Genomic DNA, 228,539 nt, shown 5'->3' on the forward strand with positions numbered 1-228,539 from the left:
TAGCGAAATTCCTTGTCGGGTAAGTTCCGACCCGCACGAAAGGCGTAACGATCTGGGCGCTGTCTCGGAGAGAGGCTCGGCGAAATAGGATTGTCTGTGAAGATACGGACTACCTGCACCTGGACAGAAAGACCCTATGAAGCTTTACTATAGCCTGGAATTGGGTTCGGGCTTCTCTTGCGCAGTATAGGTGGGAGGCGTTGAAGTTTTCCTTGTGGGGAAAATGGAGCCGACAGTGAGATACCACTCTAGGGAAGCTAGAATTCTAACTTTGACCCGTAATCCGGGTGAAGAACAGTTTCAGGTGGGTAGTTTGACTGGGGCGGTCGCCTCCTAAAAGGTAACGGAGGCGCGCAAAGGTTCCCTCAGGCTGGTTGGAAATCAGCCGTAGAGTGCAAAGGCAGAAGGGAGCTTGACTGCGAGACCTACAAGTCAAGCAGGGACGAAAGTCGGCCTTAGTGATCCGACGGCACCGCGTGGAAGGGCCGTCGCTCAACGGATAAAAGTTACTCTAGGGATAACAGGCTGATCTCCCCCAAGAGTTCACATCGACGGGGAGGTTTGGCACCTCGATGTCGGCTCATCGCAACCTGGGGCGGAAGTACGTCCCAAGGGTTGGGCTGTTCGCCCATTAAAGCGGTACGTGAGCTGGGTTCAGAACGTCGTGAGACAGTTCGGTCCATATCCGGTGTAGGCGCAAGAGCATTGAGAGGAGCCTTCCTTAGTACGAGAGGACCGGGAAGGACGCACCGCTGGTGTACCTGTTATCGTGCCAACGGTAAACGCAGGGTAGCCAAGTGCGGAGCGGATAACCGCTGAAAGCATCTAAGTGGGAAGCCCACCTCAAGATGAGTGCTCTCACTAGGTTAACTAGGTAAGGTCACGGGCAGACCACCCGTTAATAGGCACTAGGTGGAAGTCCAGTAATGGATGGAGCCAAGGTGTACTAACAGACCGAGGGCTTGACCTTAATTGTTTGACTCGTTTCTGCAGTCTTGAGGGTATTTCATCCTTTCTGGTGTCTTGAGCGTCGTGGTCCCACTCCGATCCCATCCCGAACTCGGCAGTGAAACGCGTCAGCGGCGACGATACTCGTGGGGTAGCCCACCGGGACAATAGCTCGATGCCAGGATTATTCTTCCACAAAAACCCTCTATCAACAATGATAGGGGGTTTTTGGCCTTTTTCAAAGGCGATTAGGACATAGAATAGAGAAAAACCCCATTACCCTATCTCTATGGCACAACCTTACAGTTATGACCTCCGCAAGAAAGTCATTGAAGCGATAACGCTTGATGGACGGAAAAAAAGCGACGCCAGCCAACTATTCAACATTAGTCGCAATACGATTTATTAATGTCAACAGAAATATTAAAACTATTACTTTCTTCTATATAGGTTCTATTTTTTTAGCTATAACCGAAGGATTTTAAGTAAGCTGTTAAGCATTTAAACCGCGTATTTTGGAGGCTGAAACCCTTGACGGGCTTAGATCGCTCTAGAAATTTGAATGCTTAACAGCTTAACTAGCAAAATAGGTTTTCAAAATTCTTGGATAGCACAATTACTTATAAATTCTTTTGGCGTAATTACTTTATGCTATATCATAATAATTATCACAAGAAAAATTGTAGGAGTTCAGTCGTCCCAAAAACATTTAGGGATGTAGTAAATTAACCTAAACATAAGTTAATATTTAGCAATTTCAATACACATTTTTAAGTTAGCATTGGTTTTAATTGCTTGGGGATTAATATGAGTGGGAGCAGCACGATAACCTTTAGTTTGTAATCTTTCAATCAGTTGCGATCGCTTGGGAAGATCTAATTTCCCTCGTCTTCCTATCTCCCCCAAGGTATAAAAATAGGGGGGAAAGTCTAACTCATTAATCATCATTGATAATAAGTCTACTCTCTCTCTCCATTCTAAGGTTTCTGCTAAAGCTTTCATTCGCTGTAAATAGACTTGATCATGTAAATTTCCTAACCACATTGCCCCTGAAATTGTATAAGGATATATTGTATCTTCTACTGTATGATAACAGCTTACTTTACCTAATTTTGCATAAGAAACCGTTGTATATTCCCCGCATTGATGACAGTAACCTAAAAATCCATAATTATCTAAACTTAAATTTATTTTCGGCAATAACATCATCATAACCCGATAGGTTTGACCAGTAAATAAGGAAAAAATTGGCTTAATTCCTAACCCCATAGTCGCTGCTTGTTGTAAAACACTGCCAATTAATAACCGCAAAGCTTGTTCTTGGGCCGCAGGATGCGATCGCCCATAAGAACCATAAACCTGTAAACTTTTTTCCGGTAAATGTCCCGTTGCTGTCCTTCCATCGGTACAGGTTAAATAGATTAATCCCTCGATTTTTGTAGCCCATAATAAGGTACTTAAATAAGGATTAGGGGAACCAAAAGCATCCACATCTACTAAATCATAGTAATCTTTTCGATTATAACAGTCAAAAAAGATTTCATTAGCATTATTATAAGTGATTTTAGCTTTATTTTCTTGTAAAATATTCTTTAAATTAGTTTCAATCACTGCTTGATTTTCTGGGTTACTATCATTCACCCAAACATAATCAGCACCACTCTCTAAATAATACCTTAAGGAACGCACACCACAACCTGTCATTACATCTAATACTCTTAATTCTCCCTGACTTTGTTTATAAGTTGCTGCCGCTAATACCCCTAAATCTCTTGTAACCTTACTTTGCGATCGATAAAACGTATTACCAACAATAAACTGTGCTTTTCCTTCCCTAATTAAAGACTTATTCTTCATATTTTAATGCTCAAGATGCTCTTTCCGTCTTTGCGCGAAATAATCATTAATTTAATACTCAATACATAAAACGGTAATTTTGTCAACCCCTAAGCAATAATACTCATCGTGTTTTAGTACATTTGCTCAAAATAAGTGCTTAAAAATTAGTCAAATTAGGGAAAACTGCATCAATAACCAGGGGACAAAAACGAATTAATAAGGGTTTGAGGAACTATATTTAGGACAAGACAGAGTGGCTGTAGATGTTTATTTGTCTTATAATACCATCAAAAGGCGAAAATTCGTTAACTATTGATAGTAATTCTCAAATCTTAACGAAAGTACATAAAACCAATAGATTGAAATTTATCAATCAAAACAAAAAAAACATAATTTAAACTTATTGAAATTGCCCTCCAAAACCCAAACTAAATACCCGATAAACCAGATAAAATCAGCATTTCATCCGATAGAGACAGAAAAATTTAGGGAGAGATGGTGAGTTTGAGGCAATTATGGGGAACGTTAAGAAAGAGAGAAAGCCAACCCATCACTTTTAAGGGTGAGGATGGATAACCTCAAGTACCATTGACTTAACTCTTGAAGGGGAGTTTACCGTGCCAACTCACAAAATCCTTGTAATTGATGACAGTAAAGTGATCCGGATGCGGGTTAAAGATATGTTGCCCGAAGGCAATTTTAAAGTTCTTGAAGCCAAAGACGGAGTAGAAGGTTATAACCTCATCCGTAGTGAAAAACCCAGCCTAATCATGTTAGATTTTCTCCTACCCAAAATGAGTGGGTGGGATGTCTATCAAGAAGTCCAAAAAGAACACGATCTCAAGAAAATTCCGCTAGTTTTGATGTCTGGACGGAAAGAAGAAGTCGTCGAGAAATTGAACGAACCTTTTGAGTATTTTTCCTTTATTGAAAAACCCTTTGAGAAGAAACAGTTGCTTGAGGCCATAAAAGATGCCATGGCCAAAGCCAGAAAGCATCCTCAACCTCAAGAGACAGATTCAGCAGATAATCACAACCATGTTTCTGCTAAAGATACCTTAAGCATGGCCCAAGAAATTATTACCATGCGTCAACAAATGAAGGCAATGCAAGGTGAAATTGATCTGCTAAAGAAACAGCTAAGACAAGTATTAGGGTTTCTGCAACAAAAACCTTAATAGTTTAATAGTTTTCGATAATTTCTCCTTGCTAGTATCCTACTAGGGTTAACACTAGGGAGCAAGATGCTCCCATTCTATCTATTAGTAAATCTCAAGGGAAAATATTAGGAGAAATTTTTCATGTATCTCCATCTCTATTTATTTAAGTAGGTGGTTATAAATAAATGTAGGGTGGGTATTGCCCACCCTACTAATTATTATTACTGATAACGCTCCAAGAAATCCAATGCACGAAGACGAAGATCATTATATTCCTTAGATTCTTGAATCGCATGACGATCGCGTGGATGAGGAAAAGGAACTTCTAAAATCTCTCCAATATTTGCTTCGGGGCCATTAGTCATCAAAATGATGCGATCTGACATATAAATCGCCTCATCCACATCATGAGTAATCATCATTACCGCTTGTCGATGATTTTCCCAAATTTCTAACACTTGAGTTTGTAACTTACGCTTAGTTAAAGCATCCAAAGCCCCAAAAGGTTCATCCATTAATAACATTTTAGGACGAGTAATCAAGGCGCGGGCAATACCTACCCGTTGCTTCATTCCCCCAGAAATTTCATCAGGATATCTATCAGCGGCCGCCGTTAAATTAACCATCGCCAAATGCTCATCAACCAGACTCCTTTTTTCACTATTACTGCCCTTTTTTAAGACCTCATCCACCGCTAAACGAATATTAGCCCGTACCGTTAACCAAGGTAATAAAGCATAACTCTGAAACACCATCATGCGATCAGATCCAGGTTTACGAATTTCCTTACCTTCAAGAGTTACTAACCCTGAAGTTGCTTTATCTAAACCTGCAATAATCCTCAGCATAGTCGATTTACCACAGCCAGAATGCCCAATAACTGAGATATATTCTTGTTCTCCAATCTTTAAGTCAACCCCATTGAGAATGACAACTTGACTACCATCAGGTTTAGGAAATGCCTTAACCAAATTTTCAATGACCAGAAAATTATTGTCATGAGAACCATTGGGTCTTTGTTCAGAACGAGTAATAGTACGAGTCATAATAACCTCCTATGATTTAAGACATGAAGAAAGATTGAGGCGCGTTAGCGCGAATAGCAAAACTGTTGAGATAGGCAACGGGATCACTCGGATCAAAAGCCTTATTGTCAATAAATGCCTCGGCAGGTTCAATTTTGTAATCCTCCGTCGGACATTTAATCCCCATTTCTGCGGCAATTTCTCGATATAAATCCGTTTTCCAAGCGCGACGGGCAAACTGTTCCGCATTTTTAGGAAATTCTTTAATCTGCTGCCATCTTGCTGCTTGAGTCATTAACCACAGACCTTGAGACTGCCATAAAAAGGTGGAATGATCGTGAGGAATGGCGGAAACATCAGGAGGAAGATCATAAAAAATAGTCGTTTCTGGACTGTTAACCATGCGTTTTTGACCGTCAAAACCGCCATAGTTGTAATCTCCCACAATTCCAGGTTGAGTATATTTAGGTTTTGCCCCCGTAAAAGGCCTCTGAGAGATAATAGTGGCTACTTCTTCGCGGTTTTCTGGCTTACTGCAATATTGACAGGCTTCAATTAAAGCTTTAACCAAAGAACGATAGGTTTTCGGATTTTCTTCAATAAAAGACTCCGTTACCGCCAATATTCGGTCAGGATGGCCCTGCCAAATTTCTCGCCCTTGGGCAAAAGTAAAGCCTACACCTTCGTTACCTGATATAGCGCGAGTATTCCAAGGTTCTGCCACCATATAAGCTTGCATGGCCCCAATTCGCATATTACTGACCATTTGGGGCGGTGGGGTAATAATTAGTCGAAATTCCTCAACAGGATTAAGTCCGGCGGCGGCTACTACATAACGGGTAAAATATTCATAAATGGCAGAACTTAGCACCACGGCCCACACCCGTTTGTCATAAGAAGCTTTCTGAAAGTAACCCTTTAAATCTCGACCAAATGCGTCTAAATCCCCTTTATATTCATGCCAAGGACGAATACCTGCATCCCAGAGGTCTTGATTCATGGTCATAGCGTTGCCGTGACGGTGAATGGTCATAGCCCCACATAAAGGGGCGTGACGGGCCCCTTCTGCACCGATTCTGGCATTGGTAACAGCCCCAGAAACTACGGGGGCAGCATCAAGACGACCAAAGATGACCCCATCACGAGAGTTGGCCCAACTGGCTTCACGACTTAGGGTTACGTTTAAGCCATACTTATGAAAGAACCCTTTTTCCCGCGCAACAGCAAAGGGGGCGCAGTCATTGACGGGAACGTATCCAACCGTAAGATTAGGTTTTTCTAGGGTTTCGGGTTTAACGACTTGATCAACGGCTAGGGCCGCTTCTGTCAGGCTTTTAGAGGCGCGGTTGCTATTAACCCCACAGGAAGATAAAGCGATCGCTCCGGCAAAACCCCCTAAACCTAATAGGGCCTGCCGTCGAGTCCAATTTTTGTTATTCATTTTTTCAATCAGCCTTTTGTGTTTTAGGGACGAACAGGACGATGTGTTACCCAAACTTGAATCTTAATCAGCAGATAATCTAGGATTAAGCCAGTTAAGCCGATGATAAACACCGCTAAAAAAACAGAACTAACGTTGAGGCGGTTCCATTCATCCCAGACAAAGAAGCCAATACCAATGCCTCCTGTCAACATTTCTACTGCAACGATGACTAACCAAGCAATACCTAAACTGATGCGTAAACCTGTGAAAATATAGGGCAAACTGGCGGGCAAGATAATCTTGAAAATTCGCCGACTGTTAGGCATTTCTAGGACTTGGGAGACTTCTAGGTAATCTTTGGGGACACTAGCCACACCTAAAGCAGTATTGATGATGGTTGACCACAGGGAAGTGATGAAAATGACGAAAATGGCTGAAGGTTCGGCCAAATTAAACATCGCTAAAGCAATGGGTAGCCAAGCTAGGGGTGATACGGGTTTAAGTAACTGTATAATGGGATTCAGCATCAACATGGCGGTTCTTGACATCCCAATTAATAACCCCAAGGGAATAGCCACTGCTGCCCCTAATAAAAATCCGATGCTCACCCTCCGTAAACTGGCCAATAATAACCAACCAATGCCCAAATCTCCAGGGCCGCGCACGTAAAAAGGATGTACAATATAGTCCCAGTTCTTGGTTAATGCCTCTAAGGGCGTAGGCATCATCTCATGCCGAAATAGGGCAATAATCCACCACACGGCAATTAAGCCCGCAAAACCAGCAGCAGGAAGCAACACGGTTTCTTTCATGACAACGGGTTTGGCGCGTTTCCACGCAGCTTGTCCCGCGACAGCAAGCATCGCTAAATTCATATTTATTACCCTCAATTGTTGAGCGTAGGTACACAAAAACAGAGCAGTACCAACCAGGAACACTGATGAGAGCAAATTTTTAAAATGCCTCTTTTTCAGTCTCCTCTCAATGCCGACGAGGTTAGCTGACGGGCTAGGACTGAGAGATGTCCTTCTCTAAGGTAAATTCCTTAGAAATAAGCCCCAAAGTTGGTTCCCCCGCTCCAGTCTTAATTCTTACAAAAGAAGTTTTGCAGAAAGGAGGCTTGGATTAAGCTGACTTACTCTACTTAGCAAACAAGCATAGCACTGTTTTGGCAAAAAGTCAAGAAGTTTTTGGAATTAAGCTTGAAGACTAATGTTGGCGATAGTGTTATCCTTCCATTGTTAAACTTTCAATCATGGCGGTTTGCCGATCAATTAGGTATCTATTTTCTTGAAGAATGCTAATTAATTCTTGAGGATGATTGATTAAAAAATCTGGTTGATGTTTTGCTAAAACTTCGGTGGAATTAAATCCCCAGGTAACAGCAACAGACTGAACATTGCTTTTTTTTGCTGAGTTAATATCTCTAGTTTCATCCCCAATATACATGACTTCATGGGGTTGTAATTTTTGTTCTTTTAGCAGTTTATTAATTATTTTATGTTTGCCAAATAAATTAATTCCTGCATAGATAAAATTAAATAATTGCTCAAGATTATGATTTTTCAGGAAAACTAAAACATTATCTTCTGCGTTTGAGGTGATTATTCCTAAGAGATACCCTTTATCTTTGAGTTGTTGAAGACAGGAAGGAATATCATTGATAGGTTGAAGATCTTGAATTTTATGATTGAGTTCAGATTTTACCCGTTGTAGAACAAAGGGAATTTTGAGGGGAGAAATTTCTGATTGCTTGATCAGATCTTTTGCACTCAAATGTTTCAGTTTTTCCTGTTCTTGTCGATCAACTGGTTTATAACCAAATTCTGCTGATAAACTGTTGGCAATCTCCACAAAAGTATCATAAGTATCAGCTAGAGTGCCATCAAAATCAAAAACAATTACTTTGAGTGCCATTTTTTTGCGGGTGAATGGTGAGGAGTAAGGGTAAAAGAGAAGTCAGCGATCGCATCTTTCCCCAGTGGAAAAGATCACTTAATCTAGATCATCTGGAATATATGGACTGACTAAATTCCTTATACTTCTAGGTTAGCACGAGCATTCCGATGCCACATCTCAGGTTTAACTCTCCTTAATGCTGATGCGGTAAACTTTTGATGCCATTCCTCCTGAGAAATATCAGCTAATTCTAACAATTCTGGCTTAAGATTTCCAGGATAGGGTTGAAAATCATTGATATCTGTTTCTGTAGAAAATCGTTGATTCCAGGGACAGACTTCTTGACAAATATCACACCCGGCCACCCATCCCTCTAGATGATTAACAATATCTTTAGGTAAGGTTTCAGCGCGATTTTCGATAGTATGATAGGCAAGACAACGGTTAGCATCCACCACAAAAGGACGGGTAATAGCATTGGTAGGACAAGCATCTAAACAACGGGTACAAGTGCCACAATGTTCTATATGAGGGGTATCAGGAATGAGGGTTAAGTTAGTTAAAATTTCCCCTAAAAAGACCCAACTTCCATATTCCCTAGTGATCAGATTACCATTTTTAGCAATCCAACCAATACCTGCACGTTGGGCCCAAACTTTATCTTGAATGGGGCCAGTATCTACATAATAACGAGTTTTGATATTATTGTCTTGAGCTTCTAACCATTGACTGAAAGATTTAAGTTTTTTTCCCATTACCTTATGGTAGTCTCTCCCCCATCCATAACGGGAGATTTTACCGTATTTTTTATCCTCAGAATGTTGATGAGGAGTATAATAATTTAGGGCCACAGAAATAACAGATTTTACCTCTGGCATACATTGACGAATATCAAAACGTTTTGGGTTATTCATCCAGGCCATATCAGCATGATAACCTAATGCTAACCACGTTTGGAGATGAGACAAAGCATCATCTTGATAGTTGCTATCAACGTCAGCAATACCCACTTTATGAAACCCGATATCAAGGGACTTTTGTTTGATTTTTCTGGTTAATTCTTGCATATAATGATTCATAGGTAGGGGTCAACGGCCGTTGACCCCCAGGGTTAATTATGTATTAAACGATGTTTGATCATTTTTCCGTGACTGGTTAACTTAAATTCAACCCCACGCCAAATTACGGTACGCTGAGTAAAAGCTAAACCCCAAAAAATCAATCCTACTGCATCTCGAAAGGGCAATAAATATAAACTGTTGATAGTTTCCTGATCGTTCATATCTTGGGCCGTTATTGCAGCAGTAATTAATCTAATAATAATAGTAGCAATTAACACACCTAACCCAATCATATCTCCCCTAATTAAAGCAAAAATTAAGGCGAAGGGAATGGCACGAATTAAAATGGTAGCAATAAAGGCCCCAGGTCTTGCTAAATAGGTATTTTGATCCCAATATACCTGATGACTCCACCAATTACGCCAACTAGCTAAATCTACCACCGCATCAATCATGTAGGGCAATAACACCATTTTTTGACCAGAAGTCCAAACCCGTCTGCCAATTTCGTAATCTTCCACCAAATAATCAGCTAAACTATCTAAACCCCCTAATTTATCTAAAGTTGACCGTCGAATGGCAATAGATGGCCCCAAACAAGAATTAGAGGCCCCTGTTACCTCAGCAAACATCACACTAGGCATAAAGTCAGCATTCATGGTCAAAAGTTCCAGTTTCTCGTACCAACTGTCTGCTTTTGTCACTTTAAACGGGGTACAGACACAACCCACATCAGGGTTAGCCAAAGGATTAACGATAGTTGCGATATAATCGGGCTGTAAAGAGGTGTCACTGTCGCTGATGATGATTATATCGTGACGCGCTGCTTCCATGCCTCCTAGGAGGTTATTAACCTTACCATTGGCCCCTACTTCAACGGTACTGATAACCACAGAAATGCGATCGCTGCCAAATTCTGCTTGAATTTCTTTTAAGATAGGGTAGGCGGGATCTTGGGGATCTTGGACAGAATAAATGACCTGATAATCAGGATAGTCTTGGGTAGCAATAGTTCTTAGGTTGCGTTTAAGGTTTTTTTCCAAACCCCTGACAGGTTTTAGAACTGAAACGGGAGGGGTAAAATTGAGGGTTTTGGGGGAACGTTTAAAGAAGCGTTTGACTGTCCCTACGGTTAAGATAGAGAAGACAGAACCCCCTAAAATGGGAACTAAACAGAGAATTTGTAGACTATTGATCAGATTTAACACAAATTTTTCCTTTCCTCACACAGTTAAATTGGGACAGTTAGGCCCAATTTAGAGAAATTATAGCTAAAAATTCAGTTTGAGCTAATCATGGGAAAAAAAATCATCAAAAAACGATAAGACAAAAATCATAAATCATAAAGAGATTTAAACCAATTAACGAATATTTGTGCTTTGGGGTTCGTTGGAACTAAAAATTTTTGTTTGATGGCATCATGTAGTTGTCTTCCTGGTGTTTTTTGCCATGCTAACCAGGTATAAATATAAGCTTTATCGGTATAACTGTCTTTAAAGGGTGCATTTTTTATTTTTGCTTCTTGAACAACTTCTTTACTATAATCCCAAAGATAATTATTTGTATCAGGAATCAAATATTCTAAAAAAGTTTCTAACATTCCTCTTATTTTATTATCTGGCATCATCCAAACACCAAATTTTAGATCTTTGCTATTATGTGTAAATGAATGAACTAAACCAGTGTCTGGTAATTCTTGAGGAATATCAGTAATTGTTGGTAAACAGACATTACGAATACTTTGCCATCTGTCTAAAGGATGATCATCTGCATCAATAATAATTCCTAATGAAATTAATCCTCTATCTTCTAATTCTGTATAAATGACATCTTTATCAAGTAAATTCTCAATACCATCATAAGACTTAATTTTAACAATTGCTGTTTCCTTTGTTTCTCCCCAAGGAATACCAGATGCTTCAATTAATTCTGGTATAACTCTTTGATCTTCAGTCCCTTCGACTAACAGCTTTTTTAACGGTTTAGTTGCCATTTTTAACGTACCTCAATTCCTCTTTCAGCAGCAATGACAATTTGTTTAGGACTAAAAGCAACAGCTTTTTTTCTATCGGGTTCTATTCGTTGAATGGTAATTTCATTATCTTCAATTTTTTCTTTTTTAATTAAACTCGCAAGACTCGTCCAACAATCACTATTATGGGTTGTGGCAAAAACTTGTATATTGAGTTTTCTCGCAGTTAATAGAATTACTTTCCACATATCAAATAAGGTTGTAAAGTGTAATCCTGTATCAATTTCATCCACTAATAAAACCCCATTTTCTAGATTAACCATTGCTAAAATAATTGATAAGATTCGCCAAATGCCATCCCCTAAACTGCCGATAGGTACTGGTTGTTTTTGATCCGAAAACTTGATGACAAAACCTCCTCTTTCTTTATAGTTTCTAGAAGTATAACTATATTTTTCTTGGCCAACTGAAGCAATTCTTTCAATTTTTGCTTCAATAATTTGAAGTGCTTCTATAATTAATTGTTCATTAGGTGTTAAGACGATATTATCAAATAATTGAGTTAAATCCGTAATATCTAAAGAAAATGGAGTGATTAATCGTGTATTAATTACTATGTCAGAAAATAAATTTCTAGACATTCGCCGAACATCATCTTGAGAAAGAGTATTATTCAATGATAAAGGGACTTCTATTGGACTACGACCAAAGTTTCCATGATTCCATTTAATAATGAGATTAAAATTTCCTGATTTTTCACTTTGATTATCATCATCATTATTATTTAAGTTAAGACTTTGCTGTATGGGATCTGATCTTATGTCTATGATAAGTTGATTTTGCGAATTATCATCTATTCCTTTTAAAGAAAATTTAGTTTCTTGTACAATTTCATGTCCATAGAAAAGATGACGCATAGCATATTCAGATTCAGAGGTTCCTTTTTTATCATTTTTTTCTCTCCAATACTCTCCTCTATATTTCATTAATTCTAAGATTACATTCAAATTCCCATGAGATAAAAATATTAAAATGGCTTCTAAAATAGAAGTTTTACCATTATTATTCTCTCCCACAAGTAAATTAATTCTGCCAAGATCTTCTAAATCAAATTCTTGGAAACCTCTAAAATTTTCAATATGTAGTGAACTTAACATATTTCGGCAACTCCTAACGAATGATTAGGACATTTAATTAAATGGTAACACATTCTTGACCATAACTATCTAAATTGTTCCATACTACTCGATAAAATGCCTAAAATTTTATTCAAATCAGACAAATAATATTCCGTTAAATCAATAAAAATATCTGTATCATGTAACTTCAAAAAACGCCAATTTGTACCAGAAGTCACAACACCTAAAATCATCGAAATCTGATTATTTTCTTGTTGATTAAAAATTTGAGCCGCAACCATTTCAGCAATACATTGACCTAACCCTGCATTCAAATCTTCTTTTTTCGCTTCTACTAAGGTAATAATAGGTGCAGCAATAAACAATTTTTCAGGAGAATGACTAATTAAAAAGTCACAAATTCCGTTTAAGTTTTGGGTTTCATCAACAGTAAAATTAACCCCAGAAAATAGATTTATTTCATCTTTAAATATTCGTTTAAGTTCCACTAAAATCGGAGCAATAATCATCTCTGATCTTGCTTTTTCACTATTACTGGCAATAGCAATGGGTAAATTATCTTGTAAAATTTGTTTTAATAATTCACTACTTTCTATCGGTTGAATATCAGCAAAAATCCCAAATTCCTCAATTGTTCTGAGATTAAACTGTTGTTTAACTTTCTCTAAATTAAAATTACTGTAAGACATAATAATTAACCCTATGCTAAATTAACTTCATAACTTTTCCCGTTAAAAGTAACCACATCTCCTGTTACTAATTTGCGTCCCCGTCTTGTTTCAATGCTACCATTAACTATTACTTCTCCCCCTTGAATTCTTATTTTTGCTTCTCCTCCACTTTGTACCAAGTTTTGCCATTTCATAAATTGACCTAATTTAATGATAGGTTCTGATTTTTCTGCGTTTATATCCATTATAATCCCTCATTATTGTAGAAAGAGAGACGTTATAGATAACGTCTCCACAAACATTATTGTAGAAAGAGAGACGTTATCTATAACGTCTCTACAAAGAAAGCTTAAACTAAATTAATTATTGGCATAGATTAAACAGAATTAGCCCAATCTTTTGCCCAATTTAAGGTTTCATGTACCTGTTTTAAGGTTAAAGATTCACAATATAATCTTAAAACTGGTTCCGTCCCACTAAAGCGAATTAGTAACCAACTCCCATCAGTTAAACGGAACTTATAACCATCTGTTTTATCACAATCTGTGACCGCTTGACCAGCAATTTTTGTTAAGGGTTTCCTCTCCAGACTTTCAACTAATTTACCGCGAACTTCCATACTTCCCAAGGGTAAATCAATTCGATCATAGGCATTATAAAAGTCTGTTTTCTCCTGTAACTTAGCATAATATTCACCCAAATCTTCCCCACTTTCCACAACTGCTTCCAACACATATAAAGCAGATAATAAAGCATCTCGTTCAGGAATATGGGTTCCATAACCAACTCCCCCAGACTCCTCTCCTCCTATTAATACCTCAGAAACTAACATCCGATCAGCAATATATTTATAACCAATCGCAGTCTCATAAACCGATAAGTTATAAAGTTTAGCTAAACGGGGAAATAAATCAGAACCACTCACGGTTTTAACAATTTCTCCTGTGAACCCTTTCCGCTTAGCTAAATGGTCAATTAAAATCGGAATTAAAATCTGAGAACTCATAAAATTTCCTTGACCATCAACTGCCGCAATGCGATCGCTATCTCCATCAAATACTAACCCAACTTTTAAACAATTATTCCCTTGACTAACTGCCGTCTTTATGGTAGTAATTAACTTGGAAAGATAACGGGGTAAAGGTTCCGGTGCGCCCCCTTCAAATAACGGGTCACGCTCACTATTAATCTCCTCAATAGGACAGCCTAATAAGCGTTCTAAACCTGTGGCAGCGGCCCCGTGCATCACATCAGCAAAAACCCTCAATTTCCCCGCTTTAATTGCCCCTTGAATGGCATTAATATCAACTTTTTGACGTAACCCCTCACAATAACTTTCCCAGGGGTCAAAATAGGTTAAAGTGCCAGCAGGCCCCGAAAATTGAGGAGGGTTAGGCAACAATGCTTCAATTTGTTGAGTAATTTCAGGAGAAACCGACCCCCCAAAAGCCCCTTTAACCTTTAATCCTAAATACTTGGCCGGGTTATGACTAGCGGTTAACACAATGGCCCCTAAAGCATTTTGCATCTTAGCGGCCCAACTAAAGGCAGGAGTCGGGGCATAGGAATTAGATAGAATAACATCAAAACCCGCTTCCTGCATGGACTCAGCCGCAAGTTGAGCAAACTCCTCAGCCAAGAAACGGCGATCGTATCCTACAATGATTTTGCAATCGCCTGATGAGGTACCATAATTCTCTGCCAACACTTTAGCAGCTAAGGGAGCAAGCATAGCGACCCGTTCAAAGGTAAAATCAGCCGCAATCACACCACGCCAGCCATCAGTACCAAATTTAATCGGATTTTGAGTAAATGTCATAGGAACGCTTAAAATTTTCTATACACACTCTCAGATTAGCCCGTTAAGTTACCTTTGAAAACGGTTTTAGGGTGCATTTTTTAATATAATTATTATGTTTGCTGTTAAAAATTTGTGATAGGGCATTAAAGCTATGGGAGACAAACTTGCAGATTTATTGGAACCCCTCGCCGCTTGGTTCCGTAGCTTAGGCATACCCGAACCCATTGTACATTGGGGACACCCTGTAATGATGGGTATTGTTGTCTTAGTCATGGGTAGCTTTACCGCTTATATGGGGTGGCGTAGCCGTTTGGCGACTGATGTTGAAGTTGTAACCAAAAGTCGCGCTTCTCATCGTCAGTTAGCCCCCTGGGTGTTCCTGTTTATTACTTTGGGATACACTGGCGGAGTGTTATCTTTAGTAATGCAAAAACAACCTGTTTTAAGTAGTCCTCATTTTTGGACAGGTTCGGCAGTTTTAGGTTTAATGTCCATTAGTGCCATTACTCCCTTAATTGGGTTTGGTGGGGAACAAAAAGAAGGTTATCGTGCGTTTCATGCGTATTTAGGTGGTGTGGTTGCCATAGTGTTAATTGCTCATGGTATTTTAGGATTAAAATTAGGACTTTCTTTGTAATTGTTTGATTCTTAAGTGATTATTATTCCGGTTTCTTTTTGAGGCCGGATTTTTATTATTGAGTTTAAACCTATGTAGGGGCATGGCAATAATAAGCTTAACATCTAACCCAGAAGATTTAAAATGCCATGCCCTCGGATAATTAATGAGTATAATTAATTCAGATGCTCACAAATCAGCAAAAGCTAATTACATGAATTATGGTGAATAATCAACAATTTTTTTATATATCTCCAGAACTTTATCTAGAAGGTGAAAGAGTAAGTCCCATTAAGCATGAATATCGACGGGGACAAGTTTATGCAATGGTTGGGGCGAAAAAACCTCATATTGTTTTAGCGAGTAATTTGACTAAAATTTTAGGTAATCATTTAGAAAATAGTCCTTGTCTTGTTCTAAATTCAGATATTAAGGTCAGACTAGAAGAAGCAAATTGTTATTATTATCCTGATATTGCGGTTGTTTGTGATGAGAGGGAGATTAATAATACTGATGATTTTATTCTGTATCCTGTTCTTATAATTGAGGTATTATCAAAGTCAACGGAAGCATTTGATCGAGGGGATAAATTCATCGATTATCAAACTTGTCCGACTTTAAAAGAGTATATTCTCATTCATCAAAACCAACAAAAAATAGAATGTTATCGACGGGATGAATTAGGGATTTGGACAGAACAAATTTATAGTAAAGGAGATAATCTAGAATTTAAAAGTGTTAATTATTGCGGTAAAATTGAAGATATTTATCGTATCCTGCATTTATTAAAAATTCACGAATCGCTTTAACTTGATATCTTTTTAATTCTTTTTGGGGATGAGGTGAATGAATATTGAGGAAAAGATCATTGAGATCAAAACGAACTCTTGAACCATCTCCTTGAATCACTATACCTCCTATTGCCTTAATTAATGCAACAGGGTTAGAACAACAAGAAAATAATAATGATGCGGCTTGGTTACGGAATATGGCGCAACAGTTGGGGCAATATCTCAACCCTCAATCGGGAAATATAGACGAATATCAGAAGTTTTTGTTAGAAGTATTACAAGCAGAGATTAATGATGACCGTGCTATAATAACTGATAACGATCATTATTATGAAAATATGCAATATCAAGTCAGTCTTAAGCAAACAGAGGAAGGATATGCTGTTTGGTGTCCGGGTTTACCTGGCTGTGCTTCTCAAGGTACGACAAAAGAAGAAGCTCTCAATAATATTCAAGATGCTATTGTGTCTTATTTAGAAGTTGCTAAGGAATTGAATCAAGGTGTAGAATCTTGTTATGTGGAAGTTGAATTAAATCATGCCTAGTCTTCCGGGAATTAATCATCAACGAGCGATTAAAGCATTTGAGAAAGTAGGATTTCGGATTGTTCGACAGGGTAAACATATTACAATGACTGATGGAGAGCATATCTTAACAATTCCCAGAGCGAATCCAATTAATGCTTATACAATGGGAACAATTATTAAAGGTTCAGGATTAACGATTGAAGAATTTAAAAAACTGCTATAAAACAATTGTAACTTATGAACGAACAACGTAGCAAAGCTTATCTAAAATGTCTAAACTATGATTTATGTGATTATTTGATTGACTATGATTCTAATTTAAGGATAATCTCTATGATAAAATCCTAATAATCATAATCCTAACAATCATAGTCCTCATTTAATCATTAAAATCATAGTTAAGACAATGAATGAACAACGCACCCAAGCTTATATTAATTTAATTGAACAGTTGCTCACTTGTGCTAATGATGACGAACTCAATAATATTCTACAAGCAAATCAGGAATTGATTGATCCCGAATTTTTGCAGGTGATAGAAAACTATGCAACAGGGTTAGAAGAACAAGGAAATAATAATAATGCGGGGTGGTTACGGAATATGGCGCAACAGTTGGGGACATATCTCAACCCTCAAGCGGGAAGTATAGAGGAATATCAGGGGTTTTTATTAGAAGTATTACAAGCAGAAGAAGATAGTAATAGCGATCCTGCGGTGGTTTATCCTATCCTACAACGCCGTCAACATCTATTAGATGATACTTTTGCCCAACTATTACAAGAATACGCCAGAAATGCGTTTTCTCAAGGGAATAATGAAACATCACTGGACTTAGGGGGATTGTATTGTTTGAAAAGCTATAATATAATTGGTTAGGATTATTCAGATAATATTGTTCAATGACTATGACTAAAACTAATCTCGCAAAAAATCTCAAAGAAGCTTACCGTAATTCTAATATTGTCCCTATGATAAATATTTATAATTTACAACGAGATAAGTCTGATTTAAACTATCAAGAAGAAGCATTAAAAGCTGTTGTCAAGTTAATTGAAGTTAGGGTTGATATTGAGCAAATTTTTACTGATTATGAAGATGTATTGAGTTTGGCAAAAGCCAGTGGGGGTCATGTTAGACAACTGATGCAAATGATGAGAACAGCTATTACTTCAGCAAATGCAAAAGGCAACCCTAAAATTGATAGTGAAGACGTACAAACCGCCATTAAACAAGTACAATTTGATTTTGAAAGAGTGATTCCTGATGAGCATTATAGTCATTTAGTCAATGTCTATTTAAACAAAGAAATTAATAACAATCAAATTGGACAAGTTATGTTATTTAATACTTCCGCCTTAGAATATAATGGCAATGAGAGATGGAACTATATCAATCCTGTTATTAAATCTATTCAAGCTTTTAAACAAGTATTAGAAAATGTTAGAAATTAACTCTTTTTCTATCTCTAATCATCGTTTATTTTTGGCAAAAAATCAGCATCAATTAGCTCAATTATTAACTTTTATTGATTTCGCTGAAGGATTAACTATTGGCTTTATTGAAGTTAACCGTAATGAGCAAACTAACTGTATAATTGATAGTTTAATTAATAATTCTCAGTGTCAAAATATACAATTTATTGTTTTAAATATAGATGATTCTCAGGTGCGTTTTTTATTAGATGAAATCTTAAACTATTTATCTAAAAATCCTCTTTTAGAAGATAAAAAGCAAGTGCTAATTATCAAAGGATTAGAAAATTCTATCGGACTTAATGATTATCCCCCTATTTTACAAAATCTCAATTTTGTGAGGGACGCTTTTACAGATAAAGTTCCTTATCCCATATTATTTTGTTTGCCTAATGATACTATTACTAGATTTGCTAGATTTGCCCCTGATTTTTGGGCTTGGAAATCAGGTATTTTTAAGTTTGAATCTCTACCAGAGGAAAAAAATGTTGATCATCAATTTTTGAGTGATGATAGGATTATTGAGCAAGATAAAGTTTCAGAAACCCAAGAAAGAATTGATTTATTAACTCGATTATTTGCAGAATATTCAGCAGAAGAAAATATTCCGATGCTGGTAACAACTTTGCAGCAATTAGGGGTTGCTTATTACCGTCGAAAAGAATTACAAAAAGCAGAAGAATCTTTGCTAGAAGCTTTGAATTTAAGTAATCAAATAGCGTCATTAGAAACAACCCAAGTGACCACCCTTGAGACGTTAGGGGATGTATATATGAAACTAAGGAAATATGAGGAAGCAGAAACAATTTATCACCAAGTTTTGAATATTTATTCTGAGCAAAAATCTCCTCAAAAATGGGCTGAAATTCAAAATAGCTTAGGTAAGGTTTATATTTACAAAAATCAAGGCAGTAAAGCAGAGAATATAGAAAAGGCGATCTCTTGTTTTTATTCTGCTGTAAAAGTATATACCCTTGAAGCTTTTCCTGAAGAATGGGCAGATACACAAAATAATCTGGGGATAGCTTATAGAAATCGCATTGTAGGGGAAAGAGCCGATAATCTGGAGTTAGCGATCGCAGCTTTAAACCTGTCTTTAAAAGTATATACCCGTGATGCTTTTCCTGAATATTGGGCAGGAACACAAAATAATTTGGGGACTGCTTATTTATATCGTATCAGAGGAGAAAGAGCCGATAATCTAGAGAAAGCGATCACAGCTTATAACCTGTCTTTAGAAGTATATACCCGTGATGCTTTTCCTGAATATTGGGCAACCACACAAAATAATCTGGGGAATGCTAATAGAAATCGCATTGTAGGGGAAAGAGTCGATAATCTAGAGAAAGCGATCGCAGCTTATAACCTGTCTTTAGAAGTATATACCCGTGATGCTTTTTCTGAAAAATGGGCAATGACACAAAATAATCTGGGGGCTGCTTATTTATATCGTATCAGAGGAGAAAGAGCCGATAATCTGGAGTTAGCGATCGCATCTTTAAACCTGTCTTTAGAAGTATATACCCGTGATGCTTTTTCTGAAAAATGGGCAATGACACAAAATAATCTGGGGATAGCTTATAGAAATCGCATCAGAGGAGAAAGAGCCGATAATATAGAGTTAGCCATCGCAGCTTTAAACCTGTCTTTAGAAGTATATACCCCCACTGCTTTTCCTGAAGATTGGGCAATGACACAAAATAATCTGGGGATAGCTTATTTATATCGTATCAGAGGAGAAAGAGCCGATAATATAGAGTTAGCCATCGCAGCTTTAAACCTGTCTTTAGAAGTATATACCCCCACTGCTTTTCCCATAAACTGCTTACAAACAGGACGAAACTTAGGGAATGCTGCTAACCTAAAAGAAGACTGGGAAACTGCTATCAAAGGCTACAATCTTGCCATCGAAGCAGTAGAAACTAGCCGCAGTTGGGCATCCACACCCCAACAAAAACAAGAAATTATGGAGGCTGCCATTGATGTTTATATCAGCATTGTCAAAGCCTGTATTAATAATCAATTAAGTCGCGCCCTGGAATATGTAAAACGTAACAAAACCCTTAATTTAGTTTTAGCCAACCGTTTAAGAATATTCATTGTTCCCACTTTTCTTGTCATGGTTATTTTAATGTTAATAACCCTCTCAATTCTGCTTTAATTTGAGCCAATAGTAAAACATATTTAGGTAAATGTCTCACCCTAGAAGATATATTTAAACTGTTCCCTATATTGCTGAATTTCTTCCGGTGTTAACTTAGTTAAATCGCTCATGGTGTTATGGTTGAAGTGAATTTGATACTATTATAAGTCCTATAATTAGAATAAAACTGCTTCCTTTTCTTCCTCAAAACCAAGTTTCGATAAATCTTCTAACACATCGTTAATCTTATTAAAATCATAAGGAAAAGGCAGTTTCATTGGTCTATAATCAAAGGGATGAGCTTTACCATGACGCAACACAGCATTAACCAGTAAACAATCTTTTGAACTTAAATTAATCGCCCCATGAGGAACCCCAGGAGGTATAGTTATTACTTGGGGTTTATGTTCACTTAACGGAATGTAATGATACTGTTTATTGTGCAAGGCAACTAAAATAAAACTCCCTCTAACAACTAATAACTGATCCGTCTGAAAACGATGAACAAACAACTCATCAATTGTCCCTTTAGGTATCTGCACTAACATCGTTTCATTACTTGACTGTGGGGTATAAAATTGTGCCATTCCCCCTTGAATTGATTCAAGTTTGCGTACGGAAACCCCATCAATAAGACTCATATTGATTCTCCTCTCTTTTCATTTCTTCATCTACCTTAACAAATTTTATTGTAAAATAGTGTAAAATAAATCACATAAACTGGCCATTATGTGATATGCAAATAAGTTATTGGTATCTAGGTCGTCCTAGGGTGGTGAGATAAAGAACTGCCTCAGCGTCAGGAATACCAAGGACTTCGTTAACTTGGTCATCAAAAAAGCCCCCGATACCGCTAACCCCCAAATTAAGTTGAATAGCGGCTAAATTAAGCCGTTGTCCCAGGTGTCCCGCATCCAAATGTAAATAACGGTAAACGCGATCGCCATATTTTTCCACAGCTTTTTGTAAATCAGCAGTATGAAAAATGATCGCCCCCGCATCCCGTCCTAATTCCTGTCCTAAACAAAGATAATGCAATTCTTGTCGGAAATTTTTAAAGCGAATTTGTCGTAATTCTTGCGCTTTTGGGGCGTAATAATAACACCCTGAGTCTATTCCTGTCACTCCAGAAACAGCAATAAAAGTTTCAATTAAACTCAAGTCAAAATAATCAGGAATCGGGTCTAATTCTTGGCTAAGATAATCTTGAGGTTGATAGGTAAAATGCAACAGAGATTTTAATTCTTCTAAGGTCAAATTTCCTCCCGTATAAGCACGAGTTGAACGCCGTCTGAGAATGGTTTTTTCGAGATCATAAAGTTCTTTTCCCCAATCAATAGGGACGGTTTTTGTTGAAACTTTAAGACAAAAAGGAAAATTATACTTATCTTCTAAAGATTGGGCATCTGATAGATTAATAAAAGGTTGAGGAGATTCTGATGTTTGAATGGCAGTAGCTTGATGAAAATAGGATAACAATTCACCATCAGCAATTGCAGGATAATCAGTTTGAATGGGAGAAGGTAAAGCAGTTGGTTTATACGTGACTAATTTTTCCTGAGTTTGTTCTAAAAGATCCGTCAGAGGAATAACAGTAATTACCCCTTCTTCTTCCGGTTCAAGATAGAGAAGTTTATTGAGCAGATGATCCTGAAATCCACCAATTAAATGCGGCCGATAATGATTAATGCTACAAGCTAATTCAATATTACCTAATAAATGACCCGTATCTAAGAAAATACGTCGATAGGCTCGATCCTCATAACGCCAAGAAGAACGATAAAAAATCGCAGTAGTAATGATTGCTAATTGTGTATTTTCTAAAGCAGTATGAAACCAACAAGCTTGTTGTAATTTTGACCAAACCTCATCATCCCAAAAATGAACTAAAGAATGATTTTGGGCTTGATAATTATATAATCCAGGGGGTAGTAACGCAGTTCCCCTTGAGATTAAATAAACTTCAGCCGGATAGAGTCCCCCTGCTGAGGGAGCAGATCTTAAATAGATAGGATTTCCCATAGTAGGAATTTTCGCCGTTAAGCCATAACTACAGCCTAATAACCGAGAAAGTCGCTGCCATTCTTGTGCTTGGGGATCGCTTGGTGAGGTTTCCGAGAGATAAGGGGTGAGATCATAAGACTGGCCGATTTTATATTCTTTGAAGGGAATAGGCTGTTTTGACCAATCTAACCCTTGATTTTTGGCGGCAATGGTTTGGGGGTGGTACTTGGTTCGTTCATGGTAATGGGTGGCGATCGAAGTTGCAAAATTCGGCATAAATCTCACTCAAATCCTTGGGCTTCATTTCTAATTTTAACCTCCACCCTTAAAAGAAATTCTGTTAATTGAAGACTTAATGAGATAATGAGTTTGACAAAAACGACAAGATATCTGATGCTTATTACCCAGATATCATAGGCTCAATTACACAATTGTGGCAGAGGGATGACTTACCAGCGCGTATTACTGAAACTCAGCGGTGAAGCCTTAATGGGAAACCTAGGCTATGGCATTGACCCCAAAGTCGTGGCCGACATTGCTCAAGAAATTTCTGATGTCATCAATCATGGCATTCAATTGGCGATCGTTGTCGGTGGGGGCAACATTTTTCGGGGAGTCAAAGCAGCGTCGGCAGGCATGGATCGGGCAACGGCTGATTATGTCGGCATGATCGCTACGGTGATGAATGCCATGACGTTGCAAGATGCCCTCGAACATATGGAAATTCCCACTAGGGTACTGACGGCGATCGCCATGCAGGAAGTGGCGGAACCCTATATCCGTCGTCGTGCGATCCGTCATCTGGAAAAGGGACGGGTCGTTATTTTTGGGGCTGGTTCAGGAAATCCCTTTTTTACCACTGATACCACCGCGGCCCTCAGAGCAGCCGAAATCGAGGCTGAAGTTGTGTTTAAAGCCACTAAAGTTGATGGGGTGTATGATTCTGACCCCCATCTTAACCCTAATGCCCGTCGCTACCAGAGTTTAACCTATAGTCATGTTCTGGCACATGATTTACGGGTGATGGATAGCACGGCGATCGCTCTTTGCAAAGAAAATAATATACCGATAGTTGTCTTTGATCTTTCTGTTCAAGGGAATATTGTTCGGGCAATTCAAGGTGAACCTGTTGGAACCATTGTGGGAGGTTTTTGTGATGTTAGATGATCTCAAAGAAAGTATGCAAAAATCCATTGAGGCCACTCAAAGGTCTTTTAATACCCTACGGACGGGAAGGGCCAATGCGGCGATCCTGGATCGGGTGATGGTGGATTATTATGGGACGGAGACACCCTTATTTCAGTTGGCTAATATTAGTACCCCTGACGCGACGACAATCACTATTCAGCCTTATGATAAGGGCAGTATGGGGCAAATTGAACGGGCGATCAGTCTGTCTGATGTGGGACTAACTCCGAATAATGATGGTCAAATTATTCGCTTGAATATTCCCCAATTAACGGAGGAACGGCGGAAAGATTTGGTTAAATTAGCGGGAAAAATGGCAGAGGAGGGGAAAGTTGCCATTAGGAATATTCGTCGAGATGCGATCGATGATGTGCGTAAACAAGAGAAAAATAGTGACATCTCTGAGGATGAATCTCGCGGTTTACAAGATGATATCCAAAAGGTAACTGATCAGTTTACTGAAAAAATTGATGGGTTATTAGCGAAGAAAGAAAAGGATATTATGACGGTTTAAATCATTCAATTTATTACTGAAATTATTTTAAGTCCGCTTATAGCGGGCTTTTTTTAGAATAAAATGTTATAATGGTAGTATAAATATAAATGCTTATCCACTCGTAAAAACCCACCGAAAAATGAGAGCAGGAAGTGTGGGGATTCTGAGAAGTGCTAGAGGCTAAACTGTTCGTCATCTGAATTGCTAGGTTCGACCGCAGAGGAGCGGTGTGGAATGTGATGACTTATTTGTATTTTATCAAAAACGAATAAAAACTCTCGGAGAGTTAATCATGAAATCTTTAATTATATCTACAGCTAGTATCTTATTAATCAGTTTAATAAGTGCTGTTCCGGCATTGGCTCAATCAGAAAGAATTACTTGTTTACGCGATCAAAATGTGATTAATTGCCCTGGCTATGGCAGTTTTAATTATCGCTTTAACAACAATAATGGGAATGTCAATCGAACCCGTAACGATTCTGAGCTTAATAAAGAAATAGATAATGTCTATCTTCAGGTTTTGGGGTACAATGCCGACTACAATGGTTTAAGAAACTATAACCAAGCCATTAATAATAAAGGCTGGTCTTTAGCTCAGGTAAGGACTGATCTCGCCCGTAGTCCAGCATTTGATCAAGCGATGAACGCAATATATCAAGAGTTTTTGGGAAGGAATGCCGATAACTCTGGATTGCAGAGCTATCGAACTTTAATTATTAATGGCAGAAACATTGATGATGTCAAAACTGAAATTGCCAACAGCCCTGAAGCTCGGAACGTAAATAACTATAATCGTGATTTCTATCGACGGGGTAATAACAATTCTTTTGGAGAAGACATGAATGATATCTTTTGTCAGACAACAGGTATTTGTTTTTAACAAAAAAGCGATTTAGTTATCAAAGAGAGGACGTAAGTAATCTGCGCTCTCTGGCTTGCGCTCCTAAAGATAATATCTGCGCGTAAGTTTTGATTAACTATTTTTGTCAAGTTCTCTTTTCGTCAGTCCATAGTCAATGTCTAATAATTGTTCTAAACTATAAGGGCAAGTTTCAGGAAAATTTACTTTAAAACTGGTTTTTCGTTGCACAAAAAGTAAACCATCTTGATAAATTGAGGATAATTCTTCTTTTAAGTAATTACGAAGATTTGTGGTTAATTTTCTTCGTAATTGAGTCCGAAAACTGATGATTTCTGATTCCCAATGACCCAGATTTTGTTGTCTTTCTATTGTCCAATATTCAAGTAATAATAAATGACGAATCACCTGCTCTAATAAACTAATAACTGCATTTCTTTTTTCACTCCCCAAGTCTTCTAACTCCTCAATTAAATTATCTAGATCTAAGGCTTCAAATTGACGCTCTTTTAATAATTTAATTGTGTCTTTTAACCATTGTACATCATCAACTTTATACAAGGTTTTTAAGTTAGTAAGAATAGACATAATATTAAGAGTAAATATAGGATTATTATAACACATTCATCAAAAGAAATGCTCGCAGGCTTAAGCCTGGAGCTATAGGAACGAAGTCTGCCTACGCAGACTCAAATATTAATAATTCGTCGGATAGCCCAATCTAAAGCGGTTTAGGGCGTTTTAAAGAATGAAATCGCCCTGGTATTTTCTTAGAATATCTAGACAGGTTTACCTTTGAAATTATTAGGTAATAACCTGTCTAAATTTTAAAATTATTTTTATTCTAATGGACTTAAATCTAATAGGATAAAAGATGTTAAAAATTCTAATAAGCGCGTGGCTATTTTAGATACTCCTCCCGAAATATTGGATTCTATATTAATAGGTATAACAGGATCATGGAGAGATAAACGTAATAATAACCAGCCATTTTCTTCAGGAGATTTACAAGAAATTCTTACCCCTTCATAATTATTAGGCACTAATTGCCAATTATCTTGAGTAGAAGCAAATTCTTTTAATTTCTCAATCACTTGATTGCCATATTCTTTAAAGTCTTCAGTGTTTATTTTTAAGCGAAATTCTTCACTTTCTTCTGGTTCTTGTAAAGTAGCAATTAAATCAGTCAATACTTTCCCCTGTTGCTGAGATTTTGCTAATTCAATTAATAGTTTAGTTACCAAATAAGCCCCATCATCAAGAAAATAGTTTTCTTTCATCGCCCCATGGCCAGATGTTTCAATAGCTAACCATGATTCTTGTCCCTCTTTATTTAAACGAATAGACTCATTAATAACATTTTTATAGCCCCGTTTAAAGCGATGATGAACCCCTTTTAATTCAGATTCAATGAATATTGTTAAGGCATCTGATGTAATTGAATCTGTGACAATAGTTGAGCCTGAATGTTCTTTTAAAACGATAGCAGAAATCAAAGCAATTAAACGATTTCGATTGAGTTCTTTCCCTAAATTATCAACCGCAGCCCCTCGATCTACATCCGTATCAAAAATGATGCCAAAATCTGCTTTATTATCAATAACTGCTTGACAAATTGAAGCCATTGCTGTTGCATCTTCAGGGTTAGGAATATGATTGGGAAATGTGCCATCAGGATTTAAAAATTGACTGCCTGTTGTATCAGCACCCAAGGGTTTTAAGACTTTATCTGCATAAAATCCTCCTGCACCATTGCCCGCATCAACAATAATTTTTAAGCCTTTTAATGGCTGCTCAAAATTCTTAGAATGATTGACCCCTTCTCGCACTTTTTTGACTAAACCTTCGGCATAAACAGCAATAAAATCATGTTTTTCTAGGTTTCCTTTTTCGGTTACTACCTCAAAATCATTCTTTTCTGCTAAGGTTAAAATCTCTGTAATATCTGGTTTATCTAAGCCCCCTTGTGCGGTAAAAAACTTTAACCCATTACGATTAAAAGGTAAATGACTAGCCGTTAACATAATTGCCCCATCACAGTTAAAATTAGGGGTAATGGTACTCATAAACATGGCAGGAGTGGAGGCAATATCAAAATCATAAACTAGACTTCCCATTAGTCTAATTCCTTCAGTTACTGCTGCCATTAAAGTTGGCCCTGATAAACGACTATCTCGCCCTAAAGATATGGTTAAATCTGAGGCTTTTTTGCTTAATTTTTGGCTTAACCAACTGACAAAAGCTTGACCTAAAATTTGAGCTACTTCAGGGGTTAAATTAACGGGTTCATCTGCAACCCCTTCTAGGGCAACTCCGCGAATATCTGACCCGTTTTGTAGTTTTTTCCAGTTAAATTCTTGCAGCATCATTGTTGACTCTCAGAGATCTATTATCAGTTTCAAGTGTAGGATAAAATCTTCTATCTTTGCCCGATCTTTAGAAAATTATCAGTAAAATATAGAAAGATTGTTTGTCCTTGGGCCAAAGCCCTTACTACGAACTTCTTAATTTTTGGTTTATCATTGACAATGGCGAGATGTGAAGTTTATTGATAATAATCTTAAAACAATACAAAGAAAAGGCACCAAAGTTTAAAGCTATTGATTAAATAGAGTCAGTGTTCTGTCAACCTAAAACTTACTCTGAATTAGATTTCTATATTGTGAGAAAACGATGACATTTTTCCTGTAGAAAAATAATCATTTGTCATAATTTCTTAAACTAGCTGACAAAAACTTTTAACCTTTATTGAAATATTAAAGCTGTGACACCTACCATTAGTGATACTAACGTAAAAGCTGCCTTAGCGGCGATCGAGTCTGACATAGCAACTGTGTCAGAAAAGATTGAAATGTTGATTGAAATGGCAGCAGGGCTGCAAAATAAACCAAAAACCCCGCAACAACTCGAAGATGCTGTCTCTCTCTACTGTAGAGGACTAGAATTATGTCCCCCCGACTATCCCTTATTGCGGGCCAGATGTTTATCAGGAATGGGGACAGCTTTGCGTACTATTCCCTATGAAGGGCCAGACGTATTATTAGAGGCAAAAACTGCTTATGAGACAGCCTTACCCATTTTAGAAGAATATGCCTCCCCGGAAGAAGTGGCCGAGACACAGATGAATTTGGGGGTAGTATTGCAGGGTTTAGTGGGGTTTCATCAGGCCACCATGCCAGAAGCAGTACAAGCGTATCAAAAAGCAGTCAGAGTATTTACAGGAGAGAGTTATCCCCAAGAATATGCCATTTTGCAAAATAACATTGCGATCGCCTATCTTTCCATGCCTTTAAGCCCAGAAAAGGACAAAATGCGTCAAGGAATGGCAGTACAGTCTTTTGAAGCAGCGTTGCAATGGGTGACATTAATTGATCATCCCACTGAATATGCCATGTTACAAAACAATTTGGCCAATGCCTTGCAGTATCTTTCTAGTACCCATCCTATCGAAAATAATTTAAAAGCATTAGCAGCTTATGATGAGGCATTAAAGGTGAGAAATGCCCAAGATATGCCGATAGAATATGCCAATACTATCGCTAATAAAGCCAATGTTTTGTTTAATTTACCGGATGATGTAGAACACCCTGAATTTGGCAATGCAAATAATTTAAGACAGTCCCAAGCTTACTATCAGGAAGCAAAAAAAATATTCAGTGATTATGGACAAATAGAACGGGCTAACATTGTCGCAGAAATGTTGAAAGACATTGAAAAAGAATTATCCGTATTTACTCATAATTCTAGCTTGAACTAGGGGCTAAAAAGTTTATCGTTTACTTAATTTAAGGAGCAAAATCTCAATGACTGACATTATGGGTTATTTAAGTACGGATGAAGTAATTCAGACCTTTTTTAGCAATCTCATGGTAGGAGAAATTACCTTAGTAACTGGCCTATTTTGGTTAATGGTTGCTGCGGTTATTTCTGCTATTAGTGGGGCCATTGGTGGCATTTTATTAGCAGGGAAAGATATCGGTTATGAATTAGCGGCAATTCTTGGTAGTTTATTTGGTCCGGCGGGGGTTATTCCTGTGGCGGCTATTGGGTTAGTTATTTTAAAATTCATCTAGGAGTTATTGACAATGTTAGATCTCGCTTGGTATTCTGCAAAATTGTTTTTAAAGGGCAAATTATTCCGTAACCCTGGTTATTTTTATCGACAATTAACCTTTGGAATATTGATCGGTTTATTGTTGTTAGTGGGTTTAGGAGAAACCGGATTAAATCTTGCTGTTGTTATTACCATTTCTAGTTTAGTAACAGGGATGATTATGCCATTTTTACTAAAAGATGTGAAAATGCAATAATTAGTGATTTCTGGGGGCAAACGGCCGTTTGTCCCTCCATTTAATTTGATTAAAATAAACAACAAAAATGACACAATCAATTGATAAAATACCCACCCTAGAAAACCTGATCGAAGAAATTAGTCGTTATGAACAAATTGTGAGTCAATGGGATAAAAATCAACAGGTTGTAGTTGAAAGATTAAAAGAAGCGGTTGAGGCGTTACATAAAGAAGCCTTAACCCGTCTAATTAAGACAGTAAAAAAAGACGCTTTACCCGCTTTACGTCAGGCAGTTGAAGATGAATTAGTTTATGGACTTTTGCGATATCATGACTTAATAAAAGCCCCTACACCTCCCTTAGAAAAACGCATCGAACAAGCCTTAGAAACTGTTCGTCCAGGGTTAAAAAGTCATCACGGAGATATAGAATTAGTTGCGATTAAATTACCTGATACAGTAGAAGTTAAATTAGTAGGAACTTGCAGCAATTGTCCTGCGTCTACTTTAACAATGAAACAAGGGGTAGAACAAGCAATTAAAACTTACTGTCCTGAAATCAAAAATGTAGTGTCTGTTAATACTTCTGCTGTTAGTAAGACGGGGGAAAATATTAATAGTCCCTTTGCTGCTTCTCAAGATGCCGGGTGGGTAGCTTTAGCAAGGGTTGATGAAATTACGAATGGGGGAATATTACCTTTAGAAATTGAAGGATTAAAGTTAATTTTAGTGAGAAAAGATGAGATAGTTAAGGGATATCGTAATAGTTGTATGCACTTAGCTATGTCATTAGATACAGGAAAAGTAGAAAACGGTATTTTAACCTGTTTACATCATGGGTTTCAGTATCAGTTAGAAACAGGCGAATGTCTCACCTCTCCAGGGATGTTTTTAGAAGCTTATCCCGTTAAACGGAGTGGGGAAAGAGTGTTAGTTAAAGTAGCTTAGGTTAAAAATCATGATCAAATTCTCTGGTAAAAAAATAAAAAACTTGCTCAAGAAGATAGAACGTAAATATCACCCAAAATATCAAATAAATTTTTTAAATCAGGGAATGATTAACCTCATTGATGTTGGGTCTATTGGTGGTTTACCCTCCCCTTGGAATACTCATGCTAATTGTATCAATTTTTTACTCAATTTTGAGCCAAATGAAGCGATCCAGAAGGGTAAAAATTTCATGACTTATAATACAGCATTATGGGAAAGTGAAGAAACTCTGCCATTCTATATTTATAAAGGATTTAATGCAACAGGGTCTTCTTTATTTCAACAAAACTATGAATACGTTCAAAATAATTGGGAAATCTTAAGTTTACAAGGGCCTAAAGAACTAGCAGAAACATGGTTTGAAAGGTCAGAATTAGTAGAAACAAAAACTTTAAAATGTCGTTCCCTTGATCAAATTATTAATGCAGAATTTTCTTTAAAGACCTTTCACTTTTTGAAAATTGATGCTCAAGGAGCAGAATATAATATTCTTAAAGGAGCATCTGAATTTTTATCAAAAAGTTGTGTTGGACTTCATCTAGAACTTTTTGTTATTCCACTCTATAAAGAAATTGCTTTGCTCACTGAGGTAGAAAGTTATCTAAATAATTTCGGTTTTAAACTCATTAAAAAGTTTCCGCCCCATGGAACCTTTAATTCTCAGCATGATTGTATCTTTATTAATGAGTCAAGAAATCCACAAATTGCTTCTAAAATTCGTAAAATTTATCAAATTGATCATTAAAAAAACCCTAAACTACAAGAAGCTAAGACGCATTTAAAATGCCTATTAGTAACACAGGCTTCTAGCCTGTGACAAGCAAGACTTATGCTAAATAAGTCATTATAAATGCACAGCAGCTTACTAAAAATTAACCCCAAAAATAATGGAAATACCTTTAAAAATAAACCCTACACCTCAAACCCCCGTCAATGAATCCTATTTAAACATACTCTCTCCCCAAGGCGCAGAAATTATCCTCGGTGAACAAACAGCCGAAAGCTTAGTCATACCCCTAGAACCCAGTCCAAACACCATGTTTGGCCCAAGAGGGGCCTGCTTAGTCTCAGAAACCGGGCCGCTGTGGGTATCTGACACGGGACATCATCGCCTTTTAGGGTGGAAAAATCGCCCCCAAACCAACGGACAACCCGCAGACTGGGTTATTGGACAACCCGACTTTTATCAAGAAGGGCAAAACGCCAAAGGAACCCCCCAAGCAAACACCGTCAGCGTTCCCACCGGAATATGCGTCTGTGGGGAAGGGTTAGCGGTAGCTGATGCTTGGAACCATCGGCTATTAATTTGGAAAAAATTGCCTCAAGATAGCAATATTCCCGCCGATATCGTCTTAGGACAAGCAGATTTTCACCAAAACCAGGTTAACCGAGGGGAGACAGACACCGCCGCCGATAGAATGCACTGGCCCTATGGGGTTATGTATCATCAGGGAAGGCTATTTGTGGCTGATACAGGCAACCGTAGGGTGTTAGTCTGGAATCAACTACCAACCTGCAACGGACAACCCGCAGACTACGTTTTAGGACAAGCTGACATGAACCGACGGGATGAAAATGGGGGCGGTAGTCCCACGGCTTCTAGTCTGCGTTGGCCCCATTCTTTGGCTATTTGGCAAGATAATTTAGTTTTAGCAGATGCAGGAAATAACCGTCTGATGATTTGGCAAGGTATTCCCACCAAAAATAATACTCCCTGTCAAATTGTGTTAGGACAAGCTGACTTTTCAGCCGCAGAATTGAACCAAGGTGGCTATTTTCCTGCTGCTAATAGCCTCAGTATGCCCTACGGGGTAGCAGTTACAGATAAATGGTTAATTGCGGCTGATACGGCTAATTCTCGCCTGGTGGGATGGACTGGAAACCCCCAGATAGGGGCTACTGCTGAAGGTTTAACGGGACAATTACATTTTCGCAGTAAGAGTGAAAACCGTTCCTATGGAAGTTGCGATCGCCATAGTTTGAGTTGGCCCTATGGTATCTCAATCTGTGGAAATACCGCCATTATTGCGGATTCTGGCAATAATCGGGTATTATTGTGGTCAATGAATCAATAATCAGGACTTATGCAATACTTACGGCATTTCCCTATTAATTGTGTTTTCCGTAGAGGTAATTCATCAATTACCTCTACACATAGAGTCTATGGGGAAATCCTAAAAAATGTCCAGAATAAACATTTTGTAATCACCCTAATAGATGATTCAGTTGGGGGAAGTTTACATCGCCCGTTTATTCTTCAATGGGAAGGTAGGCTGCTAGAACTGAAGGTCAACACTTGAAAAGTACGACAACATTCCAACAACCCATCGAAAAAACCCCAACTAAAATTCATCTTTTTCCTAAAAAAACTCCCCCAGTAAAAGTAATGGAAGAGTGGCAGGAAGTTGACGAATTTTTGAGTAGTAGTTTCCAAAAAGAAGCCACGTTTATTCGTGACTTTTTGGCTTACCTAACTATGTCTACCATGTTCATTTTACTTGGACTTTTAATTGGGGTTCTCGGTTATCATTGGACAGCCCATTTAAGCTGGATTGATGCTACAGTAGAAGCATCGATGATCCTCAGTGGAATGGGCCCGGTTAGTCCTTTACAGACCAATAGTGCCAAGCTTTTTGCGTCTATTTATGCTCTGTTTAGTGGCTTGGTTTTTGTGTTAGCTATGGGGGTTGTTCTCTCTCCCCTAGTATATAGTTTACTCAAACAATTACGTCTGAATACTAAAGATTAAGTCAGATTTTAAGGAGTTCTTCGTATCGGGTTTCTACTTGAGAAATTAACTCTCTTAAAGTTGCGTCACTTGCTAAGGTTTCCCACACTTGTAAAATATAATCAGGAGAAACATCTTCTAACGGACAATTTCGATGAGGAAGTCGGGTTAAATATTGTTCTAATAATTGAATGGTTTCTTGTAGCCATTTCCCTCGATTTTCTGAGTCCATGCTATCATAAAGTAGTTGTCCTTTAATTAAAGCTTGTTCAATACGGCTTAATTTTGTTTTCTCCTGCTCAATCATCCATTGCTGCATATCTTGAGGGTATTGCTGGAATTTTTCTCGAATATTCGTTAACATTAGGGTTATTTTAGAAGATATTTTTAACTAATTTACCAAAGTTATTAGAGACTTTTTATGAATAAAATGTTAAGCTAAAAACCTGTTCGTAGTAAGCCCTTTAGGGCTGAAGCCCTCACTACGAACTAAATCTTAATCTTAAGATTTTCTAAAAAAAGAGTGACTCTTGATAATTTTACCCATTCAATAGAAGCATCTTCTTTGAAAGAACCCTGTTTATATTATGCACGAACTGGGAATCACCCAAAATATTGTAGCCATTGTTACAGAACAGGCTAGGGGCGCGTCTGTCAAGCGTGTTACCTTAGAAATTGGTCAATTATCCGCAATTATGCCAGATTCTATTCGTTTTTGTTTTGATATCTGTTGTCAAGATACTATTTTAGAAGGAGCAACTTTAGATATTATTGAAGTAGCAGGAAAGGGAAAATGTCGTCATTGTGGGGCAGAAGTAGCATTATCTCAACCCTTTGGAAAATGCGATCGCTGCGGGAGTAAGGAATTAGAAATTATTCAAGGACAAGAATTACAAATTAAAGAAATGGAGGTAGAAGAAATATGTGTGTAACTTGTGGTTGTTCAGATGATAATAATGTCACTTTAACTAATATTCAAACTGGGACAAAAACAGATATGAATACTCATCATCATACCCATACTTTACCCGATGGAACGGTGATTACCCATTCCCATGATCATGAAGAGCATCATCATTCCTCAGTCTCAGAAATTCATGCTAAAATGCACGGAACTACTATCAGTTTAGAACAAAAGATTTTACAGAAAAATGATTTAATTGCTGCACAAAATCGAGGCTATTTTAAAGGTCGTGATATCTTAGCATTAAATTTAGTAAGTTCTCCAGGTTCTGGCAAAACAACCCTATTAACCCGCACAATTAATGATTTAAAAGAGCGTATTATTATTAATGTCATTGAAGGCGATCAAGAAACTGAAAATGATGCCCAAAAAATTAAAGAAACAGGCTGTAAAGTCATTCAAATTAACACCGGAACAGGCTGTCATTTAGAGGCAGACATGATCGAAAAAGGCTATACACAATTAAACCCCGAAACCCATTCAGTATTAATGATTGAAAATGTCGGAAATTTAGTTTGTCCTGCCTTATTTGATTTAGGAGAATATGCCAAAGTCGCCATTTTATCTGTAACAGAAGGGGAAGACAAACCCATCAAATATCCCCATATGTTTCGGGAAAGTAAGGTGATGATTTTAACGAAAATAGATTTATTACCTTATGTGCCTTTTGATACAGAAAAATGTTTAAACTATGCCAGACAAGTCAATCCCAACATAGAGATTTTTCAAGTTTCATCATTGACAGGAGAAGGGTTATCAGACTGGTATGATTGGTTAGCAGAACACTGTCATCTAGAAAATATTGCCAAGGCAGTTTAAGTCCTGTATGCCAAGTTATTTTTTATCTTTGTAGGGGCAAGGCATGAGAAAATTATGGCAACTGAGACGAAAGCCTAATCATTTGCCTTGCCCACTCCTAAGATTAAATTTTTTTAAAATTTAACCTGTTCAGGAATTATAGAGAGTTGACATTTTTTGCGCCTAAATTTCTTAACCCGCTCTCAGTCAATTCTCAGGAAATATTCATACTTTCAAAGCTTAATAGTCCGTGAATTGATTGCCCAAATTAACGGATAAAAATTCGATGAACAGTCAAACACTCGCCTTCAAAATCCGCACTCTTATCACCATGTTAACCGCAGGGTCTTTATTCGCCATGGCCTCTGCTGCTTCTGCTGTTACCCTAAAAGTATCTATCGAAAACCTGGCCCCTGCTAACGGAACCCTGTTAACCCCCCTTTGGTTCGGGTTTCATAATGGTGGCTTTGATATTTATGATCGAGATGTCTCCTTAAATTTATTTCCAGGTACTGAAAGTTTAGTAGAAGATGGCAACACTGGGCCTATCTCCGCTCAATTTGATCTAGTGGGTGCAGGTACAGTCCAAGGAACCATCTTGGGAACAGGAGGCCCAAACGTCGGCCCTATCGATATGGGTGAAATCGCCTCATCGCAATTACTTGAAGTTGACCCAACTTTAGCCAGTAGTCGTTATTTTAGCTATGCTTCCATGGTAATTCCTAGTAATGATGCTTTTATTGCCAATGGGAACCCTTTAGCTCATCGTATCTTTGATGATTTAGGTAACTTCATCGGTGCTGACTTTATTTTGTTGGGATCTAATATTCTCGATGGGGGAACAGAAGTCAATGACGAAATCCCTGCCAATACAGCTTTCTTTGGACAAGCTACCCCCAATACTGGGGTTGATGAAAATGGTGTTGTCACCCTTCACGGTGGGTTTATTCCTGGAGGGCCAATTTTATCTACTCCTCGATTTGCTAATGCAGACTTTACCGCTCCAGGTTATCAAGTTGCCCGCATTCGTGTGGAATTAGTTCAAGTTCCTGAACCAAGTACCATTATCGGTTTATTAGCGATCGCCGGAGCATTTTGTCTTAAAGGCCGTAAAGGGGTAGGTTAATGGAGTTAGAACTTACGCAAAGCCCCTAGAAATTGAGTATTTTTGTAGGGTCAATTCATGAATTGACCCTACAGATAGTTCTGGTGCTTAAGTCCCATGCTCGCTTCCCAAATTTTCCCTAAGTAGTTAACAAAACTAAACAATTCGTTAAGATAGAGTAAATAAAGTTTTTTAGCGTTGTTTATGAATTTGAACCTGAATCGTTCAACCTCCCTACAGTCTTCCTTAATACTCATCGCTCCATTTTTTCTCTGGGGAACGGCTATGGTTGCCATGAAGGGGGTAATTCCCCATACAACCCCATTTTTTATGGCTGGAGTGCGGTTAGTCCCTGCGGGCATCCTGGTGTTACTGGTGGCATCTTTGTTTAACCGGCCTCAACCTCAAGGGTGGAAAGCTTGGCTATGGATCGCTTTATTTGCCTTATTAGATGGGGCAATGTTTCAAGGATTTTTAGCCGCAGGGTTAACTCGGACGGGGGCCGGTTTAGGTTCAGTAATTATTGACTCCCAACCTTTAGCAGTAGCGTTAATGTCTAGCTGGTTATTTGGTGAAGTAATTGGCATTTGGGGAGGTATTGGGTTAGGGTTTGGTATTCTTGGCATTAGTTTAATTGGTTTGCCTCAAGATTGGTTTGAAAGTTTATGGCAAACTCAATCAATTTCTTTTAATTTTAATGCATGGGAACTGCTAAATAGTGGCGAATTATTAATGTTATTGGCTTCCCTTTCTATGGCAGCAGGAACCATTTGTATTCGTTATGTGAGTCGTCATGTTGATCCCGTAGTAGCGACAGGTTGGCACATGATTTTAGGGGGTATTCCTTTATTTTTAATCTCTGGTATTTGGGAATCTCAGCAATGGGTAAATATTGATTTACACGGATGGTTAGCCTTAAGTTATTCGACAATTTTTGGTAGTGCGATCGCCTATGGTATCTTTTTCTATTTAGCCTCGAAAGGTAATTTAACCAGTATCAGTTCTTTAACTTTTTTAACCCCTGTTTTTGCATTGAGTTTTGGTAATTTATTTCTCAATGAAGTCTTAAACCTGTTGCAATGGTTTGGGGTTGGTTTAACCTTAATTAGTATCTATTTAATTAACCAACGGGAAACCTTTGGCAAACAATTGCATGATGTTAGCTCAAAAACTTGGCTAATGTTTAAAAATACTTTAGGAAAAATTTCTGAAACCACTTAATATCAAGAGGTAAAAATCAATGGCGGAAAAGCATCAATTTGACCCAGAAATCCTGGATCGTATTATCGAAATGGCTTGGGAAGATAGAACTCCATTTGAAGCGATAGAAGTTCAATATGGACTCTCAGAAAAACAGGTCATTTCTATGATGAGACGAGAGATGAAATCCTCAAGTTTCCAGATGTGGCGCAAACGAGTATCAGGACGGAAAACGAAACATAGTCATCAACGTTCTTTTTTAATAGGACGGTTTAAATCTGCTAATCAAAGTTAAACTTTAAGATAATTTATTGACATCATTATTATGACTCGTTTAACCCAAAATCAAACATCAAACCCCTTACAATCTTCTTGGAAAGTTACGTTACTTTATGATGGTGACTGTCCTCTTTGTCTGCGAGAAGTGCGTTTTTTACAGAAAAAAGATCAGGAACGAGGACTGGTAAACTTAGTTAATATTGCTGATGATAATTATTCTCCTGATGACCATTTTGGGGTAGACTATAAAGCAGCAATGGGGCGTATTCATGCTATTTTACCTGATGGAACCATTCTTAAAGATATCGAAGCTTTTCGCTATGTTTATGAAGTTTTAGGGATGGGTTGGGTGTATGCAATCACCAAAATTCCAGTGGTGGGAAAATTAGCAAATTGGATATATAATATTTGGGCAAAATTACGCCTTCCTTTAACGGGAAGATCTGATTTAGAAACCTTAATATTAGAACGAAAAACTAAGGGAAAATGTGAGTAAATTTATGGTATTTTATTTCTTTTATTAAGCCATTTTTTTGCTTCTTCTATAAACATTTTTGCGTAAGTTAAAGCAGTTTGTGCTTGCTGTTGAGTAATTTTAATCAGTTGGTCATAGTCCCCTAATTGTCTTAAATCATAAGTTATTCTCATTGCTTTTGCTAGTTCTGATGAAAGTTCTCCGGTTTGAATAAAATATTGTCCAAACTGCTGTCTAATACCTCTATGAGTGCTAGTTTTAATATTTTTGGAGATTAACAGGGCTTGGGTTGCACAATAAATACTATAATAACAACGAGAAATACAAGCACGATAATAAGTATTTTCGAGTAAGAGGGTTGCTGCATCTATTTCTTGATCAGCTTGATTCAAATAGAATATAATTTGAGTCATAGAATAATACCTTCTCGATGAATATTATCCATTAATGGACTTTTTCGATAGATATAATCTTCTTCTGAAACGGGAATAATAGAAAGCATTTGATGATATTTAAGTTCTAGAGAAACCGCAATATCTGCCATCTGAATAATTTCATCTCCTGGAGAAACAGGACTTTTTAAGACTACCATTATATCAATATCAGAATCTTCTTTTGCATCTCCTCTAGCTTGAGATCCAAAGAGAATAATTTTAATTAATCTATCTTTATATTCTCTCTGAAGTTTTTTATTAAATTCTTTAAGAATAGGTATTAACGTTTGTTCCTGAGTCATTTTTATTAAGACAATATTTACTTAAGTTGTTGACATAATTTCCGAAAATGTTCCCCCCGATGTTCAAAACTTTGATATTGATCAAAACTCGCACAAGCAGGAGATAATAAAACCACTTTCGCTTGATTTTGTTTCCCTAATTCTAAACCTCTTTTAACCGCATTATCCATCGTTTCCACAATTTCATAACTATTATAACCCGATTCTTCTAACCGTTTAGCAAAGCTTACAGCAGCATCACCAATTAACAAAACTGTGGCAACTTTTTCTTTAATTTGGGCGATCCATTTGCTATCATCACCCTCTTTTGCTTCCCCTCCAGCAATTAAAATGGTCGGTGATTTAACAGACATTAATCCCACTTCTGCGGCATCATAATTAGTCGCTTTACTATCATTAATAAACTCAATACTATTAATAGTTGTAATATATTCTAAGCGATGAGGAACCCCTGTAAACGTCGCTATAGCTTGGGCGATCGCCCCTTTTTCAATTCCTGCTAATCTTGCTGCTGCTACTGCCATTAAAAGGTTTTGTTGATTATGAGAACCCGCCATTTTAAAGAGGTTTAAAGGTAAAATTAATTCCCCAAAAGCCACCACCCAATTATCTTGAATGTAAACCCCTTTAGAGGGATCACAAAGTAAATTTTCCTTACCTTTTATCGTTGTCCAATAAGCATCGGCCCATTGATGTAAACCGACTTGATGTAAGTAAGGATCATCCCCATTAAAAATTTGATATTCACAGCGTTGTAACAAAGATGCCTTAATAGCGTAATAGTTATTTAAGGTTTTATGGCGACTTAAATGATCAGGGGTAAAAGTTGTCCAAATACCAATTTTAGGACTTAATTCTTGAGATGATTCGCATTGATAACTACTAATTTCTGCTATAATAAAATCATAAGCTTGGTTGTCATCTTTTGGGGATTGAGCTAAAGCTAATTCACAAGCAGCATAACCAATATTGCCACAGGATGGCGCGTTTAATTTAGCACCTTGAAAAATAGCCGAGACTAAAGCAGTAGTAGTAGTTTTGCCATTAGTTCCCGTAATTCCCACCCAAGGAGATGACTTAAGATACCGCCAGGCTAATTCTAACTCTCCAATGGTATCAATGCCTAGGTTACGCGCTTCTATTAATAAGGGAACATCCCAAGGAACCCCAGGACTAACAACAATTAAATTAGGTAAATTAGAGGGGTTTAAGGTGGGGGTATGGCCTAATTTAACCGTTATGCCTTCGGTTTGTAACTGTTGCTGTATTGGGTGTAAATTAGGAGAGTCTGAGCGATCGCTTAAGATCACTTCCCACCCGTCTTGTTTGAGGCATTTCGCAGCAGCAATTCCCGATCTTCCCAGTCCGATAATATAAGCTATGGCCATCGTTTTCGTGTTTTAAAGCAATCTATATGGTAGCAGACAAGGGTAAATGTGGGGAGTGGGAGGAGACGAAAGAGCTAGATTTGTCTTAAAATAGGAGAGTAAAAAGGAAAAATCGACATAAGATGTAATCAAAATTGTTTTATCTTTTGGTTGAAATTGATAGTATTACTCATTAAAATAGTCTAGAAAAATAGAAGATAAACTTAGATCTTCGAGGTTAAACTTATTACTTAGGTAAGGGCGGGTTGATCTAACATATCATTAGAAAAAATAATATTTATCAACATAAAAATAACTTTTACTAAAAAAAAGTCATCGTCAAATAACAACAGAATAAGACAAGACACAAGAAACCTGGTTAAATAGTGTAGAATAGGCTATTCTAACAACTATGCACAGTAACGACGACCTCAGCGTAATCGAGAGTGCGGATCAATTTGATGACCCCTTGGATCGCTTAGAATCAGTAGATGCTAACGTACCACCCCCCGATCCAGAGGAAATGTTGCCAAAACTCAGGGATACTGACCCATCCCAACGAATGCTGGCAGCGCGGGCATTTTGTGAGCTACAAGAACCCAGAGCGATCCCCCACCTCATTCAATTATTAAATGATATCTGTCCCCTAGTGCGGGTCAGTGCAGCCTACGCTTTGGGCAGAAATACTAATCCTGAAGCGGTGGCCGCCCTCATACAACTCTTAGCCACAGACTGGAATGGTTATGTGCGGAAAGGCATAGTCTGGGCCCTGGGCAATAGTAGCGATCGCCGGGCCGTAAAACCCTTAATTCACTCCCTGAGAACAGATATTTCCGCCGTGCGCCTCTGGGCCGCCAGTAGTCTGGCCCAAATCGCTAAACTAGAATATGAAGACGTGATCTCCTCCATGGCTCCTCTGATTGAAGGATTACGACGGGATGCAGTGGCAGCAGTGCGGGGAAACTGTGCCTGGGCCATTGGTCAACTCTGTCGGGAACTCCCTTCTAATGTGGTCTATGCTACCGCTATTGATGCTTTACTAGAAGCCTTAGTGGAAGATGAGGACTACGGCGTAAAAGAAGATGCCAAAAGTGCCTTATTGCGGCTAGGAGATCCCAGAGGACTGCAAATGATCGAAGATCTCGAACTAGAAGGACTAATTTAGGGTCAATGACAAAACCGTTAATTTTAGGCATTAGTGGGGCATCAGGGTTAATTTATGGGGTTCGTGCCTTAAAATTTCTCTTAGAAGCTGATTATGAGGTGGATCTGGTCGCTTCTAAAGCGAGTTACATGGTTTGGCTGGCCGAACAAAATATAAAAATGCCCGCCGAACCAGACTTACAAGCAGCATTTTGGCGAGAAAAGGCCGGGGTTCCCACGAAAGGAAAACTCCTCTGTCATCGTTGGGGTGATGTGGGGGCCACCATTGCTAGTGGTTCTTTTCGGACTTTGGGCATGGTCATTATGCCCTGTAGTATGAGTACGGTGGCTAAATTGGCCACGGGGTTAAGTTCCGATTTATTGGAAAGGGCCGCGGATGTACAACTTAAAGAAGGTCGTCCCTTGGTGGTGGTTCCCCGTGAAACCCCCTTTAGTTTGATTCATTTACGGAATTTAACGACCTTAGCAGAGGCCGGGGTGAGAATTGTCCCTGCTATCCCGGCCTGGTATCATAATCCCCAAACCATCGAGGATTTAGTGGATTTTGTGGTGGCCCGTACCCTAGATCAATTAAATATTGATTGTGTTCCCTTGACCCGTTGGCAGGGACATTAGGAAGTGTGGGGAGTGTGGGGGGGAAAAGAACCCAAACTTATAAAGGGGTTTTGAAAACCGAATTAAGTATGAGAAGAGGGGGAGATTAGATGCGGTTAATTATCTTACTATTACTGTTGGTTGGGACAGGCATTTTTATTATTCAAAATCAACAACCTGTGGTGCTTTATTTCTTAGGAACTGAGGCTAAAACCGCTTTATTATCCCTAACGCTGCCTTTAGGTCTGTGGGTGGTAATCTTTGCCCTAGCTGGAATTATTACCAGTTTACTAATACAACTATTAACGCGATCGCCCCGTCAACGTTCTGCCCCAAAATCCGTTAAGTCTCCTTCTCGTCCCCGTCCCCAAGAACCCCCAGAAACACCCTATCAACGATCTGAAGCAAAACGTTCTGATTGGGAGGTTCCCCCAAACCCTGAATGGGAAAAAACCCCCCAACCTGATGAGGATGAGGAGTGGAATATTGAAGAACCCCCCACAGAAAGGACTCAACCCTTCCAACCCTCCAAAACCCCGATTATTGAAGATCAGGCCTCGGAATTTGAAATGCCTCAAACTCCGAAAACCGTCTCCCGTCAAGGAACAATTTATTCTTATACTTACCGAGAATTAAGCGATCGCCGAGATCCTATCCCTCCTCAAGAACAGGAAATTCCTCCCAGTCCCTCTGATACCTCACCAACACCTCCGCCAAAATCTAACCCAACTAACCAAGTCTATGACGCAAACTATCGGGTGATTACGCCTCCCTATCAAACTCCTCCTAATTCTCCTAATTCTGAGTTTGATGAGGATGAAAATGAAGAAGGTTGGGTCTAGCAAAGGGAAACTTCACGGGACTGTTGCTTAACTTGGCCAAGCATCGCGGCCCGCTGAAGTTGGATAAAAGCATCAAATTCTTCTTGACTATAATGTCTTTTCAGCAGCCGTCTCAACCTGTCTTCTGCTTCTACGGTGAGATAACCTGTTTCTAACACTTGCTTAACGAGATCACATATATTGCCCATGATACGGAGTCCTATGATTGTCTATGAGGGAGTAACTACAACGTAGTTTGATAAATTAGTCGGGGTTGACTAGGCTAAAAAGTTAATACAACGTAGGTCTTCAAGGATTCGTAAATTTTTGATAAAGATTTGATAAAGTTGTCTTTCCCCTAGGATACCCAATTTTTGGTAAATCATCTACTTTTCTCTGGAGTAAGTCCCTGATTTTGGGGTAGGGTAAAGGATAGAGCTTCATTTTTCACAGAACACCATAACCATGCAGCAGTTACTTCAAGGGGTTAATATTTTTTTGATCGGGATGATGGGAACGGGAAAAACTACCGTTGGCCAGATTTTAGCCAAACGACTGGATTATCGTTTTTTTGATACAGATGTTTTAATTGAACGGGTGACAGGGCAAACTATTAATGATATTTTTGCCACCGACGGAGAAGACACCTTTCGGGACATTGAAACTCAAGTTTTGGCCGAGTTGGCCCCTTATACTAAAAGTGTTATTGCGACGGGAGGGGGGATTATTTTACAACAAAAAAACTGGAGTTATTTACATCATGGTTTAATTATTTGGTTAGATTCTCCTGTTGATCTCTTAATCAAACGTCTCGCTGAAGATACCACCCGTCCCCTATTACAAGCAACAGATTTAAACTTAAAATTAGCATCTTTATTAGAGCAAAGACGTTCTCTTTATGCTCAAGGTGATTTACAGATTAAGATTAATGATCAACAAACCCCTGATGATATTGTTACCCAAATTTTAGCAATGATTCCCACTGTCATTAAACCCAAGTTAGAAATTACCCAAAATAATAATTAATTGTAGGGGCGAACGGCTGTTCGCCTCTACCGATAACTGAGATAATGGTTAACAAGGTTCAGTGAATTTGACGATGCCTATCATTTCCTTCAACGACTACGATCGCAGTGAAGACTGATGACTTATAGGCTTAAATAATGCAAAGAATTATTACCACCGGAACTTTAATAATTTCCTCCATCATAGGATTAACAATTCTCTCTCATAAGGTTCAAGCTTCTCCTAGTTGCTATGGTATTGATCAAGCAGGCAATACCCTCGATTTATCTCACATTTGTTCCCCTTCTTCTGAGAGTAATTCATTGCCCTTAGCGCCCAGTAATAATCAGCCAATTCCTACCACAAAACCAGAAATAAATCAAGCCCCAACCGAGGAAAAAGATCCCCAAAAAACGGCAAGAGAGGAGTCAGATAAAGATTGGCAAGCTTGTTTTAATAGTCCCGCTTGTCGGGAAATTATGGAAGGAGAAAAACCCCCAGAAAAAACCCCTCATCAAGTCCGCATTGATCAAGTTCTCAATGGGGGAATGATTAAACAATAAACGGTTCCTAAAATTCAACTTCATCAGCAAAACTGGCCCAACGAACAAACTGAAATGCTCCAGCAATGGAACCCCACACCAATTCATTTGTCTCTAAATCAAAGCCACGATCGAGACTAATTAATTTATTTTCATCGACTTCAAAACTATTTTCTAAATAGGTTTCTTTTTCATTCCGAACAACCCGACAATTTCTTCCTGGTTTAACTACCCCTTTAAAACTGTTTCCTGTCCAATCAACAAACATATCACACCCCTGCATCACTTCTATATAGTCAGGGGTGAGTTTTTTTAACTTTTCTAAATCCCGCGAAGCACCTAAAAAAGCTTCTTCATCTTTCACCTTACAATTTTCTAATTCAATTCGCCCGTCTATTACCTTTAATTTAAGGACTCGTAACCGATAGGGACGGTTTAACATAAAGTCATAAGCTTGTTCTAAAAATAAACTTGGTTCGGGAAAATTTGCCAAAGGTAACGGACGAATACACACCCGAATATGAGCATAAAAAGGAGGATTTTCAAAGGCTTGTGCTTGATTACTAAAATCGGCACACATCCAACGGGCCAAGGTTTTTAGATCAGTCGGGTGAGACATATTTAATTAGGATTAATTAGACTTAACAATACACTTACAATGCTTTATTTTACCGCACCAGTCAACAAAATGTGCAGGTTTTGATTGTCAGCTTTCCTGAACTAAGTTCCCCAAAATGCTATTATTGTTAGCATGACTGGGAATCTATTCATTTTTGAGAAAATTTTTGTCCTTGGGGAGTCGCTAATTCAGCATATCCCGCTTCAATCAAAGCGCGATCGCGGATACGACAAGAATCACACAACCCACAGGGATCTACTCCCCCTTGATAACAAGACCAAGTTTTTGCCAAGGGAACACCCAATTTAATCCCACGTTTGATTATATCAACTTTTGTGTCCTCGATCAAGGGAGCGATAAGTTTGGGGGCTGTACCTTCAATTCCTGCTTTTGAGGAAAGATTGGCTAAAGTTTGATAAGCTTGGAGATAGTCAGGGCGACAGTCAGGATAGCCTGAATAGTCCACCGCATTTATACCTAAATAAATCGCTTCTGCACCTTTTGCTTCTGCGAGGGAAAGGGCGATCGCAATAAAAACCGTATTTCTCCCAGGAACATAGGTTGAGGGTATAATATCGGGTTTAATACCATCTTGGGGAAGGGATAAGGAGGTATCAGTTAAGGAAGAACCGCCCCATTGAGCTATGTTAACATCTACAATATAATGTTGAGTGATACCTAATGCTTGGGCAATAGTGGTGGCGGCCTCTAATTCCCGTTGGTGGCGTTGTCCGTAGCGCAAGGAAAGGGCAATTATATTATAACCTTGGGAAATGGCGATCGCGGCTGAGGTTGCTGAGTCTAAACCCCCTGATAATAAGACAACGGCTGATGGTTTATTGTTCATTGCTTTCTAAGGTTTTTCTTGTTTCTAAGGAGCGAAATCTTTTCTCTATATCTTCCTGATTTCTTAGTTGACTTTTTTGTAATTTTCGTTTACTGCTAATATTTGTGGGATAATTCCGAGACTTTCCTCAAAATTCATCGTTGAAACTACTGAATTACTAGCCTTATTAATTGTAAATTATTGTTGCTTGATTGGCTATCGCTTTTTTTTGATTTCATCTAAGGGTGGGCAAGGCAAAATATGAAGATTTTCTTTAAGTAGCTATTTTCTGTAATATTACTATTGCTATCAAACTAGAAATTAAATAGACTTGTGAGGGGAGTGGTTTTTTTGAACAAATTATTTGCAAATTTTTACACTTATGAAAACACACACACGGTCATTATGTCTTGTGACAATGGGATTAGGAATAGCTATGATCATGGAGACGAAACCAGCTAATGCTCTAAGTTTTAGTTTCCTTCAATCAGGATGGGACAATGGAGGAGAAGTCAGTGGAATGTTTTCAGGGGAAGATGGAAATAATGACAATATAATTTCACTGAGTGAAGTTTCCTCTTACATGATGAGTTTTAGTGGCAATTCAACCATAGGTACTTTCACTCACAACTTAGCAGATTTGCAGAGTTTTGATTACCAATTAGGGAGTAGCACTATTTTAGATATTTCTTCCAATAATGGTGTGGTTGCTTATGATGGGCAGTTCATGATTATTTCTCAAACACCTGATTCTATTGAAACTCTTGAGGAAGTTAGCGTTACGCAAAAAGTACCAGAACCTACTTCTTTAGTTCCAATAATTATTTTGGGTTTAGGATTATGTTTCAAACGAGAAAAGGAACAGTAACAGGTATTGACCCTTGGGTTAGAGGAATTCTCTACCAATAAACAGGGTAATACTGTTAATAAACCTGCTATTTGACACTCCACTAGCAGGGTTGTTTTGTTTTCCCTGAAGCTAAACCCTAAAGGTTTCAGCTATCAGGTCAAAGCCCGCCTTCGCGGGCTTCGTTTGTATAACACAAGGCTTTAGACTGAGAGAATATGAAAGAAGGAAAAAGCTCTTCCTAGACTATCGATAATAACTGAATCTAAGAGAGCAAAAAAGTTTTGAATATTAACTTCAACCTATCACCCTTTCTTCGGAATACTTATAATCAATCCTGCTACAGTTAATAAGGCAGCAACTAAACTACCTTCAGGAATACTTGTGGGGTCTGCTGTGGGGTCTACTGTGGGGCCTACTGTGGGGTCTCCTGTGGGGTCTACTGTGGGGCCTGGGGGGTCTCCTGCGGGGCCTGGGGGGGAAATAGGTAGTACATTAGTCATAGAAAAAGCCCCGATAAAAGCAGATGAGTTCTTAAACTGGGAATAGAATTTATGATTGACAGAATCAAACCAAAAGCCATCTCTCATTGTTGATGTATTTTGACCTAAATTATAAGCAGTTGCTTTTAAGCCACCAGTCTCTAGATTATATTCAAACTTTTGGATTGAGGCAGTTTCAGAAAAGTTAAGATTATAAGTGTTATTACCAGAGTCGGTAAAAGAAAAACTCGTTAAATCGCCAAAAGTCTTTAGTAAATTATTTTGTACTTGACTATCATCCCAACTAAAATTAATATTTCCTACGGTTTGGCCCGTATTATCTAAAATATTTTGATTGAGTGTTCCTGCATAAACCGAAGTCATAGGAGCAAGACTCAAAGCAATACCCATCCCTATACTAGTGCCTAATAACCCTAGACCTAGAGGTTTTAGTTGAGTTTTCATAATTAATTTCCTTTAGATATCGATTGGTGATCCTGCCTTAAGAATAGTTGCTTAATAATTTGTTCTCAGTGATTAAGATCACCTTAAAGGTGTGATTATAATCACCTGAGTTTGCCAAGATTCAGGTGACAGGAGAAGTCTATATAATTATAGCAGATCATAAAAGATTTTTATGATTAAATTCTTGATTTTTTCCCAAAAAATACTTAGACATCAATAAAAATACTTAGACATCAATTTTAGCAACCAAAAACTGCTAAACTAAAATAGTTTGTCTAAAAAACACTATTCATGGAAGATCTGAAAACTCGCCTAACCCAAGACCTTGCTGATGTCAACTGGCATGATATTAAACCTCATGCACAAAGAGATGCTGTCATTGTCGTTAATGAAAATTTAGACTTATTAGAGGTGGGAATTGCCATCGCAAAAGATGATAAAATTTCCGTTGAACATTGGATTACAGAACAATTAATAAATAAACCATCAAACCGACAATTAAGTGACTGGAATATTAATCCAAATCGATTATTTAAAACCCTGATTGTCCAACCTTTTGTATTAGTTCAAGAAATAATAATTGAAGGATAAAAGTCAATGCTGAGGGTAAAAAATTGAATCCAACTAATGCCCGTCAACTCGCTTTAAATATTCTCCGAGACATTGATCGACGCAACGCTTATACAGATATTGCCCTCGATCGCGCTTTAAAACAAACAAATCTGCTTCCAAGCGATCGCAGTTTATGCACAGAATTAGTTTATGGGATCATGCGTCGTCAGCGCACCCTAGACACCCTGATCGATCAACTCGGCAAAAAATCCGCCCAACAACAACCCCCAGACTTACGACGCATTCTACATCTGGGACTCTATCAACTGCGTTACCTCAACAATATTCCCCCTTCAGCAGCAGTTAATACCAGTGTAGAGTTAGCCGCCAAACAAAATCAGTTAAACCGCCTTTCAGGGGTCGTTAATGGTGTTTTGCGGCAATATATTCGACTGAGTAACACCCAAGATGATCCCTTAATCTTACCCCCGAACCCTACAGAAAAATTAGGCATTTTCTACAGTTTTCCTGACTGGATAATCGAAACCTGGCTTAAACAATGGGGAGAAGCAACCACCGCGCAACTCTGTGACTGGTTTAACCAACCACCTCCCATTGATTTGCGGATCAACACCTTACAAACCACCCTAGAGAATGTTGAAACCCTGTTAACCCAAGCTAACCTGACTGTTACCCGTCTTCCCAATTTCCCCCAAACCCTAAGATTAACCGGAAAAATTGGCGCGATCCAGAATTTACCAGGATTTAGAGAGGGTTGGTGGACAGTACAAGATAGTAGCGCACAATTAGTGAGTTATTTGCTTGATCCCCAACCAGGAGAAACCATTATTGATGCTTGTGCGGCCCCAGGGGGAAAAACCACCCATATTGCCGAATTAATGGGAGATCAGGGGACAATTATGGCCTGCGATCGCACCCCTTCCCGTCTCAAAAAAGTAGAGGCAAACGCCCAGAGATTACGCCTACAATCGATTAAAATTCTAGAAGGAGATAGCCGTCAACTACCACAATTTAGGGACACGGCTGATCGCGTCTTAGTGGATGCACCCTGTTCTGGATTAGGCACTCTCCATCGACACCCAGACATTCGTTGGCAGCAAACCCCCGAAAAAGTCCAGCAATTAGCCAGTTTACAACAAGAATTATTAACCCAAGCCGCCACCTGGGTCAAGCCCCAAGGAATCCTAGTTTATGCCACTTGTACCCTCAATGTGGTCGAAAATGAGCAAGTGATTCAGCAATTTTTAGCCACCCATTCCCCTTGGCAAATTCAACCCCCGTACTCTCATGCACTGTTTGCCCCTTTTATGACATCATCAGGGTGGTTACAAATATTACCCCATCAACATCATACCGATGGATTTTTTATGGTGAAGTTGAAGAAAGGTTGACAGAATCCCCATTTATTGCCCAAATCCTTCATCATGAATATAGACATAAAAAACACCAACTAAGGAACTAAGGTTAAAACAATGAATGCTCACAATAAAAATCAACAACTGCTTAAAATTCTCATTGGTGCTGCTTGGATTGATGGCATAATTCAAACAGAAGAACGGGATTATTTGCGGCGCATGGCCGAGAGTCATGGAGTCGCGGAAGATGCTGAATTAAAAAACCTTTTATCTGAATTAAAACCTGTTCAACCGGCCCAATTTTATCAATGGTTAGAAGAATATTTAGGAGATAATCCCACCCCTGATGACTATCAAGAATTACTTGAAAATTTGAGTGGTTTAATTTATAGTGATGGAGATGTACAAATGCAAGAAGCACAACTTCTAACTAAATTACAATTACTTGACCCCGCGCAAGATTCCGCTAAATCTGCTTTTGATAAGATGTTAAAAACCATTCAAAAGCTATATCGTAAGGCTATTACTCAAAAGATTTAAGCTCATTGAAAGTCAGAAAAAACCCTCACCCCAAAAACTAAAACTCAGGAAAAATGGGTGACATTAATGCAAAAACTTTCTGTCTATAAATGATTTGAGATTGACAAATAAGTTCAGCGTTAAAACTTGTCTAACTTTCGGTTATTATCGAGCTAATCTACTGAACTTAGCCCCGCTTCATTATCGAGCTAATTTATTGTCGTTTACCATGAATTTGTTAGATAGAGGAGTTAAAACATTGCTAGTTTGAATAACCATGAAATCCTTAGAAAATGGTTTAAGTAATATACGACTTGCTGTTTTAATTGACGCTGAAAATGTCAGTGCTAGTGTCATTGAACCCTTAATGCAAGAAATTGCAAAATATGGCACAGCTAATGTAAAAAGAATCTATGGAGACTGGACAAGTAATCAGTTAAATAGCTGGAAAAGTAAACTCAATAAATTGGCCATTCAACCCATGCAACAATTCCGATATACAGCAGGAAAAAATTCCACAGATAGTGCTTTAATTATTGATGCCATGGATTTACTTTATACGGGAAATTTTGACGGATTTTGTTTAGTTTCTAGTGATAGTGATTTTACTCGTTTAGCCTCTAGAATTAGAGAATCAGGCTTAATTGTTTATGGATTTGGCGAACGGCAAAAAACCCCAGAAGCTTTTGTTGTTGCTTGCAATAAATTTATTTATACTGATATTTTAGACAACAAAAAAGCCTCAAAAAATCAAGACTTAACCAGCAATAAACAATTATTAGAATTGCTTAAAAGTGCTTATGAATCCGTCGCTGATGAAGAAGGATGGGCCCATTTAGGGCCTTTTGGCTCACAATTAACTAAATTATCACCCTCCTTTGATTCCAGAAACTATGGCTACAAAAAACTAAGCGAATTAGTGCAATCAGTAGAAATTTTTGAAATCAAAAAAACTCGTTTTCATTTAACAATTAAACTACAATAAAGGTTTGATAATTATGGGAGAAATCAGAAACGCAACCCTAGAAGATTTAGCAGAGATTGTCGCCATTTATAATGCTAGTATTCCCAGTAGAATTGCTACGGGAGATCTGCAACAAATTTCCATTGAAAGTCGTTTAAATTGGTTTAAAGAAAGAGTTCATGAACGCTATCCTATTTGGGTCATGGAAATGGATAAAAAAGTTATTGGTTGGCTTAGTCTTCAACATTTTTATGGTCGTCCCGCTTATAAAAATACCGCAGAAATTAGCCTCTATATTTCCCCTAATCATCAACGTCAAGGAATTGGAAAAAAATTATTAAAATATGCCATTGAGCAAAGTCCAAAATTAGGATTAACAACTTTATTAGGTTTTATTTTTGCTCATAATCAACCAAGCTTAACTTTATTTCAAAAACATGACTTTCAACAATGGGGATATTTACCAAAAGTTGCTCAATTAGACGGAGAAGACAAAGATTTAGTGATTATGGGGCGTAACTTCGCTAAATGAGATAACTAAAAAAAATAGATAAAATACCCCGATTCTTGCCAATTTATTTTAAGATAAGATCAGCGTTTATTCCCAATCCAAAATCCTCATCGAATTCATGTTAACCCAATGCCAATGACAGTAAATTAGGATGATAAAATGACTCAAACTCATATTTCTGAATCCCAAATCCCAAATCCCAATGAATTAGAAAAAGCCGAAGAAGAAGAGTATGATTATTTTGACTATTTTTATGATGAACCTGGAAGTGAACCAGGAACCTTAAATATTGAACCTGATGCCCAACCTTCTCGTATTGTTTTAATTGATTATGATGCCGATCATGCCGTTCGTAAAGTTGATGTTATCCCCAAAGCATTAACCCCCTATTTAGGAACAAATACCATCTCTTGGATGGATGTTCAAGGGTTAGGTAGTGAAACCATTCTCAAGCAAGTAGGAGAAATTTTTAAGCTTCATCCTCTACTCTTAGAAGATATCGTAAATGTGCCACAACGCCCCAAAGTTGAAGATTATAATGAACAATTAATGATGATTGTGCAGATGGTTCGATCTACAGAAAATGATGAAGGATTTGAAAGTGAACAGGTAAGCTTTGTCTTAGGACGTAAATATTTATTGACTTTTCAAGAAGAAGAAATCGAAGATTGTTTTGATATTGTTAGGGAAAGAATTAAAGGAAATCAAGGAAAAGTTAGACAAGGAGGCCCCGATTATTTAATGTATTTGCTTTTAGATTCAATTATTGATGGCTATTTTCCCGTATTAGAAGCTTACGGCGATCGCATTGAAGACTTAGAAGATGAATTAGTCATTAAACCCAAAACCAGTAACCTAGAAGAAATTTATACTGTACGGCGAGAATTGTTGGCCCTGCGTCGTGCTATTTGGCCCTTGAGAAATGTTACCAATATTTTAGTTAGGGGAGAAAGTGATCTCATTAGTGCCGATGTGCAAATTTATTTTCGAGATTGTTATGATCACGTCATCCAATTATTAGATATTGTCGAAACCTATCGAGAATTAGCATCTTCATTAATGGATGTTTATCTATCTTCCATGAGTAATAAAATGAATGAGGTGATGCAAGTTTTAACCGTCATGTCTACCATTTTTATTCCCCTGACTTTTCTGGCAGGACTTTACGGCATGAATTTTAAATATATGCCCGAACTAGAGGGAAAATGGAGCTATTTTGTTCTGTTAGGGGTGATGTTATTGATCGCAGGAGGATTAAGCTATTTCTTTTGGCGACGAGGTTGGTTTGAGCCGTTTTATAGCCTCAAAAAAGATTAAAATAAGAAAGGAAAAGAGTTGGCGAGGGAGTTGCGGATTTGTCTGTCAGGCGAATCCGAGGAAAGTCCGGACTCTCGAAAGATCAGACTTGCTGGATAACGCCCAGTGCGCGTGAGCGTGAGGATAGTGCCACAGAAACATACCGCCTATTGTCAAATGGGTAAGGGTGCAAAGGTGTCGGTAAGAGCGCACCAGCAGCATCGTGAGGTGCTGGCTCGGTAAACCCCGGTTGAGAGCAAGGTCGGAGGGGCAAAGGTTGGTCTTTTTCCTGTCCCGTTTTAGGTGTACCGCAAGAGGCGTTTGGTAACAAGCGTCCCAGATAGATAACTCCCCATCAGAACAGAATCCGGCTTATGTCCGACTCTTTTCTTTTTCCCTACAATTATTATCCCTGGCTCCCATGACTCAACTTTCTCACCCCGATCAGCTAAAATCAGCGAATTCCCTAGAATTGGCCCAAGCCTTGGCGGAACAACTGACCATTACTCCTAATGACTGGCACCGTCTCAAAGGCGATCGCCAAGCCCAAGCTAAACAACAACTGGCCGCAGCTTTGGTCTTTTTACTCAAAGAACAGCCTCAAGAAGCCCTGGCACACTTAAATCAGGCAGCAGGATGGCTAGATCGTTCTGTTTCTCCCCTGCCCTGTCCTGGTCATGGTAACTCAAAATAACCCCATTAATTAAAACAGGTTAAGAAAGCAACGGTTGTCTCTGTTTGCCTTTCTTAACCTGTTTAGAAAGCTTTAATTGTGTGCCTTGTTGATCCCATTGGACTTGATCAAAAATTTCGTGAAGTAAACAAAATCCGCGGCCATGTTCAGATTCTTCTGGAGGGAGGTGATTAGTCTGACAGTCATCGCAGTCACAGTTATGAGTAAAGCCTTTTCCTTCATCTGAGATCAGCCAAGAATATCCTTCTTTTGTGACAGAAAATTTAACAACAATTGACTTACTGGGGTCTAAGTTATTTCCGTGTTTAGCTGCATTAACGAGAGCTTCTTGTAATCCTAGTCTAATTTCAGGTTTTAAGTCTGAGGGAATATTCGCTAACAATAAATCTAGCACTGGGCATAAAAAAAGCGTGGATGTAAAGCTCATTGTACTCCAGTTTCGCTTCGCGGGAGGTAGGGAAATAGCAATCATGCGCTGTCACCTCTAACTTAAAATTGTTTACAGAGATTTTGTCTTTGCTGTTTTCACAACAAGCCCTTTCATCATGTAATTCAGGCGAGAAAGGTATAAACTTCGGGGTTATAAAATAGCTAACACCGTTAGATCAGGGAATAAAGATAATTGAAAAATTTCTAACAAAGATAAGTGAGGTAAGAGTGGCATAACTGAATAGTTTACGTCGATTTTTTGGTTGTTTTGTACAAAGGTTTAGGCAGACATACACCGTCTCAACTTCAACTATGTTTAGACTATTTCCCAGTAGAAACTAGGGTTATCTGAGCAATGCCTGTTAAACACCACGCAAACAAAACTAGACTAATTTAACTAACTACTATCATCCTAACATATCACTTGATTTATGTCTAACCAGTGCCATTGCTTCAACATGAGCCGTTTGGGGAAAGAAATCCGCTGGTTGTACCCACAACAGTTCATACAGTTCCTCTTGACATAATTGTTGCAGATCACGGGCTAAAGTCGGAGGTTGACAGCTTATATAGACGAGATAAGCTGGTTGAATGTTTCTCAGAGTATCAATAACCGTGCGATCGCAGCCTTTACGGGGGGGATCTAACAACACAAGATCCGGGGAAAAATCCAGGTTTGGTAAGATAGTTTCGACAGTCCCTTCATGAAAGCTGACGTTATCAATATGGTTAATTTGGGCGTTGTTTCGCGCTTGCGTAATTGCCGTGGGGTTAACTTCAATACCGATAACTTCCTGGACTTGTTGGGCCAAAGGTAAAGTAAAAGTGCCAACGCCACAATAAGCATCAATAAGGCGTTCTTTTCCTGTGAGGTTAAGCTTAGTTAATAATACGTTTAAGAGGGTTTCTGCTGCTTCTGTATTAACCTGAAAAAAGGTGTCAGTCCCTAATTGAAATTCTAGGTTAGCAAAGGTTTCTTTAAGATAGGAATGACCAGCAATAATCGAGGTTTCCTCTCCAAAAATGGTGTTACCCCGTTCCGGGTTATAATTAAGGGCAACCCCCACTAAATTCGGATAGCGTTCTAACCAAATTTGGGCTTGTTGGTCAAGATTGGGTAAATTTTGTTCGGTACTAACTAAAGTCAGGAAAACTTCGCCCGTTCTTTTTCCAATGCGTAAGGCGAGATGTCTTAATTCTCCTTGATGGGTTTTTTCATTATAAATTGTCCAACCTTGTTGTTGGAGATCTCCTTTAATTTCTGCTAAAAAGGGGTTAAGACGGGGATCTTGTAGAGGACATTGGTTCAAGTTAATCAGTTGATGACTATTGCGTTGATAGTAACCTGCTTGAATGTTTCCGGTGGCAGAAAGTCCCAAGGGGTAGGTCGCTTTGTTACGATAGCCTAAGACTTCATCGGATGAGAGAATGGGATCAACTGGGGGATTTTCAAAACCACCAATGCGCTTTAATGCTTGAATAACTTGATTTTGTTTAGCTTGTTGTTGATAATGGGGATCAATATGTTGCCATTGACATCCCCCACATTTATCGGCAACGATGCAGCTAGGACGAATACGATGAGGAGAGGGGGATAATAATTGGTGTAATTTCCCGTAAGCGTATTGTCGTTTGAGGTGTGTCAGACGGACTAAAATGCGATCGCCTGTTACTGTATCAGGGACAAAAATTGCCCTACCCTGAAATTTACCGACACCATCTCCGCTGTGACTGAGATCGGTAATTTCTAATTCAATGAGACTGCCTTGTTGATAGTCTGAGTTCATAATTTAATCTAAGGGTAATTCTCGCCAGTCAGCACAGAAGTCATCCCAACACAGAATACCTTCTTTTTCAGGAAACCAGTCTGTTTCTTGAACTTTCACCCAAGCTTGATTAAGATGACTCCATAATTCGATCCCTGTTCCTGGGTTGCGATAGTGATGCACTTCTCCGCTACGGGTGACAATTTTCCAGTTTAGTCCATTTTCAGGATGGTCATATTCCATTGTTACTGTACAACTTTGGGAATTAACCAGTTGGTTGCCTTGACGATCATAACAGGTAGTCTGATGGATATTTTCTTCACTCACAGCGGTTAAGTTTGCCAGTAGGATAAGATTAATGGCCAGTCCAAATAACTGTCTCAAGGGTCTTTAGGATCTCTTTATCTATTGTAACTCAATCAAACAGGACTGACACAACTTTCCCTCTTTAATTACTGGAAATTCTGAACAGCATAAACTTTTTGAGTAATCGGATCTCTGACGATACCGAAGCCAAAATATTGATAATCAGGATTAAGTAGATTGTCTCTGTGTCCATCACTATACATCCAACTTTTTTGGAATTTTTCTAATAAACCATAATTTAAGACTGTCCCAGGATAACTTTCTTGATACATAATATTTTCCCCAATTCCTCCTTGTCCTCCCCTGTCATTAAATCTATCGGTTGGGGTCTTTCCTTCTGGGGTAATATGGTCATAATAATTCCGATTCAACATATCTTCTGCGTGACTTTGAGCTACTTGATTAATTAAAGGTTTTTCTTGTAAAGGTGGCAATCCATTAAGTCGGCGATCGCGGTTAACTAATTCAAGAGCAAAGGATTGAAGCTGAGATAAAGAGCGAGTAGGAAAACTATTACCAAGATTAGCAAAAGGTTGTCCAATTTGCCACCCGACACCCCCTGCACCATTGTTGAAGTAAAGATGCTCTTTCCCATAGTAAGCAACCATGCTAACTACCAAGATAATGCTAGGAAGGTATTGAAGAAATTGATGCTTTTTTCTGAGTCGGCGCATAAGATAAAAACTCATTCGGGGATTTTTCTTAGAATACCCAAGCCCTCTTGAAATCAAGCCATCTTTATTTTGTAGGAGTAATTGATGAATTACCCCTACGGAGGGGGCCTGTGAATAAGTTCAGTTAATCACCCCCTCAATCTAACCGTCAATTGTTACAGTTCTTTACTAACCTGAGTAAGAAAGCGGATCTCAATGGTAGGATTCCCTAAAATACCTTTTTGAGGGAATTAAAATTACCATGACAGAAGAGCTTAAAGGACAACTTCCCAAATTCGGTGGCAGCACCGGAGGCTTACTCTCGAAAGCCGAACGTGAAGAAAAATACGCCATCACCTGGACAAGCTCCACAGAGCAAGTCTTTGAAATGCCGACAGGTGGGGCCGCCATCATGAATGAAGGAGAAAACCTCCTATATTTAGCCCGCAAAGAACAATGTCTCGCACTGGGAACTCAATTACGGACAAAGTTTAAGCCCAAAATCCAAGATTATAAAATTTACCGCATTTATCCCAGCGGTGAAACCCAATATCTCCATCCTGCTGATGGAGTCTTCCCCGAAAAAGTCAATGAAGGTCGTGAATTTAACGGCAAGAAAGACAGAAAAATTGGGGATAACCCTGAACCTGTTACCCTTAAATTCTCTGGTAAAGCTCCCTACGACGTTTAATTAACGTTTAATTACCAATGTGGCCAGTAACCAATTAGGACAAATTAGGGCTAAATTATCGGAATAAACTGATAGTTATGAACTAAGAGAAAATGATTGGTAACTGGCCACTGCTCACAATTCAAGAAGTAAAAAGCGATAAAAGTTGACTTCAAACTTCTGACTGGTTGGTGAGCGATCGCCGAACCATTGACTTCAAACTTCTGACTTCGAGCGAAGCTATATATGATGTTCCCCGATTTTGAGCAGTTTTCCGGTTTAGCCAAGCAGGGTAATTTTGTCCCTGTTTATCAGGAATGGGTGGCGGATCTCGAAACCCCTGTTTCCTCTTGGTACAAGGTTTGTGCGGATCAACCCTATAGTTTTTTACTGGAATCAGTGGAAGGGGGCGAAAACCTGGGACGCTACAGCTTTTTAGGTTGTGATCCCGTTTGGGTATTAGAAGCAAGAGGACAAACCACTCGCCAAACCTATCGAGATGGTACGGTTAACGTATTTGAAGGCAACCCCTTTGAGATTTTGACAAATTGTTTGGCCACCATTAAACCCGTCACTCTACCGCAACTTCCCTCCGGTATCGGTGGTTTATTCGGGTTTTGGGGCTATGAATTAATCAATTGGATAGAACCCCGCGTCCCGATTTATCCCATCACCCCTGATGACTTACCTGATGGAGTGTGGATGCAAGTAGATCATCTGATTATTTTTGATCAGGTGAAACGGAAGATTTGGGCGATCGCCTATGCAGATTTACGCGATCCCGCAGTAAATCTGGAAGAAGCTTATCAACAGGCTTGCGATCGCGTGACAAAATTGGTCTTAAAGTTACAATTGCCCTTACCCGTTGAAGCCAAACCCTTAGAATTAAACCCAAAATCAGCAGAATCTGCTCCTCTCCCTTACCAAAGTAATACAGAACAGTCTCAATTTTGCGAAAATGTGCGCCAAGCGAAAGAATATATCCGTGCAGGGCATATCTTTCAAGTCGTACTTTCCCAACGCCTACAAGCCCATTATAGTGATAATCCCTTTCATCTTTATCGCTCCCTGCGCCTGATTAATCCTTCCCCCTACATGGCCTATTATAATTTTGGAGATTGGCAGATTATTGGCTCAAGTCCTGAAGTAATGGTCAAAGCCGAAAAAATCCAAGGAAAGCCCCTTAAAGCCACCTTACGCCCCATTGCTGGAACCAGACCAAGGGGTAAAACCTTCGCCGAAGATCAGGCCTTAGCAGAAGATTTATTACAAGACCCCAAAGAAATCGCCGAACACATCATGTTAGTGGACTTGGGACGGAATGATTTGGGCCGGGCCTGTTGTGAAGGCAGTGTTACCGTTGATGAATTAATGGTGATTGAACGCTATTCCCATGTCATGCACATTGTCAGTAATGTGATTGGTGAATTGGCCCCCAATAAAACTCCTTGGGACTTGTTTAAAGCCTGTTTTCCCGCAGGAACCGTCAGCGGTGCGCCGAAAATTCGGGCCATGGAAATTATCCATGAATTAGAACCAGAACGACGAGGCCCCTATTCAGGGGTTTATGGTTATTATGATTTTGAAGGACAGTTAAACACCGCGATCACCATTCGGACTATGGTGGTACGTCCTTTAGGGGGTAATCAACATTTGGTATCCGTACAAGCGGGGGCCGGATTAGTAGCAGATTCTCAACCAGAAAAGGAATATGAGGAAACCTTAAATAAGGCCAGAGGGTTGTTAGAAGCCATTCGTTGTTTAAGTTAATTAGTAAGTATTATTGAAACTCCTAGGGAGTGAAAAAAATCGGTAAAATTGATTAGGTTCTGATCCTTAGTCGTGGCGATCGCTGTTACTATTGGTCTTAATTGAGTACCTATCCCAGTTTGAGGAGTTCTTGTGTCTAACAGTAAACCCACAATTTTAGTGACAGGAGGGGCCGGATATATTGGTTCTCATGCTGTTTTATCCCTCCAAAAATCCGGTTATGAAGTCATTGTTTTTGATAACCTTTCCTATGGGCATCCTGAGTTAGTTAAAGATGTTTTAAAAGTTGAATTAATTATTGGGGATACTAGCGATCGCCCCCTTTTGGATAAAATATTTTCAACTCGTAATATTGCTGCGGTGATGCACTTTGCTGCTTTTATTGCCGTGGGAGAATCTGTTAGTGATCCAGGGATTTATTATCGAAATAATGTCACGGGAACCCTCACTTTATTAGAGGCGATGATCGCCGCTAATATTAATAAGTTTGTCTTTTCTTCTACCTGTGCTATTTATGGGATGCCTCAAGCAATTCCCATGACAGAAAATCATCCAAATCATCCTGTAAGTCCCTATGCTTCTAGTAAGTATATGGTAGAACAAATTTTAAGAGATTTTGATCATGCTTATGGACTAAAATCAGTTATCTTCCGTTATTTTAACGCATCGGGAGCAGATCCATCGGGAAGTTTAGGAGAAGATCATACCCCCGAAACTCATCTCATTCCCTTAGCCTTATTAACAGCATTAAAAAAACGAGATCACCTCTTTATTTTTGGCACAGATTATGATACTCCTGATGGCACAGCAGTTAGAGATTATATTCATGTTAATGATTTAGCCTCAGCCCATGTTTTAGGATTAGAATATTTATTAAATGGGGGAAAAAGTGAAATGTTTAACTTAGGGAATGGTAATGGGTTTTCTGTGCGAGAAGTGATTGATACTGCCAAAAAAATCACCGGAATCGACTTTTTAGTTAAAGAAAGCGATCGCCGTCCAGGTGATCCTCCGATGTTAGTAGGAAGTAGTCAAAAAGCCAAGTCAATTTTAGGATGGAAACCCCAATATTCTGACCTTGAAACTATTGTTAATCATGCTTGGAAATGGCATCAAAAGCGACATCAATAACCTGAAAATTTAACGATTGAGAAACCCAATGAGTCACACAACAGAACAAATAGAATCAATTCTTGAACGCATGGGGGAAGCTGTTATTGCCACGACTGAAACCGTAGAACAGTTAGCAGAAAGAATGGAAACCCTTGCGGAACAAGTTCAACAACAAGAACATCAAATTCAACAGCAAGGCTATCAAATTTTTGCCTTAACTGAGTCCATCCAAACGTTAGTTGATTCTCAAACAGAATCGAGAGAACAATTAACTCAATTAACCTATCTTATTCACACATTAGTTAATACCTTGAGTAACCAAAAATGATGAAACAAAAGACAAAATCTTATTTTTATTTTGGATTTTCCATACTTCTTATGTTCAGTAATTTTTTGTTCGTAAGTTGTGCCGAAAACAAGATTTCTCAATGCCAAAAAATAATATTGATTACTCAAAAAATTGCCGAAGAAAGTGCAAATAATCGTCAAACAAAAGATATTAAAAAAGTTTTGCAAGTAGCAGATTCCTTTGAAGAAACGGCTCAACAAATGAAGCAATTAAAAATTGAGGATCAACAATTAGTTGAGTACCAAATGGGGTTTGCTGAAATATATCAAGGTAATGCGGATACGACTCGTCAATTTGTTTCTGCCTTAAATAATCAAGATATTAGTACCGCTAAATTGATGCAGCAGCAAGTTCAACAATTAGGAAAAAAAGAACAAGAATTAAGCAATCAAATGAACATTTATTGTCAAGAAAATTGAGAGATTAAAAAAGAATAAAAAGACAGAGGAAAGACAAGTTTATCATCTATGATGACAGGAAGGCTATTAGTTATACCATATTCTCACTAAAACCCAAAAGTATGATAGATATTCAAATTTTCGAGGTAGAACAAGGATTTTGTGCAGCTATTGACAGAAGTGATCGCCACGCAATCCTAATTGATTGTGGTTCAGGAAGTCAATTCCAACCCTCACAATATATCTGGCAGAAGCACTGTCATTCCCTAGATTACCTAGTGCTTCCAGCTTACACCAAAGACCATTTAGCGGGATTTCCTGCATTGGTAAATCAATCTTGGCAGCATGATATTCCGATCCATTTTTTAGTAGCTAATCCGACAGTCAATACTGAACAGTTTTCTGCGTTTAAACGGTTTCCTCAATCTCTCGATCATAGTTTAATTAATCTGACAGATAGCAGTCAAACTATCGAAATAGATGAACTAAAACTTTCATTTTTCTGGAATAAATACCCAGATTTTGAAGCCCCTCACAATTTAAGTCTCGTTACCTTTATTCAATATCGAGACATTAACATGATCTTACCAAGTGATCTTGAAACCGATGGCTGGTATAATCTCTTGCAATCAGCTAATTTTCGCCAACGGTTAGAAAGAGTTAATATGTTTGTTGCGGCTAATCATGGAGAAGAAACCGGTTATTGTCAGGAAGTATTTAATTATTGTAACCCTGAAGTAATTATTGTCTCTAATAAAAAACATCAACCTCTTTCTCCCAAAATGATGCGCCAATATAATAGCCATGCAAAGGGTGCGCCTTTAGGGGTTAGCGAGAAAAAAGTTTTCACAACTTATCAAGATGGAACTATTATGGTTTCCAAATATTTAGACAGACTACGACAAATTAAAACACAACGAAAGTCTCGATCTTCTTTTGATCTTAACTAAGATCCTAGAGACGTTTCAGGAAACGTCTCTACAACATTGCTCAGTTTTTAGTAAGATTCTTTTTTATTTTATCTATAATCCTTAAAAGCTCAAAATTTCTTGAATCATAAAATTTGCCTGTGAACCATAGCCCCCTCCAAACAGATTAAAATGATTTAAAATGTGATAAAGGTTATAAATTGTCTTCCGTTGCTTATAGCCCTCAGCTAAGGGAAAAACTTCATTATATCCCCGATAAAAAGCCGCAGGAAACCCCCCAAAAAGCTCTGTCATGGCTAGATCAACCTCTCGATCACCATAATAAGTGGCCGGGTCTAAAATAACGGGTTCTCCTGCTTCTGTTACTGCCACATTACCAGACCATAAATCTCCATGAACTAAGGATGATTGAGGCTCAATTTCTCTTAACAAACTCCTAACTTTTTCGACAATTTGAGTATAATCTCCAAAATTCCCCCCTTTTCGTTTTCCTAATTTTAACTGAAACCCAATGCGATGATCGGCAAAAAAATCTGCCCAATTTTCTGTCCAAGTATTCACTTGAGGGGTCGAACCAATAGTATTATTTCTCTCCCAACCAAATTGATTTGCTCCTGGATAACTGTGCATTTTTGCTAATTTTTGTCCCATTTCTTCCCAAGACTGATTAGAAGCTCGGCCAAATTCTAACCATTCTAAAACAATATAACTAGAGCGTTCAACCATTCCCCAACAAATCGGTTTAGGAACACGAATTGTTTGAGTTGCTGACATTTCTTTTAAGCCTAATGCTTCAGCAGCAAACATTTCTACCTGAGAGGCATGATTGATTTTTACGAAATAATTAACCTTCTTGCCAATCAGACAATACCCTTGATTAATACATCCCCCACTCACAGAACTTTGTTTTTCAATTTGAAAGATTTCTCCGGTGGTTTGGCTAATATGTTCAGTAATTTGTGTCCACATTTTTTTCTGAATAATTAACAATTAATAATTGGCTAAATTACCGACTTTAAAAAATTGCAATAAGCTCGATTCTTTAATGATAACGGAAAACGGCAATCACTTCAACTCTTAACGATAACTAATAAAGGGATCATTTTTGCTTTATTAGCAGTTTCTTTAAGACGTTATAGTCTTTTTTCTTTTTACTCTTTTTTCCTGGTAGAAATATTTTGTCTGGATTTTGGTTTTTGATGTTTTTTTAAGTATTGATTAATGGTTCAGTGTTTTTTATATTACAAAAAATTATGAATAATCAAATTAAATATGATTTATTTCAATCAATTAAATCACTTAACACTTCTTAACTAAATCGAACTTTTTCCTTATTTTCCTCAAATTTGACTCAAAATGAGACTTTGGCTTTTTTAAAAATCTGCTACACTAATGTTATGTGGTAGAAATCTGTCTAAAAACAAAATATCAGCCTCAAACTCTATATATTACGTTGTCTCTCATCCTCTTTGTTATCTTCTCATCACAAAAATACCCCGACTAAAGCACAAATTTTTGTCAATACATATTTACTGTAAATAAGATTTGTAAACTGAGCTTGACAAAACGGATAAGGTATCTAATTGCAGTTCTCAACTTTTTGGGGTATACCTTTAATTTGTAGGGGCATGGCAATAATAAGTTAATGGTCTTAAGAGTAAGCTTACTGATGCCATGCCCCTACCGACTTCTTGGAGTATAGAGTTTTTTGAGAGTTTTTGCTGATTCACTTATACAGTTGGTTTAACCACTGTAATACCGTAAGCATCAGAAGACAAATATTGTTGCGCTGCTGCTTGAATATCATCTAAACTCAATGCTTGAATTCTAGCAGGATAAGTCAGGGCCGGACTTAAATCTTGCAGTTGAGAATAATAATAGCCATAAAGATTAGCGCGATCGCTCGGTCGTTCACTACTAAAAATAAAACGATTCACCACCTGAGTCTGAATTCTTTCTAATTCTCCAGGTGTAACTGATTCTTGTTGAATTTGTCGAAAATTTTGAGCAATAATTTGTTCTACTTCTGCCAAATTTTCTGATGGTAATTGTGCCGCCACATAAAACATTCCTTGAATATTTTGGGTCATATTACTGACACTAACGTTAGAAACTAACCCCCTTTCCTCTCGCAACTCCCGAAACAGTCGAGAAACTTTTCCTTGTCCTAAAATTGCTGCCAAAACATCTAAAGAATAAGTTTCCTTTAAATCAAGTAATCCAGGAACCCGCCACATCATTATCAAACGAGCTTGTTGTAACCTTTCATCTTCATAATTATGACGAACAATATCAGTGAAAGGCAATTCAGCAGAAAAAGGCAAATTTAACCCTTCAAATACCTCTAAAACTTGGGGTTTTGGGCTGTAAGTTTGCTCAAAACTATCTGCTACAATGCTAATTAATTGTTCAACGGGAAGATTGCCCACTGCAACTGCTGTCACTGAATCAGGTTGATAACAACTGCCATGAAAATCCCGCATTTGCTGCGGAATTAACTGTTCTATCACCGAAGCTGGCCCCAATACCGGACGACGATAAGGTAAACTTTCAAAACAAGTCTCCATCGCCCGATAAAAGGTACGACGACGAGGGTTGTCATCAGAACGGCGAATTTCTTCTAACACCACAAAACGCTCTCGTTCAAAGGCTTCATCCCCAATACTAGGATTTAAAACCACATCCAACTGTAAGGGGACTAATTGAGCAAAATCTGCTGGCGCACTGGTAACATAAAAATGGGTATACTCTTGACTGGTAGCCGCATTGGTAACGGCCCCCCGTTCCTCAATCAGTCGTTCAAACTCTCCACTTTCCAGACTGGGAGTACCTTTGAAGACCATGTGTTCTAAAAAATGGGCCATGCCATTGATCTCATTGGACTCTAAGGCTGAGCCAACCTTAAGCCACACATTGAGGTTAACCGCTTCAACGGGCATTTGTTCCGCAATAATGGTCAACCCATTAGGTAAACGTTGAATCACTGGGTTATTGAGAGAAACTGGCTTAGGTAAAGAATCGAGCATTGAGGAAGTCCTGATAAACCTGCTCTTTTTATCTTACCCGTACAAGCCTCAGCCTATAATTAAGTTGGCTCAAAGAAAGAATAAGAAAGAATTTAGCACCTTGGGCAAGGATATACTTAATTATTTGGCGATCGCGCCTGAACCCCATCATAAAAAAAATTGCTAGGGACTTGATCTTAATCAGTCCTTTAGTCTATAATGTGTGATTGTGGCCAAACAGCGAATAATCATAATCGACTAAAACGCCAGTACCATTGCCGCTTCGAGATACTGAAGAAACGATTCTTTAAGTCTTGAAGACTAACGGTAAGCCATACTTAACCTGTTCTGAGAACAGGTTAAACGTATCATCAAGCATCTTTTTGATACAGATTCATCAAGGATAAGTTTACCTATCAAGCAAGCGGGGAAAACCTATCCCGCCTGTTGGGGTTGCTAATGCCGCCCGAACAATGTTGTTTAGCCCCTAGAGGAAAAAACCCGTGGCTATCGGTCTTCTCGGTACAAAACTCGGCATGACCCAAATTTTCGACCAAGAATCAGGACTTGCTATTCCTGTGACAGTCGTTCAAGCCGGCCCCTGTACCGTTACACAAGTTAAAACATCGGACACAGATGGTTATAGTGCCATCCAAATTGGCTATTTAGAAGTCAAAGAAAAAGCCCTGACCAAACCAGAATTAGGGCATTTAAAAAAAGCAGAATCATCTCCCCTGCGCCATCTGAAAGAATATCGCGTCGATGATACCGCGGCCTATGAATTAGGCTCAGCCCTCAAAGCCGATGTCTTCAATACAGGTGACATCGTTGATGTAGCTGGAACCTCGATGGGACGGGGATTTGCGGGCTATCAAAAGCGGCATAATTTCAAAAGAGGAAATATGACCCACGGCTCGAAAAACCACCGCCTTCCAGGTTCAACCGGAGCCGGAACCACCCCAGGACGGGTTTATCCTGGTAAGCGTATGGCTGGTCAATATGGGGCAACCCAAGTGACCACCCGACACTTACAAGTTATCCGGGTGGACGCAGAGCGTAACCTTTTATTAATTAAAGGAGCCGTGCCTGGCAAAAAAGGGAGTCTCCTGAGTATCACCCCTACCAAAACCGTTGGTAAGTAACTGAAACCCAGGAAAACCGCGCACTAAAGCTGAGAACTGATAAAGAAAAATGGTTAACTGTAACGTTAAAAATTGGCAAGGGGAAGAAGTTGGCCAGGCAACCCTTGAGTTAAAAGTGGCAAAAGAAGAGAATGCGGCTCACATTCTTCATCGTGCCGTTACTCGCCAACTCACCAATGCCCGTCAAGGCACCGCTTCCGCTAAAACCAGAGCCGAAGTTAGAGGTGGTGGACGCAAACCCTGGCGACAAAAAGGTACAGGGAGAGCCAGAGCAGGCTCTATCCGTTCCCCTCTGTGGCGCGGTGGTGGTGTGATCTTTGGCCCCAAACCCAGAGACTTTAACCTCAAAATGAACCGCAAAGAGCGACGACTCGCCCTGAGAACGGCTCTAGGCGGTCGGGCAGAGGATTTAATTGTGGTAGAAAACTTTGCGGAACAACTGCCCCAACCTAAAACGAAAGAACTCGCCTTGGCCCTAAGCCGTTGGGGTGTCGAAGCCAACCAAAAAGTGGCTTTAATTCTAGTAGACTCACCAGATAGCATCTATTTATCCGCTCGAAACCTTTGCTATGTCAAGCTTTTGCGGGCTGATGGACTCAACGTCTATGATCTGCTAAACGCCGACAAAATTGTCGCCACCTCCGAAGCCTTAGCCAAAATCCAGGAGGTTTACAATGATTAAAGATAATCCCCGTGACCTGGCTGATTTAGTGATCAAGCCGATCATTACTGAAAAAGCGACCCGGCTCTTAGAGCAGAACAAATATGTCTTTGATGTAGCCTTAAAAGCAACCAAACCAGAAATTAAGGCAGCCATAGAGGGTTTATTTGGGGTTAGCGTAATTGGTGTTAACACCGCCCGCCCCCCACGCAAAAAACGTCGTGTCGGTAAGTTTATTGGTTACAAATCCTTATACAAGCGAGCGATCGTCACCTTGGAAGAAGGGGATAGTATCGGCCTCTTCCCCGACGTATAAAGCTGGTTTTGAATCGGGTAATTTTTCTCCCGACCTCATTATGATCACCAGTGACTCCCTTATTCACTGACCAAAAATAACAGATAATCATGGGTATTAGAACCTATCGGCCATACACCCCAGGAACCAGACAGGCCTCTGTCTCGGATTTCGCGGAAATCACTAAAAGTGAGCCGGAAAAGTCACTAACAACGTATAAACACAACCAGAAAGGGCGCAATAATCGCGGGGTTATTACCAGTCGCCATCGTGGCGGCGGTCATAAACGCCTTTATCGGATTATAGACTTTCGACGGGATAAATATGGCATTCCTGCTAAAGTTGCCGCGATTGAGTATGATCCCAATCGTAACGCTCGCATTGCCCTCCTTTTCTACCAAGATGGAGAAAAGAGATATATTTTAGCCCCTGCTGGCGTTACCGTTGGCACAACGGTAATATCTGGAGAAGATGCCCCCTTTGAAGTAGGGAATGCCCTGCCCTTGGCCAAAATTCCCTTGGGAACCGACGTTCATAATATTGAACTGGTGGCCGGAAAAGGTGGACAAATGGTTCGCGCTGCCGGGGGTTCCGCCCAAGTGGTAGCCAAAGAAGGGGACTATGTTACCTTGAAATTACCTTCCAAAGAAGTTCGCATGGTGCGAAAAGAGTGCTATGCCACCATCGGGAAAGTAGGTAACAGCGATGCCAGAAATTTAAAATTAGGGAAAGCAGGACGCAAACGACACCTGGGCCGTAGACCCCATGTGAGAGGAAGCGTCATGAACCCAGTGGATCACCCCCATGGAGGGGGAGAGGGACGCGCTCCCATCGGGAGAAGTGGCCCAGTGACTCCTTGGGGTAAACCCACCTTAGGAGCGAAGACTCGTAACAAGAAAAAAGCGAGTTCTCGTCTCATTGTGCGTCGTCGCAATTAGGGTTAACCACTTTTCTCGAACCATTGAACCTTCATTCTTGTAATTGCTTATGGGACGCTCTCTCAAAAAAGGCCCGTTCATCGCAGATAGTCTCCTTTCTAAAATTGAAAAACTCAATGAGAAAGGAGATAAACAGGTAATTAAAACCTGGTCTAGAGCTTCGACTATTGTTCCCCTTATGGTTGGCCATACCATCGCCGTTCACAACGGGAAACAACACGTTCCGATTTTTATTTCTGAACAAATGGTCGGTCATAAATTAGGGGAATTTGCCCCGACGCGAACCTTTCGGGGCCACGCGAAAAGCGATAAAAAATCCGGTCGAAGATAACCAATACGAACTACTGATAACAGATAACCATGGCAGTTGATACGACAACAGAAGCCAAAGCCATTGCGCGCTATGTCCGTATGTCCCCCTTTAAGGTACGACGGGTATTAGACCAAATCCGCGGCCGTTCCTACCGCGAAGCCTTGATCATTTTGGAATTCATGCCTTATCGGGCTTGTGAGCCAATTTTAAAGGTTTTACGCTCAGCCGCAGCCAATGCCGAACATAACAAAGGTATGGATCGAACCACCTTAATCGTTAGCCAAGCTTATGCCGATGGTGGGCCGAGCTTACGACGGTTTCGACCCAGAGCCCAAGGACGCGCCTATCAAATCCGTAAACCGACTTGTCACATTACGGTAGCCGTCGCCCCTGCTGTGACGAAAAACTAAAGCTAACTGCTCATCTCGCAACCCTTAGAGGCAAATGGGACAAAAAATACATCCAATTGGTTTTCGTCTCGGCATTACCAAAGAGCATAAATCTTGTTGGTATGCCGATACAAAACGCTATCCTGGTCTGCTACAAGAAGATCTGAAAATTCGCCAGTACGTTGAAAAAAACCTGAGTAATGCGGGTATTGCGGATATTCGCATTGAACGCAAAGCCGATCAAATTGATCTTGCCATTCACACTGCCCGGCCAGGGGTGGTGGTAGGTCGAGGCGGCAGTGGCATTGAGCAACTGCGGGTGGGACTACAACAACAACTCGGCGGCAACCGTCAAATTCGGATCAATGTGATTGAAGTTTCACGGGTTGACGCGGATGCTGCTTTGATCGCTGAGTATATTACTCAACAATTACAGCGACGGGTTTCCTTCCGTAGAGTTGTACGTCAAGCCATTCAACGGGCCCAACGGGCAGAAGTCAAAGGCATCAAGATCCAAGTCAGCGGCCGTCTCAACGGGGCGGAAATTGCGCGGACTGAATGGGTGAGAGAAGGCCGCGTACCACTTCATACCCTCAGAGCAGATATTGATTATTCTTATCGCACTGCTCAAACCATTTATGGCATTTTAGGGGTGAAAGTGTGGGTATTTAAAGGGGAAATTATTCCCGGTCAAGAAGAAGCCGCACCCCCACCACCGACCCAAAACCCACGACGAGGCCGTCGTCGTCAACAGTTTGAAGACCGCTCCGATGAACAGTAATCAGGCTCAGTGACCAGTCAAAACTAACAAGATAAAGTAGCTGATAACTGAATAACTGATAACTGATAACTAATAACTGATAAGTAAAATGCTTAGTCCTAGAAGAACTAAATTCCGCAAACAACAACGAGGCCGCATGAGAGGGCTGGCCTATCGAGGCAGTACCCTGAATTTTGGAGATTATGCTCTCCAAGCGACAGAACCCTGTTGGATCACCGCCCGTCAGATCGAAGCCGGGAGACGGGCCATGACTCGTTATATTCGTCGGGGTGGTAAAATTTGGATTCGGGTTTTCCCCGATAAACCTGTCACCATGCGCCCTGCGGAAACTCGGATGGGGTCAGGTAAAGGTTCCCCTGAATTTTGGGTCGCCGTGGTTAAACCAGGGCGGATCTTGTTTGAATTATCAGGGGTAACAGAAGCTATTGCCCGCGAAGCCATGCGCCTAGCAGCCCAAAAACTCCCCATCAAAACTAAGTTTATTTCCCGCGAAGAGGAGTATATCTAAAAATGGCACTACCGAAGATAGCAGAGGCCAGAAAACTCAGTGATCAGGAGTTGGCAGAAGAAATTCTCGCCGCCAAGCGTAAACTCTTTGATTTGAGGTTTCAGCAAGCCACCCGCCGCTTAGAAAAAACCCATGAGTTTAAGCATACTCGTCATCGCATGGCTCAACTATTGACCGTGGAACGAGAACGTCAACTAGAGATCAGCCCTTCGTCTCCACAAGAGGAGGAATAAACCGATTATGGCAGTTAAAGAAAGAGTCGGGGTTGTGGTGAGTAATAAAATGGATAAAACCGTAGTGGTTGCCATTGAAAATCGCTCTCCTCACCCTAAATACGGCAAGATCATGGTAAAAACCAAGAAATTTAAAGCCCATGATCAAGAAAATCAATGTCAAGAAGGCGATCGCGTTCGCATTCAAGAAACCCGTCCCCTCAGCAAAACCAAACGTTGGGTAGTCGCTGAAATATTAACCTCTCATTAATCACCCAATTACTACCGTGATTCAACAGCAAACCTATCTCAATGTCGCTGATAATAGTGGGGCCCGTAAACTTATGTGTTTACGGGTACTCGGTACCGGAAATTGCCGCTTTGGTGAGATTGGGGATGAAATTATTGCCGTCGTTAAAGATGCCATTCCCAATATGCCCATCAAACGCTCGGATATCGTCAAAGCCGTGATTGTGCGGACTCGTCAACCCGTTAAACGGGCCAGTGGCATGACGATTCGTTTTGATGATAATGCGGCAGTGATCATCAACAATGATGGTAATCCCAAAGGCACTCGTGTTTTTGGCCCAGTGGCCAGAGAACTGCGGGATAAAAACTATACTAAAATCGTTTCCCTGGCACCGGAGGTACTTTGATGCGTAATCAAAAAACTGCCCCAAAACGTCACAAAATGCACGTTAAACAAGGGGATACTGTTCAAGTTATTTCAGGACGGGACAAAGGCAAAGTCGGAGAAGTTCTGACAACTGATGCGAAAAAAAGCCAAATCACCGTTAAAGGGGTCAACATCAGAACCAAGCACGTTAAACCCCAACAAGAAGGAGAATCTGGCCAAATTGCCACCTTTGAGGGGCCGATCCACAGTTCTAATGTTATGTTGTACTCCACCAAAGAACAAGTGGCCAGCCGCATTAGCTACACCGTGACAGAAGAAGGTCGTAAAGTGCGGATGTTGAAAAAAACAGGGGAAATCATTGATTAATTCCTGAGTAATTCCCAGATTACCCAATTCATTAATTACCCTGACCAAGCCCAGGGATAAGGACAGAAACATCATGGCCAAACCTCGACTAAAAACCTTTTATCAAGAGACGATCGTTCCTAAACTCCAAGAGCAGTTTAGCTACAGCAACCTTCATCAAGTTCCCAAAGTCATCAAAATCACCGTTAACCGAGGACTAGGAGAAGCTTCGCAAAATGCCAAGGCCCTAGAATCCTCCATTAGCGAACTAGCTACGATTACCGGACAAAAACCCGTCGTCACCAGAGCGAAAAAAGCGATCGCGGGCTTCAAAATTCGGGAAGGAATGCCCGTCGGGGTCATGGTGACATTGAGATCAGAACGAATGTACGCCTTTCTGGATCGTTTGATCAATTTAGCCTTACCACGAATTCGGGACTTTCGAGGCATTAGTCCTAAAAGCTTTGACGGACGAGGTAACTATAGTCTCGGCATCCGCGAACAACTCATTTTCCCAGAAATTGATTACGACACCATCGATCAAATTCGAGGAATGGATGTTTCGATCATCACCACGGCCCAGACTGATGAAGAAGGGCGTGCTTTACTCAAAGAAATGGGAATGCCCTTCCGTACCTAGTCAATCCTAACCTTTACAGGAGAAACTCATCAGCAATAATGGCACCTAACGACACCATCTCAGATATGCTCACTCGTATCCGCAACGCTTGTGCGGTACGTCACCCCACAACTCAAGTTCCCACCACCAGAATGACTCGGAGTATCGCCCAAGTCCTCAAAGAGGAGGGATTTATCGACAGCTTTGAAGAAACAGGAGAAGGAGTACAAAAATATCTCGTTATCTCCCTAAAATACAAAGCCAGAAGCCGTCAGCCGATTATTAATACCCTGCAACGGGTGAGTAAGCCAGGTTTGCGAGTTTATTCTAACCGTAAAGACTTACCGCGCGTTCTGGGTGGCATTGGCATCGCGATCATTTCCACCTCCAAAGGCATCATGACTGATCGAGAAGCACGCCGTCAAAACGTGGGTGGCGAAGTCCTCTGCTACGTCTGGTAGCATTTCAGTGAATCGTTTTGCTAACGACTAACTGATAACTGATAACCGAACACTAATCATTGACCTATGTCTCGTATTGGTAAACGCCCAATTTCCCTGCCCAAAAAAGTCACCGTTGACATTAAAGGGCAACATATTGCCGTCACAGGGCCAAAAGGCTCCCTAGAACTTGACCTGCCTGGTAAAGTGAATGTGACTCAAGACGGCGAAATTCTCCTCGTCGAGCGACAAGACGAATCACGAACCGCCCGCGAACGTCATGGCCTTTGTCGTACCCTAGTGGCCAATATGGTTGATGGGGTTTCTCAAGGCTTTGAAAAACGTCTCAGTATCCAAGGGGTAGGCTATCGGGCCCAAGCCCAAGGCAGTAAGCTCACCCTCAACGTCGGTTACAGTAAACCTGTTGAAATGAATATGCCTCAAGGTATTCAAGTGGCTGTTGAAAACAATACCCTTGTGATTGTGACAGGAATTGACAAGGAAATTGTCGGTAACATTGCTGCTCAAATTCGAGCCGTTCGCCCCCCAGAAGTTTATAAAGGTAAAGGCATCCGCTATTTGGGTGAAATGGTCAGACGTAAAGCGGGTAAAACAGGTAAGAAATAATTATGAAAAGCACGCGCAGAGAATCTGTAAAACGCCGTCATCGGAGCGTTCGCAAAAAGGTCACTGGTACGCCAGATTGTCCCCGTTTAGCTGTTTTTCGTTCCAATCATCATATTTATGCCCAAGTCATTGATGATGTGGCACAACATACCTTAGCAGCCGCTTCTACCCTAGAAACCGATGTAAAAACTACCGTTACATCCGGGTCTACCTGTGAAGCTTCATCCGCTGTGGGTAAATTAGTGGCCGAACGGCTTCTGGCTAAAGGCATTGAACAAGTCGTTTTTGATCGCGGTGGTAATCTTTACCATGGTCGGGTGAAAGCCTTAGCTGAAGCGGCCCGTGAAGCAGGATTACAGTTTTAAACCAAAGGATTAATATTTTCACTGACAGCGGTAATAACTATGGCAAAAAGTCGTAAAACTAGCCGAGCTAAGGCAAAAGAAACGAACTGGCAAGAGCGGGTAATTCAAATTCGTCGTGTCAGTAAAGTGGTCAAAGGGGGTAAAAAATTAAGCTTCCGGGCCATTGTGGTTGTAGGTAATGAAAATGGCCAAGTTGGCGTAGGTGTCGGCAAGGCTGGAGATGTAATCGGGGCTGTCCGTAAAGGGGTGGCTGATGGTAAAAAACAACTGATTGATGTCTCTTTGACTAAATCAAGTTCTATTACCCATCTCACCAAAGGAATTTCTGGTGGAGCTAAAGTCATTGTGCGCCCTGCTGCTCCTGGTACTGGGGTAATTGCTGGGGGAGCCGTACGGACGGTTTTAGAATTGGCAGGGATTAAGAATATTCTGGCGAAACAACTGGGATCAAATAATCCTCTGAATAATGCCAGAGCCGTCATTGATGCCCTCGAAGGCCTGCGAACTTTTTCTGAAGTTGCTGAAGAAAGAGGGGTTCCTTTAGAGCATCTTTATACATAAACCCAGAACCGTTTTTGATGGTTCAATTTTAGCGTTGTTCAAGCCAAAAAAAGAATTATGAGAATTCATGACATTACCCCAAAACCTGGTTCCACTAAACGCCGTCGTCGCATTGGACGGGGTATTTCTGCGGGACAAGGGGCCAGCGGTGGATTTGGAATGCGGGGACAAAAATCCCGTTCAGGTACAGGAACTAAAGCGGGATTTGAAGGGGGACAAATGCCTCTCTATCGCCGTGTTCCTAAATTAAAACATTTTCCCCTCGTTAATCAGAAGTGCTACACCATTATTAACGTTGGTAAGTTGAATTCCTTGCCTCCTAACTCAGCAGTTTCCTTAGAAAGTTTGATGGAGACTAAATTAATTACCACTAATGATGGCCCCCTCAAAATTTTGGGAGACGGTGAGTTAACTATTGCTTTAACGGTTACAGCGGCGGCTTTTACTAAAAGTGCCAAAGCTAAAATTGAAAGTGCAGGGGGTAAATGTCAAGACTTGTCAACAGCTTCCGCGTAAAATGTCAAAATTAATAAGTAATCATTTGATAACTGAGGTTGCCATCAATGGTCGTCAGTCGAGATAAAACGCCTACAGCACAAGAGACATTCTTACAAATGGCTCAAGCAGCCGGTCTTCGGGGTCGGCTGTTAATTACCATTGGTTTATTAATTTTAATTCGCTTTGGTATTTTTATTCCCATTCCAGGCATTGATCGGGTCAAATTTGTGGCGGCGATTAGTAATAGTCCTGTGTTGGGATTTTTAGATATCTTTACTGGGGGTGGGATTTCTACCCTAGGGATTTTTGCTTTGGGCATTCTTCCTTATATTAATGCCTCCATTATTATGCAGTTGTTAACTGCCGCTATTCCTTCTCTGGAAGATTTACAGAAAAATGAAGGGGAAGCGGGACGACGCAAAATTTCCCAATTTACCCGTTATGTGGCTTTGGGTTGGGGAATTATTCAAAGTACAGCCATTACCGTTGGTTTACTGAAACAATATGCCCTGGTGGACAGTTTTTGGTTTGTACCGGAAACAGTTCTCGCTTTAACGGCGGGTTCCATGTTTGTGATGTGGGTATCCGAGTTAATTACTGAACGGGGCATTGGGAATGGGGCTTCTTTATTGATTTTTGTCAATATTGTGGCTAGTTTACCCAGAACTCTGGGACAAACTATCGATTATGCCCAAACAGGGGGACGACAAGCCGTGGCCCAAGTGGTGATCCTGTTACTGGTCTTTTTAATTATGATTGTGGGCATTGTCTTTGTTCAAGAAGGCACCAGACGTATCCCAATTATTTCAGCCCGTCGTCAGGTGGGGCGAAAACTCTATCGGGAAAGAACCAGTTACTTACCCCTAAGACTTAATCAAGGGGGAGTCATGCCGATTATTTTTGCCTCAGCGGTTTTGATTTTACCCCAATCTTTGGCAGGATTTTTTGGTAATCAAGCATCAGTAAGTCAGGTTTTGGTACAAGTGGCCAATGCCTTACGTCCGGGAACCTGGGTTTATGTTGGGGTATATTCCCTTTTAATTCTGTTTTTTAGCTACTTTTATGCTTCCCTGATTGTTAATGCTGAAGATGTCTCTAAGAATCTCAAGAAAATGGGAGCAAGTATTCCCGGCATTCGGCCAGGAGAAAAAACAAAAGAATATTTAGAAGGGGTATTGAATCGTCTTACCTTCTTGGGAGCGATCTTTTTAAGCTTTGTGGCCACGGTTCCCACGGTGGTAGAGGGAGCAACAGGCGTTACTACCTTTCGAGGTTTAGGGGCGACTTCTCTCCTCATTCTAGTGGGGGTGGCTATTGATACTGCCAAACAAATTCAAACCTATGTCATCTCTCAACGCTATGAGGGCATGATTAAACAGTAGGGAGTAGGGAAAAGGAACTTTCGGGTTCCTTAACCCCTGTTTTCATGAGATTCAAAAAACAACGATAAAATTATGACGAAAGGGAAGGGATTAATTTTTTTAGGGCCACCAGGTTCGGGAAAGGGAACCCAAGCGCAATTGCTATCGGAACAATTACAGATTCCCCATATTTCAACGGGGGAAATGTTAAGAGAAGCGATCGCCCAACAAACTCCCCTCGGACATCAAGCCCAAAGTTATGTGGATAAAGGGGAACTGGTACCGGATGAGTTATTATTAGGCTTGATCAAGGAACGATTAGGTCAGGATGATGCTCAAACAGGCTGGATTTTGGATGGTTTTCCCCGTAATGTTCCCCAAGCCAAGTTTTTAGAGCAACTACTTGATGAGTTGCCTCAATTTTCTGAACAGGCCATCAATTTAGACGTTCCTGATCAAGTGCTGATTGAACGCCTGTTGTTACGAGGGCGAAAGGATGATAATGAAGATACCATTCGTCGTCGTTTAGAAGTTTACCGAGAACAAACCCAACCTGTGCTTGATTATTATCGTCAACAGGAACGACTTTATTCTGTTGATGGTAATCGTCAGCCCCAAGAAGTGACTGCTACTTTAAAAGAGTTAGTTGCCTAGGGGTTGGGTTAAATTCGGCGAAAAAACAAGAGTAACAAGGAGGTTTGCTAAGATATGTAAGGGAAAGTTGACCCTGGCCTTTCTTTGAGGTAAAAGAAAAGTTCAACAATTAAATTCAGTCAAGGCTTTCCTAAGTATACTATTTGAGGCATTAAATTGTGGCAAAACAAGATTTGATTGAAATGGAAGGAACGGTGACGGAATCACTTCCTAATGCGATGTTTAGGGTAGATCTTGACAATGGGTTTAACGTTTTAGCCCATATTTCCGGCAAGATCCGCCGTAACTACATCAAAATTCTACCAGGCGATCGGGTAAAAGTCGAATTGACTCCTTACGATCTGACCAAAGGCAGAATTACGTATCGGCTTAAAGGTAAAAAGTAAAGGGCAAGGGAAATATTAAATTTCTCAAAGCGATTACTTAAATTACTATATTAGCTGACTTGAAAGGCAATTTTTGCTATAATAATAAGCTTGCAGTCCTGCTGTAGAAAAATCCATGAAAGTTAGAGCATCAGTCAAAAAAATGTGTGAAAAGTGTCGTGTTATTCGACGGCGGGGGCGGGTAATGGTACTTTGTTCTAACCCGAAACACAAACAACGTCAAGGTTAGGGGTTTACTGCCCTCACACAGTCAAGATAAGGCAAACACAAACATTGTAGAGGTAGAGAAAACGTGGCGAGGATATCTGGCGTAGACCTGCCCAGAGATAAGCGTGTCGAAATCGGGCTAACTTATCTATATGGTATTGGTTTATCACGATCTCAAGAAATTCTAACAGAAACTGGGGTCAATCCTGACACCCGTGTCAGAGACTTGAGCGATGAAGACGTAGCGACCTTGCGGGCCTACATTGAAACAAATTATCAAATCGAAGGAGATTTGAGACGTTGGGAAGCGATGAACATCAAGCGGTTGGTGGACATCGGTACTTACCGAGGCCGTCGTCATCGTCAAGGACTGCCCGTTAGAGGACAACGAACCCGAACGAATGCGAGAACTCGTCGCGGTAGACGAGTCACCGTCGCTGGGAAGAAGAAAGCCCCAGCGAAGAAATAATCGGTATTTATTGGCTATTGAGTTACACAGAAATTTCGGCGAAAAATTATGGCGCGACCAACCAAAAAAAGCGGCGCAAAGAAACAAAAGAAAAATGTTCCCAATGGCGTTGCTCACATCCAGTCAACTTTTAACAATACCATCGTAACCATTTCTGATGGGAAAGGCGATGTTATCTCTTGGGCCTCAGCAGGTTCAAGTGGATTTAAAGGGGCAAAAAAGGGAACCCCCTTTGCAGCACAAACGGCAGCAGATTCTGCGGGTCGTCGAGCAATTGATCAAGGAATGCGGCAAATCGAAGTGATGGTGAGTGGGCCAGGAGCCGGTCGGGAAACAGCCATCCGCGCCCTTCAAGGAGCCGGATTAGAAATTACCTTAATTCGAGATGTTACCCCAATTCCTCACAACGGTTGTCGTCCTCCGAAACGACGCCGAGTTTAGCCAGCAGTTACCCATCTTCAATCACTATGAATATTTGGCGTTAATACAGACACGGAATTTCGTGTCTCGGAGGCATTTGACAATGAAGGGAGGTCACGATCGTGGCGCAATTTCAGATTGAGTGTATAGAATCTAAGACTCAAAAAAATCAGAGTCAATATAGTAAATTTGTCCTAGAGCCGTTAGACAGGGGTCAAGGGACAACCGTTGGTAACGCACTAAGACGGGTATTATTGGCTAATTTAGAGGGGACAGCCGTTACTGCGGTGCGGATTGCCGGAGTCAACCACGAATTCGCCACGATCCCTGGTGTGAGGGAGGATGTGTTAGAAATCATGCTCAACATGAAAGAAATCGTCCTCAAAAGTTACGCGGAGCAACCTCAGATTGGTCGTCTCGTGGTCACTGGGCCAGCTACCGTAACGGCGGCACAATTTGATCTACCTTCCGAGGTAGAAGTGATCGATCCGACTCAATACGTGGCCACTTTGACAGAAGGGGCTAAGCTTGAGATGGAGTTCCGGGTTGAAAGAGGAACAGGCTATGAGGCGATCCAACGAGGAAAAGAGGAAAGCACCTCCCTCGATTTCTTACAAATTGATGCAGTCTTTATGCCAGTGACGAAGGTCAATTACATTGTTGACCACATCAGATCAGAAGACGGGAAAGCCAAAGATCGCTTACTCTTAGAAATTTGGACAAATGGTAGCTTTAATCCGAAAGAAGCTCTTTCGGAAGCGGCGAATATCATTGTCGATCTATTCAACCCACTGAAAGATCTTAATCAGTTGGAAACAAGTCCCCCTGATTATCAAGATGATGACAATCCTCAAAGTCAGATTCCCATTGAAGAATTACAATTATCAGTGCGGGCTTACAACTGTTTGAAACGAGCGCAAATCAATACAGTTGCTGACTTATTAGATTATAGCCAAGAAGAGCTTTTGGAAATCAAAAACTTTGGGCAAAAATCTGCTGAAGAAGTAATTGAAGCCTTGCAAAAACGGTTAGGGATTACCTTACCCCAAGAAAAAGCTAAGGCTTAAATTGAGTCCATGATCGATCACCGACTAAATCATCCTACTAGGGAGGAAAAACAAACACTATGCGCCATCAGTGTCGCGTCCCATTACTGGGAAAACCCGCTGACCAACGGAAAGCTCTATTACGAGCGCTCGCTACCGAGTTAATCCGTCATGGTCAGATTACTACCACCAAAACCCGTGCTAAGGCAGTACGTTCAGAAGTGGACAGAATGATTACCTTAGCCAAAGATGGCTCCTTAGCCGCTAGAAGACGAGCCTTGGGTTATATCTATGATAAAGAATTGGTTCACGGCTTGTTTGCTGAAGCCCCAGAACGGTATGGCAATCGTGACGGAGGCTATACTCGTGTAGTTCGTACCCTGCGCCGTCGTGGGGACAACGCCGAAATGGCCATCATTGAACTGGTTTAATCTTTTGAACGATCACGGTGTTACGGGAAACCAATGATAAGTGTGGGACAACAAACTTCAACTTCAAAACGGGTTGCCCTGGTCATTCAATACCTGGGAACTCATTTTCATGGTTGGCAGAGGCAGACTAATCACCGAACCGTTCAAGAAGAAATCGAAAATAGCATCACTCAAGTTGTGGGTTCTCCCGTCATTATCCATGGGGCGGGGCGAACCGATACGGGGGTTCATGCGGCGGCGCAAGTTGCTCATTTTGATTATGTCAGTTCCATTCCTCCGGCTCGGTGGGCCAATATTTTAAACTCACGCTTACCCGAAGACATTTTGATTCGGGGATCAGCAGAAGTTCCTCCTACTTGGCACGCCAGATTCTCGGCTCAATGGCGACGTTATCGCTATACCTTCTACAATGACAAACGGCCGAATTTGTTTATCCAGCCGTTTTGTTGGCACTATTATCACCATCCACTGGAAACCTCTTTGATGCAAGAAGCCTTAAATCCTTTAATCGGAAAGCACCAGCTAGGAGCTTTCTGTCGCTCAGGCTCAAAACGGCATCATGTCTGGGTTGAAGTGCAAGCTGCCCAATGTTATCGGCGGGGAGCTTTTATTCACTTAGAAATTCAAGCCAATGGCTTTTTGTATGGGATGGTACGATTGTTGGTGGGAATGTTAGTAGAAGTGGGAAGCGGAAAACGATCTGTAGGGAATTTTACCGAGATCTGGCAGAACCAACAGAGACACCAGGTAAAATATGCCGCACCAGCCAAAGGATTATGTTTATTAAGGGTCGGTTATCCCGATTTTCCTTTACCTCCACAAATTTGGTTTGATACTCAGCCTTTGTTTCTGTTTAATCAAGTTTTGGAGCATCACCAAAGTCCCTATTCTGTTGGTTGTTAAGGCCATGCCTAAACTCAGCCGATAACCCAATTGATTACCTTATCAATCACAATAACCCATGAACAAAACAATTAACCCCTCACTAGAGAGTCTTGAGCATAAATGGTACATAGTAGACGCAGAGGATCAGCGTTTAGGAAGACTCGCCTCGGAAGTTGCCCAGATTTTACGGGGCAAAAATAAACCCACTTTTACCCCTCATATGGATACGGGGGATTTCGTAATTGTGGTTAATGCCGAAAAAATCGCTGTTACTGGCAAAAAAAGCAGCCAGAAGCTCTATCGTCGTCACTCTGGTAGACCAGGGGGGATGAAAGTTGAGACTTTTGAGAAGTTGCAGGCCCGAATTCCTGAGAGAATTATTGAACAGGCGATTAAGGGAATGTTGCCCAAAAATGCTTTGGGTCGCCAACTGTTTACTAAGTTAAAAGTCTACGCAGGGACTACTCATCCTCATCAAGCTCAAAAACCTGAAACCTTAATTCTCAATACAATTCCTAACGGAGATAAATAATGGAAGCAACCGACAGTAAAGATAAAGTCGTTTATTGGGGAACGGGTCGTCGTAAATCGGCGATCGCCAGAGTTCGTTTAGTGCCAGGTAGTGGAGAAATTACCGTTAATAAGAAGCCAGGTAATATCTACTTTAACCAAATCGCCAAGTATATCCAAGGGATTAAAGCTCCTTTAGAAACCTTGGGACTGGAAAATGACTATGATATCCTGGTCAATGCTCATGGCGGTGGTTTAACGGGTCAAGCTGATGCAGTTAAACTGGGAGTGGCTAGAGCTTTATGTGAACTGGCCCCGGAAAATCGTCAACCGTTGAAAGCGGAAGGATATTTAACTCGTGATCCTCGCGCTAAGGAACGGAAAAAATACGGCTTACATAAAGCCCGTAAAGCTCCCCAATATTCCAAACGATAATTGGATTCATTTTCGCCTTGATCTGTTTAGTAAGGAGACATTAAATTATGGCAAAACCTGAAATTCATCCCACTTGGTATCCCGAAGCTAAAGTCATTTGTAATGGCGAAGTAGTGATGACTATTGGCTCAACTCAACCACAAATCAACGTTGAAGTGTGGTCAGGCAATCACCCTTTTTATACCGGAACTCAGAAAATTATTGATACTGAGGGACGGGTGGATCGCTTCCAAAAACGTTACGCGATGATTGGCAAGGGAGGCAAAAAACAAGACAAAAAATCAGATGCCAAGGGAGAATAGCGGTCAAGTTAAGTTAAGTAACCCAGCAGAGTTTCTGCTGGGTTCTGTTTATCTAACCTAAGAGCATTTTCTAGAAATTAAGCTACTGTTAAAGTATAAGGATTAAAGTCGAGCAACATTATGGCTGAATCTTATCTATTAGAAAAATTACAATCTGTTGAACAAACTTATAAAGAATTAACTCGTCGGTTAGCAGATCCTGATATTGCTACTAACCCAGATGAGTTACATCGGGTGGCCAAGGCGCGATCTTCTTTGGAAGAAACGGTTAATACTTATGAAACTTGGCAGATTACCCAGGAAGAATTAACTGGGGCGAAACAAATTCTCAAAGATGCGGGGGGCGATACGGAAATGCGAGAAATGGCCTCCCTCGAAGTAACAGAATTGGAAGAACAATTAGAGCAGTTGGAGGTTCAGTTAAAAGTTTTGTTACTGCCTCGTGATCCTAATGATGATAAGAATATCATGTTAGAAATTCGGGCGGGAACGGGAGGAGATGAAGCGAGTATTTGGGCGGGAGATTTGGTGAGAATGTATTCTCGTTATGCTGAGTCTCAAAAATGGACGGTTAAGCTGGTGAGTGAGTCTTTGGCGGATATGGGGGGCTTTAAAGAAGCGATCCTCGAAATTACGGGAGAACGGGTTTATAGTAAGCTGAAGTTTGAAGCAGGGGTTCATCGGGTGCAACGAGTTCCGGTGACAGAAGCGGGGGGACGGGTTCACACTTCAACTGCTACGGTGGCGATTATGCCTGAAGTTGATGAGGTGGAAATTCAGATCGATCCGAAGGATATTGACATGAGTACGGCCCGTTCTGGTGGGGCTGGAGGGCAAAATGTTAACAAGGTGGAAACGGCAGTAGATTTGATGCATAAACCGACAGGAATTCGGATTTTTTGTACTGAGGAGCGATCGCAACTGCAAAACCGTGAACGGGCTATGCAAATTTTACGGGCGAAGTTGTATGACATGAAGTTACGGGAACAACAGGAAGCGGTTAGTTCTATGCGGCGATCGCAGGTGGGAACGGGATCAAGATCGGAGAAAATTCGGACTTATAATTATAAGGATAATCGCATCACGGATCATCGTCTGGGACAAAATTTCAGTTTAGCTGGGGCGTTGGAGGGGAATATTGACCATATTATTGAATCTTGTATTTCTCAAGATCAACAGGAACGTTTAGCTGAGTTAGCGTCTTCTCCTGAAACGGCAGACGCGCTTATTTAGAGCTAATTATTGTTAGGAAAGGGGTGAGATCAGTCATGAAAATTACGAACTGTCTTCATACAGCGATTCTGATTTCTGATTTGGGGAAAGCAGAAAAGTTTTATGGCAAGATTTTAGGATTAGAAAAGGTTGATCGCCCCTTGAAATATCCGGGTATTTGGTATCAAATTGGTGAGTATCAAATTCATTTAATGGTTCATCCTGGTTTACAAATAAGTTTAGCTAATGAGGAGAAATGGGGGCGTAATCCTCATTTTGCTTTGGGAACGGATAACCTAAATGAACTGATTGGACGGTTACAAAGTCATGGTCATCCGGTGCAAATGAGTCAGTCGGGAAGGGCTGCTTGTTTTACTAAAGATTTTGATGGGAATGTGATAGAAATTAATCAGGTATAGAGAATTAAACTTGATAACATCACAACTTTTTGAATCCTGAAAATAAAATAACGGAATTATTTTGATAATATCTTCGATACTCTTTTAAGTAGTATTGTTGGCCTTTCATCATTGGCCAACAATAGCTTAGATATTAACCATTCATGAAGTAATTATCCTAGAAAAAGTCGTACCCTTCGTATTCTAGGAGTCCATCAATGTTGGCAATATCCTCATCTAAAGTAATCTCTGTTGCGACATAAGTTCTGCCATCTGCTTTTTCACATTGTGCATTGAGAACGTATTCGCGGGTACGGAGAGACTGCCCTAAACCAATATCTTTACAGGTTTGGGAGAAATTATGATCACCCCAAGAGAGTGTACCATTCAAATTGCCAACAAAATAATCTAAGTTAATTGAGGTTGCTTCTAAAGAACCATCAATTCTTTTACAGTCGGCTGTTAGGAATGAACCATCAAGTTCTATATTCTCACAAGTTTGGCTAAATTCTCCTGTTGCCATTGCTTGATCGACAACTAAATTAAAGGAAATAACACAAGCAAATAAAAAGGCAAAAATCACTTTAAAGAGAGTGGAAATTTTGTTCATTTTGAATGACTCCCAATCATAAAAATACTTGAACAAAATCAATATTGCATATTTTTTGACCCTAGAGATAAGTTTTTATAAATTCTTAACAAATAAAATAATTTTTGTAAAAAAATGTATATTTTTTTTCGCTACAGTCTTGAGTGATGACAGTCATGGTAACTTGAATACTGGGTAATTAAAAAGTCATGAAATTTTAAGGCTATTGTATTTAACTGTCTTGAAAAACTTCATTACTCTAATTTAACTTTAATTACCTGTTCTTAATCGTTTTATCCGAATTAAAATATTCGGTTTAATCACCATGAAAAAATTACTCTTGGCTTTGTTCTTTTCCGTCTGTTTGTTGTTGTCTTTTACCACCACACCCGTTCTAGCTGCGACTGGCTGTAACCAAACCCTAAATACGGGTTCAGGTACCACTACTCAAGTCTTTTGGGAGCAACCTTTAGCTTTCTATGGCTGGTCAGGTGGTATCATCACGAATGATATGTATTTTAATGGTTGCGGTAGCACTGCTGCCATCAAAGTTAATCTAGATGACTGGCAAAAACTACTCAATGCAGGTAAATTAGATGGTCTTCGTTATATCAAAAAAGATTCTAATGGCTTAGCTGTCAGAAAAGTTCAAGGAACTTCCATCACCAGTATTCCTCAAGAAAGCCTATTTAATTCTACGACAGTAGTATACCAAGGAAATCGTTAATTCCATCTTTTTTAGGGGTCAACGGCCGTTGACCCCTGCTTTTCTTTCTGCTTTCTGACTTCTTTAATCATCCAATTGCCAAGGTTCAAGAATATTATTTTTATCAGAATCTTCTGTTTTATCACTAATTAAATACTCAATTTCTACTAAATCAAATAAAGTTGGTACTTTTGAAAATTCTACTAAAATATCAACATCACGGCTCTCCCGACATCTTGGTATAAAATGTATAATCAGATACAATACTTAAGATGGTGGGTTACGACGCGGATTAAAACTTATTAGTTTTTCCTCAAAATCGTTGCCGCGTCTAACCCACCCTACGAATTATAAGCTTTACTTATCACCACAGGTACGGGAGAGCCACAATTAAGGTAATTCCACAGAAGTTGGTTTAGCAATATGAGGTAGTCCCCATCCTAACTTTTCCCTTAAAATACGGAAAAATTCAGGAGATTCTAAGCGAATAAACCGCGCAAAATAACGAGATTTTTCCACATGAATTCTATCTTCAGGTAAGACATAACATCCCCCATTGCCATCAACCACTAAAATCATCCGGTTAGGGGTTGCCGGGAAAATACTAACAGCTTCCTTATCAGAAAATACCAGAGAACGAGAAGCCAAAGAATGGGGACAGATCGGGGCTAACTGAAACACTGGTACATCTGGGGTAACAACGGGGCCCCCTGCGCTGAGAGAATAGGCTGTAGACCCTGTAGGGGTAGAAAGAATAATCCCATCAGCAGCAATATCTACAGGGGCGTGTCTGCCGATTTTAATCTCAAAATGACACATACTGGTCAAAGGTTCCCGATGAATGACCATTTCATTTAAAGATAAAGCTTCCCAAAGTAAGGTATCTTCACGAAATAGCTGTACCGTTAACATGGTACGTTCTTCTATTTCGTAGTCTCCCCTTAATAACTGTTCTAAGGCTTCCGATAACTGATTAAGATAAATTTCCGTCAAAAAGCCCATGTGTCCCGTATTAATCGTTAATAAGGGAATACCACAGGGGGCCACTTGTCGAAAAGCAGACAAAACAGTACCATCTCCCCCTAAAACTATGGCAAAGGCCATATTTTCATCAAAATGGGGAGGGATTAAATTGTCTATACGAGTATGACAGACGGGACGTTCGGGTTGAGAATAACCGAGGAGTCCACCTCGGCCAGTCTCTAGTATTACATTCCAGCCTTTAGCTGTCAGTTGTGCCTGTAAGTCTGTGGCAACTTGACAAGCAACGGGTTTGAGATCGTTAAAAATGATGCCTATTTTTGGCACAATGAGCTATCCTTTGTCAGCGTTAACTCAAACAGAAGATTTAAAGGGGGTTTTCTTCTTCTTTTTCGATTTACTCTTTTCGTAATCGATTTCTTTGAGCTTTTTAAGAATACGACTAAAATATTCTTTTAAATAGGATTCTAAAGTAGTCGTCTCTTTAGGATCAAGTCCTAGGGTTTGATAAAGTTCATCCATTGAGGCGTTTAATGATGTGCCACTGGCTAAAACTTCTGCAAACGCTAGGCGATCAGAAATATTATACGTCCATTGGAAGAAACGGGTAAAGCCCCGTAAAAATCGTAACAGTCCCAAGGGGACACGGGCAATTTTAGCGGTTTTGTCCGATAATTTCTCACATAACTGAATAATTTCTTCTGCTGTCCAAGCTTTTGTCCCTACCAGGGGATAGGTTTGCTTTTCGGTTTCGGGAACTTCTAAGACGCGAATGGTCAATTTAGCAGCATCTTGGGTGTCCATGTAGGCAATAGGACTACTTTCTCCAGTGATCCAAACTGCTTGATTATCTAAAATTGGAACAGCATATTGACCGATTAAGCCCTGCATAAAGCCACAAGGACGCAAAATCGTATAATTTAACCCTGATGCAATTAAAAAGTTCTCTGTACAGTATTTAATCTCCATTAAAGGCACTTCAGGGTATTTCTCTGCCTTGAGAATGGAGAAGAATATGTAACGGTTAACCCCTGTTTTTTGGGCAGCTTGAATCAGGTTAACTTTCCCTTCCCAGTCTACTTGTTTCATGGAGAGGGTATCAGTTGGCCTCGCGGCTGCTGCATCAATAATAGCCTCCATTCCTTCTAAGGCTGGCAGTAAGGTTTGAGGTTTACAGAGATTCCCAATAATTAGTTCTGCACCCCATTCTTTTAAAAAAGCTGCTTTTCTGGCATTTCTGACTAAACAACGGACATGATGACCTTTATCTAGGGCCTGACGCACTATTTGTCGCCCTAGCGTTCCTGTTGCGCCAACGATCAATAACTTCATTTATATAAAATTGTAATGTTTCTTAACGTTTCTCTAAGATATTAACAGAAAGTTACACAGTTGTGGGATTTTCGCTAGGATCAGGATCTTAGGTGGCGATCGCCTCTGTAGGGGCTTAATACCATTAAGCCCTAAAATTTAACGGTATATTTATAGTTAAAATAATCCATGACAGGCAAGATGCCTATCTTACCGAAAATTAACTATAGTATTCATGGGTTAAAAATGGCAGAGTAATTAATTCTCCTGTCGCTGCTCCTATCTTAACTATTAATCCTGCTCCTCCTGCCTTTGTTTTAACATAAGTTAATCCAAAAGCTTCCTGTTCTATTTCGGTACAACTGGTTAAAATTCCTACCTTATTGTCATCAAGAGTAACAGGGGTTCCAGGTTCAACGAATTGATTTAATTTAACGCCCCAAAGACGTTGTTTAACACCTTTATAAGTGTTTAACCTAGCAATGGTTTCCTGTCCAATATAACAACCTTTATCAAAGGAAATAGCTTGCCATAAACCTGCTTCTAAGGGGTTATAATCTTCAGTTAATTCCTGATCTGGAAATGGTCTTCCCTGTTTAATTCTTAGTTTTTCCCAAACATTATTACCTGTGGGAATTGCACCTAATTTTATTAATTTTTCCCAAACAGTTAAAGCTGAATTTATTGGCACTATTAAAGTATAACCAGTAATTCCTAAGCCACTTCCAACCGCAATTCTTAATGAATCATTTTCTAGGGTTACTAAACTATGATTTCCCTGCTTTTTTTCAATAATTTCATTCATTCCCCATTGTTTTAAGATATCATGGCTTTGATTCCCCATGAGACTAAAAACAACATTTTGCTCAGAAATATCTGTTATTTCTACCTTATCCATTGGGAAAAGATAGCGATCCATCCACTCCATCAAAAACTTACTACGGTTAGGAGAAACTAACAAGATAATACTATCTTCTGTAACATAAGCTGTGGTTAAATCTAGGGTTCGTCCCGTAGAATTGACAAAAACTGTATCACAACCTTGCCCTGGTTTCAGGATATTAATATTATTCGTAGTTTGGTTGTGGAGAAAACGCTGACGATCTGCCCCTTTTAGCTGTAAGATTACCCAATGACTGCGATCGCAAATAACCACACTATTCTGAACATATTTTAAAGCTTGGTCATCATTGCCAAAACTTTCAATTACTTCACCATTATGGTCGAAAATTGCACCAGACTTCACTTGTAATTCTCTGAGTTGTTGTATCATTTTGCGATTAATTTTAATGATTAAATAACGGGTAAACAGGTAAAAATGTCATTAATCAGACATTGAGTTTTTGCTTCTAATTGATGCCAATCAATTTCCCCTGATTCCTGAATTAAGTCTGTATCTATTTGTACAGTTTGTTCAACTTCTGATGAATTATTCTGATTCTCTAGAGATGGTTCATAATTCAGGAAGCAGATCTGAAAGCAGATATCCCAGAGATCTATTCTAACCCTATGTTCTTGATAAGTTAATAAAAGTTGATAACCAGGATAAGGACTTTGAACTTCATGATAAGTTCCTTCCCAGGTTGATTTTTCAAGTTGCTGTCGTAAATTATCTATGACACGAATAAAAGCGGGTTGCATGAGTAGTTGAGCTTGTTCCCAATCAAGGGTATTTTTGAAAGTAGGCTTCATCAATTTAGGAGATTAACACCCCTTGGCAAAGGTTAGCAAACAGAAGTATGATTAAAATTAAGTTGAGATGATTTTTGGTTCTCTCCATATTCTAGCTAAAGTGAATGTCAAAAGCAAAAGATTATTATAAAATTCTTCAAATTTCTTCTCAGGCAACTACAGAAGAAATAAAAAATGCCTTTCGTCGTTTAGCCCGTCAATATCATCCTGATCTCCATCCCAATGATCCTTTTTGTGAAGAAAAATTCAAAGAAATTTCTGAAGCTTATCAAATTCTGATCAATCAAAAAAATCGTTTTCAAACCCCTAATAAGTCTCAAACAAATTATCAATCACAATCATTATCCCCTCAAGATTTTTATCTTCGGGGTGTGAGAAAAACTTTAGACAAAAACTATTTATCAGCCCTGAATGATTATGATAAAGCAATTCAATTAAAGCCTGATTTTTTAGAAGCTTATATTAAACGTTGTGAAGTCTATTTTTATCTTGATCAGTATCAAAAATCTTTAGAAGATTGCCAGACTATTTTGAGATTAGATTCTCGATGTTTTGAGGCTTATTATTATCAAGGACGTTCCCGTTATAAATTAGGCTATTTACCAGGGGCAATTGAAGCTTATAATAAAAGTATTAATATTCAAAATATGTCAGCTAAAGCTTATTATTATCGAAGTTTTGCTTATGAAGAATTAAAGGAATACAAGAAGGCAATATCAGATCTTAAAAAAGCAATTAATTTGTTTAAAACACAGGAAGATTTGAATGGACTAGAATTAGCTCAAACTAGGCTTACTTTGTTAAATAATCACTTCAATCAATTATGGCGAATTTGGGATTATCCTATTATTAGGATTTGTCAATTATTTTTAACCACAGGAATTATGATTGTCATTGATCCAGGAGGAAAATTTTTGTCGAGTTTGGCAAAATTACACTCAAGCCAAAGATTAATTTATGGCATCTTATATGGTATTATTTTTAATGTTATTTGTATTTATGACTTCTATTCTAATCAGAGTAAAATTTTCTTTAATCAATCTTCTGCTATTGCTTTATTTATTTTAGGACTAGCTCCCTTTTTTTGTTTGATAATTATTAGCTTGATTGCTCAGTTGATCTATCGAAAATTGGTTTACTTTGTCTCAACGGTGTTTTTTTCGGGAGTCTCTTTATTACCTTTTATTGTTTTCCTAATCATGAATCGTCTATTGATTCATGAATTTTATTTTATTAAAAATATCAGCCTAATATTCACAGGATGCTATACTCTTTTGATCTTATATAATGGCTGTTTACAAGTCTATAACTTTTCTGAAAAGATAGCAGCTTTTTGGTCATCAATTATGTTAATTGTGCTGGGAATAACTCTGAAAATATTGATTTAGATAAACAAAAGCAAAAAAGTTGAGATATAATATTAAGGTTACTAGCTTTCCTTCGTCTAATAATGTTTGATTCAATAACAATTTTTAAAGCTAAGCTTTTGTCTCTCTCAAGTCTCAGTCTATCCCTAATCTTACCCCTAGCTGCTTCTGTCAATAGTCAACCAATTGTAACAGAAAATAAGCTAGATTTATCTCCAGAGATTATCAATGAGAGTCCCGTATTACAGCGATGGTTAAAAACTGTACCTAACGTCTCAGAAGATATTAAAAATGATCCCAGTTTTCGGACTCGTATTGGTTTTGGATATGCTGAATTTCCTTCTTCTCATCATCGAGGAGGTATCAATGTTAGGGTGGAAGATATTTTTATTGGTCAAACTAATTTAACCATTAGTGGAGACTATGAAACCTCTTTTAATGATGATGAAGATCGGGAAGCTGGCGGCGTTAATTTAAACTATTATATACTACCATTAGGGAGTTATATTAATGCTACACCCGTCTTAGGATATCGTTCTATTAGAACCAATAATTATGATGAAGATGGGGTTAATGTTGGGGCTAAAATTATCTTTCCTATATCTCGTACTGGAGCATCTGATTTCTCAGTTTCTCAAACCTTTATGTCTCCTGGAGATGAGAATGAAGTGGGAATAACAACCCTTTCCTTTGGTTATGCTATGACTAAAAATATTCGTCTTGCTACCGAAATAGAAAAACAAAATTCACGGGTAAAAAAAGACAGTCAATTTAGTATTTTAGTTGAATGGATGCCCTAACTTATGTCAAAGTATTTAAGGATTTTACAGTTGTTTTGGAGTACGTCAATTAGCGCAGAATTAGAGTATCGCTTAAACTTTTTAATTGCCGTATTAACAAGTTTAGCCAATTTAATTGGCGGTATTTTTAGCTTGTTTTTATTTTATAGAACAGGCTATACATTTCAAGGGTGGAGTTGGCAAGAATCTCTAATTGTCTTAGGAATGTTTACTATTTTACAAGGAATTTCAGCCACTTTATTAGTGCCAAATTTGAATCGTATTGTCGAACAAGTTCAACAAGGAACCCTTGACTTTATTTTACTAAAACCCATTAGTAGTCAATATTGGTTATCCTTGAGAACCCTTTCTCCTTGGGGCTTTGCTGATTTAATTTTTGGGATAATTATTATTAGTTATGCTGGTTATCAACTCGGAATACCTGGCTATAATTATTTATTAAGCAGTCTAACAATATGCTTTGCTATTATTAGCTTATATAGTATCTGGTTTATGTTAGGATCTACAAGTATCTGGTTTGTTAAGATCTACAATGTAACTGAAGTCCTCAAAGGATTATTAGAAGCAGGAAGATTTCCTATTGCTGCTTATCCAGCGGCTTACAGATTTTTCTTTACATTTGTCATTCCCGTGACTTTTTTAACCACTGTTCCCGCAGAAACATTACTGGGAAAAACCCAGTTTTATTGGTTACTCAGTTCAGGACTTTTGGCAATTATTTTGTTAACAATGTCCCACTATTTTTGGCGGTTTGCCCTCCGTTTTTATACCAGTGCATCTAGTTAACTGTCTAGCTGTTAAAAATTGCTTATCTGAGATTTCAAAATGCACCATAACCCCGTATTAATCCAAAATCTTAGTCATGCCTACCCCGATGGAACTTTATCTCTGAATCAGATAAATTTAGCCATCAAAGCCAATGAAAAAGTTGCATTAATTGGAGCTAATGGCTCAGGAAAATCAACATTACAACTTCATCTTAATGGTATTTTCTTACCCCAAACTGGAGAAATTATCGTAGGACAATTGCCAATTAATCAGCAAAATTTAACCAAAATTCGTAACTTTGTTGGCTTAGTTTTTCAGAACCCCGACAATCAATTATTTATGCCCACCGTTTGGGAAGATGTTGCTTTTGGCCCAATGAATAGAGGCGTAAGGGGAAACGAACTTCAAATAAGAGTAAAAACCGCAATGGAAGCCGTTAATATTGACCCCCAAACTTACGGACATCGTAACCCAGATAACCTGTCAGGAGGAGAAAAAAAACGGGTAGCGATCGCCGGAGTTTTAGCCATGCAGCCCCAAGTTTTAGTATTAGATGAACCCTCGGCCCAACTCGATCCCCGTTCCCGTCGCCAACTGATTAATTTACTACATACCTTACCACTAACCCAATTAATTGCTACCCATGATCTAGATCTTGCCTGGGAATTATGCGATCGCACGATCATTTTAAGCCAAGGACAAGTGGTTTACGATGGCAAAACTGAGGAAGTGATGAGAGATGCTAAATTCTTAGGAGAACACGCCTTAGAACCCCCCCTAAGCTACAGTCGCCCCTATTGTAATTTAAGGGATAAACCTTTTTAAGTTACTTGGAAAGAACTTCCCTCAGATATTCACCAACTCGTAAAGCATTAGCAATAATAGTTAAAGCGGGGGGAACCCCTGCACTTGACGGGAAAAAGCTACTATCGACTACATAGAGGTTTTCGAGATCATGAGTGCGACAGTTAAGATCAAGAACAGAAGTATTAGGATCTTCCCCAAAGCGACAAGTACCGCACTGGTTAGCTACAGTTTGTATCGGAACTTCCCCACGGGGATAAATGGCTAATTTTTCAAAAACAGAACTTTCTAGCTTTTTTTCCCCTGCTTTGAGGACATCTATCCAACGATAAATCAGGCGATCATGAGCCTCAATATTATTGGGCGTATAATCAAGATAGAGTTTATCTTCTTTGATTCTGACGCGATTATTAGGATCTGGTAAAGTTTCTGTATACATCCACCAACCAATAGAACGTTTCGCTAACTGTTGCAGGCCAAAACCAGGCATTCCTTTGGCCAAAACCGATAAAATGGGCGGAGACTCGGCAAAAATAATGTCTTGAAGCAGTCCCCCCGTATTCTCAATATGGCCCATAGGATAAGGGAAATTTTCATCTCCCCAATAAAAGTCATTAACACTCACACTTCTCAAAAACTGACCAGAGTTAGACTTAGCACTTAATTCCACCATCGCTGTTTGATTATGCTTCATAAAATTACGTCCCACCTGATCCGAACGGTTGGCCAACCCGTTAGGATGTTTATTATTGGCAGAACGTAATAGTAAGGCCGCCGAATTAATTGCACCACAGGCTAAAACAATAATATCTCCGAAAAAGAGGTAAATTTCACCGTTAATTTCCGCTTCTACTGCTTTTACCACATCTCCCGATGAATTAGTCAGTAAACAGACCGCTTTAGCTGAGGTTTTCAGGGTGACATTAGGATATTTTAGGGCCGGAACGATACCAAATACTTCAGAGTCTCCGGTGGGGTCATCTTCTGCATCTGTCAAACTTAGGGGTAAGGTTGTGGGATGTAACCCTTGTTTGGCGATCGCCTCTACAATGACTTGGATCTGAGGTTCATTTGCAAGGGGAGGTAAGGGATAATCAGCACTACGGGGGGGTTCTGTAGGATCATTGCCTGTTTGGCCATGAACCATATACAGTTGTTCAGCTTCGGTGTAATAGGGTTCAAAATCACTGTAATTTAAACCCCAAGCGGGAGAAATGCCTTCTTGATGTTCTACTGCATCAAAATCTTTTTCACGCATTCTTACTAAAGCTGCGCCGTAGATTTTTGTATTGCCACCGACTGCATAATTAGTCTGAGGAGAAAAGATTTCACCATCCTTATCATACCAGCGTTCAGGGGCGCGGTAACGTTCTTTTTTAAAGACATCAACGTTCGCTCTATTTTGCTCCTCTAAGGGCATAAAATCCCCTCTTTCTAGGATGAGAATTTTTTTACCTGTGGGGGCTAATTTATTGGCTAAGGTTCCACCTCCTGCCCCTGTGCCAACAATAATTACGTCATAATATTGATCGTCAATAATCATAATTGCTTCTACCTACTATGTTGCCTTTTGCCTGTTGCCTTTTCCTCTTACTGCCAAAGATAAAGAAGGACAAATAAAATAATCCAAATAACATCAACAAAATGCCAAAAAAGAGAGGTTGCCATTATCCCAAAATGACCGTTATCGTAATTACCTGGATAGAAAGAACGGCCTAACATAATGGTTTGTAAGAGAATTCCTGTGAAAACGTGCAACCCGTGAAACCCTGTTAAGAGGTAAAACATTCCACCAAATACCCCTGATGTAAAGCCAAATTCTAGACCCTGCCATTCTATAGCTTGTCCCACCAAAAAATAGGTTCCCATGGCCATCGTAGCTAAGAGAAATAGACGAAAACCCCAGAGTTGACGACGTTCTAAAAACTGTTCTGCAATATAAATCACAAAACTACTAGAAACTAAAACTACTGTATTAATGGCAGGTTCTTTAATTTCTAGTCCTGTTACACCAGCAGGTAGCCAGTCAATGGTTGTGGTTTTATAAACAACATATCCTGTGAAAAAACTCAGAAAAATGATACTTTCTGAAAGGAGAAACACGATAAAGGCAAATAAACTATTTCCTTCTGCATCATGTTCATGTCCATGTCCATGTTCTCCTACTGCTTCATGTAACTGTTCTGAAGTAATTGAACTATCCATTGCTATCTTCTCCAACTATCAACTATTAACTATTAACTATCAACTATCAACTATTCGTGATGTCCTATCATCTGTTCGAGGTTACTTACCAAAGGATCTGACTTACCATAACCATAGGGTTCAGAAATAATGATCGGAAGGTCTTCAAAATTTTCAACAGAGGGAGGAGAAGATATTAACCACTCTAAACCAATGGCCCGCCAAGGGTTACTCGGTGCGATGGGCCCCTGTATCCAAGAACTCACCATATTGAGAATAAAGGGTAATGTAGACATTCCTAAGAAAAATCCCCCTAAACTCGCTATCACGTTCCAAAAGGTGTATTCAGGGTCATAAGAAGCTACCCGACGTAACATTCCTTGTAATCCTAACGGGTGCATGGGTAAAAAGTTAAGATTAGTACCAATAAAGGCTAACCAGAAATGGAGTTGACCCAAACTTTCGTAATACATCCGCCCCGTCATCTTGGGGAACCAATGATACATAGCGGCAAACATTCCCATAGTAACTGTTCCATACAAAACATAATGGAAATGCCCCACCACAAAATAGGTATTATTAACATGAATATCCACAGGAACCGCAGATAACATAATTCCGGTGACACCTGCGAAAATAAACATGATCAACGCACCCAGGGCGAATAACATAGGGGTATTGAGTCGTAATTTACCGCCCCATATTGTTGCCACCCAAGCAAATACTTTAATACCAGTGGGAACAGAGACACACATGGTGGATAACATAAATATCATTCTCATCCAACCAGGAGTCCCACTGGCATACATATGATGCACCCAAACTAACCCACTCACTCCCGCAATAATTAAGGAGGAAATAGCCACCACTTTGTAACCAAAGAGGGGTTTACGGGAATAGACGGGGAAGATTTCTGAGAAAATGCCAAAGATGGGCAGAATAATCACATAAACTGCCGGGTGAGAATAAAACCAGAAAAAGTGCTGGAATAAAACGGGGTTTCCACCTTTAGCGGGGTCAAAAAAGCTGGTTCCGACAGTTAAATCAAACAGTAACATAACTGCCCCGGCCGTGAGGGCAGGAAGACCAAATAATTGAATAATTTGCGCGCTTAAAACCGTCCAAACAAAGGCTGGCATCCGAAAAAAGGTCATTCCAGGGGCCCGCATTTTGACAATAGTGGTGACAAAATTCACCGCCCCCATAATCGAAGATACCCCAGAAATAGCGACGGCTAAAATCCAGAGAAATTGCCCAGTAATTAACTGTCCCGTGGGATTTTGTAAACTAACAGGAGGATAAGACCACCAACCCGCTTGGGCCGGACCACTGGGGACAAAAAAGCTGGATATCATCAAAATACCGACTACGGGAACCATCCAAAAGGCAGCCGCGTTGAGGCGAGGAAAGGCCATATCTTTGGCCCCGATCATAATGGGAACTAAATAATTAGCCAATCCCACTAATGAGGGAAATGTCCACAAAAACAGCATAATTGTGCCGTGCATGGTGAACATTCCGTTATAGAAGGTGCGATCGACTAAATCCGCTTCTGGAGTAATTAATTCTCCCCGAATCACCATTGCACCGATCCCACCGACAAGAAAGAAGATAAAGGCAGTGACTAGGTACTGAATGCCAATGACTTTATGATCGGTACTAAAGCTAAAATATCGCCTCCATTCTCTGGCCGATAGGTCTTGATAGCTTTCTGTAATAATGTTGGTATTTTTTACTTGACTGTCTGTCATGGTTTTTTTTATTAGGTCGGGTAATTCACTATAGGAGGGGCCGCCGGAACTACGGTAGGCCAGCCAGTTTTAGTTGTTTTTTGGGCATATTCGGAGGCTGCCTGGTTATAGGCGGGTAAAGGTTGCCGTTTTTTGGCTTCAGATAACCAGTTTTCATAAGCTTCAGGGGACTCTACCACTACATTTGCTTGCATCGTTGCAAAATAAGTTCCACTAAATTGAGAGTCTCTTAAGCGATATGTCCCTTCCCGAATGGGGGTAAATTCAAAGTCGGTGGTTTGGTTGGGTACGATGTCTTGTTTGAGGCGAAAGGCAGGAATATAAAAGCCATGTAACACATCTTCTGATTGTAGGGCTAGACGAATTCTCTGGTTAGCGGGAAGATGCAATTCTGTACTGGTAACGTTGCTGTCAGGATAACGAAACACCCAGGCCCACTGTTTGGAGATCACCTCAATTTCTTCAATGGGTTGTTCTTCAACGACAGCAGAGGTGTTATCGTGACCCATAGCTAAGTGCATTACTTCCATTGGGCCACGAATAGCCATTTGCTGATAAATTTGATAGCTATACCCTGCCAACCAAAATACTAATAAGATGGGAATGGCTGTCCAAACGATTTCTAGGGTGACATTGCCTTCAATATGGGGGCCATCACTAAAATCATATTTAGCTGCCCTCTGAAACACCACAGAGTAGATCATAACTCCTGTGATCCCTAAAAAGATAAAGCTTCCTATCGTCACAAGGAAGGCAAATAATTTGTCAATTAAGACAGACTCTGCTGAAGCTTGGGGGGGAAACCAAGAATAGGATACTTGTCCCATCCAAAGACTTATCCCTGTTAAAGCGATCGCATAAGCAATCAAAAATAGAATATTGCGAGGTTTCATCATTAATAAGTACCAAGTTAAGATTGTGAAGGTAGCAACAACTGGGCTTCTTGTCCTAATTTCAACAATTGATCTGCTGTATTATGGACTCCAAATTCAGCCGCTATTTGCGCCCCTAAAGTCCCATGAAGGAACAAGAGAAATAACATAAAGACTCCCACCCCTAAATAACTCCACTGCACTTGGATGGTTCTTTCTTTACGCCAGATATACCGTTGAAACCCACGCCAAATAGTCATGCCAACCATAAAAGCAAAGAGAAATACTCCCCCCACACCATGCCATAACATGGTAGTCATGGCATCAAGTCCCCAAGCACTTTTAATATCAGTTATGGGGTTGGCCAGCATCATCTCATAAAAGCCCGCAGCGACAGTAAATACGGTAATAATTGAAGCAGCAAGGAGGTTATACCAACCCACATCGAAGAAATTTGACCGAATAGCTGGAATAGCAAAGATTTTGAACAGGGGTTTTTGGAACCCAAACATTGCCCCTAAACTATCAAAAACAATGGCAATAATAAACAATCCCAATGTTAAATGAACTAGGTTAGGATGAACGGGGATAGTATATGGGAGTCCGTTGGCACCAAGCCTGGCTTGTAATAAGTTAATCGCTTCAGGATTCATTATTGTAAAATCCCCTCCTTAATGGCTTCAACAACAGGGACGGTGTGGAGTCCATAAACCCATACCAACTTGTCTCCGAGATACACTTGAAAGCCAACAATTCCTACTAAAATTAGTCCCAGTCCCAGATAAGGAATGGGCAGATTTTCAGGGTTTCTTGAACGAATAACATAACGCCACCCTGTAATACTCGCAATAAGTGCTGATAATGACCAACCAATTAGGGTATGAAGATTTAACACGGGTTTTACAACTTCGTAAGGTTGGGCCAACCCGGCCTCATATTGACCAAAAATAATGGCAACAAAGATAGAAGCAGTGGCAATTAACATATTCCACCAACTTACTTCATATAAGCGGGTATTTTGAGTAAAATAACCGATAACATCACAGAGAAAAGCAAATAACACCATTGCAATCACGAAATGGACAACAATCGGATGAAGGGTGTCGGGATAGGGTAAATTATGGTCGTTCAATGGTGGAAGATAATTAAACATAATATTTACTTAAACTCATCTTCACCTATTACTATGTTTGTTGACTCTCTAATTAAGATATGGGAGAAATAAAGATAAAAATGTATCTTTAGTAACTTTAATTTTTTGGGTATCTCTAATTAATAATAAAGACAGACTGTCATACTTTTAGTTAGTCCTAAGTTTCTTATTAAAGTCTCTCAAAAATTAGCTAAAATACGGTAACTATTGAAGAAACCAAGATGTTATATACCATTGCTCAAGTTAGAGATATTTCCCTTAGTTTTCTTCTCCATTCTCTATTTTTTATTGTTCTAAAGATAATTAAACAGTCAAATCCAACGATTCACATATTATGGTACATAAGTTTTATATGGCGGATTGACCAATTGTTCAGGAAATTATGAGACAAGATATGTCAAATTGTAAATTTTTTGCTAATAATAGTCTAGGGACGACTAAACACAAGCCTCTCCTAACCTCCCAGACTTGATCAGGGATTAGGGCTGTATTGTGCTAGTTTAAGAAATGTTAATGATCCACTCATTAAGTCCCTAGTGGAGTGGAAACGGCTCAGATCCCCCATTTTACAAGCCGACTCAGTTAAGCTCAAAGGCTTTATCTCGGTCGCCTCTTATAAGAAAATGGGACGATATGACCTAAACTAGATAACAATAACGTTAAGAAATCTTGCCATCGATTTCAGTTAAGCAAGAGGATGGGATTCTATGACTATTGCAGTCGGACGCGCCCCAGAAAGAGGATGGTTTGATGTCCTCGATGACTGGTTAAAGCGCGATCGCTTTGTTTTCGTAGGTTGGTCCGGGTTACTATTGTTTCCCTGTGCTTACCTAGCACTAGGTGGATGGTTAACCGGAACCACCTTTGTTACTTCCTGGTACACCCACGGGTTAGCCAGTTCTTATTTGGAAGGTTGTAACTTCCTCACCGTAGCGGTTTCTTCTCCCGCTAATGCTTTCGGCCACTCCATTCTCTTTTTATGGGGCCCCGAAGCACAAGGAGACTTTACCCGGTGGTGTCAAATTGGCGGATTATGGCCCTTTGTCGCCTTACACGGTGCTTTTGGACTGATTGGCTTCATGTTACGTCAGTTTGAAATTTCCCGTTTAGTCGGCATTCGTCCTTATAACGCTATTGCCTTTTCTGGCCCCATTGCGGTATTCGTCAGCGTTTTCCTGATGTACCCCTTGGGACAGTCTAGCTGGTTCTTTGCTCCCAGTTTTGGAGTAGCCGGAATTTTCCGTTTCATCCTCTTTTTGCAAGGTTTCCACAACTGGACACTAAACCCCTTCCACATGATGGGAGTGGCTGGTATCCTTGGTGGTGCGCTACTTTGTGCCATTCACGGTGCAACGGTAGAAAACACCCTGTTTGAAGATAGTGAGCAAGCCAATACTTTCCGCGCCTTTGAACCCACCCAAGCAGAAGAAACCTACTCTATGGTGACAGCAAACCGTTTCTGGTCACAGATTTTTGGTATTGCTTTCTCCAACAAACGTTGGTTACATTTCTTCATGTTATTTGTCCCTGTAACGGGCTTATGGATGAGTTCTATCGGAATTGTCGGCTTAGCCCTCAACCTGCGTGCTTATGACTTTGTTTCCCAAGAATTACGAGCAGCAGAAGATCCCGAATTTGAGACATTCTACACCAAGAATATCTTATTAAACGAAGGTCTGAGAGCTTGGATGGCTCCCCAAGACCAACCCCACCAGAACTTTATCTTTCCTGAGGAGGTACTCCCCCGTGGTAACGCTCTCTAATCTGCCTTCTACCAGCGGCCGTGACCTAGAATCTACTGGTTTTGCATGGTGGTCAGGCAATGCGCGTCTGATCAACCTTTCCGGTAAACTTCTAGGGGCCCACGTTGCCCATGCTGGTTTGATCGTTTTCTGGGCAGGGGCTATGACCCTATTTGAAACAGCCCATTTGATCCCCGAAAAGCCCATGTATGAACAGGGCTTAATTCTCCTGCCCCACATTGCTACCCTCGGTTGGGGTGTGGGCCCTGCGGGTGAAGTTATTGATACCTTCCCCTTCTTTGTAGTTGGGGTATTACACCTCATTTCTTCTGCGGTTCTCGGTTTTGGTGGTATCTACCACGCTCTTCGTGGCCCTGAAGTCTTAGAAGAATATTCCAGCTTCTTCGGTTATGACTGGAAAGACAAAAACCAAATGACCAACATCATCGGTTATCACCTCATTCTTTTAGGATGTGGTGCGCTGCTCTTGGTGTTTAAAGCCATGTTCTTTGGCGGTGTTTATGACACCTGGGCCCCTGGTGGCGGAGATGTGCGTGTGATCACTAACCCTACCCTTAACCCTGCTGTGATCTTTGGCTATTTGGTCAAAGCTCCCTTCGGTGGAGAAGGTTGGATCATCAGTGTCAACAACATGGAAGACATCATTGGTGGTCATATTTGGATCGGTCTGATCTGCATTTTTGGCGGTGTCTGGCACATCCTCACCAAGCCTTTTGCTTGGGCGCGTCGTGCTTTCATCTGGTCTGGAGAAGCTTATCTTTCCTACAGTTTAGGCGCGTTGTCCATGATGGGCTTCATTGCTGCTGTATTTGTTTGGTTTAATAACACTGCTTACCCCAGTGAGTTCTACGGCCCCACTGGTATGGAAGCTTCTCAGTCTCAAGCGTTTACCTTCTTGGTGCGTGACCAACGCATGGGGGCAAATATTGGCTCTGCTCAAGGCCCCACTGGTTTAGGTAAATACCTGATGCGCTCTCCTACTGGTGAAATCATCTTTGGTGGTGAAACCATGCGTTTCTGGGACTTCCGTGGCCCTTGGTTAGAGCCTTTACGTGGCCCTAACGGTTTAGATTTAGACAAGTTAAGAAACGACGTTCAGCCCTGGCAAATTCGCCGCGCTGCTGAATATATGACCCATGCGCCTTTGGGTTCTTTAAACTCCGTTGGTGGTGTTATCACAGACGCTAACTCTTTTAACTATGTTTCTCCTCGTGCGTGGTTAGCAACCTCTCACTTTACCCTCGGTTTCTTCTTCCTGGTTGGTCACTTATGGCACGCGGGACGTGCGCGGGCGGCCGCTGCTGGATTTGAGAAAGGGATCGATCGTGAGACTGAACCCGTACTCGCTATGCCTGATCTTGATTAAGATTTAGCATAAAATTTTTAAGAACTCCTACTGTTTCGTGGGGGTTCTTTTTTATTTGTCCTAACCTGCATTATTAAGTTTAACTTTGACACCATCCTGTTTAATAATATAGGCAGGAACCCCAACAACCACACAATTATCAGGGACATCTTTAATAACAACGGCATTCGCTCCTACAGTAACATTATTTCCTATATTAATATTACCAATGACTTTAGCCCCTGCTGTAATCCTCACATTATCACCAATTTTAGGCCGTCCCGTTTTATCTTTATAGCCAATGGTAACTTGTTGATTTACCCAACAATTTTCCCCCATATCTGCCATAATAATCGTACTAAAACCATGTTGAATAAATAATCCTGGCCCAATATTACAAGAACTATCTAAAAAAAAGTAGGGACATTCTCGATAAATTGTTTTTAATAAATACATAAAAAATCGTCCCCAAAAATTGCCTTTAAACAAACGAAAATAATATAAATTTCTAAATTCTTTCGCTTCTTTTAAAAGAGCGAGTAATTGAATGTTAATCGGACGTTGTTCCCAAGATAAACAGTTTTGCCAGCGTTCAACATCAGCCTTGATAATTTCTTTTTCTGTGGTTATAATAAAAGGAATTAAGAGAGGAAAAACAACAATAATCCCTAAAGTAAAGAGGATTTTTCTGATAAAAGTTTTCATGTTAGGTTTAAAATTATGCTCAAGCTTGATTCTAAGAATAATTTATTTTATCATTAAATTACTGATTAATCACTCTGTTTTTGCCCATTATTATGTCAAACCCTACAGAAAACTTATCAAATAACTCGTCTTTTTTCCCAAACGTCTCTGTAATTATTCCCATTTATAATGGAGAGGAAGATTTACCGAATTTAATTGATTGTCTGCGATCGCAAACCTATCCCAAAGATCAAGTAGAATATCTCTTAGTTAACAATAATAGCAGCGATCAGACTTCTCAAATCCTAGAAAAAGCTGCGGCTGATGCTCAGCAAATAGGAATTAACCTTAAAGCCTTAAATGAAAACCAGATTCAAAGTTCTTATGCTGCTCGAAATCAAGGAATTCGTCAAGCCATAGGAAATATTTTAGCATTTACTGACGCTGATTGTCGTCCTATTCCTCAATGGATAGAAGAATTAGTAAAACCATTTATTGATGAAAATATCGGTATTGTCGTGGGAGAATTAGCAGCTTTATCTGGTAATAGTTTACTAGAAAAATACGCTGAACGCTATGGGGTGATGTCCCAAAAGTTTCTATTAGAACATCCTTTTCTTCCCTATGGACAAACAGCAAATTTGGCAATTCGTCGGTCTATTTTTCATCAAGTTGGTTTATTTCGTCCCTATTTAACAACAGGAGGAGATGCGGATATTTGCTGGCGAATTCAACAAGAAACTAACTGGAAATTGACTTTTTCACCCACAGCAATCATTCATCATCGTCATCGTTCTAATTTTAAAGAATTACGCAGTCAATGGCGACGTTATGGCCAATCTAATCAATATTTACATGAATTATATGGAGTCGATTTGATGAGAGAATTTACGGCAAAAGAGGTCTTTTATCGCCTCGGAAGATGGGTGATCAAAGATTTACCGAGAGATACGGTTAAGATAATTATTGGTCAAGGCAGTCCCCTTGATTTAATTAAAATGCCCATTGATTTATTTAGTTTTTATGCCAGAAATCAAGGGCAAAAAATGGCTAAATTACCAGAAAAAGCTAAAGCAATTGAATGGTTATAAGTTATTAGGTTGCCGATTGAATAAATCGATAATAGCCTTGAATTGCCGTTGTATCAGGTGATTTAGACAAAATGTATAAGCCCCCGTCTCCTCCCCTTCCAATCCTTAAATCTTCATCTAAATAAGTAATCTTAAACATGGGAACTCGTTGTTTAGGATTATTTGCTGGAACCTCTTTAAGTGGATCAAGGTTTGGGGTATTAATTTGAGCAATATTAGTAATAGCAAGGTAACGCGTTTTAAAATTAATATTAAGAGTGTCATTGGGCAGAGGCGAAAAACCATCTTTAGCTGGTTCAAAAATAGCTGTTACTAAAACATAACCAGAAATTAATCCTAAACGATGTTCAACAAATGCTTGATTAAAAAAAGATTTACTCTGAAGATCAATTACTTGATAAATGGGGCCAACTCTTAACCCATATTTGAGAGAAGATAAACGACGAATTTCCCCAGCAGTTGCATATTGTAACTGCCAAACCCCATCAAGCAGATTTGGGCTATAAAGTAAGGGATATAAATTGGGATTTAGCGCTTCTAAAGACTGGGTTAATTCCTCAATTGTTTCCTTAGCTTGAGCCTTAATTTTTACATCTGTAATCGGTGAACCACTTCTAATTTGATAGGGTGTTTTCTGTTGATTAATAGTAGCAAGAAGGGTTTCTTTTATCGTAAGTCGGTTATTCAAGACTTTAGCCTTTTTTTAGATTTATCTTTAACCTAATTATAGAATAAGTTACAACCCTTTGTTACATTTTTAGGCAAAAATATAAAAATCAAAGCTCATTAATTTGTAAGATATATTTAAAAAGGAAGACAAATAAGCTAAAATAGTATAATAGTAATTATTTTATCATAAGAATCCTCAATCATTTATAAAATTTATTATTGTATTTTCTCTGTCCCCTTATTTAAAACAAAGTTCATATTGTTCATAATTTAGTTCATAAACTTCATTTTTGATTGAATTACCTGAAAATATCTGATAAACTGCAATTATTACCTAAAATTGCTCACGAAGGTCTAGATTATGGATTTTGACAATTTATTTAGCTTAATTGATTCCTGGTTATTAGCTATTAATGAACCTCTTTTAGATAATCGAGATAAAGCGATTATTCAAGGAACTTTGAGAGGCTTAACTTATCAAAAAATGAAGGCCGAAGAAGCAGCATTAAGAGGACTAACGATTGACTATATAAGTCGATATTTAGCTCATCATTTATGGCAAAAACTAACAAAATCTTTTCATCACAGTCACTTAATTAATGAGCAAGAAAAAACCAGAAAATCTAAATTGTTAGAACATATTGAACGCATTTCCAAGAAAGATTTAGGCTTAGAAGATGACCTTAAATTACCACCTCCTGACCCATTTCTTGATCAACTCTTGATGAACCGTTATAAAATCATTGGTGATTTAGTTAGTCATAAATTTAGTAAAACTTACTTAGGCGAAGATTTAGGGTTTTCTACACAAACTTTTTGTATCATTAGGCAATTTCCTAGTCAATCTGAAGATATAAAAAAACGCTTTCAGAGAAATGCTACAAGCTTAAGGTTGTTAAGTAAACATCCTAATATCCCTAACTTATTGGCTGATTTTGAGGAGAATGATTATTATTACTTAGTTCAAGAATTTATGGAAGGTCAGTTATTAAGTCAAACTTTAATTGATGGCCAACCTTGGACACAAAAAGCCGTAATTCAATTCCTTAAAGATATTCTGGGCATTTTGAAATTTGTCCATGATAATAATATTATTCATCGAGAAATAAATCCTGATAATTTTATGATTAGAAATTTTGATAAAGCACCTGTTTTGATTGGTTTTGGCGGCATTAAAGAAATCGAAAAGGAACTAGCCTCTGAGCAAGGAATTAGCATTAATTTGAGCAATAAACACTATATGGCTCCTGAACAAGCTATTGGTATTCCTAAACCATGTAGTGACATTTATTCAGTCGGAAAAATTGCTCTACAAGCTTTAACAGGTAAACATCCAAGAGCGATTAAAGTTCAATTTGATACCCTCAAGGTTTGCTGGAATAACTACCCAGATATTGACCAATCTTTAAGCCAAATTGTTGATAAAATGATCGCTTATGATTTTAAGCAAAGATATCGTTCAGTATCAGAAGTATTAGACGCTTTAGAGTCTTTAAAATAAAATCCCCCACCTGATACAATGATGGAGGATTTTAGTCAAATTAAGTAGAAGCGAGTTTAGCCAAAACTCTTGTCAATAAAAGGTAACAATTAAATCAAAACCCGCGCTGCACTAGGTTTATCCACCGCCACCGCCACCACCACTGCCGCCGCCACCGCCACCGCCACCACCACCACCACTGCTACTGCTCCCGCCACCGCCACCGCCGCCGCCACCGCCACCGCCACGGATCTCGCCGAATAGGGAGAATAATAAATTCCATCCTGCACAGAATATTAATATCCATGCTATCAAACGCATCAAACGAGAAAAAATTGTTCTTAGATTACCTATAAAAGATTGCCAATGAGGACGGGATAAATTTAAAATATTGTGAGGAAAAGTGACTTGTACTTCTAATTCTTCTTGGGGTAAAAGCTTATTTAAAGCGATAAATTCAACAGTTTTACTATCTATTATTGATGATTTGGCTGACACCCCAAAACTTCTAAAATCTATAATCTTTCCCGCTAATTCTTGGGGGAATTTTACCGTTACTTTAGCCCCTTCAATAACTGCTTTTCTATCAGGAAAAATTGCTTTCCAATACACTTTGTCATTTTCTGAATCCCTTTGAATATGTAATCCTCCAATCACTCTATAACTAACGACAAATGTATGAGATTCAGGCGCAGAGAGAGTATGAGACCATTTAATCATCAATTTATTATTTTCTTCACTGGTGGTGACTGCCAAATCTGTGCCATTTTCTGTCACAGAAACATCTGTAATTTTATCAACTTTATCAAGAGGGATATAACGATAACGCTCATTAGAATAGGTTGTGTTGAAAACATATTTTTGAGTTTCTTTAACTAACATATCTCCATTATTTTGAACATCAATATCAACATTAATGAATTCCCAGTAAAACGGGCCATTAGATTGAGCTTTTACCAAAATTCCTTGACTATTAAAGCCTAAAAAATTCAGATTAAGGAAAAAAATCAGAAAAAAGCTGAATAAAGCTAAAATCAAATAACGAATTTTCTTGTAGTTAATAAGAGAAAAAATTGTGAGATTCATTTTGCTAGACTCCTAGATTAATCAAATAAGAGAGAAAAAACTGATTGGTAGCGCATCAAGAATCAGCCAAAATAAACTACCAATCGAGCAAAGTATCAAGTTAACGTGGCTTGAGGTAAACCTTCTTATTCTTATTTTTAATAGTTTTATCAAAAAAAATCAATTCATAAACTTCATAAAAAAGTTTATATTTTTCATTTATTTAATTAATAAAAATCTAAAAAAAAAGGCACATTTTCTCAAATAAACCCACTAAACCGAAATTTTGTGGCAAAATCAAGATTAATCTGAGTCGTCTAGTCACATTATGTCCATGCCTCCTCGTCATCATCCTCACGATATTATTGGTGAACATTATGAAATTATCTTGCTTCTGGGAGAAGGGGGGTTTGGCGAAACCTACTTAGCAACAAATCAAAGACGACTGAATGAGCGTTGCGTCGTTAAGTATTTAAAACCCTATAATCATAATTCTTTAGACTTAGAAGCAGTAGAAGCAATTTTACAGAGAGAAGCTGAAGCATTATATCGATTAAATCACAATCAAATACCTCGATTTATTGAATTTTTTCGAGAAAAAAATGATTTTTATTTAGTTCAAGAATATATTGAAGGAACTCCCCTTAATCAAGAAATTAAGGATGGATGTCAACACAGTGAGGAATATATCTTAAATTTTCTCAAAGATATTCTCAATATTTTAGTCTATGTTCATGAAAATAAGATTATTCATCGAGATATTAAACCCGCTAATATCATCCGTCGTAAAACAGACAATAAACTGTGTCTAATTGATTTTGGTTTGGGAAAGATTACTGAAGATATTTCCTCATTATATGTTGTTAATCAATCTGAAAGTCATGCCGGAGGCACAAGGGGTTATACTCCCTCAGAACAACTAACAGGAAATCCGATGTTTTGTAGCGATCTTTATGCAGTAGGAATGACTGCAATTAAAGCATTAACGGGTATTCATCCATACAACTTTCCTAGAGATGAAAATCATGAAATAATTTGGCGATCACCTGCAAGTAAAATCAATCATAATTTAGCTAAAATTATTGATAAATTAGTCCGATTTTACTTTGTTAATCGATATCAATCAGCTAAAAATGTTTTAAGAGATATAAAAATTTGGATAAATTGGGAAAAAAAAGTTTATTTGATTCTATTTATTTTACTGGCAGTCACATCTTTAGGAATCGGTGGTTTAAAACTTTTTGCCATAATTTTTCCTCAGTCTTGCTCTAAGATATTGGAAAATTATGATCAGATAAGTTGTGGTGAAGAACTTATAATTGAAAATGCTAATTTAGACAAGCAAAAAGGTGTCAATTATTTCAAGAATAAAGATTATAAAAATGCTATTAATAGCTGGGAAAAATACCTTAATAAAGAGCCAAATGATCCGGAAACGCTCATTTATTTAAACAATGCGAAATTACTATTAGACAACAAAGAATTTTCGACAATTGCTGTAGCTATTCCTCTGGGAAAATCATCAGAAGGAGGCGATGCTGGACAAGAAATATTAAGAGGAGTTGCCCAATTTCAAAAAAAAATTAATCGGCAATCAATTAAATTAGGATTACAAGTTATTATTGCTAATGACAATAACAATGCTAAACAAGCTAAAGATAATGCTAAAATTCTCGGTGAAAATAAAAAAATTGTTGTTGTGATTGGTCATTATAGCAGTGATATAACAAAGGTTGCTTTACCAGTTTATCAAGACCAGAAGTTAGTATTAATTTCTCCCACCAGTTCTGCTGACGAACTATCTAGTCAAGGTTATTTTTTCTTCAGAACAATTGCTCAAGATAGTGATAATATTAAAAGCTTATCAAACTATCTTATTGAGAAAAATAAAGCAGAAAAAGTTGCTGTTTTTTATAATCCTTATAGTGAATATAGTCTCTCTTTGTATAACGCTTTTTTGAAGCAAAATGCTAACACAGAATTAAATATTGTTCAAAAATTTAATTTAGCTGATCCTCTTTTTGATGAAAGAAAAACAATTGCTGAAGTAGCAAAAAAAGGAGTCAATACTTTGGTTCTATTTCCTGATGGAAAAGTTGATAATGATGCGTTTAAAAATGCGATTAATGTTATAGTTGCCAATCAAAATAAATTTTTAATTGTTGGTGGTGATGCTTTATATAGTAGAGACATTTTAGCTAAACAAGAACTGTCTGAAGGTATTATTATTCCAATTTCTTGGCATTATCTCAATAGTTCTGATCGCAACTTTGTTTGTGAAGCTAAGCAACTTTGGGGAGGATATGTTAACTATCGAACTGCTAATAGTTATGATACAACTAAAATAATTATGACAGCGATAGAACAAACATCATTCAATAGTTTTTCTCAAAAAATTGAACAATTATTTAATCCTAATTTTCAACGTCAAAAAATATATGAACAATTAAAAAGTGATGATTTTACACTACAAGGAGTAACGGGAAAGATTGAATTTGAACCCAATGGCGATCGCAAAAATTCTCCTACGGTATTAGTCAAAGTTGTTCCCGATACTTCATCAGAATATGGTTATAGTTTTGTTCCTATTCTTACTAAAAATACTATTCCAAATTGTTAAATCAATGCAAAAATATAACATGATTATCACTCAATTATTTAAGAAAAAAATATCTTTATTTTCTGTTAATTTATGGCTAGTAATTAGTGTTTTGCTCTTGACAATAACACCTGTTCATGCAGTTAAAAATGATTTAAAAAAATTACTACCCCCTCTGCAAATTCATCCCCTGCCAATAACCTTAAATCAATGGCAAAATTCTAACAACCAGGGAGACTATTTTGAACAGATTAAACCCACTTTAGACGGTTATCTAATTTGGTCAGAATTTCCCATTAAAGTATATTTTGATCGACCTTCTAACCCTGATGATACTGCTGCTGTTACCCGTCGTTTTAATCAATGGGTAACAGCGGTTGAACAAGCGATCACAGAATGGAATATCTACTTATCTATGATTGAAGTTTCCGATCCTAATCTAGCAGATATTATCATAAAAAGAAACGATCCTCCCTTAGATAAAAATATTAATCCAGAAACGGGACAATTGCAAATTCCTAGAGCTAGAACTGCTCAAACTCGTTATGAATTTTATATCAAAAATAAACAACTATTTCATCAAATGACCATTCAAATTAGTCCCCGTTTAGGAGAATTATCATTATTATCAGCGGCCCGTCATGAATTAGGTCATGCTTTGGGAATTTGGGGTCATAGTTTACAAGAAACTGATGCCCTTTATTTCTCACAAGTGGGCAACCCTCCCCCTATTTCTCCTAGAGATATTAATACTTTAAAAAAAATTTATGAGCAACCCACTCGCTTAGGATGGCCCTTACCAAGTCAGTCCTAGATCCATAATTTATTATACCTTGTCTAAATAGTCTTTTATGTGTTTACAATGAAGATAATACTCACTGATAAAGGGAACGAAAAAATGTCAGAAACAATTGTATTAGGTGGCGGCTGCTTCTGGTGTGTAGAATCAGTTTTTCAAGCAGTAGAAGGGGTTGAAGCGGTAGAATCTGGTTATGCGGGTGGCCAGATAAAAAACCCAACTTATGAAGCTGTTTGCGGCGGAAAAACAGGACACGCAGAGGTAGTAAAAGTAACCTTTGATCCGCAAAAAATATCCCTAACTGAGATCCTAGAAATCTTTTTTGTAGCCAGTCATGATCCTACCACCCTTAACCGACAAGGAAACGATGTGGGGACACAATATCGTTCTATTATTCTTTGGGAATCACAACAACAATTGGATACCGCTAAAATCGTTATTGAGCGACTCAATGATGACGAGACATTTAATGGTAAAATTGTCACAGAATTAGAGCAATTAAGTGACTATTATCCTGCTGAAGAATATCATCAAAACTATTTTAGAAAGCACCCAAATCAACCTTACTGTGCTTTTAGTATTCCTCCAAAACTTGCTAAACTCAAGAAATATTTTCCTGATAAAGCATTGGCCTAATTTTTGATAAAATAATTAAGTAAGGGTATTTATTAAAATGCTCTTACTTCTTCCTGATCTTAGAACAGTTGAGAACCAATTATTAATTTAAACTTGATGAAATCTACAAGTAACCAACAAAAATCATGCCTTATTATTGGTGGTGGCATTTCAGGATTAATTGCAGGAACGATGCTGCAACGTCATGGAATAAAGGTGACTATTCTAGATAAAGGGCGAGGAATTGGTGGACGGTTAGCTACTCGTCGTATCCCTTATAAATCAAATGGTCAAGGTATTTTTGATTACGGAGCGCAGTTTTTTACTGTTAGCGAACCCAAATTTCAACAATGGGTAGATCAATGGCTTGAACAGGGTTTAGTAAGAGAATGGTCAAAACAATTGAGTAACACTGAAACCACTTGTTATTGCGGTATTGAAAGTAATCGTAGTCTGGCTCAACATTTGGCTAAAGACTTAAATGTTCATCTCCAAACCAGGGCAACTAAAATCACCTGGGATGCTTCCTATTGGACAGTGGAAACAGAAAAGGGAAATAGCTTTCACGGAGACATTTTAATCATGACATCTCCTATTCCTCAATCTTTAGCATTGCTTGAAAATTCTGACATAACTTTACCCCCTCAAATAAAATCCAGTCTTGAACAAGTCACTTATTATCCTTGTCTCACTGTTTTAGCATTGCTCGATCAATTAAGCTTAATTCCAGAACCAGGAGGGTTACGACTCAAAGATCCTTCTTTAGCTTGGATAGCTTGTAACCACAAGAAAGGTATTTCCCCTCAAGGCTTTGCTGTTACCTTACATTCTACTCCTGAATTTAGCGAAACCCATTGGAATACAGAGGACTCTATAGTAGTAGAAAAGTTGTTAGAAATAGCAAGTTCATGGTTAGGTTCAAACGTTGTTGAGTATCAACTTCATAGATGGCTTTATAGTCACCCCAAAACCGTCTATGGAGAGTTGTATTTGGACTTACAACAGCCTGGTTTATTGATGATGGCAGGAGATGCTTTTTCAGCTATACCAGCCTTAGATTTGTCCCTAAATGTAGAAAAAGCCACCTTATCTGCACTCGCAACAGCAAATTATCTTCTTAAGCAAGTTGAATTAAACTGATCGCCGATAAAGCAACCAAACAAATACCGGAGAGCCAAACAAAGCTGTTACCACACCTACAGGTAATTCTACACTGCCCAAACGGGATAATAAATCAGCCAAAGACAAAATAAAAGCCCCACCAAAGGCCGATAAAGGAATTAACCAACGGTGATCATTTCCCCCTAATAATAAGCGCATTCCATGGGGAACAATTAACCCGACAAATCCGATTAAACCCGCCATACTTACGGCCCCTGCTGCCAATAAAGCGGCCGTTCCCCCAATTAATAACCGTGATCGCCCCAAAGACATTCCTAAACCTACAGCCAACTCATCCCCCAAAGCCAAAACATTCAGCGATCGCCCTAATAAAGTTGAGCCAATTAAAGCCAGCAAAATATAGGGAGCAGAGGTGCTTAATTCCGTCCAACCCCGACCATTTAAACTGCCAATAATCCAATTTAAAGCCGACTGAATGCGCCCTTCTTCTGCTAATAATAATAAAGTGGTTTGTACTGCCCCAAATAAAGAAGATACCGCCACCCCACCTAAAATTAACCGTTCAACAGCGATCTTATTACCACTGCGGGCTAAGAGATAAACGAGGAGGGTAGTTAATAATGCCCCCACCCAAGCAGCAAAGGGTATCCAAGCTTGCCAAACTCCCAATGTGACCATCCCTACCACCACCAAGCCCGCCCCTGCTGAAATGCCCAATAAAAAGGGTTCAGCTAAGGGGTTGCGTAACATTCCCTGAAGCAAGGTTCCCGATGTTCCTAAAGCCGCCCCCACCACCATGGCCGCCAGGACACGGGGTAAACGTAACTGCCACAAAATAGTTTGGTTGATCGGCTCACCTTGACGGAGTAAGGCTTGCCATAATTGCGATAAACTCAAAGAAACTGCCCCAAAGGAAAGAGAAAGGGCAAAAATGAGAATCAACCCTAGACTGAGCAGGGCGATCGTCAGAGCAATGCGATAATTTTGAGGAGAGACAAGCCGTTTCAAGAGTTGATCAATGGTGAATGTCTAAATGCAAAATATAATTGCCGAGTTGTACCTTACCTGACCATAACTCATATTCCAGTCTCAAATATTCTGGTAAGACATCTCCGTCTAATTTTAGGCTGCGAGTATAGTTCCGTAGACGAAAAGCGTTAGAAATATCCCCAGAGTCATCATTTAGCCAATAGCGGCTGACCCCATAAATACCAGGTTCCCAGAAATGGCGATAACAAAACTTGCCATTCCCTTGTAAGGTCATAATTACCCGCGCAGGAGAAAGTTCTAACCAGAGTAACTGTCTCGCCGTTTCTAAGGCTGAAGTGGGTTCTTCTTCAGCAACTGATTTCATAACTTCCGGTTGGTTGAGGAGGAGATGGAACTGAAAGCGATCTTTTTGGTATAGGGTGGCAGAGGTTTCAATGGTCGAAAGAATGGGTAAGTCCGTAGACATGAAGGAGAGGGAGACGGGCCGACGATGGTTTGTAGGCATGGGGAGTATCTTGAGAGAGGCATACTTCTACCATAAAGCCCTAGGGGAACATTGCACAACGCCCTTTTTAGTGATTTTTTGACAAATCATTAAAAAGGGCCTTGCCAAAGTACACAGGTTATTGCTATAGTTAGTAATCGTGTGAGCAATCCTCAGTAGCTCAGTGGTAGAGCGGTCGGCTGTTAACCGATTGGTCGTAGGTTCGAATCCTACCTGGGGAGTTTAAAATAAATATCCATAAATTAACCTCAAACCCTTGTCTAAAACAAGAATTTGATGATATAATAATGAATTGTGTCTAATTTTATATAAATTCATGCCAAAACTAAAAACGCGCAAAGCTGCCGCTAAGCGTTTTCGAGCAACAGGCAGCGGCAAAATTATGCGACGAAAAGCTTTCAAGAACCACTTATTAGACCATAAGAGTCCTGAAAGAAAGCGTCGTCGTTTGTCCCAGATGACTTTAGTCAGTGAACAAGATGAACCGAACGTTCGTTTGATGCTTCCCTATCTCTAAAGGGTAAACCTATCAAATAGTCAATGACCACATAAACTAAACAATTAGATCAAGCGTAACTATGACAAGGGTAAAACGGGGCAATGTTGCTCGTAAACGCCGCAAAAAAATCCTCAAACTGGCAAAAGGGTTTAGAGGTTCCCATTCCAAACTATTTCGTACCGCTAACCAACAGGTAATGAAAGCGTTACGAAATGCTTACCGCGATCGCCGCAAACGCAAACGGGACTTCCGTCGTCTGTGGATCACACGGGTTAATGCAGCCGCTAGAATCAATGGGATCAGTTATAGTCAATTAATTGGCCAGATGAAAAAGGCTAATATTGAGATTAATCGCAAGATGCTTGCCCAATTAGCGATTCTCGATCCCGCAGCCTTTGCTAAAATTGTTGAAACTGCAAGTGCTAGTCAATAAACTATACTGCGAGAAGTAGGGGTCAACGGCCGTTGACCCCTACCACAACCTTATGGGACAATAATAGGGGCGATCGCGTAGGGAAACCATGAATCAGCAACCAAAAATTATTGTCTTAGATGATGATCCAACGGGATCGCAAACCGTCCACAGTTGTTTACTGTTGATGCAATGGGATGTGGAAACCCTTAGATTAGGCTTAAGAGATGAGGTTCCCATTTTCTTCATTTTAACCAATACTAGGGCGTTAACTCCCGAAAATGCCGCCCAAGTTATTAGAGAAGTTTGTCATAATCTTAAACTGGCGATCGCCGCAGAAAATATTAAAGATTTTTTAATTGTTAGTCGGTCAGATTCTACCCTTAGAGGTCATTATCCTATAGAAACGGATGTTATTGTCTCAGAATTAGGGGGTTTTGATGCTCATTTTCTGATCCCTGCTTTTTTTGAAGGGGGAAGACAAACTATCGACAGTGTTCACTATTTAAAAATAGATGGAAAATTAACCCCTGTTCATGAAACAGAATTTGCTAAAGATTCGGTCTTTGGTTATAACTATAGTTATCTTCCTGATTATGTGGAAGAAAAGACCAACGGACGGATCAAAGCAACAGAAGTTGAACGATTTTTATTAACAGATATTCGTCAAGGAACCTTAGAAAGACTATTACAATTAAAAGATAATCAATGTGGGGTTGTTGATGGAGAAATTCAAGAAGATTTAGATAAATTTGCCAAAGATTTATTAACCGCAGCAGCATCAGGAAAACGCTTTTTATTCCGTAGTGCGGCCAGTATTTTAACTTCTTTAGCACAACTTGGTCCCCAACCCATTGCACAAGAAGAAATGGCAAAATATAAGCCTACTAATAATCCTGGGGTGATTATTGTGGGTTCTCATGTCAAAAAAAGCAGCCAACAATTAGCAGATTTACTACAACAAACTGATGTGGTTGGTATTGAAGTTGATGTTAAACAATTACGGGATCATCCTGATCAAAAAAATGCTTTATTACAAGGGATTTTAGATAAAGTAAAAGCAGTTTATAACACAGGTAAAACCCCTGTTGTTTATACCAGTCGAGAGGAATTAACCTTTGATACGGTACAAGAAAGGTTAGATTTTGGTATAGGAGTTTCTTCATTATTAATGGAAATTGTACAAGGTTTACCCCGTGATATTGGCTTTTTAATTAGTAAGGGTGGCATTACCTCTAATGATGTTTTAAGTACGGGTTTAAAGCTGCGATCTGCCCGTTTATTAGGTCAAGTTTTAGCGGGATGTTCAATGATACGGACTGAAAAAGATCATCCTTTATTTCCTAATTTACCTGTGGTTTTATTTCCTGGCAATGTAGGCAATGTTCAAGGGTTAACGACTGTTTATACTCGGTTGAATAAATTGGTTTAAATCTTGAGTTAAACTTAATACAATATCTATTGATAAGGAATTATGGTACAACAACTTTCTTCTGAACCATCTGCAACCCTTATCTATCCTGAAAGTGATGGAAAACTGATGGCAGATAATACAAAACAATTTCGTTGGATTGTCGTTATTAAAGAGAATTTAGAGCTATTATTTGCCACAGATGATCATGTTTTTATTGCTGGAGATTTATTATGGTATCCCGTAGAAGGTAATAACACTTTAGCACAAGCACCCGATACAATGGTCGTGTTTGGAAGACCAAAAGGAGATAGAAATTCTTATCAACAATGGAGAGAAGATAATATTGCACCTCAAGTAGTTTTTGAAATTCTTTCCCCGTCTAATCGTCTTAAAGAAATGGCAAAAAAACTCCAATTTTATGAACGTTATGGCGTAGAAGAATACTATCTTTTCGATCCTGATAAACTTGATTTACAAGGATGGGTAAGAGCAGAGGATAGATTAAATGTGATTGAGGAGATTAATGATTGGGTAAGTCCTCAATTGGGGATTAAATTTGTTTTAACATCAGATAATTTAGAAATCCATCGTCCTGATGGAGAACGGTTTTTAACCTTTGTAGAATTAGGTAAATTACGGGAACAAGAAAAGCAAAAAATTCAACAATTAGAACAAGCACAAAAAGATGCTATTCCTCGTCTTCATGAGTTAGGATTGACTAGAGAACAAATTGCTAATGTTTTAAGTTTATCTGTTGAGGAAGTTAACAAAGTTTTGCCTTAACTGTTAAGCTCAAAAATTCTATTTATTTAAAAAGTAATCACACTACGAATTGACTCACCTTGGTGCATTAATTCAAAGGCATCATTAATCTTTTCTAAGGGCATTACATGGGTAATTAAATCATCAATATTAATCTTACCATCCATATACCAATCGACAATTTTTGGCAGATCTGTGCGACCCCTTGCGCCCCCAAAAGCTGTCCCTTTCCAAACCCTCCCCGTGACTAATTGAAAGGGACGGGTACTAATTTCTTCCCCTGCTCCTGCCACCCCAATAATAACCGAAACCCCCCATCCTTTATGACAACATTCTAACGCTTGTCGCATAACTTTAGTATTACCAATACATTCAAAACTATAATCGGCTCCTCCTTTCGTTAAATCTACTAAATAAGGTACTAAATCACCTTCTAATTCTTGAGGATTAACAAAATGAGTCATCCCAAATTTTTCAGCTAAAGCGCGTTTTTTCGGGTTTAAATCTACCCCTACAATCATATCAGCACCGACCATTTTTGCCCCTTGAATCACATTTAAACCAATACCCCCTAACCCAAAAACAATCACCTTTGATCCTGGTTCAACTTTAGCCGTATTAATAACAGCACCTAAACCAGTTGTTACCCCGCAACCGATATAACAAACCTTATCAAATGGGGCATCTTCTCGAATTTTTGCCAGGGAAATTTCGGGAACCACAGTATAGTTAGAAAAGGTAGAAGTTCCCATATAATGAAATATTTCTTGACCATTTAAGGAAAACCGACTACTGCCATCGGGCATTAAACCCCGTCCTTGGGTCGCCCGTACTGCTTGACAAAGATTCGTTTTCATGCTAAGGCAATATTCACACTGACGACATTCGGGAATGTACAAAGGAATCACATGATCCCCTGGTTTAAGGCTTTTGACCCCTTCTCCGACCTCCACCACGATACCCGCCCCTTCATGACCTAGAATCGCAGGAAACAAGCCTTCTGGGTCTTTTCCTGAGAGGGTATAGGCATCCGTATGACAGACCCCTGTGGCTTTAATTTCCACTAACACTTCTCCCGCTTTGGGGCCTTCTAATTGTACGGTTTCAATTGTCAGGGGTTTTCCAGCTTCAAAGGCAACGGCAGCTTTAACGTCCATAATGGGGGTGATAGGGTGACTTATACAGGCATTTTAGCCCAGATTTAGGCTCTCTGAACTGTTGCGTTTTGTTTTGACATCTCTTACAGAATTTGACTTCTAGGTTGACATCTCTTACAGTATAAGAGTAAGCCATAGATATTTAGTCATGAGGCAAGCATTATGTTTGCAATTGATCCCCAGATCATCAAAGAAAATAATTATTTTCGAGACTGTCACCCTGATAATGAAGCCGCAGAAATCATTACGAATTTCTTAAGTTCTTTATCATCAGAAGAACTAGAAGCGTTAGGAAAAGATGTTAAAGAAACGCAAAATAAAGCACAACTTTCCGAGGAAGAAGCTGATTTAATTTCGTCACTAACACAGAATCAGCAATACAGTGAAAAAGAACGGCAAAAATTAGAATGGGAAACCTTTGTCCGTCAATTTCAATGGCGTAGAAACCTTTTAAAAGATACTATAACGACCCCTAAAGTTGCAAAACTTCTTGGTACTTCTCGTCAAACTCCCCATGATCGGGTGAAAAGTTGCACCTTATTAGCGGTTACGGAAAAAGGTCATTTAAGGTTTCCTATTTGGCAATTTGATCCGGAAGGGCCAGATGGTGTCATTGAAGGATTTCCAGAGGTAATTAAAGCCTTACAAGTCTCTGCTTTAGCTAAAATTAATTGGTTAAGCCAACCTAATAATATTTTAGACGGATTAACCCCGATTGAAGCATTGAAACAAGGACAGAAAAAACGAGTCTTAATTGAAGCTAGGGGAGTGGGAATTTTGTAAATGGTTTTGATTGCTAAACCGCCCCCTAAATATGCACCTGATCCTACTTTTTATATCTTAGCTCAGGGTAGCCATATTATTCGGGTATTTGATCCGACTCAATATGCTACCCAAGCCTTAACTTTTCGGTCATTTGGCCCCATTCATCGTTTCGATCATCATTATCTAAATAATAAGGGTGAACCCCAAGAAAATAGCCATCGCCGTATTTATTATGCTGGTTTAACTTTATCGAGTTGTATTGTCGAAATTTTTGGAGATACGAGGTTAATTGAAATTAAAGATCAATGTATTGCTTATCCTTATTTAACCCGTGATTTAAAATTATTAGATTTAAGAAAAAATGGGGCAATGAAAGCAGGATCAGTAGCTGCTTTAGCGAAAACATCCGATAGAAATTTGAGTCAAGAATGGTCATGTTATTTCTATGAAACCGTCACAAATTATGGAGAAATTGACGGTATTTTTTATGGTAATGCCCACAATGATGAAGATGCGATCGCCTTATATGAAAGGGCGCAAAATAGTTTAGAATGTCCTGATAATAAAATCATCAATTTAAACCATCCCGCTTTACGCCCCCATATTCAAGCCATTGCCAAAGATAATCATTTAATTATTAGCCAATAATAGAAGTAAAATCAACAATTATAGACAGGCTAAAGCCTTATACTATAAAAACTAAGGCTGTCTACACAGCCGAAATAAAAACCTGCTTTCGCAGGTTTTGTTTATATAGCCTAACCCTAAAGGGTTTGAGGCAATAATTTGGCTTTATTCACATTTAGGACAATTTTCAGGCTTCAAATTATCAACAAAACTATCATAGTCTGCTTGTACTTGATTAGCATAATCAAAAGCAATTTCTTTCACTAAATAACGGAATTCTTGATGCTTTCCATCGGTGATTTCTGTGACTTGTTTTTCAAGAGAATAAGGAACATATTTTGCATCAAAGTCTTGATCTGCCCTCGCATGATCAGTTGCTAAAATTTGTCCCCATTGTTGAGCAACTTCCAAAAGATCTTGTTTATTTGCCTCTGCTAAATTAAAATCAATGTCCTCAAAATCAGACTTATTCGGAGAGACTTCGCGCACTGAATAATAACCAGTAAAGTTACCTTTTGGATCTGTTAAATACATCCATCCCAAATAATCATCTGTATGTTTTGTCAAGGCACTATAGGCAATTTCATGACGTTGGGCATCATTTTTAAACAGTTGATCATAAGTGGCTTTTTCTGCTTGACTAAAAACTTGATAAGCTGTGGGTTTAGACTGACGTTTTACATCTAAAATTCGGTCATCTTTTAAGGAGTCAGAGTCTCCTTCTATTAAAACATAATAACGGGGTGTTCCCAAAGATCCTAATCCAGCTTTTAAACGTGGGGCGATATCTTTAATTTGAAAAGTATTTTCATCATACTTTAATTTTCCAGACAAAGTATTACCATAGGCAAAAAATTGGGATTTAATCGCCTTTTTTTCATCTTTTGATGCAGTTTCTAATTTATGCTTTATTTCTTTAGGAGACTTAAAGCGTGGCTTGTTATTGTCTTTCTCTGTCCATTTTTTCAGTAAATCTTGGCGACTCATATCTTCAGCTTCTTGTAGTAAATCTTTAACTTTTCCTGCCGTATTTTTTGCAGTAAAGTAAGTTGAATTTTCCTGATCATTCCCCAGATAACTAGCTAAGGTATCTAGATAAGATTCCGTAAACTTATCAATAGCATCTTCTACATCTTTTCTTTTTTCCGTCGTTAATGATGTAGGATCATTGTTACTTACTCCTAAAACAATACTGGTAGCCATGCGCCATATATCATATTGATAATCAGCGACAACAGATTCATCAAAATCATTGAGATCAAAAACAATTTCTCCTTCATCATTATTGTAAGCCCCAAAATTATTAAGGTGTAAATCAGCAGAAATCCAAGTTTTTGTCTTGTCATTTCCAAATTGCTTTAAACGACTATCTTGAGAGAAATCTGTCCAATATAAATAATTAGTCCCACGATAAAACGTAAATAATTCACAAGCTAGACTACAATATTTTTCTGTTTTTATCTTGTCTGATAACTGAGAATTTGCTGCCTTAATTGCCTTAACGACTTGATTAGTTTGCTCAGAATTATTACCAGATTCTGCTAAAACTGAAGCAGAAAATATACAAAAATTTATCAAACTTATCAAAATGAACACACAGGAGAATTTCCAAAGAGATGCAATTAGCTGTTTCATGACTTTGTTTTAAGTAGTTGGACAAAATAAAGTTAATTGTAAGGTTAGATAACAGGGATTTTTAGATCCATGATATCTTATTTTATGATTTTATTGAAAGATTTGCAAAATTTTTTGAATTGAAATCCAAATTACTGTAGTAATCATGGACATAATAATATTATGTCCCTACAATAAAACTGTAGGGGTTTAACACTGTTAAACCCAACAAACCTGTAATAATCATGGACATAATATTATTATGTCCCTACAATAAAACTGTAGGGGTTTAATACTGTTAAACCCAACAAACCTGTAGTTAAACCCGGAAACAATAAAATCATGGGCTTAATATTATTAAGCCCCTACAAATTCTGACTTCTGTTATATCCTCTTGGTGTAATCATCCAATTTTGATAATGACGAGTGCTACTATTTCCAATCAAAACAGTGGTTAACATATCAATCGAATGAGTCAGCATTTCTGCTAAATTTGTTAAGGTAATTTGTTCATCTTGACGATAAGCACAACGCACTAAAGCAACAGGAGTTTGTGGATCACGATACTTTAAAAAGATAGTTTGAGCAGTAATAATTTGTTGGGTTCTAGTTTGCGATCGCGGGTTATAAATAGCCGTCACAAAATCTGCTTTTGCTGCTGCTTCTAATCGCTTTTCTATGACTTCCCAAGGAGTCAATAAATCACTTAAACTAATGGCACAAAAATCGTGCATTAAAGGGGTTCCCACCCTGGCAGCAGCAGCTTGTAAAGCAGTAATTCCAGGAAACACTTCAATGTGAGGGTTCTTACCATCCCATCTTTTAATTTGTAATTCTTCTAATACTAATCCTGCCATTCCATAAATACCACAATCTCCTGATGAAATTACCGCAACTGTTAAGCCCCAACAAGCTAATTCTATGGCCCGTTGCGCTCTTTTTCTCTCTTGAGTAATGGGTAAAGATTCAACAATTTGTCCTGATCTTTGTAAGGGTTTAATCAAGTCTAAATATAAAGAATAGCCAATGATCGCATCTGCTTGGGTAATAGCAGTTTTAGCAGCAGGAGTTATTTGATCTAAACTTCCCGGCCCCATTCCTACTAAATATAATTGTCCCTCTCTTCCTGTGTATTCTAAAGAACTTTGAGCAATAGCAATTGTTACTGCTTCATTATTTGCTTTAATTACTTGTTTCGGAACAATAAGAGAAGAATTATGATTATTTAACCAAGAATTAGCCCCATAAATAGCAGAAGCTTCTGCAACACTAGCCGTCCCCACTTCTTGCTTAACAATATCCGAAGGGTTAGGAACATTTACACTGTTTAAAACATCAGCAGAATAGGTCAATAAAGGTAACTGTTTCTCCTGACAATATTGAACCATTCCCACCTCATCTGCTTTAAGATCAATAGTGGTAATTACGGCGATCGCTTCTGTAGCTAAATGATAGCGTTGACAAACCTCATTAATTGCTGTTTCAATCAATTGTTGAGACGTTCCCCGAATGCACCCAATACCCACCCACAAAACACGGGGATACCATTGCACCTTGGGAAGCTCCGACTCTTTGGCAAAACGGCCTTTAGTTGGACTGATCCAGATCTGGGCTTCTGGGGTCACATTTTCCCCAATTTCAGGGAATACGAAATAAAAAGGATGATTTTGAGGTAAATGGTCTTGCCACAGGGTAGAACCCCCTTCTTGTATCACCTGAACAGTTTTTTGACAGGCAATAGCATGACTCACTCCTGTCCAATCTCCTGGCCCTTTACGCCAGCCAAACGGTAGCCCCAAAACATCAATACCAGGTAAATTTAAACCATGAGATGCCCCCGTAATAATGGGGGTTGCGTTGAGTTGTTGGGCAATTAATTGAGTTAACTGATCAGCCCCTCCCTGATGGCCACTACATAAACTAATCACATATTGACCTTGAGGATCAATGACAATAATAGCCGGATCAGAGGCTTTATCCTGTAATAAAGAGGCAATCAAACGAACAACCGCCCCAGTTGCCAAACAAAAGATCAAAGCCCTGTTTTCTGACCAAATTGAAGCAATATGATCTTTCAGGGAACTTTTGTAAACTACAGTCGTCTTATCTTGAAGGTTTAAGGAATCAGGGCCATAAAGAGTAGCCCCCATTTGTTGACAAAGGGGCTGTAATAACTGGACACCTTGGGGAGTAACAGCGATCGCCCCAATGGGGTGAAAAGCATCAAAAAGAGACATCTTTCAACAATGAATAATGAATAATGAATAATGAATAATGAATAATGAATAATGGATAATGAATAATGAATAATGGATAATGGATAATTACCGAAAATCTTAACCCTGAGTTTCGACAAGATTTCGGCGTGAGGCTTCGACGATAACCGCAAAGCCTAACGATCAACCGAATCAATTAATTATCAATTGTCAATTGTCAATTATCCATTGCTAATTGCTCCTTGGCTCAGCATAATTAGTTTCCATCAGTGGATTAACTTCACCAGAAGGAGACAGAGGAATTGACGGTGAGCTAGGGGGTTGTAATAGTTTCTGCCAAATCTCAATCTGAGCTTGGGCCGAACTATAGGCCGCGCTGTCTCCAGGAATCATTCTAGCCAAATCCATCGCCTGTTGTAATAAAGAACGATTGGCCATATCTTGGGCCATGGATAATAGTTGATAACTCCAACGGTTAAGGGCCTGTTGTCCTTGAGAACTTACATCCGTTGAGGAGGGAATTTTTCGCACCACAGAAATAGCAGAAACTAAGGCTTGAGGGGTTTTTCCTTGGGCGATCAGATATGCTTCTTGGAGATCTCGTTGAGCGCGGGTTTCTTTGCGCCATTGATCGATCTTAGTTTGAGCTTCTGTATAAAGTATCCTACCGCGGCCAATTTGTTGCGCCGCCTGAATTGCCGCATTATAATCTCCACTGTTACCCAAGGAGATGGCCTGATTAAGAATCGGCTGATCTTCTTCACGTTGAATACTAGCCCGCCAACGTTGAATATCTTCTTGAGCTTCACCCGAAAGGGCGCGGTTAGGGCCAATTAATTGGACTTGGTTAATGGCTTGTCGTAAGTCAGAAACATTACCCCCTCTAGCTAAATCTCGCGCCTGATCTAAAATTGGTTGGTCTTCCGCCAGTTGAATAGTATTCGTCCATTGTCGAATTTCCTGACGAGCTTCTTGAGAGCGGGGGTTACTCGATGGAATTAACTCCGCCGAGGCGATCGCCGCATTAAGATCATCAATACTGCCCCCTGTGGCTAAATTTCGGGCTTCTTGGAGATGGGCCACATCTTCAATTTCCAATTTCCAACGGTTGATCAAATCTTGGGCTTTTTGATGGAGGGGACGATCTGCCTTAATTTCTTGAACCGCCGTAATGGCCACTTTTAAACTGTCTGTGGTTCCGGTTTGTGCGTCCATTCCCGCACTAGCAAAGGTTTTCCAATCACTGATTTCCTCTTGTAAGGCGAGGCTATCAGGAATACGGTTAACCACGTCTGACAGGCTTTCCCAACGATTATCGTCAATTAATTCGTCTACATAATCAACTATTTTGTCTTTGGCAGTTGCGATCAAATTTTGAGCTTCTTGATGAGCGTAACTTGTTTGAGGAATCTTTTCCGCATCAGCGATCGCCTTTAACCAATTATCGAGTCCTCCCCGACGTAAAATTTGATAAGCACTATCGAGTTGACTGCTGTCTTCTTGGGCTAATTGGATCTGTTTCACCGTTTCATCATACTTGGTGCTGGCCCAGTATTTATTCGATAAGCTGAGGAGTTTAACGGCTTCTCTAAAAGCCAGATTCCAGTTAGACTCCCGCAGTTCCTTTTCCACTTGAGCAAAAATTTCTTCGCCCTCACGCCAAACACCGCGCCACTTTTCGATCCGTTCTTCTACTACCTGATACACTTGAACGTAATCGGGTATACGACGGGCGGTTTTGATAGCGGCTTCGAGTTTTCCTTTTTGAAATTCTTCTTCAGCCATATCTAGAATGGCCACGGCCCATTCTTCAACATTGCGGTTAATTTCTTTTCGCAGTGGATGATCTTCTGGTAAGGCCTCAACTAAATTAATGGCTCTCAGGTAACTATCTACCGTCCCTTGTTCCGCTTCCATTTGAGCGCAATAAATTCGCATGGAGGCTGAGGCGATCGGCCAAAATATTCGTACACATTGGGGAGATTTTGGCAGTTTTAGCAGCATTGATGTGGCGGTAAAGCCCACCGTTCCCGATACTAAAATTAGACCGATCGCCCACATTTGCCAAGAGAGTTGACCTGCCGAGAGGTAAATCTTCTGGAGAAATTCTAATTTAGGGTTTGGAGCCGATTGATTCGTCGAGTGATCCATAATGTTAGAGACTCAATAAGTCCCAGTTCCTCGTCATCCACACAGGTTTTCAATGTTCCCGATGATGATTATGCCTAATTTTTGTTCAGGATGCAAATTCAACGGGATCATTTAAGGATAATGTAGCTTAAAAATGATGAGAAAAGTTTTCAAATTTCAGAACCAGTGGCATGGTTGGGTTAATTCGGCGATCGCCATCATTATTTTGACATCCTGCTCACCCCAACCTCTGTCCTCTAGGCCGCAAGCTCCGACAAATGCCACCGCCCAACTTAAAGCCGTCACGGTAGATAAAATCAAAATGATCCAGGGGCAAACTATTTATGTTCCTATCTACTCCCATATTTACCACTCCCATCGCCAGGATAATGTCATCAATTTAGCCGCTACTCTCAGTATCCGCAATACAGATCAACTTAACCCCATTATTATTAAAGCGATAAGTTATTACGACACCAATGGTCAATTAATTAAGCAGTATCTAGAGAATCCTGTGGAATTGAAGTCTTTGGCATCTACAGAGGTTTTTATTGCTGGAAATGATGTTAGTGGTGGTTCAGGGGCAAATTTTATAGTTGAATGGGTGGCGCAAAACAGGGTATCTGAACCTATCATCGAAGCAGTAATGATTAGTACGGCCTCGGCTCAGGGGATTTCTTTTATTAGTCCTGGTAGAGTGGTTAAAAAATTTGATCAGGAAAAGTGATAATTCTGCCACACTTCCCACACTCCCAACTGAATGTTAAAACTCTTAGGCCAATTGCCTCTAGGGGTTTATCATTAACAAAGCAAGTATGCTATACAGAATAAGACAAAAAAACCATTGGGAAACGCCAAAATGTCTGCCCCTGAAGAACTCATTCCTGAGATCTCCCAACCCGTTGACGCTGAATCTTCCTCAACCCCTGAACCTGAAGTAAGTCCCGTTCTCTTTCAAGCGATCGGTACTCTCAAAGGTCAACCAGAACAAGATGAGGAGGGTAATTTCTTTATTCGTCTAGGGGGAAAACGTTATAAGTTATTTATTTCTGGTTATCGCTATCAAGCCTGGCTCAAACAAATCGCCAGTCATCCAGATCAGTCCCTATTTCTGCGAGTTTATCCGAAATGCCTAATTATTCCTCGTCAAGATCCTCAAATTTACTTTCAAGTGGCTGCTTGGGAAGCAGAAAACCCTTGGGAAGAAGAACCTGGGATCTTTAAATTTAGAGGAGTCTGGCAATTTGTTCCCCAATTGAGAACCCCAGTAATTTCCGTCTATCGAAATCAGAATGCCAATGACCCCAAAGGTAAATTTAAGGCGGCCCATCTTCCTGTTTTGATGAGACGAGAAGATGAAGCAAAACCCTTTCGTTTTAACCCCAAAATGTCTAAAGAGGAATTACCTCCCCGTTGGTTTATTCAGGCCCATTTTAAGTTTATTCCCTCCCGTAACTGTTGGGGATGGGATGCTGATTTGGAAACCCCAACGGAAAAAATTCCCAGATACAAGAAACCAGTTAAAGCGATCGTTGATGGAAATCAAGGGAATCAACCACCGAAAGGAGACAGAAAGCCCCCTATAAAAAACAATAAACCCACAGAACCGATTAAAATTCAGAAAGCGGAAAAAAAACCTTAAAAAAGCAAGAGGATCTGGCTTTGAGTTGCATTATTCCCACTCCAGGGCTATTTCATTCTCTAAAACGCCCTAACCTTAAAGGGTTGGGCTATAGGAACAAAGCCCGCCTGCGCGGGCTATCCAACGAATTATTAATATTTGAGCCTGCGTAGGCAGGCTTCATTCCTATAGCTCCAGGCTTAAGCCTACGAGCATTTCAAAAGAATGAAATAGCCCTGATTCCCACTCAAACCAGTCCCAATCAAAACCTTCTACAGTTTTGATCAGGTTTTGATGTTGTTCCCTAATGTTTTTTCTAATGTAATTGATCTGGAGAAATAACTTATTTATACCCCTCCCCTAGCCCGTTTAATTGAACAACTGCAACGCTTACCAGGAGTTGGGCCAAAAACGGCCCAAAGACTTGCTTTGCATATCCTAAAGCGGCCTGATGCTGAAGTTGAAGCCTTAGCGAAAGCGTTAATTGAAGCCAAAAAACAAGTAGGCCTCTGTCAAGTGTGTTTTCATTTTTCAGAACAACCTATTTGTGAAATCTGTCGTAACTCCAATCGAGATTCACAAACGGTTTGCGTCGTCGCTGACTCCCGCGATGTCATTGCTTTAGAAAAAACCAGAGAATATCGGGGCAAATACCATGTTTTAGGGGGAGTCATGTCACCGATGGATGGCATTGGCCCAGAGCAATTATATATTCAACCCCTAATCAGAAGAGTCAGCCAAGATGGTGTTAAAGAAGTAATTTTAGCCATTAGTCCCACGGTTGAAGGGGAAACCACAACCCTTTATCTTGGCCAATTACTTAAACCCTTTACCAAAGTCACCCGTATTGCTTTTGGTTTGCCTATGGGTGGGGATCTCGAATATGCGGATGAAATAACCTTAGCACGGGCCTTAGAAGGACGGCGAGAATTAGATTAACGCCACCAATCTAGTAAGGGCGAACAGCCGTTTGCCCCTAGTGACATACTCCCGACACCGACCGAGTACGGTACGGTGCGGGCTTCTTAAAGCCCGATAAGGGTATTTAAGATTTCCTTCGTGGTACTATCAGACATAGTTCCAACTATGTCTATCTTTCCACTACGGCGTTTTATACTGGGGAAAATGTCCAACCCCAGTCTTTTCAAGTTAATCGCTGCGTTTATATCACGATCAACCATCAAAGATAGTTTTTCGTCCCAATAATTTCTGATTCCGCAATCAGTAAAAATAACTTCATTGCGATAGCAAAGAATCATAGATGAATAAGCAGGTTTTTGTGGAATGACAACTGCTCCAGCTTTTTCAGCTATGTAGTCCAGTGTCTTAAAAAAATTGCAAAAAGCAGCATCTAACCACGACTTATTTAGTCCTGATTTAGCTGACTGGCCATTAGGAATAAATTTCCCCGTTTCATCTTGTTTAGCTTTGTTTCGTTTAGTTAAACCTTTGAGATTTAAGTCTTCATGAAAGAAAACTTTTTTTCCACTTCTCACAAGTTTATGAGCAGTTTTGTATTGAAAATCTTGCCTTGAACGAGCAATATGAAGATGTTGTTTAGCTTCTCGTTTTGCTAGTTTACGGCGACAACGAGAAGCCCGTTTACGAGCATTTCTTTTCTTAGAAATCCGATCAAGTTTATCTTGATTTTTGCGTAATGGTTTTAAAGATGGAAGTTTTTCTCCTTCTGATGTAGCTAGGTAAACATCTTCATGCAGAACCGCATCAAGTCCCATTGAATTTTCCCAGGTTGGGATAATTTCATCTGGGGTAAATTCAGGTACGGTTACATCTTCTAATAACAGTTGGATGTACCAACCATCCGCTTTTTTTGTTAAACTAATTTGCTTGAGATTAAATTTTTTAGGTACTTGTGCCGAGGGAAGTAGAGGTATTGTTCGGTGCATCCGAACTTTAACTATTCCCAACTTTGGTAGACGAATGTACAGCCAATTTTTACGAACTAATTTAATCCATTCATTTTTGGCTGTAGTAAATGTCATGGTCTTAAAACTTGATTCAGTTTTAAAACGAGGTTTACCTGACCTTTTACCTGTAGTATCGCCTTTGATAAAACGTCTCATAGCCTTATCAACACGCTTACATACATCTTGCAAAACTGTTGAATCAACTCGCCCAAAATCAAGTAATTCTCCTGACCATTTAATTAATGTTAAGTCTTTTTTGATTATGGGCAATTGAAGTTTTTGACTGTAATAGTTGGGATTATCAAGTAATTTAGGGAGACTTGTTACAAAAATTGGGCAACTATTAACCGCGTGCCGATTATTTTCCCACCAAGAAAATCTTTCCCCCAGTTGTCGGTTGTACCAATAACGACAGACTCGAAGCCAGTTATTTAGTTCTAGTTTTTGTTCTGTCGTTGGTAGGAATCGATACTGATAGGTTGATTTCATTGTTATTTTTGTTCATCTCCTTTACAATAATACTAGACCAATTACATTTGTTTTGTCAAGCATGAGGGAGAAAAAAGTAGAAGTCAGGGTAAATGACGTTGAATACAATTGGCTGAAAAGCTATGCAGACACGGAGCAAATCTCTATGGGTGAGGCTATGAGACGTTTTCTTAATAGTTATCGGTTAAACCAATAGATTAATTGTCAAATTTGTCGGGATTGACCGAGCAAATTTGACCCGCTATCATCCCGACGCTCAACGGAGTACCGTTAGAGCGCGGGGCTTCTCGCGGAGGAGCTAAACCATTGACCCTGAAAAAGCAAGGCCAGACAATGCCTAATCAATAATGGCATTAAGCAACACATCTGTTAAAGACATATCTTTCATATCATCAACGGTGACGGTATCAACGATATCAAACTTAGCACCAGCCGCTTCGAGTTGATCGTCTAAGGCTTTAAGAAATGCCGTTGCTTTCTTATCATGACCCACTTGAATCAGAGAAATCGCTAACTCTTCATCTCGGTCAATTTTTTGAGTCGCATCAATAATCAGACGAATCACGGCTTTCTGTTCGGTGGGGGTGCCATCAGTGATGATGATGAAGGTTTCTCCATTGGGTTGGGCTTTTCCTGCGGCTTTACGTTCAAAATAGTTCTCCAGGGCATCTTCGAGAACAGACACTAAGTCTGTTTGTCCCATGGGTTCGTTTTCTTCATAAATTTTTGTCACCTTGTCTGAGGTAACGTTGTCATATCGCCTAAAACGACCCGAAAAGACATAAACTGTAATGCCATCAGGATCAATTTCTTCACACTTCTTAGCCAATGCCAGGGTAGACTCCTGGGCAATTTCCCAACGAGTTTTTCCGTCGGGAGCATCAGAGGTAGCCATACTACTGCTTTTGTCGATCATCAGGGTATAATCCCGATTTTCGATAATTGAGTCTCCTGCCATAAGGAAAACAACCTCCTATATCAAACTGTATGATTACTCTGCTCTCTAGGTTATTACGACCTTTAAGGATTATGCCTAAAGCTCCTGAATTTGATCATAATTGAGTCTGATTGTAAAATCATATTACGACACTTTCACATATCGACCTATTGTCGATCATACTCATTAATGTAGAAGATCAGAAGAAGCTGATTTTGGGAATTTTAATAATGGACAACGAAGCTCAAAAGTACCGCATGGTCTGCACCCTTACCTTTGGCGATATCTATGGTCAAATTATTGTCTGGCTAATCGTCATTTTCTTAAGCTTAGCCAGCGCTCTAGGGTTATGGAGTAGCACTCGTCAAATTTATGCTTTGGCAGTGGTGGGACTGGTTTTAGTCTTATCCTTGCCGTTTCTCTTGTTTGCTTTTGTGACAACCCTACTCAACCACATTGAGTTTTCTCCTCTCGAAGATACGGAAAGCACTCGTTCATCTTCTCGTAGAAGCATTAAACCTAGTCAGAAACCGGTCGAAGCTGTTGGTTGATTACTGATCTGGAGATTTGTTAGGGCCAAAATCAAGAATTTAGGGTGTAGGGGGTTATTTTCAACCTAATTCCTCTCTACACCCTTCTTTTTAAGAAATTATTAATGATTAAGCAAAATTTTTGTTTATCTTTATATCGTTAACCTTAAGCCTTAGAGATAATAGAGTTAATTATATCAAATTGGCAAAATTCTTGAATTTTCTTGTTCATTTACTGAGCTAGAGAAGTCGGAGGGGTTTGGCTCAATTTTGATCTGTCGAAATCGTGGTGTACTGAGTTTTTTTTTTGAGGAGTGAGGTAAACCGTAAGTTAGCTTAGGCAAAAATCATGAATATGTTTAATACATTAACACAATCTACTCAAATTTTAATTGGAGGGATAATTTTGGGAGTCGGAACCTTGTTTCCTGTCTTCCCTTCTATGGCTGAAACAGAAGTTATTACTGACCCCAAACCTTTAGAAGTTTATACGGGGACGGTTCAAGATTTAAACGGAACTGAGTCTAGAACTCAAATGGAAGGTTTAGCGGGGGTTGGTGGAGAATCTCCTTCATCTGAGGAGCTTTCTGCTTTTGAACTGGAGAAAAGCCCCTATGAGGCAAAAACCGACGCACTCAATAACAATTTGCAACAACATGACGAAAGTTTAGGAGATGTTCAACGTCCCACTTATCGGGTTCCGTTTGTTCATTTTTGATTGGTTTTTCCTAGGGACAATTCATGAATTGTCCCTACTTTTTTATCAATAAAGACTAAAATCCTAGATCTGCTCTCCCTATTTTAGCGGCAGCAAATACGGCTTCATCGGATAATTCTGACCAGTCTGTTTCGCCTATTTCTGCATAGAATTTTTGATCATAAGCACGGGTTCTAATAACTACTGGCATGGGAACAGCATGACCTAAAATTAAAGCTTGTTGTTTTGAGTCTAATTTTGCTAAAACGGAGCGCAAATTTTGCCCCCCAGATACTCCGGTAAAAATAGCATCAATATCTTTTTCGTCATTTAATAAACAGGTGATTCTTGTTCCTACTTGAGACATCACTTCATTATCAATTCCTGATGGTCTTTGATCCACAATTAAGAGAGTAACAAAGTATTTTCGCATCTCTCTGGCAATAGTTCCAAAGATGGTTTGATGCACAATTTTTGAATCTAAAAAGCGATGTGCTTCTTCGATCATAATAACTAATTGTCGAGGTCGATCAACGGGATTTTTTGACTGTAGAAACTTCTCGGATTTTTTGACATAATTGGCGTGAATACGTCGGCTAATCATATTCGTTGCTAACATATAAGAAAGCAGGTTAGATTGAGAACCAAATTCAATCACAACGTGCTTACCTGCATCAAGAGATTCTATTACCTGATTAATATAATTATGGGGGCAAGCTGGGCGTAAATATTTCAAGTTATCTAAGCGCATTAACTTCCTTTGCAGGGACATAATTGACCCGGCATGACCTTGTTTTTCTTGACAAAATAGTTTAATATCTTCATTTGTCATATTTAATAGTTGAATGATCCAGGATTTCCCATATTCAGCTTCAAGAATATTGGCATTATCTAAACTTGCCTCAGAAATCCCTAATTCATAGCCAACTAACCGAATATCTTCTATTTCAATTTGATCGTAACTTAAGTATAATTCTTGGGCATCTCTGACCCCTCTCCGTTTAGTTGATTCAGAGTCTAAGGTATAAATTTCTACCTGTCCAGGAAACAATTGACGTAACCCTTTTACTGTGGAAACATCTTTCCCTTCTTTCATCGCTTCCCAGCCATATTCTGAGTGCATATCAAACATTAAATTAACGGCTGCTTGTTTACGAATAATACCGGAAATTAACAACCTGGTTAAAAAAGATTTCCCTGTTCCTGACTTACCAAAAACTCCATTACTTCGTTCCACAAACCGATCTAAATCAATACAAATAGGAACATCCATATCTAAGGGTTCCCCAATGGTAAAATTGCGACGGGTGGGATCATCTTCCCAACCAAAAACCGCCCTAAAATCTCGCTCTGAGGCTTCATAAACTTGGCTAAAATGTGCAGGAATTGTTTTCACTGGAAGTAATTCAATATCAGCGTTGGTTTGTGCTTCAAAAGACGCGAGGGAATTATGTTCTTTTTTGGTTTCAGAACCTTTTTTTCGTTCCCCTTCAATGGGGGTAAACATCAACATAGGAGCGAGTTCTATGGTTCCATAAGTGCTACTTCCTGCCAAAACATCCCGCATAAATGTATCTTCAAAACTGGGGGGATTTGCTAAAATACGGGGGTTAGAGGTTCCCAAGGAAACATCCGTGAGAAGACAGAAAAACCGCGATCGCACCCCTTGGACGACCAAAAATTTGCCGACTCGCATTTGTTCGACGGAAACATCGGAATGTAACCGCACTTCTAAACCTTGAGAGAGGGAACCTTGAATGACGACTCCGAGGGGTTGTTCTACCATTTTTTACCTAAACGCTAGATATGGGGTCAGATGATCTTTATCTACTCTAGCAGTATAATAGTTCCTAGGTTAATTGTTAATAATTGTCTTACTTATTTTGCTGTAATGAGGGGGGTAATATATGCTAAAAGTTCAGGAATATTCTTTATAGAAATTATTTGCAGTCATATCATGAGTTAAACGAAGAATTGTCTGACAAAACTTAGTAATATCAAGTAAATAGGAAATATCTTTATTCATAAAGAATCTGTGCTGTATTCAAAATATTTTTACGACGTATCCAATTATGACTGTCAATAATGGAACATTTTTCAATTAAGTCTACTTTACGGTTAAAAATATCTTCTAATTCATATTGTATTCTTACTAAATCCATCAAACTCATGGAATTTCTTGAGTTTGAACTGAAGACAACTAAGAGATCAATATCACTATTTTCATTAAAGTCGTCTCGTAAAGTTGATCCAAAAATAGATAATTCAACAATCTTATTTTTTTGACAAAAATTTTCCAAAGCTTTTGGGGTAAGATTTAGTCTTTGGTAGATTTTTTCTGGATTTATGTTATTTTTTGTCTTATCCATATTGCTCTTTTATTGACTATTCTGGGTATCTTTCCAGTCTTCTAATGCACCAATTACAAAACTAGCAGCAGGATGATCTAATAAAGAATCTAATGCTTGAACACCACCCGCTTGTAATGCGCTTAAGATTCGTTTACTTAAGGGTAAATCATTGTTTATTTCTTCCACAATTTGATTTGCTAAAGCAACCTTTCCATTAAAAGTATCAGTAGGATAAGATGTTTCTAGTTGCTTTAATAATTGCTGAATTTGTGCTGCTGCTTCAGCTAAATTCTGTTTTTGTTCTTGTGTATTGTTATAAACATTACCTGTATAGTTTTTTCCTGCAAAACCACCACCTAAAGATGCACCACGAAAATCATTATTTTGTTGTTCTGTCATAACTTTATCTCCATGAAGATTAATAGTAATTTGTTTATTGTAACTAGCGTTTAATTCATCTGTTTGGGTTCGATAATCTTCATATTGCCTTTTTTTGACTGGGTTAATTATATCATCAATTAAGCTTCTTGCATCAATCATTTTACGGCTTTTTTGACATTGAATACTATCCCCGTCAATAGCAAAGTCACGCAAGACTTCAAAGGGATAAAAGTTGGGATCTTGATTATTTTTACAACTTTGACAGTTACAGGGAATCCATTTATCACACTTCAAAGGAGGAAATTGATCATGAATTTTGTCAAGTTTATAAGTAACAATAGTCATTAAATCTTTTTTATTTTTACCAATAATACGGATTTTGATTTCTCGTTTATCATAATATTCGATGATTTCTGCTAAGGTTTGATCTTTGTCTAAAATAACACCACTTTTCCATACATATTTTTGCTCTTTGATATATTTATTCATCACAACAATAAACTGCGTAATAATTCCTTTGGGCATAAATTCATAAGTATAACGAATAATTAAGTTATTATTTTCGTCCCAGTTAAAGTCTGGTTGACTTTCTGTTAAAAGTTGAGGAGCAATATAAATATTATCATTATTTGCCCCAGGAATTTGATAACAGAGTTTAAATTTCATCATTAATTTAAGCAACTCATTTTGTTTATTAATATATTTTTCTTCTGACCAAATATTTTCTAAATTTGCTTGAGTAAATTTCCCTAAGTTATTGATTACTGTAGCATTATCTAACACTTTATAAACCGCAGCAGTTCCCCATTCTGGTTTAAGGATAACAGTTTGTTTTAATAAGGGGTCATCTTGGAAATGAAGACAAACCCCTAAGTCATGTAAATACCCACTCAATTGTAATTTATCTTCCCGTTTTTTAAAGCCATTTTCTTGACAAATCTCTAAATAATTATCCAAACTGATGTAATTTCGTTCGTCTTTTTCTAATACTTCTCTTACTCTTACCCAAGTTTTCGGCAAAGCATCTCCAACATGGGGAAGATTGCTAATATAATGTTTAATTTGTGTTAGAATATCTGCTAAACCTCGATTAGTTGCTAAATTGGTTGCTAAGGTTTCTTTTAAATTCAGAAATTGTTTTCTTAATGTGGGTTGATTGATTTCTCTTTGACGATCTTGTTTTTCATTTTTAATAATTAAAATGGGACTTTGATCACCAAAAAGTTCTGAAGTATGTAACCAATAATAGAAGTCTGTATCTTCTTGACGAGTATCAGCAACTAATGTATATAGAGAGCGTTTTGTCAAGAAGAATTGATGAGTTGCTTTATAAATTTCCTGTCCTCCAAAGTCCCAAATATTTACCCTAAATTGTTGTCCATTTGACATTTCAAAATCCCACTGAATAACATCAATTCCCTTGGTAGAATCTTCTTCTTTTAGTTGATAGTTGGGATTTTGAATCTTTTGGGCTAAAGTGGTTTTACCCGCCCCAGGTTCGCCAATAATTAATAATTTTGCTTCATAAAGATAATCTTTTCCTTCTTCTTTTATTTGTCTAAAGTATTCTCTAATCGCATAAATTCCTTTTTCTGCAACTTCTATAGGTGGACTTTCTAAAGGATTACCTCTCAAATCTAGTGTACTTAACTGGGTTAAATTAGTGAGAGATTCTGGCAGATTTGTTATTCGATTATCATTCAAATATAGTGTAGTTAACTGGGTTAAATTAGTCAGAAATTCTGGCAGATTTGTTATTCGATTACCACTCAAATTTAATTCGGTTAACTGAGTTAAATTAGTCAAAAATTCTGGCAGATTTGTTAATTTATTATCATTCAAATATAGTGTAGTTAACTGGGTTAAATTAGTCAGAGATTCTGGCAAATTTATTAATTTATTATAACTCAAATTTAGTGCAGTTAACTGGGTTAAATTAGTCAGAGATTCTGGAAGATTTGTTAATTCATTACCACTCAAATCTAGTCTAGTTAACTGGGTTAAATTAGTCAGAGATTCTGGAAGATTTGTTAATTCATTACCACTCAAATCTAGTCTAGTTAACTGGGTTAAATTAGTCAGAGATTCTGGAAGATTTGTTAATTTATTACGACTCAAATCTAGTCTAGTTAACTTGGTTAAATTAGTTAGAGATTCTGGAAGATTTGTTAATTTATTATAACTCAAATCTAGTCTAGTTAACTTGGTTAAATTAGTTAGAGATTCTGGAAGATTTGTTAATTGATTCTGACTCAAATACAGTGTAGTTAACTGGGTTAAATTAGTTAGAGATTCTGGAAGATTTGTTAATTTATTACGACTCAAATATAGTGTAATTAAATTATTTTCTTTTGCTTCTTTTATTTTTTGTTTAACACGGAGAGGAATATCACTCATAATTAAAATCCTATTGAGGGCTGTAAATTAGTTTAAATCAAAACTGTCTAATATAATAATCTTAAATCAAAGAATATATCTTTTAGCCTGATTCTGCCTACTCCTAAATAATTTGTTATGATCGAAACTGAATCATAAATTATTACTGATAAAAACATCATGCCAAACCTACCTGATGGCCCAAAAGCTCCTGCGTTGTTACAATTAATAGAATGGATCGGCGAACCCGTCAAGTATCTCGAAACCAACGCCAAACAATACGGAGATATGTTTAGTGTTAATATGACAGGGTTTCCTCCCTTTGTCATACTAAGTCATCCTCAAGCGGTGCGAGAGGTATTTACGGCAGATATGAAACAATTTGATGCAGGAAGAACTAATAATATTTTAGGGGCAATATTTGGCGATCGCTCTGTAATTATGTTAGACGGCGATCGCCACAAACGAGAAAGAAAATTATTAATGCCTCCTTTTCATGGAGAAAGGTTACAAACCTATGCCCAAAGTATTTGTGAAATCACCCAAAACATTACACAAAAATGGCAGAAAGCTCAAGAATTTATCATGCGTCAAACCATGCAGGAAGTCACATCAGAAGTGATTCTTCAAGTTGTTTTTGGAATCAAAGAAGGAGAAAGATATCAACAATTACAACCCCTAGTTTCTGAAATGTTAGATAATATTGCTTCGCCTTTTGAAGCAAGTTTTATGTTTTTTAAATTTTTACAAAAACCTTGGATTCCTGGTAGTCCTTGGAATAAAATGAAACAAGGAAATAAGCAAATTTATGAGTTATTACAAGCAGAAATTGATGAGAGACGTAACCATCAAGAATTAATCAGAGAAGATATTCTTAGCCTCATGATGTTAGCTAAAGATGAAGCTGGCGAACCCATGAGCGATCAAGAATTAAAAGACGAATTAATAACCCTTTTAATTGCTGGACATGAGACAACAGCAACGGCTTTAGCTTGGGCTTTTTATTGGGTTCATCATGTACCAGAAGTCAAACAAAAACTATTAGCAGAGTTAGAAAGTTGCGGCGAAAATCCTAACCCGATGACTGTGGCAAAATTGCCCTATTTAACTGCAGTTTGTCAAGAAACATTACGCATTTATCCGGTTGGTTTATTAACCTTTGGCCGTATAACTAATTCTCCCGTTACAATTATGGGACATACTTTTGATAAAGAGGTAATGTTAGCCCCTTGTATCTATTTAACTCATCAACGGGAAGATATATATCCTAACCCCAAAGAATTCAAACCAGAAAGATTTTTAGAGAGACAATATTCTCCCTATGAATTCTATCCTTTTGGGGGAGGAAACCGCCTATGTATTGGCTATGCTTTAGCTCTATTAGAGATGAAGTTAGTTCTAGGTACAATCCTATCTAATTATCAATTAAGTTTGGCTAAAGATCAAGTCGTTAAGCCTCAACGTCGAGGGTTTACCCTAGCACCAAATAATGGAGTTAAAATGATAATGGACTATCAAAAAGTTTCCCAAAAAAAGATGGTTAGTGTCAGTTAAAGTTTTGATCCCCCCAACCCCCCTTAAAAAGGGGGGCTAAGAATGGCTCTATTTCCCCCTTAAAAAGGGGGGCTAAGAATGGCTCTATTTCCCCCTTAAAAAGGGGGACTAAGGGGTATCTCCAATGTGTAAATATCGTTAACCGAGCAGTATTGAAAGAGATGGTTAGTGTCAGTTAATTTTAGTGATAAAACCCTGTAGGGACAATTCATGAATTATCCCTACTTTCTTCCTCATCAACACTCTCAGGATGCCGCAATGTATCAATAGTAGTCTTAATGACACTGGCTAAAGGAACAGCAATTAATAAGCCTAAAATACCTGCAAATCTTCCCCCAATAAATAAAGAAATAACAATCCAAACTGGGTTTAAACCTGTCATTCCTCCCATTAACTTTGGCGAAAGTATATTATCATTAATTTGACCAACAATAAGCGTTAAAACCAAGGCAGTTAGTCCTAATTTTAAATCTTGAAACATCAATAAAGAACTAATAATTAAAATTGTAAAACCACTGGTATAAGGTATTAACGTTGTAATACCAATGACAAAGCCAAATAATAAAGCATAGGGAACCTGTAAAATCAAAAATACAATGGTTTGGGCTACACAGACAATTCCTGCTAAAATAGCTTGAGTCGCAAAATATTTTTCAAAAGTTTTTCTTAAAGACTCTCGCATTTTTACATCCCAAGGTTGAGGAATAAAACTAAACAAACCCGCCCAAACTTGTTCCCCCATTAATACTAAAAATACAGTTAATATCAAGATAAATAAACTATTAATAACTGTGCCAATAGTTCCCCCAACAAACCCTAAAACTTGATCTCCCAAGGATTTTAAAATTATTGATAATTTTTCGGCAAGCTGGTTAATTATTCCCTGAAAATCAAGGGGAATTTTTTTGGCGATCGCCCATTGTTTCAGGGACTGCAATTGATTATCACCAGACTCAAGTAATTGAGGAAAACTATTTAAAAATTGACTTAATTGGTCGATAATAATTGGTACTAAAATGAAAGCAATTAGACCAATAATAATCAATGCCATTAAAAATACAAAAATCGTTGCTAGTCCCCGTCTAACCCCTCGTTGTTCCAAAATACGAATAGGAAAATCAACTAAAAAAGCTAACAAGGTTGCCGTTGTTAAAATCGTTCCCAGAGGTTCGAGATAACTAATTAAAATAAACAGTAACCAACCATTAAGGAATAAGAGAGGAAAACTAATACTTAATCGTAACCAAGAAGGAAGTTTATACCAAGAATTAAACATTAGAAACTATTGATCAATAAAATGTTAAGCTAAAAATATGGTAGGGCCGCAAGGTTTGCACCTTTTTCGGTTTGTAGTAAGCCCTTTTGATGCTCAAGCCATTACTACGAACTGATACGAAATTAATAGTATCTTAAAATATCCGTTTAATAAAAAGTTTTAGGGTAAGCAGGGGTACATTAACCGAAAAGCAAAAAAATCCGATTTTTAAACCGTAAAACCCTGATTCTTTCGTTGAAATTTAGACAAAAAATCGGATTTTTGGTTCAGGCGCAAGATTCTGATTTTAACCAAGTTAAGCAAACATTATGGGAACTTTTTTACCTAATTCTACTTCTAAAGGAGCTAGTGAGATATCCTGGGTAATTATATTAGGGCGGTTTGTGGTGGTTGAGGTTAAACATGGCAAATAGTGTGGAAAGAGTGTCTACAGGTTCCGGTTTTCAAGGAAAATCAGCTTCTCGAAAACAGAAATCTTCATCGACGCTTCCCAGAAAAGCAGTTGCGGACAAACAAACCAAAAAGAAGGGACTATCACCCTTTTATCGAGGACTTTTCTGGGGAATGGCCTTTAGTTGTACTGCTGCCCTTTCTGCTACTGTTGGGGCAAGCATTACCCTGTTGAGTCCCCTCTCAGAGACTCTTTCACCCTTAATGGAACAAGTTAAAATGCCTTGGCAAACTGCTGAGGATAATATCACGTCCCAGACTAACCCTGTGTCAGTTGGCAGTAACTCTTTATTTCAATATCGTCTCTCTCGCCCTGTTAATCTGTTAGTTTTAGGCATAGATCGGGTACCAGATGCCCCTCCTGGTAGTTTAGAGGGGTTTAGAGGTCGCAGTGATACTATTTTATTGCTAAAGTTTGATCCTACCGATAATTCCGTTAAAATGCTTTCTGTTCCTAGGGATAGTCGGGTTGATATTCCAGGAGTAGGTAACACTAAAATTAATGATGCTAATGTACATGGTGGCCCCGCATTAACCGCTAGAGTTCTCAGCAAAACCCTTAATGATGTCCCGGTTGATCGCTATGTTCGTGTCACAACTGATGCGTTTAAAGAATTAGTTGATTTAGTGGGAGGGGTAGAAGTCTTTGTCCCCCAGGATATGCAATATGAAGACAAGACTCAGAATTTAAAGATAGACTTAGCAGCAGGAAAACAAATTCTGAGTGGAGAACAAGCAGAACAATTTGCCCGATTTCGTAAAGATGGTTATGGTGATATTGGCAGAGTCCAACGGCAACAGGTGTTACTCCAAGCCCTACGACAAAAGGTGACTAGCCCTACTATTTTACCCCGTATTCCTCAAGCCCTTAATCTTTTACAACAGCATATTGATACTAATCTGACTTGGGAAGAAATGCTGGCTTTAGTTAATTTTGGGCGACAATTAGACCGAGAAAAGGTACAAATGGTGATGTTACCAGGGCGGTTTAGTCAAGCGGAAGAATTTGATAATCGTAGTTATTGGGTATTATCAGAAACGGGACGGGATAAAATCATGCAGGAATATTTCGGTATTACTCCCCAATGGCAGTCTACCCGTCGTCTTTCTCCTAACCGTGTGAAAATTGCCATCCAAAATGCAACAGATGATCCAGGGTTAGCTAATCAAGTTAAAGAATATCTCATTAAGCAGAACTTTCATAATGTTTATACCATTTCCGATGCCCCCGAATTATTACGGGAAACGGAAATTGTGGTACAACAGGGAGACTTAGAAGCCGCTAACTACTTGCAAACCGCTTTAGGGAAAGGTAGAGTAGAAGCATCATCTACCGGAGACATCGACTCTCAGCTAACCCTACGCATTGGTTTAGATGCCAAAGATTTAGTATTGGGAGATAGTTTCCTCAGACAACCTCAAGATTTAGATATGAATCAATGAAACAATTTAAAGTATTAGGGTGGCGATTTTTAACCATAATAGGCTTACTTTTATTGGCCAGCTTCTTGATTTTACTCGATGCTCATCCGGCGATCGCCCAAGAAAAAAACGTTAACTATACTTACGGGGATTTACAACAGCAAGATTTTTCCCACAAAGACTTAGAAGGGGGCGTTTTTGCCGCAGCTAATATGCGGGGAACGAATTTTGAGGGGTCCAACCTTTCCTATTCTATTTTGACTGAAGGTGTCATGTTAAAGGCGAATCTTAAAGATGCTGATCTCACCGGATCTTTGTTGGATCGGGTGACTTTAGATTTTGCTGATTTAACTAATGCCATTTTTGTCGATGCGATCGCCATTCGTACTCGATTTTATGATGCTATTATTACCGGGGCAGATTTTAGCAATGCGGTGATTGATCGTTATCAAGTTGCTTTGATGTGTGAAAAAGCAGCAGGAGTTAACCCTGTCACGGGAGTATCAACTAGAGATAGTTTAGGTTGTCATTCACCAATTAATAATGAATAATTATTAATTATCAATTATCAATTATTCATTAATAAACTCTAGAGGCGAACGGCCGTTCGCCCCTACCATTTATTCCCTAAATAATCCCTTGAATTACTCCAACTAACTGCTCAATTTCTGCCGGAAGTGTGAAATAATGAACACAGGCACGAATACAGTCAGGATTAAGAATTGTTCTCAATAAAAAGCCTTGATTTTCTAATTGTTGAACAATAGCTGCATGACTGATATTTCTATCAACTTGAAAAGAAACTAATCCCGCTTCTGGGGGAGATTTTTTTAAACATTTTACCCCTTCAATCTTAGCTAAATTTTGCCATAAATATGCGCTTAATTCACAAATTTGTAGATAGCGTCTTTTGGGGTTTCCCCAGTCTTGATGAACAGCGATCGCAGCCCTTAACCCTTCATATTGAGGATAAGCAGAAGTAGCGACTTCAAACCTTCTCCCATCTACTTTCCACCCTATCGGTTGTCCTTTTTCGTCCTGATCAATACCACGCCAACCAATAAAGGTAGGATGCAATAATTTAAAACTTTCGGGACGGATATAAAGTCCCCCAACTCCTGCGGGGCCACAGAACCATTTATGACCCGTAAAAGCATAAAAATCAACCCCAGTTTCTGCTAAGTTTAAGGCTAAAGATCCCGCAGACTGGGCCGCATCTACTAATACAGAAATCGGGCGATCGCTATCAGGATAATTATGACAAAGATTGACGATTTCTGTTAAGGGTAAAACCTGTCCCGTATTCCACAGTAAATTACTTAATAATACTAATCTTGTTTTGGGGGTTAAATGCTGTTCAATAACTGCTACGGGATCACCTTCATTGAGAGTATTTAAAATGGGACAAATATCGATTTCTACCCCAAACCGACGAGAAATTTCTTGAACAATAGCAATGACTCCAGGATGTTCACAATCAGTCATTAAAAGGCGATCACCTGTTTGCCAATCTATTCCCCACAAAACAATATTACAGCCAGATGTGACATTTTCAGTTAAAGTAATTGTAGAGGCAGTAACACTAAATTCATTAGCAATATCTTGTCTCAATAATTCAACTTTTTGATTAATCCAAGCATTCACTTTCAGAGAAAACGGCCCTTGTTGTTGCAACAATTTATGAGCATCAATAATCGCTTCTAAACCCGAACGGGGTAGGGTTCCTTGTCCCCCAAAATTAAAGTAAACTTTGTTGTTAAGTCCAGGAAACTCTTGTCTTTGTTGTTCGATCTCTGAAGGAATTACTTGGGGATTAATCATTCGTTAATTAATGGGAAATTTTGAAACAGTTTAGGGAGCAAGTAACTATAATTATAACCTAATCTGTCCATATATACCAGGACTTATGCACAGTCTATATAAATAGTGTCTTATTGTAGGGGCAATTCATTAATTTTCCCTACCTTCCCAGACTTTTATTAGGCTGTGTAGACAGCCTTTGTTCTTATAGTATCAGGTTTTAACCTGTACTTATTTATCAATTTTACTTCTTAATTATCATCTTTATAAGCAGGATTTAAAATCTTTTTCATGAGGGTATTTTTTCCCGTTTCTCCTTCTCCCACAATAATTAATTTTGCTTCATAAAGAGTATCTTCTCCCTCTTCTTGACGTTCATGAAAATATTCTCTAATTGCTTCAATTCCTTGTTCAGCAATTTCTAGGGGAGGGGTTTCTAAAGGGTTGTTACTTAAATAAAGTCGAGATAACTTAGAGAGACTGCTCAGAGTTCCTGGTATTTCTTTTATTTGGTTGTTACTTAAATAAAGTTCAGATAAATTAGAGAGATTTCCAATGGTTTCTGGGATCTCTTTTATTCCGTTGTAACGTAAATCAAGTTGAGATAAATTAGAGAGACGGGTCAGAGTTTCTGGGATCTCTTTTATTCCGTTGTAACTTAAATAAAGTTCATATAAATCAGAGAGACTGGTCAAAGTTTCTGATATTTCATTTATTTGGTTGTTACTTAAATCAAGTTTCTCCAACCATTCTAATTCAAACACCTCTGACGGAATTTCTGTTAGTGTTTCCTCATCAGGTGTATCCCATTCATTACTCAAATCTAATTTTGTAAGTCGCTTAGCTTTTACCTCATCAATTCTGCGTTTAATTTCTTCTGGTTTCATAGTATTTGTTAATTCTTTTTTCCTTATTTTATGTTTATAGCGCAATCATGATACTAATGCCCTAAAATTATAATAAATATTTTGACTACCGATACGGGTAGGACTATCCAACATCTTTGTTAGAATCCTAAAAATTATTTTCTGTTCCCTGTGGTTATCGAGCGAAGTCGAGATGCCCTGTTCCCTTCCCTCACAGTTAACTTTAATTTTGTCCAACGACTTAGAATGCTAATTACTGATATTCTGCTACTCGATTATAAAAGATGTTCCCGTCGTTCCTTTCTTAATATGTATGGGGACGTTACACAACGTAACCCCGAACGAGATTTTCTCTTAAAACTACGCCACGAAAATCAACTTCATGTTGCCTCCGTATTAGAAACATTTTATCCTGATTATCAAAAACCAAACCCCACTGGCCCCTCTTGGAGAGAAAAAGCAGACGCAACAGAAACATTAATGAAGCAAGGAGTTAATTGTATCTATCAAGGTACCTTATTGCTATCAGAAACAGATTCCCCTTATGATTATTTAGGCAAACCCCATTTATTAATTAAACAACCAGGTCAATCAAAATTCGGAGATTGGTCATATTATCCTATTAGTATTCATTTAGGCCGTCGTCCCAAACCAGAATACAAAATTGTTGCTACTTTTTATGCTTATCTGTTAGGAATTATTCAAGATACTCCAGCACCAACCCCTATGATGGTTTTGCGTCCCCAAAAACATTATGAAGTTGATTTAATCCAATGGTTGCCTAGGTTACAGTCTACTTTAGAAGAATGTGTAACAATGCTCGGCAAGGAACAAGAGCCAGAAGTCTTTATCTCTCGTCAACGCTGTAATTTATGTAATTGGTATGATCATTGTTACGCGATCGCCCAATCTCAACAACATTTATCCTTAGTTCCAGGAGTCACACCCAGTCGCTATCAGTCCTTACAAGAGATGGGTTTAATTACAGTAGAATTGTTGGCCGAAGCTTCTCCAAGCAGTATGGGAGAAGTGATGGGAAAAGAAATAGCAACTCAATTACAACAGCAGGCCCAGGCCATTGTAGAAAATCGTGCCATCCATCGCACCCGAATACCGCGTCATCGTCCCGAAATCCTGTTTAACCACCCCGTTGAACTATATTTTGACATAGAAGCAGAACCCGAACGCAATTTAGACTATTTATTAGGGGTAGTGGTGGTTAACCGTGTGACCCAAGAGCAGATATTTTACCCATTTTTAGCAGAAACCCCCGAAGATGAAGAAAAAGTTTGGCAGGAATTTCTTCACCTGGTTAATACTTACGAAAATGCCCCGATTTTTCACTTCTCAGAATACGAAGTTGAAACCATAAAACGCTTAGGAAATTTATACCAAACTCCCCCTAAGCAAATAGAAGGTTTAACCTCCCGTTTTATTGACCTTCATCGCTGTGTAATTACCTGCGTAATTTTCCCAGTAGAAAGTTATTCCCTCAAGTCCTTAGCAAACTGGTTAGGATTTCATTGGCGTGATCCTGGTATGGGCGGGGATCAATGCGTTTGCTGGTATGACCAATGGTTAAAGACAGGCGATCGCACTTTTTTGGCTTCTATTTTGCGTTATAACGAGGATGATTGTCTGGCAACCCTTCACCTCAAAAATTGGTTAGTTGATTTCCTAGGATAAACCAAATCTTAACCATAGAGAGAAACACCTAAAACTAACTGATCCCCTCAACACTTGTTAACAAAAGTCAACTGATTTGGCGGTTTTATCTTGGCTATGTTTAAGTTATGCAAAGATTTCTTACAATATCAAGGCTAAGTATTTTATATTACCCATTTTTTGAGTAGGCAAATGTTATGGTTAAAAGGACACAAGTTCAGGAATGAACCTCAACCAGCCATTCCCTAAACTCCTTGCCCACCCCAGAGACTAAAAGGTAATCGCTATGATACTCCCCATATTCCCCATCTTATTCCTGATAACTGCCGTTGGTAGTGTTCTATGGTATCAACGCACAGAAAATGATATTTTTGGAGTTCTAGCCGTAGCCAGTGCCTTAGCCTGTCTCATCTGGGGGCTAGTTATTTCCCATTGGTTAATTCATATCCTCAGTTTAATTATACTGCTCACATTTAGAACACCCCTTCTCAGTGCCATTCAAGTTAAGGTAGGTAACAAGTAAATTTTTTGTGACATTCTAATAATGTGAAAGCTGTTGGTATCCCAGAAATTTGATCTGAAACGAGCCAACAGCTTTTAGTTAGGTTAGGATTTTAGTTAGGTTAGGATTTTATTAGCTTTCGCCACCTTCGCCACCTTCGCCACCTTCGCTGCCGCCATCAGGGGAAGCAGAATCATCAGGGGAAGCAGCACCTTCAGGGGAAGCAGCACCTTCAGGAGCAGCCTGTTCAGTAGTTTCTCCAGTTGTACCAGAATCAGCAGGGGTATCACCACCACCACCGCTACAAGCACCTAGGGTTGTGACTAAACCAAGAGCAATCAACAATTGAACAGACTTAGAATTCATTAACATTCTCCTCAAGTAATCTACACGCTTAAATTTTGAGCCGACGTTTAGTCATTTAGTTAGGGGAAGCAGGGGCTTCAGGGGAAGCAGGGGCTTCAGGGGAAGCAGCACCGTCAGGGGAAGCAGCACCGTCAGGGGCTTTATCACCGCCACAAGCACCCAGGGTTGCTACTAAACCAAGAACTAGCAACAATTGAACAGCTTTGAAGTTCATTACCGTTTTCCTCAAGTAATATCGTATCTAAAGCCTACATTCTAAATAGAAGTTCTGAAAATTGCCAATAAATTTATCTTATGAAATCCCCTGCTTTTTGGGATAATAGGTAATGATAAACCCTAAACACTGCTATTTAAGATGATTTTGACCATTGATAATATTCTCACTCCCGAAGAACTCAAACAGTTGATTGACGGGTTATCCCAGGGGAATTTTGTTGATGGGAAAACAACGGCGGGATGGCACGCTCAATTAGTGAAACAGAATACTCAACTGGCTCAAAATGCCCCTCAAACTGCTGAGTTACAAAATTTGGTGCTTGATGCCCTGAGCCGTCATTTGTTGTTTAAATTGGCTATTAACCCTAAATACATCCACTCCCTACGATTTAGCCGTTATGAGGTGGGAATGTCCTATGGCAGTCATACAGACAATGCTTTGATGGGGGGTCAGCAATTTTTTCGTTCTGATGTGTCCTTTACCTTATTTCTCAATGCTCCCGATCGCTATGAAGGGGGAGAATTAATCATTGAAAAACCAGAAGGAGAACTTTGTTATAAACTAGCAGCAGGCTCAATTCTTCTTTATCCTTCCTCGTTTTTACATCGTGTTGAACCTGTTACCACAGGCAGCAGATTAGTTGTTGTAGGATGGATTCAAAGTTTAATTCGAGATCCCATACAACGAGAAATTTTGTTTGATATTGATACGGTACGCCGTTCTATTTTTGCGAAAGAGGGTAAAACGATTGAATTTGATTTATTGGCTAAAACCCATGCTAATTTGTTGCGTCAATGGGCTGAATAAGGGGACTTTTGATCTTCCTCGTGTTGCTGATAAAAGCTACAATATTTAAGTCTCATAGCCCGAAACAAAACCCCTGTGAATATGTCTATTCTTACCTCAACATTTTTTTTGACACTTTTATTGATGGTTGGCCTATTTTTCTTTATTCGGGCCTCTGTCAAAGATCGGACTCAACAAGTCAAATTAATGGCACAATTGCCTAAAATCTCTCTTTTGGAACAGTTACAAACCTATTTTACCCAGAGAGCTTATGACTTGACTGCCGTAGATCCTCAACAGGAAACCATGACATTTGAAGGGTTTGTGCGTCCCAGTTGGTTTTTAGCCATTTTTTTGAGTATCCTAGCGGCGGTGGGACTCCTCTGCTTGGGATTCGTTTTATGCTTTATTTATCCTCCCCTGACCCCTTTATTTTTAGGTATAGGGCTTTTATCGCCTCTAGCTGGCGTTTTTTATTGGAAAAAGGCTGGCCGACTCGAAAAAGTCCGTCTAACCCTAGAAAATACCACAGAATCAGCTTTAGGAGAATGTAGTGTCGTCACGGTTATCGCCCACAGGGATGAATTGATCCAACTACAACAAACACTTGCCCTAAAACCCATCAGTTGATTATAATCATTAAACGCAGAAAACCCCCAACTTGGCATCGGGGGCTCTGCAAATTGTGAGATTAGTCGTCAACCAGCAACGGCTGGGGTTTTGCTCGGTACTGGGGGCTGGAATTCCCTTAAACTGGGAAAGAGGAAGTGATTTTCTTCAACGTACTGAGCGCCGAATAAACCCTTTTCTGCCCAAAAATATCGATCGGTGGTGTGTTCGTTTCGTTTTACAATTAATAAAGCCGGTGCTTGTATCCCAATTTCATGAATATACTTTCTGGCTGCGGTAACAGGTTTATCTTCACCGCTTTCAATATTGTACTGGGGTACAAGTTCGAGAATTTTCCGACCTTCCTGGCGACGACGACTCTTACGCTTGCGTTTTCTGGCCAACCCTTTTACCTCCTATTTCGGCTAAACACTGTAATCATAGTTACAAAAGCCGTGCCAATTATATCCGTTTCATTTCAAAAAATCAAGTGTCTCTCCCTAAGTTGTGGATTTTCATAATCCCGCTAATTCCCGCTATAATCACATTTTTAGCCAATCTGCCAGAGGGATTAGTCATTTTTGCTTTACAAAAGTTTTATTTTTGAAACAAAAGTTAATAAAAAGATGTTTAATTCTTATGTTTTCTTCGACAGCGACCCTTCCTTCTCCTAGTCAAGACTTTATCATCTTGTGTCAATCCCAGGTCACTTTGTTGTACCAAACCCTACAAGCAGACTGGAGTGCTGTCTATTTGACGGGGGAAAAAGATGGTCAACAGATGGATCTCATTCCCATTGTGGTCTATCCGCCGACGGAAACCATTCAAACCGGGGAGACTACCTCGATTAAGTTACCTGAGAGTTGGCAAGATTTAGAGAATGCTGTCTCCTTCCCGATGGTTAAGTTTTCTCAGATTTCCCAATCTTTGCCCCCTAACCGAGAAAGCAAACCCATAAAATGGGGAGAAAATCCTAATAAGATAGGGCCATATCAATTGATCTTACCATTAATTCATCAAGAGATTGTGGTGGGTTTGTTAGTGACTCGACGGCAAAATAATCCTTGGCAACCAGAAGAATTGAGCCAAATTGAGAAAATAACCCGAACTTTGGCCATTGCGCGTCTTTTAGATCAACGTCAAGGTTGGTATCAACAACAGTTAAACCAGCAACAGATTCAACAACAGCAACAAGGCGATCGCCTGGATGATCTGTTTCATCAAATCCGTAACCCCATCACCGCCTTACGGATTTTTGGTAAGCTACTGTTAAAGCGGTTTGTCTCCGATGACAAAAACCGTGCCATTGTGGAGAACATGGTCAGAGAGAGCGATCATTTACAAGAATTGCTCCAAGAATTTGAGACAAATCAAGAAGCGATCGCAGCTAAGACTGATCTTATTACTCTAAATACCGATTGTATCCCTTCTGCTGACCCTAAGCCCCTTTCCTTACCAGGTGCAGCAATGGAGTTAAAAAAGATTAACTTGGAGGAAGTATTAGAACCCATTCTTATTTCTGCTCAATCAATTGCTCAAGAGAAGGGAATTAAGGTGCAATCAGAAATTTTTGGGGAGTTATCCCCTGTTTGGGGCAATAATTCGGCCTTACGGGAAGTCTTGAGTAACTTAATTGATAATGGGATTAAATATACCCCGAAACCTGGCCAAGTCAAAATTAAGCTAGGGTTATCGAGGGTTAAAGGGGAAAAAATATATCAAGGCATTGCCATTGAAGATACAGGTTATGGCATTCCTTTAGAAGATCAAGCTCATATTTTTGAGCGACATTATCGAGGGATACAGGCCCAAGGGGAGACACCAGGAACTGGGTTAGGCCTTGCCATTGTTAAAGAATTGATGGCTCTTATGGGGGGAATAATTGAATTATTAAGTCCGACGGATCATGTAAGAAACCGAGGAACAAGTTTTATTATTTGGTTGCCTTTGGCCGAAGAATGTTAAGTTATTGTTTCTTCAAAAATAAAGCACCTAACCCCAACAAAAATAAAGCTCCTACGGTCTGAGGCTCAGGTATTTCTGTCCGTTCAGGGATGTTTCCAATAACAATATTGGCACTGGCCCTAAATGATGTATCATCTTCAAATTCAGGATAAGCTAATGTTGTAGCATCACTGAAAAAGGTACTTGTTCTATTCAAAGTGAGTCGAGGATCGAAAGTGATTTGACTTGGAGTGAAACCCAATAACTTATCTCCAATTTGACCACTTTCATAAAAGGCTCCCACTCGATAGGCAACATTTTGGGTCACATTAATCGGGGTATTGAGACGAGCAAAGCAGAAATCGTCTTGACAAATATCTTTTCCTGGGTTAACGGTAACTTGCCCTAATAGAGTGCCTGAACCAACTTCCCATAACCCAACGGGACGGGCCACATCAACATCATCCTGGGGAAAACTGCCGCCACCTCCTTTGACATATACGCCTAAACCGCCTATTAATAAATCTACTGATGGTGTAAACTCAATGCCGAAGGTCAAAAGATCATTCGGGTCATTTTCCGTTCCCATTGTATCCGTGAGGCTATAACCGAGATCTAAAATGATGTCGAATGCTTGGGCTTTAACCGTAGTGCCAAAGCTTAAAGCTAGACCCAGAGAAAGTGCTGAAATGAGCTTTGTGTAACAATTCATAAAAATCCTGCATTTCAAACGTCGCATCAATTCAAAGTGTATAACCTTAGTCTACCCAATACTACAGAATGAGCCATCAGGTTTTTCACGGAAATTGGCGGGATAAAAATCATTAGAATCTTTGCTCAATCAGGATTTTGGGGCTTTGTTATGAATTGAAACTACCATAAGTTCCCTTTTAAAAAATTATTTTGTTTTTATTTTTTGAGATAATAGTTAACGAAAACTGTCACCAGGAACACCTTACCTATGAGTCAAGTCTCTCAGTCTGACCCTTCTACCGCTAAATATGGGGAACGTCACATTACAGAAGGGGAACTGATCACCTTTCCTAACCCTCGTATGGGGCGGCGTTATGATATTCAGGTGACTTTGCCTGAATTTACTTGTAAGTGTCCTTTTTCTGGTTATCCTGATTTTGCAACACTATATCTGACTTATGTGCCAGATCAAAAAGTGGTGGAGTTAAAAACCTTGAAGTTGTATATTAATAGTTACCGCGATCGCTACATTTCCCATGAGGAGTCGGTTAATCAAATTCTTGATGATTTTGTGGCAGCTTGTGAACCTTTAGAAGCAACTTTAAAGGGTGATTTTAACCCTAGAGGAAATGTTCATACTGTGATTGAAGTTCGTCATCAGAAAGCGGTTAATTAATTGATTTAGTCTTTAAATTGTATTTGAGAGACATATTAAAAGTATGTCTTTTTTTTTGTCATAAATGATGTATTTAACAACAATCTGGGTATCTTAAGACAGGATCAAGATATTATGGGAGATTATTAATTATGGGTAATTTAATTGGTGCTAAGATTTTAGAAGGACATACTAAATCTGTAAAAACCGTTGCTTTTAGTGCTGATGGCCAAGTATTAGCAAGTGGCAGTAAGGACAAAACCATTAAGTTATGGTATTTAGGAAAAAATCAACAAATTACGTTAACTGGTCATGGAGACTCTGAATGGTTTGCTAATATTAATTCAGTGGCTTTTAATTCGCCTTACAAATTGTTAGGAAGTGCAAGTCATGATAAAACGATTAGGTTATGGTCATTAGAGACGGGAAAAGAAGTTAATAAATTTATGAATAATGACGAAAAAGTTTATTCCCTGGCGTTTAGTCCTGATGGTAAACTATTAGCGAGTGGTGGGGAAGATAAAACAGTTAAGTTGTGGTCGATCACGGAAAATAAACATCTTTATACATTTCAAGGTCATAATGATGGTGTTTTATCTGTGGTTTTTAGTCCTGATGGTCAAACTTTAGCGAGTTCTGGAGATGGTAATGATAAAACTATTAAACTATGGAATTTATCACAAAAAGAAGTAAAAACTTTAGCGGGACATTCAGGATGGTTTTCAGCAATTAATTGTTTAGTTTTTAGTCCTGATGGTAAATTATTGGTGAGTGGCAGTAAAGATAAAAATATTAAGATTTGGCAGGTAGATACTCAACAAGAATTAAAAACAATTATGGCACATTCTGATTCAGTTACTTCATTAGCAATCGATTCTCAAGGTCAATGGTTATTCAGTGGAAGTAAAGATAAAACCCTCAAAGTTTGGGATTTTAAAACAGGAGAATTAATCACAACTATTCCCCATCCTGACAAGGTTTATTCTATTGCTTTTGATCCCAATTATCAAAGAATAGCAACGGGTTGTGGTGACAAAAAAATTAGAATTTTTAAACTCAATGAGGTCGTCAAATAAGTTAATTATGACTATTCAACTAATTGTAGAAGATCCAGGCGATCGCCAAGAATTTCCTCTCAAGCAATATATGTAGCAGATCTATTACTTTTGTCTCGGTGGACGAGCAGTTGAAGAAGAGCGAATTGGCCCTAAAATTTGGTTGAGTTGCCTTAGCTGTTCAGGGGTTCCCATACAAATTAATAAGTCCCCGGCCATTAATTCTGTTTCTCCCGTGGGGCCCCCAATTAAAGTCCCATCAGACCGACGAATGGCTAAGACTAAGGCCCCTGATTGAAGTCTCAGTCTTGCTTCACTCAAGCTTTGCCCCACACAAGGACAAGACTTGGGATCAAGCAGAAATTCTTCCATGTAGAAGGTGCGATCGGTTCCTGTTAAAATTCCATCCACAAAGTCCATTACTTGTGGCCGCAACGCCGCCGCCGCTAACCGTCTTCCCCCAGTAATATAGGGAGAGACAACCGCATCAGCCCCCGCCCTTTGTAATTTTAAGACCGCTTCCTCGCTACTCGCACGGGCGATCGCTCGTATTTTGGGGTTTAAGGTTTTGGCCGATAAAACAGTGTAGAGGTTTTCTGCATCGGAGGTTAAGGCAGAGACTAAACATACAGCTTTGTCTATTCTGGCATTGATCAGACATTCATCACGGGTAGCATCTCCTTGTATAACAATGTAACCTAATTGTTCAGCTTCTTCTACTTGTTCAGGACGGGAATCGATAATAATAAAGGGAACTTCTTCAGCGGTGAATTCTAGAGCCACCTGACGGGCAGTGCGTCCAAATCCGCAAACGATACAATGGTTTTCTAAGGTGTCTATCAAGCGTCTCTCCTGTCCTTGTCGAATTCCTTCTTGAAAATAACCTTGAATTAAGGCTTCGGTTAAACGATTAGCAATATAACCAATGGTAATCACTCCCATGAAAATTAAAGCAATGGTGAACAGTCGGGATTTCTCATCTAAAGGTTGAACTTCTGAAAATCCTACCGTTGATAGGGTGATCGTGGTCATATAAGCAGCTTCGATGATTGACCATTTTGCGATCAACCAATACCATAAGGTTCCCAGGCAAAAAACACCCCCTAGGGCGATCGCCCCACCGAATAATTCTTGTCGTAAACGTCGGTATTTTTCTTCAAAGGAATATAATGGCATATCGTGTATTCTTGTTATATTATATTAGTTGATGAGTTTGTTAATAGAATTTATAGAATAATTTTCATGGTATAATTTTTATTTATTTTAATTATTTCCCTCAAAATTATAGCATTTTTTTTGAGATGAATTGTTTTTATTGTTGAATTAAAACAAGTTTATTTGTACATTAGTAAGGACTCTTTGCCAACATAAAAAATAAATTTTGGAGTATTATTAGAATAATTTATCAGATTGATATTAGCCATAAATACCTAAAGAACTTACGAACAGGGCCCCATTCTAATTTTTCAAGATTTTTTTCCCTAAGACTAGGCTAAAGGGGTCTGGGGGTTTATTATTAACACAGCAAGTATGCTATGTAGCAGATCAGAGAAGTTCTTAGTGTCCTTCATCCCCCAAGCCATGATAATAACATTCAGGAGATAAATAACATGACAACGGAAAAGCTTGAAGCAAACGGTACTCAAACCCCAGAGACAGAAAAGGCAACCAGTACCAGCAAAACGATGACCCGCAGTGGCCGTAGCCAAGAAAAACAAGCCACCAGTGCCTTATCCGTCAAGGAAAAGACTAGCAAAACTGCCCAAGGTATTCAATTAATTACGGAACCTGGCCATCTTCCTGGAAACCGTCCCATTGAAGCAAGTCACCTCGACATCGTGAGTACCTATAAATCCGTCGGTGGGAATCGTCCTGTGGTTGCTAGTGCGATGGAAGTCGCCGGAACCCTGACTATTTCTGGGCAACGTCCTATCATGGTGAGTCATTTAAACGTCAGTGAAACTTATACTGTGATGGGAAACCGTCCTGTTGCTTCTAATGATATTGATGATCCTGCTTTATTAATGGGATATCTTGATTAATTAGATTGTTGACTTAATCTTATCAATACTTACTGAAAAACCCCAGATATCTTGCTACTATCTGGGTTTTTTTAAGGTTCTTTGGCTAGAATTTTCTTCCTCTGTTTTTAATTCTGCAAATCCCGCGTTCTAAACACTCAATTTAAGGGCATTAACTGGCACATCATCCCAAGATTCTACTGTTCTTAAACAAGCAACCCAACCTTCTCGTTTTTGGTCTTCTGTCAGATTATTTAACCAGGTTTGATGACAGTCTTTTGCCGCTTTTTCATCATAGCAAGCAATACAAGAATACACAATTCCACAGGGATCTATTTGTTCATTTACCCAAATTGTCATAATCGTTTATTTCCTATTTGTAAATATGAGAACGGATAAATAAGAGTCGATGATGGTAAAATTCCCTTAGACCTTCCCAAAAAGTTAGGATCAGACTGAAATTGAACTCCTTAACTATCCTATCCAAGAAGCGCACATTTATCAATTCTCATAAGGAGAAAAGTTAACCGATGAGAAAACTTTATTTTTTAGTACCAGGAACAGGGAAAAAATTTGCTTGTGGCGGACTTTTTGCCGAATTAAAGGCGTTTAATTTGGCAAAAAAAGTCTGTTCCTCAGCTATTGTTACCTATCGTCAACGAGAAACCGACAATCTTTTTTTAGATGATATTCTTAAAAAATCAAATTTAGATGACGTTATTTTTGTAATTAGTTGGGGGTTTGATGTTCCTAAATTAGCGGCTAAATTAAAGCCTTATAATGTGATTTATCATGCTCATAGTGCGGGTTATGGATTTAAGTTACCCTCCAGCATTCCTATTATAACCGTTAGTCGCAATACTATGGGTTATTGGGGACAAAAATCCCCTAATGCTTTAATTTATTATTTACCTAATCAAATTTCTGATGAGTTTACTAACTTAAATTTAGAGCGAGATGTTGATGTTTTAATTCAAGCTAGAAAATCCTCCGAATATCTATTAAAACAGTTAATTCCTGGTTTGAAAAAACACTGTAATGTAGTTGTTATCAATTCTTTTGTTGAAGATTTAGCCGCGATTTTTAATCAGTCTAAAGTCTATCTTTATGACTCAGCAGAATATTGGGCGCAACAGCGAGTTAGTGAAGGTTTTGGACTACAACCTATGGAAGCTTTAGCCTGTGGATGTCAAGTTTTTTCAAGTATTAATGGGGGACTTTCTGATTATTTAGATCCTGGATTTAATTGTTATAAAATTGCAGGTTATTCAACAGAATATGATGTAAAACGTATTTTAAAAGCGGTTAATTCATCAGAAAAGTTAACCTTATCACCACAGGTTTTAGATGAATATCGCGGTGAGAATATTATCAAACGATTAGAAATAATTCTAGATGATATTAATCTCTTTTTTGACCATAAATCTCAACATTCAGGAGATATTAAGGACTTAACTATCTTAAGAATGGGTCAATTATTTGTACAAAAAGTCTGGAAAAAATTAATTAAATAGAAGAATAATTATTATGTTTATTTAACAATGATTAATTGTCGTAATCAAGTAGACTTAATTTTGTGTCGCAAACTTGCTAAAAGCTTATTAAATTCACTCGGCAATGGGGCGATCGCTTCAATTATTTCCCCCGTCACAGGATGAACTAAACTAAGTTTATAAGCGTGTAATGCTTGTCCTGATAAATTAACCCCAATAGAATGATTAGAACTATACAAAGCATCGCCAACAATAGGATGACCAATGTAACTACTATGCACCCTTATTTGATGAGTTCTTCCTGTTTCTAAGCGAAACTCCATTAAGGTATAATTCCCCAATCTTTCTAAACTTTTCCAATGAGTAACTGCTTCTCTTCCAGCTTTTTCAATGGGAACAACTGCCATTTTTTTTCGGTCAACAGGATGACGACCAATGGGTAAATTAATCACTCCGTTGTCTATTTTTTGCCCATCTTCCTGCTTATTAATTGGAACACCATAAACTACACCTAAATACTCTCGTCTGGCTGTTTTATGCTTAAGTTGTGCTTGTAAATGTTGATGAGCAAAATCTGTTTTTGCTACCACAATCGCCCCTGTGGTATCTTTGTCTAAACGGTGAACAATACCAGGCCGTTGTACCCCTCCAATTCCTGCTAAATTAGAACAGTGATATAATAGGGCATGAACTAGGGTTCCTCTGTTATGACCAGGGGCAGGATGTACCACTAATCCCGCAGGTTTATTAATAATAATTAGCGCATCATCTTCATATAAAATATCTAAGGGTATCGCTTCGGGTTCTAATGCTAAAGGTTGAGGAGAAGGGAGAGAAATTTGTAAGCGATCGCCTAATCTTACCTTAATTTTCTTATTAGTACAAACTTCATTATTTAGGGTAACATTTCCCTGTTCAATCAGTTTTTGAAGATGGGAACGGGAGAGATCACAAAGATGGTTTGATAACCAAAGATCTAAGCGATCGCCTGGATCTTCTACAATTAGTTCAATTTTTGTCATTAAATTAGCCAGTCTTCTTTAATCAACAGCTTCATAATCATTAGCAATGGTTTCATCCTCATCAAAACTGAACGTCACCTCTAAATTTTCTGTGTCGAGATCATCCGTATTATCAAAATCGGCTAGGGAGTCGAGATCAATTGAAGCGGTGGTTTGATAGGGCATAGTCGTACCAAAAGATGACTGAGTTTGGGGTTGAGGTTGAGGCGTAATTTGAGTGGTTAAAGCTTCTCCCATGGTATTAAACGTCTCTTGGAACCCTTTATTGGGACTTGCTTGCTGATAGACTTCTGTACCAATGGCCAGAATAATTTGTCGGAACTCATCAACATAGGCTTTTAATTTTTCTAGACTCACGCCAGAATTCTTTAAAGCAGCCTCTAGTTGTTCTTTCTTCTGTTTACTCTGGAATTTCAACTCATCACGGATCAACTCAGCATTTTCATTCACAGTCGTTTCATAGGTATGGAATAAACTATCCGCCTGATTTCGGACTTCAATCATCTGCATCCGACGACGATCCTGTTCAGCAAATTGTTGAGCTTCTTGCTGCATTCGCTCAATTTCAGCAGATTTTAAGCCCCCTGTATGACTAATAATAATCCTCTGTTCTTTACCCGTCCCTTGATCTTGGGCCGCCACTTTTAAAATCCCGTTGACATCAATATCAAAACTCACTTCAATTTGTGGCACCCCTCTGGGGGCGGGGGGAATACCTGCCAGAAGACACTTCCCCAAACTACGGTTGTCATTGGCCATGGCCCTTTCCCCTTGAAGAACATGAATTTCTACCGAGGTTTGACCATCAGTTGCAGTGGAGAAAACTTGAGACTTACTGGTAGGAATAGTGGTATTGCGTTCAATAATTTTCGTAAAGACTTCCCCTAGGGTTTCAATGCCCAAAGATAGGGGCGTAACATCCAATAACAGCACATCCTTGACTTCACCCCCCAAAACTCCCCCTTGAATGGCTGCCCCCAACGCAACCGCCTCATCAGGATTAATTGAACGATCCATTTGACTATGGGGGAATACCTGTTGAATCATGCGATGAATTGCGGGCATTCGCGTGGAACCCCCAACTAAAATCACCCTTTCTAGTTCTTTTACGTCGAGTTCACAATCATGCAGAGCTTGATTTAGAGGTTCTAAGGTCGCGTGAGATAAGTCTTTGGTTAATTCTTCAAACTGAGATCGACTCAGTTCAGCTTCTAGGTGTTTCGGCCCATTTTCATCGGCGGTAATAAAAGGGAGATTGATCGAGGTATTCAACATACTCGATAATTCAATTTTGGCTTTTTCGGCTGCTTCTCGTAGTCGCTGGACAGCCATTTTGTCCCCACTCAGATCTAAATTTTCCTTAGTCTTAAAGTTTTCTACCATCCAACGAACAATAATATTATCAAAATCATCTCCCCCTAAATGATTATTACCAGCCGTTGCTTTAACTTCAAAAACCCCATTACCCAGTTGTAAAATCGATACGTCGAAGGTTCCCCCACCCAAATCAAATACTAAAATATATTGTTCTTCATCTTGTTTATCTAAACCATAGGCCAAGGCCGCGGCCGTCGGTTCATTAACGATCCGCAAGACATCTAACCCCGCAATAATTCCCGCATCCTTTGTCGCTTGTCGCTGAGCATCGGTAAAATAGGCAGGAACGGTAATGATCGCTTCTGTGACGGGTTCTCCCAAATAATTTTCTGCATCGGTTTTCAGCTTTTGCAGTATCATTGCTGAAATTTCTTGGGTCGTAAACTGACTGCCCCGAATATCTACGCTCACCGTATCATCGCGCCCCTTAACACATTGATAGGGAACCCGCGATCGCTCTTCTTCGGTTTCTTCCCAGCGTCGCCCAATAAATCGCTTAATGCTGTAAATGGTATTTTCAGCATTGGTGACAGCTTGCCGCTTAGCCAACTGACCGACGAGACGTTGACTTCCCTTGCCAAACCCCACAATACTAGGGGTAGTCCGTCCCCCCTCTGAGTTAGGGATGACTATGGGTTTTCCGCCTTCCAAGACGGAGACACAACTATTGGTCGTCCCTAGGTCGATGCCAATGACTTTTCCCATAGCATTCTTGTAGTAATGATCTCTCTTAACAAAAAAAGTTTGGAGAAGTTATCCAGGCTTTTCAGTAATTCTGGCAAAGGCTTCTCCTAATATTTATCTTACCCACTAATCTCAGTCATGGTTTAGGCGTAATTGCCTAAATTAATCCCCTGATGTTGGTTCCGCAGGGGTTGGCGGGGTTTCTTCTTCTTCCACAGGTTTCGGGGCAGCAACTTTTACCATGGCATGGCGCAACACCTGTTCTCCTAGGAGATAACCTCGCACCAATTCTTCGATAATGGTTCCTTCTGGGTACTCATTGGTGTATTCCCGTAACATAGCTTCATGATAGAGGGGATCAAAAAGTTGACCTTCGGGACGCATGGGGCCAACTCCTAACCGTTTGAGACTATCGACGAGATTTTTGTAAACGGTTTGATAACTTTTGTGAATGGTGGCTTCTCCATCATTGGCCGGGGTAATTTGGTTACGGGCCCGTTCAAAGTTATCGACAACGGATAAGAGTTCCCCAATGGTTTTACATTTGACTTGGGTTTCTAATTCTTGTTTTTCTTTGGCAGTACGTTTGCGGTAATTATCAAATTCGGCGGTTAACCGAATATGACTGCTTTTGAGTGCCTCAAATTGTTCGGCCTGTTCTTTGAGTTTTTGCTGAAGGGCTTCAATTTGTTCCGCTAGGGTGGCGATAACTTGCTCTGGTTGAGGTTCTTCTTGAGTCCCTTCTACGGTAACTGTTTCTACTTCTACCTCAACGGTTGTCTCCGTTGGGGTAGAAGTTTCGTCTATGGCCTCTGTCCCTTTCACTGACTCCTCTAGGGGGTTTTCTATGGGGGTTTCTAGTTGTTGTTGCTCGTCCGTCATAGTGGGTTCTCTATACTTTTCAGCGATCTTCGTGATTGGATAATCTCTTATGCTGACGCTTTTAGATTATGATTTAGCTGATGTTGGAATCACATAATACTCCGTATCTAATGATAAACCCCTAATGCCACTAGATGGAAGTCAGACCTCGGAAGTTTACTCAAAAGACTATCTTTTCATCAAAAGCAGAAAATGTACGGCTGCAAAGCGTATTTATGTGATAGGATAAACATAGTTTTTAATGTGTCGGTTATGACTACAAAACTAAACACAGATTCAACCAAAGCTCATTTCCTTATAGAGTTGACCGAGAGAGATCGGGCCACTTTCGCAGACGCTTTGTTAAATCCCCCTGCTCCTAGGCAAACAGCTTATGCTGATGCCCAATGGTACAAAAAAATGATGAAGATGAATAAGTAGAGGCGCAAAAGGTTGTTGGCCCCGGACTCGGTTGATTTTTTGATAGAACCCCTCGAACAACATCACAATCGGGATGCTTTTGGCTGTGGTAACGAAAAATTGGATCGATACCTGCATTCTATGGCCATCCAAGATAAGAAAAGAAATATCGCCATTCCCTATGTTATTGTTGAGCGAGAATACCAAAAAATAATTGGCTATTACACCCTATCTATGAGTGGTATCAATCTCGAACATCTACCCCAAATTATGGTGAAAAAATTGCCAAAATATCCGATAGTTGGCGTGACTTTAATCGGGAGATTAGCGGTAGATCTTGATTATAGAGGATATGGCTGGGGGAAGTTATTGATTATGGATGCTTTGTATAGAAGTCTGGGAGTCAGTCAAATGACTGGTTGTTTTGCCGTGGTGGTAGAGGCAATTGATGACGAAGCAGTGAAGTTTTACCAAAGATTTGAGTTTCAAGCTTTTCCTGACAAACCCGATAAACTTTTTCGTACTATGACAAACATTACTCAATCTTTTGGGAAATAGGGGAAGCATTATGCTTTGCGCTAAAACATTATGCTCCCCATTATCCTAACGCATGGTTACGAATTCTTCGGCAGAACTAGGATGAATGCCAACGGTTGCATCAAAATCGGCTTTTTTCGCTCCCATTTTCACGGCGATCGCTACTCCTTGAATAATTTCTGCGGCATGATCTCCTACCATGTGGGCCCCTAAAACCCGATCGCTTTCTTGATGTACCACTAATTTCATCAGGGTTTTTTCTTCTTTCCCTGGTAACACATAGTACATGGGACGGAATTTGCTGCGATACACTTTAATTGCATCTTCCCCATATTGTTCTTTGGCTTCTGCTTCTGTCAAGCCAACGGTGGCCGCTTCGGGATAACTAAAGACGGCTGAAGGAACGTTTTCATGGCTCATTAAACGGGGTTTACCGCCAAATTCTGTATCTGCAAAGGCCCGCCCTTCATTGATGGCTACAGGGGTCAAATTAATGCGATCGGTACAGTCTCCCACGGCATAAATATTCGGTTGACTGGTGCAGCTATATTTATCAACGGCGATCGCTCCATTTTTGACTTCAACCCCCGCCTTTTCTAACCCTAAATTCTCTAAATTGGGTTTTCTTCCGGTTGCGGCTAAACCAATGGTATCCGCTAACACCATCTCGGTATTTTGTTCGCCTTGTAAGGCAATTTTTAGGCCTTGAGATGTTTGTTCAATGGAGGTGATTTCACAGTTTTTGAGAATACGAATACCATGATGTTCCATTGATTCTTGGATGAGGCTTTGCAGATCTTCATCAAATCCCCTTAAAATTTTATCACGGCGGATCACTTGAATAACATCTGAACCTAACCCGTGCATAATACAGGCAAATTCTACTCCAATATATCCCCCCCCCCAAATTACAATCCGTTTTGGTTGTTCGGGAAGGGTAAACATTTGATCGGAAATAATAGTATTTTCGATCCCTGGAATATTTGGTCTAACGGGATGACCCCCAACAGCAATTAAAATTTTATCAGCCGTAATTTGTTTCTCGCCTACTACAATGGTATGGGCATCAAGTAACTTTCCATAGTCCCGATAAAGTTCTACTTTGGAATTATCTAACATTCTCTGATAAATTCCATTGAGACGTTCTACTTCTTGGTTAACGGCTGTTACCATCTTATCCCAATCTAAGGTGCTTTTGACTGGACTCCAACCGTAACCTTCAGCCTCTTGAAAAAGAGAGGGAAAATGAGAAGTATAGACCATTAATTTTTTGGGAATACAGCCTTTGTTAACACAAGTTCCCCCTAAGGGACCAACTTCTGCTAATCCTACTTTAGCCCCATATTCTGCGGCCCGTCTCGCAGTGGCAATTCCGCCTGAACCTCCACCAATCACAAATAGGTCATAATCATAAGTCATAGTAGACAATTCTCCTGTAGTTTAGCCAATTTATTGAACTTGTTAGCTGTCTCTTGTTTTTTATTTTATCTCTTATTGGGACACTTGTTAATGATAAAATATTTTTTTGCTGATTAATCGGTTAATTTCTATTCTAACTTAAATCTGGCTTGCTTATGAATTATTTGTTTGTCTCGTTGAATCTATTTCGACATTTTTGCTCCTCATGGAGTCTTTTGTTAATCTTATTTGTTGCTCAATTTTCTCAAAAATCTCTAGCTTTTGAACGCAATAATTTAGGCTCAAAATTAATCAAACAAAAGTCCTCTGAACAATTTTGTCAAGCTCATTTAAAGACAAGAATTGAACAGCTTATTGAAGGGGAAACTGTCAAGCGATCGCCTTGGGGAATTTTAGTGAAAAACTTGGATAACAATGAAACATTATATGAGCTAAATTCGCAAAAGTTTTTTATTCCTGCTTCCAATATGAAGCTTTTAACTACAGCAGCAGCTTTAGTGAAGTTTGGCCCAGATTTTCGTATTAATACCCCCATTTATAGCCAAGGAATAGCACCAAATTTAAGGGTGTTAAAGCTTGTTGGAAAGGGTGATCCGACCTTTAAAACGGAACAATTAAACCAGTTAGCAGCAGAGTTTAAAAATAAGGGGATTAGACGCATTGAGCAATTAATTGTAGAAGATAATCAAAGTAATATTAACCCGATCAATTTAACTTGGGAATGGGAAGATATTCAATTTTATTATGCTACATCAGTTAACCGTTTAATACTTAATGAAAATACAGTTACTTTAACTTTAATACCTCAAGAAATTGATGAACCTTTACAATTAGAATGGTCAGATTTAATTGCGGGACAACAATGGCAAATTAACAATCAAACCTTAACGGCTTCTCAAAATACCCCTTATTCGATTACAATTCAGAGAGATTTTGCTAAACCTTTATTAACAATTACCGGAAAATTAGCAATTGATTCTGAACCTGATCCCTTCGGTTTAGCGGTTGTTGATCCGGCAAATTATTTTTTAAACTCCCTACAAAATGCCTTAGAAAAAGAAGGATTTATCATCACTCAATCATCAATAATTACTCAGACTAACACAGCAGAAAAATTGAAACAATTAACAACAATTAAATCCCCATCATTAGCTACTCTTATCAAAGAAACTAATGAAAATAGTAATAATTTGTATGCAGAAAGTTTACTCAATCTTTTTGCCTCTGATACCTCAGAAATAAGCCCCATAGAAAACATCCAAGAAACCTTAAAAACCCTAGGATTAAATACCGATCTTTATCAACTCAAAGACGGCTCAGGATTATCTCGTCATAATTTAGCAACTCCAGAAGCATTTGTCACCATTTTAGACTTGATGATTAAAAGATCCCAAGGGAATATCTACCGTAATTCTTTGGCGGTAGCTGGAAGAAGCGGAACCCTAAAGAACCGTTTTCAAGATACCATAATTGAGGGAAGAATGGCAGCAAAAACAGGAACCCTTTCCGGTATTTCCAGTTTATCAGGTTATCTTGAACCCCCCAATTATTCCCCATTAGTATTTAGTATTTTGGTCAATCAATCAAATTTATCACCCTCCCAATTACGAGAAGTGATTGATCAGATTATTTTAACCTTGGGGGAACTTAAACGCTGTTAATTTTCCGATTTCATCGCTCCCAATAAAGCAGAAAGGGCTTGATTTTCATGGGGATTAATTTCTTGATCTAACCAAGCAATTTTAACCGCAATAGGAAAAGCACTTGCTGCGACATCTGGATCAATTTTTTCCAATAAATCCTGAGATTGAGTCACTTTCATCGCAGCTTTTATCCCATCTAAAATCAAGGGATCAAGCTTCATCGGGGTTAATTGATTTTCTACATCTTGCCAAGTAATTTCCTGCTTAGGATCACTAATTTGAATTAAATAAGCTAAAAGACAGGCAATTTGTGATTGCTGTGACCCATTCATCTTATGATAGTTTTCCTGAGAAGGCACCTCAAGGTGATGGGGTGAGCGCAAATTCTCTAAAATGCGCTGCCAATCTTGAGTATCGCAGGAATCTGGCTTACCTACTGTCAAAGAAACCTTGATGCGATCGCAGTCAGGGGCTAATTGAGTCACCTTCGCATTAACCCCAATATAACCCAACCAACGGACAATGGTGTCAATCAGGGTTGTCTGAGTGGTATGGGAGTTGGCCAACAAGCGAACTTGTGTTTGAACAAGGGGGCGCACAATTTGTGAGAGCATAGCACTTAGGAGAAGGTTATGTATCTTCACCTATTGTAGAACCGATTTCTGAGGAACACTGACCCTTTTTATACTTTTATGCCCTCAATAAGTAGTCAGATACAATTACGATAGGGGACAACGGCCCTTGGCCCCTACTGTAAGCAAGAAGCAATTGTAAATATAAATTAAAATAAATTACAGATGTTACAGTTTCTTAATTATTTTAAATATAAATCTGTTCGTAAACTTTTATCAACAAACAATCTTTATACTTTTTGTCTCAATTTTCTTAATTAATTAAGTCTCAAAAAGCCTCAAAGCATGATGATTCAAGGATATTAACTGTTAAGCCCCGTTTTAAAAATTAAAGATTATTCATTAATAAAAGTAACATTTTGAGAAGTTCGACTTTTTTTAGTCTATCTTGAAACAAACTGTTTATATTAGTTTATAAAAGATAAGTAATGCCTCGGTTATCTTTTCTGGGCTAAACTTGCCATAATAAAGTCATGTTGAAAAACACCTCAATTCCTAACAAAAAGCAAGTCAATTACTAAGACTATCTGTTAGTGTAAAAGAGACAAGAAATGTTTAAAAAATATTAGCAGGAGATCACAGATATGTCCTTAAATCCACAAGAATTTATGGCAAAGATGGAAGCCAGAATGATTTTCAGTAATGAAGATAAAGCTATACTGAAAGCAGGAGCAGACTGGGGCCAAAAAGTCGCGGAAGAAATGGCCGATCACTTCTATAATTATCTCGGACGTGATCCAGAGATGAGTGCCATTATTAATGCAAAAGAAGGGCGTATGCACCGCTTACGGGAAACCTTTGTTCAATGGTTTCTAGAAATGTTTACAGGCATTGATGAATGGGGTAATTCTTATGCAGATCGTCGCTGGCGAATTGGCCTAGTTCATGTGCAAATTGGCATCGGGCCGCAGCACGTTGTTCCTGCTATGGCTACCGTTGTTCGAGCAGTAGGTGATAAACTACAAGCAGAAGGCAAAAATGATGATTTAAGAAATGCTTTAGGCAAAATTTGTATGATTGATTTAGCATTTATTGAGCAAGCTTATGTTGAAGTTTCTTCCAGTGCTGTTCTCAAAGAAACAGGTTGGACGGAGGGCTTATTCCGTCGCTTAATTTCTACAGGTGCAGGGCAACACGCCACCGCATAAAAAAGTATTTTTCTTTCTCCCTTCTGTCTTAAATTACCGATTACTTGAATCTAACAAGGACAAAAATTATGGCTATTAATGTTGACAAACTCAATCACATCTTACAAAATTTTGTTTCTGCTACGAATGATGTTCAAGGGGCTGCTTTAGTTACTCCTGATGGTTTATCCCTCGCTTCAACTTTACCTGCGAATATGGACGAAGAACGGGTAGCTGCTATGTCCGCAGCGATGCTTTCTTTAGGAGAAAGGATTGGTGGCGAATTATCAAGAGGCAGTATTGACCGGATTTATGTTGAAGGTAACGATGGTTATGGGGTCTTAAGTAGCTGTGGTGCTGATGCCGTATTCTTGGTCTTAGCCAGCAAAGCAGTTAAACAAGGAATCCTCTTTTTAGAAATCAAGAATGCTCTCAGTGAACTAAAATTAGTAATGACTTAAATAGTAATTGTCTGGACAGTCATCGGTAATCACTATTAAGGATTAAGCATTAAGCTGATGACTGCTTTCTGTTTCTGATTAATCTATTCCTTTTAATAATAGCAGGGAGAAAGATTTGTTATGGAGATTATGCGTTTGGTGGTGACTGGGCCAGTCGGAGCAGGTAAATCTACTTTTATTCGATCTGTGAGTGAAATTACCCCTGTTGATACGGATCGAATTGCCACTGATGAAACCCAATTAATCAAGCAAAAAACAACCGTTGCTTTTGATTTTGGGCGTTTACAATTTAGTCCTCAAATGGCCTTACATCTTTATGGAACACCAGGACAATCGCGCTTTGATTTTATGTGGGATATTTTAATCTGTAAAGCCCATGCCTATATGATTTTAGTTGCGGCTCATCGTCCGAGTGAATTTCGTTATGCTAGACGGATTATTAACTTTATGAATCAACGGGCTAAAATCCCGATGATTATTGGTTTAACTCATACAGATTGTCCTGGGGCTTGGTTTCCTGAAAATGTTGCCATTGCATTAGGATATCCTGATAAAAATGACTGTCCTATTATAATTAATGTTAATGCCAATGAACAAAGTTCCGTTGCTCAAGCAGTCATTGCTTTAGTGAAAGAATTAATGCAGAAATGTCTGGTTTAAGAGTTATCCCGCAGAATCTTAACATTATTCACAGATAGCAGATTAAAAGAGAAGTCGCCATGGCAATTACTGGATATTTATCAGAATTTTCTCTACCGGAAATTTTTCAATTTTTAGAACAAGGACAAAAAACCGGAAGATTGACGTTACGCCCCTTATCTTCCAATACTTCCCAGAAAACCTATTATATTTGGTTGCGTCAAGGGCGAATTATTGCAGCGAGTAACCGTTTAGATAATCAAGGGTTATTATCCTTAATTGTGCAACGGGGTTGGATTAAGGCTCAAGCAGCAGCTAAACTAAGCGAAAGTCATCTACAAGGAAACCCATTAGGGTTGTTTTTAAAGTCCCACAATTTAATCGAAGCAGAGCAACTAAAACTCTTGTTTTATGTCCAAGTAATGCAGCAAATTTGTGCTTTATTTGCTATTGCTGATGCTCAATTTGAATTTGATTCTCATGGTATTTTACCCATGATAGAAACCACTGGCTTAAGTAGTCCAGGGGCCGAGGTAAGTTTAGCTGGTTTACGGGCTTTAAAAGATTGGTCGGCCTTAAAGTATAAATTACCTGATCCGACTTCTTCTTTAACCAGTATCGTTAAAAATAAACCCCATTTACATCTTAATCAATTGGAATGGCAAGTCTGGGAATTTACAGATGATCATTATTCCTTGAAAGCTGTTGCTGAACAATTACGATTACCTATCGAAAAAGTACAACAGATTGCCTTTCGTTTAATGGTGGTTAATTTAGTAGAAGAATTACCGATGATTACGGCTAATTTTGCTTCTGAGCCTGATGTTATGGAGAATGAAAGCATGGGAACCAATGCTAATGGTTTAAGTCAAGAATTCCTGCAAAATTTAATGGGATTTTTGCAAGCAAAAGCATCATAAAATTATAAGCAATTGCCGAATATTTCCGACAGAGAACATGAGGGGCTTAGCTCAGTATCTATGGCACTACGCATTAAAGTTAGGACGTTGGCATAAGCTGAAACCTTATTGTATTCTACTTTTGCCTTTTGCCTGGTTGGTGAGCTTGTCGAACCATTGCCTTTTGCCTTCCGCGTAGCGGTATAACCCCTCAGTCTAAGTTAACAACGGGCAAGCTAAACTACCAAAATGTCTGACGCTGTTAATGCCGAGGAGGTTGGCAAGATGGCAACCAAAACCGAGTGACCAGCGCCACTGCCATTACTATCATAGTAAAGCTGACCGCTAGACTGATTATAGATTAAGCGTTGGTCGATAGTTGTAGCTATGCCTGTGCTATTGGATAAGAATCGCTTATCATCGATGTGGAATTGACTAGGTACACCCAGATTGATACCTTTGAAAAGTAAGTGATCGGTACCGGAGACAAAATCGGTAATAGTGTCAACATTAGATGAAGCATTGGGGGTAGTATTAAACCAGAAAATATCCGCTCCATCGCCTCCTGTCAGGATATCTTTACCTGCGCCACCAAGCAATATATCATTACCGTCGCCGCCATTTAACACATCATTACCGTCGCCGCCATTTAAGACATCATTACCGATACCACCAAGAAGGATGTCATTTCCTGCTTTACCGTCAAGATAGTCATTACCGCTTTTACCATCAAGAATATTACTCCCTTTATTACCGATCAACTTGTTATCCCATTGATTGCCAGTACCGTTAATATTGGCTTTGCCATCTAACTGTAAATTGAGTTGAGTATCCGATAATGTGGTTGATACCTTTGATTCAACTTTCTCTTTATTCAAGACGAAAATATTGACGGTTGCAGTATTTGATTGATTTTGCCCGTCAGTTGCTTTGTAAGTAAAGCTGTCTACACCAGTAAAATCATCCAATGGAGAGTAAGTCAATGTGCCATTTGCGTTGAGGGCAATTTTTCCGCCATTGACACTGGTTGAATCAAAAACAGAAATAGCCAACCCATCGTTATTTAGATCAGTGTCGTTAGCCAGTACGTTCACTGTTACCCGTTTTTCCTCCAATGTGGCTATTGTGTCATCATTAGCTACCGGAGGGGAACCCAAAACATCGGCAAGCACTTGAAAGCTTTGGTCAGCCGCAACACTGCCGCCGTTGCCATCAATCACGTTGTAGCTTAAGTTAACGGGCCCGTTGTAGTTTGTATTAGGGGTAAATGTCCAAGTACCGTCTTGGTTGTCAACTAATCCACCTTCGTTGGCAGTTAATCCAGAAATTGACAGGATATCCCCATCTACATCGCTAAACCCTTCTAGTAGCTTATTAGCACTAATAGTATAGTTTGTGTCTTCAGTGCCATTAGCTAGAATTGCTATGGCTGAACCTGTGGGAGCATCATTTACCGCTTCTAGATTGAAACTTTGGTCAGCCGCAACACTGCCACCGTTGCCGTCGATGACGCTGTAGCTTAAGTTAACGGGGCCGTTGTAATTTGTATTCGGGGCAAATGTCCAAGTACCGTTTTGATTGTCAACTAATCCACCTTCGTTGGCAGTTAATCCAGAAATTGACAAGATATCGCCATCAACATCGCTAAAACCTTCTAGTAGCTTATTAGCACTAATAGTATAGTTTGTGTCTTCAGTACCAGAAACCAAGATCGCAGAGGCTGTGCCTGTGGGAGCATCATTTACCGCTTCTAGACTGAAACTTTGGTCAGCCGCAACACTGCCGCCGTTGCCGTCGATGACGCTGTAGCTTAAGTTAACGGGTCCGTTGTAGTTTGTATTAGGGGCAAATGTCCAAGTACCGTCTTGATTGTCAATTAATCCGCCGTTGTTGGCAGTTAATCCAGAAATTGACAAGATATCCCCATCAACATCGCTAAAACCTTCTAGTAGTTTATTTGCGCTAATAGTATAGTTTATGTCTTCAGTACCATTAGCTAGAGTTGCTATGGCTGAACCTGTGGGAGCATCATTTACCGCCTCTAGATTGAAACTTTGGTCAGCCGCAACACTGCCGCCGTTGCCATCAATCACGCTGTAGCTTAAGTTAACGGGCCCGTTGTAGTTTGTATTAGGGGTAAATGTCCAAGTACCGTCTTGATTGTCAATTAATCCACCGTTGTTGGCAGTTAATCCAGAAATTGACAAGATATCCCCATCTACATCGCTAAACCCTTCTAGTAGCTTATTAGCACTAATGGTATAGTTTGTGTCTTCAGTGCCATTAGCTAGAGTTGCTATGGCTGAACCTGTGGGATCATTATTGACGGGAGTTACTGTATTCGGCGCGATAACAAACAGTTGGCTGGCAGATGCGCTGCCACCTTGCCCATCAATGACTGTATAGGTTAGTTCTACCGGGCCATTGTAATTGGCATCTGGGGTAAATGTCCAAGTACCATCCGCATTATCGGTAAAGCTACCGGAAACGGCAGCAGAAAGATCAGTTACGGATAAAACGCCACCGTCTGGGTCACTGAAACCCATCAATAAATCAGCACCGTTAAGGGTATAAGCTAAACCTTCCGTGCCTTCAGCTAAGGCTGCCGTTGCGGTTCCAGTTGGTGCCTGGTTAACATGGATGCTAAGATCGGCGATCGAGGTTGAATTGATGCCATCCTGGATGCTGAGCAAATCCTGCCATTCTGTCTCGATGACACTGACACCGCCACCGTCAGCAATGGCATCGGACATACTCTTATTACGGTCGAAAATTTCTTTGAGGGGTTGGGGATAATTTTCTTTGGTTAAACCTGTAATATTAAGCCCAAGAATACCCGCGAGGTCATTGGCGTTGGCAAGATCTAGTATCTGATTGTTTTCCGCAGCCGTAACAATAGCCGAAGTCAGATTAATGCCAGTATCATCATCAGAAAGTGATGTCAAAATCGCAACTTGCACGGCAACTTTTTCGACTTGAAGGGCGGTTGGGTCGCTTGGATTTACCTGTAAAGCTGCGTAAGCATCATAAGTTTGAAGGTTTATAGTGTCTGGAATAGCTAATACATTCTTAACACTCAAGGCGGCAAGATTAGGGGATAAACCTAAGTCAATGGCATCTTGAATTAAGGTTGTTAATGGATTGATCGTGCTAGTACCCAAAGGTGCTGCAAGTTGCATCAATGTGACAACCAAATCACCGTTGTTTGTTTCCAGGATGGCTTTTGCTGCACTAACAGGGGTTTCGAGTATAGATCCATTATCGGTGTAACTAGCCACAACTTGAACCATCATGCCGACATCAGCCGCAGTAACGGTGTAAGTATTACTGTCATTGCTTACAGTGTTCCAGCTTGCACCATTATTGCTGGAAATTTGCCACTCATAGCCGATAGCACCCGATATGCCATCAGGATCGCTCACCGTCGCAGTTAGGACGCTTCCTGCTGAACCAATGCCACTGATAATGACTGATCCAGGGGTGTTTGTAGGCGGTTGGTTAGGATTGGTAACTGAACTCAGACCATCTGGCGTTAATGCAAATAGTCCATTGCTAAACTTCACGAGTTCGACACCTAGCAAAGTGTCATTGCCTTCGGATGCTGTGCCTATTTTATTGTCAGAGATGGTATAACTACCATCCGCGTTAAATGTAAGGCTATAATCACTGCTATTTCCAGCATAGACGGCAGTATCTGAGAGGCCATCACCACCATCTAGAACATCGTCACCTGCATCGCCTTTGATTTCATCGTTGCCGCTACCGCCATAAATGGTGTCGTTACCCGCACCTGCTACGATAATGTCATCGCCTGAACCAGCGTAACAGGTATCATCACCCGCTTTTAAATCAAAATATTCGTCTTTCGATGTTCCAGTCAGGTTGTCGCTGTTGTCAGTGCCGGAATTAGGGGGCGTTATCACCACACCAGATCCCGGAATATTACCTGCTGATAAATTAGAGATAAATATACCACTATCGTAAATATGGTCGCCTGTATCAGCAATGCCGATTTTAATATGGTTATTTGCACCACCTACATTAATTGGTGCAACTATTTTTAATACATGGCTAACACCATCATATTCAATTGGTAAAACGTTGTTGGCATTATCTTGGAAATAACCAGCGGCCAAGTTTGAACTAACAACACTTAAAGGATGGTTAGGATCGTGGTTAAATAGTGCATAGTTGACACCATTAACTATAACAACGGCTGAATCAACAAAAGCATCAACCCATTCGGGATATTCATCAGAACCAAACACAATATCAAAGCTGATTGATGTTGCATTCGGATCAGCGACGCTAAAATCAAATGATAAGCTTGTGGCATCAAAAGATTGGGTTTGGAAAACCGTATTCACTACTGCATTGATGTCCGCATCGCCATTATTAAAGCCACTACTAGAACTGTTATCAGTACCAAACCAGCCGACAGTATTTGTCGTGCCAGGCATAGTCCCAGAAGTAAGCAACAAGCCCGCACCAATGCCTAATGGAGAAAGGGAACCATCATAAAAATTGACCGCTTCTTGTGCCGATGCGTCTAAAGCTATTGAACTATTATTGATCGTGATTCCTGAATTAGCAGCTAAAAGAGCTCCAGTAAGTGTAGATGTGTCAGAGCTAGTAAAAGTTAAAAAAGGGCTTGTCATAACTGTATTGGCTTTTCTGGTTAGGGAAGATTAGAGTCAACTCAATACTGCTCGGTTAGTGATGTTCAATCTTTGAAGATCCCCCCTAACCCCCCTTAAAAATGGGGGAACATAGCCCCAAAAAGGGGGGAACATAGCCCCAAAAAGGGGGGAACATAGCCCCAAAAAGGGGGGAACATAGCCCCCCTTTTTAAGGGGGGTTGGGGGGATCAACTTTAACCCCGTCAGGTGAGTGATTCTAATCTCTGTTTCTAGACCAACCTAGCAAGCGTAGTTAAATTGAAACTTAAAAAGGTCAACTATGTCCAATTTTTTTGGGCTAAGGGTAAAATCACCGTGACCAGAAAGCCACCTAGTTGCGGACTGCGGCTAAAATCCAATGAACCGCCATAGAATTCAACAATATCATGAACAATTGTTAAGCCTAAGCCATGTCCTTTAATTAATTCATCTAATCGTAATCCACGTTGAGGAAGTAATGATATATCAGCCTCCTTGCATCCAGGGCCATCATCCGCGATCGCAATGACTAAATTTTCTTTAAAACTGATTTCAACTAATATACGTTTTTGGGCCCATTTAAAGGCATTGTCTAGTAAATTACCGATCAATTCTAGTAAATCTTCTCTGTCAAAATTAACTAATTCATCAGGTGAGTTGAGTTCAATTTGTAAATTTTTTTCTGCATAAATTTTTTTTAATAAATGTATTAGTGCAGTCAATTCCTGATGAGGATTAAATACAGTAATTGTTTGCTGACAACCAGAAATACGGGCGCGTTTCAGTTCACGTTCAATGTAACGATGAATAGTTGATGTTTGTGTTAGCAGTTGTTCTTGTAATTCAGGATGCTCGATAAAAATGGGGTTTTCTGCAATTCTAAATAACATTGCAAGTGGTGTTTTTAAAGCATGGGCCAGATTTCCGATAGCTGTGCGTGATTGTTGCAAACGGCGAACTACTAACAATAAAAGACGGTTAATTTCAATTACTAACGGCTTAATTTCTTTTGGTACTTTCTTCACCGTAATTTGTTGTTCTTTACCGTTAGTAACATCTATCAATTGTTTTTGGATAATCTTAAGTGGTTGTAAAGATTGTTTAACGTTGATGGTTTGCAAAACAATTGATAACAACAAAATCATCAAACATAAACCCAAATAAGTAAGGCGGATGTCAGAAATATCATGATGTATATTGGTTAAATCTTCAGCAATACTGATACTAACCTGATGTCCTAATCGATTAAAACTACGTCCCAACACAAGCAATGGTTGATGTTTTGGCCCATCCTTAAGATGATAAATAATTTTTTCTCCAACATCTAAATGTTTAACCTTCAAAGGTATATTTTGTAAAGACTTTGAGTAATATAAATTGTTGTCAATTAGTATTACATAATAGTGTCCTGAAAATGCTTGTTCGTAGACTGAACCGACGTGAAAACTATTGAAAACCAATTGATTTTTACTATTAGGGATGAGGGTGTCTATTAGAGAATCACCGTCATGAGTCAAGCGAGTGGTCATTTGTTTTTCTACAACAGCACTAATCACTATATCAGAGGCTAACCATTGAAGAAACAACACAACACAGAGGATTAAGGTTAAACCACGATTTAATCTTTGTTGTAAAGACATCATATATTTTCACCGAATATATAACCTTGACCACGACGGTTAACAATTAAATCTTTACCCACAATATGCCGCAATCGGTTAATATAAACCTCTATAACATTACTTCCTGGATCACCATCATATTCATAGATATGTTCCATTAGCTGGTTTTTGCTTAAAACCTTATTGGGATGAGTCATTAAATAACGTAACAAGCGAAATTCTAAAGCTGTTAATATAACCTGCTCTTGACCATTAATTAATACAGTTTGTTGCTCTTCATCAAGTTCAATACCAAACGCGCTAAGTTTTTCTTGGGGACGATGTTGAACCCGTTTAAGAATTGCCTGAATACGGGCTAAAAGTTCCTCAAAATGAAAAGGTTTGCCGAGATAGTCATCAGCACCAGCTTTAAAACCATCGACTTTTTCATGCCAGGAATCTCGTGCCGTTAATATAATTACAGGTACATTGTTGTCTGCTTCACGCCAAAGTCTTAATACTTCTAAACCAGATATTTTTGGCAAACCCAGGTCTAAAATAACAACATCATAGCTTTCAGTCATGCCTAAAAATTCTCCTTGCTCTCCATCAAAAGCAACATCTACAGCATAACCTGCACGCTTCAATTCCATTTTTATTGAGTTTGATAAATCCGGATCATCTTCAATTAAGAGTAACCGCATAAATTACTTGTTTCCCCTTGTGTCCCTTCGACAATTTTAGCCAGTTGTTTTAAAGAATTAAGATGATTCTAAGGTTGTGTCAAGTCGTTTATACCTAATCCCAGTAACTCGCCTTTTCCTGCAATTACTTCTCCAATTTTATAAGCAGAAATTTCTTTATTTTTAAACCAATTTAAGGTTAATTCTGCTTGAGTTGATGGAACAATTACGACAAATCCAATACCCATATTAAAAGTCTCAAACATAGCGGATTTTTCTACTTTTCCCAGATCAGCTATCCAATTAAAAATAGGTAAAATATCCCAACTATTAGGATCAATTTTAATTGATTGTCCTTGATTTAAACAACGGGGTAAATTTTCCGGTAAACCGCCCCCCGTAATATGGGCCATACCATGAATATTGATGTCAGATTTTAAGAGTTCAAGGATAGGTTTAACATAGATTTGAGTTGGAGTTAATAACACTTCTCCTAAAGATTTTTCGCCTAAAATATCAAAGTGATCACCCCAATTTAAGCCATTAACTTCAACAATTTTACGAACTAAACTAAAGCCATTACTATGAACCCCGCTACTGCCTAAACCAATAGCGACATCACCAACATTTACCTGAGAACCATTTAAGAGTTGATTTTTCTCAACAATTCCCACACAAAACCCCGCCGCATCATATTCTCCCGCCCCATAAAAACCAGGCATTTCTGCCGTTTCTCCCCCTAATAAAGCACAACCACTCAGGCGACATCCTTCAACAATTCCTGTTACTACATCGCTTAATTGTTGAGGGTTTAATTTGCCTGTTGCTAAATAATCTAAAAAGAATAAAGGTTCTGCCCCAGAGGTTAAAATATCATTGACACACATGGCAACCAAATCAATGCCTATGGTTTGATGAGAATTTAACCCTTGGGCAATTTTTAGCTTTGTACCGACTCCATCCGTGCCAGACACCAAAACGGGGTTATGATACCCTGTAGGTAACTCAAAATGTCCTCCGAACCCTCCTAGTCCCCCTAAAACCCCAGGACGATAGGTACTTTCAACCCCCCTGCGGATTTTTTCCACAAAAGACCGACCTGCTTCAATATTAACCCCTGCGTCTTGATAATCCATAAATAAAGAAACCTTGATGACTTGCCCTCAGTCATAGTAACCGATATAGTCTTTTTATCTCATAAAAAAATATAAAAATCTCTCAAGAAAGTTACTCATTATGATGTCATTTAACCTAAACCAAGTTGAAATCTCTATTATTCTCCCTTGTTACAATGAACAGGAAGGTATTGATCTACTGTTTGAGAGACTGCTAGGGGTTTTAGATAGTCTTAACGTCACCTATGAAGTGGTTTGTGTGGATGATGGCAGTAAAGATCAGACATTACAGCGTTTAATTGATTATCATCATCGTTATCCGGCCATTAAAGTTGTTAGTTTATCTCGCAATTTTGGCAAAGATATTGCCTTAACAGCAGGGTTAGAAAATGCCCAAGGACAAGCGATGATTCCCCTTGATGCTGATTTACAAGATCCTCCTGAACTAATTGAACAAATGATCGCTAAATGGCGTGAGGGTTATGATGTAGTTTATGCAAAACGTCGTTCAAGACAAGGGGAAAGTTTTATTAAACAATTGACTGCTAATGCTTTTTATCGCATTATTAGTCGTATTAGTAGTGTTCCCATTCCTCGTGATACGGGGGATTTTCGTTTATTAGATAGACGGGTAGTGGACGCGCTAAAAAGAATGCCTGAAAGAACCCGTTTTATGAAGGGTTTATTTGCTTGGGTTGGGTTTAAACAGACTTATATTATGTTTGATCGGCCAAACCGCCATCAAGGAACAACTAAATGGAATTACTGGAAATTGTGGAATTTTGCCCTAGATGGGATTACTTCTTTTAGTTTAATTCCTTTGAAAGTTTGGACATATCTGGGGGGAATTATTTCTTTATTAGCCTTTATTTATGGTAGTTTTCTGATTATGCGTACCTTGATTTTAGGTATTGATGTACCTGGATATGCTTCATTGATGGTGACAATGTTATTTATTGGAGGAATACAATTAATTACCCTTGGTATTCTTGGGGAATATTTGGGCAGAATTTATGAAGAAGTTAAACAACGTCCTCTATATTTGATCCGAGAACGTTATGGGTTTAATATTGATCCGACAGAGATGAAACATGGTAATTATTTGTTGTGATAAGATCCACTAAGAATGGGATATGATGGAATATTAGGAAACTTAGTTATTAAGGTTAACTATGAATCGACAATTAGTTGAATCTTTAATTTCAATTTTTCAATCACTTTCTGAGGAGGAACGTCAAATATTTGAACAACAATTATTCTTTAATGATCATCAAGTCAACATACAAGATATTATGAACCTAGCGGAAAAAAGTCATTGTTTTGATTTTCTCAATAATGAACCAGACATCTATACTTTAGAAGATGGAAAACCTATTTAATGTCTCTAAAAAAAGGAGATATTGTTTTAGTTCCTTTTCCCTTTATAGTAACGATTGAACGTAATTTAATCACCAGAAAACTTGGCAAATTAGGAACTAATTTATTACAAAAGCTGGATAATTGCCTTAAAAATACTTTCCAACTTTAAATTAAAATTAGATGTTAAACAATCATTGCATATAACTACTTACGAGGATGTTTTTTCATCAGTTTCTGTACTTGTTCTGCATGATAGGAACTGCGGGTTAAAGGGGAAGAAACCACCTGTAAAAAACCGATAGATTCCCCAAATGTTTGCCAAGCTTCAAATTGAGCAGGAGTGACAAATTCTTGTACTGCTAAATGTTTAGTAGAGGGTTGTAAATACTGTCCCAAAGTCAAAATATCACAATCAACTTGACGCAAATCTTCCATTACTTGGCGTACTTCTTCGTCCGTTTCTCCTAACCCTACCATGATGCCAGATTTAGTATAAACTTTGGAAGATAATTCCTTAGATCGTTGTAATAATAAAAGCGATCGCTGATAATCACCTTGGGGACGTACCCGACGATATAAACGGGAGACAGTTTCCGTATTATGGTTTAATACTTCGGGATTAGCTTCTATAATGATGCGTAAAGCCTCCCAATTGCCACATAAATCAGGTATTAAGACCTCAATCGTAGTTTTTGGCGAAAGTTTGCGAATTTCTTCAATACAGCGCACAAATTGAGATGCACCCCCATCAGGTAAATCATCACGGTTAACCGAAGTAATAACAACATGATTTAGTTTAAGTCTGCGGACTGCTTCAGCGAGGTTTAGGGGTTCTTGGGGGTCTAAGGCTTGGGGTTTTTTCTCAAAATCAATGTCACAATAGGGACAAGCACGGGTACAAGCGGGCCCCATAATTAAAAAGGTCGCCGTTCCTGCATTGAAGCATTCCCCAATATTAGGACAGGATGCCTCCTCACAGACCGTATTTAAGCCTAAATCCCGTAATATCTCCTTAACACTGCCCACCCGTTCCCATTGTGGTGCCTTTACCCTTAACCATTCTGGTTTAACCGCCACGCCCTACATACTCCTGTGCTGGAATTATCTTTACTTAGTGTATCTCAAAGAGCGTGGTAATATAGATGAGGAGCGATCGCTTACGGGATGTGGCGCAGCTTGGTAGCGCACTTCGTTCGGGACGAAGGGGCCGCAGGTTCGAATCCTGTCATCCCGATTGAATTTTGTTGTACAGTTTTTTGAAAGATAGTGTTAGGAACATCTCTACATAGTTTAATTTGTTGAAAGAGTTGGAGGGTTTGCATTATTCACGTTCCTTGATTTTATTGGAATAAAAGGAAAGAAAGCAATAACTATAATATTACGGAAAGTAACGATAGAATTCTCGACGATGAATAACACGGGCAAACGTAATTGTATCATCTTCAAGAAAAAAGCCAATTCTATAATCACCGACTCGGATGCGATAAGCATTATCGTCTCCTTTTAATTTTTTAAGATTGCTAATTTCCTTAAGATTTTGAACCGCTAAAATATCAGTAAAGACAAAGTTTTTTATGGCTGAGTAAGAGGATGTACTTTTTAAACCTTTAAGATCCTTAATAAAAGTAGGAAGATAATTGGTTTTCATTCTTTTTCTAATTCAATTAAGGCTTCCTCAAGGCTTAAGGGAGTTTCATCTTTAACCTCTATCATGGCACGATAGAGTCCTGTATCTTCGTAGGCTTCAATCATTTGTTGATAATCTTCAAAGTTAAGGATGACTTGTTGAATATTACCTTGATTATCAATAATTAAGTCTTGAGCTAAGGGATAATCTTTTATGTTCATGATTTTTCCTCATTTTTATAGAGTTTTGAATCTTCTTCTAATGTATCCTAAATTTTAGCTAAGAGTTCTTCACAGTCTTTAATCAATAGAATCGCTAGTTAATAGGTGTTGTCCAAGAAACGGGAACTGCTATAACATCAAGAGTCTCATTATTGTCAAACATTTCTAAAAGATAACCTGCTTCTGATTGTTGTTCATTAGGAAGCAAAAATTCAACAATTGTCCCTTGATCTCCTTTTTGAAAGATAGTGTTAGGAACATCTCTACATAGTTTAACTTGTTGTAGTTGTTGCCAATTATCTTGAGTATAGCCATAGTTAGCAAGTAGGATTCGCATAAGCTGTTAACATTTCCTTGGCTAATTCAAGAGATGCGATCGCTTGCTCTTTGCTAACACTGGGAAAATGATCTAAAAATACCTCTAATGAATCACCTGCTTCAAGATAATCGATTAAGGTTTTAATCAATGGTTATTCGCTTTTACGGCAATTTTATCTTAACTAAGACGAGAATAGTGAAAACAATTTAGACTGAAACTAATTCAGGTTCACTGATCAGACGTAATAGTTTAGAACGATCAACGTTTTTAAATAGCTTGTAAGTCATTTCTTTCTAGGCTATTAAGAGATTGTCCTGTAATAATAGAATAAAGAACATCTGGATCTAAATCAGCACCATTTTCCCAATAAATTGTTCCCCAATCAGGATTAATTTTGACGGTTTTAAAAAAATCTAAGTCTTTGAGGGGTTGAAAAATACCAACAAATTCAATGATTTTCTCAAGATCAATGATTCCAGCTTGATGATCTTCAAATTTAAGATACAGTTGATAATTGTCTAGGGGTTTGACTTCAATAATGTCTTTTAGCATAGTTTATTCTAAGGGGGAAATCAATTCTAAAGGTTGATTAAGTTTCGCAAGTTGCCAATTTTCTAGTAATTCTTGTTGATGAATAGCCGCCCATTCAATCACTAAACCCAGAATTCTCGGAGATAACTGACCTCGTAAGATAGCTAGATCTTTAATATCAATAATCGCTTTTTGTTGATTATAGCGAACATGAAAATGAGGAGGTGGATGGTCATTATAGTACATGGTGATAATGATTCCTAAAAAACGACTAATTTCTGGCATAAAGGAATACCGAGTTTTTGCGATAATTCAAGGGCTTGTTGGCAATGGGTGAGGGCAAGATCGGGGCGATTCATTTTGTGGGCGATCACCTTTTTATACTGTCCTATACAAACTCTATATGGTTGTACATTTCTTCGGGTTCAAGAATTTCCCAGATTAAGAGTAAGCCTCGAATTATTTGACTAATAGATTTACTTTGTTGGGGACAGTAAGCGATTCCTGCATGAATTATAGATGATTGATTGATTCTTAAAAAGTCAGTATCTTGAGTAAAAATTACGCGACCATTGGATAAAGCAAATTGCAGTTGTATTTCATCGGATACCCCTAATAAATTTTCTTCTGGAGTGGTGGTAACATCAAGGCCTCGATGACGTAATCCAAGGGCAATGCTATAGCTCACATTTTCATCTAGGTGAAATTTAATCTTGTTACCCATTCATTTTTCTTAGTTTTTCTTGGACTAAAGACGGTGTTTTAGCTTTCATTTCCTTCGCAAAGGCATCATCATCTGCGATTTGTTGTCTAATTTCTTCGAGATGATCGTGATAGTAAGAAAGGGCTGCGTAAACGTCGGCTAGGGTAATACTGGGATAATGATAAACAATTTCATCGGGGGACATTCCCATTCGTTCGTGCCAAATAACGACATCTTGGACTTTGATACGATGACCTGCGATGCGCGGTTTACCTCCACAGGTTTCTGGGGTAATTTCAATGTGATTGATTAAAGTTGTTGTCATTGATAATCCTCGTAATTTGTTGATCTTTATTGAATTAAGTTGTCGAAATTTTGGTAAGGGTAAGGTTAATGACTGCTACTCCAATTTGTTGTAAATTTTGTTCATAACGCAAATTTTGATCAGTCGTCAGTAGGATTGTAAAACCATTCTGACTCATTAATTTTAGCAATTCACCGTTCTTTTTCCCTGACCATCCCATCTCGACAACTGTGTGAATATCATAATTAATAAATTCACGCTTTAAAGGCCGTGGAGTACATTCATCAAGTAGGATTCGCATAAGCTGTTAACATTTCCTTGGCTAATTCAAGAGATGCGATCGCTTGCTCTCGGCTGACACTGGGAAAATGAGCTAAAAATACCTCTAATGAATCACCTGCTTCAAGATAATCGAGTAAGGTTTTAATAGGTACGCGAGTCCCTGTAAATACGGGAGTTCCTCCCAGAATATCGGGATCGCTGTGAATAATAGGAGATGTAAGTACCATAATTAATATCACTCAATGGTTATTCGCTTTTACGGCAATTTTATCTTAACTAAGACGAGAATAGTGAAAACAATTTAGACTGAAACTAATTCAGGTTCACTGATCAGCCGTAATAGTTTAGAACTATCAACAGTTTCCATCGCAAAGGTTTGACCATTTTGATCAGTAAAGTGAATCAGAAAAGCTTGTTGATCAAAGGACATTAAAACAGTTCCCATTTGTCCGCGACGGAGGAGGATGGGTTGATGGGTGGTTTTGTGAGTTGCTGTGATATCTTCGGTTAGGGCAACGAGGTCGTATTCTTGAATAATGTTCATCATAAAAAAGTTAATCAATAGAGGAAAAGCCTAGCCAGTAAAGTAATGAAAAGTCTAAATTATCAATATCTACAGGGGCTAAGACACCAATTTTTTTGATGATTAGAGATTTTTCTATGGTATAAATGCCTCTTTTTTCGGCAGTTAAAACATTGAGTCTAGCTTGTTGCCATTCTTGACGGTTCCAATGATAGTTTTCATAGATATTTGTTTATCTTTGGGGTTATTCTTCATCGGGTAATTGAAATAATTCATCTCCGATTAAATCGGGTAAGTCTTCGGTATGAACGTGAAGATGGGAGATAGAACTGCTTAACTGAGCAAGGATATCGCCTTTTTGATCAATGCTAAGATTAGCGAGTTTAAGTTGATTGAGTAGGGTTAAGACGGTACTACATTCTTCCCCTAATTCGGTTAACAAAACATTTAAGGTGTTATTCAGTTGTGTTTGGTTATTTTCTTGGGTAAGCATTATTGACCTCGTTTTAAACGTTTTTCTGCTCTGGCTAAACTTTTTTTGAGTCCGTTGATTTCTTTTTCCCAATAGGCAATTAAGTTCAAGTCTGGCGATTCTTTAGCTTTTTCATCGGTAATTTTTTGATAGTGTTTTTCAATTTGGTCGCGTAAGCTGGCAACGGATTTGCGAAATTGTCTTTTGGGCAATGGTGTTTTTGATGAGATGAATTATAAGAGATTTTAACATTTTTATTTCCCTAAATCCTCCTGAATTTTAGCTAAGAGTTCTTCACAGTCTTTAACAATGATTCCCCCCTTTTTAAGGGGGGTTAGGGGGGATCAGAATCCTGAATTTTAGCTAACAGTTCCTCACAGTCTTTAACCAAAGGAATACCCAGTTGTTGCGATAATTCAAGGGCTTCTTGGCAATGGGTGAAGGCAAGTTCGGGGCGATTCGTTTTGTGGGCGATTTCAGCAAGAGCTTTTAAACTCTCGGCGATAAAAGGTTTAACGTTAATTTCTTGGGAAATAACTAAGGATTCTTGAATTTTACTTTCTGCTTCGCTGTAGTTTTCCAGTTTGAGCAATGCCTCCCCTATATTGTTTAGAGAATTTGCAATCCCTCGCCGATAGCCGATTTCTTTACTAATGTCGTGATATTGCTGGTAGTAGGCGATCGCTTTTTCATACTGCCCCAAGGAACCATAACAATTACCTAAATTGCCTAGAGAAATTGCCACCCCTTGCCGATGGCCGATTTCCTCACTGATGTCGAGAGATTGCTGGTGGTGGGCGATCGCCTCCTCATATCGCTCCAATAATCTATAACAACTCCCTAAATTCCCTAGAGAAGTTGCCACCCCTTGCCGATCGCCGATTTCCTCACTGATGTCGTGATGTCGCTTGTGATACTTGATCGCTTTTTGATACTTTCCCAAGCAGCGATAACAAAGTCCTAAACTCCCGTAAGAATTTGCTACACTTTGCCGATCATCCATTTCTTTTTGGATTTTAAGAGATTTCTTGTGATACTTGATCGCTGTTTGATACTTTCCCAAGGAGCGATGACAAAGTCCTAAATTCCCTAGAGAAGCTGCCACCCCTTGCCTATCGCCGATTTCTTCACTGATGTCGTGATGTTGCTGTTGATAGGCGATGGCTTTTTCATACTGCCCCAAGGAATCATAACAATTGCCCAGACGGTTTAACGAGTAGCGATAACAATCTTGTTCTCGTTGACTCCCTGCACTTACTTGCTCATATAACTGCGCTTGCTGACGATAAAAGCCTTGTAAATCCAAAAAGTAATAAACCGATTTATTTTTCCCTTCTCCCCCTCGCTCCTCATTCAAAATATCAAAGGCTAACTGCCATTCTCCCAATTCCCCTGCATGGTAAAACCCCTCTAAATACGCCGTCAAATCGTCTAAAGATTCCCAAGGGGGTGCGGGTAAATGTGCCAAAAAATAATCTAACGCTGACTGATGCGCCGATCGCAACACCTCAGAATCTGCTTGCTGTTGCACCACCATTGAAATTAAAGGCAAAAACTGAAACCGTCGCCGTTTTCCCTTGAGGGGTTCGGGGGGAAACTCCTGCAACAAGGACAAACGGGCTAAATACCGTAACTCTGTGTCTGTTACCTCTGCGGTTAACCCCTGAGCTAAATCTAGAGCAAAAATCCCTCGCAATACGGATAACCGCTTTAAAATATCCCCTAAACGTTCCGATAATCGCTTCAAACTGGCTTCTACTACTTCTCTAACACAGGTTTCCGTATCACGGTGATAACCTTCCACCGCAAACAAATCTAAGCCTAAGTTTTCCGACTCGGTAACGCAAACCCCTTCCCCAAGTTCATCCACCATCCAACTACACACCAGTTGCATTAAGAGGGGATGTCGTGCCATTTTGTTAACAAATTCGGCTAATTCCCCATCCGTTCCCGTTAACCCGTAGTCTTCCGTCACATAACGAATGGCATCGGCTTCTGCTAACCCTTTTAGGGGCAAACCATAACAACGCTGTAGCAAGTTGGGGGCAAATTTTGGCTGTTCCCGACTGGTGAGCAATAGCTTGCTGTTGCGTCCTTTTCCTAACCATTGGCTCAAAAATTGATGATAAACCGAGTTTCCTTCTGCTGTTAGCACGGTTTCCAAATTATTCAACACTAATAAACAAGGTTCAGCGATTAATGCCTGTATCATCTGCTGGATTAACGTCTCCTCATCCCATTTTTCATCATAAGCTTGCTTTAACTGTTCTAACAGCCAACGCCCAAATTGCGCCAAGGGGTAAGGCTGGTTGAAATTGACCCAAAATACTCGCCAATCATGGTTTAACTGCTCTTTAAACTTCGCTGCTAGGGCAGTTTTGCCATAACCTCCTGCTGCTGTTATCTCGATTAAGCGGATATTATCATCGTTTAACGCTGTTTTTAGTTTATCCATTTCTTCCTGTCGTCCTTGCCACTTATACACAGGAGGGAGTGTGGTATCTATTACCGCAGTAGGGGTAACGGGAGGGGGTGACGCTTGACCATAATAATTATTAACTGTTTTATTACCAGCAACATTATCCCCTGGCCCTAAATGATTTTGATTAGCGGTTTGATTCATCCTGCGTCATTCCTTGTCTTTGACTATGATTTGTGTGATTGAATGATGGACTATGATTATTTTTTCGGGATTATTTCTATGATAAATCTGTATATTTGGCAAATTTTCCTTGTGCTTTGTAAGTTTGTTCCGGCATTAAAATTACCTAAACTTTTTTAATATTTATCTATATTTTAGCATTTTTATACGATAGCTTAGAATTAAATTAGTAATCATCTAAGAGCTTATTTGTCAACAAAATCTTAAAATCTTGCTTAGGGTAGATTAGGAGGCGATCACTATGGCTAAATCAAACCTTGAATTATGTCCATTTTCCCTATCCCAAATTTACCCAAATGTGGTATAACTTATAATATAAGGATAAGGACAACAAGGAGATAAAATTATGTTTAATTTTTCAGGAACCAGACCGAATAATTTAGGTGTTAAAGATGGTAAGTTAACTGCTTGTCCAGGAACGCCCAATTGTGTTAATAGTCAAAGTTCAGATGCTCAATCAAAAATTGCTCCCCTTCCTAACATGGCAATTTCTGAATTAAAGAAAATTGTTGAAAATATGGAAAGAACCACTATCATCGAAGAAACGGATAACTATCTTTATGCTGAATTTAAAACCCCATTAATGGGATTTGTTGATGATGTTGAATTTTATCTTAATTCTAATGAAAATGTGATTCATGTCCGTTCTGCTTCTCGTTTAGGAAAATCAGATTTAGGGCTTAACCGGAAACGAGTTGAAGAAATTCGTGCTAAAATTCAAAGCAAAAACTAACCTTAAATAACAGTAAAATTCGTAAAAAACAAAGGGTTGATCACTGAAAAAACATGGCTGAACAATTTACAAAAGGCGGACAAGAAGCTTGGTATCATGACCGAGGACATTGGGCGGGATACTTTCATACTTATGACAATTTTAACATTGGTAGCCCAAATCATAAACCTCATAGAGTTCATATTTTCCTACCAAGAAACTATGAATACAGTCATGAACACTATCCCGTTATTTATATGAATGATGGGGATACTGCCTTTTTTCCTGGGGGAGAATATCACAAAAGTTGGAATATGGCAGGGATTTTAACCAGACTATATTTAGGCAATCAAATTCGTAAAGTGATTGTGGTTGCTATCTGTCCTATTAACCGTGATTATGAATACACTCATGCCCCTGTTTGGGGGTCAGAATGGGGAGGTTTAGAGCATTATTCTAACTATGTTGCAGAGTCGGTAAAAGGGTTTGTCGATTCTAATTATAGAACCATTCCTGATCCTTATAATTCAATGGTATTAGGGTCATCTCATGGGGGCTTAGCTGCTTTTTATACAGCGACAAGACATCCTAATAAATTCCGTTGTGTGGCGGCTCTTTCTCCCTCCTTTTGGGTAGGATTAGATTCCACAATTGATTTTTCTTTGTTAGAATTATCAGGAAGCTTTTTAGGATCTCTCGAATACTCTGCCCTACTTCTAGAAGGCTCTAATACCTTAAAAGATCCTAGCTTACAACCTAAGATATATTTAGATTGGGGGTTAATTCGTGAGGGGGGTTTTCATAACTCTTTTATTGAAGAAAGAGCCACAGCAAGGGGTCGAGAAATGAGGGATTTATTAATCAGAGATTTTGGTTATAGATACAATGAAAACTTATTTGTTGTTGAGGATGGAATTGGTCAACATAGTGAAGAATCTTGGTCTGGCCGAATGGAAAATGTGCTAAGAATCTTTTTTAGTTGGTAAATTTAAGAAAGGATCAAGATCACGACTCTTTAAAAAATCGCTTAATTGTCTCTAGGGGCAATTATATTCTATACTTGAGTAAGTTTAATTGATTCTTACATCATCATGGTAACTGAGAAAAAAATCCAAGAAAATATCAATGATTTCCAAACTAATTGGTAATATGAATTTGAACACGCTCATAATGATTAGAATTTGATAAGTGGTAACTTCCTACCCACGAGATAGTAAATTATCTCTTAATGCTTCAAAATAAAGAGCGATGGGGAACTGATAATATTCTAAAATCAACCACACAACACAACTTAAATGAGCCACAAAAGTCAAGCAAACCCAAAAGTAAGGAAACCAGAATAGGGTACTATCAGGTAAAGGGGGAAACAGATAAGCCCCTAAACCAACAATTGTTGTTGGTAACACCACAAAAGCAAGGGCAAAAAAACGATATACCCATTGTATTCTTTGGGAGGAGCGAATGCCTTGCCAACTTTTTCCTGTCCAATACCAAGTTAAAGGAAGTTGACTATCTACAATTGTAATCGCTTGTTTATCTAAATTGGCCGTAAAAATATGACGGCAAAAGTTACAAGCAAAAGCTTCCATCAAAGGTAAAGTGGTAATTTCACCATGACGACAAACGGGACAGTGATAAGCACCGTAATAGTTTAATGAAGTTGGAGATTGAGGGGAATGAGACATGGGCAAACTTGAAAAAATCTTAGGCCAGATTAGGAGGAATCGTCAACTTTAAGCGTCGTAATTGTTGCTGAATAATATTTTGAAGTTTATCCCTCTGAATCTCTATTTGTTGTTCCTTATTTCCGGGGGTTTCCCGAAAAATGATACTGTCAATATATTCAACCGAAAACAGTTGAAATAACAGATGAGTAACCGGAATAGAAATAATCCGAATTTCAGGATTAATAATACCTTGAAACGTTTCTGCATCCCTTCGCGTCGTAAACCCATAAATCACCCTTTTTTCCTCTTGAGGCTTTTTACGATTACTGAGGGTTGTCACTAACCAAGAGCGATTTTGACCATGTAAAACATAATATTTACTATGTTCCAGTTGACTCGCAAAGAATTTGAGGGTGGGAGCGACCGCTTTTTCCATCACAGGGGAAGGAACACCATGTTGAGGAGCTTCCTTAATGAGAATTTCTAATTGCTCGTCTAAATACATAGGGAGTTTCAAAAATATATAACTGTTTTGGGAGTTTAAGGGAGAGTATCTAACCCCTAGATACATTATCGGCAATCGTTTTGAGAATCAGGTTCACCATTTCAGGAAATTTGACTAATTCTTGAGCTAAGGTTATCTTTTCTTCGGGAGAAAGATTGCCAATCATTTTGAGGATTTCAGGCAGACTTGACTCTGATGGTAGCGTATCTTGACTGACATCCATAACTTGGGTCATATTTTCTTCATCAAATAATCGCCCTCTCAATGATTCTGATTTGTCTAAGTCAAAAATTTCTCTATTAGATCCTTCAGGGGAGCCAATCTCAGAAATTTCAAAGGTTTCAAAGACATTGGGTTCAACCTCAGAGGAACTAGATGACTCAGGTTGTTCTTCAACTACATTATCCAGTTCAGACAGCAAGGAAATCAAGGCTTCAGAGGCAGTTTCTGATTCAACGGACAAGTGAGGGGGTAGATTAAGGGCTTCTTCCCAAGGCAATTTTTCCACCGCTTCAGGATCGACCGTCTGTTCTAAATTTACCTTACGACAGGCTATTTGAGGGGGCAAACCTCGTAAATACCAGCGATACATCTGGGCTAAATTTTCTTCGTCTCCTTGCCATTCTAGGGCGATCGCGTCTCGCACTTCTAGGGGAATTAATGCTCTGAGATCTGAGAGGGGTTTTTCTGTCCACTCATCAGGATCTGCCGTTAGTTGACGATAATCTTGATCCGTTGCTTGATTTCCTTGTTGAATTAAATGAGCGATCGCCGAGGAAAAGGATTGAGAAACTGACCCTTGACGTTCTGATTTGTCTCGACCTAATGCTTCCCCAATACACCGTTTTACCGCCGATTTGGCGGGGCGGTTTTGCTCTGGAGAAATCCATTCTAGGGAAATCTTTTCAAAAGAGCGCATTAATTTAATCGCAGTACGATAAAGTCTGATTAGTCTTTCTTCTGTCACTGGGGTTAACCCATTGACTTGATTGAAAACCAGATCGCTGTCTCCTTTAATTTCTAGACCACTAAGTCCCAGTTTTTGAGCTTTTTTTAAGCCAATAATTAAGCCCGTGTATTCTGCTTCATCTTTGCTGGTAAAAGAAATTAACTGACTGACGGTGTATCGCCTACCGTTGGGCATCAATAAAATGGCGGCCGCTGCTCCTTGACCTGAATTTCCCTCAGATCCCCCATCAAATAGCATGATCGGTGTATCCTTGGCCATAATAGGTTGGTTGGTATAGCTAGACATCGTAGGTTGCTCGAATGGGGATAGTGATCAGTTAACCAGGCATTCATGAAGTCATTCGTAACAATTAGCTAATTGTTTGTATCCCAATTTTAATCGTTGAGGAGCATCCGATGAGTCATTTATCTGATCAAGAAGGGTTTGAGAGGAAAAACCACCACAAAAAACTCCCTCAAATTGATTGGAGTGAACTTGAGGGAGTTTCATAATAATGATTAGCTTATTCTTCTTGCCAACGGGATCTGATAGAAAGTTTAGGCATATTTTGACGGTCAGAACGAGGCCGAGTTGGGGCAAATTGTCGGTCAGTCTCCTGTCGTCGGCGATGATTGGGGCGTGAGTTTTGATTAGTGGAATCTTCGTAAACGTCCAGGCAAAGAGATTGACCCGCCGCCATCGCTGCTTTGGTCAGGACGGTGCTAATGGACTGTAGGTTGCGTCCTCCTCTTCCATATACTCGCCCCTTGTCACTGTCTTCAAAGGCTAACCGAATCCAAACCCGCTGATTATTATTAACCCATTCACAGTCAATGCTCAGGGCTTCTGAATCTTCTAGTAAAGGTTTCACTAAAAACGCGAGCAGCCCTAAGTAGTCAGGGCCAGCGGAATTGCCTGGATTATTCCCATTCGTAGATTTAGGCATTAACTTGTTCAAATACGTTCGCTTTTCGGAGAATGCTCCGCACTGTGTCTGTAGGTTGCGCCCCCTGCTTTAGTCTGGTGACAATAGCTGGCACATTTAACCTGGTTTCATCGGTTCTGGGATTATAAAAGCCTAATTCTTCCAGGGGACGACCATCCCGACGGCTTAAACTATTGATGGCCACGATCCGATAACTGACTTCTCCCTTTTTGCCGTATCTTTTTAAGCGTAATTTAATCATTTGGGTTCGTCTGACTCCTTATTGAACAGTCGCTAATGGTGATTAGATGTCGTTATAATTTCCATTGTGAACTTCTAATTATACCATAAAATCTCTCGGTCTTGAGCCGAATTTTTAACACTGTCCCTGACATTTCCTGGATTAAGCTAATTAAACGGCAGTGATAATCTCACTCTTTCCTCTGGTTCGGGTCGTTCTTGGCGAACATCAATAGCAGGTGAACCATCTCCCCCAAATAATCTTATTCTGGTTTGGGGTCGTCGTTGTTCTTCTACTCCGATATTTAAGCGACCATTATCTTCTATAACTCGGACATTTGTTCTTCTGTGACGATCATTCGATAAGTCTACTCTGATCCCATCCCCTAGTTCAATAATCTGTGCTTTAACCGGAGAAACGGCTAACCACATTGAACTTCCTAACAAGCTGGCCGCCACAAGATTAATTACCCAAATTCCTTTCATTCTAATTCTCCTAAAAAGACCAAGAGTCAAAAAGCCTATTTTCAGTCTAAGGGGCTTGCTATCCTGATTACTTCCCCTAGATGGATGAGTCGTAATCCAGGTTTCATGAGATAAAAAAACTACACAGAAAAGCACAAACTAAGATATTATAAGTCTTGCAGCAGTTTAAGATTTTCTGAAATTTTCCCAGACTCATCCTGTTCGGGATCTTAGAAGCGAGTCTATTTCTAAAGTTGATGGGATCAAAATACATTCGGCATGATATAACATTTTCAAATCTTGTCTGCTGTTTAGGATTAATCCAATTCAGACTTTATGCCTCCCTAGAGAGGAAATTACCCATTTTTAGGAGAAATCATTGTGATGAAAACTATCGTTCGTTTGCTGGCTGTTGCCCTCGTCATGATCAGTTCTTTCGGATTTGTCGGACAAGCGATCGCTGCCAGAACCCTTAACCCCGTTGATGCGAAACTGACCACGGAATTTGGTCAATCTATTGACTTAAACAACAGCAATATTCGTGTTTTTCGTGAGCTACGGGGTTTTTATCCCAACTTGGCCAGCAAAATTATTCTAAATTCTCCCTATGACAAGGTGGAAGATGTCCTGGAAATTCCTGGACTCAGTGAACGTCAAAAACAACGCTTACAAGCTAATTTAGACAAGTTTGTCGTTACCCCTCCTGCCAGCGAACTCACTGAAGGCGATGATCGCTTAAACCCTGGTGTTTACTAACTATCCTCATTGATAGTGTTTTTCTGTGAACCCACTTTTTAAAAGAGTGGGTTTTATTTTTTTCACGAAAACTCGTTAAATTATAGACAGCAATCTCTGAGACATCATTCATTTATGAGCAGCGAAACTGAGTATATCAAAGAAGCCGATGCAACTCGCGTACGGGTTTTAAGTGAAGCCCTCCCCTACATTCAACAATTTGCTGAACGTACCGTCGTGATTAAATATGGGGGGGCTGCCATGAAAGATAGTTCCCTCAAAGATAAAGTGATCCGAGATATTATTTTTCTCGCCTGTGTTGGCGTTCGTCCGGTCATTATTCACGGTGGGGGGCCAGAAATCAATAGTTGGCTCGATAAACTAGGCATTGAACCTCAGTTTAAAGATGGTTTACGGGTGACTGATGCGCCGACTATGGATGTGGTCGAAATGGTGTTAGTTGGTCGCGTCAATAAATCATTAGTGTCTCTCATTAATCAAGCTGGGGGTCATGGCGTTGGACTCTGTGGAAAAGATGGCAATTTGGTCCAAGCTCGTCGCGTTGATCAAGAAGGAATTGGCTTTGTGGGTGAAGTCAGTAAGGTGAATGCCAAAGTTGTCCACTGTTTAGTCAATAATGGCTACATTCCGGTTATTTCCAGTGTGGCTGCTGATGAAACGGGACAGGCTTATAATATTAATGCTGATACCTTTGCCGGGGAAATTGCCGCAGCCTTGGGGGCCGAAAAATTGATTTTATTGACAGATACTCCCGGAATTCTGGAAGATTATCATGATCCCTCCACTTTGTTGGCCAAATTGGATATTAAACAAGCCAGAGACTTAATCGGCCAGGGAATTGTGGCCGGGGGCATGATTCCTAAAGTGAATTGTTGTGTGCGATCACTGGCTCAAGGGGTGCGGGCGGCTCATATTATTGATGGTCGAATTCCTCATTCTATACTGCTGGAAATCTTTACAGATCAAGGGATTGGCTCAATGATCGTCGCCTCAGAATACCAAGCTTAAGGCTAGTCGGTTCGGCTGATGGCAGGGATGATTAGGTAGTAATTACCGTACTTCTAGCTCAAAAGACTTGCCAAAATCGAACCGATCAGGTAACAATAAGGAAATGAAGATACTTCTCAATATCTCTGTTTAGATAAATATCTACAACCAAATAAAACACACCCATACAAGAGAAGTATTGCTCTTAGAGCATTTGTACAATTTAGTAAACGCAAGTTGATTGAGTCTATGACTAAACAAGTCGCTCATCCCATGTTGAAGTTTCAACGAAAAGTGTCTTCCCTTGTGGAATCGAAAGTCCTCAAATCGAGTGATAGTATTTGGAAAGTTGCCCTACTCTATGGAGATGATTGGGCCTATTGGAAAAGGGAACTCCTAGAATTTGGCTTTACCATGCAAGATCCCGTCAGTGACGTGATAGTGGTAGAAGGTTGGGATGAAGATTAGTCCTGATCGCATCTAAGGGATGTAGTTCACCAATGAATAATGAATAATGAATAATGAATAATGGATAATGGATAATTATTCATTGATAATCGTCCTAAGTTTTTTAGGGGATTGGTCTACATCCTTGCAATATTCCCTATCACTCCCCAGGTGAATAATAGGAAGGCCTTATTTTTGTCCGCAAAGAATGCCGAAACGGATTAACCCTCGTTCATATCCATGACGCATTAATCCCAAGGATAAGGCCCCTTCTATGGTTGTCCAGCCGCTATTTAATAAGCTGACTATTGCTGGTAAGTCTAAAGCTGAATCGATTACCACCTGCCAAAAAGGTGCAACAGCTATGGACCAATCATCAACCCGAATATTCTTCAATCCACAGTCACGGGCAATGGTTTCATACTCTGGCAAAGAAATAACATAGGGCAAACAATAAACCCGATAAATTTCTTGTAAATGCCGTTTTTCATCCGCTGTCAATTCCCCCGCCCAGGAATTGGTCGGACGATGACACCAAGTAGCACAAATAAAGGTTCCCCCTGGTTTCAAAACTCGATAACATTCTTGGAAAAATTTTTGTTTATCAGGCATATGTTCGCCGCTTTCTAATGACCATACCAGGTCAAATTGATTGTCTGGAAAGGGCATATTTAGGGCATCAGCCACCTGAAACTGTGTCTTTTCGTTTAATTTGACCCCATAGGCTCGTTCTGTGGCTCTATTGGCTTGTACGGGTGAGAGGGTAATTCCGGTGGCGGTGGCGTTGAATTTTTCAGCTAAATAGAGGGTACTTCCGCCAATGCCACAACCAACATCCAGGAAATTAGAAACTGTTTTAACCTTAGCCCAAAGCAATAATTCTTCAATTAAATCAATTTGTGCTTGACGACGATTGATTTTATAATTCCCGGCCCTTCCATAGTAACCGTGGTGCATATGTTCGCCCCAAATTTTTTCCCAGAGTTCACTGGAAGTATCATAAAATTGGGCAATTTGTTGAGATAAAGTTGAAGTCATCTATCAGTCCTATTTTACACAATTAATTTTAATTGATCCCTAACAAAAAGTGGGTTAAATAATAGCCATTTGAGCAATTTAACCCACTCGGTTGTTTAAGACACATTGCCGCAGCATTGAGAGTCTTCTGAAATTAATATGTTATGCGGAATGATTTTCCTGATTATTTTCAGTTTGATCGCCATAAAGTTCGATTAACTTAATTAGGCGTTCATCTTGCCAATAACCATCAAAAACTGAGTTATTTTTGGCCAATTCAAGACAAATTTCAGGACAGATATCAATGGCTTCTTCTAAACAAGAAATCGCCTCATCTCTCTTGTTTAAAATTGCCTGACAACAACCTTGATAATACCAAGCATATTTATCCTTTGATTCGGCATCAAGGGCTTTTTGATAACAATTAACTGCCTCATCTAGACGGTTTAATTGTTGTAAAATCTGTCCCTGTTGATACCAGGCCCAATAATCACGCGGTTTTGCTTCTAAGGCTTTTGCGTAATTACTTAATGCTGCTTCTAATTGTCCGCCATTGCGTAAACAATCTCCGCGACGATACCAAGCCCAATAATCATTAGGCCGAGTTTCTAAGGTTTTGTCAAATGCGGCGATCGCCTGTTCATGTTTTTCTGATAAACGATATGCTTCTGCGATGCGATATTGCGCCCAATAATCGTTAGAATAAACCGATAATGCTTGATTAAAGCATTCTATGGCTTTGTCATATTCTTTCAATTCTTCGAGATGAACACAGCCTTGATCATACCAAGCCCAATAATTGTTTGGTTGAATTTTAGCGGCGTTTTCATAGCTGACGACAGCTTCATCATAGCGTCCGAGTTCTTCTAGTGTCATACCCTTTTTATACCAAGCCCAATAATCATTTGGGTAATATTCTAAGGCTTTTTCGTAACACATTAACGCATCTCGATAAAGTTGCCCTAAACGGAGTGTATTTCCTTGCTGATACCAACTAAGATAACTGTCAGGACGACATTCTAAAAGACGGTAAAGAGTGGCTGGAGTCTGTATCATGGCTGTTAGAGATTAGGTGAGGGCTATTTTATGATGATTCGTTAAGCAATATGTAATAATTGCATTAAAACGATTGAATATTTACACAATCTACAATTTCCGTTGATTATTATTATCTTATGTTACCTTCAGATTTACTAATTTATCGCTATAGTGGGGAATCTATTGTTCCGAAACACTTACCTTTAAATTCTACCGCGATTGCGTTAGCTTCTGAACAAATTGATTGTTTTCAGGACTCTTTGGGAAATACCCAAGGAGAATTAGACCAAAAACTTTTAGAATTAGAAGGAGACAGCCCTAATTATCGGTTAAAAAGGGGTTTAGCTCATCTTTTAAAAAATCATTTTTCTACCTTTGAAATTGTTAGTCCCTTGGAACCACAAGAACTACGAAAAAAAGTCTTTAGTCGTTCTGCTGAATCTTTACCTATTCCTCAAAATCGTCCCCATTTACTCGAAAATTTAGCTAGTTTACTCAGTGAAGAACTCAAGCGAGAAGTTTTGCCAAGTGAAATTGAAAGAGGATTATATGCAGATTTAAAAGAAAATCGTGTTTTAGTAAACTTTGAATCACCAGAACCTGAAACTTTGATTCATCGTTATAATTTATCCCAAATTCAAGGAGTTTTTTATCGAGCAACTTATATTGTAATTAATGCTCATCGTAATGATCCAGGGGAATATAAACTATTATTTCGCTATTTAAAACTTTTCCAATTAATGACCTATATTGAAGGAGATGCGGACACAGGATTTACCATAACTATTGATGGCCCCACCAGTTTATTTAAAGCCAGTACCCGTTATGGTTTATCCTTAGCTAAAATGATTCCTGCTTTATTGCACGTCAGTAAATGGAGTCTCAAAACTAAGTTACAAAGTCGAGATTCTTACACGGGAGGAATAAAAACCAGTTACTTTAATTTAGACGATCATTGCGGATTAGTAAGTCATTATTCCCAGGGTAAAACTTATGATAGTATGTTAGAAGAATCCTTTGCTAAAGGATGGGAAAAACTAAAGACAGAATGGCAATTAGAAAGAGAAGTAGATTTAATTCCTTTACCTGGGAGTGTGATGATTCCAGACTTCCGTTTAGTTCATCCTGATGGCCGAGATTTCTTATTAGAAATTGTTGGATATTGGCGGCCTGAGTATTTACAAAAGAAATTTTATCAAGTGCGTAATGCTGATGTGGATAATTTAATTTTAGCTGTGTCTGAAAGGTTGAATTTAGAGAAAGCTGGCGTTAATTTTAATGATACCCCGGCCAAAGTTATCTGGTTTAAAGATAAGTTAAATCCCAAAGCTGTGTTGTCCCTATTGGAAGATTATCCATCCTAGAGATGAAACATGATTGCATTGCTTATACTTTGAGACTGACTTTTTTTCTTGCTAAACATAGATTTTTGCTCTCTAAAACTCATGAAGCACCCTTAACTTTTCGCCAATTCCTGACGGTTACGCCACCAAGCGAGGAGGGTACTAGCAATAAAAATACTAGAATATACCCCCGCAGTAAATCCAACAATTAAAGCTAAGGCAAAATATTTTAGAGTTTCTCCCCCAAACAAGAAAATAGCAATTAGGGGTAAGATTGTGGTGAAGCTAGTATTAATAGAACGGGTTAAAGTTTCATTGACAGAAATATCGATCACCTGATTAACAGAAAGATCCGGTGAACCTTCAAAATTCTCTCGAATACGGTCATAAATTACTACGGTATCGTTAACAGAAAAGCCCACAATTGTCAATAAAGAAACGAGAAATAAACTATCAATTTCTACTCCGGCCACTAATCCTAAAATAGAAAAAATACCAGCAGTCACTAAAACATCATGAAATAGGGCCACAATAGCAAAAAACGCATAATCAAACTTAAAACGGATACTAAGATAAACAATAATGCCAAAGAAAGACACTAATAAAGCTAAAATTCCCGACTCAAATAATTCTTTCCCAATGGTAGGGCCAACAGTATCAATTTGAATAGTTTCAGGATCAAACGGCCCAATTTTATCGTTTAATTCCTGTTGTAATTGAGTGCGTTTATCCACATCAAGGGTTTTGGTACGAATAGAAAGAATATTTCCTTCTAAGACTTGAATTGTACTTCCTGCCAAATCTTGAGCGGCTAAAATATTTCTTACTTCTCCCGTATCAATGGGTTGATCACAGGTTTTTTCAACAGCACAAGCTAACTGTAATTGTAGTCTAGTTCCCCCAATAAAGTCTAATCCTGGACGTAAAGGGGCCTTAAAAGTTGAATAAGAGATCACCATACCAATGATCCCAGCGAGGATAATTAAGGAAGAAATTGACCACCATAAACGTTCCCATTTAATGACATTTAATTGCATAATTCTTTTAAGATTTCGTGGGTAAATTAGGGCAAAATAGTTCAGGTTTTTTACGAACTGCTGGCAGTCCCAAAACCGTTACTAATAGTAAGGTACGACTACAAGTTAAAGCAGTAAACATACTAACTAAAATACCGATCGCCAAGGTAAGAGCAAACCCTTTAACTAAGCCAGATCCTAACCAAAATAATGCACCACAGGCGATCAAAGTAGTGACATTACTATCTAAAATACTAGAAAAGGCGCGATAAAATCCCGATTCTACGGAACTATAAAGAGTTTTACCAGCGCGTAATTCTTCACGGGTTCGCTCAAAAATCAAGACATTAGCATCCACTGCCATACCAATACTCAGAATAAATCCGGCGATACCAGGTAAGGTTAAGGTAACACCAATTAGGGAAAAACAGGCTAAGGTTAATAACGTATAAACCCCCAAAGCTAAATCAGCAATTAAGCCAGGAAGGCGATAATAAACCACCATAAAGATTAACACTAAAATTAATCCTGCCACCCCTGCATAAATACTGCGTCGGATACTATCTTTACCTAAAGTAGCCCCAACGGTACGATTTTCGACAATTTCCACAGGAAAAGGTAAGGAACCACCCCGTAGTTGAACAGCCAATTCATTAGCAGTTTCTGAGGTAAAATTCCCTGTAATAACAGCACTTCCCCCGGTAATTCCCGTATTAGCAAATTCGGCCCCAACCACAGGCGCACTAATTAAAACATCATCCAAAAAAATGCCAATACTGCGACCAGTTCCGGCGATATTTTTAGTCAGTTCAGCGAACTTTTTACCCCCATCATCATCAAAATCCAGAATAACTTCCCATTGTTCCCCTTGACTGGGGCCATAACGGGCATTTTTCAGATCTTTTCCCGTTAAATCAACAGACTCGAATAAGTCTAAGACTGCTTTATTAGATGTTTCTAAAGACTTAGTTAATTCGTCGGCCCTAGCAACATTTTCTGGGGTTTTATCCGCCAATTTTAGGACTTCTAACTCTGCTTCTTTTTGCCGTTTAATCGTATATTCAGCATTAAACTGCCCTTCTGTTCCCTGACGTTGTTGACGAAACTCTAATTGGGCCGTTCCCCCTAAAACCCGTTCTGCTTGTTGAGGGTCAGTGACTCCGGGTAACTGCACCACAATTTTATCCTGGCCAACGGTTTGAACAATGGGTTCAGCCACTCCTAACCCATTAACCCGATTTTCTAAGACACTCTTTTGTGCGGCCAAGTCTTCGGGGCTAATGTTGGGAACTTCTTTGGTGGGTTTGACTTGGATGGTTAATTGGGCCCCACCTCTGAGATCTAATCCCAATTGTAAGGGCATGGCGGCCAAAACGGCGATCGCACCGACTACTAGGGCAAGAATTAAACCGATCAGCAAACGCTGTTTTTGCATGGTAAGTCCTTGATATTAGATTCGCAGGGTCATTAATTTTTCCACTGCTTCAACGATTTTCGGGGGTTGAACAATGGTCAATCTTTCTAACATTCCATTGTAAGGGGTAGGAATGTCTTGGGAAGATAAACGTACCACAGGGGCATCTAATTCATCAAAAAAGTTATCATTAATTAGGGCAATTAATTCTGCGGCAATGCCCCCGGTTTTCATACATTCTTCCACAATAATCACCCGATGGGTTTTGCGTATAGAGTCCCCAATAGTTTGTAAGTCAAAGGGTTTGAGGGAAATTAAATCAATAATTTCTGGATCATAGCCTTCTTCTTCCATTTGTTTAAGGGCCTGTAGACAATGATGACGCATTCGAGAATAGGTAAGAATGGTTACATCTTTGCCTTTACGGACAATTTCTGCCTTGTCTAAAGGGACAATATATTCAGTTTCAGGGAGATTTTCTTTGAGGTTGTAGAGTAAAACGTGTTCAAAAAAGAGAACGGGGTTATCATCCCGAATAGCTGCTTTGAGGAGTCCTTTGGCATTATAAGGAGTGGAACAAGCCACAATTTTTAAGCCGGGGACTGCATGAAAATAGGCTTCTAACCGTTGAGAATGTTCGGCCCCTAATTGTCGGCCTACACCCCCTGGGCCACGAATTACCATAGGAATTTTGAAGTTACCACCGGAAGTATAGCGCAACATTCCCGCATTATTGGCAATTTGGTTAAAGGCCAATAATAAAAAGCCCATATTCATCCCTTCGATGATAGGCCGTAAACCTGTCATCGCGGCCCCGACTGCCATTCCTGTAAAGCTATTTTCAGCAATAGGGGTATCCAAAACCCGCAAGTCTCCATACTTCTTACAGAGATCTTTGGTAACTTTGTAGGAACCGCCATAGTGGCCTACATCTTCCCCTAAGACAAACACTGTCTCGTCTCGTCCCATTTCTTCATCAATGGCTTGACGAAGTGCATTGAATAATAATGTTTCTGCCATATATTTACCAATAACCCACCCTTGTCATCCTATCATCACAGCCTTACATTTTATCGTTTTCGGGAGCGCATGGCCATTTTTTCTGATCGGTTAGACATTAACTAAGTATAGATTATTGCTTATTTTGCTGACGAACCCACTGACGAAAATCTTGTAAAGTTACTGTTTCTCCATCCTTTAAACTTTGTTGAATAAAGGGGGGAATTTGTGCTAATTTTAACCAAGGAAAAGCCTGACTATATTCAGATTGTTCAACAATGGACAATTGACAATGGACAATTGACAATTACCTCTACCTAAAAGGTAGAGGATTGAAAATAAGGAAAATTTTTTTAATTTCTCCCCTTAAAAGAGGAGGTTTTAAACCAAATTAACCAATTGTCAATTGTCAATTGTCAATTGTCAATTGATAAATAGACTTTTAACTTGGTTTTGCGTTACGCTGTTACTAACACATCGGAAAAATGTTTTTATGAATTATCAAAAAACTTATCCCCATAATTTCAGTATTAATGAACTTCTTAAAGCAAAACGTGAAGAAATTATCGCTATTGCAGCTAAACATGGAGCATCTAATCTAAGAATATTTGGTTCAGTTGCTAGAGGAGAAGCTGATGAGAATAGTGATCTTGATATTCTGGTAGACTATTCTTTAGATAAAATTAGTTCTTGGTTTCCTGCTGGATTAGTTTTAGATCTCGAAAATTTGTTAGGATGTAAAGTCGATATCGCAACGGAAGCAGGGTTAAAAGAACGTATTAGAGAACGAGTTTTAAGAGAAGCTAAACCTCTATGAGAGATGATTCAGAAAGATTACAGGATATTATGGAAGCAATTGCTCAAATTCAGAAATATTCTGTTCGAGGAAAATACGCATTTCAATAAAGCAATAACAAGCCGTAGGGTGGGCATTGCCCACCCGAATAAACCCTTTAACTCTGTGCTTCTTCTGCCATTTTTTCCTGAGCTTGAGCAACCCTAGTAGATGCAGTGGCCATCACTTCATCAAATTTCTCAATAATTTCTCCTGGATAATTTTCGAGAATTTTTGTGGAAAGGGAAATGCGATTTTTGTATTCATCAATATTCAAAATCATCACCTGAATATTTTGGCCATATTGAAAAATTGTGGTCAAAGCATCCACACGAGAACCACTGACTTGAGTAATATGTAATAATCCTGACACCCCATCAAAATCAACAAAAACCCCATAAGGTTGAATTTTTGCCACTTTTCCACTGACTAATTTACCTACTTCCAGTTTATTCATACTTGCCGCTGCGATCGCCCGACGTTGAGACAAGACTAATTTATTATTTTCCTGATTTACTTCTAAGAAAGTCGCGGTGAGTAACTGGCCCACCAAAGAATTTAAGTTTTCTTTTTCCTGGAGATGCGATCGCGGAATAAACCCCCGCAACCCTTCCACCTCAGCAATAACGCCCCCTTTATTGGTTCCCGTGACTCTCACTTGGACAGAATGACCCATTTCAGCGATTTCTGCCAGATTTTCCCAAGCTGCTTGTAGTTGTAATTGACGACGGGAAAGTTGAACTTGTCCTTCGGCATTTTGATCGCTAGTGATGAGAAATTCCAAGTCTGAATTGAGGGGCAGAACTTCAGCCAGATCTGGCTCAAATTGCAAGTCAGCTTCCTTTAAAGGCACATAGGCGGTCGATTTGCCACCAATATCGACATAGGCCCCATCAGTAGTATGTTGAATCACCTTACCCCGAATAACTTGTCCTTTTTCAAAATGATAATCATGTTGTTCAAGGGCCTTAGCAAAGTCATCCATTGAGAAGGAAATTTTGGAATCTTTAGGGGAGGTAGAATCTGAAGTCATGGTTATTAAATGAACAGGAAAGATTTGATTACCTGAGTGTTTGATTTCAGGCAGTCCAAATCAATTATAGTTCTCCGTTATCCCCTTTGATTATTACGCTTTATTGATCAGGGGGCGTAGAATTGGATGGGGCTGAATTAGGGATTGGTTGTGTGGGTGTGACTGGTAATTTGGGTTCGGGTTCGCGGACTTCGGGAATGGGGATAAAATAGAAAGCAAAGGCCGCCAGGACTACACTGACAATTCCCAAGGTTGCGGGAACCACCCGTTGGGCTAAGGGTTCATCGGGGGGACGATAGCGACGGGAAACGGGCTGTAATTGTAGGGTTAAATCCGGTAAGGTACGACTATCGGCAAAAAACTGATCGATTCCTTCTACTAAATCGAATAATTGCACCGTGGTTAAGGTAATTTCCACCGGATTATTATTGTCTTGGGCAGGATACCAGATCAAACGATGAAGATGTTTACCCGCAATTTTTTCCAAGCGAATCAGATCTTCTTTGGTTTGGAGATCGACAGGATGAGGAATACCGCTCAAATATTCTTGGGCGTAGGCACTCACAACTTTGACTAAATTTTCTAAGAAAACTCGCCCCCCATGCAAAGCTTGAGGAATGCCGACAAAGCGACATTCCGCATTAACTAAAATGGAGAGGAGGGGACGACTATCTTGAGCATCCGCAGGAGCAAAACTATCCCCTAAACCTTCTAAAATCAAGGTGCAATTTGGCAAACTATAGTAACGTTGAACGCTCATGCTACTTCCCCATCAAACAAACTAATCCAAAACCGCTGCATTCCGGTGGTTCCTGTACAAAATAACAATTGTTTGAGCAGAAATAGGGCCAATTCGTTTAACTCATCTTCTGACCCTAGATAGATGGAAACTTTAGCACGACGGGGGTTCATCCGACTCCGAAAATGGGAACGAAATTGATCTAAATATTCTGCCAAGAGAAAGTGACAACTGACGGGTAGACCTTTCTCCCGCATTTGCTGTTCCGCTAATAACAATTGTCGAATTTGAACGGTTAAGGGTTTCACGCGATAACTGGCGATAATAACTAAGGCTTTTGCTTGTTCTAGGGTTAGGGTATCACGGCTATAGGAACGCCGCCAAGGATTAGTAGAACGCAACCGCCACAGTGCTATTCTACTCCGAATGATCTCCTGCAAGTTTAACTCTTTCAGGGTGGCTAACATATGCTCTGAGGCCCCCAATTCTAAGGCTTCGAGGGCCAGCAACAAGAGGTCTATTTGTTGTTGAATACGCGCGGCACATCGCTGCCCAGAAATCGTAAAATCTGGCAGAACATTTAAAATAGTTGGTTTTGAGGCAACTGGAGAACTAGAATCGGACATTAGGTTTACAGAAGGACTCATCCTAGAATAGCTTAGGGGCAAAAGGGTCGATTTGTTTTGTTTTCAACAAAATGTCTTGATCCATTGATGGTACAGGGCAGGTTTATTTAAGCTATTGATAAACCATTGTCAAAAACCCGCCCCTCGAAATTTATGGCTTATCTTGCTCTTATTATCCCAAATATTCTTCAACCTTAGCGACTAAATATTCTACCCAGTAACTGGCATCCTCTGCCCGTTCTGATTCAACCATGACACGAATTAGGGGTTCGGTACCAGAGGCCCGCACTAATACCCGGCCTGTGTTTCCCATGGCTTTTTCTGCTTGGGCGATCGCTTGTTGTAGGGGTTCGCATTCTTGCCAATAACGGCGAAGTTCTCGATCTTCAACCCGCACATTGCGTAAAATTTGGGGATAGGTTTGAAAACTGTCTTGAACTAACTCAGCTAAGCATACCCCTGACTGACGCACTAAGGCCGCTAGGTGTAATGCTGTTTGTACTCCATCTCCTGACACCCCATAATGATGACAGATGATGTGTCCTGACTGTTCACCTCCAAGCATGGCCCCAGTTTCCCACATTTGGGCTTGAACATGGCGATCGCCAACAGCAGTCCGCAAGAATTTACCCCCTAAAGCTTCCCAAGCTCGTTCAAACCCCAAATTGGCCATCACAGTCCCAATTAACAGGTTATCGGGTAATTCTCCCCGTTCTAGCAGGGATTTTCCCCAGAGGTATAATATATAATCCCCATCAATGGCTTTTCCGCTATTATCAACGGCTATGACGCGATCGGCATCTCCATCAAAGGCAAATCCTAGATCAGCTTGATGGTCAATTACTGCCTGTTGTAACAAATTTAGGTGAGTTGAGCCACAATTAACATTAATGCGATCGCCGTCTGCTTTGTCATGTAAACAGATTACTTCGGCCCCTAATGCTTCAAACATGGCGGGGGCAACTTTAACAGATGCACCCCAAGCTAAATCTAGCACCACCCGCATTCCTTGCAAGTTTAAGGACTGTGGTAAACTTTCCTGAAGGAATTGACAATAATGCTCGACAAAGGCTGGTTGATGTAAGGTTTTGCCCCAAGTCTCTATCTCGTCTCCTGAGAGGAAAATATTGCCCCGTAACCCGTCTTCAATTTGTTGGGCGAGGGTTTGAGATAATTTAGTGCCATCTGCGTTAAAAAACTTGATTCCGTTGTCTTCTGGGGGGTTATGACTGGCAGAAATCATAATTCCGCCTATTGCCTCAGTTTTGCGGGTAAGATAGGCTACACAGGGCGTAGGGCATAGGCCGAGTTGCCACACTTCTAACCCGGCTGAGGTTAGTCCCGCTGCGATCGCCATTGCTAACATATCGCTGGAGTTGCGGGAGTCTTGCCCAATAATAATGGGGCCAAGTTTGATATTATTTGATTTTAAAATTTGTCCGGCCCAAAATCCCAATTGAAGCGCAAAGGGAGCCGTTAATAAGTCTCCTGCTTTACCCCGAATGCCATCAGTCCCAAATAAAGGGGTATTCGGTAGATGGGCTAACTGACCGAATAAATTTGTACTCAGTTCCGTATGGGGACGGTTCAGACGACTACTGCCGTTTGGAGATAGGGAGATAACCATTAATTCACTTCCTCACAACACACTCACCTTTACAGGATATAACGTTACTACAGATTTGTGGAAAATTTATATTTACAAGAGTGTTAAACGCCTAGAGTTGCCCAAATGTTCCTGATTCATAACATTTCTCTTAATTATTAACTATGAATAGCTCCAAATTTAATCAGATTTTTTCGAGATGGTTTCCTTTGGCCATGGGGGGAATCTTTCTATTTTCGTTTATTTTGAGATTTTGGCGTTTGGGACAGTTTAATAGTTTCGTTTTTGATGAAGTTTATTATGCTAAATATGCTAATTATTATTTGATTGGTAAAGATTTTTTCAATTCTCATCCTCCTCTCAGTCAATATATTATTGCCATCGGAATTTGGCTAGGTTCTCATTTTCCTGCTTCTCCTGATATTACCAATAATTTAACAGGTTCTTTCAGATCAACCCTTAGTTATCGGTGGATAAATGCTTTTATTGGGTCTTTTTTTCCTTTAATAATTGGGGCGATCGCTTATCAATTAACTCACCGTCGTAGTTACACAATAATTGTGGCTTTTTTAGCGGCAATGGATGGTTTATTTTTAGTTGAATCTCGTTATGCTTTGAATAACATCTATTTAGTAACTTTTGGTTTATTAGGACATTTATTTTTCTTGTTGTTTCTCAATCGAACCAATTATCTATATTTAACCATTAGTGGTATCTTTTTTGGATCTGCTGCTGCGGTTAAATGGAATGGTTTAGGCTTTTTATTCGGGATTTATTTAATAATTTTTCTGGTTTATTTTAAAAGTATATTCAACAAATATTTAAGATCAAATCAAGTAATTATCAATGATTTGGGTATTTTTGAAAGAATTAAATCTCTTAAAATATCTCTATTGGGTTTTAATTTATTAATCATTCCTTTATTTATTTATAGTATTCTTTGGCTACCTCATCTATTAATGAATCCACAATATGATTGGTGGGAAGTTCATCAAAAAATCTGGAAATTTCATCATAATATTGGTGCTGATTCATCGGTACATCCCTATTGTTCTAAATGGTATACTTGGTTAGTTATGGTTCGACCTGTTGCTTATTTTTATGAACGCACAAAGACTGAATCTGGGACTATTATTCATGATGTTCATGCTATGGCAAATCCGGTTTTATTGTGGTTATCTACTGGGGCTATTTTGACCATTTTATTCTTGATTTTAAGAACAATATTAAGATCATCCAAGCAGAATGATTGTGATTTATTTGTTTATATAATAATCAATTATTTAACTAATTTACTGCCTTGGCTTAAGGTAAGTCGCTGTACATTCTTTTATCATTATATGCCTTCTTATGTGTTTGCTTGGTTAGCATTGGGTTGGATAATTGAACAATGTTTAAATAGTCAATTCGTTTGGAATCGTCGTTTAGGAATTATCATAATATTATCGATTGTTATAGCTTTTATTTATTGGTTGCCTATTTATTTAGGATTGCCTTTATCTCCACAAGGATTTAAGATGAGAATGTTATCAAACTGGATTTAACTTATTAAGTTTAGTTTGGTTTATTGATAATAATAAAGCGCAGGAGGTGTTTGTTTTACATCTAATTTAAAACATTGTTTTCCTTCATGTTTTAAGCTAATTAAAAATTCTCATCATCGGTTTCCTCTGGACTAAAATCAGGCATTTCTTCCCCAAACTTTTGTTGAGGAGGAATAGCAGCAATAATGGCATCAATTACCTTAGCAACGGGAATAATTTCTAAGCCAATATCATCAGCAAAACTCTGTCCTTTTGGCACAATTGCGCGTTTAAATCCTAACTTAGCAGCCTCTTTTAATCGTAATTCCATTTGAGATACTAAACGCACTTGTCCCCCTAAACCAACCTCACCAATTAATACAGTTCTAGGGTCAACAATTCTATCTCGAAAACTCGCTACAATAGCAATAGCAACCCCCAAATCTGCGGCCGGTTCTTCTACTCCTAAACCCCCCGCAGAAGCGACATAAGCATCTAATTTTGATAAAGGAATTCCTACCCTTTTTTCTAATACTGCCAAAATTTGTTGTAAGCGACTATAATCAACACCAGTAGTCGAACGACGGGGAGAGGAATAACTCGTAGGACTGACTAAAGCTTGTAATTCAACAACTAAAGGACGAGTCCCTTCACAAGCAACAACAGTAGCAGTTCCTGGAGCAAATTCATCCCGATTTCCCAAAAATAATTCCGAGGGGTTAGCAACTTCAACTAACCCATGTTCTGCCATTTCAAAAATACCGATTTCATGGGTAGGGCCAAAACGATTTTTAACCGATCTTAACAGACGATGGGAAGCATAGCGATCGCCTTCAAAATATAATACTGTATCAACCAAATGTTCTAATACTCTTGGCCCTGCGATCGCCCCTTCTTTAGTCACATGACCGACAATAAATAAAGTAATATTATCTCTTTTTGCCACTTGCATTAAAGCAGAAGTACATTCTCTTACTTGAGCAACGGAACCAGGGGCAGAAGTTAAAGCAGCAAAGTATAATGTTTGAATACTATCAATAATAGCCACTTGGGGCTGTAAAGATTCTAACTCTCTTAAAATCTCCTCTAAATCCGTTTCTGGTAAAATAAAAAGGTTGGCCCCACCGTCTATTTGTGGAGTCTTTTTTGTGGCTTTTCTTTTGCCATTTTTCCCATTAGTTTCTGCTTCTTTCGCCTCAGTGACACTACTCGCTTCTGCTACCCCCAAGCGAGACGCTCTTAACTTAATTTGTTGTCCTGATTCTTCGGCCGAAACATAGAGAATACGTGGTAAACTTTGAGACAATTGATTAGCGGTTTGTAATAATAAGGTGGATTTTCCGATACCAGGATCACCGCCAATTAACACTAAAGAACCGGGGACAACTCCGCCCCCTAAAACCCGATCTAATTCCCCATAGCCTGAAGGAAACCGCGCTTGTTCCTCTTCTCTAATATCATTAAAAGGAACAGAAATACGAGGTTTTGGCGCAACATTCCCCCGATTTTCCCCACGATTATTCGACTGCCATCCTCCTCGTGCCGCCCCAGTCGGGTTACTAGGAGCCAACATTTGCTCTTCTAAGGTACCATAAGCTTGACAAGCCTCACATTTACCGAACCATTGGAGAGATTCGGCCCCACAGGCATTACAAATATAGACAGTTCGTGTTTTAGCCATGGTTAATTGAAAAGAAAGGTTAAAAAAGTTTAAAAAACAGGGGATCTTGAAAAACAATCCTAAGACGATGATACAGAGTAGAAAAACAGCAGTGAACCTTAAATCCGTATTATGTTTGGAGTCGTTAATCAAGAATTTAGGCTGAATGATAACGAGAAAAGGATATTCTAGATCTTACAAAGATCGATGGATCACGACTTAACTTAAAGATTAGCGATTTTACTTAACGAGGGAGCGTGGGAGCAATTGGAAATTCATAAAGAAAAAATTCTCGTGGTTGATGATGAAGCCAGCATTCGCCGGATTTTGGAAACCCGTCTTTCCATGATTGGCTATGATGTTGTCACGGCCGCTGATGGAGAAGAAGCATTAGAGATCTTTCACAATACCACCCCTGATTTAGTGGTTTTAGATGTAATGATGCCTAAATTAGATGGCTATGGAGTTTGTCAAGAATTACGGAAGGAATCGGATATTCCTATCATCATGTTAACCGCTTTGGGGGACGTGGCTGATCGCATTACAGGATTAGAATTAGGGGCTGATGATTATGTAGTCAAACCCTTCTCTCCCAAGGAATTAGAAGCGAGAATTCGCTCTGTCTTAAGACGGGTAGAAAAAAATGGCGCACCGGGAATTCCCAGTTCTGGGGTGATCGGCATTGGTTCGATCAAAATTGATACCAATAAGCGTCAGGTTTACAAGGGAGATGAGCGTATTCGTCTGACTGGGATGGAATTTAGTTTATTAGAATTATTAGTCAGTCGTTCGGGGGAACCTTTTTCCCGTTCGGAAATTTTACAAGAAGTCTGGGGATATACCCCCGAACGTCATGTGGATACTAGGGTAGTAGATGTCCATATCTCTCGTTTACGGGCTAAATTAGAAGATGATCCCAGTAATCCTGAATTGATTCTCACAGCGAGGGGAACGGGTTATCTTTTTCAACGAATTTTAGAACCTGGTGAAGAATTGTCAAGAGATTGATTAATCAACACTAACCAAAATTAGCCCGCGAAGGCGGGCTTTATTGAATATTTAAGCACTCAAATAGTTAATAATTAAGTAAAGAAGACAGCAATGACAATTATTTTAGTAACTGGTGCAGCAGGATTTGTCGGATTTCATTTAAGCCAACAACTTTTAGTTAGAGACTGTAAAGTGATTGGTCTTGATAATCTTAATTCTTATTATGATGTTTCTCTTAAACAAGCTCGGTTAAAACAGTTGAGAAACCATGATAATTTTAGTTTTTATGAACTTAATTTGTCTAATCGAGAAGACATTGCTCAGTTATTTACTAAGTATAAATTTGATCGCGTTGTTCATCTAGCGGCTCAAGCTGGTGTTCGCTATTCCTTAGAAAATCCGAATGCTTATGTTGATAGTAATTTAGTGGGTTTTGTTAATATTCTTGAAGGATGTCGTCACAGCAACGTCGAACACTTAGTATTTGCTTCTTCTAGTTCAGTTTATGGCACTAATAAGAAAATTCCTTTTTCAACACAAGATAATGTAGATCATCCTATTAGTTTATATGCTGCTACTAAAAAAGCCAATGAATTGATGGCTTATACTTATAGCCATTTATATCAATTACCTACCACTGGGTTACGATTTTTTACCGTTTATGGCCCTTGGGGACGGCCTGATATGGCATATTTTTTGTTCGCAAAAGCGATTTTAGCAGAAGAACCGATTAAGGTTTTTAATTATGGTAAAATGAAAAGAGATTTTACTTATATTGATGATATTGTTGAAGGAGTTATTAGAGTTATGGATAAAATTCCTCATCCTCAAGATTCATCAGTTCCTTACAAAATTTATAATATTGGTAATAATCAGCCAGTGGAATTGGGAAAATTTATCGAAATTTTAGAAAATTGTTTAGGCAAAAAAGCTATCAAAAATTACTTGCCAATGCAACCAGGAGATGTCCCTATTACCTATGCTGATGTGGCTGATTTGATTCAAGATGTGGGTTTTCAGCCAAATACACCCCTTGAAATTGGACTAGAAAAATTTGTCACTTGGTATCGTGCTTATTATCAATGAATAATTATCAATTATTCATTATTCATTAACGAACAATGTTAATAGGGATTTTGGTTAAATAATTTCTAGACAATTAAGGGCAAAAAAGCGTATCTTTTGTATTTCTCCCTGTCATTGGATTAGTTCCTTTCGCAATTGTACATAATTTCTGTTCTGTGTCAGGACGTAAGAAAACATCTGTAAAATCTGCCCCGTCAATAATTGTTGAACTACCAAACAGTGTATTAGTGACAAATGCACCTTCTAAAATTGCATTAGTAAAGTTAACTTTGATTAATCTCGCTGACTCTAAATCAGCAAATCTTAAGTCTGCTTCTTCAAAATTGGCTGATTCTAAATTAGCAGAAAAAAAGCGAACTCCTTGTAAATTGGCATGGCTAAAATTGGCTCCTCTTAAGTTAGCATGATCAAAGATAGCATCCCGTAAATCTTGACCGGAAAAATCTCTTTCTACTAAATTCTGTTGACTATAATTCACTGCCCAAGCAGGTTCAATATCTGCTAACAATAGGAAAGAAATCAATAAACAAGTAATTATTAGGAATAATCGTTTATAATAAAAAGTTCTAGGAATCATCATAATCTTCGATTAACCTTCTCTCAATAATAGTCTCTTAATCTACTTTACACCAATTTTATGACATCAATTGGTCAACTAGGAGAAGAATTTGTCGCCCAATGGTTACTGGCCCAAGGTTGGCAAATCTTACAACAGCGTTGGCGATCGCCTTGGGGAGAAATTGACCTCATTGCTCAACATTATAACCCTTCTCTGGTGGCTTTTGTCGAAGTCAAAACCCGTCAAAGTCGTAATTGGGATCATGGGGGAGTCTTCGCAATTACCTCACAAAAACAAGCTAAAATTAGGCAAACAGCCGATTATTTTTTAGGAGAATATCCCCAGTTTGCTGATGTTCCCTGTCGGTTTGATGTGGCTTTAGTTCATTATAAACCTTGTAAAAAAACATCTTTAATCTTAGAAAACCTTACCATTAAAATTGGCGAATCTATTCAATGGCAAAGTTATCAATTAACCTTATTAGATTATATTGAGGCGGCATTTTGAGAATGTTTTGTCGGGGCAATTTATGAATTGCCCCGACTTTTTTATATCCCTGACTGATTAGGATTACTCGGTTTTTCTTGAGGTTGAGGCTTATTTTCAGGTTGATTAGAATTATTTGATTCAGGTTGAGGTTGAGGTTTATTTTCAGGTTGATTAGAATGATTTGATTCAGGTTGAGGTTGAGGCTTATTTTCTACTTGTTTAGGAACGGGACGAGGTTGATAATATTTAAAGTGTTGATAAACCGTTCGAGAAAATTCTTGAATCAAAGAACGACCTGCTGGATCATTATAAGCGCGTTGGGCAAATACTGCCCCAATATAACGTTTACCTGTGGGAATATCAATAATGCCAACATCCCCTAAAATTATCCCAATATCACCAGTTTTATGGGCAATATTAGCATCTTTTTCTAACCCTTGAGGTAGTAAAGTTCTAGTTTTTGTTTGTTCCATAATACCTAAGAGGCGATCGCGGGATCTCGCACTGATCAAATCTCCCCGTTCAACTCTTGCTAAAAGTTTGGCTAAATCTTCTGAACTGGTGGTATTAGTTCCTTCTAAATCAGGTAAAGGATTATTAATAACTGTATGAGTTAATCCCCATTCTTTAAACCGTTGATTGAGAACTTCTTTACCGCCAATTTGTCTAATTAACATATCAGTGGCCGTATTATCACTAATAATAATCATTTTAGTTGCCACTTCTAAGGCGGTGAATTTTTTCCCGACCTGCATATACTGCATATCACCGGAACCACTGGTTATGATAGATTTATCCATCGTCAGCATTTGATCGAGATGAATATTTCCCTTATCCACTTCTTCAAAAAAAGCCACTAAAACCGGAACTTTAATGGTACTGGCCGCAGGAATGGGAGTCGATCCATCTAAGCTGACATAGGCCCCATTATCTAAGTCGATAAACCAAGCTTGCGGCTTAATTTTAGGATATTTTGTCGCAATAGTTTGTAACTTGGTTTTGAGATCCATTAACTCTTGACTGACAGGAATAGTTGTCTCTTGAATCGGTTTTATTTCGGGAGTTGATGGAGTTTCTTCAGGAGGAGGAGGAGGCGCAACTTGAGCAGTCTTAAAATAAGCAGCTAAAATACCTGTGGGATTAAAAACAGTTAAGGTAGTTCCTGCGATCGCACCAATACCAACCCCTGCAATCCCAATACGAAGCACGTACAATAATAAGGAAGTTAACAGATTGGGGGAACGTCTTTTCTCCCCTTGACGGGACTTTCTAATCGATGATTCTTGTGTATTATTGGCCCCAGGGGAACGTCTTACTCCTGATACAACGGTTACTTTTTGACCACTTTTATTGCTATTAACAGCACGGCGAGATGATAGCTTGGTTTTAGAAGAATCAGCAGTTCGACGGGGCATAATTAATGTTCCTTATGATACAAATTACTGTGTGGTAATGCTCGAATGATTATTTAATGTACTGTAAATCTTGTGCTTCTTAGCAAAGGAGTTGCAATCTATCTTGAGAATAAATTTTTAGAGCATGAGGAGGCGATAAAAGCATGATCATTATTGTTTGGATCTTCTTGATAAGTATGTGATTGATGAGTGCGTAACTAGCTACCTCAAAATTTTCTAGCTGGTTCGTAATTCAACCAGAATTTAGGGTTGCTTGCTTTGCTGACTCTCAACTGGGGGTAAATGTTGCCAAACCCAATCAACTTGTCTCAAAATTCCCCGCAACATGGCCACTTCTTCTGTTGTCAGGTTGGCTTTACGATAGAGTCTACGGAATTTTTCCAGACGGGCATTAGCCGTATGGGGATGAAGATAACCAATTTTTAGCAAAACTGCCGTAAGATGTTGATAATAGCCTTCTAATACTTCAAAAGAGGCAGATTCATCAATTGATGATAAGGGGGTTTCTGTTTGAGTTTGTGCTGCTTGGTAAAGTTCATAGGTACAGACAGCAACCGCTTGCGCTAGATTTAAGGAAGGATAGTCAGGGTTGGCGGGAATGGAGACGAAACGCTGAGCATAATTGAGTTCATCGTTATTTAAACCCCGATCTTCAGGCCCAAATATTAAAGCAGTTGTCAGGGTTTCTATTAATAACCAGGGTAAAGCTTGACGCGGCGTTTCAAAGGTGGTGGAGAGGGAACGCGATCGCCCTGTGGTGGCAATAATGCGCTGACATCCTTGTAAAGCTTCGGGTAAACTGTTCACTTCTGTTGCTTGTTCTAATACATCAAGGCCATGAACGGCCATGCGTCTTGCTTCTTCACTAAAGCGATCGCAATGGGGATTTACTAATATTAATTGATTTAATCCCATGTTCTTCATTACTCGCGCTACTGACCCCACATTTAAGGGGCCCGCTGGTTCTACTAATATGATCCGAACTTTTTCGAGTATAGTATTATTCATGGTCTGACCAACCTTACCAAGTTAATTGGCATCATATCAATTAATCTTTATTTTTGTCATCTTTAAAATCAAAAATAAGTTACAATTAAACTTGATAATTAATTGACTAAAAAAAATCTCCTAAAAATCTCCATCAGTTGAAATTGAAGGAATCGCAAAATGTCAGATGAAGAACTTAAAAAGTTAATTGCGTCTAATGCTAAAACCATTGAAGCTTTAACAGCTACCATAGCAGAAGATAAAGCAGAAAGAAAAAAAGCCTATCAACAATGGGAAAAAGATCGTAGTCAATTATATCAATACATGGGAAGAATTGCTGCTGCACAGTCTAGCTTTTATGAAGTACAAGCTGATTATTATCATCAATTAGCTACATTGTCAGAGAAGCAAACAGAGATGCAAGAGCAAATTAGTCAACAACAAGCTCAAATTATTGAAATCCTTAACCGATTAACTTCTTCATAAACTTATCGATATTTTTATCCATGATCAAGGTTAGGCAAATCAAGTTACCTAACCCTTTTTCCAACCAATAATTAATCTTAAAGACGTTGACGAGAAACCAGCTTTTCGACAGTTGCTTGAGTTTCGTGGAGTAATTGCTGTCGAGGATCATTACTTTGGGTTAGGGTAGGAACTAAATTTTTAGCTTGTAGTGCCATGTGTAGTTGAAGCTGAGCAACATAGTCCCGAATGTTTTCTTGGGTAAGGGAGTGATCGACGTTAGCGGTTTCCATCATCAAAAATATCCTCCTGGCTTGAGTGCAGCCTGTTTAATCCACCACCATAGACGTTATCATGTCTCTCGAAGTCCTGCACTAAAAGAATACAAAGTTTAAATATTTCTCAACATACCTTAATATTGATCGTAATATGAGCAAATATATTGGTGTTTTGTATGGAATCAGTGTGGGAACGGGAGATCCTGAACTGATTACAGTCAAAGGACTACGGTTATTACAACAAGTATCGGTGATTGCGTTTCCGGCTGGTATCAATCATCAACAGGGCTTAGCTGAACAAATTATCTCCCCTTGGCTGAGTCCCCAACAACAAAAACTCCCCCTAACCTTTCCCTATGTCCAAGATGAGGCAAAGTTACAACAGGCTTGGCAACAGGCAGCTATTGATGTCTGGGCCTATCTTGAGCAAGGTCTTGATGTGGCCTTTGCTTGTGAAGGGGATGTCAGCTTTTATAGTACCTTTACTTACCTTGCTCAAGCTCTCCTTCAGGCTTATCCTCAAGTAATCATTAAAACTGTGCCTGGGGTCTGTTCTCCTATGGCAGTCGCTGCTGTTTTAGGAATACCTCTCACCCTTCGTTCTCAACGTCTGGCTATCCTTCCTGCCCTCTATACGGTGGCTGAGTTAGAAGAAGTTTTAACCTGGGCAGATGTAGTGGTCTTATTAAAGGTAAGTTCGGTCTACAATAGGGTATGGACAATCTTACAACGGCTGAATCTATTAGACAAAGCTTGGATTGTTGAACGGGCAACTCAACCTGAAGAAAAAATCTATCGGGATCTTGGCGATCGCCCTCACCTTTCCCTCTCCTACTTCTCCCTTCTAATTGTCCAAGTTACCCATTCCTGACTTTCGTAACATTTTTTAACATTCCGCAAAGCTTGATACAGCAAGGCTTCATCAGATAAAAACCAAAATGTATTCGTTGTTACAGCAAGATTGGAGTTTATTATTTAAGGAAATTGGTTTATAGTAAACATTAAGCCTCCTTAGTCACTTGGAAAATTTCTATGAGCCTTACTACTCTTAAACCCTCTCCTGCTTCAACCAATTACACTATCACCATGATCAAAGACGAAGTTCGTCAGTTAGTGGAAACTGGAACAGTTAGTCGTCAGCAACCCCTTTATGTATTATGTGAGTTTATCCCGCCCCGCGAGTGGGTTTGTGTGGAAAGTGAATTAGAAAGATGTGAATATTTACTACGGGATCAGATTGGAGATCTGATCGCTTGTGAGAATTGGGCTAGTGACTAATCTCTAAAATCTTAGCAAAAAATCGTCATTTCCTACACCAGTTTGATTGTTACATAAGCCACTAAAACAATTGTCACAGATAAACTTTGAAAAAGCGAGTTGAGTCCTAGTCACCCCGGCTAGGATTTAAGTTGTGTTGATTTTATGACAATTTGTTATTGATGGGTGAGCGACAAACTTCAATCATCAAATGACGACTCCTCTCTTGAGTTTTCCTCATAACAGGTTGAAAAAAATGTAATTTGACCAAAAACTTTAAGGGTTTTTACTCAATAATTTAGCTAGATTATTAAGAAAAGCAGAAAAATATTAAAATTGTGACAAAAGTCCGTAGAAAATGTAATAGGTAATACGAAAAATCTTGACATATCTAGCAGCAAAATTGGATTATTCTAAGTATATAAGGACTTAATGTTCACTGGTTTGGTACTGTTCTGATGAATACTCACACACTTCCCGCTCCCCATCGTCCCCACTATTCCATTGATATTCTACAAGAAGAAGCACGCCAGCTAGTTGATCGTGGCGCAATCAGTCGCCAACAGCCCATTTATATCTTATGCGACTATATTCCTGCGAGGGAATGGGTTTGCGTAGAAAGTGAACTAGAAAGATTTGAATACTTATTGCGCGATCGCATTGGAGATCTGATCGGCTCAGAGGATTGGGACAATGACTAGAAATCAATCATTACATGGAGTTTAGACTATTTTTCCCGTAATTCTTCAAGTTCCTGCCGTAACGCAATCACTTGTTCTGTCAATTGTTGAATTTCTGAGTCAATATTGCCTGGGGTTTCGGTAGAAGAGCTTGAAGATTGGTTAGGGTTGGAAGGGCGATTTGATTGATTCAACCATTGATCAACTAAGCGACGGGCTTCTTGTTCGGTTATTTCGCCTTTTTCCGCCCATTCTTGAGTTTTTTCGGACATCTGAGTTTGTAGAATTGAGAGGGTTTCTGATCGCTTGTGAGGATCTTGAAGGGTTTCTAACAGGGAAGCAGTCGCTCCCACTCCGATGCGGAAACTTTGCTGCAACAGTTGGAAAAAAGTGTCTGTATTCATAAACGCAGATGAGTTAAAACTTACTCCCAGTGTGTGGAGTAGGTTTTTAATTCTTGTACTGACGCAGAAAAGCATAGCATATTTACGGCATTTAATCAATAACCCAATTTTTTAAGGAATCATGGTTCCACAGGGAATTAATTCCTGTTGAGGCATGATTGAGGAAGTGGGTTGAGACAAGACTAAGGGTTGAGGAAAATCGTTAATCTCAACTAATTCCACAAATCCCATCTGAATAACTAACGGGATGATTATTACCCAGGGCCGCAGCAATATCTTGTTGAATAGCGATCGCCTTAAAGCCGATCGCAGCTATTTTGGGACAATATTGAACAACTGTTCTTCGCCAACGTCTGACGGCATGGACTCCCCCTGTGGCTTCAACAATTGACAATGAACAATTGACAATTGACAATTACCTCTACCTAAAAGGTAGAGGATTGAAAATAAGGAAAAATTTTTTAATTTCTCCCCTTAAAAGAGGAGGTTTTAAACCAAATTAACCAATTGTCAATTGTCAATTGTCAATTGTCCATTGATAAATAATTCGTCCCAAATATAAATAAATTATAGATTTTCTACCCTGACTATCTTGGAAGTGGAGTTGACCACTAAATTGATCCTTCTTTAGATTTTCAAATAAAGTAGCTTGTTCAGAAGTAGCAAAATTAGTAAAACAAAGGGGCGCAGGCTCGATCGCTACTGATGTGGGGTCTAAGTTGGTATGGGTCATGGACACGATACTGTACTTTTAGGGATTCACGATTATTGCTATCGTGTCATAATTCCTCTCCAATTCCCGTGATTTCTATCACTTCCTTAACCTAACCATTATGAATTAGGTCAGTGATTTGTTCCAGAATTCGTTATCATGCCTTAATAAGTCGTGAATTGTGAGAAGTGAGACGGAAATGAATCAACAATTTTCCCTCGGATCAAGTGAGAGAAATAGTCCCAAGCGATCTGCTTGGCTAAAACAAGGAATGAGTCTTCTGGGAGGACTCAGTATTATCAGCAGTGGGTTGGGGTGGACACAGGCGATCGCCTCAACTGATACCTTAGTAATTCCTGAGAGTTCTGCCCCTGTAACGAAACCGGAACCCCTTTCCCCCAGTCCTGTCAAGGTTCCCAAATCCTCACCCTATGTTGCTCCAAGTAGTGCGGCTCAAACTAAGCCCACCCTACAAAGAACCCAATTTAAGCCGGAAGAACCAAAATTTGCGCCTAAACCTTCTATTGCCCCTCGTCAAGAAACAACTGCTCCCAAAGCTAGACTTTCTGCCCCTAAAATCTTAGATCCAGCAACGTCTAAGAGTGATAATTCCTCGCCGATTAATCCCATTATTTCTCAGCCTAAAGCTATTCAGTTCGCCCCATCTGTCACCACTCAGGGTCAGAATAGTTACATTGATACCACTTCCTACGGCAGATCATCGGGTCAACGGGTAACATCTCCCGGTGCAGTAGTGCTGACGGAACGTTCTACAGGATGTCAAACCGTTGCCCAAAACGGTCAGTTATTACGGGGGAGTTGTGGCGCAGTGGCGAGAACCCAACCTACTCCTACTATCGCCCAACCTATAGCACCTCGTCGTGTAACCTTAGCCAATCGTCAACAAACTATCCCTATTACGGTTGCAGTTGCTCAGGGGCTTGGTTCTGCGCCTCCCCAAGTGCAACCCCTTCGGGTTAAAAGTCGTCCTGTTTCCCAAGAGCAGGTGGTGAGTTTACAACCCATTGGCCGACAAGGGCTTTCTATTGCCCTAGAGCCGATTCCTCGTTATAATCGGGCGGCTTCAATGTATGCTGCTCCTACAGGAACGTCCCAAGGTCGTACAGACTTAATTTTCCCCTTACCTGTGGTGGCGAGTATTACGTCGGCTTTTGGTTGGCGGACTCATCCCATTGCTGGTACAGGGAGAATGCACAACGGGACTGATATTGGCGCACCTCTTGGCACCCCAGTTTTAGCCGTCTATGCGGGAGAAGTGCTTAATGCTGACTGGTTAGGAGGTTATGGGTTAGCGGTGACGCTACGGCATCTAGAAGGCACGCAAGAGTCTCTTTATGCCCACTTATCAGAAATCTATGTTCAGCCTGGAGAATGGGTGGAACAAGGCACGGTGGTTGGACGAGTTGGCAGTACGGGATACTCAACTGGGCCCCATTTACACTTTGAATGGCGACATCTCACGGAACAGGGATGGGTTGCTGTAGATGCTGGTGTTCATTTAGAGTATGCTTTGGATAATTTGATGCGTGCGATGCAGGTTGCTCAGTCGCAACCCCCTGCTAAGCCTCAAGGATAAAATTAGACCATAATGATCTTTTTTCTTAATAGCGGGTTGTGCGTTTATTCAGCATAGCCCGCTCTTATTTTGTTATCCTGAAAGGTTTAATAGAGTAATGTAATGCTACAAAAAATAAAAGTCTGAATAAACGGCTGCCTGTCCTTGATTGATTTGTTGTTCATCAATGACATTCCAAACAATGCCATTGTTTATTTTAAAGCGTTTTCCTGTGCTAGTAATGCGAATGCCTGAAAAGTAAGAAAATCCTTTTTTTGTAGTTTCAGCAAGCAAGCGATCGCGTTCTGTTTGTTCCACTAATTCGGCGGTTTTTCTGGAGGGAATTTTGATAAATTCTTCCCAAGTTAATTCCCAAATATCTAGAGCTTTTTGATTACCATAATTAAAAATAGGATCAGTTTCTATTCCATGAGAAGCTACAGCAAAAGGAACTCCAAATAATTGTTGAGCAATTTCTTCGGATGAACCTTGTATCTCTGGTAAACCTTTTTCTTTCCATAAAGAATGACCCAACCAATGCTCAAAACTACTCAAAATTAATTGAGTTCTTTGGATAACTTTTTCTTGTTGATACGGTAAATTATTCATATTAATTAATGATTTTTACGGATTAACAAATACTCCAATACCATTATGAACTCTTGCAGCAGTGACAGGAGAACGATCAATTAATTGACCTCCTAACGCTAAAGATGTGGAACTTCCTCCATCTAAATTTAAGGCATCAACTGCCCCTAATTGTTGCATAATTTGAGCCATTTCATCTAAACTCGCACCGCTTCCCCCGACACGGGTATGAACCGCCACTAACATGATTGTACCTCTATTTGTGACCCCAATAGCACTACGGGACGCTTTTTGTTGTTGAAACCCTTTACTAAAGTTTTCAGCTTCAGCATTAACTACAATACGACGGTTATTAATTAATAATGGCCCTGCCCCTACAATATGGGAAAATTGATTAAACTCAGTAGGGATAGTATTACTTTCTATTTTAACAGTCATTCCTACAGATAATGAGGAGGGAGAAACCGCATTTTTACGAATAATTAATAGATATCCATTTGTAGGAATAGGAAAAGTATTATTACCTGCTTTGACTGCTTTTTTTTGCTCAATTATTTGATTATTTTGTACAAAAACAATTGTTTCATTATCGCTTAAAGTTGTATAATTTTCTCCCCATTCAGGGGTATAACGAGCAATTCCTGATTGAACATAACCACTATTTAAAAATAGTATAGGAAGGGTTTGTCTAGCAGATGTAATGAGATTTTCTCGAAAACTTAAACGGTTCATATTAACTTGTCCGCGCTCATTCCAAGCAATAGCACCTCGTCCTAAAATGGGACTCGATAACCACTTATTATCTTGACGAATTGCCCCTAATGGTAACTGATTATTTCTGTTAAAAAATCCCCCATTAATAGCAGCAGAAGCTTGCCAATTTTGGGCAGTCGTAACTAAAGGAGCCGTCCCTGTTTGACTGTTAGGATTACTGATAATTGGTTTGAGGGAAATATGGGGCGATCGCTGGGCAATTTCCAACCAATTTACCGGAAAAATATCCTCATTTAATCCTCTTTTTATTTTGACAAATTGTTGTCGCCAAATAATCCCTGGAGTCCAGACAATTTCTTTGGGAACAATAGCATCAGAACGGACATCAATTACAATACGATTAGGATTGGATAAACTAAAGACATTTAACCCATAAGCAGTTGGTAAATTAACATTAATTTTCGTTAAATTTTCCGTGTTTTCCAAGGAAAATAAATTAGACTCTGAGGGTTGAGAAACAGGACTTCCTAAGTCATCTTCATCTGTATTATTAAGGGAGTTGGGGGTTAAATTTGTGGAATTATAATCATTAGTTGAAGCGGTAGATGTTTTCCCCGAAATCATAACAACTCCTTGACCTTTTGCTTGACTAACTTGCCAAACTGTTGGCCTATCAACATCCAGAACAATTCGTTTACCCCAAGGTTGATTTCCTTGACGAATATTGCTAATTTGTGCTAAGGGAAAATTCAATTTTAAACTATTATTGATAACTTGTAAGTTTCCTCCCGCTAACTGAATTAATTCCGTTACATCTAAGTAGCGATAGGGAGCGATAAATCGTGCTAAAATCGGTAAAGGTTGACCAGAATCTGTGCCAAACCAACGAATCGGTTGTAAATTAGGATCATTAGTGCTAAGGAGTTCTAACCCTAGCAAATTCATGGCCCCAATATCACTAATTCCCGTGCGTATTTTATCTCCTTGTTGCCATTGAGTCCAAGGAATATTATACTTTTTACCATTAAGAATAATTTCCTTTCCCTGTGGGATAGCATCAGATGCTTCAACGGGTAAAATTTGAGGAGAAAAGGTTATATTTTGCCCTTCGCTTTGAGGTGAGTTACTGATTAATAAATAAATGATTAAGGTTGACAGTAGGGAAATGGAAAAAAGAGTTAGGGGATACCAGGGAAGTTTTTTCACTCAAGCCTCCTTATATTGTAAAGAAAGGTTAATTTAAAGACACATCTAATCATCATAACAAATTAAAGATCGGTTATCTATTATTGCCACAAAGTTTTATAATAAACTAGGAAAGACAGCTAAAAAGATTGAACGGTAGAGACGACAATGAAAATCGTGATTCTTGGTGCGGGGCCAGCAGGCCTTTTACTCGCACATTATTTATTATCTCATCCCAATGATTATCAAATTTTAATTTATGATAAAAGAAGTGATCCTAGACAAATTGATGAAAATAAACGAGCATTTGTGATTGGAATTGGGAAACGGGGACAAACAGTATTAAAAACAATTGATGGACTTTGGCCCGCGATTAAAAATAAAGGAATACCTGTGCGTAAATCTGGATTTTATTCTCAAAAAAAAGGAGAATGGAAGGTTTTTGAACGCTATCAAGATGCTGATATGTGTAATCTTTTAATTAATCGAAATGATTTATGTAGCGTGTTATTAGAGGAATTAGAAAAAAAATCTAATCCTAATATAGACATTCAATTTAATGTAACTTGTTTAGATGTCAACTTAAGATCTCATATCATTAAATTAGAGGATAAAAATAGTGATTTTTTTGAACAATCTTATGATTTATTAGTGGGTGCAGATGGGGTTCATTCTCCGGTTAGAAAAGCGTTAATGTCTCAACCTGGATTTGATTTTGAGCAATCTTATTTTAAGACTCATTGGAAAGTGATACATATTCCTAAACCCGATTTTATGGAAACAGAAACCAGTTATGGATTTCGAGAATTTACCCCAAGCGATCGTATTGTAGGGGCCGCGCTTCCCGAAGTCAATAATCAGATATGTTTGTTAATGTTTTGGGATCAAAATCCAGAAATATTAAACAGAAATCCTTTTAATATTAACACTGTTGAGGAAATGCAGAAAAAAATCAAAGAAACATTGTTGCCAGGGTTAGAACTTACGAATGATCAAGCACAAAAATTGCTTAATAAATATCCTTCTACGGTTGTCCAAACCAAATGTAATCGTTATCATGATCTTGAAGGTAAAGTTGCTTTAATTGGGGATGCTGCCCATGGAATGTCGTCTCGTTTAGGACAAGGATGTCAAGCTGCTTTTAATGATGCGATCGCCTTGTATAAATTATTAGTAGAAGAAAATAATAATTTGAGTCTTGTCTTACCTAAATATTCAGAAAAACAAGTAAAAGAAGGTCATGCTATTACGGATATGAATGCTGATCTTGCTCCCCGATCTCAATGGGTTTCATTCTTGTTTAATACTGTGATGCTCATCAGAAGTAAACTGAATAAAAAATTTCCAAATTTAATTAAACCTACTGCTGCAACAGAAGTTTCTCAAACCTTAATTCCTTATTCAGAAATTGCTGCTCGTTTTCAACATTGGATGAGTTTAATTAAGTGGTCAAATGAAAGACACCTAAAATAGTAAAAAAAGTGTCTAAGGTTTAGCTAATGATATTGGTATTTATTGGCTTAAAGGTAAAAATTCAGTTAGAGATAGACTTTTGGCAATAATATGTTAACCTTAAATATTAGCAAATTAGATTAAAAAGTGATTATACTCAGAAAACGTGGCGAAATCATCACCGATCATCCGCAGTGAAATCCAAGAATTACTTGAGGAACCCATCTCAGTATCAAACAGAGAAGCGGTCTTAGGGTTTACCATTGATGGGGAAACCTCGAAAGACCTCGATGATGCGATCTGGATACAACCGAAGTCATCAGGGGTCGTGATCGATGTGCATATCTCGGACGTGACGGCATGGGTTCCAATCGGTTCAAACTTAGAAGAACAAGCAATGTCCCTGGTGGCTACTCGCTATATGGCATCAAGGACAGAGCCAATGTTTCCCCATGAATTGTCCGAGGATAAATTATCTTTACTCGAAGACCAACTACGGTTAACTGTGACCATTCGGGTAACTTTGGATGAATCAGCCAATATTAAGAAAACACAATTATTATTAACCCATTTTACCAGCCTTAAGAAGTTTTCCTACCCCTCAGCCGATGCGACTCTCAATGACCCCTCCCGGCCGTTTTTCCAAGTGTTGCGTTACTGCGAAATCTGGGCCCAAAAATTAGCCTGGAAACGCCAAAGTTTAGGCGCGATTGGTCAAACTACCGTCGGGGGTGTCACCTTAGACGAAGAAGGACGACTCGTTGAAACATTAAGGTACCATTCTCAGCAGATCATCCAAGAATTCATGATCTTAGCCAATACAGCAGTGGCTAACTTAGCGGAACAGCATCGACTACCTCTGCTTTATCGCAATCATACAGCTTCGGCTGTGGCACCGAAAAGCAAGGAGTTAATCGAAACCCTGACTACACTGGGCTTGCCGGAACTAATACGACAGAAGCTTCAAAGTTGGTTAAATCCGGCTACTTATTCCCCCGCCGTCATTGGTCACTTTGCCCTATCCCTGCCAGCTTACACTCACTTTACTTCACCGATTCGCCGTATAGCTGACTACATTAACCACCGTATTCTCAAAGCCGTTTTCATCGATAACGTCGAGTCCCCTTACACCGTCGAAGACTTAGAGGGCATCGCTGAATACATCAATGAAAAGCGACAAGAAGTCAAGGAAAAGCGCGATGAGCATTACCGTGAAAAACGTCTCAGTCAGACGGTGAATCTTCTGCAAAAACGAGGTAAGCTTCAAGGGCTTTCTGACAAGGATTTTTCTAAGATTCTCAAAGATAGCCTCAAGATTTCTAAGTTAGATCAAATGGTGCCAGAGGCGATCGCCAGATTAGAAGCCAGGGAACTCAAACCCGCTGATCTCTATTACTTGGTATTTGGTGAGTATCAAGATCCTGAGAATAAAGCCTTGATTAAAGAGAAGTTGTTAGGCTATGTGGAAGAACAACCCGCCCATGCTACTCAGACTTTACAGATAGCCAGTGCCATTAACCAGACAACCTTGGAATACCTCGAAAAAACAACGGCATCAGGAAAATTTGCTTTTTGGTCTGTCTTTGAAGGTGAAACCACCAGCTTTCCTGCGATCGCCACGAGTAAACAAGCAGCAAAACATCAGGCTAATTGCTTATTGTTACAGGGAGTCTTTGAACAGAGTCTTGTACCGCCTCGCTTGATCGATGAAAGTCCCTTGCAAGACGTGGCTGAAACTGAGAGTTTCGATCAATCTTTTCCAGAAGAATTAGTCGAAGAATTAGACTTATCAGGAGTCCCAGAAGAAGCGAGAGATTCTCCTATCGGTTATCTTCATGATCACTTACAGAGGCTAAAACTGAAGAAACCGGCCTACTTTTACAATAAAGTGGGAGATAGATGGCGATGTTGTTGTCAGGTTGCCTGGTTCGAGCATCTTCTCCTGGAAACTGAAGCTTTGGCTTCATCCAAGAAAGAGGCGAAGACGATGGCTTCCTTGAAGGCGATCGCTGATCTCGAACAGTATGTCGTTGAGGAATTAGAGGATTGACAGTAGAACAATTTTAGCAGGAGAAAAATCTCAATACTAAAATCAGAATTATACTAATATCTTCCTGTTTCAAGATCAGTTAAAACTTATTGTCCATAATATGATAAGGAGAAATAAGAAAGATGGTTAATCCTTTAGAAATAAAGTTTGAGTCCTTTCAATTGACAGATGACCAATTCTATCAACTCTGTCAAGATAATCGTGATTTAAGATTTGAAAGAAATAGCAATGGAGACATGGTAATTATGCCACCAACGGGAGGAGAAACAAGCAACAGAAACCTAAAAATAATACAACAATTAGGAATCTGGACAGATAAAAATAAAACAGGAATTGCTTTTGATTCTTCTGGGGGTTTTACGCTTCCCAATGGTGCAGATAGATCCCCTGATGCGTCTTGGATACCCTTAGAAAAATGGAACAATTTAACAGCAGAAGAACGCCGAAAATTCTTGCCTTTATGTCCTGATTTTGTCATTGAATTGCGTTCTCCTAGTGATAACTTAAAACCCCTACAAGACAAGATGAAAGAGTATCTAGATAATGGGACAAGATTGGGATGGTTAATTAATCGAAAAGCGCAACAAGTGGAAATTTATCGACAAGGAAAAGAAGTAGAAATATTAGATAACCCCAAGACATTATCAGGAGAAGATATCTTACCTGATTTTATATTAGATTTAGAATTAATTTGGTAATGTTAAATGATAATTGTATTATTGAGGTAAATAAATTATGATTAATCCTCTAGAAATAAAGTTTGAATCCTTTAAACTGACAGATGAACAATTTTATCAACTTTGTCAAGATAATCGTGATTTAAGATTTGAAAGAAATAGCAATGGAGATATGGTAATTATGCCACCAACAGGAGGAGAAACAGGTAATCGTAATATTGAAATTGCGTATCAACTTCAATCATGGAGTCGTCAAAATAAATTAGGGATTGCTTTTGATTCATCCACAGGTTTTAAGTTGCCAAACGGTGCAGATAGATCCCCTGATGCGTCTTGGATACCCTTAAAAAAATGGAATAGTTTAACATCGAAACAACGTCAAAAATTCTTACCTTTATGTCCTGATTTTGTCATTGAATTGCGTTCTCCTAGTGATAACTTAAAGACATTACAAGATAAGATGAAAGAATATCTAGATAATGGAACTAAATTGGGATGGTTAATTAATCCACAAGATAAACGAGTAGAAATTTATAGACAAAGAAAAGAAGTAGAAATATTAGATAATCCTCAGACATTATCAGGGGAAGATTTTTTACCTGATTTTGTGCTGAATTTAGAATTAATTTGGTAAAATTAAGTTATATTTTGATTGTTGAGGTAAAAATTATGATTAATTTTCTAGAAATAAAATGTGATTCTTTGAAACTGACAGATGATCAATTTTATCAACTTTGTCAAGATAATCGGGATTTAAGGTTTGAAAGAAATAGTAATGGAGATATGGTAATTATGTCACCCACTGGAGGAGAAACAGGTAATCGAAATAGTGCAATAAACTATCAACTTTACGCATGGAATAATCAAAATAAATTAGGTATTACTTTTGATTCATCCACAGGTTTTAAGTTACCAAATGATGCAGATAGATCCCCTGATGCGTCTTGGATACCCTTAGAAAAATGGAATAGTTTAACATCGAAACAACGTCAAAAATTCTTACCTTTATGTCCTGATTTTGTCATTGAATTGCGTTCTCCTAGTGATAACTTAAAGACATTACAAGAGAAGATGAAAGAATATGTAGATAATGGCACAAAATTAGGATGGTTAATTAATCCACAAGATAAACAGGTGGAAATTTATAAACCAGTAAAAGAAGTAGAAATCTTAGATAACCCTAAAACATTATCAGGAGAAAATGTTTTACCTAATTTTGTCTTAGATTTAGAATTAATAATTTTGAATTGAAGCAAAGCGACTTAACCCTATTGTTTTCTTGAAAATCTTAAACAAACCTTAAAAAAAATCACCCAAATGTAATAAATTCCCGAAAATTCAGCTACCATGAGACATCTGTAGGATAAATTGTCTTAATAAGGAAATTAGATCATTAACTCTCAGGTTCGATAGCATGGGAAGTAAAGGTTAAGACAGACCCCTTCTCTCAAACCTCAGTACACAGAGATTTTTACTGCTGATTTCTGCCATAACTATCTCTTAACATTATGGTTTGGGATACTTACCAAACCAGCTTTAGCAACCCCGTAACCCCTAAAATTTGACTTGCTATGGATGAGCGCAGCATAATGAAAATGACCCCTAATACCAACACCAACAACCAACCCCAAACAACCTATATGGGGCCACCCTCCCTAGTAGAAGAAAGAGACGCTTGTGGGGTTGGGTTTATTGCAGATGTCAAAGGAAAAGGCAGCCATAAACTCATACAACAGACCTTAACTGCGTTAAGCTGTATGGAGCATCGGGGCGGTTGTAGCGCGGATAATGATTCAGGAGATGGATCAGGTATAATGACGGCTATTCCCCGCGAATTATTAGCCCCCTGGTTCACAGAAAAAGGTATCACGATGCCCCCTGTGGAACAGTTAGGGGTAGGTATGGTATTTTTACCCCAAGATACCAGCAAACGGGCAGCAGAACGGGCCCACGTCGAGGAAGTGGTTAAAGCAGAAAAGTTAACCGTGTTAGGATGGCGTGAAGTCCCGGTTAAATCCGAAGTCTTGGGAATACAAGCAAGAGGAAACCAACCCCATATAGAACAGGTGATGGTAACATCTGCTGATGGGTTGTCAGGGGACGCATTAGATCGGGTTTTGTATATTGCGCGATCGCGTATTGGTAAGCGTTTGGCCGATGATTTTTATATCTGTTCTTTCAGTTGTCGTACCATTGTTTATAAGGGGATGGTACGCAGTGAGGTATTAGGGGAATTTTATCAAGATTTAAAGAACCCCGCCTTTGTTAGCCAATTTGCGGTGTATCATCGCCGTTTTAGTACCAATACTATGCCTAAGTGGCCCCTAGCTCAACCGATGCGTTTATTGGGTCATAATGGGGAAATTAACACCTTAATTGGTAATATTAACTCGATGGCGGCCAGGGAAGTTAATTTACAAGTACCAGGGTGGAAAGCAGAAGAATTAGACGCATTAACGCCTGTTGTTAATGCTGCCAATAGCGACTCCTATAACTTAGATAGTACCATGGAGTTGTTAGTAAGGACTGGTCGCAGTCCCATTGAAGCGGCGATGATTTTAGTGCCAGAAGCTTACCTAAATCAGCCAGATCTCAAAGATTATCCCGAAATTACAGACTTTTATCAGTATTATAGTGGCATCCAAGAACCTTGGGACGGCCCTGCGTTATTGGTGTTTAGTGATGGTAAGATGGTCGGGGCTTGCTTAGATCGTAATGGGTTACGACCAGCAAGGTATTGTATTACCAAGGATAATTATGTGGTGGTTGGATCAGAAGCAGGGGTGGTAGATCTACCTGAGTCTGACATTATTGAAAAAGGAAGATTAGGGCCCGGACAAACTATTTCCGTTGACTTAACCACTCAAGAAGTGTTAAAAAATTGGAAGATTAAACAACGTATTGCCCAAGCACAACCTTACAAAGAATGGTTAGAAACCTACCGTCAAGAAATTGCACCTCAACCTTTTTCTGACACCCTTTTATTGACTCAAACCAGTCAATTACTACAGCAACAAACTGCCTTTGGTTATACAGCAGAAGATGTAGAAATGGTCGTAGTTCCCATGGCCAGTCAAGGCAAAGAACCAACTTTTTGCATGGGTGATGATATTCCTTTAGCTGTTCTCTCTAATAAGCCTCATCTACTTTACGACTACTTTAAACAACGGTTTGCCCAAGTAACTAACCCCCCCATTGATCCGTTACGGGAAAGTTTAGTTATGTCTTTGACTATGTTGTTAGGAGAAAGAGGCAACCTATTAGATCCCAAAGCAGAAGATGCCAAACTCTTAAAAATAGATACTCCTGTTCTCAATGAAACAGAATTAACCCAAATTAAAACTTCTGATTTCAACGTAACAGAATTATCTACCTTATTTGAGATTACATCAGGGCCAGGAGGACTAAAAACGTCCTTAGATCGTCTTTGTACCGAAGCAACAAAAGCGGTTAAAAATGGGGCAAAAATCCTCATTTTAAGCGACCGTGTCGGGTCAAACGGCCATGGAAGTATTGATGAGACAACCAGTTATATTCCCCCCTTATTAGCAGTTGGGACAGTTCATCATCACCTCATTAAAGAAGGGTTACGTCTGCAAACATCTCTAATAGTTGATACGGCCCAATGTTGGAGTACCCATCATTTTGCTTGCTTAGTCGGTTATGGGGCCTCTGCTATCTGTCCTTATCTTGCCTTAGAAACCATCCGTCAATGGTGGAATGATGAGAAGACCCAAAAATTGATGGCCAATGGTAAACTCGAAAACGTCACCCTAGACAAAGCTTTAAATAACTATCGTCACTCAGTAGAAGCAGGACTGTTAAAAATTCTCTCTAAAATGGGAATTTCTTTGTTAGCTTCTTATCATGGGGCGCAAATTTTTGAAGCTATTGGCCTAGGTATGGACTTAGTAGAAACAGCCTTTGAAGGGACTACCAGTCGAGTTGGTGGTTTAAGTATTGAAGAACTGGCCCAAGAAGTTATAGCAGTTCATTGTCAAGCTTTCCCCAGTTTAACTGACAAGAAACTGAAAAACTTTGGCTTTATTAACTACCGTCCAGGGGGAGAATATCACATGAACTCTCCCGAAATGGCAAAATCTCTCCATAAAGCCGTAGAAGCCTATAAAGCAGGGGAAAATGGGGCAAATAAAGAGGCATACAATCATTATGAAATGTATCAGAAATACCTCGAAGAACGCCCCATAACTGCCTTACGGGACTTATTAGAATTTAAAGGCGATCGCCCTTCTATTCCCGTTGCAGATGTGGAACCCGTAGAAGCTATTGTTAAACGCTTCTGTACTGGGGGAATGTCTTTGGGTGCATTATCACGGGAGGCCCACGAAACCCTGGCGATCGCCATGAACCGTTTAGGAGGAAAGTCCAACTCAGGAGAGGGAGGAGAAGACCCCACCCGGTTTATTACCCTCTCAGATGTAGACGAAAATGGCAACTCTGCGACTTTCCCCCATCTTAAAGGACTGCGTAACGGTGACACGGTGAGTTCTGCCATTAAACAGATAGCCTCCGGCCGGTTTGGGGTAACACCTGAATACTTGATGAATGGTAAACAATTAGAAATTAAGATGGCCCAAGGGGCCAAACCAGGAGAAGGAGGCCAGTTACCAGGGCCAAAAGTTAGCTCTTATATTGCCATGTTACGGAAGTCTAAACCTGGTGTCACCTTAATTTCTCCCCCTCCTCATCATGATATTTACTCCATCGAAGACTTGGCCCAGTTAATCTTTGATTTACATCAAATTAACCCAAATGCGAAGGTTTCCGTTAAATTAGTGGCAGAAATCGGCATCGGAACCATTGCGGCCGGAGTTGCTAAAGCTAACGCTGATATTATCCAAATTTCTGGTCATGATGGTGGTACAGGTGCATCACCTCTGAGTTCCATTAAACACGCGGGTTGTCCTTGGGAACTAGGAGTGACGGAAGTTCATCGGATGTTGA

255 protein-coding genes, 2 tRNA genes, 2 rRNA genes, 1 other RNA gene, 3 pseudogenes and 1 riboswitch (1 of these 264 running past the window's edge) are annotated in these 228,539 nt (G+C 39.1%); of the genes and pseudogenes, 147 read left to right on the forward strand and 116 right to left on the reverse strand.

Annotated features, from left to right (window positions below):
* The 3 genes and pseudogenes from VB691_RS01305 to VB691_RS01315 all read left to right on the forward strand — a co-directional run.
* Positions 1–970, forward strand: a 23S ribosomal RNA gene (locus tag VB691_RS01305); the annotation flags it as partial.
* Positions 971–1,014: 44 nt separating this feature from the next.
* A 5S ribosomal RNA gene (gene rrf / locus VB691_RS01310) occupies positions 1,015–1,132 on the forward strand.
* A gap of 105 nt (positions 1,133–1,237) precedes the next feature.
* Positions 1,238–1,351 (forward strand): annotated as a pseudogene (locus VB691_RS01315) (IS630 family transposase); the annotation flags it as partial.
* A 338-nt stretch (positions 1,352–1,689) separates the two neighbouring features.
* Here the strand turns inward: VB691_RS01315 and VB691_RS01320 are convergent.
* Entirely contained in the window at positions 1,690–2,805 is a 1,116-nt protein-coding gene (locus tag VB691_RS01320) for a tRNA (guanine-N1)-methyltransferase (protein WP_323289655.1), read from the reverse strand.
* A 599-nt stretch (positions 2,806–3,404) separates the two neighbouring features.
* On the opposite strand from VB691_RS01320, the gene VB691_RS01325 reads away from it, so the two are divergent.
* On the forward strand, positions 3,405–3,965 hold the full coding sequence (locus VB691_RS01325; RefSeq protein ID WP_323289656.1) for a response regulator: 561 nt from the start codon (positions 3,405–3,407) through the stop codon (positions 3,963–3,965).
* Between the two features lie 203 nt (positions 3,966–4,168).
* On the opposite strand, the gene VB691_RS01330 is transcribed toward VB691_RS01325, so the two are convergent.
* The 11 genes from VB691_RS01330 to VB691_RS01380 all read right to left on the reverse strand — a co-directional run bounded on the left by VB691_RS01330 (position 4,169) and on the right by VB691_RS01380 (position 14,956).
* Positions 4,169–4,993 (reverse strand): nitrate ABC transporter ATP-binding protein, encoded by an 825-nt coding sequence (locus tag VB691_RS01330; RefSeq protein WP_323289657.1) that lies wholly within the window; start codon positions 4,991–4,993, stop codon positions 4,169–4,171.
* Between the two features lie 16 nt (positions 4,994–5,009).
* Positions 5,010–6,413 (reverse strand): CmpA/NrtA family ABC transporter substrate-binding protein, encoded by a 1,404-nt coding sequence (locus VB691_RS01335; RefSeq protein WP_323289658.1) that lies wholly within the window; start codon positions 6,411–6,413, stop codon positions 5,010–5,012.
* Positions 6,414–6,436: 23 nt separating this feature from the next.
* Complete coding sequence (gene ntrB, locus VB691_RS01340; protein WP_323289659.1) at positions 6,437–7,270, reverse strand: nitrate ABC transporter permease; 834 nt, start codon at positions 7,268–7,270, stop codon at positions 6,437–6,439.
* Between the two features lie 95 nt (positions 7,271–7,365).
* Positions 7,366–7,501, reverse strand: a riboswitch (cyclic di-AMP (ydaO/yuaA leader).
* Between the two features lie 121 nt (positions 7,502–7,622).
* Entirely contained in the window at positions 7,623–8,312 is a 690-nt protein-coding gene (locus tag VB691_RS01345; protein ID WP_323289660.1) for an HAD-IA family hydrolase, read from the reverse strand.
* Between the two features lie 119 nt (positions 8,313–8,431).
* Entirely contained in the window at positions 8,432–9,361 is a 930-nt protein-coding gene (gene queG, locus VB691_RS01350) for a tRNA epoxyqueuosine(34) reductase QueG (RefSeq protein ID WP_323289928.1), read from the reverse strand.
* A gap of 44 nt (positions 9,362–9,405) precedes the next feature.
* Positions 9,406–10,563 (reverse strand): bacteriohopanetetrol glucosamine biosynthesis glycosyltransferase HpnI, encoded by a 1,158-nt coding sequence (gene hpnI / locus VB691_RS01355; protein ID WP_323289661.1) that lies wholly within the window; start codon positions 10,561–10,563, stop codon positions 9,406–9,408.
* A 125-nt stretch (positions 10,564–10,688) separates the two neighbouring features.
* Positions 10,689–11,348, reverse strand: a complete 660-nt coding sequence (locus tag VB691_RS01360; protein WP_323289662.1) for a DUF3226 domain-containing protein — start codon at positions 11,346–11,348, stop codon at positions 10,689–10,691.
* A gap of 2 nt (positions 11,349–11,350) precedes the next feature.
* Positions 11,351–12,484 carry an AAA family ATPase gene (locus tag VB691_RS01365; RefSeq protein ID WP_323289663.1) on the reverse strand — a complete coding sequence of 378 codons (1,134 nt, stop codon included), beginning with the start codon at positions 12,482–12,484 and terminating at the stop codon, positions 11,351–11,353.
* A gap of 65 nt (positions 12,485–12,549) precedes the next feature.
* Entirely contained in the window at positions 12,550–13,155 is a 606-nt protein-coding gene (locus VB691_RS01370; RefSeq protein ID WP_323289664.1) for a hypothetical protein, read from the reverse strand.
* 11 nt (positions 13,156–13,166) lie between these two features.
* On the reverse strand, positions 13,167–13,382 hold the full coding sequence (locus VB691_RS01375; protein ID WP_323289665.1) for an RNA-binding S4 domain-containing protein: 216 nt from the start codon (positions 13,380–13,382) through the stop codon (positions 13,167–13,169).
* Between the two features lie 131 nt (positions 13,383–13,513).
* Positions 13,514–14,956 carry a phosphoglucomutase/phosphomannomutase family protein gene (locus VB691_RS01380; protein WP_323289666.1) on the reverse strand — a complete coding sequence of 481 codons (1,443 nt, stop codon included), beginning with the start codon at positions 14,954–14,956 and terminating at the stop codon, positions 13,514–13,516.
* Between the two features lie 133 nt (positions 14,957–15,089).
* Here VB691_RS01380 and VB691_RS01385 point away from each other — a divergent pair, with 133 nt between their 5' ends.
* Together VB691_RS01385 and VB691_RS01390 are read left to right on the forward strand one after the other, a co-directional pair.
* Positions 15,090–15,575, forward strand: a complete 486-nt coding sequence (locus tag VB691_RS01385) for a DUF4079 domain-containing protein (protein WP_323289667.1) — start codon at positions 15,090–15,092, stop codon at positions 15,573–15,575.
* Between the two features lie 200 nt (positions 15,576–15,775).
* Positions 15,776–16,363: a Uma2 family endonuclease gene (locus VB691_RS01390; protein WP_323289668.1), complete on the forward strand. Its 588-nt coding sequence runs from the start codon at positions 15,776–15,778 to the stop codon at positions 16,361–16,363.
* Here VB691_RS01390 and VB691_RS01395 read toward each other — a convergent pair.
* Entirely contained in the window at positions 16,293–16,463 is a 171-nt protein-coding gene (locus VB691_RS01395) for a type II toxin-antitoxin system HicA family toxin (RefSeq protein ID WP_323289669.1), read from the reverse strand. The two genes, VB691_RS01390 and VB691_RS01395, sit on opposite strands and share 71 nt — an antisense overlap.
* A gap of 220 nt (positions 16,464–16,683) precedes the next feature.
* Here VB691_RS01395 and VB691_RS01400 point away from each other — a divergent pair, with 220 nt between their 5' ends.
* The 5 genes and pseudogenes from VB691_RS01400 to VB691_RS01420 all read left to right on the forward strand — a co-directional run.
* Complete coding sequence (locus tag VB691_RS01400; protein WP_323289929.1) at positions 16,684–16,890, forward strand: type II toxin-antitoxin system HicB family antitoxin; 207 nt, start codon at positions 16,684–16,686, stop codon at positions 16,888–16,890.
* The gene (locus VB691_RS01405; protein ID WP_323289670.1) at positions 16,883–17,095 is read left to right on the forward strand and encodes a type II toxin-antitoxin system HicA family toxin; all 213 of its coding nucleotides are present in this window, start codon (positions 16,883–16,885) and stop codon (positions 17,093–17,095) included. The genes VB691_RS01400 and VB691_RS01405 overlap by 8 nt, the downstream gene beginning before the upstream one ends.
* 183 nt (positions 17,096–17,278) lie before the next feature.
* Positions 17,279–17,716, forward strand: a pseudogene (locus tag VB691_RS01410) (hypothetical protein); the annotation flags it as partial.
* Positions 17,717–17,778: 62 nt separating this feature from the next.
* Positions 17,779–18,324 (forward strand): hypothetical protein, encoded by a 546-nt coding sequence (locus VB691_RS01415; protein ID WP_323289671.1) that lies wholly within the window; start codon positions 17,779–17,781, stop codon positions 18,322–18,324.
* Positions 18,311–20,419: pseudogene (locus VB691_RS01420) on the forward strand (tetratricopeptide repeat protein); the annotation flags it as partial. The gene VB691_RS01415 and the pseudogene VB691_RS01420, both read left to right, overlap by 14 nt.
* A gap of 245 nt (positions 20,420–20,664) precedes the next feature.
* Here VB691_RS01420 and VB691_RS01425 read toward each other — a convergent pair.
* Together VB691_RS01425 and VB691_RS01430 are read right to left on the reverse strand one after the other, a co-directional pair.
* On the reverse strand, positions 20,665–21,129 hold the full coding sequence (locus VB691_RS01425; protein ID WP_323289673.1) for a dTDP-4-dehydrorhamnose 3,5-epimerase: 465 nt from the start codon (positions 21,127–21,129) through the stop codon (positions 20,665–20,667).
* 106 nt (positions 21,130–21,235) lie between these two features.
* A complete protein-coding gene (locus VB691_RS01430; RefSeq protein ID WP_323289674.1) occupies positions 21,236–22,768 on the reverse strand; it encodes a SagB/ThcOx family dehydrogenase in 1,533 nt (510 codons plus the stop codon).
* Between the two features lie 168 nt (positions 22,769–22,936).
* On the opposite strand from VB691_RS01430, the gene pyrH reads away from it, so the two are divergent.
* The 3 genes from pyrH (at position 22,937) to VB691_RS01445 (ending at position 25,059) form a co-directional block, all read left to right on the forward strand.
* On the forward strand, positions 22,937–23,659 hold the full coding sequence (gene pyrH / locus VB691_RS01435; RefSeq protein WP_323289675.1) for a UMP kinase: 723 nt from the start codon (positions 22,937–22,939) through the stop codon (positions 23,657–23,659).
* Positions 23,649–24,194 (forward strand): ribosome recycling factor, encoded by a 546-nt coding sequence (frr, locus tag VB691_RS01440; RefSeq protein ID WP_416244551.1) that lies wholly within the window; start codon positions 23,649–23,651, stop codon positions 24,192–24,194. The genes pyrH and frr overlap by 11 nt, the downstream gene beginning before the upstream one ends.
* A 274-nt stretch (positions 24,195–24,468) precedes the next feature.
* Positions 24,469–25,059, forward strand: coding sequence for a hypothetical protein (locus VB691_RS01445; RefSeq protein WP_323289677.1), 591 nt, complete (start codon positions 24,469–24,471; stop codon positions 25,057–25,059).
* Between the two features lie 93 nt (positions 25,060–25,152).
* Here the strand turns inward: VB691_RS01445 and VB691_RS01450 are convergent, their stop codons facing one another.
* The gene (locus VB691_RS01450; protein WP_323289678.1) at positions 25,153–25,626 is read right to left on the reverse strand and encodes a DUF29 domain-containing protein; all 474 of its coding nucleotides are present in this window, start codon (positions 25,624–25,626) and stop codon (positions 25,153–25,155) included.
* 251 nt (positions 25,627–25,877) lie between these two features.
* Positions 25,878–27,404, reverse strand: coding sequence for a phosphomannomutase/phosphoglucomutase (locus tag VB691_RS01455; RefSeq protein ID WP_323289930.1), 1,527 nt, complete (start codon positions 27,402–27,404; stop codon positions 25,878–25,880).
* A gap of 398 nt (positions 27,405–27,802) precedes the next feature.
* Here VB691_RS01455 and VB691_RS01460 point away from each other — a divergent pair, with 398 nt between their 5' ends.
* The 7 genes from VB691_RS01460 to VB691_RS01490 all read left to right on the forward strand — a co-directional run bounded on the left by VB691_RS01460 (position 27,803) and on the right by VB691_RS01490 (position 33,067).
* The gene (locus VB691_RS01460) at positions 27,803–28,795 is read left to right on the forward strand and encodes a hypothetical protein (protein WP_323289679.1); all 993 of its coding nucleotides are present in this window, start codon (positions 27,803–27,805) and stop codon (positions 28,793–28,795) included.
* A 46-nt stretch (positions 28,796–28,841) separates the two neighbouring features.
* Entirely contained in the window at positions 28,842–29,111 is a 270-nt protein-coding gene (locus tag VB691_RS01465; RefSeq protein WP_323289680.1) for a hypothetical protein, read from the forward strand.
* Positions 29,112–29,123: 12 nt separating this feature from the next.
* Positions 29,124–29,348: a hypothetical protein gene (locus VB691_RS01470; RefSeq protein ID WP_323289681.1), complete on the forward strand. Its 225-nt coding sequence runs from the start codon at positions 29,124–29,126 to the stop codon at positions 29,346–29,348.
* 67 nt (positions 29,349–29,415) lie between these two features.
* Positions 29,416–30,276, forward strand: a complete 861-nt coding sequence (locus VB691_RS01475; protein ID WP_323289682.1) for a NifU family protein — start codon at positions 29,416–29,418, stop codon at positions 30,274–30,276.
* Between the two features lie 10 nt (positions 30,277–30,286).
* The gene (locus tag VB691_RS01480) at positions 30,287–31,063 is read left to right on the forward strand and encodes an FkbM family methyltransferase (protein WP_323289683.1); all 777 of its coding nucleotides are present in this window, start codon (positions 30,287–30,289) and stop codon (positions 31,061–31,063) included.
* A 142-nt stretch (positions 31,064–31,205) separates the two neighbouring features.
* Positions 31,206–32,393, forward strand: a complete 1,188-nt coding sequence (locus VB691_RS01485; protein ID WP_323289684.1) for a hypothetical protein — start codon at positions 31,206–31,208, stop codon at positions 32,391–32,393.
* Between the two features lie 221 nt (positions 32,394–32,614).
* On the forward strand, positions 32,615–33,067 hold the full coding sequence (locus VB691_RS01490) for a two pore domain potassium channel family protein (protein ID WP_323289685.1): 453 nt from the start codon (positions 32,615–32,617) through the stop codon (positions 33,065–33,067).
* A 1-nt stretch (position 33,068) separates the two neighbouring features.
* Here VB691_RS01490 and VB691_RS01495 read toward each other — a convergent pair whose 3' ends face one another.
* The gene (locus tag VB691_RS01495) at positions 33,069–33,410 is read right to left on the reverse strand and encodes a hypothetical protein (protein WP_323289686.1); all 342 of its coding nucleotides are present in this window, start codon (positions 33,408–33,410) and stop codon (positions 33,069–33,071) included.
* Between the two features lie 223 nt (positions 33,411–33,633).
* Here VB691_RS01495 and hypA point away from each other — a divergent pair, with 223 nt between their 5' ends.
* The 6 genes from hypA (at position 33,634) to VB691_RS01525 (ending at position 37,888) form a co-directional block, all read left to right on the forward strand.
* The gene (gene hypA, locus VB691_RS01500; RefSeq protein ID WP_323289687.1) at positions 33,634–33,978 is read left to right on the forward strand and encodes a hydrogenase maturation nickel metallochaperone HypA; all 345 of its coding nucleotides are present in this window, start codon (positions 33,634–33,636) and stop codon (positions 33,976–33,978) included.
* The gene (gene hypB / locus VB691_RS01505) at positions 33,969–34,829 is read left to right on the forward strand and encodes a hydrogenase nickel incorporation protein HypB (protein WP_323289688.1); all 861 of its coding nucleotides are present in this window, start codon (positions 33,969–33,971) and stop codon (positions 34,827–34,829) included. The genes hypA and hypB overlap by 10 nt, the downstream gene beginning before the upstream one ends.
* A 265-nt stretch (positions 34,830–35,094) precedes the next feature.
* Positions 35,095–35,934 carry a spondin domain-containing protein gene (locus VB691_RS01510; RefSeq protein ID WP_323289689.1) on the forward strand — a complete coding sequence of 280 codons (840 nt, stop codon included), beginning with the start codon at positions 35,095–35,097 and terminating at the stop codon, positions 35,932–35,934.
* Positions 35,935–36,117: 183 nt separating this feature from the next.
* Entirely contained in the window at positions 36,118–37,134 is a 1,017-nt protein-coding gene (locus VB691_RS01515; protein ID WP_323289690.1) for a DMT family transporter, read from the forward strand.
* Positions 37,135–37,153: 19 nt separating this feature from the next.
* Positions 37,154–37,408 carry a TIGR03643 family protein gene (locus tag VB691_RS01520; RefSeq protein WP_323289691.1) on the forward strand — a complete coding sequence of 85 codons (255 nt, stop codon included), beginning with the start codon at positions 37,154–37,156 and terminating at the stop codon, positions 37,406–37,408.
* A 30-nt stretch (positions 37,409–37,438) separates the two neighbouring features.
* Entirely contained in the window at positions 37,439–37,888 is a 450-nt protein-coding gene (locus VB691_RS01525; protein ID WP_323289692.1) for a DUF393 domain-containing protein, read from the forward strand.
* Between the two features lie 2 nt (positions 37,889–37,890).
* On the opposite strand, the gene VB691_RS01530 is transcribed toward VB691_RS01525, so the two are convergent.
* The 3 genes from VB691_RS01530 to murD are packed head-to-tail and all read right to left on the reverse strand — an operon-like array spanning position 37,891 to position 39,991.
* Entirely contained in the window at positions 37,891–38,280 is a 390-nt protein-coding gene (locus tag VB691_RS01530) for a HEPN domain-containing protein (protein ID WP_323289693.1), read from the reverse strand.
* Positions 38,277–38,603, reverse strand: coding sequence for a nucleotidyltransferase domain-containing protein (locus VB691_RS01535; RefSeq protein ID WP_323289694.1), 327 nt, complete (start codon positions 38,601–38,603; stop codon positions 38,277–38,279). Before VB691_RS01535 ends, VB691_RS01530 begins: the two co-directional genes overlap by 4 nt.
* 17 nt (positions 38,604–38,620) lie before the next feature.
* Positions 38,621–39,991 carry a UDP-N-acetylmuramoyl-L-alanine--D-glutamate ligase gene (gene murD, locus VB691_RS01540; RefSeq protein WP_323289695.1) on the reverse strand — a complete coding sequence of 457 codons (1,371 nt, stop codon included), beginning with the start codon at positions 39,989–39,991 and terminating at the stop codon, positions 38,621–38,623.
* Between the two features lie 391 nt (positions 39,992–40,382).
* Here murD and VB691_RS01545 point away from each other — a divergent pair, with 391 nt between their 5' ends.
* The 3 genes from VB691_RS01545 (at position 40,383) to VB691_RS01555 (ending at position 42,570) form a co-directional block, all read left to right on the forward strand.
* Positions 40,383–41,135, forward strand: coding sequence for a HEAT repeat domain-containing protein (locus VB691_RS01545; RefSeq protein ID WP_323289696.1), 753 nt, complete (start codon positions 40,383–40,385; stop codon positions 41,133–41,135).
* Between the two features lie 5 nt (positions 41,136–41,140).
* Positions 41,141–41,749 (forward strand): flavin prenyltransferase UbiX, encoded by a 609-nt coding sequence (locus VB691_RS01550; RefSeq protein WP_323289697.1) that lies wholly within the window; start codon positions 41,141–41,143, stop codon positions 41,747–41,749.
* An 89-nt stretch (positions 41,750–41,838) separates the two neighbouring features.
* Positions 41,839–42,570: a LapA family protein gene (locus VB691_RS01555; protein WP_323289698.1), complete on the forward strand. Its 732-nt coding sequence runs from the start codon at positions 41,839–41,841 to the stop codon at positions 42,568–42,570.
* Here VB691_RS01555 and VB691_RS01560 read toward each other — a convergent pair.
* Positions 42,567–42,758: a hypothetical protein gene (locus VB691_RS01560; RefSeq protein ID WP_323289699.1), complete on the reverse strand. Its 192-nt coding sequence runs from the start codon at positions 42,756–42,758 to the stop codon at positions 42,567–42,569. The genes VB691_RS01555 and VB691_RS01560 overlap by 4 nt on opposite strands.
* A gap of 256 nt (positions 42,759–43,014) precedes the next feature.
* On the opposite strand from VB691_RS01560, the gene VB691_RS01565 reads away from it, so the two are divergent.
* Positions 43,015–43,575 (forward strand): shikimate kinase, encoded by a 561-nt coding sequence (locus VB691_RS01565; RefSeq protein WP_323289700.1) that lies wholly within the window; start codon positions 43,015–43,017, stop codon positions 43,573–43,575.
* A 137-nt stretch (positions 43,576–43,712) separates the two neighbouring features.
* The gene (locus VB691_RS01570) at positions 43,713–44,117 is read left to right on the forward strand and encodes a shikimate kinase (protein ID WP_323289701.1); all 405 of its coding nucleotides are present in this window, start codon (positions 43,713–43,715) and stop codon (positions 44,115–44,117) included.
* Between the two features lie 7 nt (positions 44,118–44,124).
* On the opposite strand, the gene VB691_RS01575 is transcribed toward VB691_RS01570, so the two are convergent.
* Both VB691_RS01575 and queC read right to left on the reverse strand, forming a co-directional pair.
* Positions 44,125–44,715 carry a chromophore lyase CpcT/CpeT gene (locus VB691_RS01575; protein ID WP_323289702.1) on the reverse strand — a complete coding sequence of 197 codons (591 nt, stop codon included), beginning with the start codon at positions 44,713–44,715 and terminating at the stop codon, positions 44,125–44,127.
* A gap of 148 nt (positions 44,716–44,863) precedes the next feature.
* Positions 44,864–45,562 carry a 7-cyano-7-deazaguanine synthase QueC gene (queC, locus tag VB691_RS01580; protein WP_323289703.1) on the reverse strand — a complete coding sequence of 233 codons (699 nt, stop codon included), beginning with the start codon at positions 45,560–45,562 and terminating at the stop codon, positions 44,864–44,866.
* Between the two features lie 421 nt (positions 45,563–45,983).
* Here queC and VB691_RS01585 point away from each other — a divergent pair, with 421 nt between their 5' ends.
* Positions 45,984–46,409 carry a PEP-CTERM sorting domain-containing protein gene (locus VB691_RS01585; protein ID WP_323289704.1) on the forward strand — a complete coding sequence of 142 codons (426 nt, stop codon included), beginning with the start codon at positions 45,984–45,986 and terminating at the stop codon, positions 46,407–46,409.
* Positions 46,410–46,693: 284 nt separating this feature from the next.
* Here VB691_RS01585 and VB691_RS01590 read toward each other — a convergent pair whose 3' ends face one another.
* The gene (locus tag VB691_RS01590; protein WP_323289705.1) at positions 46,694–47,335 is read right to left on the reverse strand and encodes a hypothetical protein; all 642 of its coding nucleotides are present in this window, start codon (positions 47,333–47,335) and stop codon (positions 46,694–46,696) included.
* Positions 47,336–47,626: 291 nt separating this feature from the next.
* Between VB691_RS01590 and VB691_RS01595 the strand changes: the two genes are divergently transcribed.
* The 8 genes from VB691_RS01595 (at position 47,627) to VB691_RS01630 (ending at position 53,247) form a co-directional block, all read left to right on the forward strand.
* Positions 47,627–47,926 carry a DUF2288 domain-containing protein gene (locus VB691_RS01595; RefSeq protein WP_323289706.1) on the forward strand — a complete coding sequence of 100 codons (300 nt, stop codon included), beginning with the start codon at positions 47,627–47,629 and terminating at the stop codon, positions 47,924–47,926.
* Between the two features lie 23 nt (positions 47,927–47,949).
* The gene (locus VB691_RS01600) at positions 47,950–49,299 is read left to right on the forward strand and encodes a 16S rRNA (cytosine(967)-C(5))-methyltransferase (protein WP_323289707.1); all 1,350 of its coding nucleotides are present in this window, start codon (positions 47,950–47,952) and stop codon (positions 49,297–49,299) included.
* 81 nt (positions 49,300–49,380) lie between these two features.
* Positions 49,381–49,803, forward strand: coding sequence for a TerB family tellurite resistance protein (locus VB691_RS01605; protein ID WP_323289708.1), 423 nt, complete (start codon positions 49,381–49,383; stop codon positions 49,801–49,803).
* Positions 49,804–50,059: 256 nt separating this feature from the next.
* Entirely contained in the window at positions 50,060–50,767 is a 708-nt protein-coding gene (locus VB691_RS01610; protein ID WP_323289709.1) for an NYN domain-containing protein, read from the forward strand.
* Positions 50,768–50,780: 13 nt separating this feature from the next.
* Entirely contained in the window at positions 50,781–51,278 is a 498-nt protein-coding gene (locus VB691_RS01615) for a GNAT family N-acetyltransferase (protein WP_323289710.1), read from the forward strand.
* Between the two features lie 138 nt (positions 51,279–51,416).
* A complete protein-coding gene (gene corA / locus VB691_RS01620; RefSeq protein ID WP_323289711.1) occupies positions 51,417–52,574 on the forward strand; it encodes a magnesium/cobalt transporter CorA in 1,158 nt (385 codons plus the stop codon).
* A 14-nt stretch (positions 52,575–52,588) separates the two neighbouring features.
* Positions 52,589–52,943: RNase P RNA component class A (gene rnpB / locus VB691_RS01625), an RNA gene on the forward strand.
* Between the two features lie 31 nt (positions 52,944–52,974).
* On the forward strand, positions 52,975–53,247 hold the full coding sequence (locus VB691_RS01630) for a DUF6439 family protein (RefSeq protein ID WP_416244559.1): 273 nt from the start codon (positions 52,975–52,977) through the stop codon (positions 53,245–53,247).
* Between the two features lie 19 nt (positions 53,248–53,266).
* Here VB691_RS01630 and VB691_RS01635 read toward each other — a convergent pair whose 3' ends face one another.
* From VB691_RS01635 to VB691_RS01650, 4 genes are all read right to left on the reverse strand, one after another.
* Complete coding sequence (locus tag VB691_RS01635; RefSeq protein WP_323289712.1) at positions 53,267–53,719, reverse strand: anti-sigma regulatory factor; 453 nt, start codon at positions 53,717–53,719, stop codon at positions 53,267–53,269.
* Positions 53,720–54,083: 364 nt separating this feature from the next.
* Positions 54,084–55,463 carry a 23S rRNA (uracil(1939)-C(5))-methyltransferase RlmD gene (gene rlmD / locus VB691_RS01640; protein ID WP_323289713.1) on the reverse strand — a complete coding sequence of 460 codons (1,380 nt, stop codon included), beginning with the start codon at positions 55,461–55,463 and terminating at the stop codon, positions 54,084–54,086.
* A gap of 3 nt (positions 55,464–55,466) precedes the next feature.
* Positions 55,467–55,826: a hypothetical protein gene (locus VB691_RS01645; protein WP_323289714.1), complete on the reverse strand. Its 360-nt coding sequence runs from the start codon at positions 55,824–55,826 to the stop codon at positions 55,467–55,469.
* A 68-nt stretch (positions 55,827–55,894) separates the two neighbouring features.
* On the reverse strand, positions 55,895–56,497 hold the full coding sequence (locus tag VB691_RS01650; protein ID WP_323289715.1) for a CAP domain-containing protein: 603 nt from the start codon (positions 56,495–56,497) through the stop codon (positions 55,895–55,897).
* A 226-nt stretch (positions 56,498–56,723) separates the two neighbouring features.
* Here VB691_RS01650 and VB691_RS01655 point away from each other — a divergent pair, with 226 nt between their 5' ends.
* From VB691_RS01655 to VB691_RS01680, 6 genes are all read left to right on the forward strand, one after another.
* A complete protein-coding gene (locus VB691_RS01655; protein WP_323289716.1) occupies positions 56,724–57,152 on the forward strand; it encodes a photosystem I reaction center subunit II PsaD in 429 nt (142 codons plus the stop codon).
* Between the two features lie 225 nt (positions 57,153–57,377).
* The gene (trpE, locus tag VB691_RS01660) at positions 57,378–58,901 is read left to right on the forward strand and encodes an anthranilate synthase component I (protein WP_323289717.1); all 1,524 of its coding nucleotides are present in this window, start codon (positions 57,378–57,380) and stop codon (positions 58,899–58,901) included.
* A 132-nt stretch (positions 58,902–59,033) separates the two neighbouring features.
* Positions 59,034–60,032: a UDP-glucose 4-epimerase GalE gene (gene galE / locus VB691_RS01665; protein ID WP_323289718.1), complete on the forward strand. Its 999-nt coding sequence runs from the start codon at positions 59,034–59,036 to the stop codon at positions 60,030–60,032.
* 28 nt (positions 60,033–60,060) lie between these two features.
* Positions 60,061–60,342: a hypothetical protein gene (locus VB691_RS01670; protein WP_323289719.1), complete on the forward strand. Its 282-nt coding sequence runs from the start codon at positions 60,061–60,063 to the stop codon at positions 60,340–60,342.
* Positions 60,343–60,458: 116 nt separating this feature from the next.
* The gene (locus VB691_RS01675; RefSeq protein ID WP_323289720.1) at positions 60,459–60,782 is read left to right on the forward strand and encodes a hypothetical protein; all 324 of its coding nucleotides are present in this window, start codon (positions 60,459–60,461) and stop codon (positions 60,780–60,782) included.
* 101 nt (positions 60,783–60,883) lie between these two features.
* Positions 60,884–61,711 (forward strand): hypothetical protein, encoded by an 828-nt coding sequence (locus VB691_RS01680; RefSeq protein ID WP_323289721.1) that lies wholly within the window; start codon positions 60,884–60,886, stop codon positions 61,709–61,711.
* An 81-nt stretch (positions 61,712–61,792) separates the two neighbouring features.
* Here the strand turns inward: VB691_RS01680 and VB691_RS01685 are convergent, their stop codons facing one another.
* Both VB691_RS01685 and VB691_RS01690 read right to left on the reverse strand, forming a co-directional pair.
* A complete protein-coding gene (locus tag VB691_RS01685) occupies positions 61,793–62,659 on the reverse strand; it encodes a fructosamine kinase family protein (protein ID WP_323289722.1) in 867 nt (288 codons plus the stop codon).
* Between the two features lie 761 nt (positions 62,660–63,420).
* Positions 63,421–64,716: a pitrilysin family protein gene (locus VB691_RS01690; protein WP_323289723.1), complete on the reverse strand. Its 1,296-nt coding sequence runs from the start codon at positions 64,714–64,716 to the stop codon at positions 63,421–63,423.
* Positions 64,717–65,198: 482 nt separating this feature from the next.
* Between VB691_RS01690 and rplC the strand changes: the two genes are divergently transcribed.
* The 32 genes from rplC to VB691_RS01850 all read left to right on the forward strand — a co-directional run bounded on the left by rplC (position 65,199) and on the right by VB691_RS01850 (position 82,763).
* Positions 65,199–65,837 carry a 50S ribosomal protein L3 gene (gene rplC / locus VB691_RS01695; RefSeq protein WP_323289724.1) on the forward strand — a complete coding sequence of 213 codons (639 nt, stop codon included), beginning with the start codon at positions 65,199–65,201 and terminating at the stop codon, positions 65,835–65,837.
* 49 nt (positions 65,838–65,886) lie between these two features.
* Entirely contained in the window at positions 65,887–66,519 is a 633-nt protein-coding gene (gene rplD, locus VB691_RS01700) for a 50S ribosomal protein L4 (protein ID WP_323289725.1), read from the forward strand.
* Positions 66,512–66,814: a 50S ribosomal protein L23 gene (locus VB691_RS01705; protein WP_323289726.1), complete on the forward strand. Its 303-nt coding sequence runs from the start codon at positions 66,512–66,514 to the stop codon at positions 66,812–66,814. Before rplD ends, VB691_RS01705 begins: the two co-directional genes overlap by 8 nt.
* 89 nt (positions 66,815–66,903) lie before the next feature.
* Positions 66,904–67,731, forward strand: coding sequence for a 50S ribosomal protein L2 (rplB, locus tag VB691_RS01710; RefSeq protein WP_323289727.1), 828 nt, complete (start codon positions 66,904–66,906; stop codon positions 67,729–67,731).
* 49 nt (positions 67,732–67,780) lie between these two features.
* Positions 67,781–68,062, forward strand: a complete 282-nt coding sequence (gene rpsS, locus VB691_RS01715) for a 30S ribosomal protein S19 (RefSeq protein ID WP_323289728.1) — start codon at positions 67,781–67,783, stop codon at positions 68,060–68,062.
* Between the two features lie 29 nt (positions 68,063–68,091).
* Positions 68,092–68,454: a 50S ribosomal protein L22 gene (rplV, locus tag VB691_RS01720; protein ID WP_323289729.1), complete on the forward strand. Its 363-nt coding sequence runs from the start codon at positions 68,092–68,094 to the stop codon at positions 68,452–68,454.
* Between the two features lie 34 nt (positions 68,455–68,488).
* On the forward strand, positions 68,489–69,214 hold the full coding sequence (rpsC, locus tag VB691_RS01725; protein ID WP_323289730.1) for a 30S ribosomal protein S3: 726 nt from the start codon (positions 68,489–68,491) through the stop codon (positions 69,212–69,214).
* Between the two features lie 88 nt (positions 69,215–69,302).
* Positions 69,303–69,722 carry a 50S ribosomal protein L16 gene (gene rplP, locus VB691_RS01730; RefSeq protein WP_323289731.1) on the forward strand — a complete coding sequence of 140 codons (420 nt, stop codon included), beginning with the start codon at positions 69,303–69,305 and terminating at the stop codon, positions 69,720–69,722.
* A 2-nt stretch (positions 69,723–69,724) separates the two neighbouring features.
* Complete coding sequence (rpmC, locus tag VB691_RS01735) at positions 69,725–69,955, forward strand: 50S ribosomal protein L29 (RefSeq protein WP_323289732.1); 231 nt, start codon at positions 69,725–69,727, stop codon at positions 69,953–69,955.
* Positions 69,956–69,962: 7 nt separating this feature from the next.
* Positions 69,963–70,205: a 30S ribosomal protein S17 gene (gene rpsQ / locus VB691_RS01740; protein WP_323289733.1), complete on the forward strand. Its 243-nt coding sequence runs from the start codon at positions 69,963–69,965 to the stop codon at positions 70,203–70,205.
* A 16-nt stretch (positions 70,206–70,221) separates the two neighbouring features.
* The gene (gene rplN, locus VB691_RS01745; RefSeq protein ID WP_323289734.1) at positions 70,222–70,590 is read left to right on the forward strand and encodes a 50S ribosomal protein L14; all 369 of its coding nucleotides are present in this window, start codon (positions 70,222–70,224) and stop codon (positions 70,588–70,590) included.
* The gene (rplX, locus tag VB691_RS01750; protein ID WP_416244561.1) at positions 70,590–70,937 is read left to right on the forward strand and encodes a 50S ribosomal protein L24; all 348 of its coding nucleotides are present in this window, start codon (positions 70,590–70,592) and stop codon (positions 70,935–70,937) included. Before rplN ends, rplX begins: the two co-directional genes overlap by 1 nt.
* 73 nt (positions 70,938–71,010) lie before the next feature.
* Entirely contained in the window at positions 71,011–71,556 is a 546-nt protein-coding gene (gene rplE / locus VB691_RS01755) for a 50S ribosomal protein L5 (RefSeq protein WP_323289736.1), read from the forward strand.
* A 38-nt stretch (positions 71,557–71,594) separates the two neighbouring features.
* The gene (rpsH, locus tag VB691_RS01760; protein ID WP_323289737.1) at positions 71,595–71,996 is read left to right on the forward strand and encodes a 30S ribosomal protein S8; all 402 of its coding nucleotides are present in this window, start codon (positions 71,595–71,597) and stop codon (positions 71,994–71,996) included.
* Positions 71,997–72,062: 66 nt separating this feature from the next.
* On the forward strand, positions 72,063–72,602 hold the full coding sequence (rplF, locus tag VB691_RS01765) for a 50S ribosomal protein L6 (RefSeq protein ID WP_323289738.1): 540 nt from the start codon (positions 72,063–72,065) through the stop codon (positions 72,600–72,602).
* A gap of 2 nt (positions 72,603–72,604) precedes the next feature.
* The gene (gene rplR, locus VB691_RS01770; protein ID WP_323289739.1) at positions 72,605–72,967 is read left to right on the forward strand and encodes a 50S ribosomal protein L18; all 363 of its coding nucleotides are present in this window, start codon (positions 72,605–72,607) and stop codon (positions 72,965–72,967) included.
* 39 nt (positions 72,968–73,006) lie between these two features.
* The gene (rpsE, locus tag VB691_RS01775) at positions 73,007–73,528 is read left to right on the forward strand and encodes a 30S ribosomal protein S5 (protein WP_323289740.1); all 522 of its coding nucleotides are present in this window, start codon (positions 73,007–73,009) and stop codon (positions 73,526–73,528) included.
* 57 nt (positions 73,529–73,585) lie between these two features.
* The gene (gene rplO / locus VB691_RS01780; protein ID WP_323289741.1) at positions 73,586–74,044 is read left to right on the forward strand and encodes a 50S ribosomal protein L15; all 459 of its coding nucleotides are present in this window, start codon (positions 73,586–73,588) and stop codon (positions 74,042–74,044) included.
* A gap of 47 nt (positions 74,045–74,091) precedes the next feature.
* On the forward strand, positions 74,092–75,408 hold the full coding sequence (secY, locus tag VB691_RS01785; RefSeq protein WP_323289742.1) for a preprotein translocase subunit SecY: 1,317 nt from the start codon (positions 74,092–74,094) through the stop codon (positions 75,406–75,408).
* 72 nt (positions 75,409–75,480) lie between these two features.
* On the forward strand, positions 75,481–76,041 hold the full coding sequence (locus VB691_RS01790) for an adenylate kinase (protein WP_323289743.1): 561 nt from the start codon (positions 75,481–75,483) through the stop codon (positions 76,039–76,041).
* 158 nt (positions 76,042–76,199) lie between these two features.
* Positions 76,200–76,427 carry a translation initiation factor IF-1 gene (gene infA / locus VB691_RS01795; RefSeq protein ID WP_323289744.1) on the forward strand — a complete coding sequence of 76 codons (228 nt, stop codon included), beginning with the start codon at positions 76,200–76,202 and terminating at the stop codon, positions 76,425–76,427.
* A 115-nt stretch (positions 76,428–76,542) separates the two neighbouring features.
* Positions 76,543–76,656: a 50S ribosomal protein L36 gene (rpmJ, locus tag VB691_RS01800; protein WP_323289745.1), complete on the forward strand. Its 114-nt coding sequence runs from the start codon at positions 76,543–76,545 to the stop codon at positions 76,654–76,656.
* A gap of 63 nt (positions 76,657–76,719) precedes the next feature.
* A complete protein-coding gene (gene rpsM, locus VB691_RS01805) occupies positions 76,720–77,103 on the forward strand; it encodes a 30S ribosomal protein S13 (RefSeq protein WP_323289746.1) in 384 nt (127 codons plus the stop codon).
* Between the two features lie 48 nt (positions 77,104–77,151).
* On the forward strand, positions 77,152–77,544 hold the full coding sequence (gene rpsK / locus VB691_RS01810; RefSeq protein WP_323289747.1) for a 30S ribosomal protein S11: 393 nt from the start codon (positions 77,152–77,154) through the stop codon (positions 77,542–77,544).
* A 101-nt stretch (positions 77,545–77,645) separates the two neighbouring features.
* Positions 77,646–78,590 carry a DNA-directed RNA polymerase subunit alpha gene (locus tag VB691_RS01815; protein ID WP_323289748.1) on the forward strand — a complete coding sequence of 315 codons (945 nt, stop codon included), beginning with the start codon at positions 77,646–77,648 and terminating at the stop codon, positions 78,588–78,590.
* A gap of 59 nt (positions 78,591–78,649) precedes the next feature.
* Positions 78,650–79,000: a 50S ribosomal protein L17 gene (gene rplQ, locus VB691_RS01820; RefSeq protein ID WP_323289749.1), complete on the forward strand. Its 351-nt coding sequence runs from the start codon at positions 78,650–78,652 to the stop codon at positions 78,998–79,000.
* Positions 79,001–79,033: 33 nt separating this feature from the next.
* Positions 79,034–79,903: a tRNA pseudouridine(38-40) synthase TruA gene (gene truA / locus VB691_RS01825; RefSeq protein WP_323289750.1), complete on the forward strand. Its 870-nt coding sequence runs from the start codon at positions 79,034–79,036 to the stop codon at positions 79,901–79,903.
* Positions 79,904–79,961: 58 nt separating this feature from the next.
* On the forward strand, positions 79,962–80,417 hold the full coding sequence (rplM, locus tag VB691_RS01830) for a 50S ribosomal protein L13 (protein WP_323289751.1): 456 nt from the start codon (positions 79,962–79,964) through the stop codon (positions 80,415–80,417).
* Positions 80,417–80,830 (forward strand): 30S ribosomal protein S9, encoded by a 414-nt coding sequence (rpsI, locus tag VB691_RS01835; RefSeq protein ID WP_323289752.1) that lies wholly within the window; start codon positions 80,417–80,419, stop codon positions 80,828–80,830. Before rplM ends, rpsI begins: the two co-directional genes overlap by 1 nt.
* A 47-nt stretch (positions 80,831–80,877) precedes the next feature.
* Complete coding sequence (gene rpmE / locus VB691_RS01840; RefSeq protein WP_323289753.1) at positions 80,878–81,132, forward strand: 50S ribosomal protein L31; 255 nt, start codon at positions 80,878–80,880, stop codon at positions 81,130–81,132.
* Positions 81,133–81,252: 120 nt separating this feature from the next.
* Positions 81,253–82,365 carry a peptide chain release factor 1 gene (gene prfA / locus VB691_RS01845; protein ID WP_323289754.1) on the forward strand — a complete coding sequence of 371 codons (1,113 nt, stop codon included), beginning with the start codon at positions 81,253–81,255 and terminating at the stop codon, positions 82,363–82,365.
* A gap of 35 nt (positions 82,366–82,400) precedes the next feature.
* On the forward strand, positions 82,401–82,763 hold the full coding sequence (locus VB691_RS01850) for a VOC family protein (protein ID WP_323289755.1): 363 nt from the start codon (positions 82,401–82,403) through the stop codon (positions 82,761–82,763).
* Positions 82,764–82,920: 157 nt separating this feature from the next.
* Here the strand turns inward: VB691_RS01850 and VB691_RS01855 are convergent, their stop codons facing one another.
* On the reverse strand, positions 82,921–83,352 hold the full coding sequence (locus tag VB691_RS01855) for a CVNH domain-containing protein (RefSeq protein WP_323289756.1): 432 nt from the start codon (positions 83,350–83,352) through the stop codon (positions 82,921–82,923).
* A gap of 304 nt (positions 83,353–83,656) precedes the next feature.
* Here VB691_RS01855 and VB691_RS01860 point away from each other — a divergent pair, with 304 nt between their 5' ends.
* On the forward strand, positions 83,657–84,058 hold the full coding sequence (locus VB691_RS01860) for a hypothetical protein (RefSeq protein ID WP_323289757.1): 402 nt from the start codon (positions 83,657–83,659) through the stop codon (positions 84,056–84,058).
* Between the two features lie 369 nt (positions 84,059–84,427).
* Here the strand turns inward: VB691_RS01860 and VB691_RS01865 are convergent, their stop codons facing one another.
* The 4 genes from VB691_RS01865 to VB691_RS01880 all read right to left on the reverse strand — a co-directional run bounded on the left by VB691_RS01865 (position 84,428) and on the right by VB691_RS01880 (position 88,021).
* Entirely contained in the window at positions 84,428–85,345 is a 918-nt protein-coding gene (locus VB691_RS01865) for an NAD(+) kinase (RefSeq protein ID WP_323289758.1), read from the reverse strand.
* A gap of 27 nt (positions 85,346–85,372) precedes the next feature.
* Positions 85,373–86,350 (reverse strand): SDR family oxidoreductase, encoded by a 978-nt coding sequence (locus VB691_RS01870; protein ID WP_323289759.1) that lies wholly within the window; start codon positions 86,348–86,350, stop codon positions 85,373–85,375.
* 199 nt (positions 86,351–86,549) lie between these two features.
* Positions 86,550–87,602, reverse strand: coding sequence for a folate-binding protein (locus VB691_RS01875; protein WP_323289760.1), 1,053 nt, complete (start codon positions 87,600–87,602; stop codon positions 86,550–86,552).
* 20 nt (positions 87,603–87,622) lie between these two features.
* Positions 87,623–88,021, reverse strand: a complete 399-nt coding sequence (locus VB691_RS01880; protein ID WP_323289761.1) for a hypothetical protein — start codon at positions 88,019–88,021, stop codon at positions 87,623–87,625.
* A gap of 104 nt (positions 88,022–88,125) precedes the next feature.
* Here VB691_RS01880 and VB691_RS01885 point away from each other — a divergent pair, with 104 nt between their 5' ends.
* From VB691_RS01885 to VB691_RS01900, 4 genes are all read left to right on the forward strand, one after another.
* The gene (locus VB691_RS01885) at positions 88,126–89,409 is read left to right on the forward strand and encodes a DnaJ domain-containing protein (protein ID WP_323289762.1); all 1,284 of its coding nucleotides are present in this window, start codon (positions 88,126–88,128) and stop codon (positions 89,407–89,409) included.
* Between the two features lie 62 nt (positions 89,410–89,471).
* Complete coding sequence (locus tag VB691_RS01890) at positions 89,472–90,188, forward strand: hypothetical protein (protein ID WP_323289763.1); 717 nt, start codon at positions 89,472–89,474, stop codon at positions 90,186–90,188.
* A gap of 3 nt (positions 90,189–90,191) precedes the next feature.
* Entirely contained in the window at positions 90,192–90,974 is a 783-nt protein-coding gene (locus VB691_RS01895; protein WP_323289764.1) for an ABC transporter permease, read from the forward strand.
* 39 nt (positions 90,975–91,013) lie between these two features.
* Entirely contained in the window at positions 91,014–91,781 is a 768-nt protein-coding gene (locus tag VB691_RS01900; RefSeq protein ID WP_323289765.1) for an energy-coupling factor ABC transporter ATP-binding protein, read from the forward strand.
* 1 nt (position 91,782) lies between these two features.
* Here VB691_RS01900 and VB691_RS01905 read toward each other — a convergent pair whose 3' ends face one another.
* Genes VB691_RS01905 through VB691_RS01930 form a run of 6 tightly spaced genes read right to left on the reverse strand, consistent with a single transcriptional unit; the run spans position 91,783 to position 97,720 of the window.
* Entirely contained in the window at positions 91,783–93,303 is a 1,521-nt protein-coding gene (locus VB691_RS01905) for a GMC family oxidoreductase (RefSeq protein ID WP_323289766.1), read from the reverse strand.
* 47 nt (positions 93,304–93,350) lie between these two features.
* Positions 93,351–93,965, reverse strand: a complete 615-nt coding sequence (locus VB691_RS01910) for a heme-copper oxidase subunit III (protein ID WP_323289767.1) — start codon at positions 93,963–93,965, stop codon at positions 93,351–93,353.
* 50 nt (positions 93,966–94,015) lie between these two features.
* Complete coding sequence (locus VB691_RS01915; RefSeq protein ID WP_323289768.1) at positions 94,016–95,695, reverse strand: cytochrome c oxidase subunit I; 1,680 nt, start codon at positions 95,693–95,695, stop codon at positions 94,016–94,018.
* Positions 95,696–95,706: 11 nt separating this feature from the next.
* Positions 95,707–96,588: a cytochrome c oxidase subunit II gene (locus VB691_RS01920; RefSeq protein ID WP_323289932.1), complete on the reverse strand. Its 882-nt coding sequence runs from the start codon at positions 96,586–96,588 to the stop codon at positions 95,707–95,709.
* 17 nt (positions 96,589–96,605) lie between these two features.
* The gene (locus VB691_RS01925) at positions 96,606–97,220 is read right to left on the reverse strand and encodes a DUF2231 domain-containing protein (protein ID WP_323289769.1); all 615 of its coding nucleotides are present in this window, start codon (positions 97,218–97,220) and stop codon (positions 96,606–96,608) included.
* On the reverse strand, positions 97,220–97,720 hold the full coding sequence (locus tag VB691_RS01930; protein ID WP_323289770.1) for a DUF2231 domain-containing protein: 501 nt from the start codon (positions 97,718–97,720) through the stop codon (positions 97,220–97,222). Before VB691_RS01930 ends, VB691_RS01925 begins: the two co-directional genes overlap by 1 nt.
* A 707-nt stretch (positions 97,721–98,427) precedes the next feature.
* Between VB691_RS01930 and psbD the strand changes: the two genes are divergently transcribed.
* Together psbD and psbC are read left to right on the forward strand one after the other, a co-directional pair.
* On the forward strand, positions 98,428–99,483 hold the full coding sequence (gene psbD / locus VB691_RS01935; protein ID WP_323289771.1) for a photosystem II D2 protein (photosystem q(a) protein): 1,056 nt from the start codon (positions 98,428–98,430) through the stop codon (positions 99,481–99,483).
* Positions 99,467–100,849, forward strand: coding sequence for a photosystem II reaction center protein CP43 (gene psbC, locus VB691_RS01940; protein ID WP_323289772.1), 1,383 nt, complete (start codon positions 99,467–99,469; stop codon positions 100,847–100,849). Before psbD ends, psbC begins: the two co-directional genes overlap by 17 nt.
* Positions 100,850–100,909: 60 nt before the next feature.
* On the opposite strand, the gene VB691_RS01945 is transcribed toward psbC, so the two are convergent.
* The gene (locus tag VB691_RS01945) at positions 100,910–101,533 is read right to left on the reverse strand and encodes a serine acetyltransferase (protein ID WP_323289773.1); all 624 of its coding nucleotides are present in this window, start codon (positions 101,531–101,533) and stop codon (positions 100,910–100,912) included.
* A 92-nt stretch (positions 101,534–101,625) separates the two neighbouring features.
* Between VB691_RS01945 and VB691_RS01950 the strand changes: the two genes are divergently transcribed.
* Entirely contained in the window at positions 101,626–102,603 is a 978-nt protein-coding gene (locus tag VB691_RS01950; protein ID WP_323289774.1) for a glycosyltransferase, read from the forward strand.
* A 4-nt stretch (positions 102,604–102,607) separates the two neighbouring features.
* Here VB691_RS01950 and VB691_RS01955 read toward each other — a convergent pair whose 3' ends face one another.
* Positions 102,608–103,291 carry a PAP/fibrillin family protein gene (locus tag VB691_RS01955; RefSeq protein WP_323289775.1) on the reverse strand — a complete coding sequence of 228 codons (684 nt, stop codon included), beginning with the start codon at positions 103,289–103,291 and terminating at the stop codon, positions 102,608–102,610.
* A 342-nt stretch (positions 103,292–103,633) separates the two neighbouring features.
* Between VB691_RS01955 and VB691_RS01960 the strand changes: the two genes are divergently transcribed.
* Positions 103,634–104,773 carry a serine/threonine-protein kinase gene (locus VB691_RS01960; protein WP_323289776.1) on the forward strand — a complete coding sequence of 380 codons (1,140 nt, stop codon included), beginning with the start codon at positions 103,634–103,636 and terminating at the stop codon, positions 104,771–104,773.
* Positions 104,774–104,890: 117 nt separating this feature from the next.
* On the opposite strand, the gene VB691_RS01965 is transcribed toward VB691_RS01960, so the two are convergent.
* On the reverse strand, positions 104,891–105,838 hold the full coding sequence (locus tag VB691_RS01965) for a DUF2207 domain-containing protein (protein ID WP_323289777.1): 948 nt from the start codon (positions 105,836–105,838) through the stop codon (positions 104,891–104,893).
* 307 nt (positions 105,839–106,145) lie between these two features.
* On the opposite strand from VB691_RS01965, the gene VB691_RS01970 reads away from it, so the two are divergent.
* The 4 genes from VB691_RS01970 to VB691_RS01985 all read left to right on the forward strand — a co-directional run bounded on the left by VB691_RS01970 (position 106,146) and on the right by VB691_RS01985 (position 110,970).
* Positions 106,146–108,437, forward strand: a complete 2,292-nt coding sequence (locus tag VB691_RS01970; RefSeq protein ID WP_323289778.1) for a bifunctional serine/threonine-protein kinase/ABC transporter substrate-binding protein — start codon at positions 106,146–106,148, stop codon at positions 108,435–108,437.
* Between the two features lie 4 nt (positions 108,438–108,441).
* Positions 108,442–109,230 carry a peptidase gene (locus VB691_RS01975; protein ID WP_323289779.1) on the forward strand — a complete coding sequence of 263 codons (789 nt, stop codon included), beginning with the start codon at positions 108,442–108,444 and terminating at the stop codon, positions 109,228–109,230.
* An 84-nt stretch (positions 109,231–109,314) separates the two neighbouring features.
* Positions 109,315–109,851: a peptide-methionine (S)-S-oxide reductase MsrA gene (gene msrA, locus VB691_RS01980; protein ID WP_323289780.1), complete on the forward strand. Its 537-nt coding sequence runs from the start codon at positions 109,315–109,317 to the stop codon at positions 109,849–109,851.
* Positions 109,852–109,947: 96 nt separating this feature from the next.
* Positions 109,948–110,970 carry an NAD(P)/FAD-dependent oxidoreductase gene (locus tag VB691_RS01985; RefSeq protein ID WP_323289781.1) on the forward strand — a complete coding sequence of 341 codons (1,023 nt, stop codon included), beginning with the start codon at positions 109,948–109,950 and terminating at the stop codon, positions 110,968–110,970.
* Here the strand turns inward: VB691_RS01985 and VB691_RS01990 are convergent.
* Together VB691_RS01990 and VB691_RS01995 are read right to left on the reverse strand one after the other, a co-directional pair.
* Positions 110,962–111,960 carry an iron ABC transporter permease gene (locus VB691_RS01990; protein WP_323289782.1) on the reverse strand — a complete coding sequence of 333 codons (999 nt, stop codon included), beginning with the start codon at positions 111,958–111,960 and terminating at the stop codon, positions 110,962–110,964. The genes VB691_RS01985 and VB691_RS01990 overlap by 9 nt on opposite strands.
* Positions 111,961–111,967: 7 nt before the next feature.
* On the reverse strand, positions 111,968–112,447 hold the full coding sequence (locus tag VB691_RS01995; protein ID WP_323289783.1) for a hypothetical protein: 480 nt from the start codon (positions 112,445–112,447) through the stop codon (positions 111,968–111,970).
* Between the two features lie 149 nt (positions 112,448–112,596).
* On the opposite strand from VB691_RS01995, the gene VB691_RS02000 reads away from it, so the two are divergent.
* The 5 genes from VB691_RS02000 (at position 112,597) to VB691_RS02020 (ending at position 115,555) form a co-directional block, all read left to right on the forward strand.
* Positions 112,597–112,668: transfer RNA gene (locus tag VB691_RS02000), tRNA-Asn, on the forward strand.
* A 95-nt stretch (positions 112,669–112,763) separates the two neighbouring features.
* Positions 112,764–112,964: a 50S ribosomal protein L35 gene (gene rpmI / locus VB691_RS02005; RefSeq protein ID WP_323289784.1), complete on the forward strand. Its 201-nt coding sequence runs from the start codon at positions 112,764–112,766 to the stop codon at positions 112,962–112,964.
* A gap of 61 nt (positions 112,965–113,025) precedes the next feature.
* Positions 113,026–113,379: a 50S ribosomal protein L20 gene (gene rplT / locus VB691_RS02010; protein ID WP_323289785.1), complete on the forward strand. Its 354-nt coding sequence runs from the start codon at positions 113,026–113,028 to the stop codon at positions 113,377–113,379.
* A gap of 88 nt (positions 113,380–113,467) precedes the next feature.
* Positions 113,468–114,790 carry a four-carbon acid sugar kinase family protein gene (locus tag VB691_RS02015; protein ID WP_323289786.1) on the forward strand — a complete coding sequence of 441 codons (1,323 nt, stop codon included), beginning with the start codon at positions 113,468–113,470 and terminating at the stop codon, positions 114,788–114,790.
* Between the two features lie 42 nt (positions 114,791–114,832).
* Positions 114,833–115,555 (forward strand): Uma2 family endonuclease, encoded by a 723-nt coding sequence (locus VB691_RS02020; RefSeq protein WP_323289787.1) that lies wholly within the window; start codon positions 114,833–114,835, stop codon positions 115,553–115,555.
* Positions 115,556–115,581: 26 nt separating this feature from the next.
* On the opposite strand, the gene VB691_RS02025 is transcribed toward VB691_RS02020, so the two are convergent.
* Positions 115,582–116,691 carry an S-(hydroxymethyl)glutathione dehydrogenase/class III alcohol dehydrogenase gene (locus VB691_RS02025; RefSeq protein WP_323289788.1) on the reverse strand — a complete coding sequence of 370 codons (1,110 nt, stop codon included), beginning with the start codon at positions 116,689–116,691 and terminating at the stop codon, positions 115,582–115,584.
* Positions 116,692–116,853: 162 nt separating this feature from the next.
* Between VB691_RS02025 and VB691_RS02030 the strand changes: the two genes are divergently transcribed.
* Positions 116,854–117,474 carry a hypothetical protein gene (locus VB691_RS02030; RefSeq protein ID WP_323289789.1) on the forward strand — a complete coding sequence of 207 codons (621 nt, stop codon included), beginning with the start codon at positions 116,854–116,856 and terminating at the stop codon, positions 117,472–117,474.
* Positions 117,475–118,104, forward strand: a complete 630-nt coding sequence (locus tag VB691_RS02035) for an RES domain-containing protein (protein WP_323289790.1) — start codon at positions 117,475–117,477, stop codon at positions 118,102–118,104.
* 144 nt (positions 118,105–118,248) lie between these two features.
* Here the strand turns inward: VB691_RS02035 and VB691_RS02040 are convergent, their stop codons facing one another.
* The 3 genes from VB691_RS02040 to VB691_RS02050 all read right to left on the reverse strand — a co-directional run bounded on the left by VB691_RS02040 (position 118,249) and on the right by VB691_RS02050 (position 124,064).
* On the reverse strand, positions 118,249–119,718 hold the full coding sequence (locus VB691_RS02040) for a DUF2252 domain-containing protein (RefSeq protein ID WP_323289791.1): 1,470 nt from the start codon (positions 119,716–119,718) through the stop codon (positions 118,249–118,251).
* A 344-nt stretch (positions 119,719–120,062) separates the two neighbouring features.
* On the reverse strand, positions 120,063–121,934 hold the full coding sequence (cobJ, locus tag VB691_RS02045; RefSeq protein WP_323289792.1) for a precorrin-3B C(17)-methyltransferase: 1,872 nt from the start codon (positions 121,932–121,934) through the stop codon (positions 120,063–120,065).
* 210 nt (positions 121,935–122,144) lie between these two features.
* A complete protein-coding gene (locus VB691_RS02050) occupies positions 122,145–124,064 on the reverse strand; it encodes a chromosome segregation ATPase (protein ID WP_416244569.1) in 1,920 nt (639 codons plus the stop codon).
* Between the two features lie 133 nt (positions 124,065–124,197).
* On the opposite strand from VB691_RS02050, the gene VB691_RS02055 reads away from it, so the two are divergent.
* The 3 genes from VB691_RS02055 (at position 124,198) to recR (ending at position 126,603) form a co-directional block, all read left to right on the forward strand.
* Entirely contained in the window at positions 124,198–124,770 is a 573-nt protein-coding gene (locus VB691_RS02055) for a DUF3124 domain-containing protein (RefSeq protein WP_323289793.1), read from the forward strand.
* A gap of 132 nt (positions 124,771–124,902) precedes the next feature.
* On the forward strand, positions 124,903–125,685 hold the full coding sequence (locus VB691_RS02060) for a hypothetical protein (RefSeq protein ID WP_323289794.1): 783 nt from the start codon (positions 124,903–124,905) through the stop codon (positions 125,683–125,685).
* A gap of 324 nt (positions 125,686–126,009) precedes the next feature.
* Positions 126,010–126,603 (forward strand): recombination mediator RecR, encoded by a 594-nt coding sequence (gene recR / locus VB691_RS02065; RefSeq protein ID WP_323289934.1) that lies wholly within the window; start codon positions 126,010–126,012, stop codon positions 126,601–126,603.
* 86 nt (positions 126,604–126,689) lie between these two features.
* Here recR and VB691_RS02070 read toward each other — a convergent pair whose 3' ends face one another.
* Entirely contained in the window at positions 126,690–128,081 is a 1,392-nt protein-coding gene (locus VB691_RS02070; RefSeq protein ID WP_323289795.1) for a transposase, read from the reverse strand.
* Positions 128,082–128,418: 337 nt separating this feature from the next.
* On the reverse strand, positions 128,419–129,039 hold the full coding sequence (locus VB691_RS02075; protein WP_323289796.1) for a VWA domain-containing protein: 621 nt from the start codon (positions 129,037–129,039) through the stop codon (positions 128,419–128,421).
* 209 nt (positions 129,040–129,248) lie between these two features.
* Between VB691_RS02075 and VB691_RS02080 the strand changes: the two genes are divergently transcribed.
* Positions 129,249–129,569, forward strand: a complete 321-nt coding sequence (locus tag VB691_RS02080; protein ID WP_323289797.1) for a hypothetical protein — start codon at positions 129,249–129,251, stop codon at positions 129,567–129,569.
* Positions 129,570–129,897: 328 nt separating this feature from the next.
* Entirely contained in the window at positions 129,898–130,266 is a 369-nt protein-coding gene (locus tag VB691_RS02085; protein WP_323289798.1) for a hypothetical protein, read from the forward strand.
* 55 nt (positions 130,267–130,321) lie between these two features.
* Here the strand turns inward: VB691_RS02085 and VB691_RS02090 are convergent, their stop codons facing one another.
* From VB691_RS02090 to VB691_RS02100, 3 genes are all read right to left on the reverse strand, one after another.
* Positions 130,322–132,031: an ATP-binding protein gene (locus VB691_RS02090; protein WP_323289799.1), complete on the reverse strand. Its 1,710-nt coding sequence runs from the start codon at positions 132,029–132,031 to the stop codon at positions 130,322–130,324.
* 232 nt (positions 132,032–132,263) lie between these two features.
* On the reverse strand, positions 132,264–132,545 hold the full coding sequence (locus VB691_RS02095) for a nucleotidyltransferase family protein (RefSeq protein WP_323289800.1): 282 nt from the start codon (positions 132,543–132,545) through the stop codon (positions 132,264–132,266).
* A gap of 78 nt (positions 132,546–132,623) precedes the next feature.
* Complete coding sequence (locus tag VB691_RS02100; RefSeq protein ID WP_323289801.1) at positions 132,624–135,374, reverse strand: COR domain-containing protein; 2,751 nt, start codon at positions 135,372–135,374, stop codon at positions 132,624–132,626.
* A gap of 159 nt (positions 135,375–135,533) precedes the next feature.
* Here VB691_RS02100 and VB691_RS02105 point away from each other — a divergent pair, with 159 nt between their 5' ends.
* On the forward strand, positions 135,534–136,907 hold the full coding sequence (locus VB691_RS02105; RefSeq protein WP_323289802.1) for a cytochrome P450: 1,374 nt from the start codon (positions 135,534–135,536) through the stop codon (positions 136,905–136,907).
* Positions 136,908–137,115: 208 nt separating this feature from the next.
* On the opposite strand, the gene VB691_RS02110 is transcribed toward VB691_RS02105, so the two are convergent.
* Complete coding sequence (locus VB691_RS02110; protein ID WP_323289803.1) at positions 137,116–138,183, reverse strand: AI-2E family transporter; 1,068 nt, start codon at positions 138,181–138,183, stop codon at positions 137,116–137,118.
* Positions 138,184–138,585: 402 nt separating this feature from the next.
* Between VB691_RS02110 and VB691_RS02115 the strand changes: the two genes are divergently transcribed.
* Together VB691_RS02115 and VB691_RS02120 are read left to right on the forward strand one after the other, a co-directional pair.
* Positions 138,586–140,076, forward strand: a complete 1,491-nt coding sequence (locus VB691_RS02115) for an LCP family protein (RefSeq protein WP_323289804.1) — start codon at positions 138,586–138,588, stop codon at positions 140,074–140,076.
* Positions 140,073–140,606: a pentapeptide repeat-containing protein gene (locus VB691_RS02120; protein ID WP_323289805.1), complete on the forward strand. Its 534-nt coding sequence runs from the start codon at positions 140,073–140,075 to the stop codon at positions 140,604–140,606. Before VB691_RS02115 ends, VB691_RS02120 begins: the two co-directional genes overlap by 4 nt.
* A 76-nt stretch (positions 140,607–140,682) precedes the next feature.
* On the opposite strand, the gene VB691_RS02125 is transcribed toward VB691_RS02120, so the two are convergent.
* Positions 140,683–141,876: an aminotransferase class V-fold PLP-dependent enzyme gene (locus VB691_RS02125; protein ID WP_323289806.1), complete on the reverse strand. Its 1,194-nt coding sequence runs from the start codon at positions 141,874–141,876 to the stop codon at positions 140,683–140,685.
* A gap of 230 nt (positions 141,877–142,106) precedes the next feature.
* Positions 142,107–142,742, reverse strand: coding sequence for a leucine-rich repeat domain-containing protein (locus tag VB691_RS02130; RefSeq protein ID WP_323289807.1), 636 nt, complete (start codon positions 142,740–142,742; stop codon positions 142,107–142,109).
* Between the two features lie 225 nt (positions 142,743–142,967).
* Here VB691_RS02130 and VB691_RS02135 point away from each other — a divergent pair, with 225 nt between their 5' ends.
* The gene (locus tag VB691_RS02135) at positions 142,968–144,407 is read left to right on the forward strand and encodes a TM0106 family RecB-like putative nuclease (RefSeq protein ID WP_323289935.1); all 1,440 of its coding nucleotides are present in this window, start codon (positions 142,968–142,970) and stop codon (positions 144,405–144,407) included.
* Positions 144,408–144,672: 265 nt separating this feature from the next.
* Positions 144,673–144,909, forward strand: coding sequence for a hypothetical protein (locus VB691_RS02140; protein ID WP_323289808.1), 237 nt, complete (start codon positions 144,673–144,675; stop codon positions 144,907–144,909).
* 111 nt (positions 144,910–145,020) lie between these two features.
* On the opposite strand, the gene VB691_RS02145 is transcribed toward VB691_RS02140, so the two are convergent.
* Both VB691_RS02145 and VB691_RS02150 read right to left on the reverse strand, forming a co-directional pair.
* Positions 145,021–145,254 carry a hypothetical protein gene (locus VB691_RS02145; protein WP_323289809.1) on the reverse strand — a complete coding sequence of 78 codons (234 nt, stop codon included), beginning with the start codon at positions 145,252–145,254 and terminating at the stop codon, positions 145,021–145,023.
* 55 nt (positions 145,255–145,309) lie between these two features.
* The gene (locus VB691_RS02150) at positions 145,310–145,468 is read right to left on the reverse strand and encodes a hypothetical protein (protein ID WP_323289810.1); all 159 of its coding nucleotides are present in this window, start codon (positions 145,466–145,468) and stop codon (positions 145,310–145,312) included.
* Between the two features lie 141 nt (positions 145,469–145,609).
* Here VB691_RS02150 and VB691_RS02155 point away from each other — a divergent pair, with 141 nt between their 5' ends.
* Together VB691_RS02155 and VB691_RS02160 are read left to right on the forward strand one after the other, a co-directional pair.
* Positions 145,610–146,278, forward strand: a complete 669-nt coding sequence (locus VB691_RS02155; protein WP_323289811.1) for a Fe2+-dependent dioxygenase — start codon at positions 145,610–145,612, stop codon at positions 146,276–146,278.
* 81 nt (positions 146,279–146,359) lie between these two features.
* Positions 146,360–146,887, forward strand: a complete 528-nt coding sequence (locus VB691_RS02160) for a cofactor assembly of complex C subunit B (protein ID WP_323289812.1) — start codon at positions 146,360–146,362, stop codon at positions 146,885–146,887.
* A 68-nt stretch (positions 146,888–146,955) separates the two neighbouring features.
* Here VB691_RS02160 and VB691_RS02165 read toward each other — a convergent pair whose 3' ends face one another.
* Complete coding sequence (locus VB691_RS02165) at positions 146,956–147,270, reverse strand: DUF3155 domain-containing protein (RefSeq protein WP_323289813.1); 315 nt, start codon at positions 147,268–147,270, stop codon at positions 146,956–146,958.
* A 235-nt stretch (positions 147,271–147,505) separates the two neighbouring features.
* Here VB691_RS02165 and VB691_RS02170 point away from each other — a divergent pair, with 235 nt between their 5' ends.
* Positions 147,506–148,831, forward strand: coding sequence for a GAF domain-containing sensor histidine kinase (locus VB691_RS02170; protein ID WP_323289814.1), 1,326 nt, complete (start codon positions 147,506–147,508; stop codon positions 148,829–148,831).
* Between the two features lies 1 nt (position 148,832).
* Here VB691_RS02170 and VB691_RS02175 read toward each other — a convergent pair whose 3' ends face one another.
* Positions 148,833–149,522, reverse strand: coding sequence for a PEP-CTERM sorting domain-containing protein (locus VB691_RS02175; protein ID WP_323289815.1), 690 nt, complete (start codon positions 149,520–149,522; stop codon positions 148,833–148,835).
* Positions 149,523–149,771: 249 nt separating this feature from the next.
* Between VB691_RS02175 and queF the strand changes: the two genes are divergently transcribed.
* Both queF and VB691_RS02185 read left to right on the forward strand, forming a co-directional pair.
* On the forward strand, positions 149,772–150,179 hold the full coding sequence (gene queF / locus VB691_RS02180) for a preQ(1) synthase (RefSeq protein ID WP_323289816.1): 408 nt from the start codon (positions 149,772–149,774) through the stop codon (positions 150,177–150,179).
* 131 nt (positions 150,180–150,310) lie between these two features.
* Positions 150,311–151,234 (forward strand): WD40 repeat domain-containing protein, encoded by a 924-nt coding sequence (locus VB691_RS02185; protein WP_323289817.1) that lies wholly within the window; start codon positions 150,311–150,313, stop codon positions 151,232–151,234.
* An 84-nt stretch (positions 151,235–151,318) separates the two neighbouring features.
* Here the strand turns inward: VB691_RS02185 and VB691_RS02190 are convergent, their stop codons facing one another.
* Complete coding sequence (locus tag VB691_RS02190) at positions 151,319–152,389, reverse strand: potassium channel protein (protein ID WP_323289818.1); 1,071 nt, start codon at positions 152,387–152,389, stop codon at positions 151,319–151,321.
* Positions 152,390–152,823: 434 nt separating this feature from the next.
* On the opposite strand from VB691_RS02190, the gene VB691_RS02195 reads away from it, so the two are divergent.
* Entirely contained in the window at positions 152,824–153,255 is a 432-nt protein-coding gene (locus VB691_RS02195; RefSeq protein WP_323289819.1) for a hypothetical protein, read from the forward strand.
* A gap of 129 nt (positions 153,256–153,384) precedes the next feature.
* Here VB691_RS02195 and VB691_RS02200 read toward each other — a convergent pair whose 3' ends face one another.
* Positions 153,385–153,594 (reverse strand): glycogen debranching protein, encoded by a 210-nt coding sequence (locus tag VB691_RS02200; RefSeq protein ID WP_323289820.1) that lies wholly within the window; start codon positions 153,592–153,594, stop codon positions 153,385–153,387.
* 170 nt (positions 153,595–153,764) lie between these two features.
* Between VB691_RS02200 and VB691_RS02205 the strand changes: the two genes are divergently transcribed.
* Entirely contained in the window at positions 153,765–154,748 is a 984-nt protein-coding gene (locus VB691_RS02205) for a glycosyltransferase (protein WP_323289821.1), read from the forward strand.
* 44 nt (positions 154,749–154,792) lie between these two features.
* On the opposite strand, the gene VB691_RS02210 is transcribed toward VB691_RS02205, so the two are convergent.
* From VB691_RS02210 to grpE, 3 genes are all read right to left on the reverse strand, one after another.
* Complete coding sequence (locus VB691_RS02210; protein ID WP_323289822.1) at positions 154,793–155,749, reverse strand: RluA family pseudouridine synthase; 957 nt, start codon at positions 155,747–155,749, stop codon at positions 154,793–154,795.
* Positions 155,750–155,767: 18 nt separating this feature from the next.
* Positions 155,768–157,831: a molecular chaperone DnaK gene (gene dnaK / locus VB691_RS02215; protein ID WP_323289823.1), complete on the reverse strand. Its 2,064-nt coding sequence runs from the start codon at positions 157,829–157,831 to the stop codon at positions 155,768–155,770.
* A gap of 141 nt (positions 157,832–157,972) precedes the next feature.
* Entirely contained in the window at positions 157,973–158,692 is a 720-nt protein-coding gene (grpE, locus tag VB691_RS02220) for a nucleotide exchange factor GrpE (protein WP_323289824.1), read from the reverse strand.
* A 459-nt stretch (positions 158,693–159,151) separates the two neighbouring features.
* On the opposite strand from grpE, the gene VB691_RS02225 reads away from it, so the two are divergent.
* Complete coding sequence (locus tag VB691_RS02225; protein WP_323289825.1) at positions 159,152–159,649, forward strand: GNAT family N-acetyltransferase; 498 nt, start codon at positions 159,152–159,154, stop codon at positions 159,647–159,649.
* 45 nt (positions 159,650–159,694) lie between these two features.
* Here VB691_RS02225 and gor read toward each other — a convergent pair whose 3' ends face one another.
* Positions 159,695–161,047 carry a glutathione-disulfide reductase gene (gor, locus tag VB691_RS02230; RefSeq protein WP_323289826.1) on the reverse strand — a complete coding sequence of 451 codons (1,353 nt, stop codon included), beginning with the start codon at positions 161,045–161,047 and terminating at the stop codon, positions 159,695–159,697.
* A gap of 215 nt (positions 161,048–161,262) precedes the next feature.
* On the opposite strand from gor, the gene dacB reads away from it, so the two are divergent.
* The gene (gene dacB / locus VB691_RS02235; RefSeq protein ID WP_323289827.1) at positions 161,263–162,708 is read left to right on the forward strand and encodes a D-alanyl-D-alanine carboxypeptidase/D-alanyl-D-alanine-endopeptidase; all 1,446 of its coding nucleotides are present in this window, start codon (positions 161,263–161,265) and stop codon (positions 162,706–162,708) included.
* Here the strand turns inward: dacB and VB691_RS02240 are convergent.
* Positions 162,705–163,304: a hypothetical protein gene (locus VB691_RS02240; RefSeq protein ID WP_323289828.1), complete on the reverse strand. Its 600-nt coding sequence runs from the start codon at positions 163,302–163,304 to the stop codon at positions 162,705–162,707. The two genes, dacB and VB691_RS02240, sit on opposite strands and share 4 nt — an antisense overlap.
* A gap of 602 nt (positions 163,305–163,906) precedes the next feature.
* Between VB691_RS02240 and VB691_RS02245 the strand changes: the two genes are divergently transcribed.
* The 4 genes from VB691_RS02245 (at position 163,907) to VB691_RS02260 (ending at position 166,469) form a co-directional block, all read left to right on the forward strand.
* Positions 163,907–164,470 carry a protoglobin domain-containing protein gene (locus tag VB691_RS02245; RefSeq protein WP_323289829.1) on the forward strand — a complete coding sequence of 188 codons (564 nt, stop codon included), beginning with the start codon at positions 163,907–163,909 and terminating at the stop codon, positions 164,468–164,470.
* A 68-nt stretch (positions 164,471–164,538) separates the two neighbouring features.
* Positions 164,539–164,910: a roadblock/LC7 domain-containing protein gene (locus tag VB691_RS02250; protein ID WP_323289830.1), complete on the forward strand. Its 372-nt coding sequence runs from the start codon at positions 164,539–164,541 to the stop codon at positions 164,908–164,910.
* A 120-nt stretch (positions 164,911–165,030) separates the two neighbouring features.
* Positions 165,031–165,570, forward strand: a complete 540-nt coding sequence (locus tag VB691_RS02255) for a GTP-binding protein (RefSeq protein ID WP_323289831.1) — start codon at positions 165,031–165,033, stop codon at positions 165,568–165,570.
* Between the two features lie 59 nt (positions 165,571–165,629).
* On the forward strand, positions 165,630–166,469 hold the full coding sequence (locus tag VB691_RS02260) for a DUF4388 domain-containing protein (protein WP_323289832.1): 840 nt from the start codon (positions 165,630–165,632) through the stop codon (positions 166,467–166,469).
* A gap of 215 nt (positions 166,470–166,684) precedes the next feature.
* Here VB691_RS02260 and VB691_RS02265 read toward each other — a convergent pair whose 3' ends face one another.
* The 4 genes from VB691_RS02265 to purM form a co-directional block, all read right to left on the reverse strand.
* Entirely contained in the window at positions 166,685–171,106 is a 4,422-nt protein-coding gene (locus VB691_RS02265) for a cadherin-like domain-containing protein (protein WP_323289833.1), read from the reverse strand.
* A 299-nt stretch (positions 171,107–171,405) separates the two neighbouring features.
* Positions 171,406–172,749, reverse strand: a complete 1,344-nt coding sequence (locus VB691_RS02270; protein ID WP_323289834.1) for a sensor histidine kinase — start codon at positions 172,747–172,749, stop codon at positions 171,406–171,408.
* The gene (locus tag VB691_RS02275; protein WP_323289835.1) at positions 172,746–173,411 is read right to left on the reverse strand and encodes a response regulator transcription factor; all 666 of its coding nucleotides are present in this window, start codon (positions 173,409–173,411) and stop codon (positions 172,746–172,748) included. Before VB691_RS02275 ends, VB691_RS02270 begins: the two co-directional genes overlap by 4 nt.
* Positions 173,412–173,479: 68 nt before the next feature.
* Entirely contained in the window at positions 173,480–174,526 is a 1,047-nt protein-coding gene (gene purM, locus VB691_RS02280; protein ID WP_323289836.1) for a phosphoribosylformylglycinamidine cyclo-ligase, read from the reverse strand.
* A 103-nt stretch (positions 174,527–174,629) separates the two neighbouring features.
* On the opposite strand from purM, the gene VB691_RS02285 reads away from it, so the two are divergent.
* Together VB691_RS02285 and VB691_RS02290 are read left to right on the forward strand one after the other, a co-directional pair.
* Positions 174,630–175,616, forward strand: a complete 987-nt coding sequence (locus VB691_RS02285; RefSeq protein ID WP_323289936.1) for a glycosyltransferase family 2 protein — start codon at positions 174,630–174,632, stop codon at positions 175,614–175,616.
* 61 nt (positions 175,617–175,677) lie between these two features.
* On the forward strand, positions 175,678–175,884 hold the full coding sequence (locus VB691_RS02290) for a hypothetical protein (protein ID WP_323289837.1): 207 nt from the start codon (positions 175,678–175,680) through the stop codon (positions 175,882–175,884).
* A gap of 184 nt (positions 175,885–176,068) precedes the next feature.
* On the opposite strand, the gene lipA is transcribed toward VB691_RS02290, so the two are convergent.
* Positions 176,069–176,941, reverse strand: a complete 873-nt coding sequence (gene lipA / locus VB691_RS02295) for a lipoyl synthase (protein WP_323289838.1) — start codon at positions 176,939–176,941, stop codon at positions 176,069–176,071.
* Between the two features lie 83 nt (positions 176,942–177,024).
* On the opposite strand from lipA, the gene VB691_RS02300 reads away from it, so the two are divergent.
* Positions 177,025–177,098: transfer RNA gene (locus tag VB691_RS02300), tRNA-Pro, on the forward strand.
* A 144-nt stretch (positions 177,099–177,242) separates the two neighbouring features.
* On the opposite strand, the gene VB691_RS02305 is transcribed toward VB691_RS02300, so the two are convergent.
* The 14 genes from VB691_RS02305 to VB691_RS02370 form a co-directional block, all read right to left on the reverse strand.
* Positions 177,243–177,512, reverse strand: coding sequence for a type II toxin-antitoxin system RelE/ParE family toxin (locus tag VB691_RS02305; protein ID WP_323289839.1), 270 nt, complete (start codon positions 177,510–177,512; stop codon positions 177,243–177,245).
* Positions 177,509–177,712 (reverse strand): hypothetical protein, encoded by a 204-nt coding sequence (locus VB691_RS02310; protein WP_323289840.1) that lies wholly within the window; start codon positions 177,710–177,712, stop codon positions 177,509–177,511. The genes VB691_RS02305 and VB691_RS02310 overlap by 4 nt, the downstream gene beginning before the upstream one ends.
* Positions 177,713–177,806: 94 nt before the next feature.
* Positions 177,807–178,049: a DUF4926 domain-containing protein gene (locus VB691_RS02315; protein ID WP_323289841.1), complete on the reverse strand. Its 243-nt coding sequence runs from the start codon at positions 178,047–178,049 to the stop codon at positions 177,807–177,809.
* Entirely contained in the window at positions 178,030–178,179 is a 150-nt protein-coding gene (locus VB691_RS02320) for a DUF433 domain-containing protein (protein WP_323289842.1), read from the reverse strand. Before VB691_RS02320 ends, VB691_RS02315 begins: the two co-directional genes overlap by 20 nt.
* Positions 178,180–178,298: 119 nt before the next feature.
* Positions 178,299–178,583 carry a DUF2442 domain-containing protein gene (locus tag VB691_RS02325; RefSeq protein ID WP_323289843.1) on the reverse strand — a complete coding sequence of 95 codons (285 nt, stop codon included), beginning with the start codon at positions 178,581–178,583 and terminating at the stop codon, positions 178,299–178,301.
* A 3-nt stretch (positions 178,584–178,586) separates the two neighbouring features.
* The gene (locus tag VB691_RS02330; RefSeq protein WP_323289844.1) at positions 178,587–178,847 is read right to left on the reverse strand and encodes a DUF4160 domain-containing protein; all 261 of its coding nucleotides are present in this window, start codon (positions 178,845–178,847) and stop codon (positions 178,587–178,589) included.
* A 103-nt stretch (positions 178,848–178,950) separates the two neighbouring features.
* Positions 178,951–179,286: a DUF5615 family PIN-like protein gene (locus VB691_RS02335; protein WP_323289845.1), complete on the reverse strand. Its 336-nt coding sequence runs from the start codon at positions 179,284–179,286 to the stop codon at positions 178,951–178,953.
* Complete coding sequence (locus tag VB691_RS02340; RefSeq protein WP_323289846.1) at positions 179,279–179,590, reverse strand: DUF433 domain-containing protein; 312 nt, start codon at positions 179,588–179,590, stop codon at positions 179,279–179,281. Before VB691_RS02340 ends, VB691_RS02335 begins: the two co-directional genes overlap by 8 nt.
* A 34-nt stretch (positions 179,591–179,624) precedes the next feature.
* Positions 179,625–179,870: a hypothetical protein gene (locus VB691_RS02345; RefSeq protein WP_323289847.1), complete on the reverse strand. Its 246-nt coding sequence runs from the start codon at positions 179,868–179,870 to the stop codon at positions 179,625–179,627.
* Entirely contained in the window at positions 179,854–180,078 is a 225-nt protein-coding gene (locus tag VB691_RS02350) for a DUF433 domain-containing protein (RefSeq protein ID WP_323289848.1), read from the reverse strand. The genes VB691_RS02345 and VB691_RS02350 overlap by 17 nt, the downstream gene beginning before the upstream one ends.
* Before the next feature lie 74 nt (positions 180,079–180,152).
* On the reverse strand, positions 180,153–180,398 hold the full coding sequence (locus VB691_RS02355) for a DUF4926 domain-containing protein (protein WP_416244582.1): 246 nt from the start codon (positions 180,396–180,398) through the stop codon (positions 180,153–180,155).
* Between the two features lie 220 nt (positions 180,399–180,618).
* Complete coding sequence (locus tag VB691_RS02360) at positions 180,619–180,867, reverse strand: hypothetical protein (RefSeq protein ID WP_323289849.1); 249 nt, start codon at positions 180,865–180,867, stop codon at positions 180,619–180,621.
* Positions 180,867–181,058: a hypothetical protein gene (locus VB691_RS02365; protein ID WP_323289850.1), complete on the reverse strand. Its 192-nt coding sequence runs from the start codon at positions 181,056–181,058 to the stop codon at positions 180,867–180,869. Before VB691_RS02365 ends, VB691_RS02360 begins: the two co-directional genes overlap by 1 nt.
* A gap of 122 nt (positions 181,059–181,180) precedes the next feature.
* Positions 181,181–183,469, reverse strand: a complete 2,289-nt coding sequence (locus tag VB691_RS02370; protein ID WP_323289851.1) for a tetratricopeptide repeat protein — start codon at positions 183,467–183,469, stop codon at positions 181,181–181,183.
* Between the two features lie 385 nt (positions 183,470–183,854).
* On the opposite strand from VB691_RS02370, the gene VB691_RS02375 reads away from it, so the two are divergent.
* Complete coding sequence (locus tag VB691_RS02375) at positions 183,855–184,241, forward strand: DUF1499 domain-containing protein (protein WP_323289852.1); 387 nt, start codon at positions 183,855–183,857, stop codon at positions 184,239–184,241.
* 53 nt (positions 184,242–184,294) lie between these two features.
* Positions 184,295–185,206 (forward strand): alpha/beta hydrolase, encoded by a 912-nt coding sequence (locus VB691_RS02380; protein ID WP_323289853.1) that lies wholly within the window; start codon positions 184,295–184,297, stop codon positions 185,204–185,206.
* 213 nt (positions 185,207–185,419) lie between these two features.
* On the opposite strand, the gene VB691_RS02385 is transcribed toward VB691_RS02380, so the two are convergent.
* From VB691_RS02385 to VB691_RS02415, 7 genes are all read right to left on the reverse strand, one after another.
* Positions 185,420–185,905 (reverse strand): hypothetical protein, encoded by a 486-nt coding sequence (locus VB691_RS02385; protein WP_323289854.1) that lies wholly within the window; start codon positions 185,903–185,905, stop codon positions 185,420–185,422.
* Between the two features lie 19 nt (positions 185,906–185,924).
* Positions 185,925–186,392: a hypothetical protein gene (locus tag VB691_RS02390; RefSeq protein ID WP_323289855.1), complete on the reverse strand. Its 468-nt coding sequence runs from the start codon at positions 186,390–186,392 to the stop codon at positions 185,925–185,927.
* Between the two features lie 49 nt (positions 186,393–186,441).
* On the reverse strand, positions 186,442–187,647 hold the full coding sequence (locus tag VB691_RS02395) for a ribonuclease HI family protein (protein WP_323289856.1): 1,206 nt from the start codon (positions 187,645–187,647) through the stop codon (positions 186,442–186,444).
* Between the two features lie 51 nt (positions 187,648–187,698).
* A complete protein-coding gene (locus tag VB691_RS02400) occupies positions 187,699–187,851 on the reverse strand; it encodes a hypothetical protein (protein ID WP_323289857.1) in 153 nt (50 codons plus the stop codon).
* 13 nt (positions 187,852–187,864) lie between these two features.
* Positions 187,865–188,287 (reverse strand): KH domain-containing protein, encoded by a 423-nt coding sequence (locus VB691_RS02405; protein WP_323289858.1) that lies wholly within the window; start codon positions 188,285–188,287, stop codon positions 187,865–187,867.
* The gene (gene rpsP, locus VB691_RS02410) at positions 188,280–188,528 is read right to left on the reverse strand and encodes a 30S ribosomal protein S16 (RefSeq protein ID WP_323289859.1); all 249 of its coding nucleotides are present in this window, start codon (positions 188,526–188,528) and stop codon (positions 188,280–188,282) included. Before rpsP ends, VB691_RS02405 begins: the two co-directional genes overlap by 8 nt.
* A 146-nt stretch (positions 188,529–188,674) precedes the next feature.
* Positions 188,675–188,992, reverse strand: coding sequence for a hypothetical protein (locus tag VB691_RS02415; RefSeq protein WP_323289860.1), 318 nt, complete (start codon positions 188,990–188,992; stop codon positions 188,675–188,677).
* A gap of 363 nt (positions 188,993–189,355) precedes the next feature.
* Between VB691_RS02415 and psbU the strand changes: the two genes are divergently transcribed.
* The 3 genes from psbU (at position 189,356) to VB691_RS02430 (ending at position 191,182) form a co-directional block, all read left to right on the forward strand.
* Complete coding sequence (gene psbU / locus VB691_RS02420; RefSeq protein WP_323289938.1) at positions 189,356–189,727, forward strand: photosystem II complex extrinsic protein PsbU; 372 nt, start codon at positions 189,356–189,358, stop codon at positions 189,725–189,727.
* A 114-nt stretch (positions 189,728–189,841) separates the two neighbouring features.
* Positions 189,842–190,735 (forward strand): acetylglutamate kinase, encoded by an 894-nt coding sequence (argB, locus tag VB691_RS02425; RefSeq protein WP_323289861.1) that lies wholly within the window; start codon positions 189,842–189,844, stop codon positions 190,733–190,735.
* 228 nt (positions 190,736–190,963) lie between these two features.
* Positions 190,964–191,182 (forward strand): DUF4327 family protein, encoded by a 219-nt coding sequence (locus VB691_RS02430; RefSeq protein WP_323289862.1) that lies wholly within the window; start codon positions 190,964–190,966, stop codon positions 191,180–191,182.
* Positions 191,183–191,350: 168 nt separating this feature from the next.
* Here VB691_RS02430 and VB691_RS02435 read toward each other — a convergent pair whose 3' ends face one another.
* Together VB691_RS02435 and VB691_RS02440 are read right to left on the reverse strand one after the other, a co-directional pair.
* Positions 191,351–192,199 (reverse strand): methyltransferase domain-containing protein, encoded by an 849-nt coding sequence (locus tag VB691_RS02435; RefSeq protein ID WP_323289863.1) that lies wholly within the window; start codon positions 192,197–192,199, stop codon positions 191,351–191,353.
* 141 nt (positions 192,200–192,340) lie between these two features.
* Complete coding sequence (locus VB691_RS02440; RefSeq protein ID WP_323289864.1) at positions 192,341–193,234, reverse strand: tetratricopeptide repeat protein; 894 nt, start codon at positions 193,232–193,234, stop codon at positions 192,341–192,343.
* 119 nt (positions 193,235–193,353) lie between these two features.
* Here VB691_RS02440 and VB691_RS02445 point away from each other — a divergent pair, with 119 nt between their 5' ends.
* Positions 193,354–194,580: a DUF790 family protein gene (locus tag VB691_RS02445; RefSeq protein WP_323289865.1), complete on the forward strand. Its 1,227-nt coding sequence runs from the start codon at positions 193,354–193,356 to the stop codon at positions 194,578–194,580.
* Positions 194,581–194,672: 92 nt separating this feature from the next.
* On the opposite strand, the gene secF is transcribed toward VB691_RS02445, so the two are convergent.
* The 4 genes from secF to VB691_RS02465 all read right to left on the reverse strand — a co-directional run bounded on the left by secF (position 194,673) and on the right by VB691_RS02465 (position 198,295).
* The gene (gene secF / locus VB691_RS02450; RefSeq protein ID WP_323289866.1) at positions 194,673–195,596 is read right to left on the reverse strand and encodes a protein translocase subunit SecF; all 924 of its coding nucleotides are present in this window, start codon (positions 195,594–195,596) and stop codon (positions 194,673–194,675) included.
* 7 nt (positions 195,597–195,603) lie between these two features.
* A complete protein-coding gene (gene secD, locus VB691_RS02455) occupies positions 195,604–197,010 on the reverse strand; it encodes a protein translocase subunit SecD (RefSeq protein WP_323289867.1) in 1,407 nt (468 codons plus the stop codon).
* A gap of 15 nt (positions 197,011–197,025) precedes the next feature.
* The gene (locus VB691_RS02460; protein WP_323289868.1) at positions 197,026–198,009 is read right to left on the reverse strand and encodes an alpha-ketoacid dehydrogenase subunit beta; all 984 of its coding nucleotides are present in this window, start codon (positions 198,007–198,009) and stop codon (positions 197,026–197,028) included.
* A gap of 112 nt (positions 198,010–198,121) precedes the next feature.
* Positions 198,122–198,295, reverse strand: coding sequence for a hypothetical protein (locus tag VB691_RS02465; protein WP_323289869.1), 174 nt, complete (start codon positions 198,293–198,295; stop codon positions 198,122–198,124).
* A 186-nt stretch (positions 198,296–198,481) separates the two neighbouring features.
* Between VB691_RS02465 and VB691_RS02470 the strand changes: the two genes are divergently transcribed.
* On the forward strand, positions 198,482–198,805 hold the full coding sequence (locus VB691_RS02470) for a nucleotidyltransferase family protein (RefSeq protein ID WP_323289870.1): 324 nt from the start codon (positions 198,482–198,484) through the stop codon (positions 198,803–198,805).
* 136 nt (positions 198,806–198,941) lie between these two features.
* Here VB691_RS02470 and VB691_RS02475 read toward each other — a convergent pair whose 3' ends face one another.
* From VB691_RS02475 to glmM, 4 genes are all read right to left on the reverse strand, one after another.
* Positions 198,942–199,856, reverse strand: a complete 915-nt coding sequence (locus VB691_RS02475; protein WP_323289871.1) for a S1 RNA-binding domain-containing protein — start codon at positions 199,854–199,856, stop codon at positions 198,942–198,944.
* A gap of 100 nt (positions 199,857–199,956) precedes the next feature.
* Complete coding sequence (locus tag VB691_RS02480; protein ID WP_323289872.1) at positions 199,957–200,616, reverse strand: DUF4335 domain-containing protein; 660 nt, start codon at positions 200,614–200,616, stop codon at positions 199,957–199,959.
* Complete coding sequence (locus tag VB691_RS02485; RefSeq protein WP_416244589.1) at positions 200,613–201,221, reverse strand: DUF3038 domain-containing protein; 609 nt, start codon at positions 201,219–201,221, stop codon at positions 200,613–200,615. The genes VB691_RS02480 and VB691_RS02485 overlap by 4 nt, the downstream gene beginning before the upstream one ends.
* Positions 201,222–201,393: 172 nt before the next feature.
* Positions 201,394–202,848: a phosphoglucosamine mutase gene (gene glmM, locus VB691_RS02490; RefSeq protein ID WP_323289874.1), complete on the reverse strand. Its 1,455-nt coding sequence runs from the start codon at positions 202,846–202,848 to the stop codon at positions 201,394–201,396.
* 143 nt (positions 202,849–202,991) lie between these two features.
* Here glmM and VB691_RS02495 point away from each other — a divergent pair, with 143 nt between their 5' ends.
* Positions 202,992–204,371, forward strand: coding sequence for a phospholipid carrier-dependent glycosyltransferase (locus VB691_RS02495; RefSeq protein ID WP_323289875.1), 1,380 nt, complete (start codon positions 202,992–202,994; stop codon positions 204,369–204,371).
* A gap of 100 nt (positions 204,372–204,471) precedes the next feature.
* Here the strand turns inward: VB691_RS02495 and radA are convergent, their stop codons facing one another.
* Positions 204,472–206,031: a DNA repair protein RadA gene (gene radA, locus VB691_RS02500; RefSeq protein ID WP_323289876.1), complete on the reverse strand. Its 1,560-nt coding sequence runs from the start codon at positions 206,029–206,031 to the stop codon at positions 204,472–204,474.
* 246 nt (positions 206,032–206,277) lie between these two features.
* Here radA and rpaB point away from each other — a divergent pair, with 246 nt between their 5' ends.
* Together rpaB and VB691_RS02510 are read left to right on the forward strand one after the other, a co-directional pair.
* Entirely contained in the window at positions 206,278–207,018 is a 741-nt protein-coding gene (gene rpaB / locus VB691_RS02505; RefSeq protein ID WP_323289877.1) for a response regulator transcription factor RpaB, read from the forward strand.
* A gap of 93 nt (positions 207,019–207,111) precedes the next feature.
* Positions 207,112–208,086, forward strand: a complete 975-nt coding sequence (locus tag VB691_RS02510; protein ID WP_323289878.1) for an NAD-dependent epimerase — start codon at positions 207,112–207,114, stop codon at positions 208,084–208,086.
* A 73-nt stretch (positions 208,087–208,159) separates the two neighbouring features.
* On the opposite strand, the gene VB691_RS02515 is transcribed toward VB691_RS02510, so the two are convergent.
* The gene (locus VB691_RS02515; protein ID WP_323289939.1) at positions 208,160–208,663 is read right to left on the reverse strand and encodes a pentapeptide repeat-containing protein; all 504 of its coding nucleotides are present in this window, start codon (positions 208,661–208,663) and stop codon (positions 208,160–208,162) included.
* Positions 208,664–208,723: 60 nt separating this feature from the next.
* Here VB691_RS02515 and VB691_RS02520 point away from each other — a divergent pair, with 60 nt between their 5' ends.
* Positions 208,724–209,152, forward strand: a complete 429-nt coding sequence (locus tag VB691_RS02520; protein WP_323289879.1) for a YraN family protein — start codon at positions 208,724–208,726, stop codon at positions 209,150–209,152.
* A gap of 41 nt (positions 209,153–209,193) precedes the next feature.
* Here the strand turns inward: VB691_RS02520 and VB691_RS02525 are convergent, their stop codons facing one another.
* Both VB691_RS02525 and VB691_RS02530 read right to left on the reverse strand, forming a co-directional pair.
* Positions 209,194–210,549, reverse strand: a complete 1,356-nt coding sequence (locus tag VB691_RS02525; RefSeq protein ID WP_323289880.1) for a serine hydrolase — start codon at positions 210,547–210,549, stop codon at positions 209,194–209,196.
* A gap of 243 nt (positions 210,550–210,792) precedes the next feature.
* Complete coding sequence (locus VB691_RS02530; protein ID WP_323289881.1) at positions 210,793–211,557, reverse strand: RNA methyltransferase; 765 nt, start codon at positions 211,555–211,557, stop codon at positions 210,793–210,795.
* A 159-nt stretch (positions 211,558–211,716) separates the two neighbouring features.
* Between VB691_RS02530 and VB691_RS02535 the strand changes: the two genes are divergently transcribed.
* A complete protein-coding gene (locus VB691_RS02535; protein WP_323289882.1) occupies positions 211,717–212,022 on the forward strand; it encodes a hypothetical protein in 306 nt (101 codons plus the stop codon).
* Between the two features lie 77 nt (positions 212,023–212,099).
* Here VB691_RS02535 and VB691_RS02540 read toward each other — a convergent pair whose 3' ends face one another.
* Positions 212,100–212,297 (reverse strand): hypothetical protein, encoded by a 198-nt coding sequence (locus VB691_RS02540; protein WP_323289883.1) that lies wholly within the window; start codon positions 212,295–212,297, stop codon positions 212,100–212,102.
* A gap of 133 nt (positions 212,298–212,430) precedes the next feature.
* On the opposite strand from VB691_RS02540, the gene VB691_RS02545 reads away from it, so the two are divergent.
* From VB691_RS02545 to VB691_RS02555, 3 genes are all read left to right on the forward strand, one after another.
* Entirely contained in the window at positions 212,431–213,150 is a 720-nt protein-coding gene (locus VB691_RS02545) for a precorrin-2 C(20)-methyltransferase (RefSeq protein WP_323289884.1), read from the forward strand.
* A 161-nt stretch (positions 213,151–213,311) separates the two neighbouring features.
* Entirely contained in the window at positions 213,312–213,557 is a 246-nt protein-coding gene (locus VB691_RS02550) for a DUF4327 family protein (RefSeq protein WP_323289885.1), read from the forward strand.
* Positions 213,558–213,994: 437 nt separating this feature from the next.
* Positions 213,995–214,237: a DUF4327 family protein gene (locus tag VB691_RS02555; RefSeq protein ID WP_323289886.1), complete on the forward strand. Its 243-nt coding sequence runs from the start codon at positions 213,995–213,997 to the stop codon at positions 214,235–214,237.
* Between the two features lie 26 nt (positions 214,238–214,263).
* Here the strand turns inward: VB691_RS02555 and VB691_RS02560 are convergent, their stop codons facing one another.
* The 3 genes from VB691_RS02560 to VB691_RS02570 all read right to left on the reverse strand — a co-directional run bounded on the left by VB691_RS02560 (position 214,264) and on the right by VB691_RS02570 (position 215,353).
* Positions 214,264–214,620: a hypothetical protein gene (locus tag VB691_RS02560; protein WP_323289887.1), complete on the reverse strand. Its 357-nt coding sequence runs from the start codon at positions 214,618–214,620 to the stop codon at positions 214,264–214,266.
* 208 nt (positions 214,621–214,828) lie between these two features.
* The gene (locus tag VB691_RS02565) at positions 214,829–215,014 is read right to left on the reverse strand and encodes a hypothetical protein (RefSeq protein ID WP_323289888.1); all 186 of its coding nucleotides are present in this window, start codon (positions 215,012–215,014) and stop codon (positions 214,829–214,831) included.
* 123 nt (positions 215,015–215,137) lie between these two features.
* The gene (locus VB691_RS02570; protein WP_323289889.1) at positions 215,138–215,353 is read right to left on the reverse strand and encodes a hypothetical protein; all 216 of its coding nucleotides are present in this window, start codon (positions 215,351–215,353) and stop codon (positions 215,138–215,140) included.
* A 178-nt stretch (positions 215,354–215,531) separates the two neighbouring features.
* Between VB691_RS02570 and VB691_RS02575 the strand changes: the two genes are divergently transcribed.
* Positions 215,532–216,929 (forward strand): M23 family metallopeptidase, encoded by a 1,398-nt coding sequence (locus tag VB691_RS02575; protein ID WP_323289890.1) that lies wholly within the window; start codon positions 215,532–215,534, stop codon positions 216,927–216,929.
* Positions 216,930–217,034: 105 nt separating this feature from the next.
* Here VB691_RS02575 and VB691_RS02580 read toward each other — a convergent pair whose 3' ends face one another.
* On the reverse strand, positions 217,035–217,517 hold the full coding sequence (locus VB691_RS02580) for an MEKHLA domain-containing protein (RefSeq protein WP_323289891.1): 483 nt from the start codon (positions 217,515–217,517) through the stop codon (positions 217,035–217,037).
* Between the two features lie 15 nt (positions 217,518–217,532).
* Complete coding sequence (locus tag VB691_RS02585; protein ID WP_323289892.1) at positions 217,533–219,416, reverse strand: phosphodiester glycosidase family protein; 1,884 nt, start codon at positions 219,414–219,416, stop codon at positions 217,533–217,535.
* 147 nt (positions 219,417–219,563) lie between these two features.
* On the opposite strand from VB691_RS02585, the gene VB691_RS02590 reads away from it, so the two are divergent.
* The 6 genes from VB691_RS02590 to gltB form a co-directional block, all read left to right on the forward strand.
* Positions 219,564–220,868 carry an NAD(P)/FAD-dependent oxidoreductase gene (locus tag VB691_RS02590; RefSeq protein ID WP_323289893.1) on the forward strand — a complete coding sequence of 435 codons (1,305 nt, stop codon included), beginning with the start codon at positions 219,564–219,566 and terminating at the stop codon, positions 220,866–220,868.
* Positions 220,869–221,013: 145 nt separating this feature from the next.
* The gene (locus tag VB691_RS02595) at positions 221,014–222,897 is read left to right on the forward strand and encodes an RNB domain-containing ribonuclease (protein WP_323289894.1); all 1,884 of its coding nucleotides are present in this window, start codon (positions 221,014–221,016) and stop codon (positions 222,895–222,897) included.
* Positions 222,898–223,019: 122 nt separating this feature from the next.
* Positions 223,020–223,595 carry a Uma2 family endonuclease gene (locus tag VB691_RS02600; protein ID WP_323289895.1) on the forward strand — a complete coding sequence of 192 codons (576 nt, stop codon included), beginning with the start codon at positions 223,020–223,022 and terminating at the stop codon, positions 223,593–223,595.
* 37 nt (positions 223,596–223,632) lie between these two features.
* A complete protein-coding gene (locus VB691_RS02605) occupies positions 223,633–224,208 on the forward strand; it encodes a Uma2 family endonuclease (RefSeq protein ID WP_323289896.1) in 576 nt (191 codons plus the stop codon).
* A gap of 35 nt (positions 224,209–224,243) precedes the next feature.
* On the forward strand, positions 224,244–224,825 hold the full coding sequence (locus VB691_RS02610; protein ID WP_323289897.1) for a Uma2 family endonuclease: 582 nt from the start codon (positions 224,244–224,246) through the stop codon (positions 224,823–224,825).
* 338 nt (positions 224,826–225,163) lie between these two features.
* On the forward strand, positions 225,164–228,539 hold the 5' portion of the coding sequence (gene gltB, locus VB691_RS02615; protein WP_416244594.1) for a glutamate synthase large subunit. It continues 1,292 nt past the right edge of the window; the window shows 3,376 of its 4,668 coding nt (coding positions 1–3,376); its start codon is at positions 225,164–225,166; its stop codon lies beyond the right edge, outside the window.

This window comes from Crocosphaera sp. XPORK-15E (assembly GCF_034931425.1).
GTDB lineage: Bacteria > Cyanobacteriota > Cyanobacteriia > Cyanobacteriales > Microcystaceae > UHCC-0190.

Coding starts and splice junctions, on each gene's coding strand:
- VB691_RS01320 (WP_323289655.1), bottom strand. CDS start 2,805: ATGAAGAATAAGTCTTTAATTAGGGAAGGAAAAGCACAGTTTATTGTT.
- VB691_RS01330 (WP_323289657.1), bottom strand. CDS start 4,993: ATGACTCGTACTATTACTCGTTCTGAACAAAGACCCAATGGTTCTCAT.
- VB691_RS01335 (WP_323289658.1), bottom strand. CDS start 6,413: ATGAATAACAAAAATTGGACTCGACGGCAGGCCCTATTAGGTTTAGGG.
- ntrB (WP_323289659.1), bottom strand. CDS start 7,270: ATGAATTTAGCGATGCTTGCTGTCGCGGGACAAGCTGCGTGGAAACGC.
- VB691_RS01345 (WP_323289660.1), bottom strand. CDS start 8,312: ATGGCACTCAAAGTAATTGTTTTTGATTTTGATGGCACTCTAGCTGAT.
- queG (WP_323289928.1), bottom strand. CDS start 9,361: ATGCAAGAATTAACCAGAAAAATCAAACAAAAGTCCCTTGATATCGGG.
- VB691_RS01360 (WP_323289662.1), bottom strand. CDS start 11,348: ATGGCAACTAAACCGTTAAAAAAGCTGTTAGTCGAAGGGACTGAAGAT.
- VB691_RS01365 (WP_323289663.1), bottom strand. CDS start 12,484: ATGTTAAGTTCACTACATATTGAAAATTTTAGAGGTTTCCAAGAATTT.
- VB691_RS01370 (WP_323289664.1), bottom strand. CDS start 13,155: ATGTCTTACAGTAATTTTAATTTAGAGAAAGTTAAACAACAGTTTAAT.
- VB691_RS01375 (WP_323289665.1), bottom strand. CDS start 13,382: ATGGATATAAACGCAGAAAAATCAGAACCTATCATTAAATTAGGTCAA.
- VB691_RS01380 (WP_323289666.1), bottom strand. CDS start 14,956: ATGACATTTACTCAAAATCCGATTAAATTTGGTACTGATGGCTGGCGT.
- VB691_RS01385 (WP_323289667.1), top strand. CDS start 15,090: ATGGGAGACAAACTTGCAGATTTATTGGAACCCCTCGCCGCTTGGTTC.
- VB691_RS01390 (WP_323289668.1), top strand. CDS start 15,776: ATGGTGAATAATCAACAATTTTTTTATATATCTCCAGAACTTTATCTA.
- VB691_RS01400 (WP_323289929.1), top strand. CDS start 16,684: ATGCAATATCAAGTCAGTCTTAAGCAAACAGAGGAAGGATATGCTGTT.
- VB691_RS01405 (WP_323289670.1), top strand. CDS start 16,883: ATGCCTAGTCTTCCGGGAATTAATCATCAACGAGCGATTAAAGCATTT.
- VB691_RS01415 (WP_323289671.1), top strand. CDS start 17,779: ATGACTAAAACTAATCTCGCAAAAAATCTCAAAGAAGCTTACCGTAAT.
- VB691_RS01425 (WP_323289673.1), bottom strand. CDS start 21,129: ATGAGTCTTATTGATGGGGTTTCCGTACGCAAACTTGAATCAATTCAA.
- VB691_RS01430 (WP_323289674.1), bottom strand. CDS start 22,768: ATGCCGAATTTTGCAACTTCGATCGCCACCCATTACCATGAACGAACC.
- pyrH (WP_323289675.1), top strand. CDS start 22,937: ATGACTTACCAGCGCGTATTACTGAAACTCAGCGGTGAAGCCTTAATG.
- frr (WP_416244551.1), top strand. CDS start 23,649: ATGTTAGATGATCTCAAAGAAAGTATGCAAAAATCCATTGAGGCCACT.
- VB691_RS01445 (WP_323289677.1), top strand. CDS start 24,469: ATGAAATCTTTAATTATATCTACAGCTAGTATCTTATTAATCAGTTTA.
- VB691_RS01450 (WP_323289678.1), bottom strand. CDS start 25,626: ATGTCTATTCTTACTAACTTAAAAACCTTGTATAAAGTTGATGATGTA.
- VB691_RS01455 (WP_323289930.1), bottom strand. CDS start 27,404: ATGCTGCAAGAATTTAACTGGAAAAAACTACAAAACGGGTCAGATATT.
- VB691_RS01465 (WP_323289680.1), top strand. CDS start 28,842: ATGACTGACATTATGGGTTATTTAAGTACGGATGAAGTAATTCAGACC.
- VB691_RS01470 (WP_323289681.1), top strand. CDS start 29,124: ATGTTAGATCTCGCTTGGTATTCTGCAAAATTGTTTTTAAAGGGCAAA.
- VB691_RS01475 (WP_323289682.1), top strand. CDS start 29,416: ATGACACAATCAATTGATAAAATACCCACCCTAGAAAACCTGATCGAA.
- VB691_RS01480 (WP_323289683.1), top strand. CDS start 30,287: ATGATCAAATTCTCTGGTAAAAAAATAAAAAACTTGCTCAAGAAGATA.
- VB691_RS01485 (WP_323289684.1), top strand. CDS start 31,206: ATGGAAATACCTTTAAAAATAAACCCTACACCTCAAACCCCCGTCAAT.
- VB691_RS01495 (WP_323289686.1), bottom strand. CDS start 33,410: ATGTTAACGAATATTCGAGAAAAATTCCAGCAATACCCTCAAGATATG.
- hypA (WP_323289687.1), top strand. CDS start 33,634: ATGCACGAACTGGGAATCACCCAAAATATTGTAGCCATTGTTACAGAA.
- hypB (WP_323289688.1), top strand. CDS start 33,969: ATGTGTGTAACTTGTGGTTGTTCAGATGATAATAATGTCACTTTAACT.
- VB691_RS01510 (WP_323289689.1), top strand. CDS start 35,095: ATGAACAGTCAAACACTCGCCTTCAAAATCCGCACTCTTATCACCATG.
- VB691_RS01515 (WP_323289690.1), top strand. CDS start 36,118: ATGAATTTGAACCTGAATCGTTCAACCTCCCTACAGTCTTCCTTAATA.
- VB691_RS01520 (WP_323289691.1), top strand. CDS start 37,154: ATGGCGGAAAAGCATCAATTTGACCCAGAAATCCTGGATCGTATTATC.
- VB691_RS01525 (WP_323289692.1), top strand. CDS start 37,439: ATGACTCGTTTAACCCAAAATCAAACATCAAACCCCTTACAATCTTCT.
- VB691_RS01530 (WP_323289693.1), bottom strand. CDS start 38,280: ATGACTCAAATTATATTCTATTTGAATCAAGCTGATCAAGAAATAGAT.
- VB691_RS01535 (WP_323289694.1), bottom strand. CDS start 38,603: ATGACTCAGGAACAAACGTTAATACCTATTCTTAAAGAATTTAATAAA.
- murD (WP_323289695.1), bottom strand. CDS start 39,991: ATGGCCATAGCTTATATTATCGGACTGGGAAGATCGGGAATTGCTGCT.
- VB691_RS01545 (WP_323289696.1), top strand. CDS start 40,383: ATGCACAGTAACGACGACCTCAGCGTAATCGAGAGTGCGGATCAATTT.
- VB691_RS01550 (WP_323289697.1), top strand. CDS start 41,141: ATGACAAAACCGTTAATTTTAGGCATTAGTGGGGCATCAGGGTTAATT.
- VB691_RS01555 (WP_323289698.1), top strand. CDS start 41,839: ATGCGGTTAATTATCTTACTATTACTGTTGGTTGGGACAGGCATTTTT.
- VB691_RS01560 (WP_323289699.1), bottom strand. CDS start 42,758: ATGGGCAATATATGTGATCTCGTTAAGCAAGTGTTAGAAACAGGTTAT.
- VB691_RS01565 (WP_323289700.1), top strand. CDS start 43,015: ATGCAGCAGTTACTTCAAGGGGTTAATATTTTTTTGATCGGGATGATG.
- VB691_RS01570 (WP_323289701.1), top strand. CDS start 43,713: ATGCAAAGAATTATTACCACCGGAACTTTAATAATTTCCTCCATCATA.
- VB691_RS01575 (WP_323289702.1), bottom strand. CDS start 44,715: ATGTCTCACCCGACTGATCTAAAAACCTTGGCCCGTTGGATGTGTGCC.
- queC (WP_323289703.1), bottom strand. CDS start 45,562: ATGAACAATAAACCATCAGCCGTTGTCTTATTATCAGGGGGTTTAGAC.
- VB691_RS01585 (WP_323289704.1), top strand. CDS start 45,984: ATGGAGACGAAACCAGCTAATGCTCTAAGTTTTAGTTTCCTTCAATCA.
- VB691_RS01590 (WP_323289705.1), bottom strand. CDS start 47,335: ATGAAAACTCAACTAAAACCTCTAGGTCTAGGGTTATTAGGCACTAGT.
- VB691_RS01595 (WP_323289706.1), top strand. CDS start 47,627: ATGGAAGATCTGAAAACTCGCCTAACCCAAGACCTTGCTGATGTCAAC.
- VB691_RS01605 (WP_323289708.1), top strand. CDS start 49,381: ATGAATGCTCACAATAAAAATCAACAACTGCTTAAAATTCTCATTGGT.
- VB691_RS01610 (WP_323289709.1), top strand. CDS start 50,060: ATGAAATCCTTAGAAAATGGTTTAAGTAATATACGACTTGCTGTTTTA.
- VB691_RS01615 (WP_323289710.1), top strand. CDS start 50,781: ATGGGAGAAATCAGAAACGCAACCCTAGAAGATTTAGCAGAGATTGTC.
- corA (WP_323289711.1), top strand. CDS start 51,417: ATGACTCAAACTCATATTTCTGAATCCCAAATCCCAAATCCCAATGAA.
- VB691_RS01630 (WP_416244559.1), top strand. CDS start 52,975: ATGACTCAACTTTCTCACCCCGATCAGCTAAAATCAGCGAATTCCCTA.
- VB691_RS01635 (WP_323289712.1), bottom strand. CDS start 53,719: ATGATTGCTATTTCCCTACCTCCCGCGAAGCGAAACTGGAGTACAATG.
- rlmD (WP_323289713.1), bottom strand. CDS start 55,463: ATGAACTCAGACTATCAACAAGGCAGTCTCATTGAATTAGAAATTACC.
- VB691_RS01650 (WP_323289715.1), bottom strand. CDS start 56,497: ATGAGTTTTTATCTTATGCGCCGACTCAGAAAAAAGCATCAATTTCTT.
- VB691_RS01655 (WP_323289716.1), top strand. CDS start 56,724: ATGACAGAAGAGCTTAAAGGACAACTTCCCAAATTCGGTGGCAGCACC.
- trpE (WP_323289717.1), top strand. CDS start 57,378: ATGATGTTCCCCGATTTTGAGCAGTTTTCCGGTTTAGCCAAGCAGGGT.
- VB691_RS01670 (WP_323289719.1), top strand. CDS start 60,061: ATGAGTCACACAACAGAACAAATAGAATCAATTCTTGAACGCATGGGG.
- VB691_RS01680 (WP_323289721.1), top strand. CDS start 60,884: ATGATAGATATTCAAATTTTCGAGGTAGAACAAGGATTTTGTGCAGCT.
- VB691_RS01685 (WP_323289722.1), bottom strand. CDS start 62,659: ATGTGGACACAAATTACTGAACATATTAGCCAAACCACCGGAGAAATC.
- VB691_RS01690 (WP_323289723.1), bottom strand. CDS start 64,716: ATGCTCGATTCTTTACCTAAGCCAGTTTCTCTCAATAACCCAGTGATT.
- rplD (WP_323289725.1), top strand. CDS start 65,887: ATGGTTAACTGTAACGTTAAAAATTGGCAAGGGGAAGAAGTTGGCCAG.
- VB691_RS01705 (WP_323289726.1), top strand. CDS start 66,512: ATGATTAAAGATAATCCCCGTGACCTGGCTGATTTAGTGATCAAGCCG.
- rplB (WP_323289727.1), top strand. CDS start 66,904: ATGGGTATTAGAACCTATCGGCCATACACCCCAGGAACCAGACAGGCC.
- rpsS (WP_323289728.1), top strand. CDS start 67,781: ATGGGACGCTCTCTCAAAAAAGGCCCGTTCATCGCAGATAGTCTCCTT.
- rplV (WP_323289729.1), top strand. CDS start 68,092: ATGGCAGTTGATACGACAACAGAAGCCAAAGCCATTGCGCGCTATGTC.
- rpsC (WP_323289730.1), top strand. CDS start 68,489: ATGGGACAAAAAATACATCCAATTGGTTTTCGTCTCGGCATTACCAAA.
- rplP (WP_323289731.1), top strand. CDS start 69,303: ATGCTTAGTCCTAGAAGAACTAAATTCCGCAAACAACAACGAGGCCGC.
- rpmC (WP_323289732.1), top strand. CDS start 69,725: ATGGCACTACCGAAGATAGCAGAGGCCAGAAAACTCAGTGATCAGGAG.
- rpsQ (WP_323289733.1), top strand. CDS start 69,963: ATGGCAGTTAAAGAAAGAGTCGGGGTTGTGGTGAGTAATAAAATGGAT.
- rplX (WP_416244561.1), top strand. CDS start 70,590: ATGCGTAATCAAAAAACTGCCCCAAAACGTCACAAAATGCACGTTAAA.
- rplE (WP_323289736.1), top strand. CDS start 71,011: ATGGCCAAACCTCGACTAAAAACCTTTTATCAAGAGACGATCGTTCCT.
- rpsH (WP_323289737.1), top strand. CDS start 71,595: ATGGCACCTAACGACACCATCTCAGATATGCTCACTCGTATCCGCAAC.
- rplF (WP_323289738.1), top strand. CDS start 72,063: ATGTCTCGTATTGGTAAACGCCCAATTTCCCTGCCCAAAAAAGTCACC.
- rplR (WP_323289739.1), top strand. CDS start 72,605: ATGAAAAGCACGCGCAGAGAATCTGTAAAACGCCGTCATCGGAGCGTT.
- rpsE (WP_323289740.1), top strand. CDS start 73,007: ATGGCAAAAAGTCGTAAAACTAGCCGAGCTAAGGCAAAAGAAACGAAC.
- rplO (WP_323289741.1), top strand. CDS start 73,586: ATGAGAATTCATGACATTACCCCAAAACCTGGTTCCACTAAACGCCGT.
- secY (WP_323289742.1), top strand. CDS start 74,092: ATGGTCGTCAGTCGAGATAAAACGCCTACAGCACAAGAGACATTCTTA.
- VB691_RS01790 (WP_323289743.1), top strand. CDS start 75,481: ATGACGAAAGGGAAGGGATTAATTTTTTTAGGGCCACCAGGTTCGGGA.
- rpmJ (WP_323289745.1), top strand. CDS start 76,543: ATGAAAGTTAGAGCATCAGTCAAAAAAATGTGTGAAAAGTGTCGTGTT.
- rpsK (WP_323289747.1), top strand. CDS start 77,152: ATGGCGCGACCAACCAAAAAAAGCGGCGCAAAGAAACAAAAGAAAAAT.
- rplQ (WP_323289749.1), top strand. CDS start 78,650: ATGCGCCATCAGTGTCGCGTCCCATTACTGGGAAAACCCGCTGACCAA.
- truA (WP_323289750.1), top strand. CDS start 79,034: ATGATAAGTGTGGGACAACAAACTTCAACTTCAAAACGGGTTGCCCTG.
- rplM (WP_323289751.1), top strand. CDS start 79,962: ATGAACAAAACAATTAACCCCTCACTAGAGAGTCTTGAGCATAAATGG.
- rpsI (WP_323289752.1), top strand. CDS start 80,417: ATGGAAGCAACCGACAGTAAAGATAAAGTCGTTTATTGGGGAACGGGT.
- rpmE (WP_323289753.1), top strand. CDS start 80,878: ATGGCAAAACCTGAAATTCATCCCACTTGGTATCCCGAAGCTAAAGTC.
- prfA (WP_323289754.1), top strand. CDS start 81,253: ATGGCTGAATCTTATCTATTAGAAAAATTACAATCTGTTGAACAAACT.
- VB691_RS01850 (WP_323289755.1), top strand. CDS start 82,401: ATGAAAATTACGAACTGTCTTCATACAGCGATTCTGATTTCTGATTTG.
- VB691_RS01855 (WP_323289756.1), bottom strand. CDS start 83,352: ATGAACAAAATTTCCACTCTCTTTAAAGTGATTTTTGCCTTTTTATTT.
- VB691_RS01860 (WP_323289757.1), top strand. CDS start 83,657: ATGAAAAAATTACTCTTGGCTTTGTTCTTTTCCGTCTGTTTGTTGTTG.
- VB691_RS01870 (WP_323289759.1), bottom strand. CDS start 86,350: ATGAAGTTATTGATCGTTGGCGCAACAGGAACGCTAGGGCGACAAATA.
- VB691_RS01875 (WP_323289760.1), bottom strand. CDS start 87,602: ATGATACAACAACTCAGAGAATTACAAGTGAAGTCTGGTGCAATTTTC.
- VB691_RS01880 (WP_323289761.1), bottom strand. CDS start 88,021: ATGAAGCCTACTTTCAAAAATACCCTTGATTGGGAACAAGCTCAACTA.
- VB691_RS01885 (WP_323289762.1), top strand. CDS start 88,126: ATGTCAAAAGCAAAAGATTATTATAAAATTCTTCAAATTTCTTCTCAG.
- VB691_RS01890 (WP_323289763.1), top strand. CDS start 89,472: ATGTTTGATTCAATAACAATTTTTAAAGCTAAGCTTTTGTCTCTCTCA.
- VB691_RS01895 (WP_323289764.1), top strand. CDS start 90,192: ATGTCAAAGTATTTAAGGATTTTACAGTTGTTTTGGAGTACGTCAATT.
- VB691_RS01900 (WP_323289765.1), top strand. CDS start 91,014: ATGCACCATAACCCCGTATTAATCCAAAATCTTAGTCATGCCTACCCC.
- VB691_RS01905 (WP_323289766.1), bottom strand. CDS start 93,303: ATGATTATTGACGATCAATATTATGACGTAATTATTGTTGGCACAGGG.
- VB691_RS01910 (WP_323289767.1), bottom strand. CDS start 93,965: ATGGATAGTTCAATTACTTCAGAACAGTTACATGAAGCAGTAGGAGAA.
- VB691_RS01915 (WP_323289768.1), bottom strand. CDS start 95,695: ATGACAGACAGTCAAGTAAAAAATACCAACATTATTACAGAAAGCTAT.
- VB691_RS01920 (WP_323289932.1), bottom strand. CDS start 96,588: ATGAAACCTCGCAATATTCTATTTTTGATTGCTTATGCGATCGCTTTA.
- VB691_RS01925 (WP_323289769.1), bottom strand. CDS start 97,220: ATGAATCCTGAAGCGATTAACTTATTACAAGCCAGGCTTGGTGCCAAC.
- VB691_RS01930 (WP_323289770.1), bottom strand. CDS start 97,720: ATGTTTAATTATCTTCCACCATTGAACGACCATAATTTACCCTATCCC.
- psbD (WP_323289771.1), top strand. CDS start 98,428: ATGACTATTGCAGTCGGACGCGCCCCAGAAAGAGGATGGTTTGATGTC.
- VB691_RS01945 (WP_323289773.1), bottom strand. CDS start 101,533: ATGAAAACTTTTATCAGAAAAATCCTCTTTACTTTAGGGATTATTGTT.
- VB691_RS01950 (WP_323289774.1), top strand. CDS start 101,626: ATGTCAAACCCTACAGAAAACTTATCAAATAACTCGTCTTTTTTCCCA.
- VB691_RS01960 (WP_323289776.1), top strand. CDS start 103,634: ATGGATTTTGACAATTTATTTAGCTTAATTGATTCCTGGTTATTAGCT.
- VB691_RS01965 (WP_323289777.1), bottom strand. CDS start 105,838: ATGAATCTCACAATTTTTTCTCTTATTAACTACAAGAAAATTCGTTAT.
- VB691_RS01970 (WP_323289778.1), top strand. CDS start 106,146: ATGTCCATGCCTCCTCGTCATCATCCTCACGATATTATTGGTGAACAT.
- VB691_RS01975 (WP_323289779.1), top strand. CDS start 108,442: ATGCAAAAATATAACATGATTATCACTCAATTATTTAAGAAAAAAATA.
- msrA (WP_323289780.1), top strand. CDS start 109,315: ATGTCAGAAACAATTGTATTAGGTGGCGGCTGCTTCTGGTGTGTAGAA.
- VB691_RS01985 (WP_323289781.1), top strand. CDS start 109,948: ATGAAATCTACAAGTAACCAACAAAAATCATGCCTTATTATTGGTGGT.
- VB691_RS01995 (WP_323289783.1), bottom strand. CDS start 112,447: ATGCCTACAAACCATCGTCGGCCCGTCTCCCTCTCCTTCATGTCTACG.
- rpmI (WP_323289784.1), top strand. CDS start 112,764: ATGCCAAAACTAAAAACGCGCAAAGCTGCCGCTAAGCGTTTTCGAGCA.
- rplT (WP_323289785.1), top strand. CDS start 113,026: ATGACAAGGGTAAAACGGGGCAATGTTGCTCGTAAACGCCGCAAAAAA.
- VB691_RS02015 (WP_323289786.1), top strand. CDS start 113,468: ATGAATCAGCAACCAAAAATTATTGTCTTAGATGATGATCCAACGGGA.
- VB691_RS02020 (WP_323289787.1), top strand. CDS start 114,833: ATGGTACAACAACTTTCTTCTGAACCATCTGCAACCCTTATCTATCCT.
- VB691_RS02025 (WP_323289788.1), bottom strand. CDS start 116,691: ATGGACGTTAAAGCTGCCGTTGCCTTTGAAGCTGGAAAACCCCTGACA.
- VB691_RS02030 (WP_323289789.1), top strand. CDS start 116,854: ATGTTTGCAATTGATCCCCAGATCATCAAAGAAAATAATTATTTTCGA.
- VB691_RS02035 (WP_323289790.1), top strand. CDS start 117,475: ATGGTTTTGATTGCTAAACCGCCCCCTAAATATGCACCTGATCCTACT.
- VB691_RS02040 (WP_323289791.1), bottom strand. CDS start 119,718: ATGAAACAGCTAATTGCATCTCTTTGGAAATTCTCCTGTGTGTTCATT.
- cobJ (WP_323289792.1), bottom strand. CDS start 121,934: ATGTCTCTTTTTGATGCTTTTCACCCCATTGGGGCGATCGCTGTTACT.
- VB691_RS02050 (WP_416244569.1), bottom strand. CDS start 124,064: ATGGATCACTCGACGAATCAATCGGCTCCAAACCCTAAATTAGAATTT.
- VB691_RS02055 (WP_323289793.1), top strand. CDS start 124,198: ATGATGAGAAAAGTTTTCAAATTTCAGAACCAGTGGCATGGTTGGGTT.
- VB691_RS02060 (WP_323289794.1), top strand. CDS start 124,903: ATGTCTGCCCCTGAAGAACTCATTCCTGAGATCTCCCAACCCGTTGAC.
- VB691_RS02070 (WP_323289795.1), bottom strand. CDS start 128,081: ATGAAATCAACCTATCAGTATCGATTCCTACCAACGACAGAACAAAAA.
- VB691_RS02075 (WP_323289796.1), bottom strand. CDS start 129,039: ATGGCAGGAGACTCAATTATCGAAAATCGGGATTATACCCTGATGATC.
- VB691_RS02080 (WP_323289797.1), top strand. CDS start 129,249: ATGGACAACGAAGCTCAAAAGTACCGCATGGTCTGCACCCTTACCTTT.
- VB691_RS02085 (WP_323289798.1), top strand. CDS start 129,898: ATGAATATGTTTAATACATTAACACAATCTACTCAAATTTTAATTGGA.
- VB691_RS02090 (WP_323289799.1), bottom strand. CDS start 132,031: ATGGTAGAACAACCCCTCGGAGTCGTCATTCAAGGTTCCCTCTCTCAA.
- VB691_RS02100 (WP_323289801.1), bottom strand. CDS start 135,374: ATGAGTGATATTCCTCTCCGTGTTAAACAAAAAATAAAAGAAGCAAAA.
- VB691_RS02105 (WP_323289802.1), top strand. CDS start 135,534: ATGCCAAACCTACCTGATGGCCCAAAAGCTCCTGCGTTGTTACAATTA.
- VB691_RS02110 (WP_323289803.1), bottom strand. CDS start 138,183: ATGTTTAATTCTTGGTATAAACTTCCTTCTTGGTTACGATTAAGTATT.
- VB691_RS02115 (WP_323289804.1), top strand. CDS start 138,586: ATGGCAAATAGTGTGGAAAGAGTGTCTACAGGTTCCGGTTTTCAAGGA.
- VB691_RS02120 (WP_323289805.1), top strand. CDS start 140,073: ATGAAACAATTTAAAGTATTAGGGTGGCGATTTTTAACCATAATAGGC.
- VB691_RS02125 (WP_323289806.1), bottom strand. CDS start 141,876: ATGATTAATCCCCAAGTAATTCCTTCAGAGATCGAACAACAAAGACAA.
- VB691_RS02130 (WP_323289807.1), bottom strand. CDS start 142,742: ATGAAACCAGAAGAAATTAAACGCAGAATTGATGAGGTAAAAGCTAAG.
- VB691_RS02135 (WP_323289935.1), top strand. CDS start 142,968: ATGCTAATTACTGATATTCTGCTACTCGATTATAAAAGATGTTCCCGT.
- VB691_RS02140 (WP_323289808.1), top strand. CDS start 144,673: ATGATACTCCCCATATTCCCCATCTTATTCCTGATAACTGCCGTTGGT.
- VB691_RS02145 (WP_323289809.1), bottom strand. CDS start 145,254: ATGAATTCTAAGTCTGTTCAATTGTTGATTGCTCTTGGTTTAGTCACA.
- VB691_RS02150 (WP_323289810.1), bottom strand. CDS start 145,468: ATGAACTTCAAAGCTGTTCAATTGTTGCTAGTTCTTGGTTTAGTAGCA.
- VB691_RS02155 (WP_323289811.1), top strand. CDS start 145,610: ATGATTTTGACCATTGATAATATTCTCACTCCCGAAGAACTCAAACAG.
- VB691_RS02160 (WP_323289812.1), top strand. CDS start 146,360: ATGTCTATTCTTACCTCAACATTTTTTTTGACACTTTTATTGATGGTT.
- VB691_RS02170 (WP_323289814.1), top strand. CDS start 147,506: ATGTTTTCTTCGACAGCGACCCTTCCTTCTCCTAGTCAAGACTTTATC.
- VB691_RS02175 (WP_323289815.1), bottom strand. CDS start 149,522: ATGAATTGTTACACAAAGCTCATTTCAGCACTTTCTCTGGGTCTAGCT.
- queF (WP_323289816.1), top strand. CDS start 149,772: ATGAGTCAAGTCTCTCAGTCTGACCCTTCTACCGCTAAATATGGGGAA.
- VB691_RS02185 (WP_323289817.1), top strand. CDS start 150,311: ATGGGTAATTTAATTGGTGCTAAGATTTTAGAAGGACATACTAAATCT.
- VB691_RS02190 (WP_323289818.1), bottom strand. CDS start 152,389: ATGCCATTATATTCCTTTGAAGAAAAATACCGACGTTTACGACAAGAA.
- VB691_RS02195 (WP_323289819.1), top strand. CDS start 152,824: ATGACAACGGAAAAGCTTGAAGCAAACGGTACTCAAACCCCAGAGACA.
- VB691_RS02200 (WP_323289820.1), bottom strand. CDS start 153,594: ATGACAATTTGGGTAAATGAACAAATAGATCCCTGTGGAATTGTGTAT.
- VB691_RS02205 (WP_323289821.1), top strand. CDS start 153,765: ATGAGAAAACTTTATTTTTTAGTACCAGGAACAGGGAAAAAATTTGCT.
- VB691_RS02210 (WP_323289822.1), bottom strand. CDS start 155,749: ATGACAAAAATTGAACTAATTGTAGAAGATCCAGGCGATCGCTTAGAT.
- dnaK (WP_323289823.1), bottom strand. CDS start 157,831: ATGGGAAAAGTCATTGGCATCGACCTAGGGACGACCAATAGTTGTGTC.
- grpE (WP_323289824.1), bottom strand. CDS start 158,692: ATGACGGACGAGCAACAACAACTAGAAACCCCCATAGAAAACCCCCTA.
- gor (WP_323289826.1), bottom strand. CDS start 161,047: ATGACTTATGATTATGACCTATTTGTGATTGGTGGAGGTTCAGGCGGA.
- VB691_RS02240 (WP_323289828.1), bottom strand. CDS start 163,304: ATGCTCTCACAAATTGTGCGCCCCCTTGTTCAAACACAAGTTCGCTTG.
- VB691_RS02245 (WP_323289829.1), top strand. CDS start 163,907: ATGTCCTTAAATCCACAAGAATTTATGGCAAAGATGGAAGCCAGAATG.
- VB691_RS02250 (WP_323289830.1), top strand. CDS start 164,539: ATGGCTATTAATGTTGACAAACTCAATCACATCTTACAAAATTTTGTT.
- VB691_RS02255 (WP_323289831.1), top strand. CDS start 165,031: ATGGAGATTATGCGTTTGGTGGTGACTGGGCCAGTCGGAGCAGGTAAA.
- VB691_RS02260 (WP_323289832.1), top strand. CDS start 165,630: ATGGCAATTACTGGATATTTATCAGAATTTTCTCTACCGGAAATTTTT.
- VB691_RS02265 (WP_323289833.1), bottom strand. CDS start 171,106: ATGACAAGCCCTTTTTTAACTTTTACTAGCTCTGACACATCTACACTT.
- VB691_RS02270 (WP_323289834.1), bottom strand. CDS start 172,749: ATGATGTCTTTACAACAAAGATTAAATCGTGGTTTAACCTTAATCCTC.
- VB691_RS02275 (WP_323289835.1), bottom strand. CDS start 173,411: ATGCGGTTACTCTTAATTGAAGATGATCCGGATTTATCAAACTCAATA.
- purM (WP_323289836.1), bottom strand. CDS start 174,526: ATGGATTATCAAGACGCAGGGGTTAATATTGAAGCAGGTCGGTCTTTT.
- VB691_RS02285 (WP_323289936.1), top strand. CDS start 174,630: ATGTCATTTAACCTAAACCAAGTTGAAATCTCTATTATTCTCCCTTGT.
- VB691_RS02290 (WP_323289837.1), top strand. CDS start 175,678: ATGAATCGACAATTAGTTGAATCTTTAATTTCAATTTTTCAATCACTT.
- VB691_RS02305 (WP_323289839.1), bottom strand. CDS start 177,512: ATGAAAACCAATTATCTTCCTACTTTTATTAAGGATCTTAAAGGTTTA.
- VB691_RS02310 (WP_323289840.1), bottom strand. CDS start 177,712: ATGAACATAAAAGATTATCCCTTAGCTCAAGACTTAATTATTGATAAT.
- VB691_RS02315 (WP_323289841.1), bottom strand. CDS start 178,049: ATGCGAATCCTACTTGCTAACTATGGCTATACTCAAGATAATTGGCAA.
- VB691_RS02325 (WP_323289843.1), bottom strand. CDS start 178,583: ATGCTAAAAGACATTATTGAAGTCAAACCCCTAGACAATTATCAACTG.
- VB691_RS02330 (WP_323289844.1), bottom strand. CDS start 178,847: ATGCCAGAAATTAGTCGTTTTTTAGGAATCATTATCACCATGTACTAT.
- VB691_RS02335 (WP_323289845.1), bottom strand. CDS start 179,286: ATGGGTAACAAGATTAAATTTCACCTAGATGAAAATGTGAGCTATAGC.
- VB691_RS02340 (WP_323289846.1), bottom strand. CDS start 179,590: ATGACAACAACTTTAATCAATCACATTGAAATTACCCCAGAAACCTGT.
- VB691_RS02345 (WP_323289847.1), bottom strand. CDS start 179,870: ATGCGAATCCTACTTGATGAATGTACTCCACGGCCTTTAAAGCGTGAA.
- VB691_RS02350 (WP_323289848.1), bottom strand. CDS start 180,078: ATGGTACTTACATCTCCTATTATTCACAGCGATCCCGATATTCTGGGA.
- VB691_RS02355 (WP_416244582.1), bottom strand. CDS start 180,398: ATGATGAACATTATTCAAGAATACGACCTCGTTGCCCTAACCGAAGAT.
- VB691_RS02360 (WP_323289849.1), bottom strand. CDS start 180,867: ATGCTTACCCAAGAAAATAACCAAACACAACTGAATAACACCTTAAAT.
- VB691_RS02370 (WP_323289851.1), bottom strand. CDS start 183,469: ATGAATCAAACCGCTAATCAAAATCATTTAGGGCCAGGGGATAATGTT.
- VB691_RS02375 (WP_323289852.1), top strand. CDS start 183,855: ATGTTTAATTTTTCAGGAACCAGACCGAATAATTTAGGTGTTAAAGAT.
- VB691_RS02380 (WP_323289853.1), top strand. CDS start 184,295: ATGGCTGAACAATTTACAAAAGGCGGACAAGAAGCTTGGTATCATGAC.
- VB691_RS02385 (WP_323289854.1), bottom strand. CDS start 185,905: ATGTCTCATTCCCCTCAATCTCCAACTTCATTAAACTATTACGGTGCT.
- VB691_RS02390 (WP_323289855.1), bottom strand. CDS start 186,392: ATGTATTTAGACGAGCAATTAGAAATTCTCATTAAGGAAGCTCCTCAA.
- VB691_RS02395 (WP_323289856.1), bottom strand. CDS start 187,647: ATGTCTAGCTATACCAACCAACCTATTATGGCCAAGGATACACCGATC.
- VB691_RS02400 (WP_323289857.1), bottom strand. CDS start 187,851: ATGAAACTCCCTCAAGTTCACTCCAATCAATTTGAGGGAGTTTTTTGT.
- VB691_RS02405 (WP_323289858.1), bottom strand. CDS start 188,287: ATGCCTAAATCTACGAATGGGAATAATCCAGGCAATTCCGCTGGCCCT.
- rpsP (WP_323289859.1), bottom strand. CDS start 188,528: ATGATTAAATTACGCTTAAAAAGATACGGCAAAAAGGGAGAAGTCAGT.
- VB691_RS02415 (WP_323289860.1), bottom strand. CDS start 188,992: ATGAAAGGAATTTGGGTAATTAATCTTGTGGCGGCCAGCTTGTTAGGA.
- psbU (WP_323289938.1), top strand. CDS start 189,356: ATGAAAACTATCGTTCGTTTGCTGGCTGTTGCCCTCGTCATGATCAGT.
- argB (WP_323289861.1), top strand. CDS start 189,842: ATGAGCAGCGAAACTGAGTATATCAAAGAAGCCGATGCAACTCGCGTA.
- VB691_RS02430 (WP_323289862.1), top strand. CDS start 190,964: ATGACTAAACAAGTCGCTCATCCCATGTTGAAGTTTCAACGAAAAGTG.
- VB691_RS02435 (WP_323289863.1), bottom strand. CDS start 192,199: ATGACTTCAACTTTATCTCAACAAATTGCCCAATTTTATGATACTTCC.
- VB691_RS02440 (WP_323289864.1), bottom strand. CDS start 193,234: ATGATACAGACTCCAGCCACTCTTTACCGTCTTTTAGAATGTCGTCCT.
- VB691_RS02445 (WP_323289865.1), top strand. CDS start 193,354: ATGTTACCTTCAGATTTACTAATTTATCGCTATAGTGGGGAATCTATT.
- secF (WP_323289866.1), bottom strand. CDS start 195,596: ATGCAATTAAATGTCATTAAATGGGAACGTTTATGGTGGTCAATTTCT.
- secD (WP_323289867.1), bottom strand. CDS start 197,010: ATGCAAAAACAGCGTTTGCTGATCGGTTTAATTCTTGCCCTAGTAGTC.
- VB691_RS02460 (WP_323289868.1), bottom strand. CDS start 198,009: ATGGCAGAAACATTATTATTCAATGCACTTCGTCAAGCCATTGATGAA.
- VB691_RS02470 (WP_323289870.1), top strand. CDS start 198,482: ATGAATTATCAAAAAACTTATCCCCATAATTTCAGTATTAATGAACTT.
- VB691_RS02475 (WP_323289871.1), bottom strand. CDS start 199,856: ATGACTTCAGATTCTACCTCCCCTAAAGATTCCAAAATTTCCTTCTCA.
- VB691_RS02480 (WP_323289872.1), bottom strand. CDS start 200,616: ATGAGCGTTCAACGTTACTATAGTTTGCCAAATTGCACCTTGATTTTA.
- VB691_RS02485 (WP_416244589.1), bottom strand. CDS start 201,221: ATGTCCGATTCTAGTTCTCCAGTTGCCTCAAAACCAACTATTTTAAAT.
- glmM (WP_323289874.1), bottom strand. CDS start 202,848: ATGGTTATCTCCCTATCTCCAAACGGCAGTAGTCGTCTGAACCGTCCC.
- VB691_RS02495 (WP_323289875.1), top strand. CDS start 202,992: ATGAATAGCTCCAAATTTAATCAGATTTTTTCGAGATGGTTTCCTTTG.
- radA (WP_323289876.1), bottom strand. CDS start 206,031: ATGGCTAAAACACGAACTGTCTATATTTGTAATGCCTGTGGGGCCGAA.
- VB691_RS02510 (WP_323289878.1), top strand. CDS start 207,112: ATGACAATTATTTTAGTAACTGGTGCAGCAGGATTTGTCGGATTTCAT.
- VB691_RS02515 (WP_323289939.1), bottom strand. CDS start 208,663: ATGATTCCTAGAACTTTTTATTATAAACGATTATTCCTAATAATTACT.
- VB691_RS02520 (WP_323289879.1), top strand. CDS start 208,724: ATGACATCAATTGGTCAACTAGGAGAAGAATTTGTCGCCCAATGGTTA.
- VB691_RS02525 (WP_323289880.1), bottom strand. CDS start 210,549: ATGCCCCGTCGAACTGCTGATTCTTCTAAAACCAAGCTATCATCTCGC.
- VB691_RS02530 (WP_323289881.1), bottom strand. CDS start 211,557: ATGAATAATACTATACTCGAAAAAGTTCGGATCATATTAGTAGAACCA.
- VB691_RS02535 (WP_323289882.1), top strand. CDS start 211,717: ATGTCAGATGAAGAACTTAAAAAGTTAATTGCGTCTAATGCTAAAACC.
- VB691_RS02540 (WP_323289883.1), bottom strand. CDS start 212,297: ATGATGGAAACCGCTAACGTCGATCACTCCCTTACCCAAGAAAACATT.
- VB691_RS02545 (WP_323289884.1), top strand. CDS start 212,431: ATGAGCAAATATATTGGTGTTTTGTATGGAATCAGTGTGGGAACGGGA.
- VB691_RS02550 (WP_323289885.1), top strand. CDS start 213,312: ATGAGCCTTACTACTCTTAAACCCTCTCCTGCTTCAACCAATTACACT.
- VB691_RS02555 (WP_323289886.1), top strand. CDS start 213,995: ATGAATACTCACACACTTCCCGCTCCCCATCGTCCCCACTATTCCATT.
- VB691_RS02560 (WP_323289887.1), bottom strand. CDS start 214,620: ATGAATACAGACACTTTTTTCCAACTGTTGCAGCAAAGTTTCCGCATC.
- VB691_RS02570 (WP_323289889.1), bottom strand. CDS start 215,353: ATGACCCATACCAACTTAGACCCCACATCAGTAGCGATCGAGCCTGCG.
- VB691_RS02575 (WP_323289890.1), top strand. CDS start 215,532: ATGAATCAACAATTTTCCCTCGGATCAAGTGAGAGAAATAGTCCCAAG.
- VB691_RS02580 (WP_323289891.1), bottom strand. CDS start 217,517: ATGAATAATTTACCGTATCAACAAGAAAAAGTTATCCAAAGAACTCAA.
- VB691_RS02590 (WP_323289893.1), top strand. CDS start 219,564: ATGAAAATCGTGATTCTTGGTGCGGGGCCAGCAGGCCTTTTACTCGCA.
- VB691_RS02600 (WP_323289895.1), top strand. CDS start 223,020: ATGGTTAATCCTTTAGAAATAAAGTTTGAGTCCTTTCAATTGACAGAT.
- VB691_RS02605 (WP_323289896.1), top strand. CDS start 223,633: ATGATTAATCCTCTAGAAATAAAGTTTGAATCCTTTAAACTGACAGAT.
- VB691_RS02610 (WP_323289897.1), top strand. CDS start 224,244: ATGATTAATTTTCTAGAAATAAAATGTGATTCTTTGAAACTGACAGAT.